Consider the following 223,054-nt stretch of genomic DNA (forward strand, 5'->3'; position numbering starts at 1 on the left):
GGACAACGGCAGCGCCCGCGTGATCTTCACCTTCGACGGCGACTCGGCCGGCCAGAAGGCCGCCCTGCGCGCCTTCGAGGACGACCAGAAGTTCGCCGCCGAGACGTACATCGCCATCGCCCCGGACAACATGGACCCGTGCGACCTGCGGCTCGCCAAGGGCGACGACGCCGTACGCGACCTGGTCGAGCCGCGCACCCCGCTCTTCGAGTTCGCCCTGCGCCAGATCGTCGGCCGGTACGACCTGGAGACCCCGGCGGGCCGCGCGGCCGCGCTCGACGAGGCCGCCGCCGTCGTCGCCAAGATCAAGACCAGCAGCGTGCAGCGCGAGGTGGCCGTCCAGCTCGCCGGACTCGTCGGCATCCTCGACCAGGAGTTCGTCGTCCACCGCGTCGCCCAGCTCGCCCGCTGGGCCCGTGACAAGGGCGGCGACGGCCGGGGCGACGGACGCGGCGGCCGGGGGCCCGGCCCCCAGGACCGGCGCGGCGGCACATCGCACCAGGCCGTCCAGGCCCCCACCGCCCCCTCCGGCCCCGCGCTCAACCTCCGCAGCCCCGCCCACCGCACAGAGCGCGAGCTGCTCAAGCTCGCCCTCCAGAAGCCCGCCCTGGTCTCCCCGGCCTTCGACGCGTACGGCATGGACGAGTTCACCGCCCCGCCCTACGCGGCCGTGCGCCAGTGCATCGAGGAGGCGGGCGGCGCCGAGCGGGGCCTCGGCGACAACCGCGAGTATCTGGTCGCCGTCATGGACGCGGCCCCCAACAACACCGTGCGCAGCCTCGTCACCGAGCTCGCCGTCGAGGTCTTCATCGGCAAGACGATCGACGAGACGTACGCCGGCATGCAGCTCGTCCACGTCCGGCTGCGCGCCGTCGACCGCCGGATCAACGACGTACAGGGCAGCCTCGCCCGCCTCGGCAGCAATGTGGCCCCCGAGGATCTGGCGGCCGCGCAGAACGAGGTCTGGGTCCTCCAGCAGTACGCGCAGTCCCTGCGGGCGAAGGGCGCCGACGCGCTCTGAGCGCCGGGCCCGCACGGGCCGACGGCTCCGGGAGCAGTAACCGGCCGGTGACCGACCGGAATCAAAAAGTCCCCGCACGCCCCTCGTGGCAACCCTGTGCCGTGCCTCACACTGGGGCTGCCAGAGTCATCCGGCAGCGATCACCTGGAGGTCGCCCCCGTGCAGACCCGGACCGTGACTACCACGACCGAGCACATGTCGGCGATTCCCGTGCAGCACCGGGCCGTCCACCACCCGGAGAACCACCCGGAGAACGACCCGGGAGCCGCGGCCGGACCGCCCGCGAGGGCACCCGAGGTGGTCATGAGCGCACCCGAGGCCGTCATGGAGGAAGCGGAGCACGTCCCCGAACCCCGCGAGGCGCGGAGTCGGACCGACAACGGCGGCCCCACCTCCGACCTCTTCCGGCAGTACCTGCGGGAGATCGGCCGCATCCCGCTGCTCAACGCCGCCGACGAGGTCGAGCTGGCCCGCCGGGTCGAGGCCGGGCTCTTCGCCGAGGAGCGCCTCGCCAACACCCCGGACCTGGACTCCCGGCTCGCCGTCGACCTGGACCGGCTCGTGGTCATGGGCCGCACCGCCAAACGCCGGCTCATCGAGGCCAACCTCCGCCTGGTCGTCTCCGTCGCCAAGCGGTACGTGGGCCGGGGCCTCACCATGCTCGACCTGGTCCAGGAGGGGAACCTCGGCCTGATCCGGGCGGTGGAGAAGTTCGACTACGCCCGGGGCTACAAGTTCTCCACGTACGCCACCTGGTGGATCCGCCAGGCCATGTCCCGCGCCCTGGCCGACCAGGCCCGCACCATCCGCGTCCCCGTCCACGTCGTGGAGCTGATCAACCGTGTGGTGCGCGTCCAGCGCCGGATGCTCCAGGAGCGGGGGTACGAGCCGACCGCCGAAGAGGTCGCGGGCCAGCTCGACCTGACCCCGGAGCGGGTCACCGAGGTGCTGCGCCTGGCCCAGGAGCCGGTCTCCCTGCACGCCCCCGTGGGCGAGGAGGACGACGTCTCCTTCGGCGACCTCATCGAGGACGGCGACGCCGCCTCACCCGTGGAGTCCGCCGCCTTCCTGCTGCTGCGCGAACACCTGGAAGCGGTGCTCTCCACCCTCGGGGAGCGCGAACGCAAGGTCGTACAGCTGCGGTACGGGCTGGAGGACGGGCGGCCCCGCACCCTGGAGGAGATCGGCCGGATCTTCGGCGTGACGCGCGAACGCATCCGCCAGATCGAGTCCAAGACCCTCAGCAGGCTGCGGGACCACGCCTTCGCCGACCAACTCCGCGGCTACCTCGACTGATCCACCGGACAGGGTCTAGTCCACCTCGGCCAGCGCCTCCGCGAACTGGGCCGCGTACAGCCGGGCATAGGCACCGCCGGACGCCAACAGCTCCTCGTGCGTGCCCTGTTCGACGATGGCCCCGTTCTCCATGACCAGGATGACGTCGGCGTCCCGGATCGTGGAGAGCCGGTGCGCGATCACGAACGACGTACGCCCATGGGCCAGCCGTGCCATCGCCTTCTGGATCAGTACCTCGGTCCGGGTGTCCACCGAGCTCGTCGCCTCGTCCAGGACCAGGATCACCGGGTCGGAGAGGAACGCCCGGGCGATGGTGATCAGTTGCTTCTCGCCCGCGCTGACCCCGGACCCCTCGTCGTCGATCACCGAGTCGTACCCGTCGGGCAGCGTCCGGATGAACCGGTCCGCGTGCGCCGCCCGGGCCGCCTCCTCGATCTCTTCCCGGGTGACCGCGCGCGCAGCGCCGTACGCGATGTTCTCGGCTATGGAACCGCCGAACAGCCAGGTGTCCTGGAGCACCATGCCGATCCGGGACCGCAGATCGTCCCGGCTCATCCGCGCCACATCGACCCCGTCGAGCGCTATCCGCCCGCCGGTCACCTCGTAGAACCGCATCAGCAGATTGACCAGCGTGGTCTTGCCCGCCCCCGTCGGACCGACGATCGCGACCGTCTGCCCCGGCTCCACACTCAGCGACAGATCCTCGATGAGCGGCTTCTCCGGGTCGTAGCGGAAGGACACCTTCTCCAGCGACACCCGGCCCAGCAGCTCCTTCGGACGCTCACCGTCCACCGGGTCCGCGCCCTGCTCCTCAGCGTCCAGCAGCTCGAAGACGCGCTCGGCCGAGGCGATCCCGGACTGCACCAGGTTCGCCATCGAGGCGACCTGCGTCAGCGGCATCGAGAACTGCCGGGAGTACTGGATGAACGCCTGTACGTCACCGATCGACAGGGTGCCAGAAGCGACCCGCAGACCACCGACGACGGCCACCAGCACATAGTTGAGGTTCGAGATGAACATCATCAGCGGCTGCATGATCCCGCTGGCGAACTGTGCCTTGAACCCGGCCTCGTACAGCGCGTCGTTCTGCTCGGCGAAGTCCTTCGCCGACTCCTCCTGCCGCCCGAAGACCTTCACCAGGTTGTGCCCGGTGTACATCTCCTCGATATGGGCGTTGAGCTTCCCCGTCACCCGCCACTGCTGCACGAACTGCGGCTGCGAACGCTTGCCGACCTGCGTCGCCACGACCACCGACAGCGGGATCGTCACCAGCGCCACCAGGGCCAGCAGCGGCGAGATCCAGACCATCATGATCAGTACGCCGACGATGGTCAGCAGCGAGTTGATGAGCTGCCCCATCGTCTGCTGGAGCGTCTGCGAGATGTTGTCGATGTCGTTGGTCGCCCGGCTCAGCACCTCACCGCGCTTGGCCCGGTCGAAGTACGACAGCGGCAGCCGCGACAGCTTCGTCTGGAGGTCCTCCCGCAGCTGGAAGACGATCCGGTTGATCACCCGGATCGACAGCCGCGTGGAGACCAGCATCAGCAGCCCCGCGCCGACATAGATCACCAGCACCGCCAGCAGGACGCTGCCCACCGCGCCGAAGTCGATGCCCTCGCCCGGGGTGAAGTCCACCCCCGAGAGCATGTCGGCCATCGAACCGCTGCCCTCCCGGCGCAGCCCCTCGATCGCCTGCGCCTTGGTGGTGCCCTCCCGCATCTGCCGGCCGACCACCCCCGCGAAGATCAGGTCGGTCGCCTTCCCGAGGATCTTCGGCCCGGCCACCGACAGCGCCACGCTGACGGTCACCGCGCCCAGCATCAGATACAGCGACGCCTTCTCCCGGCCGAACCGCTTCAGCAGCCGCTTGCTGGACCCCTTGAAGTCCATCGACCGCTCGGTGGGCGCGCCCCCGGCCATCATCCGTCCGCCCGGACCGGCCATTACGCGGCCTCCGCTTCCGTCAGCTGGGAGAGCACGATCTCCCGGTACGTTTCATTGCCGTCCATCAGCTCGTGATGGGTACCGCTGCCCACGACCCGCCCCTCGTCCAGCACCAGGATCCGGTCGGCGTCGCGGATGGTGGAGACCCGCTGTGCGACGATCACCACGGTCGCCCCGGCCGTCTCCCGGGCCAGCGCCGCCCGCAGCGCGGCATCGGTCGCGTAGTCCAGCGCCGAGAACGAGTCGTCGAAGAGATAGATCTCCGGCCGCTGCACCAGCGTCCGGGCGATGGCGAGCCGCTGCCGCTGACCGCCCGACACATTGGTGCCGCCCTGCGCGATCGGCGCCTCCAGACCGTGCTCAAGCCCCTCCACGAACCCCTTGGCCTGCGCCACCTCCAGCGCGTGCCACAGCTCCTCGTCGGTGGCGTCCGGATTCCCGTACCGCAGGTTCGTCGCGACCGTCCCCGAGAAGAGGTACGGCTTCTGCGGCACCAGACTCACCGTCTTCGCCAGCAGCACCGGATCCAGCGTCCGCACGTCCTCGCCGTCGACCAGCACCTCGCCGTCCGTCACATCGAACAGCCGGGGTACGAGACCGAGCAGCGTGGACTTCCCGCTCCCCGTCGACCCGATGATCGCGGTGGTCTCCCCGGGCCGCGCCACCAGATCCACGGCCCGCAGCACCGGCTCCTCGGCACCCGGGTACCGGAACTCCGCACCCCGCACCTCCAGATGCCCGTGCCGCCGCAGCTCGGTGACGGGAGAGACGGGCGGCACGACGCTCGACTCGGTACCGAGCACCTCCTCGATGCGCTCGGCGCACACCTCGGCGCGCGGCACCATCATGAACATGAAGGTGGCCATCATCACGGCCATCACGATCTGCATCAGATAGGCGAGGAACGCGGTCAGCGCCCCTATCTGCATCCCCCCGCTGTCGATGCGGTGCGCGCCGAACCACACCACCGCGACGGACGACAGGTTGACCACCGTCATCACGGTCGGGAACATCAGCGCCATCAGCCGCCCCGTCGCCACCGACACATCGGTCAGCTCGGTGTTGGCACCCCGGAACCGCTTCTCCTCGTACCCGTCGCGGACGAACGCCCGGATCACCCGGTTGCCGGTGATCTGCTCGCGCAGCACCCGGTTCACGGTGTCCAGCCGCTCCTGCATCGTCCGGAACAGCGGCCGCATCCTCTTCACGATGAGGCTCACCGAGATGCCGAGCACCGGCACCACCGCCAGCAGCACCGCCGACAGCGGAACGTCCTGCCCGAGCGCCATGATGATGCCGCCGACACACATGATCGGCGCCGAGACCATCAGGGTGAACGCCATCAGCACCAGCATCTGGACCTGCTGGACGTCATTGGTGGTCCGGGTGATCAGCGAGGGCGCCCCGAACCGCCCGAGCTCCCGGGCCGAGAACGACTGCACCCGGTCGAAGACGGCACCCCGCACGTCCCGCCCCAGCGCCGACGCCGTCCGGGCCCCATAGAAGACGGCCCCCACATTGCAGAGCACCTGCAGCACGCTGACAGCGATCATGAGACCGCCGAACTCCAGGATGTAACCGGTATCGCCCGTGATGACACCGTTGTCGATGATGTCCGCGTTCAGGCTGGGCAGATACAGGGTGGCGCAGGTCTGGAGCAGCTGCAGGAAGACCAGCAGCGCGATGGGTTTCTTGTACGGGGCCAGATGGGCCCGCAGGAGTTTTATGAGCACGCGTGTCTCTCGGAGTCGGCGGAGGGCAGAAGCCGACTCAGTTTCGCGTACGCCGTACTCGGAAGGCGAGCAGTTTTTCCCAAACTCAGGTCAAGGCTGGAGCGCGCGTACGTGAGCACGCGCGCCCCACCCACACCCGGCTCACTCCGCCTGCTGGGCCCCGCCGAACGCCCCGGGATGGATCTGATCCCGCGTCGCCCCGTACTGCTGGCGCACCGCCCGCCCGACCGCCAGGTCGTCGCCCGGCTCCATCACCTGGGCGGCAGCGCCCTGCCAGGCCGGGGGAGTACGGGGGTCGAGGGTGCCCTGCGACACCCCGAGCGCCCAGGCCGCCTGCCGGGCAGCGCCGATCGCCGCGTACTGGGCGGGCTGCGGTACGACGACCTGGGTGCCGAACACCGCCGGAGCGAGAGCCTGTACGGCGGGGAGTTCGGCGGCGGCGCCCAGCAGGAACACCCGCCGCACCTCCACACCCCGCCCGCGCAGCACGTCCAGGGCGTCGGCCAGCGAGCACAGCATCCCCTCGAACGAGGCGCGCGCCAGGTGCTCGGGCTTCATCGACTCGCGCCGCAGCCCGCTGAGGGTGCCGGCGGTGTGCGGGAGCTGCGGAGTGCGCTCGCCCTCCAGGTACGGCAGCAGCACCAGCCCGGAGGCGCCGGGCGTGGACTTCAGCGCCAGGGCCGACAACTCCTCCAGCCCGTCCAGGCCGAGCATCTCGGCGGTCCCGCGCAGCGCGCGTACGGCATTGGAGACGTGCACCACCGGCAGGTGCATCCCGGTGGCGTCGGCGAAGGAGGTGATCATCCCGCTCGGATCGGCGAGCGCCTCGTGGTGCACCGCCATCACGGACCCGGAGGCCCCCAGCGACACCACCGCGTCGCCCACCGCGACCCCGAGACCGAAGGCCGCGGCCATGGTCTCGCCGGTCCCGGCGGAGATCAGGAGCCCCTCGGGCGTCATCCCGGCGGAGTCGGCGGGCCCGAGCACCTCGGGCAGCGCGGCGGGGTGCCCGAGCGCGAGCTCCACCAGATCGGGCCGGTAGGCGGCGGACCCGGCCGACCAGTAACCGGTACCCGATGCGGCGCCCCGGTCCGTGGTCCGCCGGGCGGGCCGGCCGAGCAGCTGCCACACGAGCCAGTCGTGCGGCTGTATGACGGCGGCGACCCGCTGCGCGTTCTCCGGCTCGGTCCGCGCCAGCCACCGCAGCTTCGCCACGGGCTGCGCGGCCTGCGGTACGGCCCCGACCGCCTCGGCCCAGGCCTGCCGCCCGCCCAGCGCGTCGACCAGATCGGCCGCGGCCACCTGCGCCCGCCGGTCGTTGCCGAGCAGGGCGGGGCGTACGAGGTTGCCCTGCCGGTCCAGCGGTACGAGCCCGTGCTGCTGGGCGGAGACACCGATGGCCTGCACACCTTCGAGCAGCCCGCCGGAGGCCGCCTCACCGAGGGAGAGCAGCCAGACCTGCGGATCGACCTCGGCGGCTTTGGCCTCGACCGGATGGGCGGCGTACCCCTCCCGGAGCACGGCGCCCGAGTCCGCGTCGCAGACGACGATGTGAGTGAAGGCGGAAGAACTGTCCAGCCCCGCGACTATGCCCATACACAGATTCTGCCGCACCGCGGGACATTCCCGTAACCGCCGCCTCCCGCCGGGCCTCAGGTGTTGGTGGTCCCCCAGTCGTCCTCGGCGCCGCCGTTCTGGCTGCTGCGGTCCCGCAGCGACCGGACGCGCTCGGCGACGGAGGCGGGCACCTTGTCCCCGACCTTGTCGCTGACCGAGTGGTACGCCTTCCCGGCGAAGTCCCGGCCGCTGTGCGCGGCACTCTCGGCGGCGTTGCGCACGGCGGGGTTCTCCGTGAACTGCCGGGCCGACTTCTTCAACTGCTCGTAACGCTCGCGCCCGGCTCGCGTGCCGAGCACGTAACCGAGGGCCACTCCGGCGATGAACGTGAGCCGGTACCGCATGGCTGCCACCCTTCCTACGCTTGGTGCGACGTGTGCAGCCCGCCTACCCGCGAGCACCCGAGATCACCCCGGGCGATACCGATTGGCGGAGCACCCCCCTGCTTGCGCTAATGTATGTGTCGCAGCGAACGCGCGCCGCCCGGCAGCCGCCAGGCAGGTACGATTTCGAAGCAACGCAGCAATCCCCTGTAGCTCAATTGGCAGAGCAGCCGGCTGTTAACCGGCAGGTTACTGGTTCGAGTCCAGTCGGGGGAGCGCGATCCCCTGTAGCTCAATTGGCAGAGCATTCGGCTGTTAACCGGAGGGTTACTGGTTCGAGTCCAGTCGGGGGAGCGGAACGGAAGAGGGCCCTTCGGGGTCCTCTTTCGCGTGCCCGGCCGATGCGGTCGCGGGGTGCCCGAGGGCCCCCGGAGCGACTCTTTCGGGTCTCCTTCAACTCCCCTGCAACCGGGCAGCACGCAGCGCCGTCCTCAAGATCAGGCGAAGTCGACCATCCGAAGCGAGAGATCGTATGACCGGCTATGCTGCGGCAGACGGTGCGCACACTTGTACGCGCCACACCGAAACGGGGCGGTAGCTCAGCCGGTTAGAGCAGCGGACTCATAATCCGTCGGCCGTGGGTTCGAGTCCCACCCGCCCCACCGAGCGTCCCCAGGCAGAATCGTTCTGACCTGGGGATACGCGTTTTTCGGGGGTGTTTCGTGTGTGGCGGAGGTGTGGCGGACGTGGGTCATCGCGCATCCAGGATGGTCTTTGTGCGGCTGTGACCTGGGCTTTTGTAGTCCCGCGCCGGTGGGGGCGTTGAGAATGATCCCACCCGCCCTGTCGTGGGCTGCCCATGCCTTCGTGCGCGAGTGGGTGGCGATGGCGAGTTCCGATCAGATACTGGGCAGCGTCGTCGCCAGCGACTGGAACCAGGCTCCGTGGGAGAACGGTTCGGGCGGGCTCACCTCCATGCCGAGCTCGGCGGCGGCCAAGGCGTAGTCGCCCTCGTCCAGAGGGAGGGCGAGCAGCTCGTGGAGTTCGCCCACGAGGCGTGCGACGAGATAGGGATCGGTGGTGGCGGTGTAGTCGGTGACGGCGGCGTCGTGGTCGGGGAACTCGTCGACGATGTCCTGCGAGAACCAGCCGCCGAACAGTTGCGCGGTCTCGGGGAACCGCATATGCCATTCCCAGTGGGTCTGAGGGGAGGACGGTTTGGGGACGTCGCCTTCTTCGATGCTCTGCCTCAGGTGGTCGGCCAGCACCGTCAGCCAGTCACCGATCTTCGATTCGGGCATGCCGGTGTCCGGGATCGCGTAGAACTCGCCCAGGCCGAGCCGGACGCGGCCCGGCGGGTTGCGGCTGTACTCACGCAGCTGGCGCTCCGCTTCCGCGATGGCCGAGGGGCGGGTGTGCCAGGTGTGGCGGAGATACGCGTCCAGGGCACGGCTGCGCCGCTGCGGGGTGTCGTCGGCGGGCTGCCCCAGGTATGCGCGCATGACCTGGTCCAGCTCGCCGTAGCGGCGGTCGTGTTCGAGGGGCTTCATGGGCATGTGCGTGCGATCCCTAGAGGTAGAACGGGATGGTCGTGTGGACGATGAAGCCGTGCGGGTTCGACGGCTCGCGGCGCAGCACCACGCGTGCCGCGCGGACATCGACGGGCCCGCGTCCGGCCATCAGCTCGGCCTCCAGCTGGACCCGTCCCACGGGTTCCTCCCGGGAGGGCCAGGCGGCCTCGATGGTGAGGCGGGACCGGGTGTTCTGGGCGAGCCAGCGGTGAATGGCCTGCTCGTTTGCGGTCACCACCTGCTGGGTGGCCCACTGGGCGGTCTCCCGGTCGGGGTACGTCGCGGATCTCGTCAGCAATGCTCACCTTCCTCCAAGGCGCCGGGAACGGTTGTTCCTGGTACCTGAGCGTGTTCTCAGTTTGCGTTGAAAGACCAGAAGACCCCGACCTCGTCCGTGCTCACGGCGATCAGTCCGAGATCCATGACGTGGTCGGTGAAGGCGCGGCCGCCGGCAAGTTCTCCGGCGAGGAAGTCCGGCGACGTGGAGGTCCGGGCCAGGTCGGACGACGTACGAAAGTCGGCGTCGGCACCAAAACGGCTGAGTACCGAGCAGGCGTCGGCCATTACATCGTCCCGGTCGGCACGCGTCCGCACGGGGCGCGCTTCGAAGAACCACTCCTGGGTCAGAGAGGCGAGTAGCGCGGCGGCGGCAGAGGCCGTGACAGGATACGTCCACGCGTGCACCTGCTCAGCCGTGAGCGGCAGGAACGGATAGGAAGGACGGATGTTCTCCCGTCCCTTCTTGTCGATCTGCCACTCCAGTGTCTGCAGGCCCCGGGGGTCGGTGACCGAGCGGTCCATGACATCCAGGACATCTCTTCCCCAGTCGTCGTGCCGTCGGGGTCCAGTCCTCGCGAAGGCGTACACGTCGTCCAGAAGCCGCTCCAGAGCGGCGTCCCAGACAGTGTTGTCGATCGGGTTCATTCGGCTTCCGTCGCTCACGGGGCGGGCATGGATGTGTAAACGATGTAGGGCGGATCGAGCCTGGAATCGTACTTCAGGATCGTCTTCACGTTTTTGACGTCGACCGCCTTCGCATCGAGCCCGTGGTCCTTGTACCCGGTCCCGGGAATGGTGTTGCCCGACCCGCCCGGATCAGGAGTGGGCTGCTTGGACACGTACCGGCCACTCACGTCACCGTCCGGGGCCGGGCTCGTGAACGCCTGCGTCTTCCCCTCTGGAGGATTGGTGGCCAGCCACGTGTCGATCTCGGACTGTCTGGCCCGCAGATTGTGTTCCGTCAGCCGCTGCGCGTCGGACATGTCTTTGAAGGACGAAGAGCCGCCGATCATGGGCTTGCGCTGCTCAGGCCAGTTGTTGTTGTCGTCGGCCTGGTCGCGCAATCGTTGGGCGAGCTGCTCGTCGGTCTTGCCGACGTGCTTGTCCAGGGTGTGACCGCCGCCCAGGTACTCGTTGCTCGCCAAGTTGAAGGTGTGATTGCCGCTGGAGCCAGCTTCAGTCCACCGCTGCTCGTGTCTGAACTCCTCCAGGGCCCGGGCCCCGAAGCCATGCGCACGGGCGACGCCGGCCTCGAACTTGGGGGCGCTGCGGTACGCCTCGTCCAGCGGCCCTTTCAGTGCCGTCATCCGGGTGGTCAGGCCGTCCAGGATGCCGGTGTATTTGGCGACGATCCCGTTCAGCTTGCCGGTGTCTAGGTTCAGTACCGTCTTGACATCGAACGACAGGAGCAGGCCGGCGCCGCTGCCGAGGAGAGAAGTGGCTGAGCCGAGCGCGCTCTTCAGATCTTTGGGCTTGGCCAGGTCCTCGATGATGTCCTTGGCGGCTTTCCACATGGCGCGGTCGAGCTCGTCCTTGACGTCGCGGTTCAGGTCGACGGCGGCTTCCGCGTACTCGCGCAGGATGGTGGCGATGTCATCGGCCGTGTCCTTCAGTACGGCCAGGACGGGCTGACTTCCCGTGGGGACGCGAGGTGTTCCGGGACCGGAGTTGGCGGTCTGCGCCCACTGGTAGCCGTGCTGTCGCTGCCCCCAGGCCGTTCCTCCCCACAGGGCGCTGCAGAAGGTCCGCATCGCGGCCTCCCACTCGGCCTGCTGGTGGTTGGTGATGGCCCCGACGGCCTGGGTGAGCTGGTCCGCTCCCAGCGACGCGGTGATGGAGACGTTCATCCAGCTGTGGCAGAGGGAGTTGAGGTAGTGCTGTTCCGGATAGGGGTAGACGTCTGCCACCCTGCCGACCCGGAACACGTTCTTGCACAGCGGATGGAGGAGGTCCCGGACGATTTCGGGGATGCCCTCCATCAGGCCGCGCAGGATGTCGTCGCCGTCGTCGTCGCCCCACTTGATGTCGGGGACGGAGCCGAGGTTCGGGGCTTTGTCGATGACCGCGGGCCGGGGGCGCTGCTCGGCAGTCCTGCCGGGCTTGGGGTGGGCCGCGACGTCGGCCTTCGTGTAGGCGTTGGCCGTCTCGGTGAACCCGACTGCCACACCGCCGACGCTGAGTACGGACCGGCCCCAGACCTCCAGCCAGCGGTCACCGATCTTTTTGTACGCTTGGGCGAACTTCTGGGCCTCGGTGCCTGCGCCTCCTGCATCGGGGTACTTGCCCAGCTCCTCCAGAAGCTTTTTGGCGCCGCGTACCAGAAAGTCCTGTTGCACGGCGACGCGGCCGGAGACCGACCAGAGGTCACTCGGCTTGACGTCGATGGTGCCGTTGCCACCCGGCGGCTGGGCAGGGGCGGAGGGCCCGGCCATCAGGCGCCGCCTCCCCAGCCTTCGAGAACGGACCTGTTGGCCGAGGCGTAGCTGAGGTGCCCCTTGACCACGACCTCGTGGAGCCAGGCTTGGGTGGCCTTGAGGTCATCGGCCGAGCGTCCCCATTTGTCCAGCTCGTCGATGAAGACCTCGCGTGCCTCACCGTCCCAGCTCAGTACGGCATCGGTAGCTCGCTCGTACAGGATGTCCAGCTTCTCGTTCAGGGCGCGGAGGATGACCTCCAGCTCCCCTGAGAGGCGGTGCAGGGTGGCGAAATCGACGGTGATCCGGTCGTCGTCCGGCATGGTGCTGATCCCCCGTGGTTCAGACGTCCAGAATGCTGGGCTCCGATGCAGATACCGGCCCGGGAACCTTGACGGCGCGGTGCCCGGTCAACCACTCGGGTATCCGGTTCGGCATCTGTGTTCTGGGCCTTGCCCGCGGCGCCGTTCGTCCGCGTGTTCTAGGCGTGGGTACTCACTTTAAGCTCCATCCGGAGGGTCGCCTGTATTTCTCGCCAGTGACCGAGGAGGAGGGGGCAACCGCGGCATGTTGACTCAACGGATCCCCGCTCCAGGTTCGGTCGTGCCCGTGGTGTGATCCGGCTGAATGTGATGGCTTCGGGGGCCACCCAAGATCGGCATCGTGGTCGGCCGACGCGAAGCTTGGGAACGGGCGGTCGCAAGTTTTACTGGCGGATGCGATCTGCCGGGCCGGATCGACGGCGGCTCGAGCCGCACGGGAGGGAGGGTTGGGCCGACTCCTCTGCTTGACGGCCGTAGGTTTCCTGCGCGTTCGCACGTCGGTGGACAAGGCGGCCCCCTCGACATGCCATCGCTGACCACACACGAGCTCGGTAAGGTTGGGTATGCGACTGCCGCACAAGCCCGAAGAAGGAGGGTGGCATGGGCGATGAGCCTAAACTCGCTTACACATCCAGTGAGTTGAGCAAGCTGGCGGACGATCTGGATGACATGCAGGAGTACCTTGGCAAGCAGGTCAAACGCATGGACGAGGTCGTCGACAGTATCGAGGTCGGCTGGCGCGGTCCCACAGCCAATACCTACCGAGCTCTCCATCGCGACGCCGCGCTGGATGCCGTTCGCATTCAGCAGACCATGCAACTGCTCGCGCTGGGTGTCCGTCTGAGTGAAGACGGTTTCACGAAGCAAGAGCTTGAGACCCTCGAACAGTTCCGCAGGGTCCAAGTTGACGTTGATATCGAGGCAGAAGCCGACGTCCTTTCCACGCCGGCGGTGCCTCCCAGTCGCCTGAACGATTTCTGAGCTCTCTCAGTGTGGCCGTCGAGCGGGTGAAGTCGTCGGGGTGTTGCAACGCACGACGTTTCTGCGCTGCTGAGAGAGGTGTACGACATCTCGTTCTGCCGACGTAGGAGTCTCATCGGGTTCCTGCCCTACAGCCGCCCTGCCTCACTCCCAGGTGGAGTGGTTCGCCATGCTCTTCGTCGCTCGCGAGGATGGCCGTCGCTGCAAGTTGTCCCATCCGCCGTCTGGTCCAGGCCGTGACCAACGCGCGCTGCCGACATCGGCACGATGCTTCCGCCAACAGTCGACGGCTACAGATCGTCACCACATATGGTGGGCGCTGGCGAGACTGCAGGGCCATGGAAGCCCTCGCTGCTCCAGCGTGATCTGTTGGCCCTCCCAGCCCAACTTCCCTTTACTTCTGCAGGGCAGAAGTGGTGTTGAGCGGAACGAAACTGGTGTGGCGAACGCCTAACCGATCCCCATTCGAGCGGGAGCGAGGGGGATGCAGCCGGATGGAAACGGGTGGCTATGTCATTTCTTCCGGCATCGTCGCAGGTAAGACGCGTCACCTTTATGGGTTCGAGTCCCACCCGCCCCACCGAGCTTCCCCAGGCAGAATCGTTCTGACCTGGGGATAAGCGTTTTCCGGGGGTGTTTTCCGTGCAACGGATGCTGCACGGAGGTGCAGCGAACGTGGCTCTTGGGCCCTCTGGGGGGTACCCGCCCAGCGGTATCGCCAGGGCGGCCCTTGCGAGAGCGGCGGCGGTGCAGAGGGCGAGTGCTACCGCGAGCACACGGAAGGGGCAGGTGCGAGCCGCCGTCGGGGCCTTGCCGGCGTGTGCCGTCGAGGGCGGTGGTGCTGAAGGCCAGGGGGCTCTGAGTGCCAGTGCGTGGGCGGGAATCGTGACGGCGGTGAGCACCGTGTAGGTCATGCGCCATGACAGGAGGTCGGCCGGCGCTGCGGTGAGGGGTGCGACGAGGGTGGAGGTCGGCCCGTCGGCGAGAGGCACGATGGTCAGTGCGCGGACGTGGTCGGGGGCCTGCCAGTGGGTGATGGCGGCGAGCCCCGGCTGTCACCGGCGCGAGGACAGCCAGGCCGTGGCACGGGCAGGCCGGGGACGATTCCGGCGTTGGCGGTCTGGACAGCCGGATGCATGTTGCCGAGGGGCTGTGGCGTCCTGGAGTCGGCAGCGAGGCGCCATGCGCCTTGGCGGTTGCTCGCGATGCGCCAGAGTCTTGGGTGCCTTCCCCGTGCCGGCCGAGGTGACTCGTGGACCGCACACGGACGAGCCGGTCAGTTCTGCGTCGAAGCGCTTCGGGTGCGGCGAAGGACGCGCCTCACCCGAAGCCGACGGCCCCGGCCAGTGTCCGGGGCCGTCTCTGCTGGTTCGGGGCAGTGGTTCGAGCGGGTCTACGTATGTGTCGGGGTCGCTGCGACGGATGCGCCGTGTGCCCCCCTGTCCGAGATGCTTCGCGGGTGGAACGGTCAGAACAGCGGCTCGTACTGGAGGGAGGGGAAGTAGTCCTGCTTGTCGCCGTCACGGTGGATGTCCCACGTGGCGCAGTGGAGGGAGCCGCCGTACTCGAAGACGTTGCGGAACGGGATCGGGAAGACCTCGAAACCGTGCGAGGAGAGAAGGTCCTGGAGGGGCTTCTCCTGCTCCTCGCAGATGACCTTGGTCGGCGAGATGCTCAGCACGTTCATCGAGAGCCACTTCGACGACTGGCAGTACATCGGCATCTCGTCGTTGGTCAGGACGGGCTGGGGCACATCGACCAGTTGCCAGTCGTTGTCGAGGAACATCTTCTCCTCGCCCTCGCGCAGCGGCCGTTCCGGGTTGGTGAGGATCAGGCCGGGGCGCAGCGGTACGAAGGTGCAGTCGATGTGGGACGGGAAGAAGTCCAGCGGGAAGTGCACGGGGTGGACGCGGAAGCCGCGGGGTTCCAGGTGGCGCTTGAGCCAGTGGATGCCGGCCCGGTTGGTGGTCATCGACTCCTGGACCAGGATGTCGCGGCCCAGCCGGCTCATGTCGGCTGCGTCGAAGACCACCTCGTCCTGGTTGATGCAGAACTCGAACGAGTGCATCTTCGCGTGGCGCTTCTCCACCGGCCACTCCCAGAAGTCCTCGCGGTACATGCCGTCCTTCATCGACGGCTTGGGCGCGGTCGTCCATCCCACCCGCGGGTCGGCGTTCCAGTACTCGTAGACCAGCTTGCGGTAGGGCTGGTACTCGAAGTAGCGGGCCCGACGCGACATGGTCGCCTCGATGATCTCGTTGCCCATGGTGATCATCACGTCGCGAGGGCAGACGGCGCAGTACTGGTTCTCGACCTCGAAGTCGGGGGTGGTGACCGGGGCGGAGAAGTCGTGCGTCTCGGGGCGGCGTACGGTCACGCCCTGGGATTCCAGGAGCGAGGCGAGACCGGCGAGTTCCTCGTTGGCCAGATCGATGGCCTCTTTGGACTTCGGGCCCGTCGGGAACGGCTGGTCGGGAGCGTTGCGTATCGCGGGCCGGCTGCCTGGTTCAGCCGGTTCGAAGCAGGCGTTGTCGGCGGAGCCGACCACCATTTCCCGGAGGGTGTCCCACTCGTTCCATGAGTTGACGACGGGGGGGAAGTTGTTCGGCATGTGCAGTCACCTATCTCTGCCGGAGCGTTCGATGAGGGAAACGGGTCAGGCCGCGTCGGTCGCGGCGAGCGAGGCGGGCCGGAGGTCGGTCCAGTTCTCCTCGATGTAGTCGAGGCAGGTCTGCCGGGTGCTGTCCGACACCACCACGTTCCAGCCGGCCGGGACCTCGACGAACGCGGGCCACAGGGAGTGCTGACGCTCGTCGTTGACGAGCACGTGGAAGACGCCGTCTTCGTTGTCGAAGGGGTTTGTCATGGTTTCAGTCTTTCCGTTCTCAGAGTTCGTCCCGGGCTGATTCCGGGCCTCGCGTGGGCCTCAGGTGAGTGCGGTGCCGAGGGCGCGGGCGGTACGGCAGCGGAAGACGCTCTCCACGTCGACGGGCCGTCCCAGCTCCGTCTCGATCCGGCCCGCCAGGCGCAGGGCCGTCAGGGAGTCGCAGCCGAGCTCGAACACGTCTTCGTCCGCGCTGACGAAGTCGCGTCCCAGCACCTCCGCGATCAACTCGCACATCATCTGCTGCCCTGGTTCGGCAGGTGGTGCGGGAGTGTGTTCCAGGAACCGGCCCGTCGGGAGGGCCAGCGCTCCGGGCAGCTCGATCAGCAGTTCCCGTAGACGATCGGCCACCTGCTGCCCGAGTGGTGCGTCGAACAGGTCCGGGCGGTAGCTGATCTCCAGCTCCAGCTGCCGGCCGGGTGCGGCCATCAGCTTGAGCGGATAGTGATAGGCGTCGTGGCCGACGACATCCGTCAGCCGCAAGCCGTTGTCCGGACCGCTCGGCAGGGTCTCGGCGGTCGGGAAGTTCTCGAAGACGACGCAACTGTCGAACAGGGTCCCCAGTCCCACCGTCCGCTGGATGTCGCTCAGCGGGAGGTAGTGGTACTCGAGAAGTTCGGCGTGCTCGCCCTGGAGGCGTTCGAGCAGTTCGGCCACCGGCTCGGACGGGTCGAGACGCACCCGTACCGGCACCGTGTTGATGAACACCCCCACCATCTCCTCGACGCCGGGGAGTTCGGCCACCCTGCCCGAGACCGTGGCCCCGAAGGTGATGTCCAGCTGCCCGGTCCGCCGGTGCAGGCACAGCGCCCAGGCGACCCGGACCAGGGTGTTGAGCGTGACACCGTGACGGCGCGAGATGTCGAGCAGCGCGGAGGTGTCCGCCTCGGAGAGGGCGACGACGATCCGCTCCGGAAGGACGCGTATCCGCGCGGTGTCCGTGCCGGGGCAGGCCAGCGTGGGCTCCTTCAGGCCCGCCAGCGCCTCCAGCCAGGCCGTACGCGCCTTCTCGCGGTCCTGTTCGGCCAGCCACCGCAGATAGTCGGGGTAGTGGCCGGGTGCGGGCAGCCCGCTCGCGGTGCCGTGGTCGTAGAGAGCGAGCAGGTCGCGCAGCAGCAGCGAAGTGGTCCAGCCGTCCACCAGCAGGTGGTGCATGGTCAGGACGATCTGCTGCCTGTCCTCGCCCAGGCCGACCAGGGTGCAGCGCATCAGCGGCGGGTCGGCGGGGTCGAAGCGCTGGTGCCGGTCGGCCGCCAGCACCGCCGCCAGCCTGTCGGCCTGTTCGCGCGGGTCGAGGCCGGCCAGGTCATGGACGTGCCACGGCATGGCCGTCCGCTCCGGGATCACCTGCACCGGCTCCCCGGACCGCTTCTGCAGGAAGGCTGCCCGCAGCATCGGGTGCCGTTCCAGGAGAGCGTCGCAGGCGCCCCGGAACCGCTCGGCGTGGAGCCGGCCCTGCACCTCCAACGAGATCTGCACGTTGTAGACATCGAGGTCCCGGCTGTCGTACCGGGCGTGGAAGAGCAGCCCTTCCTGGAGAGGCGTCATCGGCAGGGCCTCGACGACGGGCAGGCCGATACGGGCGCCGAGACCGGCGAGCTCGGTGTCGTGCCGGTCGAGCGGTTCTCCGCCCAGTGGCCCGCCCTCCCGTGGAAGGGCGGGCGGCATCGTCTGCCGCGGGACGATGGCCTCCGTGCTTGTCCCGTGCTCCACCAGCGCGCGCAGGGCCGCGAACCAGAGCCGGCCCAGCTCGGCGACGTCCTGGTCGGACAGGAGCCGGCGGGCCCACAGCCAGTTGGTGACCAGGCGTGGCCCTTCCGCGCCGTCGCTGACCGCTGCGGTCAGTTCGACGACGTGCGCCATGGGCATACGGGGGTCGGCCCCGAGGGGTAGTACGTCCGACTCGGGGGCCACGCTCCAGTCGGTGGTTCCCGCACCGCCCTGTCTCCCGAGGTAGTTGTACCCGATCTGGGGTGCGGGGCGGGCCGCCAGCTCGGCGGCTGTCTCCTGGTTGAGGTAGCGCAGCAGACCGAAGCCGGTGCCGCGCCGGGGGATGGCTTCGAACTGGGCCGTGACCCGGCGCACTGCCTCGCCGAGGCGGGCTCCGGCCGGATCGTCGTCCGGCGCCCAGTCGGCGATCCTGGCGTCGACGCGTACCGGGTACAGCGTGGTCAGCCAGCCGACGGTGCCGGACAGGTCGACGTCCTCGGACATCTGTTCGCGGCCGTGGCCCTCGACGTCGATCAGTACGGCCGTGCTGTCGCCCTCATCGGGCGAGCGGTCACGACGCCAGGCGGCGACGGCCACCGCGAGAGCGGTGAGCAGTACCTCGTTCGTGTGTGTGCCGAAGACGGCGGGCACGGTCGTGAGCAGGGGGGCGGTCAGATCCGGCGGAAGGGTGAGGGAGAGTTCACCTGCCGTCGCGTAGACGTCGTGCGACGGGGAGAGCTCCACGTCGGCGAGCCTGCCGTCACCCGGCCCCCGTCCTCTGCTGAGAGTCCTCCGCCAGTGGGGCAGTTCGTCCCGCAGAGCGGGTGCTTCCGCTGCGGCGCGGAGCAGCAGGCTCCACTCCCGCATCGAGAACGGCACCGGACCGGTCTCCGGGACGGCACCCGCTGCCAGGTCCTGCCAGATGCCGTACAGGTCGGTCAGCAGGATGTGCCAGGAGACCGCGTCGACGGCCAGGTGGTGGACGGTGACGAGCAACCTGCCCTGGGCACCCGCGCCGGCGTCGAACCAGGTCACCCGCAGCATGGCGCCGGCCCGTGGGGCGAGGGAGTCGGCGTCCTCGCGGGCGCACGCGGCAATCCGCAGACGGACACCTTCCGGCGCGAGACCCACGACATCCACCCGGCGTACCGAATTCCGCGACTTCACCGGGTCCAGCGTCAGCGCCCCGTCCTCCTGGAGACGTGCGCGCAGCGACTGATGCCGCTCGGCGAGAGTCTGTACGGCGGCGGCCAGCAGGTCGGCGTCGAGTGCGGTCGGCACCCGGAGCAGTGTCGACTGGTGGTACGCGTCGGTCGTTCCGCCCTGCTCCCGCAGCCAGAGCATGATCGGCGTTGCGGGGATCACGTCCGCCGGCCACTGCGCCGCCGGGTCGGCCGCGCCCGAGCCGCCGTCCGCGGTGTCCACCGCGCCGGTCGGGCTCACCATGAGAAAGGCGGCGAGAGCGCTCGCGGTGCGGTGGGTGAAGATGTGCTTCGGGGTCAGGTGGAAGCCTGCGGCGCGGGCGCGGACGACGAGTTGGATGGCGGTGATGGAGTCGCCGCCGAGGGCGAAGAAGTCGTCCGCCGCCACGGCGCTGTCCACACCGAGCACCTGGATGAACAGTTCGACGAGAACGGTCTCGACGCTCTCGTCCCGCGCCTGGTCCGCCCGCTGCCGCTGCCCGGACTCGCGCGCCTCGTCCGGGGCCGGCAGCGCGGCCCGGTCCACCTTGCCGTTCGGGCTCATCGGCAGTGCGGGCAGGGTGACGAACGCCGAGGGAACCATGCTCGCGGGCAGCCGCGCCCCGATCCGGTCCGCCAGCGCGGCAAGGTCCGCGGACGGGTCGGCCGCCGGTACGACATAGGCCACCAACCGCTCGTTCCCGTGCCGGTCCTTCCGTACGGCTGCCGCGGCCTGGGCGACGGCCGGATCGGCCGCGACGACGGTCTCCACCTCGCCCAGTTCGATCCGGAAGCCGCGGACCTTGACCTGGTCGTCGGACCGGCCGCGGTAGACCATGGTGCCGTCGGGCCGCCAGCACGCGATGTCACCGGTGCGGTACATCCGGGAACCGGGCGGGCCGAAGGGGTCGGCGACGAAGCGGGATGCGGAGAGCCCGGGCCGGTTGACGTAGCCGCGGGCGAGCACGTCACCGCCGATGTACAGCTCGGCGGGCAGGCCCGCGGGGACGGGACGCAGGAAACCGTCCAGGAGGTAGACACGGGCGTCGGGGACCGGACGGCCGATCGGCACCGCACCCTCCGGCAGCGGATCGCCGGGTTTCAGGCGGTACTCCATGCATCCCACGGTGGCCTCCGTGGGTCCGTACTCGTTCACGACGGTCACGCCCGGGTGGGCCTCACGCCATGGTGCCAGCGCCTCGCCGTTGAGTTGTTCACCGCCCAGGACCAGTTCCCCGGTCGGTGAGTACCAGTCGGACGACGCGGTCAGCACCGGCAGGTGGCTGGGCGTGGCTTTGACGAAGGTGGGCGGCGGGGTGGCGCCGGCCGGGGCGTCGAAGTCCTCCAGGTCGACGATGCGCACCAGACCGCCGGAGGTCAGCGGGCCGAAGATGCCGGTGACGGTGAGGTCGAAGGAGGGCGGTGAGTGCACCAGCGCCTGTCCGGCGAGGCCGGGATATGCGGCGCGGGCGAAGGCGAGGTAGCTGTCGACCGTACGGTGCTCGACGGCGACGCCCTTGGGCCGGCCGGTCGATCCCGAGGTGTAGATGACGTACGCGGCGTCCGCGGGCCGCAGCGGCGCGCCGCGTTCGCCGTCCTCCACGCGGTGCCCGGGCAGAAGTGCCAGCTCCTCCTGGACGGCGGGGTCGGCGAGCGGGACGACCGACGGATGTGTGATGAGCGCCGGGCGGGTGGTGCCGGCGCAGACGACGACGGACGGGGAGGCGTCGTCGAGCATGAACGAGATGCGTTCGGCGGGATAGGAGGGATCGATCGGCAGGTATCCGGCTCCCGCCTTCAGCGTGCCGAGCAGCGCCACGATCAGGTCCGTACCGCGCGGCAGCGCCACGGCGACGAAGTCGCCGGGCTTCACCCCGCGGGCCAGCAGCAGCCGTGCCAGCCGGTTCGCCTCCGCGTCGAGCCGGAGGTAGCTGAGCGACCGCTCCCCGTCCGCCACGGCCGGGGCGTCGGGTGTGGCGTCCACCTGGGCCTCGAACCGCTCGGTGAGTGTCGCCGGTACGCGGGCGGGAACGTGCCCGGACTCCGCTCGCCGGCCTCCCCAGTCGCCGATCACCTGCTCCCGTTCCTCGCGGGTCAGCAGCGGAACGGCGGCGACCGGCGTCGTGGGCTGTTCGGCGAATGTCCTGAGCAGCAACCTCATCCGGGAGCCGATCAGTTCGACACGTTCGGCGTCGAACAGGTCGGTGCGGTAGTTGAGTTCGAGCCGCAGGCTGGGGCCGGGGACGGCGAAGACACTCAGGGGGTAGTGGGTCGATCCGGTGATCTCCTGCTGGCCGGCCGCTTCCTTGTCCCCTTCCAGCAGCGTAACTCGCAGGCCGGCCGGACCGTCCTGTACGGCCTCCCGGTCGAAGGGCGCGTTGCCGAAGCCGGTGGAGGTGTCGAAGAGCGCGCCGAGCCCGGCCAGCCGCTGCACCTCGGCCAGCCCCAGGTGGTGGTGCGGGGCGAGTGCGGCCTGTTCGTTCTGGATCCGGGCGAAGAGGGCGGCCATCGAATCCTCGGGGGCGATCCGTACCCGTACCGGGATCGCGTTCATGAGCAGGCCCACGACCGAGTCGACCCCGGGGAGCTGTGGCGGGCGGCCGTGCACGGTCTGGCCGAAGACCACGTCGTCACGCCCGGTCAGCAGCGAGAGGAGCAGTGACCAGGCACCCTGTACAACGGTGTTGAGCGTGAGGCCGTGCTCCCGGGCGGTCGCGGTCAGCGCCTTGGTCGCATGCTCGGACAGCGTCACGAAGGCCAGCCCGGGCATCGCCTCCGCGAAGGGCGCGCCGGGGGCGACGAGTGTCGGTTCGTCCAGACCGTGCAGAGCGTCGCGCCATGCCTGTTCCGCGGCGGGCCGGTCCTGGCGGGAGAGCCACCTGAGGAAGTCCGAGAAGGAGGTGAGGGGGCCGAGTTCGGCGTCGTCGCCGTCGCTCCGGTAGAACGCCAGCAGGTCCTGGAGGACGAGTGGCAGAGACCACCCGTCCAGCAGAATATGATGGTATGTCATGACGAAGGCGTGGTGGTCGGGTGCCAGCCGGATCAGCGCGAACCGCATCAACGGTGGCGCCCCCATGTCGAAGCGGCGCATCCGCTCGTCCTCGAGGAAGGTCAGCAGCCTCGCCCGCCGTCCGGACTCGGACTCCGCCGACAGATCGAGTTCCGTCCACGGCGTCCCCACGACGCGGCGTACCAACTGCACGGGCTTCCCGTTGGCACGCAGCCGGAAACCGGCCCGCAGGGCGGCATGGCGGCGGAGCGTGGCGGCGCAGGCCGCGCGCAGACGCTCCGCCGAGATCCCCCCGGTCAGTTCGAAGCCGGCCTGGATGTTGTAGACGTCCACCGTCTCGGAGTCGTACAGCGCGTGGAAGAGCATGCCCTCCTGCAGTGGCGTGAGGGGCAGCGCCATCTCGATCGGCGACTCTGTCGCTTCGTTCACTGTGAGGTCTTCCCCGTGAGCGGTCGGTGGTGGCGGTGATAAGGCGGCGGGCGGTGTGCGGAGGACGCCGGCGCGGCCGACAGCGCGATGCTGCCGCACGGTTCGCGTGCGGGGACAGGCAGCCGACCGGCAGCTTCCCCGTCCGGCCCCCGCCCTCAGCGCAGCGTCGTTCCGAGGGCGTCGAGCGCCGCAGGCGCGCCGGTGAAGAGGTAGTCGTGCCCGCCGGGCAGCAGCCGGAGGGAGAACTCGCCCGCCGCGCAGTCCCGCCAGCGCTCCAACTGCGCCCCGCTGATCAGTGGGTCGTCCGCACCGCCGAGGACATGCAGCGGGCAGTCGACCCGCTCCGGCCCGGGGGCCAGGTAGGCCTCTGTGAGGGCGAGGTCGCGGCGGACGGTGCGCAGCGCGTACCGCAAATACGCCGGGTAGCGTGACAATTCTGAAGGAATGCCGCCGAAGCTGTTCAGCCAGGCGAGCAGCCCGGCGTCGTCCCGGTCCGATACACGCCGGCGCACCGGGGTGTGCGGCGACCGTGCCGCGGACACCAGCAGTGCGCGCGGCGGGGTCAGGCCGCGCCGCGCGATCCCGACGGCGATCTCATAGCCGAGCAGCGCGCCGAAACTGTGGCCGAAGATCGCGTACGGCAGGTCGAACTCGTCCGAAATGCCGTCGATCACCGCGTCGGCCAGTTCCTCCATGGTCTCCGGCAGCGGATCCGTGCCGCGTACACCTCGGCCCGGCAGCTCCACCGTCGCGAGCTCCACGCCGGAGGGTGGGGCGAGACGCCACGGGGCGAACGAGGCCGCGCTGCCGCCTGCCTGCGGCAGACAGAACAGCCGCATCCGGGGCCGTGAAGCGCGTACCCGGCCCACGATCCAGGGACAGTCGTCATGGGGAGCCGGTGCGCTTCGCGAGCCGGACGGATTCCCTGAGCGGGTGGGTGGTGCGGCGGCAGTCATGCGCGTCCCGCCCCTTCGGTCGGCCGACGGTCATGCGGGGCAGCAGCCCCTTCCGGGCATCATGGTTCGACGGGTGGCAGCGGGGCCAGGCATGGGACCGGCAACCGGTCTGCCGCCAAGTTGCCCCATGGGTGCCTGGAGAGCTGTTCCGGGGCGCGTCAGACTCCACGAGCGTCAGTCCTGTTCCGTGCCCGAGGGGTGGACCGTAATCCAATGACCACAGTTCCGGACTCGGTGACCGGCTTGGCGGCCGCTCCTGGCGGGTCGGCCGCCACGACCGGCTCGGCCGAATCGACCTTCTTCACACTGGACACCGTCACCGCGGACCTCATGGAGGTCGACGCGATGTTCAAGGCATTCTTGAACTGGGACTACGGCCAACGCGACAGCCGGGTGTGGAACCTCTACGAGAAGAACAAGCTCTCGCAGTGGAACGCCACCACCGACATCGACTGGGACCACGACATCCACTTCGGGTCGGAGATGTCGGAGGAGAGCGGGGGGAGACTCGCGTCCTTCGTCGTCGGCGAGGGAAGTCCCGTGCCCCGCGAACTGCTGACGCAGTTCCGCTGGCAGTACCAGTCGTGGATGTGCAGCCAGTTCCTGCACGGCGAGCAGGGTGCGCTGGTGACCACGGCCCGGCTGGTGGAGACGGTGCCGGACATGGATGCCAAGACCTACGCGGCCTCGCAGGTCGCCGACGAGGCGAGGCATGTCGAGGCGTTCGCCCGCTATGTCGACGAGAAGCTGGGCGATTCCTACCCGATCAATCCCGGGCTCAAGACGTTGCTGCACGATCTGCTGTCGGAATCCCGGTGGGACATCGTCTATCTCGGCATGCAGGTGGTCGTGGAGGGGCTGGCGATCACCGCGCTGCGGCTCGCGAGCAGCGGCTTCGGGGACCCGATCATCCGTCAGATCACCAAGATGGTCGCGAGCGACGAGGCCCGGCACATCGCCTTCGGGGTCACCGCGCTCACCGGCATGTACGGGCAGGTGACCGCCGCCGAACTGCGTGAGCGCGAGGACTTCCTGCTGGAGGCCATACAGCTGATGTCGCGCCGGTTCATGCTGCGCGAGGTCTGGGAGCGGATGGACCTCGACGTGGAGAAGGGGCTGCTGTTCGCCCGGACGAACCCGATGATGGCCACCTACCGGCAGATGCTGTTCCAGCAGGTCATCCATGTCCTGCGGCAGTTGGACATGCTCTCGGACCGGGTCAAGAGCCTGCTGCTGGCGGAGAACCTGGTGCGTCCCGAGATCATGGCGGTGACGCGCTGATTCCGGGCTCCTCCACCGTCGCGCCGGCGCCGATGTCACCTCGGGTGACATCGGCGCCGGCGTTCCCGCTTCCCTCGCCTCTCTCCCGTCCTACTTCTTCGCCGCGCGGAAGCTGTTGACGACGGCGATCAGACTCGCGACCAGGACGATCAGCGCCACTCCGGTGTAGACCTCGGGCGTCGTGTTGTCGGTGACGTCCGCCAGGAAGTCCGGGTTGAAGATCTGCCGCTGCTGGAGGATCCAGGCCAGCGGCAGCACGAACACCGCCTGGGCGATGGCGTGCAGGACGGCCAGCCGGCTGGTCCAGCCGTGCGTGACCACGCGGACCAGAGCGAGCACGACGAGGCCGGCGAGCCCGGTGAGGATCGGCCAGATCCACCCCGACCACAGGTCCGGGTCGAGTACGGCGATCCGCTCCCCGCCGTCGGTCCGGTAGGGCTCGGAGAGCTGCTGCCAGACGGTCAGGCCGAGCAGCAGCGCGTACCAGACCGCCGTCAGGACGGCACCGATGCCGACCTTCTGGGGCTCACGGGTCTCGGGCAGGTCGTCGGGGGTCCAGTCGGTGGTACGGATGAGAGTCCCCTTCCGATGGCCGACGCGCTCGGCGACGGCGAACAGCACGGTGAGTACGGTGACCATCTGGGCGCCGACCGTGAACACCGTCTCGACGCCGGCGCCCACGGCCGCCCCGAGGCCGTTGTCGTCCACGATCTCCAGCAGCACGAACACGGCGGTGAGCGCCGGCAGCACGGTGGTAAGCAGGAAGACCAGCAGCCGGATGTAGGTCGGGTAGAGATCGGGGCCGATCAGGGCGAGCGGCCGGTCGGTGTAGCGCGCGGCGTGCCGGATCGGATCGCCCATCTCGCTCAGCACCTCGCGCTCGACCGTCTCGGGACGGGCCGGGTCGCGTGCTTCGATGGTGTCGGCGATGGTGGTGCGCAGCTCGTCGGCGATGTCGTCGCGCTGATCCGCGGGCAGCCGCCTGACGACCTCGTGCACGTAGCGCTCGGTGAGCGTGTTCGTGCTCATCCATTCTCCTTGGTAAGCCGTGAGATCGAGGCGACGAGGTCCTGCCATTCGCGCACCAGTGAGGTGCGTACCCGGGAGCCCTCGGGACTCACCCGGTAGAACTTCCGTGGCCGGGACTCGTCGGTGTTCCATTCGCTGGTGAGCAGGCCTTGCTTCTCGAGTCGGCGCAGCAAGGGATAGAGGGTGTTGCCGTCGACGGTGACACCCGCGTCGTTGAGTGTCTCCAGCAGTGCGTAGCCGTACTGCGGCTTGCGGAGCAGCGCGAGGCAGGCCAGGACGACCGTGCCGCGCCGCAGCTCCTGGGCCTGGCCAAGAGCGATCTCTTCTGTAGCCATGCACTGCACTGTACTGTGCGGCACACACTATTGTCACGCGTACGGTTCGCCCAGGACCGATCAGTCCGCTGCGACCGGCGCGTCCTCCGCCTCCGCCGCCTCCTCCGCTTCCGCCGTCAGCGGTCGGGTCGTCGCGTCGAACTCGCCCGCGCAGAGCGCCTTCCAGATGACCCTCCGGCGCGGTTTTCCGCTCGACGTGACCGAGACACCGCCACGGGGCAGCTCGACCATGTGGAGCTCCGCGTCGCCGAGCCACTCGGAGAGAACCTCGTGGGCGGCCTCCCGCCAGCCGGGCCGCACGCCGCCGAACACCGCCACGCCGGTCGGTACCCCGTCGCGTACCCCCAGCAGGACGGCGACGCGCCGCTCGGGAATGCCCCGGTGGTGCAGCAGGGCCTCCAGGCTCTCGGCGAAGACCATCTTCCCGTTCACCTTCAGCCCGTCGCCGAGCCGGCCGATCACGAAGAGCTGCCCGTCCCGCAGGAAGCCCGCGTCACCGGTGGCGAGCCCCCCGTCATCGACGCTGGTGCCTGAGGCGGACCCGGTGGTACCGATGTACCCGCTCGCGATCGACACCCCGGTGACGACGATCTCGCCGACCCGTCCGTCCGGCAGTTCCTCACCTTCCTCGGACAGGATCCGCACCGTCCTGCCCTCCAGCGGACGGCCGCAGCCGACCACCGCCGCTCCGGCGAGAGACGCCGCGTCTCCGGCGTCCGGTGCCTGCGCCGACCAGCCCTCGCCGGGGGCCAGACCGGTCACCGCGAGGGTCGCCTCGGCGCTGCCGTACGCGGGGAGCAGCGCGCCGCGGTCGAGACCGTGCGGCCCCAGCAGGGCGTGGAAGTCCTCGAGCACCTGCCGGTCGACCCGCTCCGCGCCGATGATCACGCACCGGACCGAGTCGAAGCGCAGCTCCCGCAGGTCGGCCGGTCTCACCCGGCGAAGGATGTACGCCAGTCCGAAGTTGGGCATGGCCGTCATGACGGCGCCCTGGTCGCTGATGCAGCGCAGATACCGCAGCGGCGAGCGGATGAAGTCGTCCGGCTGCATCATCCAGCCGTCGAAGCCGGTGACGACGACGTTCAGCAGGAAGCCGACGAGACCCATGTCGTGGTGGACCGGCAGCCAGCTGATCGCAGGGTACTGGGGCGCGCAGCCCAGCCACTGCCCCATTCCGGCGAGGTTGGTCCGCAGGGCATCGGCGGAGATCGACACGCCGCGCGAGAAGCCGCTCGACCCGGAGGTGAACTGGATCAGCGCGGTCTCCGGCAGTGGCATCGGCCGCTCCAACGGCGCCACTCCGAACACGAGTTCGTCGAAGGTGACCGGCTCCTCCAGCCCCAGCCCACTCGCGATCTTACGGATCTGCTCCAGCGACTCGTCGTCGCAGATGGTGAACCGGGGCGCGGCTGTCCCGAACAGATGGCTCGCGTGCCTCTCGTACTCGTCGGCGCGCTGGAAGGCGAAGGGCGGAGGGATGGAGCACGGCGTCGCACCGGCCGCCAGCGCTCCGAAGAACCCGGCGACGAAACCCGGGCTGGAGCGCAGCACCAGGGCGACCACGTCGCCCTGCCCGACCCCCTGCGCCCGCAGGGCGGCGGCGGTTCTCAGCACCAGCGCGGCCAGATCACGGTAGGACCAGAAGTCCCATCCGTCGGCGGAATCCGCGTAGTACAGGCCGCGCTCGGTGGACGGCTGGTCCAGCCAATCGAGCAGGCCTCGGTTCCGGTCTCCCAACGTCCCTGTCCTCTCACATGGTTCACGGCACGTCCGGCACACGCGAGGCGTGGCGCCGTGCCCGGCTCGCCGCAGCATCACCCGCGTCCCGTACGAGAACCAGGCAAGCGGCCGGTAACTCGGCCCGGTCCGGGCGGCATTTCGACCAGCGCCGCTGATTGCCGGTTCGGTTGCCTGGTTACCGCACGGGCGGGCGATGCAGCATCGTCGCGAGATCCGGGCCTTCAGGCTCGCGGGGATGCACGAGAGAGCGGTTACGACCCGATGACTTCACGCGCCGAGAACGGTCTGCTGCCGCTGACGGCGGCCCAGCGGGGGGTGTTCTTCGCCCAACGGCTCGACCCCGCCAACCCGGCCTACAACACCATGGTCGCCATGGAGGTACGCGGGCCGCTGGACGGCGGGCTGCTCCAGCGCGCGATCCGCCGGGCCGAGGGGGAGAGCGGAAGCTTCGACGTCGAACTGGTGGAGCGGCCGGACGGTACGTACCAGCGGCCGGTCCCACCCGGCTGTTCGACCTGGCAGGAGTACGACTTCAGCGACGAGCCGGACCCCCTCGCCGCCGCGCGGACGCTGATCGACAGTGACCGCGCGACCCCGCTCGACCTGGAGAAGGACGCGCTGTCGGCGCACATCCTGATACGGGTCGGAGCCGATCACCACGTCTGGTACCAGCGCAGCCACCACATCCTGTCCGACGCCTTCGGGTCGGTGCTGCACTCGCGCCGGATCTCCGCGTGCTACGAGGCGCTGGCCGCCGGGACGGAACCCGACGGTGAACCGCTGGGCCGGCTCCAGGACCTGCTGGCGGACGAGAGCGCCTACCGTGCGTCGGCGGACTACACCGCGGACCGGGCGTACTGGGCCGGCATCTTCACCGACCGGCCCGAGACGGCCGGTCTGGCGCCGGGAGCGCCGACGACCGCGGCGGGCATGGCGATCGCCACGACGACGATGCTTCCACCGGCCGAACTTCGGGCGCTGCACACCGCCGGGCGGGCCGCCCGCACTCCCTGGACGGTGCCGATGCTGGCGGCGGTCGCCGCCTATCTGCACGGGATGACGGGGGCTCAGGACCTGACGATCGGGGTGCCCACCACCGCGCGGCTCGGGGCGAGGTCCCAGAACGTGCCCGGGATGCTGTCGAACACGCTTCCGCTGCGGATCACCGTCGACCCCGCGGCCGACCGCGCCCAGCTGGTGCGGCAGGTCGCCCGGCGTCTGGGGGAACTGCTCACCCATCAGCGCTACCCGTACGACGAACTCCGGCGTGACCTGCGCATGCTCGGCACCAATGAGCAGTTGTTCGGGGTGCTCGTGAACATCATGCCGTCGGGGTCCGAGACCGCGTTCACCGGTCGCGAGGCCGAGGTGATGGCGCTGTCCGGCGGACCCGTCACCGACCTCAACATCACCTGCCACCCCGATCCGGGCGGCCGGGGCATGCGCATCGAGTTCGAGGCCAACCCCGACCGGTACGGCCTCGCCGAACTCCGCACACACCAGCACCGGTTCATGGACTTCCTCTCCCGCTTCCTCGCCAGTCCCGCAGATGTGCCGCTCGCCCGCGTCGATGTCCTGACCGCGGCGGAACGCACGCGGGCACTCGCTGCGGGCAGCCCCCGGCAGGACACGGAGCCCGTCGTCCCGCGTACCTTCCCGCAGCTGTTCGAGGAGCAGGTCAGGCGGACCCCGCACGCCTGCGCCGTGCTCTCCCCGACCGAATCCCTCGACTACGCGGCGCTCAACGTCCGTGCCAACCGTCTGGCAAGGGTGCTGGTCGGGCAAGGTGCCGGCCCCGAGCGGCTGGTGGCGGTCGCCCTCCCGCGCGGCAGTGCCGCCCTGACCGCCACGGTGGCGGTGATGAAGTCGGGCGCGGCGTGTCTCCCGGTCGACCTCGACTACCCGCGGTCCCGGATCACCGCCATGCTCGACGACACCGCACCACTGCTGCTGCTGACGACCCACGTGGCCGACGACGCCACGCTCGCCCCCGAGGTGCCGCGCCTGTACCTGGACGAGGCGGCCGCTCCCGTCGGCTCCCCACCGGCGGGCGGCGACACCGGCGGCCGCGATCTCGACGACCGGGACCGCCTCACGCCCCTGCGACTGACACACCCGGCGTACGTCATCTACACCTCAGGGTCGACCGGCAGGCCCAAGGGCGTCGTCGTCACGCACACCGGCCTCGCCGCGCTGACGCGCCACCAGAGCGACCTGCTGCGCCTGACCCCCCGGACCCGCGTACTCCAGTTCTCCTCGCCCAGCTTCGACGCCTCCGTATGGGAGCTGTGTGCGGCGCTCCTCACCGGCGCCGCCGCGGTGGTCGCGCCGACCGAACGGCTCACGCCCGGGCCACCACTGGCCGAGCTCGTCGGCGAACTCGGCGTCGACTGTCTGCTGCTGGCCCCGTCCACGCTGGCGGCCATGCCGGCCGGGGGGCTTCCGGACGGAATCAACCTGGTCGTCGGCGCCGAGGCGTGCCCGCCGGACCTGGTCGCACGCTGGTCGCCCGGCCGGCACATGGTGAACGCCTACGGCCCCACCGAGTCGACGGTCATCGCGACCCAGACCGGTGCGCTGTCCGGGCGGACCGTCCCGCCCATGGGCCGTGCTGTCCCCGGCACCCGCGTCCGGCTGCTCGACGACGCGCTGCGGCCGGTGCCGCCCGGAGTGGCGGGCGAGGTGTATCTGAGCGGTGACGGGCTCGCCCGCGGCTACCTCGGCCGTCCCGGAACCACCGCGGAACGGTTCGTCGCCGACCCCTTCGGCGTGCCCGGCACCCGGATGTACCGGACGGGAGACGTGGCACGGCGGTCGGAGAGCGGCGAGCTGTCCTACCTGGGCCGTGCCGACAGCCAGGTCAAGGTACGGGGCTTCCGCATCGAACTCGGCGAGGTCGAGAGCGTTCTCGCCGAGGCGCCCGGAGTCGACCGGGCCGTGGCGACCGTCCGCGAGGACCGGCCGGGCCACCGGCACCTGGTGGCCTACGTGACCCCGGCCGTGGAGGGCGCGGCGGACGTGGTCGCGTTGCGTGAGTTCGTGGCGGGGCGGTTGCCGGAGTACATGGTTCCGGCGGTGGTGATGGTGGTGGAGTCGTTCGCTCTGACGCCGAACGGGAAGGTGGACCGGGGGGCGTTGCCGGTGCCTGAGTTCCGGGCGGCGGAGGTGTACCGGGCTCCGGTCACCGAGCGGGAGCTGGTGTTGCACGAGGTGTTCGCGGAGGTGCTGGGGCAGCCGCGTATCGGTGTCGACGACAGCTTCTTCGACCTCGGCGGCGACTCCATCATCGCCGTACGGGTGGCGTCCGGGGCCCATCGGGCCGGACTCGCCATCGCAGTCAAGGACGTCTTCGTCCACAAGACCATCGCCAAGCTCGCCGAGGCGGCCGAGGACGTCGGCGAGCGGGCCGCGACCCCCCGTGCCGGGAGCCTGGTGCGGATCGACGCGGAAGAACTCGACGAGCTCGAAGCCCAGTGGGGGACAGCACTGTGAGACAGACATCCCTGGAAGCGGTCCTGCCGCTCTCGCCGTTGCAGCAGGGCATTCTCTTCCACGCCCTCTACGAGGAGGGACAAGCCGACAGCGGGAACATCGACTTCTACAACGTCCAGACGCCGCTGGAGCTGACCGGGGCACTCGACACCGACCTGCTGCGTGCTTCCTGCGGTGCGCTGGTCGGCCGGCACGCGAGCCTGCGCGCAGGATTCCTGCGCCGTCGCTCAGGCGAGGCCGTCCAGGCCGTCGCGCGGGTGGTCGAGCCGCCGTGGGAGGAGATCGACCTCTCCGGCTTCGGCCAGGAGGAACTGAGGCCACGTCTCTCCCGGCTGCTCACCGAGGAGCGCGCGAGGCGCTTCGACATGGCGAAGCCGCCGCTGCTCCGGTTCACGCTGATACGGCTCGCACCCGACCGGCACATCCTGCTGATCACCAACCACCACATTCTGCTGGACGGCTGGTCGCTGCCCCTGATCCTCGGCGATCTGTTCCGCATCTACGGGGACGGCGGCACGGCGGAGCGGCTGGAGCCGACGGTGCCCTTCCAGGACTATCTCGGCTGGGTCGGCGAGCAGGACAGGGACCAGGCCGAGCGGGCCTGGAAGGGCGTGCTCTCGGGGGTCGACGGCGCCACGCTCGTCGCGGACGGGGCCGGCACCGGCTCCTCGGACCGGGGACAGCGGCGCGTCGTGACGGAGCTGTCCGAGCGGGCCGCGGCGGAACTCACCGCCCTGGCCCGGAGCCGCGAACTCACCATCAACACCCTGGTCCAGGGCGCTTGGGCGCTGTTGCTGACCGAGCTGACCGGACGCCAGGACGTCGTCTACGGGAACACCGTCGCCGGCCGCCCACCGGAGCTCCCCGGCAGCGACCGCATGGTGGGCCTGATGATGAACACCGTGCCCGCCCGGGTACGGATCAACCCGGCAGAGCCGGTGGCGGACCTGCTGGCCCGTATCCAGCACGACCACACGGCCGTGATGGGTCACGAATACCTCGGCCTTGCCGAGATCCACCGCGCCGTAGGCGCCACCGAACTCTTCGACACCACCGTCGCCTTCGAGAACGTTCCCGTGGAACAGGCCGTCCAGGGCGCCTCGGTGCCCGGGCTCGACGTCGGCCTGCTGCGGGACGCCGTCGACGAGGCGTTCGAGGGCACCCACTACCCGCTGAGCCTGGCCGTCCACCCCGGCAGCCGCCTCCGCTTCGAACTCAACTACCGCGAGGACGTCTACAGCGCCGATACCGCGAGCGGCGTACTGCGGCGCCTGACCGGTCTGCTGGAGGACATCGCCGCCCGGCCCGACGAGCAGGCCGGGCGGCTCCCCTCGCGGACGGACGCCGAGCGGCGCGAGATCCTGCGCGAGGCGAGCGGACACGCCGTCGAGCGGCCGGCCGGGACGCTGCCCGGTCTCTTCGAGGCACAGGTCCGCGCGACGCCCGACGCGGTGGCCGTCGCGGACGGCACGACCAGCCTCACCTTCAGTCTGCTCAACGCCGACGCCAACCGCCTGGCCCGGCTGCTCGCAGCCCGTGGCGTGGGACCGGGCGACCTCGTCGGTGTCGCCGTGCCGCGCTCCGCGGACGCCGTGGTGGCGATCCTGGCAGTCCTCAAGTCGGGCGCAGCGTACCTGCCGATCGATGTCGACCACCCCGCGGAGCGCATCGCGGCGATCTGCGCGGAGGCCCGACCGGCCCTCGTCCTGGCTTCCGTCGCCACGGTGGGCGACGTACCCGAATCGGTGCCGGCGCTGCTGCTCGACGAGACCATTCCGCCCGCGGACGGGACGGACCTCGACGACGACGACCGCACCGGTGCGCTGCTGCCCGCCCACCTCGCGTACGTCATCTACACCTCGGGCTCCACGGGGCGCCCCAAGGGTGTGGCCGTGGAACACCGCAACCTGGCCAACATGTTCCACAGCCACCGGGCGAACTTCTTCGAACCCGAGCGGGCGAGGGCGGGCGGCCGGCCGCTGCGTGCCGCGCTCACCAACTCGCTCGGCTTCGACGCCTCCTGGAGCCAGCTCCTGTGGATGGTCGCCGGACACGAGTTGCACATCGTCGGTGACACCGTGCGCAAGGATTCTCTGGCACTCGTCCGCCACGCGGCGGAAGCACGGATCGACGTCGTCGACACCACACCCTCCGTCGCGCGGCAGATGCTCGACGCGGGCATGTTCGAGGCGGCGGGGGAGCGGCACCGCGTGCGAGTCCTCGCGCTCGGCGGCGAGGAGGTGGGCGACGACCTGTGGGCCGAACTCCACGGCGTACCAGGCCTGTCGGTCTACAACCTCTACGGTCCCGCCGAGTGCACGGTCGACGCGATGTTCTGGCACCCCGGCGGCTCACCCGGTGCGGCGGCGGACCCGCCCGCCATCGGTGTCCCCGCCGACAACACCCGGGTCTATCTCCTTGACGCGTTCCTGCGGCCGGTGCCGGCCGGGGTCGTCGGCGAGCTGTACATCGCCGGTGACGGGGTCGCCCGCGGATATCTGGGCCGGCCCGGCCTGTCGGCGGAGCGTTTCGTGGCCGACGTGTTCGGCCCGGCGGGTGCCCGGATGTACCGCACCGGCGACCTGGGGCGCCGCCGGCCCGACGGTGTCGTGGAATACCGCGGCCGGTCCGACTTCCAGGTCAAGGTACGCGGCCACCGCATCGAACTCGGCGAGATCCAGGCCGTTCTGGCCGACCACCCCTCGGTGGGCCAGGCGGTCGCGGCGGTGTCCGCCGACGCCGAGGGCGTACGGCGGATCGTCGGATACGTACGGGCGGCCTCCGGTGAGCGGCCGGACGTGGTCGCGTTGCGTGAGTTCGTGGCGGGGCGGTTGCCGGAGTACATGGTTCCGGCGGTGGTGATGGTGGTGGAGTCGTTCGCTCTGACGCCGAACGGGAAGGTGGACCGGGGGGCGTTGCCGGTGCCTGAGTTCCGGGCGGCGGAGGTGTACCGGGCTCCGGTCACCGAGCGGGAGCTGGTGTTGCACGAGGTGTTCGCGGAGGTGCTGGGGCAGCCGCGTATCGGTGTCGACGACAGCTTCTTCGACCTCGGCGGCGACTCCATCATCTCGATGCAGCTCGCGGCCCGCGCCCACCGCGCCGGACTCGCCGTCACCGTCAGGGACGTCTTCGTCCACAGGACCATCGCCCGGCTCGCCGAGGCGGCCGAGGACATCGAGGAGAAGGCCCCCACGGCGGCGGACAGCTCCGGCACCGGGCCGCTGCTGTCGCTGAACGATGCCGAACTGGCGGAGATCACCGCCGACGGACACGAGCTGACCGACGTACTGCCTCTCACCCCGCTCCAGCAGGGCATGCACTTCCATGCCCTGCTGGCCGCCGACGGCATCGACGTCTACACCGCCCAGGCGCCCGCACGGCTGGAGGGACCACTGACGCCCGCCGTGCTGCGCAAGGCGTTCGACGCGGCTCTCGCCCGCCACACCGCGCTGCGCGTCTCGTTCCGGCTCCTGGCATCGGGCCGTTCCGTCCAGGTGGTGCACGGGGGCCTGCGCGTCCCGTGGCGGGAGATCGACCTCTCCGGTCACGGCCAGGACGAACGCCGCCGGCGACTGGCGGAGCTGGTCGACGAGGACCGCGTCACCCGCTTCGACCTCACCGCTCCTCCGCTGATGCGGGTCACCCTGGTCCGGCTCGGGACCGACGACCACGCCCTGCTGACCACCTACCACCACGCCCTGCTCGACGGATGGTCGCTGCCGCTGTTCTTCCGTGACGTCTTCTCCCTCTACGCCCGCGGCGGAGCCGACACGGGTCGGCCGGTGGCTCAGTTCACCGACTTCCTCGGCTGGCTCACCCACCAGGACGATGAGGGGGCGACGCGGGCCTGGAGCGAGGCCCTGGCCGGTATCGACGAACCGACGCTGGTCGCCCCGGGCGCCGACGCGGCGGCCGCGACCGTGCCCCACCTGGTGACGGAGGTCCTGGACGCGGAGGGGACGGACGCGCTCACCGCCGCGGCGCGCGGCGCGGGCCTGACGCTCAACACGGTCGTCCAAGGAGCCTGGGCGGTGGCACTCGGTCACCAACTGGGGCGGGACGACGTCGTGTTCGGTGCGACGACCGCCGGGCGCCCACCGGAACTGGCCGGCGTCGAGGAGATCGTCGGCCTGTTCATGAACACCGTCGCCGTACGGGTACGGCTGGACCCCGCACGATCGCTCGACCACATCCTGACCGACCTCCAGTCGCACCAGGCCGAGCTGCGCCCGTACCACCATCTCGGGCTCCCCGACGTACAGCGGGCTCTGGGACTGGGGGATCTCTTCGACACCGTCATCGGGTTCGAGAACACCCCCTTCGACGGGGCGGCCATCCAGGAGCAGGTCCCGGGCCTGCGGATCTCCCTCGACGAGGAGCCCGTACCCGGCGCTTCGCACTATCCGCTCAGCCTGGTCGTCATGCCCGACGAGCGTCTCAGCCTCGAACTCAGCTATCGTGCCGACCTGTTCACGGCCGAGGCGGCCGGCGCGCTGCTGGCCCGGGTGCGCAGGGTCCTCGACTGCTTCGTGCACGACCGGACCGTACCTCTGGGCCGGATCGACCTGCTCACGGACCGGGAACGCGGTCAGCTCCTGGCCGCGGCGGAAGGGGCGGCCCACGAGCGGACGGCGACCTTCCCGGAGCTCTTCGAGGAGCAGGTACGGGCCACACCCGACGCCGTCGCGGTGTACGACCACGAGCTGGCCCTCACCTACGGGGACCTCGATGTCCAGGCCAACCGGCTCGCCCGCGCGCTGGTGGACCGGGGTATCGGTCCGGAGCGTGTCGTGGCGATCGCGATGCCGAAGTCGGCACGGTCCGTCCTCGCGGTCCTGGCGGTCCTCAAGGCCGGCGCGGCCTATCTTCCGCTGGACCTCGGCTACCCGCCGGACCGGCTCCGCTACCTGATCGGTGACGCGCGGCCGGATCTCGTCCTCACCACCGGTGAGGGCGCGGCGGTCATGGCCGAGGCCGGTGCGGGGAAGGTGCTGTGCCTGGACGGGTCCGGGCCGGATGCCGAGAACGTCACCGAACTTCTGTACTCGGAAGCGGAGTTGACTGCCGGTCTGTCCGGGGCGACTCTCACCGACGCCGACCGGGTCGCGCCGCTGCGGCCCGCGAACGCCGCCTATCTGATCTACACCTCCGGGTCGACCGGCCGCCCCAAGGGCGTGGTGGTGTCCCACCTCGGGATCGCCGCTCTGATCGCCCAGCAGCGTGACGGGCTCGCGCTCCGTCCGCAGGAGCGGGTGCTGCTGTTCGCCTCGCCGAGCTTCGACGCGTCCGTATGGGAACTGGCCACGGCGCTCCTGACCGGGGCGAGTGCGGTGACCGCGGACCCCGACGAGCTGCTCCCCGGACCGGCCCTGGCGCGGACCGTGGCGCGCCACGGTGTGACCGCGCTCCTGCTGCCGCCGTCCTCGCTCGCCGTACTGCCCGAGGACGCCCTGCCCCACGGGGTCACCCTCGTCGTGGGCGGCGAGGCGTGCCCGCCGGACCTGGTCGCACGCTGGTCGGCCGGGCGCCGCATGGTCAACGCGTACGGTCCCACCGAGGCGACCGTCATGGCGACGATGAGCCGCCCGCTGTCCGGGCGGACCGCTCCGCCGATGGGCGGGCCGGTCGTCGGCGCCCGGGTCCATGTGCTGGACGACTCCCTGCGGCCGACGCCCGTCGGGGTGGCGGGTGAGCTCTACCTGGCGGGCCAAGGCCTCGCCCGCGGCTATCTGCGGCGGTCCGGGCTCACCGCGGAGCGCTTCGTGGCCGACCCGTTCGGCCCGCCGGGCGCGCGGATGTACCGTTCGGGCGACATGGCGCGGCGCACGGCGGACGGGGGCCTGGAGTACCTCGGCCGCGTCGACGAGCAGGTCAAGGTACGGGGCTTCCGTATCGAGCCTGGCGAGATCGAGGCGGTGCTCGCCGCCGACCCCTCGGTGGGGCAGACCGTCGTGGTCGTACGGGAGGACACCCCCGGCTCACCACGCCTGGTTGCGTACGCGGCCCCGGTGGCGGACGGTCCGCTCGACCCGGCTGCGCTCCGTGAACGCGTCGCCGCCGTGCTGCCGGAGCACATGGTGCCCGTGGCCGTCGTCGCCCTCGACCGACTGCCGGTGACGCCGAGCGGCAAGCTCGACCGCGCCGCTCTGCCCGCACCCGACTTCTCCGGAGCCGGCGGCGGCCGGGCACCGCGGACCGAGCGCGAGAAGCTGCTGTGCGCGTTGTTCGAGAAGGCCCTCGGCACGGAGGGCGTCGGCATCGACGACAGCTTCTTCGACCTGGGGGGCGACTCGATCGTCTCCATCAAGCTCGTCACGATGGCCTACGCGGAGGGCCTGGACATCGCCCCGCGCGACGTGTTCGCCCACAAGACCGTGGCGGCGCTCGCCACCGCGGTCAAGGACCTGGTTCCGGCGGCGGACGCCGATGAGGCCGACTCGCAGGAACCGCTGATCACCCTGGACCAGAGCGAACTCGACGAGTTCGCCGAGGACTGGCGGTAGCCGGCCCCTCGCACACGGGGCCGACGCACCACCGCACCGAGCGACATCACCGGACCACGAAAGGCCTGGACCCTGCCAGGCCGGTCCGGTGCGCACCACCACGCGGCCCGGCCACCCGGCGCGGACCGCACAGGACCGAACGACGGACGACCCGAGCGGTCACGACCAGGTGAGGACAACCGACATGACCAGCAGCACCCCGACTGTTGACGTACCTTTCCCGGACGTGGCCGCGGCGGCCATGCCGGGGAAGGACCGCGGCGACACTCCCGCCGAATACCACCTGGACACCACCGAAGTCGCCCAGTTGGAGGAGGCCGCCGCACGGCTCCGTGACGCCCACGGGTCACCCGGCCTGCCGGACTTCTACGACCACGCCCACACGGCCGAGGAGCTTCTCCCCGCCGGTCTGCGCAGATTCCTCCTCTCCTACCGCAGGACCGAGAGGTCCGCCGCATGCCTGGTGCACGGCTTCCCGGTGGACGACGCGCTGATCGGACCCACACCCGACCACTGGCGCCACGCCATCCGCTCCGACGCGGCCCGGTCCCAGGAGCTGTGGCTGGCGATGTGCGGCATGGCGCTGGGCGACCCGTTCGGCTGGGAGACCCTCCAGGAAGGGCGCATCATCCAGAACATCCTGCCGATCCGGGGCGACGAGCTGCGTCAGAGCGGCTACGGCAGCGAGAGCCTGCTGGAGTTCCACACCGAGGACGGCTTCCACCCCAACCGCTGTGACTACCTCCTGCTCTTCGGGCTGCGCAACCCCGACCTGGTGCCGACCATCGTCGCCTCCGTCCGTGACGTCCGGCTGAGCGACCACGACCGCGCGGTACTCGCCGAGGCCCGCTTCCGGATCATGCCGGACACCGAGCACATACGGCAGTTGGAGGCTCTGGACCCCGCACATCCCGCGCTGGAGAAGCTGTACGGGATGATCGACAGCGCCGTTCCGACCGCCGTTCTGTCGGGCGACCGTTTCAATCCCTACCTGCGCATCGACCGGCCGTTCATGGACGTCGCACCGGGGGACACCGAGGCCGAGGGCGCGCTCGACCGGCTGATGGCCGAGCTGCACCGGGTGCAGCGGGACGTCGCTGTGGGCCCCGGCTCGCTGCTCATCGTGGACAACTACCGGGCCGTGCACGGCCGCCGGTCGTTCACGGCCCGGTACGACGGCACCGACCGCTGGCTGAAGAAGCTCACCGTCAGCCGCAACCTGCGCCGCAACTTCAGCGGATACGTACTCGGCAACCACCGCGTCATCGTCTGAGCCGCTCGGGCGGGAGGAGCAGGAGGAGCATCATGCGCACAGTCATCGTGTCCGGCGCGTCCAGCGGTATCGGACTCGCCACCGCCGAGCGGTTCGCCCGCTCGGGCGACCACGTGGTCAATCTCGACATCCAGGCACCCACCGGCGACGCGGCGGACGGCCCTCGCGAGGGGGGAGGTGAGATCCGGACGGTCATGCTCGACATCGCCGACTGGACCGCCGTGGGTGAGGCCGTCGACCGGGTGCACGCCGAGCGCGGCCGCATCGACGTCGTCATCGCCAATGCGGGCATCAGTGTCCGGCACTCCATCCTCGACCTCACCGAGGCGGACGCCCGGCGCACCCTGGATGTCAATCTGATGGGTGTCCTGGCCCTGTGGCGGCACGCCGTTCCGCACATGCTGCGGGAGGGACACGGAGTGCTCCTGGCGACGGCGTCCGTCAACGGGTCGCGCGGCTACCCCCTCTACGCGGACTACAACGCCAGCAAGGCGGGTGTCGCCTCGCTGTGCCAGACCTTCGCCGTGGAGCTGAGCCCGCTGATCAGGACGGCGTGTGTCGCCCCCGGCGCCGTACTGACACCCATGCAGCGCGCCGAGTACACCGACGCGATGCTCGATGAGGTCAACGAACGCATCCCGGCCAGGCGGCACGCCCTGCCCGAGGAGATCGCGGACGTGTTCCACTTCCTGGCCTCGCCGCAGGCATCCTTCATCTCCGGTCAGCAGTTCACCGTGGACGGCGCGGAGACAGCCGGTGCCACCACAGCGTTCTTCCCCGGCCCCACCGAGCCGATGCGCTGACCCGGACGGCGGCGCCCAGCCGCCGTCCGCCCCGCGCCCTTCCGCTGCCGCCCGCCCGTAACCGAGTCCGAGGAAACCGCCCCATGGACACCCGCCCCGCACTCGATCAGGGCCCGCTCGACGCCGTCGATCTGGCCGATCCGCTCCTGCACGCCCACCACGACCTGGGGCCGTTGTGGCGCCGCCTGCGGGACGAGGCGCCGGTGCACTGGCAGCCCGAGAGCGACAGCCGTCCAGGGTTCTGGGTGATCAGTGGTCACGCGGACGTCGTCTCGGTGCTCAGCGACAGCGCGAGCTTCACCTCGGAGCGGGGAAACGTGCTGGACACCCTGCTCGCCGGCGGTGACTCGGCGGCCGGGAGGATGCTGGCCGTCACGGACGGACAGCCGCACAAGGCGCTGCGCAGCGCCCTGCTGAAGCCGTTCTCGCCGCGATCCCTCGACGTGGTGGTCGAGAGCGTGCGGCGGGGTACCCGGCGGCTGGTCGAGGAGGCGGTGGAGCGGGGCGAGGTGGACTTCGCCGCTGACGTGGCCGCGCACATCCCGCTCGCCGCCATCTGCGACCTGCTCGGCGTGCCGCCCACCGACCGGCAGCACATCATCGAACTCACCTCCTCCGCCCTGTCCACCGAGGACGGGCTCCCCAACGAGGAGGCGACCTGGGCGTCGCGCAACGGACTGCTGCTCTACTTCTCGGAGCTTGCCGCCGCCCGGCACGACAAACCGTACGACGATGTTGTCAGCCTGCTGGTGACCAAGGAGATCGACGGGCGGCCCCTCACGCACGAGGAGATCGTCTTCAACTGTTACAGCATCATCATGGGCGGCCACGAGACGACCCGCTTCTCGATGGTCGGCGGGCTCCAGGCGCTGATGGAGCGGCCCGGCCAGTGGCGGGCCCTCAAGTCCGGCGAAGTGACGACGGACTCGGCGGTCGAGGAGGTACTGCGCTGGACGAGCCCTGCCCTGCACAGCGGGCGGACCGCGACCCAGGACCTCTTCCTCGGCGACCAGTTCGTCGAGGAGGGCGACATCGTCACCACCTGGCTGGCCTCCGCCAACCGCGACGGCCGGGTCTTCGCCGAGCCCGACGAGTTCGACCTTGCAAGGACCCCCAACAAGCACCTGTCGTTCGCCTACGGGCCCCACTTCTGCCTCGGTGCGTTCCTGGCCCGTGCCGAGCTGACGGCCCTCCTGGAGAGCCTGTGCGACCTGGTCGCACAGGCTCGTCCGACAGGCCCGCCGACCTACGTGTACTCGAACTTCCTGAGCGGTCTCTCGTCCCAGCCGGTGAGCCTCACCGGAGAGCCGGCAGGGCGTCGAGCACCGCTGACATCGTCTGCCGGGGGTGGGTGCCCGGGAACGAGTGACCGCCGGGCAGCACCCGGGTCCGGTGCTCCGCCGGTGTGTACGCGGCCCACGGTCTGACCTGTGCCACCGGGGCCACCGTGTCGTCCTCGCCGGCCAAGGTGAAGAGCGGGCAGCTCACGGCGACCGGGTGCGGAATGACGTAGCCCTCGGCGAGGGCCAGGTCGCCCCGGACAGCCGTCAGCAGATCGCTCAGAAAGTCGGGGAAGGCCAGGAGTTCGCGCGGCAGCCCGCCGGTACTCAGCAGCCAGGCGATCAGCTCGTCGTCGGAGCCGGCCGAGATCGGCTCACGCATGAGGGGCAGATGCGGCGCGCGGGACGCCGAGGCCAGCAGGGCGCTGGGCGGTCGCAGCCCCGCCCGCTCGATCCGCAGCGCCAGCTCGTACGCCACCACGGCGCCGAAGCTGTGGCCGAACAGGGCGTAGGGCAAAGTCAGTTCGGGCTCAAGGCCGTGGAGAAGGGCCTCGACCAGTGCGTCGAGATCGTCCGGTACGGGCTCGTCGATCCGCGAGCCGCGGCCCGGCAGCTCCACCGGCACCAGCTCCATGTGCTCGGGGACGTAAGGTCGCCAGGCATGGAAGGCACCCGCGCCACTGCCCGCAGGCGGAAGGCATATCAGCCTCAGTCGCGGGTTCCCGACGGTGAACCGGGCGCTGACCCAGTCGACTGCTGGTGTGCTGTCCGTTGTGCTCATGCCGGTCAGCCTCATCGCCGAGCCCGGTTCCGGCAAGGCAGGCGGGCGGCAACTTCGGTGGGACGGCGGGTTCTCGGAGCGCTGGTAACGCCTCGACGGCCGGGCCGGGTCCACCTCCTCCGGCCATGGCGACTGACGAGGCGTCATGATGCCCTGGACGGACAGTCGGTCGGGTTGCCCGACAGGCTCCTAGTTGCCGCGCGCTTGCCGGGCCCGTTGCCTGGGCCCGGTCATCGGCAGGTCCTAGCGTCGACGGCATGACTCACACTCCTGCCGCCATCGGCACCGAGGCCATCGCTCCCGTGGTGATCGGTATGGTCCAGGTGGTCGCGCCTCGCAAGCTGGACCGGATCGATCTCGACCACCGGCTCGTCGGTGACCTCGGCTTCCACTCCTTGGTCCTCGCGGAGCTCGGATACAACCTGGAGGATCTCTTCACCCTCCAGGCGCTGAACCCTGAGGCCGCCATGAAGCTGGAGCGGGTCAGTGACGTGATCGAGCTGGTCAGCGCCGAGGTGGTTGCGGGCCGGGCGGAGCTGCCCGACGCGGAAGCCTTGAGCGGCATGTTCAGCCGCTACGGCGTCGACAGCCCCCTGGTATGAGCGGCCACGCAGGCGAGCGCCCGGCCCACGCGCTGGTCGCCGATCTGGAGCGGACGCTCGGTGACCCGGCCGCCGAGAGCGGCCCCTTCAGCTTTGCCGAGATCGTGGCGCACGAGGAGAACGACAGTCTTCCACCAGGGGCGGTGGAGCTGCTCAGATCGTGGGGCTTCTCCGGTTACCTGGTGCCCGAGGAGTTCGGCGGCCGGCTCCGGAACCTCGAAGACCTCTTCCTGCTCACCCGTACGCTCGCGCGCCGCAATCTGACGCTCGCGGTGATGTTCGGCTCCGCGCTCCTCGGGGTCAACTCGGTCTGGCTGTGGGGGAACGACGAGCAGCGCGCACGGGTCGCGGGTGCCCTCCTGGACGGAGAACTCGCCTGCTTCGCGGTTTCCGAACCCGACCACGGCAGCGATCTCGGCACCAACGAGACCATTGCCGAGCCCGATGGTGACGACTTCCTCCTGACCGGAGAGAAGTGGCCCGTCGGCAATGCGACCCGGGGCCGTTTCGTCACCGTCTATGCGGCGATCGACGGTTCGCGGTCCTCTTTGCTGCTCCTTGACAAGGAGCAGATGGAGAAAGGCAGTTGGACCAACCACCCGTTCGTGAGGACGGTCGGGCTGCGCGGTCACGACCTCAGCGGGATCACCTTCGAACGTACCAGGGTGCCCGCCGGCGCACTCCTCGGGCGTCCCGGTGCCGGACTGGTCGGAATCCTTCAGGTGCTCCAGATCACCCGTACGGCGATCGGAGCACTGTCCATCGGCACCATGGACTCGGTGTTGCGGATCGCTCTGCGTCACGCGCGTGAGCGGGTGCTCTACGGACAGGAGATCTACCAGCTTCCGGTCATCCGGCGGCATCTGGTCCACTCCCATGTGGACCTGCTGATCGCGGAATGCACGGCGCTGCCGGTGGCGCGTTCGCTCTCCATCGTGCCGTCCCGGCTCAGCCTGTGGTCGTCCGTGGTCAAATACCTCGTCCCGACCCTCGGCGAGGAGGTGGTGCAGGAGGCGGCCAGGGTTCTCGGAGCCCGGAGCTATCTGCGGGAAGGCGTGGCCTCCGGCGCGTTCCAGAAGCTCCAGCGCGACCATGCGATAGCGAGCATCTTCGAGGGGACCACGCACGTCAACCTCCACAGCATCGCCGCACAGCTTCCCGCGGTGGCGCGAGTGGCCGACCGTCCCGCCGTCGGCGGGGAAGAGGTGCTGCGGCAGCTCTTCGACTGGTCCGAGGACGCCCCGCAGTGGCATCCGTCGGGCAGGGCGCTGCGGCTGACCAACGCCAGTGAGGACGAGATCACCCGGGGCTGGGGTCCGGCGGCCGCCGAGGCCCGCCGGATCGCGGAACGCGAACTCGCCGGGCCCGAGGGCGCCGCGCTCGTCAAGGTTCTCAGCGAGCTCTCCCGACGCCGGACCGACTTCTACGCGCGGATCGCCGCCGAGGCGCCCGACGCCGCCTCCACGCACGGGCAGGATCAGGCCACCGAGCACAGCGTCCACCACGCGGCTGCCTCCTGCCTCTACACCTGGCTCTACTCCTTCGAGCGGGAGCGCGCGGCGCCGGGCGGCAGCGGATGGCTGGTGCTGGCGCTTCAGCGACTGCTGCGGCGGCTGGACCACACGACCGAGCTGGAGGAGAGCTGCCTGCCGTGGCTGGAGGAGCTGATGCTGTCGAGCCTCGAAGGCCCGCGGCATTTCTCACTCCAGGCCGTCAGGTCAGCTGCCGGGCCGGCGCCGGCATGAGCGGGCCGCCGTCCCCGGCGGCGCGTCAGATGGCCCGGCGCCAGGTGCTGCCCGCGAGTACAGGCCGGTCGCGGGCCTGCTCGGCGGACCGTCCGAGGTCCGTCGAGGCTTCCTCCTGTGTGACCCAGTGGCGCACGAGTGCGTGGACCCCGTATCTGTACTGCTGCCCCCGATTGATCTGGACCAGTGAGACGTCGGCGAGTTCGGCCAGGAGGTGGGCGACGCGTGTGCTTCCGAATCCCCCGCCCGACTGGGCCGGGATCGCGTCCAGGGAGAACGTGCGGGGCAGCGAGGACAGTTCACGGAGCAGCTCGCGATGAGGGGCGGGCAGCAGTTCGTAGCTCCACCGCACGCTGTCCGACAGCGTGCGGTGCCGCGACAGGTCACCGGCGTCGACATGTGCGAGCAGGTGGAAGAGCGTCCCGTCGTGCAGGAGTGTGGTGAGAGGGAGCGATCTGAGTCCTCGCGCGGCCACTTCTATCGCGAGTGGCATGCCGTCGAGGAGCCGGCAGAGCTGCTGCACCAGCGGCAGGCGGTTGCCGAGGTCGAGCGTCGGCAGACTGGCCCGTACCCGGCGCAGGAACAGCTCCACCGCGCTCGGGAGTTCGGTGTCCGAGCCGTCCCGCTGGTCGCACGAAAGCGGCTCGACCTCCCAGGTCTCGGCCGCGCCGACGGCCAGGGCGCGGCGCGAGGTCACGATGATCTGGAGCCCGGGATGCTCGTCGAGGAGCTGCCGCGCGATCCGCGCCGTCTGCTGCGAGACATGCTCGGCGCTGTCCAGTACCAGGAGCCGCCGTCCGAGCCCGGCACCGCCCCGCGCACCGCCTTCGTTGCTGGTCAGGCGGCGCACTACACGCGTCAACTCAGCTGCCGAGGCGGCGGGTTCCAGATGCTGGGGCGGGATGTCGTGCAGTTCGGCGACGGCCACTCCGCCCTGGAACAGCGGGCGCAGCCGGGATGCCGCTGCCAGGGCGATCCGGGTCTTGCCCACGCCGCCGGGTCCGGTGAGAACGATCAGCCGGCTGCGCTGCGCGGCGGACAGGACGTGCCCCAGGTCGGCCTGGCGGCCCACCAACGCGTCGCCCAAGGGCCGGGGGCCCTGCCACGGCGGGAGTGCTGTCTGGTCGGAGTGGAGGTCCGGGGACTGCCCGAGCGCCGGCCTGCGCCCGCTGTCCCAGGGCGCCGGCTCGGAGAACGCGGTGGCGGTGGCGCCGAGTGCGGTGAGCAGCAGGCTGACGGAGGTCCGACGTGGATTGGTGTTGGAGCCGGTTTCCAGATTGCGGATGGTCCGGACACTGACGCCGGAGCGGTCGGAGAGCTCCTCCTGCGTCCAGCCGGACAGTCTGCGTTGATTGACCAGGAAGTCGCGGAGCTGACGAATGTCTGTTCTGTCGAAAGAGTAGTGTTCCTTCAGAATCGGCATGTAAGCCCCCCGTGAATTATTAACAGTGCCAGTCGTGCGCATCCGCGCGATGCGAAAATCCGGTCGCCGCATTCTTTATGAGAGCGGTGGTACCGATAGGCGAGCCGTGGCGTTTGTAGCGCCGTGAGGTTCGCGTGTGCGCTGACGAGCGGCTCAGTGAAACATCTCCTGCAATTACGGAGGACCCTACTCCAAGACCTCATCCGAGTGGGAGATGTGGAGGCGGCAGAAAATTCGGCTGAGCAGCACGGCTCCGATCGCTCCGGCTTTGACCAGCTGTGACTCGCCGGTAAGCGCGCTGCCCACCGGTGTACATGCTGAAATCATCAGCATGTGCCTATTCGTTCCTTGTGGAGCGAGTGCGTGGGGAGGCATGGGTACGGCAAGGACCTGCTTGCCCGTATCGCCTGCGCAGCCCCCGTCGAAGAGGCGGGAAACCGACGTTCAAGGTGTCCAGCACTGATCGGTCGCCTTTCCTGTCTGGGGCGTCGGATCGGACTTCGACGAGTCACCCCTACCCACTGCGGATCCCGGTCACGTCGTCCTGCCGGGCGCCCGGACAGGAAGCGCCGCACTCTCCCGAGGTCGATCGGGGCTCCCGGCCCCGAAGGGGCGTTGGCCAAGTCGACGAACGCTCATGACGGCCTGAAAGTACCGCATCGATGTGCTCTCAGACAGGCGAGATTGGCTTAAAGTAACATTGTCAGATGGTGAAGCTCAGATGTTTCACCGGGTTGGTTGTTTCCGATTGTCCCAATTTTTCCCTGCTTTCGGCGCCAAATCGTCCAGGAGGTCAGGCGATACATAGCTGGCCGAAAGTGCCACTACGGACAGGAGGAGGCCGGAACGTGCCGCCCAGCGGCCGGTGAACCCAGCTGGGCCGGGGGATGAATTGGGTGGTTCAGGCGCCGGGGGAACTGCGAGGAACGTGCCGTCGGGCCGCAGTCGAACGGTGAAGTCCCGAAAGCCGAAACGGGTTCCCGTCCACGGCGAGAACGCCTTGTAGGAAGCCTCTTTGGCGCAGAAGAGCAGACGGTCCAGTGGCAGACCGACGGCCGAGGGAAAGTCCTGCCGGAGCCAGCTCGCTTCGACGTCCGTGACGATCCGCTCCGCCATAAAGCGGGAGAGGGGCTCCCGCGGTTCCGCGTCGATGCCCAGAGCGGCGAAGTCCTTGGTCAGCGCGACAGCGGCCGCGCGATAGTTCCGGCAATGGGTCATGCTCCCCACGACCCCCGCAGGCCAGCCGGGTGCGCCCAGGGGGCCGGGCACCAAGGGTGCCGGGTCCACCCCGAGGGCGGTCAGTGCCGCACGGGCGCACCCGCGCACCGTGGTGAACTCCTTGCGCCGCTCGTCGAGCACCCCTTCCACCACTGCCTGTTCGGTGGCGAAGAGGGGGACGGCGCCGTCCGGGCCGTCGTCGTCGAATGCCTCCCGCGCCCGCACCTCGGTGGGCACCACCTCAGCGATCACGCCTCGCCTCCTCCTGCTGAACAACGGGTTACGTGGGAGTCGCGATTCTTCCGGTAGCGGTGCGCCGGGCCTGCCGCCGGGTGTTCGATCCGGCGGCGGGGCGGGCCGGATCCGCGCCGGGACCATCGATGTGTACGACCGTGGCCCGGTCGATCGAGCGGCAATTCCCGCCCGGTGAGTTGCCGGTGCGCTGCCTGGCCCGGCCCGCTCCCTATCGACCAGCATGCATCGCAGGTCGGCGGCATACGCCCGGACGAGCGTGGAGACAAAGGACAGAGGACGACTAGCCATGGCGCAGGCGCGTCCCGAAGAGACCGGGCCGGCTTCGGTCAGCCCCCCGTCACTGTGGCGGGATCGCGACTACATGTACTGGTGGTCGGGCAACGGCCTGTCGGCGCTGGGCACCAGCGTGTCGACGCTCGCCTTCCCGCTGCTTGTCCTCCACCTGACAGGATCCGCCGCCCAAGCCGGCGTCATCACCGTCCTGCACATGGTCGGCAAGCTGGCTACCCTCGCGGTGGGCGGGGCGCTGGCGGACCGGGTGTCCCGCCGCGCCATCCTGTGTCTCGCACCGCTGGTCCAGGCGGTGTCGATGGGCGTCGTCGCCCTGCTGGTGTACCGGGGCGCCCCCTCGATCACCGCGATCGGCGCGATGGCCCTGGTCAGTGGTCTGGCGGCCGGACTGCGGGTCGCTGTCTCGATGCCGGTCCTCCGCAGGATCGTACCCAAGGAGCAGATAGCGACCGCGACGGCCCAAGGGATGGGGCGCGACATGGTCGCCCAGCTGATCGGCGCTCCGCTCGGTGGCCTGCTCTACGCGATGGGCCGCTGGATCCCGTTCCTCTTCGACGCGGTCTCCTTCCTCTTCGTCACCCTGGGCTCCCTGCTGATCCGCCGGCCCCTCGGCCCGGACCGGCACCCCGGCGACGGGCCCAGGTCCAGCCTGGCCAAGGACGTGGGCGACGGCCTGCGCATGATCAGGCGCAGCGACTACCTGGTGTTCACGCTCATCTGGGGCGCTGTACTCAACGCCGTCGCCGAGGGCTTCATCCTGCTCTTCGTGGTGCTGATACAGCACCGGGGAGGCGGGCCCACGGCGGTCGGTCTCGCCACCTCGCTCGCGGTCACCGGTGGTGTCATCGGAGCGGTCCTCGGCCCTTTGCTGATGGGCAAGCTGGGCGCACGGCGGGTCCTGATCATCTCCGCGTGGGTCTTCATGGCCTCCTTCGCCGTGGTGGTGTCGGTCTCCCAGCCGTGGCAGATCGGCCTGGTGGTGATGGTCGCCATGATCAGCATGGTGCCGATGAACGTCGTGACCGAGTCGTACGAGGTCCGGCTGGTCCCGGACCAGTACCAGGGCAGAGTCGCGGCGACCAGTCGCTTCTTCGTCCAAGGGGTCCAGTGGATCGGCCCGTTGGGAGCGGGCATCCTCGCCGACGCGGCGGGCGTGGAGCGGGCCATCCTGGTGCTGGCCGCCGCCATGGCCCTGCTGGCTATCACCCTGCACGCGGCGCGGCGGTATCTCAGGGCGCTCGACATCCCGCTGGCCGACGTGGAGGAACTGCTCCCGCCGGGCGCCCCGCCCACCGGCGAGCAGAGCGGGCCGGCGACCCCTCCGGAGAGCGACATCCCCACTCCGGCGACCGGGACCAAGACGCTTGGAGAGGCACAGCAGCGATGACGGGCCTCGGCCCGCCGACCGGAACATATGCCCGCCGACCGGAACGTATGAAGGAAATCATGGAAGATCTTGTTCAGCCCATATCGCTGACGGACGCCGCCGAAAGCCTGCGGACGGGTGCTGTCGAGCCGCAGAAGTACGCGGCGAGAACCATCGAGCGCATCGCGGAAGTGGACGGTACCGTCCAGTCCTTCGTGGCGGAGCCCGGCCGGGCGGACCGGTTGGCCCACGCGGCCCAGGAAGCCGGCCGGCGCGGGACAAAGCCGGGAGACCGGCCTCCGCTGTACGGAGTTCCGGTCGGGATCAAGGACATCATCCACGTCGAGGGGCTGCCCACCGGGGCGGGTTCGGCGCTGCCGCCCGAGGCCCTGGCAGGAAGGCAGGCCACGGTCGTGGACCGGCTGCTCAAGGCCGGGGCGGTCATCGCGGGAAAGACGGTGACGGGCGAGTTCGCCGTCACGGCGCCGGGGCCCACCCGTAATCCGCACCGTCTGGAGCACACTCCGGGCGGAACGAGCAGCGGCTCCGCCGCGGCCGTCGCCGCGGGTCTGGTGCCCCTCGCCATCGGTACCCAGACCATCGGGTCGCTCATCCGCCCCGCCGCGTACTGCGGAGTGGTCGGCTTCAAGCCCAGCCACGGACGCATTCCGCTGGACGGTGTCCTCCCCGTAGCCCCGACCTTCGACACCGTCGGCATGATCACCGCTCGGGTCGCCGACGTCGCGCTGGCCGCGAGCTGTCTGTGCGACGACTGGCGGTCCGACCGTGAGGTCCCCGGCCGGCCGGTGCTCGGCATCCCGGAGGGTCCGTACATGAACTTCGCCGAGCCGGAGGCCCGTAGCGCTTTCGACGAGCAGGTGGCCGCGCTGCGCACGGCCGGCTACGACGTGGTGAGCGTCCCCATGTTCGAGAACTTCGAGGAAGAGGTCTTCGACTTCTTCGTGATCAACCTCTACGAGCTGTCCCAGGCGCACGCCGACTGGTTCGCACGCTACGAGGAGCTCTACGACGAGCGCACCGCCGAGGCCATCCGCCAGGGCCAGGGTGCCCAGGCGTCCGACCACGCTGACTCACTGGCGCGACGCGAAGCGTTCCGTGACCGGCTGGCCGCCTCCACGGCCGAGCACGGCGTCGACCTGTGGATCACCCCTGCCGCCACCGGACCGGCTCCGCTCGGCCTGGAGAGCGCCGGAGACTCGGTGATGTCCCTGCCGTGGAGCGGCGTCGGCCTTCCGTGCCTCACCATCCCCACCGCCCGTCCCGCGGGCGCCCTGCCGCTCGGCTTCCAGTGCGTCGGCCGTGCCGGTGAGGACGAGCACCTGCTGCACTGGGCCCTCGACCTCGAAGCAGTACTCACCGCCCGGGGGACCGATACCCGTGAGAGCTGAAGGACGACCAGTGGAGACTTCGGCGGAGATGGGCATCGTCGCGACCGGTACCGCTTTCGGCACTCCACGTGATGTGGCCGGGACCGCGCACGAGTACCTTCCCGATCCCGAGGCTGTCACCAAACTGGGCTACGAGAGCTATCACCGGGTGGCCGACGGGGTGACGGCGGTCGACCTGGCGGCCGAGGCGTCCCGCGTCGCCCTGAAGAACGCCGGCCTCGACATCGCGGACGTGGACCTGATCGTCCTCGGCCACTCCGACATCCCCCAGTACCTGGGATGGGACCCCTCGGCGGCGGTGGCCAGGGCGCTCGACGCCCAGGGCACCCCGACCGTGCTGTTCACCCAGTCCTGCGCCGCCTGGTCGTTGGCCCTCGACCACGCGGCCGGTGCGATGGCGCTCTCGCCCGACACGGGCACCGTACTGGTGGCCATGGTCAACGTGGTCAGCGAGACGCACACCAACCGGATGGACTTCAACGGCACCATCGCCAGTGACGGAGCCGCCGCCGCCGTCCTGCGCCGGGGGCATCCACGCCTCCGTCGGCTCTCCTCCGCCAGCTTCACCAATCCTGAGTTCGCGGATCTGTTCCGTATCGACATCGGTGGTTCCGCCCACCCCGTACCGCCCCCGGGCCGCACCCATCGCGACCTGGACCCGATGATCGCGGTCTACGAACACTTCGGCGCGGACCCCGAGCGCTTCGGGCGGTTCATCGGGGAGGTCGTCGGACGGTTCACCGACGTGGTCGATCAGGCTCTGGCGCGGGCCGGCCGTGACCGGAGCGAACTGACCCGGCTCGTCTACTTCAACGACAGCCAACGGGCGATCCACGGTGCCGCCGACGCGATCGGCATCCACGTCGCCCGCACCAACGCCGAACTCGCCCGCCGACTCGGCCACATGGGCGCTGCCGATCAACTGGTCTCCCTCCACCTGCACGCGGAGGCCGGAGAACTGGCCCCGGGGGACCTCGTCGCCCTCGCGGGTGTCGCCTCCCCCGGCATGCACTGGTTCTGCACGCTCCTCGAGGTGTGAGACCGGAACATCGAGACAAGGCGGTGCTCCCCATGTCACGACCCCAGGATGGGAAACAGAAATGACCACCGAGTCCGGGATCGAGCCGGAGGAACTGATCAGGATCTCCGAGGATCAGATCGCCCGATTCGTCGTCGAGCGCTTTCTCTCCGATGTCGAGTGGACCGAACTCGACGCAGATTACGACCTGTTGGCGACCGGGGTGGTCGACAGCCTCGGGGTGCTGCAGATCGCGAGCTGGCTGGCGAAGCAGCACGGCATCACTCTGGCCGGCCCTGAACTGACGGCCGGGAACTTCCGTTCCGTGCGGACCATCCGGGCGACGGCCGAGCGGGCGGAAGCGGGTGGTGCGGCATGACCCGCTCACTCGTCGCGTCGTTCACGGCTCACGCGGCCGCCCAGCCCGGCGCACCCGCGCTCATCTGGGAGGACCGGCCCGTAAGTTACGGCGATCTGTACGCCATGGCGGCCAGGGCACGCACCCAGGTCGAGGAGGCGGCGCCGGACGCCTACCGTCCCGTCGGTCTGCTGGTACGCAAGTCACCGGAAGCCGTGGCCCTGGTGCTCGGCTGCCTGATGGCCGGCCGCTCCTTCCTCCTGCCCTCGCACGAGCTGCCCGAAGCACCCCTGAAAGCCCTCTTCCAGCAGGCGGGATGCGCGGTGGTGCTCGGCCTCGCCGACGCTCCACCCGTCGACCGGGTGGTGGATCCAGCGGGGGGTCCCAAGGGCTGTGAGGAGTACCCCCCCGCCGCGGCCGTCGGCGACGAAGCCGTGACCTTCATGCTCACCACGTCCGGCTCGACCGGTCTGCCCAAGGTCGTTCCGCTGTCGTCCGGGGCGGTCGGCCGTTTCACCGAGTGGGCGGCCGAGACCTTCGGGATCACGACCGGCGTCGCTGTCCTCAACTACGCGCCGCTCAACTTCGATCTCTGCATGCTGGACGTGTGGACGACGCTTGCGTACGGCGGCACCGTCGTGCTGGTCGACCCGGGCAGGGGTGCCTCGGCCGGCTATCTGCGTGATCTGGTCGCCGATCACGCGGTGTCCGTGGTTCAGGGTGTGCCGATGCTCTTCCAGCTGCTCGCAGAGGCGACAGCGGAAAGCGGTTCTCTCGACACGCCCGACCACGTCATCTTCGCCGGTGACAGCATGCCCGCTCGTGTGCTGGCCGGGGTGTCCACCACCTTCTCCAAAGCACGCTGGTACAACAACTACGGTTGTACCGAGACGAACAACAGCTTCCTCCACGAAGTGGACCAGGATCGGCCCCTCCGTACACCGCTGCCGATCGGCCGGCCGCTGGCAGGTGTGCGCTGGCTGATCATCGGCCAGGACGGCCGGGCGCTGACCGGCCCCGGTCAGGGTGAGCTCTTGGTCAACACCCCCTTCCAGAGCGCGGGATACGTGAACGCGCCCAACGCGAAGACCTTCGCCCCGCACCCGGACGGTGCACCCGGCCTTGTCTACTACCGCACCGGCGACGTGGTCACCCTGCACGAGGACGGCGCCCTGAGCGTGATCGGCCGGACCGACTACCTGGTGAAGGTGCGTGGTTTCCAGGTCAGCACCCAGAGTGTGGAGCAGATCCTCCTGGACCACCCGGCCGTCGCCGAGGCCGCCGTCATCGCCCTCCCCGATCCGGTCGCCGGTCATCGCCTGCATGCCCGCCTTCGGCTGACCGATGCGGGAAGCGTGAACAGCCTTTCGCTGCGCCAGCATTGCTCGGAGCGAACGGTGCGCGCGGCGATCCCCAGCGTGATCGAGATGGTGACGGACCCGCTGCCCAGGACCTCCACCGGCAAAGTCGACCGTAACCGGATCAAGGCCTGCGTTCTCGCAGCCGAGGAGGAGCCTGCCCGGACACCGCGGCCCTGAGGAGCCGCAGTTCGATCGATCATGCGGCCTGGTGGTGGATGCGATGTTCCTCAGTTTCGCGAAGTGCCTGATAGGCGAGCCGAACGCCCCGCGGAGAGCGTCCTCGTGTGCAGTGAGCTGTCGGCTGGAACGCTGGTTACCTCTCACGGCCATGGGCATCATGGGCCTTGCACGCGGGGTGGCCGGTACATCCGGAGCGTGTGACCCTGGGTCGCAACCTCGCCGTACATGCCCACTCGGTGAGTTCGGCCGGAGGAATGCGGCAGGAAGTCTGAATATGTTCGGCACGCTCCTCATCGCCATGCTCCTCCTGGCCATGGCGATCGTGGTTGCCCTGTGTGTAGCGGGAATTCACGCCGTTCTTCTCGGCCGGGTGCCCGGGCGGTGGCTGCGTACCGCGTGCAACGTCCTCGGGCCTGGGGAGCGGGAGCGATACTCCTGGCGCTCGCCTGGCCCTCGGGCTCCCTCTACGCCTGCGTGGTGGGAATCGGCCTGATGGCGATCGGGTACGTACCGGAAGGAAAGAGCTGAGGGGCGCCCGGCGGGATCATGGCCGGACGCCCATCGGTTGGGCCGGGTGGTGGATCAGGCGAAGCTCTTGACCGCTTCGTCCTCGGTGTCGTACACGTCGAAGACCGTGATCAGCTGCGTGATGGCCAGGATGTCGTAGATCTTCGGGGGCAGGTTCACCAGCTTGAGCTTCGCGCCCCGGTTGGTGGCCGTCGTGTAGGCCGAGACGAGCTCGCCGATGCCCGAACTGTCGATCGTGGTGACACCCCCCAGGTCGAGGAGGATCTTCGTCGAGCCGTTGCTGAGCTCGTCCTGCACGGCACTGCGCAGTACTACGTCACCGACTCCGATGGTGATCTTTCCGGTCAGGGTGACGATGCTGACGTCGCCCACGGTGCGGCGGTTTGCCTGAGCCATGAGTGCCTGCCTCCATGTAGTGGTGCTGAAGACCAGGACCACGTCGGTTCCCGGTGGATCGTCGCGGCGTGCGACGGTGTAGCTGTCCGTCAGGTGGTCGATCAGGACGAGGCCGCGGCCGGAGGGGGTCAGGTTGACCTTCACGGTGGGCGGGGGAGGCGTGAAGCCGTCGCCCTCGTCGCCGACCGTGACGCGCACCCGGCCCTCCTGGGTCTCCCAGTCGAGCCGGACGCGTTTGCCGGGGTGCTGCCGGTTGCCGTGGAGGACGGCGTTGGCCGCCGCTTCCCTGACGGCCAGGCAGATCCTGTACCGGTCGTCCTCGCCGAGCCCACAGGTCTCGGCGAGCGTCTCCGCCCAGGCCTCGGCCTCGTCGATGTGCACCACACCGGACGGCAACTGCACTGCGTTCCCACCCATCTGCGCCCTCCGCCCGGTGTTCCCTCGGCAACCTCGGCGAGGCTATGCAGGGACGGGCGACGGCTTCCGGGAGATGGCCGGCCGTTCACACGAATGGGGCAGCGGCTTCAGGACACGGCTCATCTGCGCCCCTCACCTGCGCTGTCGCCCTAGGCCGGCCCCACCGCCGTCAGGCCGTGTAGCCGCCGTCCACCGCCAGCGAGGTCCCGGTGATCCACTGGGCGTCCGGGCCCGCCAGGAAGGCCACAGCCTTCGCGGTGTCGGCGCCGGTGCCCAGAACCTTCGCGGCCGTCCTCAGGCGCTCCTCCTCCGCCTCGTCCGTGCCCTCCGGGTTCATGTCGGTGACCGTGGGGCCGGGGTCCACGACGTTCGCGGTGATCCCCCTGGGTGCCAGGTCGTGGGCCAGGCCCTTGGTGGAGCCGGTCAGCGCCGACTTGCTCATCGCGTAGAGCGTCACGTTCGGCACGGGTACGCGGGTGGCCCGCTCCCGACGCTGATGACGCGTCCGCCGTGTCACATGTGGGGCACGGCTGCCTGGGTGGCGAGGAAGACGGCCCGCACATGGACGGCGAGCGTGCGGTCGATCTCCGCCAGCGTCACGTCCTCGACCGGGCCGTAAGGGAAGATCCCGGCGTTGTTCACCAGGATGTCGAGCCGGCCGAACGCGCCTGCCGCCTCCTCGACGGAGCGCACGACCGCCGCCGGGTCGGCGCTGTCGGCCCGGATGGCCACGCCCTTGCGGCCCAGCGCCTCGGCCGCCGCGACGACCTCCCGGGCCTTGTCGGCCGCGTTGACATAGGTCAGCGCCACATCCGCGCCCTCCTCGGCCAGTCGAAGGGCGATCGCGACGCCTATGCCGCGGCCCCCCGGGTCACCAGCGCCACCCTGCCCGCTGACTGAGGCATGTTGTTCCTTCCGCTGCCACGTTGAGCTATTTTTAGGTTGAACGATCCAGAAATAGTAGACCGGCAGGGACGGGCAGGGGGCAACCCCCTTTCGAGGAGGCGGAGATGGGCGGAAGAGGGCGGCCGCGCGGCTTCGACCGTGACGCGGCGCTGCGGGGTGCGATGGAGACGTTCTGGGAGTACGGGTACGAGGGGGCGAAGCTCACCGATCTGACCGCCGCCATGGGCATCAACTCCGCCAGCATCTACAACGCCTTCGGCTCGAAGGAGGAGTTGTTCCGCGAGGCCGTGGCTCTCTACGGCTCCACCACGGGCTCGGCGACCGCTCGCGCCCTGCGGGAGGAGCCGACCGCCCGGGGTGCCGTCGAGGCCATGCTGCGCGGCAACATCGACACCTTCACCGACCCGGGCACTCCCACCGGCTGCATGATCGTCCTCGCCGCCGCCAACTGCTCCCAGCAGAACCGGGAGGTCGGCGAGTTCCTGGCCGGATGGCGTAGGAGGGCCGTCGCGGAGCTGGAGGCGCGGCTGGAACAGGCTGTTTTGGAAGGTGAGTTGGCCTCCGGGACCGACGTCCGGTCCGTCGCCGCCTTCTACGCGACCGTCCTCCACGGGCTGTCGGTCGAGGCGCGCGACGGCGTGCCCCTGGAGCGCCTCAGCTCCACCGTGGACCACGCCGTCGCCCTGTGGGACTCGCTGGTGGGGCGGGCGGCGACCCAGCAGTCGTGAGCGTCTTCTACGAGACGATCGAGCGGGCGATGCCCAGCTCCACCAGGTCCTGCGGGCGCAGGCGGAGCTGGTCGGCGGTGGCGCCCGTCTCCGCAGGGGGCCGCTTGAGGATCGCCGCCGCGAGCTCGGGCGCGATGACGGAGAAGTAACTGTCTGCCGTCACATGGGTGTTGCCCGGCGCCGCGAGGGCCAGTGCCCCGCCCGAGCCGCCCTCGCCGATGACCAGCGTCGTCACCGGGACCCGGGCCGCGGCGATCGCCGCGAAGGTGTCCGCGATGGCCGCGCCCGCGCCCGTCCGTTCCGCTTCGGCGTCGTTGGCGGCGCCCGGGGTGTCGACCAGGGTGAGGACGGGGACGCCGAGCCGGTCCGCGAGCCGGATCGTGCGGGCCGCTGCCCGGTACCCGGCCGGGCGGGTCGCGGTCCCGCACTGGGCGGCGTACGCCACCGGCTGCCCGTCCGCGCGCAGCCCGAAGCCGCTCAGCAGCCCCGGGTCGCTGCCGCCGCACCTGTCCCCGTGGAGGGGGAGCCGTACGGTGAAGTAGTCGGCCAGGTACGCCTCCGCGCGCGGGCGTTGCGGGGAACGGGCCCGCTCCACCGCCTCCCGGCCGCTCGCAGGCAGCCCGGAAGTGGATGACGGCCGGGCGCGGGGGAGTGGCGCGGCGGACCGGGGTGCCTCGCACGACCCGCCCGCCCCCAGCGCCCGCAGCCACAGGGCCACCGTGGCCGGCAGCTCCGCGCCCGGGACCACCGCGTCGGCCTGGCCCGCCGCGAACTGGCCCTCGGCGCTGTACGCGTACGGGTCCGCGTCCGGCGGCCGCACCCGGGACCCCGCGAATCCGACCTGGGCGCCCGGCAGGGCCAGCACCACATCCGCGCCGGCCCCCACGGTGGCCCAGCCGCCGCCGGTCGTGGGGTCGCGGACCACGGCGATCTGCGCGAGCCCCGCCGTGCGCAGCCGGGCGGAGGCGGCCGCCACCCGCTGGAGCTGGGTGAGGGCGACCATGCCCTCCTGCATCCGGCTGCCGCCGGTGGCGACGAGCGCGACCAGGGGGAGGCGCCGGGAGAGCGCCAGTCCGTACGCGGCTTCCAGTCGGTCGCCCGTCAGCTGCCCCAACGAGCCGCCCAGGAAGCCGAATTCGAAGGAGAGGAGCACGCACTCCCGGTCGCCGACGACCCCGGTCCCGTACACCACGGACTCGTCCTCGCCCGTGCGTTCCGCCGCCCGCTCCCGCGCCGCGTCGTACCCTGCCCAGCCGAGCGGACCGTCCGGCGGCAGGGTGCGCGGCGGCGGGCGGTGCTCGGTGAAGCCCGCGCCGCCCGTGAGCAGCGCGATCGTCTCCCGGGCCGTCATACGAAGGGAGGGCTCAGCGGGCATGGAGCGACCTCTTCATGATCTTGCCCAGGTCGTTGCGGGGCAGCGCGTCCAGATAGTGCACCGTACGCGGGCGTTTGTGCGGGGCCAGCTGGGCCGCCACATGGTCCGCCAACTCTTCGGCAGGGGGTGGAGAGCCGGGGTCGGCGGCGACCACCCACGCCACGACTCGCTCGCCGAGGTCCGGGTCCTCCTCGCCGGTCACGGCCGCCTCCCGGACGCCTGGGTGGGCCAGCAGGATGTTCTCGATCTCGCCCGCGCCGATCTTGTAGCCGCCGCTCTTGATCAGGTCGGTGGCCTTGCGCCCGACGATCGTGATGTACCCGTCCTCGTCCACCGTGCCGACGTCACCCGTACGGAACCAGCCGTCCTCCGTGTGCGCGGCGGCCGTGGCGTCGGGCCGGTTCAGGTACCCCGTGAACAGGTTCGGGCCCCGGACCTGGATCTCGCCGATCGCCTCCGGCCCGGACAGCACCGAGCCGTCCTCCTCCACCAGGCGCAGCTCCACCCCGGCGAGCGGCGGGCCCACCGTGCCCGGGCGCGGTACGCCGTACGCCCGGATCCCCGTGTTCATCAGGGTCTCCGTCATCCCGTACCGCTCGATCACCCGCCGCCCGGTCGCCGCCGCGATGCGTTCGTGGTCGTGCACGGGCAGCGCCGCCGAACCGGAGACCAGCAGCCGCGCCCCCGCCAGCGCCCCGGCCAGGGCGTCCCGCTCCGTGCCGCCCGCCGGGGCGTCCAGCACCTCGGCCAGCCGGTGGTACATCGTCGGTACGCCGAACAGCATCGTGCCCCCGGACGCCAGCTCGCGGGCCACGGCCTCGGGCGAGAACTTCCCCAGGTGGCGCAGGGAGCCGCCGCGGCGCAGCGGGCCGAGGACGCCCAGGATCAGCCCGTGCACATGGAACAGCGGCAGCGCGTGGACCAGGACGTCGTCATCGGTCCACCCCCAGGCGTCCTCCAGCGCGTCCAGGGACGCGGCGACGGCCCGGCGCGGCAGCACGGCCCCCTTGGGCGGGCCGGTGGTGCCGGAGGTGTACACGATCAGGGCGGGGGCCTCGGGGCCGGCCTCGCCCGCTCCGTACTCCTCCGATGCCGCCACTGCTGACGCCGCCAGCGCCCGCGCGTCCACCGTCACCCGCCGCAGCTTCTCCAGCGCCGGCGGCAGCTCGTCGTCCGGGCCCGCCAGTACGGCCGTGGGCTCGCTGTCGGCCAGGATGTGCGCCAACTCGCGTTCGCCGGTACGGGGGTTGAGCGGCACGACCGGCACTCCGGCCCGCAACGCCGCCACCACCGCGATCACCGTTGCGGCCGTCGGGGTGGCCCAGACGGCGACGCGCCCCGCGTCCGCGATCCGGGCGGCGAGCGCGGCGGAGGCCGCGGCCAGTCCGCCGTAGGTCAGGGAGAGGCCGCCTTGGGGCAGGGACAGGTCACCGAAGCGGATGGCCTCCCGGGAGGCTGCCGGGCCGGTGGGGGACTGGAGCGCGGGAAGAAGGAGGGTCACGCCGGGAAGCCTAGGCCGTCCCGGCGCGACCCGCCGGGACCCGGACGGGGATGAGGGCAGCGTCACCACAGGTCGGCTTCCGCGGGGCCGGTTTCCCCGCCGGAGTCGCTGCACGGGGCACTCAACCGCAATTTTGACACGACCTTGACAAATTAATTTTGCGTTGCCAGCATGCAAAAAGCCTGCCTGGTGAGGGAGTTGGAGCGCTCTCCAGGAGAAAAAAGCTGCCTGCCCCCCTGCCCCATGCACCGGTGCAGTCGCTGCACGTCGCAAAGCGCGACAGCGCCTTGCCTGACAGACCCCACGTACCGTCAGGAAGGAACATCCATGTCACCCGCCCCGCGGTGGTCCAGATACGCCACCGCGCTCGCCGCACTGCTGGCCACCGCCCTGGCCGTCCCCACCGTCACCGCCACGGCCGCCGATGCCGATGCCCGCGCCCCACGCGTCGCGGCCGACATCCCCGCCGCCGACTACCAGCAGGTCCAGCTGGCCCTGGGCCCGGCCGAACTGGGCGAGGCCATGTCCCTCGCCGTGCTGCCCGACCGGTCCGTCCTGCACACCGCCCGCGACGGCACACTCCGCCTCACCGACGCGGCCGGGTCCACGAAGACAGCGGGGAAGCTCGACGTCTACACGCACGACGAGGAAGGCCTCCAAGGCGTCGCCGTCGACCCGGACTTCACCGCCAACCGGTACGTCTACCTCTACTACTCACCCGTCCTGAACACCCCGCCCGGCGACGCCCCCACCACCGGCTCCGCCGCCGACTTCGAGCCGTGGAAGGGGCACCTCAACCTCTCCCGCTTCGTGCTGAAGGCCGACGGAACGCTGGACACCGCCAGCGAGAAGGTCGTCCTCGAAGTCGAGAGCGACCGGGGCCAGTGCTGCCACGTCGGCGGTGACATCGACTTCGACGCCGCCGGGAACCTCTACCTGACCACCGGCGACGACACCAACCCGTTCGAGTCGAGCGGCTACGCGCCCATCGACGAACGCACCGACCGCAACCCGCAGTTCGACGCCCAGCGGTCCTCCGGGAACACCGACGACCTGCGCGGCAAGCTGCTGCGGATCAAGCCCACGGCCGACGGCGGCTACACCGTCCCGGCGGGCAACCTCTTCGCTCCCGGCACCGCGGGCACCCGCCCCGAGATCTACGCGATGGGCTTCCGCAACCCCTTCCGGATGTCCGTCGACAAGTCGACCGGAGCCGTCTACATCGGCGACTACGGCCCCGACGCCGGGTCCACCGACCCGAACCGCGGCCCCAGCGGCCAGGTCGAGTTCAACCGCGTCACCCAGCCCGGCAACTTCGGCTGGCCGTACTGCACGGGGACCAACACCGCCTCGGAGACGTACGGCGAGTACACCTTCCCCAGCGGTCCGGCCGGCGGGAAGTACGCCTGCGCCACCGGCCCGGCCAACAACTCCTTCCGCAACACCGGACTCGCCACCCTGCCCCCGGCCCGGCCCGCCTGGATCCGGTACGCCGGTGACGCGGGCTCCCCGCCGGAGTTCGGCGGCGGCTCCGAGTCCCCGATGGCCGGCCCCGTATACAACTTCGACGCCGGTCTCGACTCGGCCGTGAAGTTCCCGGCCTCCCTCGACGGCCGGTTCTTCGCCACCGAGTACGGCCGCAAGTGGATCAAGCCGGTGGAGGTGAAGGCCGACGGATCGCCCGGGGTGATCGACACCTTCCCGTGGACCGGCACCCAGGTGATGGACTCCGCGTTCGGACCCGACGGGGCGCTGTACGTCCTCGACTACGGGACCGGCGCGAGCAACCAGGCGCTCTACCGCATCGAGTACCTCGCCGGCAGCAACCGCTCCCCGGTCGCCAGGGCCGCCGCCGACCGCACCTCCGGGCCCACCCCGCTCGCGGTCACCTTCTCCTCGGCGGGCAGCAACGACCCCGAGGGCGGAAACCTCACCCACGCCTGGGACTTCGGCGACGGAGCCACCTCCACCGACCCGAACCCCAGCCACACCTACACCACGGCCGGGACCTACAACCCGACCCTCACCGTCACCGACCCCGAAGGGCTCACCGGCACCGCGAGCCTGGTCGTGACGGCGGGCAACAGCGCCCCCACGGTCACCCTCGACACCCCGGCCGACGGCACCCTGTTCTACTTCGGCGACTCCGTCCCCTTCACCGTGAGCGTCAGCGACCCCGAGGACGGCACGATCGACTGCTCCAAGGTCAAGGTCACCTACCTCCTCGGCCATGACAGCCACCGCCACCAGATCACCTCGAAGAACGGCTGCTCCGGCACCATCGGCGTCCCCGTCGACGGGGAGCACGACAGCGCCGCCAACATCTACGGGGTCTTCGACGCCGAGTACACCGACGCGGGCGGTCTGACCACCCACAGCGACTCCATCCTCCAGCCCCGCCACCGCCAGGGCGAGCACTTCGCCGCCCAGAACGGCATCGAGGTCGCCCCCCACGGCCCGGCCGAGGGCGGCGCCACGGTCGGCTACACGGACGACGGCGACTGGGTCTCCTTCAAGCCGTACGTGCTGTCCAACGCCACCTCCATCACCGCCCGGGTCGCCTCCGGCGGGGCCGGCGGCACCCTGGAGGTACGGGCGGGCTCCGCGACCGGCACGCTGCTCTCCTCGCTCACCGTCGCCCCGACCGGCGGCTGGGAGAACTTCGTGGACATCACCGCGGACGTGAACAACGCGCCCGCCGGATCCACCGAACTCTTCTTCGTCTTCAAGGGACCGACGGGTCAGGGCAGCCTCTTCGACCTGGACGCCTTCACGTTCAACACACTGGGAGCGGAGGTGAGCAGCCGATGAGGATGTCCCGTGTCCGCCGCCTGGCGTGCGCCGTGGCCCTCGCCCTCGGGGCGGCCTTCCTGAGCCCCGGCATCCAGAGCGCGGCGGCGGTAGCCGACCCGTACCAGGTCCTGGTCTTCTCCAAGACCGCCGGATTCCGTCACGACTCCATTCCGGCGGGCATCACCGCCATCCGACAGCTTGGCGCGTCCAGCGACTTCACCGTCACCGCCACCGAGGACGCGACCGCCTTCACCCCGCAGAACCTTGCCGAGTACGAGGCCGTCGTCTTCCTCTCCACCACCGGCGACGTCCTTGACGACACCCAGCAGAACGCTCTCAAGGGGTACGTCGACGGGGGCGGCGGCTTCGTCGGCGTCCACGCGGCGGCCGACACCGAGTACGACTGGCCGGAGTACGAGGACCTCGTCGGCGCCTGGTTCCAGAGCCACCCGGCGATCCAGGAGGCCCGCCTCACCACCGAGGACCACGTCCACCCGGCGACCGCGCACCTGGACGACACCTGGACGCGGACCGACGAGTGGTACAACTACCGCTCCAACCCACGGCAGGACGTCCACGTCCTGCAGTCCCTGGACGAGTCCAGCTACAGCGGCGGCGAGATGGCGGGCGACCACCCCATCACCTGGTGCCATCCGCAGCAGGACGGGCGCTCCTTCTACACCGGGCTCGGCCACACCATCGAGTCCTTCGCCGACCCGGACTTCCGCCGACTCCTCCTCGGGGGAATCCAGTACGCCGCCGGAGCCGTCGAGGCCGACTGCGGAACCGGCGATACGGGCCCCGGCCCGGACCCGGGCGGCGACAGCGCGGAGGCGGAGGCGTACACCTCCTCCTCCGGCGTCCAGGCCGCCCCGCACGCGGCGGCGAGCGGCGGCGCCACCCTCGGGTACATCGACCACGGCGACTGGGCGGGCTACGCCTCGCTCGACCCCGCCGGGGCCACCGCCTTCACCGCACGGGTCTCCTCGGCCGGTGCGGGCGGCACCATCGAGGTCCGCGCCGGGTCCGCCACCGGCCAACTCCTCGGCTCGGCAGCCGTCGCCCCCACCGGCGGCTGGGACATGTTCACCGAGGTCACCACCACCCTGACGGCCGCCGCACCCGGCGCGGGTCCGCTGTTCCTCCGGTTCACCGGCGGCGCGGGCGCCCTCTTCGACGTCGACCGCTTCACCCTCACGCGCGCCCCGGCCACCGAGGAGGGCGGCTCGTCCAACGTGCACCTCTTCTACTACCCCTGGTACGGCACCCCGGAAGGCCCGGGAGGGAGCTGGCGCCACTGGCAGCAGGGCGGCCACACCCCGCCCGCCTCCATCGGCGCCGACCTGTACCCGAAGCTCGGCCCGTACGACTCCGGGGACATCGCCGGGGCGGTGGACCGGCACATGGAGTGGGTCCAGCGGTCCGGCGCGGGCGTCATCGTCTACAGCTGGTGGGGACAAGGGGGTTACGAGGACTCCCTGGCCGGAGACGTCCTGGACGCCGCCGCCCGCCACGGCATCGAGGTCGCCTGGCACATCGAGCCGTACAACGGCCGCACCGCCGCCTCCGTCGTCGACGACATCGCCTATCTGGAAGGGAAGTTCGGCGACCATCCGGCGTTCTACCGGGACGCGGCACATGGCGACCGCAACGCCTACTACATCTTCGAGAGCCTGAAGATCCAGGACTGGTCGGCCCTGGACGCCGTCAAGGACACCGCCATCGTCCTCGCCCAGACCACCGACACCACCAAGGTCGACCACTTCGGCGGGATCTACACCTACGACGGCATCGCCGGCGCCACCGCCCCCGGCTGGAAGCAGGCGGGCGACTACGCCAGGGCCAACGGCCTGGTCTGGGCCCCCTCGGTCGCCCCCGGCTACATCGACGACCGGGCCGTCCCCGGCAACACCACCCCCACCCTGGGCCGCGCGGACGGCGCCTCCTACGACCTGGAGTGGAACAACGCCCTGGACCCGGCCATCGGCGGTGACCCCACCTGGGTCTCCGTCACCTCGTTCAACGAGTGGCACGAGGGCAGCTCCATCGAACCGGCCTCCTCCAACCCGCCGCCGGGCCACGGCTACGAGACCTTCGAGGGGGCCTACGGCAAGACCGGAGTGGCCGCCGAGACGGCCTACCTGGACCGGACCGCGTACTGGGCGGACCGGTTCGAGCAGCAGCGCAGGTAGAACCTGGGCCCGCATACGAACGGCCGCGTTCCGGCGGGAACGCGGCCGTTCTCATGGATCCTCGTGTCCCGCCCGTCTCACCCGTCGCGCTGGAGCGTCCGCATCCGCGCGTACGCGTACACGCACCCCGCGAGCGCCAGGTCGGACAGGAGCATGAAGCCGATCGCGTACGAGTCCTTGGCGCTGTAGATCGCCCCCATCACCAGCGGCGGTACGAAGCCGCCGAGCCCGCCCATCGCGCCGACGATGCCCGTCACACTGCCCACCTTCGGCTGCGGGGTCACCTGGGAGACCAGGGTGAACACACTGCCGCTCGCCGTGCCCAGCCCGGCCGCCATGGCCAGCAGCGCGATCGTGCCACCCGGGTCCAGCGGCGGCTCGAAGGCCTGGACGACCGCCATCAGGGCCGCCACCAGCAGCGCGCCGGAGGTCACCAGCGCCGGGTGGATCCGGTCCGAGAGCCAGCCGCCGATCGGCCGGAAGACGACGGTGACCAGGGCGAACCCGGCTGCCTTGGTGCCCGCCTCGGTCGGCGACATCTCGTACCAGGTCTTCAGGTACGTCGGCAGATAGACCCCGAACGCCACGATCCCGCCGAAGCCGATCGCGTACAGCGCCGACAGCTCCCAGGTCACCCGCAGCTTCCCGGCCTCGCCCAGCCGGTGCACCAGCGTGTCCGTGGGGACCCTCCGGTCGGGGTGGTCGCTGATCAGGGCGGCGGCCAGCAGCGCGAACACCACGAGGGCCCCCGCGACCACGAGGAACGGCAGGTTGTCGCCCTGCTTCGCGATGCGCGGGGTGAAGTACCCCGACAGTGCCACCCCGCCCATGCCCATCCCGAACACACCCAGCGCGAACCCCCGCTTGGCGGGCGGGAACCACGAGTTGACCAGCGGGACACCGATCGCGAACGTGGTGCCGCCGAGTCCCAGCAGGAAGCCGACCGCGATCATCGCCCCGTACGAGTTCTTCGCCGGGATCAGCAGCAGCACCGGGACCACCGTCAGCGCCGACACCACGGGGAACATCAGCTTCGCACCGTACTTGTCCGTCAGCGCGCCCACCGGGATACGGCCGAGCGACCCGACGAGCACCGGCACGGCCACCAGGAACGACTGCTGGAACGAGCTGAGCCCCAGCCGGTCCTTGTAGTCGCCGGACATCGGCGCGATCAGGTTCCACGCCCAGAAGGTGAGGGCGAAGCCGACCGTCGCCATGACGAGGTTGCGGTACGCGGCGGTGGAGGGTGCGGCGGCCGCCGGGGCGTGGGCGTCCGGAGGCTCGGGGGACTGCTTGACGGCGGTATCCACACGGTAAGTCAAGGGCGCGAGGGAGCGCACGGCCCGCCGGACTGCGCCGACCGGGCGACAGCGGGCTCCCGTCAGCTCCCCTCAGCCAATATCGCCGCAAGCTGGGACAATTGCGGTATGGATCGGCTGGACAGGGAAATCCTCGGCATTCTCCAGGAGGACGCCCGGATCTCGTACCGGGATCTCGGCGTACGCGTGGGGCTCAGCGCCAACGCGGCGGGCGACCGCGTCCGCCGCATGCGCCGGGACGGGGTGATCCGCGGCTTCACCGTCATCGTCGACCCGGCCGCCGACACCCGTTCGGGCCTGGTCGTCTTCATCGATGTGAGCCTGCGGCTCGACACGACGAACGAGGAGTTCGAGCGCTCGGTGCTGATGCTGCCCGGGATCACGGAGGTGGTGCACGTGACGGGCGGCCACGACTATCTGATCCGCGCCACGGCGGCCGACCAGGTGGCGCTGGACACGCTGCTGCGGCGGCTCAAGCGGGAGGCGGGGGTGGCCCACTCCACCACCCGGATCGCGCTACGCGCGGCGCCGAAGCACTGACCGGCGCGCTACGGGAGGCGCCGTAACAGGCACTTCTCGCGAGCCCACCCCGTCAGATCGGCGTCTGCCACGTCACCGCCGTCGACCGGCCGCCCTCCTCGTCCCGCCCGTCGTCCGCCACCACCAGGCGCACCGCGCTCCGCCCGTCCGGCAGCCGGACCGTCGCGTCCACCTCCACCTCGATGGCCGAGACCCCGGGCCTGCGGTGCGCGGCGGCCAGCGCCCCGCGCAGCGCGGCCAGCAGCTCCCGGCCCGCCTCCTCGCCCACCAGCGCGTCCACCGCCCCCGTGAAGTGCACCGACGGCGGGAAGCCGAGCAGCGCCGAGGCGCCCCCGGTCTCCCGCAGCACCCGGCCCCGGAACGTGCTCGGGGCCTCGGCGGGCGGCTGCTGGAGGGCGAAGATCGCGGTGCGGACCTCCTGGATGGTGGAGTCCAGCTCGTCCACGGCCCGGCCGAGCAGCTCGCCCGCCCCCTCCTCCGTACTGTCGCCGCTCTCCTCCGCCGTGGCCCGCCGACGCGTCGACTCCAGCATCATCTCGGTGGCAAAGAGCCGCTGGACCACCAGATCGTGCAGGTCACGGGCGATCCGGTCGCGGTCCTCGTACACCGCGAGCTGCTCCCGGTCCGCCTGCGCGTCCGCCATCACCAGCGCCAGGGCGGCCTGCGAGGCGAACTGGGTCGCGAGCAGCCGGTCGACCGCCGTGTACGGGGGTTCGCCGCGCCGCCGGGGGAGGGCGAGGGTGCCGATGAGCCGGCCGCCGCTCTGCAGCGGCAGCATCATGCTGGGCCCGAACCGGGACCGTACCTCGGTGGTCATCCGGGGGTCGGTGGCGGAGTCGTCGATGAAGACCGGTTCGCCGCCGAGCAGTTGGACCAGGACGGGGGAGCCGGGCGCGATGGTGGTGCCGACGATGCCCGCCGGGTCGTCGAGCGTGGAGGCGGTCACGATCTCCATGCCGCCCGCCTCGGTCGGCTGGAGGATCACCCCGGCCGAGGCGCCGGCGAGCACCCGCGCCCGTTCGGCCACGGTCATCAGGGCGTCGGCCGCGTTGGTGCCGGTGAGCAGGGCCGTGGTGACCGCGGCCGCCCCTTCGATCCACCGCTCGCGCTGCCGGGCGCTCTCGTAGAGCCGGGCGTTGCCGATCGCGATGCCCGCCTGGGCGGCGAGGACCTGCAGCAGGGCCCGGTCGGTCTCGCTGAAGGTACCGGTGCTCTTCTCGGCCAGGCAGAGGTGGCCGAAGAGCTCGGTGTGCACCTGGATCGGGGCGGTGAGCAAGGCCCGCGCGGGCGGTCCGCCCGGCGCCCGGCCACCCTCGGGCGGAAGCCCCGCGCGGCGGTCCGGGAGGAGCCGGCCGACGCGTTGCCGCTCCGCCTCCGTCATCCCGGTGGTGTAGAGCGCCTCGGTCCGGTCCTGGTCGGGCTCCAGCACGCCGAGCGCGCCGTAGCGGGCCCCGGTGAGGGTGGTCGCGGTGTCCACGATCTGCTGCAGGGTGGCCCGGAGCCCGAGGTCGCTGCCGATGCTGAGGACGGCCTCCAGGAGGAGCGGCAGCCGGCCCACGGAGGGCTGCCGCTCGTCCGGGGCGCTCCCGGCGGGCCGGGGCGCACCGGAGTCGTCCACCGGGGCCGCCCCTGCCGAGTCCTGTCCGGGCTGCCCTGCCTGTCCCGCCTGTCCTGTCTGTTCCGGCCGTCCTGCCTGCCCCGGCCGTTCCGGCTGCCCGGTCATCCGCGCCGCCCGGCCCATGCCCGAAGGCACGTCCTAGCCCGCCAGCGGGTTGAGGACCATCGGCTGGATCTTGCCCTCCAGCATCGCGCCCAGGCCGAGCACCGAGCAGACGTCGGGGCGTTCGGCGATGTTCACCGGCATACCGGTCGCGTCACGGAGCATCTGGTCGAGCCCCGGCAGCAGCGCGCTGCCGCCCACCATCATGATCCCGCGGTCCGCGAGGTCGGCCACCAGATCGGGCGGGCACTCGCGCAGCACCTTGCCCACGCCGTCGAGGACGGCGGTGAGCGGGGTGTGGATGGCCTGTCGTACGGCGGCGGTGTCGACCTGCACCGAGCGGGCCAGACCGGTCGCCACGTCGCGGCCGTGGATCTCGGTCAGGGCGGGGCCGGTGAGCTGGAGGCCGTTGCCGTGCAGCGCCAGCTGCAGAGGACGTACGGACTGGCTCGGGAGCATCAGCTCGTGGCGCTGGCGCAGGTACTGGATCACCGCTTCGTCGATGGCGTTGCCGCCGACCGGGATCCGGACGGCCGTCACGATCGAGCCGAGCGAGAGCACGGCGATCTGGGTGGTGGCCGCACCGCACGCCATGATCATGGTGGCGGTCGGCTGCTCCACCGGCAGCCCGCAGCCCGCGGCCGCCGCGATCAGGGTGTCCACCAGCTCGACCCGCCGGGCGCCGAGCCCGACGAGGGTCTCCACCGTGGCGCGCTGGGCCAGCGGATCGGCCTCGTGCGGGATGCAGGCGGCGGCCCGCAGCCGGGGCTTGCGGCGCAGCTGGCGGCGGAGCTTGTCGCCGAGCAGGTGGCGCAGCATCCGCTGGGCCATCTCGATGTCGACGACGGAGCCGCCGGAGACAGGGCGGACGACCCGGATGTATTCGGGGGTGCGGCCGGTCATCTGCTCGGCGAGCACGCCGACCGCGATGAGCGATCCGGTACGGGTGTTGACGGCGGCGACGCTCGGTTCGTCGACGACGAGCCCGAGCCCCTTCACGTACACACGGGTCCTCGCGGCCCCGAGATCGACGGCGACGTGGCAACGCTGCAACTGCTCAAGGCTGACGGTCACGGCAGGTTCTCCCGAGAGCGCGGATGGGGGTACCGGCGGCAGCCGGCCTCTCATCGCATCGTCGCGTTCCCCGCCGGGTCGCGCGCGCTGGGATCCGCCGTAAGAGGGTCGGGAGCTGACGGCCCGCCAGGTTCCCCCTCCGGAGGTCTCACCCCAGCAGGCACCAGGTACCCCCAAGGCCTCACCCCGGCAGCAGCCGCTGGAACAGCCCCCAGGTGAACTCCGCGATGTACGGCTCCCCGCTGTCCGGGTCCGTGAGGGCCAGCGCCCACCGGGTCGGCGCGCTGCCCTCCATCGGCCGTGCCGGGGGAAACGCCCGGGCCACCTCGTCCACGGTGCACGACCAGGGACGCAGCGAGGGTACGGAGGTGAGCGCGGGGCCCGCCGCCCCCGGGGCCCGGACCAGCCACTCGTTCCACACGGCCCCGCCCGGCCCCGCCATCACCTCGAACCGGAGGTCAGGCCAGAGCGGCACCGGCCAGAGCAGCGCCTCGCACTCCAGGTCGCCCACCCGCCGCTTCAGGGTCAGCTCCGGCTCGCCGAGCACCGAGCGGTAGCGCCGCAGCGACCCCCGCCCCCGGGGTGCCCGGACCATGGCCTGCCAGCGCCGGTTGGCCTCCCGCATATCGGCGAGCGAGGCGCTCAGCTCCTGCCGTGCCTCCTCCACCAGATCCGGCTGGTGGTCGGCCATCCGCCGGAGCAGGACGAGCTGGAACTGGAGGGGGCCGAAGGGGGTGGGAGCGGTCATGCCGCCCATCTTCCCGCAGGTCAGGCGTATCGGACCGGCTGTTCGCGGAATCCGTCGTTCCTCACAGGATCCTCACCTGGTCCGCTTCCTCCGTTGAACTGCGCGCGTCTAATCTGCGGGCGCCATGGATTACTGCCACCCGTGCCGACGGCATCTCAACGGAGCTCTGGCCTGCGCCGGGTGCGGAACTCCCGCTGACGCGCTGGGCCCCTACGCCGTGCCCGCGCCGACGCCCGCGGGCCACGCCCCGGACGCCCCGGACGAAGCCGCCGACGCGCCCGCGCCCGTCGCCCGCTCCCGCCGGCGTGCGCGGGGCAGCCACCGCAGACGCGGCCGTACGGCGCTGCTCGCGGTGGGAGGTCTGGTCCTCGCGGCGGGTGCGCTGAGCCTGGCGGAGCTGGCCATGGAGGCGGACCGGCAGGAGGCCGCCGCCGACTTCGTGCAGGAGGCGCCGCACGGCCCCGCCGAGCCCGTACCGGCCTCCGCCTCGGGTGGTGCTCCGCAGGATCCGGGCCCGGTCACCTCCGGCGGGGGCAAGCCCGTGGACCCGTCGGCGTCGGGCAGCGCCCCGGCGGACGGCCCGTCGGAGTCACCCACCCCTGACGCCTCCGCCACGGCCTCGCCCACGGCGTCCCCGGACCCCGTCGAGGCGACCGCCTCACCCGGCTCGACCCCGGACCCCTCCGACAGCCCGCCCGCCGACCCGCCAGGCCCTGGGGAGCCCGAGGAACCGCCGACCGCGCCGGCGCCCCCGCCGCCGGGCGACCCGACCGAGGCCCCGACGCCCACACCGACACCGTCGCCTACCTGCACCCGCTTCCTGTGGTGGTGCACGTAGATCCCTGGGTCAGGCTTCGCCCCCTGGGTCAGGCTTCGCCCAGCATCCGCCGCAGCAGATCCCGCAGTACGGTCCGCTCGGCGTCGGACAGCTCGGCCAGCGGCTCCCGGGCGAAGGTCAGCGACCCCCGCAGCTCCCGGGCCGTCCGCACCCCCGCCTCCGTCGCGGCGGCCAGCTTCACCCGGCGGTCGACCGGATCCGGCCGGCGTTCGACCAGTCCGCGGGTCTCCAGGCGGTCGACGATGCCGGTCACGTTCGACGGCTCGCACTTCAGCTTGACGGCGATCTTCCGCATCGGGGTCGGCTCCAGCGCGAGCAGCCCGAGGACCCGCGCCTGTGCCCCGGTGAGGGAGTGGTCGGCGGCGGCACGGTCGTACTCCTCGTGGTAGCGCGCCACGACGGTGCCGATGAGCTCGACGACCTCAAGGGTCAGGGGGTCTGTGCGAGTGGCCATGGAGACCAGCGTACCGATTTACTTGACAATATGAAATATTCAGGAGCATGGTTGTTTCATGTAATGAAGCTTTCTTAGCAGGGCTTCCCCCCGTAGGACATTGAGGAGACCCCGAGCCCATGTCTGCAGCACTTCCCACGTCCAGCCGCGAATGGCACCTCGTCGCCCGCCCCCACGGCTGGCCCAAGTCCGAGGATTTCGCGCTGCGTGAGGCCGCGGTGGCCGCTCCGGCCGAAGGCCGCATCCTCGTCCGCAACAAGTACTTCTCCGTCGACCCGTACATGCGGGGCCGGATGAACGACGTGAAGTCGTACACCCCGCCCTTCAAGCTGGACCACCCCATGGACGGCGGCGCGGTCGGCGAGGTCATCGCCTCCAACGCCGAGGGCTTCTCCGTCGGCGACCACGTCCTGCACGGCCTCGGCTGGCGCGAGATCGCCGATGTGCCCGCGAAGCACGCGGTGAAGGTCGACGCCGACCTCGCCCCGCTCTCCGCCTATCTCGGCGTGCTCGGCATGACCGGACTCACCGCCTACGCGGGCCTGTTCGACGTCGCCTCCTTCAAGGAGGGCGACGCGGTCTTCGTCTCCGGCGCCGCCGGTGCCGTGGGCAGCCAGGTCGGCCAGCTCGCCAAGCTCAAGGGCGCCTCCCGGGTCATCGGCTCCGCGGGCTCCGACGAGAAGGTCAAGCTCCTCATCGAGGAGTACGGCTTCGACGCCGCCTTCAACTACAAGAACGGGCCGGTCCGCGACCAGCTCAGGGAAGCCGCCCCCGACGGCATCGACGTCTACTTCGACAACGTCGGCGGCGACCACCTCGAAGCCGCGATCGGCGCGCTCAACGTGCACGGCCGCGCCACCATCTGCGGCATGATCGCCCAGTACAACGCCACCGAGCCGACCCCCGGCCCGCGCAACATGGCGCTGATCATCGGCAAGCGGCTGCGGCTGCAGGGCATGCTCGTCGGCGACCACGCCGACCTCCAGCCGAAGTTCGTCGAAGAGGTCGCCGGCTGGCTGGCCTCGGGCGAGCTGAAGTACCGCGAGACCACGGTCGAGGGCATCGAGAACGGCTACGACGCGTTCATCGGTCTCCTGCGCGGTGAGAACACCGGCAAGATGATCGTTTCCCTCGTCTGACCCGGCCCCGGCCGGTCCCGGTCACGCGTTAGGCTCGTCCCCAGGCCGTCGCGATCGTGGGCGCGAGTCGCGGCGCACCAACAGGAGGAATCCTCACATCATGACCATCCAGAAGATCGACGTCGCCTACACCGCTGTCGCCACCGCCGAGAACGGCCGTGACGGCCGCGTCTCCTCGGACGACGGCCAGCTCGACGTGGTCGTCAATCCGCCGAAGGTCCTGGGCGGCAGCGGCGCGGGCACCAACCCGGAGCAGCTCTTCGCGGCGGGCTACAGCGCCTGCTTCCAGGGCGCGCTGGGCGTCGTCGCCCGCCAGGAGAAGGCCGACATCTCCGGCTCCACGGTCACCGCCTCGGTCTCCATCGGCAAGACCGAGGCCGGCGGCTTCGGCCTGGAGGTCGCGATCAGCGCGACCATCCCCAACGTCGACGCCGCCACCGCCCAGTCGCTCATCGAGAAGGCCCACCAGGTCTGTCCGTACTCGAACGCGACCCGCGGCAACATCAAGGTCGAGCTCTCGGTCGCCTGAGGCCGACCGAAGCGTCTTCGCGCGAGGACCGCACCCCGCTCCGGGGTGCGGTCCTCGCCGCCTTCCGCACGCCAGTACGCTGACGCCCATGAACGATCTCGGGGCAGGCTTCGGCTACTTGATGAAGGGGCAACGGTGGGTTGCCCAGCACGGACGATGGTTCGGGTTCGGGCTGCTGCCCGGACTCATCACCCTCGTGGTGTACGCCGGGGCGCTGGTCGGACTCGGTTACGGCGCGGACGACTTCGTCGCCTGGGCCACCCCGTTCGCCGACGACTGGTCCTCGCCGTGGCTCGGCCTGCTGCGCACCACGCTGACCGCGTTCGTCTTCGTCTTCGGTCTGTTCCTCGCGGTCATCACCTTCACCGCCGTCACCCTCCTGGTCGGCCAGCCGTTCTACGAGTCGCTCTCCGAGGAGGTCGAGCGCGGCGAGGGCGGCGAGGTCCACGAGTCCGGACTGCCGCTCTGGCGCGAACTGTGGATCTCCGCCCGGGACTCCGTACGCATCCTGCTGCGCGTCGCCCTCTTCGGAATCGTCCTCTTCGCCTGCGGTTTCATCCCGGTCGTCGGCCAGACCGTCGTGCCCGCGCTCGGCTTCTGCGTCTCCGGCTACTTCCTGACCCAGGAGCTGACCGGCGTGGCCCTCCAGCGCCGGGGCATGGTCCTCAAGGACCGGCTCGCAGTCCTGCGCCGCCGCCGGCTGCTGGTGCTCGGCTTCGGCGTCCCGCTGACCCTGGCGTTCCTGGTCCCGGTCGTCGCGGTGTTCCTGATGCCGGGGGCGGTCGCCGGGGCCACCCTCCTCGCCCGTGACCTGGTGGACGCGGACGAGGACCCCGCCCCCGGCCCCGACGGCGCCGCCACGACCAAGCAGTGGGCCGCATGACCGAGCTGCTGGCGGTCGCCGCCATCACCCTCCTCGCCGTCATCAGCCCGGGCGCCGACTTCGCCATGGTCGTCCGCAACAGCTATCTGTACGGGCGCACCACCGGCGTCCTCGCGGCCGCCGGTGTCGCGGCGGGCGTCCTGGTCCACGTCACGTACACGATGCTCGGCGTCGGGCTGCTCATCGCCTCCTCCACCGCCCTGTTCACCGCGGTGAAACTCGCCGGTGCGGCCTACCTGATCTACATCGGCGTACGCACCTTCCTGGCCCGCGCCGACTTCGACGTAGACCTGAGCGACCGGCCGGGACTCACCCGCTTCGGGGCGCTGCGCAGCGGGTTCCTGACCAACGCGCTCAACCCGAAGACGACCCTGTTCGTCGTCGCGACCTTCACCCAGGTCGTCGGGCCGGAGACCGCTCTGTGGCAGCAGGCGGGTTACGGACTCTTCATGTCGGCGGCGCACCTCGGCTGGTTCGCACTGGTCGCGCTCTTCTTCTCGCACTCCCGGCTGCGCGGCGCGATGCTGCGCCGCCAGAAGGCGCTGAACCGGTCCATCGGCTCGGTCCTGGTCGGCCTCGGCGTCACCCTGGGCCTGGCCCGCTGAGACGAGGGCAGCTCCACGAGGGGGCCTCAAGCTCTACGAGGGGGCCTCGGGCCCTCTCAGCAGCCCCAGGAAGTCGCCGAACGCCCCCGGCATGTCCACCGCCTCCGGGTCCAGCAGCCACTGGTACTGGAGCCCGTCCAACACCGCCACCAGCAGCACCGCCGCCCGTTCCGGGGTCAGCCCGCCCGGCAGCGTGTCGCCGTACTCGGCGCGCAGGGTGGCGGCCATGCCCGCCCGGACCTGGGTGTAGCGCCGGGTGAAGAACTCCCGGGCCGGGTGGTCCTCCGTCACGCTCTCGCCGAGCAGCGCCGAGAAGGTCTGCACGATCACCGGCCGCATCGCGTTGTACTCCACCAGTGAGCCCAGCAGCTCCAGCCGCCAGGCGCCTTCCTCGCTGCCGCCCCCGCCGGTGTCCCACCGGTCCCGGTCCTCCAGCACCGCCACCAGCAGCGCCTCCTTCGTCGGGAAGTAGTGCAGCAGCCCCTGCTGGGTCAGGCCCACCCGCTCGGCCACCGCCCCCAGCGTCGCGCCCCGGTAGCCGCGCTCGGCGATCACTTCGAGGGTGGCCCGCAGGATCTCGGCCCGCCGCTCCTCGCTCCTGGCCCGTGCCATCGCCGGCCCCTTCCCTGCCGCCCTGCCCCACACCGGTCACGCTCACCAGAACCGTACGTCGTCACCGGACCCGCCCCGGTAACATAACGAACAAATAACAAAACCTACCGTGCTACCGGTATGCGCGTCACCATGGAGGCGTCCACCGGACTCGACCAGGAGGTACGGCCGTGGCAGCCGCGTCCAGCACCAGCAACTCCAAGGCCCTCCGCCGGGAGGCCGTCGACACGGCCCTCGCCGCCCTCGGCCTCGACGACAAGACGCGTCTCCTGGCCGGCCAGGACCTGTGGTCGCTGCCCGCGCTGCCCGCCATCGGCCTGCGCTCCCTGGTGATGTCGGACGGCCCGATCGGTGTCCGGGGAGTCCGCTGGACCGCCGCCGACCCCTCGATCGCCCTGCCCTCGCCCACCGCGCTCGCCGCCACCTGGGACCCGGAGCTCGCCCGCCGCGCCGGCCGGCTGCTCGCCCAGGAGGCCCGCCGCAAGGGCGTCCACGTGCTGCTCGCCCCCACGGTCAACCTGCACCGCACCCCGCTCGGCGGCCGCCACTTCGAGGCGTACAGCGAGGACCCGTACCTCACCGGCGAGATCGGCACCGGTTACGTCCGGGGCGTCCAGGACGGCGGGGTCGGCACCACCGTCAAGCACTTCGTCGCCAACGACGCCGAGACCGACCGCTTCACCGTGAACAACACCGTCGCCCCGCGCCCCCTGCGCGAGCTCTACCTGGCCCCCTTCGAGCGGATCGTCAGGAACGCCCACCCCTGGGGCATCATGGCCGCCTACAACCAGGTCAACGGCTCCACGATGACCGAACACCGCTACCTCCAGAACGCCGTCCTGCGCGGCGAATGGGGCTTCGACGGCTTCATCGTCTCCGACTGGCTCGCCGCCCGGACCACGGTCGGCGCCATCACCGGCGGACTCGACGCCGCGATGCCCGGCCCGCGCACGGTCTACGGCGAGGCGCTGGCCGACGCCGTCCGGGCGGGTGAGGTGGACGAGAAGATCGTCGACATCGCCGTACGGAACATCCTGCTGCTCGCCGCCCGCGTCGGCGCCCTGGAGTCGGCCCCGCCCGCAGTGGCCGCCGCCGACCTCCCCGCCACCGTGGACGGCGAGGCGCTGGCCCGCGAAATCGCCCGCCGCTCCTTCGTGCTCGTACGCAACGAGGTACGCGACGGGGCCGACGTCCTCCCGCTCGCCCCCGGCACCTCCGTCGCCCTCTCCGGCGCACTCGCCCGGGACGCCCGGGTCCTCGGCGGCGGCTCGGCCCTGGTCTTCCCCGACCATGTCGTCTCCCCGCTCGACGGACTGACCGCCGCCCTCCCCGAAGGCGCGCTGACGTACGCGGTCGGCGCCGACCCGAGCGACGAACTCGCCATCGCCGAGGCCGGGTTCGACCTCACCGCCGTCTGCCGCGACGCCTCCGGGGCGGTCCTCGCCACCGTCCCGCTGCCCAGCGGCCAGATCCAGTGGATCGGCGCCGACCTGCCCGACGGGGTCACCCACGACACTCTCGACACCGTCGAGATCACCGGCACGTTCACCCCGCGCGCGAGCGGCGAGCACACCTTCGGCACCCGTGGCACCGGTTCCTTCGCCCTCACCGTCGACGACCGCCCCCTCTTCGACGGCACCCAGGACCGCGCCCCCCGGCACCGACCCGCTCGGCGCCTTCTTCAACGAGCCGGTCGAACGCGGCCGCCTCCCGCTCACCGAGGGCGCCCCCGTCCGGGTCTCGCTCAGCCACCGCCCCGGCCCCGGAACCGGCCACCCGCTCAAGGGCGTCGCCTTCTCGCTCGTCCACCTCGCCCCGCTCCGCGACCCGGACGAGCTGATCGCCGAGGCCGCCGAGGCGGCCCGTACGGCGGACACCGCGATCGTCGTCGTCGGCACCACCGAACGCGTCGAGTCCGAGGGCTTCGACCGTACCGACCTGAAGCTCCCCGGCCACCAGGACGCCCTGGTCCACGCGGTCGCCGCCGTCAACCCCCGTACGGTCGTCGTCGTCAACTCCGGCTCCCCGGTGGAGCTTCCCTGGCGGAACGAGGTGGCGGCGGTCCTCCTGTCCTGGTTCCCCGGTCAGGAGGCGGGCCACGCGCTCGCCGACGTGCTGCGCGGGGAGGAAGAGCCGGGCGGCCGCCTCCCCACCACCTGGCCCGTCGCCCTCGCCGACGTCCCGGTCTCCGCCACCACCCCCGCCAACGGCGAACTCCCCTACACCGAGGGCGTCTTCATCGGCTACCGCGCCTGGGAGAAGGCGGGCACCACCCCCGCGTACGCCTTCGGCCACGGCCTCGGCTACACCACCTGGGAGTACGAGAACGTGTCGGCCACCCCCGACGCGGTCACCGTGCGAGTCCGCAACACCGGCTCCCGCCCCGGCAGCGACACCGTCCAGATCTACCTGGCCCCCGCGCCCGCCCCGGACGCCCCCGAGCGCCCGGCCCGCTGGCTCGCCGGCTTCGCCCGGGTCACCGCCGCCCCCGGCGGGAGCGTGGAGGTCACCGTCCCCGTCGAGACGCGCGCCTACCAGGTCTGGGACGAGGAGGCGTACGGCTGGAAGACGGTCCCCGGCACCTACGAGGTCCAGGCGGCCCGCTCCCTGGCAGACGTCCGCGCCACCACCACGGTCGACATCACGGCTTAGAAGCGGACAGGCACCGGCACCGGCCCCGGGGCCTCAGCGCACCGAGGCTTCAGCTCCCGGAGGCCTCAGCGCACCGAGAACGCGTACTCCGTACGGGAGGTGAACTCCTCGCCGGGCCGGAGCACGGTGCTGGGGAACTCCGGCCGGTTCGGGGAGTCCGGGAAGTGCTGGGTCTCCAGCGCGATCCCGGCGCACGGCACGAACGGCCGCCCGTCGAAGTGGTCGGCCGTGTAGAGCTGGAGCCCCGGCTCGGTGGTCCGCACGGTCAGCACCCGCCCGGTGCCGGGGTCGTACAACTCAGCGGCGAAACCGCCCCGGTCCCCGTCCCCGCCCCTGTCCTCGTCCAGCACGAAGTTCTGGTCGTACCCGGCTTCCACCGCCCGCCCCCGCCGGAAGTCGAACCGGGTCCCGGCCACCGGGGCGAGCTCACCGGTCGGCACCGCGTCCGCGTCCACCGGCGTGAAGCGCCCGGCGGCGATCCGCAGCTCCTGCCCCAGCGCGCTCCCGCTCAACGCGCCCGCCAGGTTCCAGTAGAGATGGGAGGTCGGGTTGAGCACGGTCGGGGCGTCGGTCACCGCCCGGTAGTCGATCCGCAGCGCCCCGCCCGGCTCCAGGGTGTACGTCACCGAGAAGTCGAGCCGCCCCGGATAGCCCTCCTCGCCGTCCTCGGCCACCAGGGACATCCGCACCCCGCCCGGGACCGCCCCCGCCTCCCACACCCGCTTGTCGAAGCCCCGCAGCCCGCCGTGCAGATGGACGCGGCCCTCGTTGGGCGTCAGGCGGTGCGTCCGGCCGTCCAGGACGAAGGAGGCGCCCCCGATCCGGTTCGCGTACCGCCCGACCACCGCACCGAAGTAGGGGGCCGGGAACTCCTCGTACCCCGCCACCTCCGGCAGCCCCAGCGCCACGGCTCCGCGCGAACCGTCGCGCCCCGGCACCTCCACGGACTGCACGATCGCGCCGTACGTCAGCACGCGTACGCGGACCCCGTCACGCTCCAGCGTCCACCGGCGGACGGGTGACCCGTCCGCGAGCGCGCCGAAGTCCTCCGCATACGCCGCTGTGCTTGTGCCTGTACCTGTGCCTGCGCCCGTGCTCATGGTGCTGGACCCTACGCGGGCGGCTCGGCCGCAGTGATGTTGCGGTAGGCGATCTCCGCCAGCCGGGCCTGGCCGTCGCGGCTCGGGTGGAACCAGTCCCACTGGCTGAGCTGCGCCCCGGTGAAGCGGAAGCCGAAGACGGCCCCGCCGTCGTACCGGCAGTGCCGGTCCTGAGCGCAGACGTCCCGAAGCACCTCGTTGTACGCCACCACCCGGTCCTGCACCGCGTCCCGCCGCGCCACGGCCGCGGGCCCCAGGTCGTCCGCGTCCGCCAGCATCGACTGGCAGATTCCGAGGTCCCAGATCTTCTTGCCGGTCTCGTTGAGCCGCCCGGTCGACCACAGCCGCTTCAGGTCCGGCACGCTGGACACGTATACCTGCGCCTTGGGCGCCCCGGCCCGCAACTGCCGTATCGACGCCTCGAACGACGCCCGGAAGTCCGCCACGGGCGTCATCAGCCGCACCGAGTCCCGGCACGCGTCGTTCGCGCCCATCATCACCGTGACCAGCTCCGGCCGTTCCTTCGCCGCCAGCGCCATCTGCTCCGGCAGCTGGACCATCCGGGCCCCCGACACCGCGTGGTTCCAGCTGCGGTCCGCCGCCTTCGACGCACCGAGCAGCCGCACGGCGAGACTGCGCACCAGGCTGTCGCTCCCGGTCGCCCAGGACACCTCCGGGCAGTCGGCCAGCACCGAGCAGGCGTCGAAGCCCCGCGTGATGGAGTCCCCGACCGCCGCGACCGACCCCGGATTCGGGTTCCAGCCGGAGGAGACGGGGGCGGAGGGGGACGGCGACACGGAGGGCGAGGAGGCGGCGGGCGCGTTCCGTGACACGCCGTCACCCGAGTCCCCGCTGCTGCATCCGGCCAGCGCGGCCACCCCCACCAAGGAGAGCGCCGCCAGCGCCACTCCGGCGGTACGCATCCGAGGGCGTGTCGCACGCTCCGGCATTCTCAGATCCCCTCCGGTCAACCTCTGGTCTATGCCCCTGGCCATGCCCCCGGCAAGCCCACGATCCCCAGGTCGCAGGCTTGCGCGCCCTGCCGGGTGAAAGCCGGCGAATCAGAGGCACCGGACCGACGGTACGTCACACGGACGGCCCCGGCGCACGGTAGCTTTTCCCCGTCGAACCAGTGGCACCGCGCCCGCCCTCTCCACGGCAGGTGGCTCCGGTACATTACGTCACGTCACACACTGTCCCTTTTCAGGAGATTAACTCCCGATGCTGTTTACTGATGACAACCTCGGGAACCGGCCGAAAAGAGGCGGTACGGGTGCGAGGCCGCTGGGGAAGGCGTACCTCGTCCCACACGGGAGGTTCCGGTGACGACACGTGGAGTCCTGTACGTTCACTCCGCACCGCGCGCGCTGTGCCCACATGTCGAATGGGCAGTGGCGGGCGTCCTCGGTGTGCGGGTCCAGCTGGACTGGATCAGACAGCCGGCCGCGCCCGGCACCTGGCGGTCCGAATTCTCCTGGAAGGGCCGCGCCGGCACCGCCTCGCAGCTCGCCTCCGCCCTGCGCGGCTGGGACCTCCTGCGCTTCGAGGTGACCGCCGAGCCCTGCCCCACCGCCGAGGGTGAGCGCTACAGCTCCACCCCCGGCCTGGGCATCTTCCACGCCGTCACCGGCATGCACGGCGACATCCTGATCCCCGAGGACCGCCTGCGCGCAGCCCTGGCCCGCTCGACGCGCGGCGAGAGCGACCTGGAGGTGGAGATCGCCTCCCTCCTGGGCAAACCGTGGGACGACGAACTGGAGTCCTTCCGCCACGCGGGCGAGGGCGCCCCTGTCCGCTGGCTCCACCAGGTGGTCTGAGCCCCTCCGGCTGCTCCTCACCCAGCGGTGACCGGGAGCGATTCAAGCCCCTCCGGCGATTGAGGAGCGGGGTCCGGGGCGGAGCCCCGAAGAACGATGAAGCCCGCCTCCCGGACCCCGGGAAGCGGGCTTCACACGTACAAGGGGCGGCGTTACACGGACCGGAACGCCAGCACCACGTTGTGCCCACCGAACCCGAACGAGTTGTTGATCGCCGCGATCGGCCCCGCGGGCAGCGCCCGGGGCTCACCCCGCACGATGTCCGCGTCGATCGCCTCGTCGAGGTCGTCGATGTTGATCGTCGGAGGAGCGATCCGGTGGTGCAGCGCGAGCACGGTGGCAACGGTCTCGATACCGCCCGCACCACCCAGCAGGTGCCCCGTCATCGACTTCGTGGCCGAGATCGCGACATGGTCCAGATCGTCCCCCAGAACCTTCCGCAGCGCCTTGATCTCCGCGATGTCACCCTGCGGCGTGGACGTGGCGTGCGCGTTGAGGTGGACCACCTCGGACGGCTTGAGGTCGCTGGAGTCCAGCAGGTTCTGCATCGCGGCGGCGATACCCCGCCCGGTGGGCTCGGGCTGCGCGATGTGGTGGGCGTCGGCCGACAGGCCCTGGCCCAGCACCTCGCAGTAGACCCTGGCGCCCCGCGCGGCGGCGTGCTCGGCGGACTCCAGGACCACGACGCCGGCGCCCTCACCGAGGACGAAGCCGTCACGGGCCGTGTCGTACGGGCGCGAGGCCTTCTCCGGCTCGTCGTTGCTCTTGGACATCGCCATCATGTTGGCGAAGGCCGCGATCGGCAGCGGGTGGATCGCCGCCTCAGTGCCGCCGGCGACGACCACGTCGGCCCGGCCGGTGCGGATCATCTCGACGGCGTACCCGATCGCCTCCGCGCCCGAGGCGCAGGCGGAGACCGGCGTGTGGACACCGGCCTGGGCGTTGACCTCCAGGCCGACGTTGGCCGCCGGGCCGTTGGGCATGAGCATGGGAACGGTGTGCGGGGAGACGCGGCGTACGCCCTTCTCCTTGAGCACGTCGTACTGGTCGAGCAGGGTGGTCACGCCGCCGATGCCGGAGGCGATGACCGAGCCGAGCCGCTCGGGGCGGACGTTCTCGTCCTCACCGGCCTTGGCGGTGAAGCCCGCGTCCGCCCAGGCTTCGCGGGCCGCGATCAGCGCGAACTGCGCCGAGCGGTCCAGCTTGCGGGCGAGCGGGCGGGGCAGTACGTCGCCCGGGTCGACAGCCGCGAGGGCGGCGATCCGGACGGGCAGTTCGGCGAAGCGCTCGCCTTCGAGAGGCTTGACGCCGGAGCGGCCGGCCATCAGACCTTCCCAGGTCGATGCGGAGTCGCCACCCAGCGGAGTGGTTGCGCCGATACCGGTGACGACCACGGTGCGATTGGTCGAGTTCACTGGAAAATCTTCTCCACGTGTAGAGGGTCGTGAATCAGCGGCGCCACCGCCGGGTGGCGACACAGCCGGGCTGGGATCAGCCCTGGTGCTTCAGGATGTAGTCGGCAGCGTCGCCGACCGTCTTGAGGTTCTTGACGTCCTCGTCGGGGATCTTGACGTCGAAGCGCTCCTCGGCGGCGACGACGACCTCGACCATGGACAGCGAGTCGACGTCCAGGTCGTCGGTGAAGGACTTGTCCAGCTGGACGTCCTCGACCGGGATCCCGGCGATCTCGTTGACGATCTCGGCGAGACCGGTGACGATCTCTTCCTGCGTGGCGGCCATCTTGGCGCTCCTTCGGTGGGTTTCTTCAGGGTTCGTGCGTACGGACCAAAAGGTCCGGTGTGCCTAGGGGAGGGTAACGACCGTCGCGGCGTAGACGAGACCCGCCCCGAAGCCGATGACGAGCGCGGTGTCGCCGCTCTTCGCCTGACCGGTCGCCAGGAGCCGCTCCATCGCGAGCGGGATCGAGGCGGCGGACGTGTTGCCGGTGGACTCGATGTCACGGGCGACCGTGACGTGTTCCGGCAGCTTGAGGGTCTTCACCATCGAGTCGATGATCCGCATGTTGGCCTGGTGCGGGATGAAGACGTCCAGGTCCTCCGGGGAGATCCCGGCCGCGTCCAGCGCCTGCTGGGCGACCTTCGCCATCTCGTAGACGGCCCAGCGGAAGACCGCCTGGCCCTCCTGGGTGATGGCCGGGAACTTGATCTCGCCCTTGGAGTCGAGCGGCAGCTTGGAGACGTCGCCGATGTGCAGCTCGTTCCAGGACACCGTCTGCTTGATGGTCTCGGACTTGTCGCCCTCGGAACCCCACACGGTGGGGCCGATGGCCGGCTCCTGGGAGGGGCCGACGACGACCGCGCCCGCGCCGTCACCGAACAGGAAGGCCGTCGCGCGGTCCTCCAGGTCGGTCAGGTCGCTGAGCCGCTCCACGCCGATCACGAGGACGTGCTCCGCCGAACCCTCGACGATCATGCCCTTGGCGAGGGTCAGGCCGTAGCCGAAGCCCGCGCAGCCGGCCGAGATGTCGAAGGCGGCGGGCTTGCCCGCGCCGATCTTGTGGGCGATCTCGGTCGCGACGGCCGGGGTCTGCTTGAAGTGCGAGACGGTCGAGACGATGACCGCGCCGATCTGCTCGGGCGTGATGCCCGCGTCGGCGATGGCCTTGCCGGACGCCTCGATCGACATCATGGCCACGGTCTCCTCGTCGGAGGCCCAGTGGCGGGTGACGATGCCGGAGCGGGAGCGGATCCACTCGTCGGAGGAGTCGATCGTTTCGAGGATCACCTCGTTCGGCACGACACGGGTCGGGCGGTAGCCGCCGACGCCGAGAATCCGTGCGTACGGGGCGCCCTTGCTGGGCTTGATCTTCGACATGCTCTCGGGCTCCTTAGGCGCCTGCGTGCTCTGAGATGAGCGCGCGGGCGGCGTCGAGGTCGTCGGGTGTCTTGAGCGCGAGCGTCTTCACACCGGGCAGCGCCCGCTTGGCGAGCCCGGTGAGCGTGCCGCCGGGGCTCAGCTCGACCAGCGCGGTGACGCCGAGCTCCTGGAAGGTCTCCATGCACAGGTCCCAGCGGACCGGGTTGGCGACCTGGCCGACCAGCCGGGCGATGACCTCGGTGCCGGTGGCGACCGTGTGGCCGTCGGCGTTGGAAACGTAACGCACGGTCGGGTCGGTGACCGTGAGGTCCCCGACAGCCGCGCGCAGCTTCTCCACGGCCGGGGCCATGTGGTGCGTGTGGAACGCGCCGGCCACCTTCAGCGCGACGACCCGGCGTACGCCTTCGGGCTTGTCGGCCTCCAGGGCGGCGATCTGGGCCGCGGTGCCGGCGGCGACGATCTGGCCGCCCCCGTTGACGTTGGCGGGGGTCAGGCCGAGCTTCTCCAGGTGCGGGACCGTCACGGCGGGGTCGCCGCCGAGCAGGGCCGCCATACCGGTCTCGGTGACCGCGGCGGCCTCGGCCATGCCGAGCCCCCGGGTACGGACGAAGCGGAGTGCCGCCTCGTCACCGATGACACCGGCGATCGCGGCGGCGGTGATCTCACCGACGCTGTGACCCGCGACGACGTCGGGGGAGGGCGCGTCCAGGGCCGCGGCCGAGAGCAGGCCCGCGGCGACCAGGAGCGGCTGGGCGACGGCCGTGTCGCGGATCTCGTCCGCGTCGGCCTGCGTGCCGTAGTGGGCAAGGTCGAGCCCGATGGCGTCGGACCAGGCCGCGATGCGGTCGGCGGCACCGGGGAGGTCGAGCCAGGGAGTCAGGAAGCCGGGCGTCTGAGCGCCTTGGCCGGGAGCGACGAGTACGAGCACCCTCACACTCTCTCTTGTGGACGGCTCCGCACGCCCGTGGGGACAGGGACGAAGAACCGTCAGGGGAATTGTTGAAGTCCGACAAAAGTCTAGGACTGAGGATCCGCCGCGGCCAAGCGCCCCAGGATCAGAGCGATCCGCAGGGTGAACGCGGAGCGCACATCGGAGGGTGACCATCCGGTGACGTCGGTCACACGTCGTAGCCGGTAGCGCACGGTGTTGGGGTGGACGAAAAGCATCCGTGCGGCTCCCTCAAGACTGCTCGCCTGTTCGAGATAGACACTCAGCGTTTCCAGAAGCGCCGAACCGGCTTCCTCCAGCGGTCTGTAGATCTCCTCCACCAACTGGTCCCGCGCGGCAGGGTCCCCCGCCATCGCGCGCTCGGGCAGGAGATCGTCCGCCAGTACCGGGCGCGGCGCGTCCTGCCACGCCAGGCACGCCTTCAGCCCGGCCGCCGCGGCCTGCGCGGACCGGGTGGCCGCCAGGAGGTCCGGCACCACGGGCCCGGCGACGACGGGCCCGGCCGCGTACGGCCCGATCAGGCCCTTCGCGACCTGGAGCGGGTTGTCGCTGCCGCCCGCGATCACGACGAGCCGGTTGCCGAGGACCCCGGTGAGGACCTGGAGCTTCGCGTGCCGGGCGGCCCGCCGGATCGCCTCCACGGTCAGCTCGCTGTCCCCGTCGGGCGCGGTGCCGAGGATGACGCAGACGTGCTCGGGCGAGTTCCACCCGAGCGCGGCGGCCCGGGACACGGCCCCCTCGTCGGCCTCCCCGGACAGCACCGCGTTCACGACCAGCGACTCCAGCCGGGCATCCCAGGCGCCCCGGGCCTCGGCGGCCTGGGCGTAGACCTGGGCGGTGGCGAAGGCGATCTCCCGCGCGTAGACGAGCAGCGCCTCCCGCAGCACGGACTCGTCGCCCGGCGCGGCCACCTCCTCGATCGCGGCCTCCATGACCTCGATCGTCGTACGCACCATCTCGACGGTCTGCCGCAGCGTGATCGCTCGTGTCAGCTCGCGCGGGGCGGTGCCGAACACATCGGTCGAGATGGCCTGCGGGGTCTCGGGATGCCGGAACCACTCGGTGAACGCCGCGATACCGGCCTGGGCGACCAGGCCGATCCAGGACCGGTTCTCCGGGGGCATCGCCCGGTACCACGGCAGCGATTCGTCCATGCGGGCAATCGCGTTCGCGGCCAGCCGGCCGGAGGACTGCTCCAGCCGTTTCAGGGTCGCGGCATGCAGGTGGGCGTCGTGGGCGGCGGAATGCTCAGGATCGGGTCGGGGCACGAGGACAAGACTGCCTTATCGGGCCGGTGGATCGGTGGGGTGGGGCAAGGGTCTCGCCTACTGGTCGGTACGGGGGTGTCGGGCCCGGTCGGTACGGGGGCGTCCGGCCCGCCGCGTACGGGACCACGTGGCCGGGTGGCCGCCGCTCCCGGAAGAAGGGGCGACCGAGCTACCGTGGCCAGGTGATTTCCGTACACCGGTCCGAGGACCGCTACCGGGGCGGCGAGCCGGATGCCGGTATCGAGACCAGGCACGCCCTGTCCTTCGGCTCCTTCTACGACCCCGGCAACCTCCGCTTCGGCCCGATCCTGGCCTGCAACGAGGAGCGCCTGGCCCCCGGTGCGGGCTTCGACGAGCACCCGCACAGCCATACGGAGATCGTCACCTGGGTGGTCGAGGGCGAGCTGACCCATCGCGACTCGGCCGGCCACTCCACCGTCGTACGCGCCGGGGACGTCGCCCATCTCAGCGCCGCCGCAGGAGTCCGCCACGTCGAACGCAACGACGGCCCCGACCCGTTGACCTTCCTCCAGATGTGGCTGGCCCCCCTGGAGACGGGCGCCGAACCCTCGTACACGGTCGTCCGCGGCATCGCGGACTCGACCCCGTACGCCTTGCCCGCCGCCGGTGCCATGCTGCACGTCCGCAGGCTCTCGGAGGGCGAGCGCACGGCACTGCCGGACGCGGTGCGCCTGTACGTGCATGTGGTGCGGGGGCGAGTCGGCCTGGGCGGTGGGGAGTTGGGCCCGGGGGACGCGGCCCGGATCACGGGTGCGGAGGACCTGGAAGCGGTCGCGGTGACGGGGGCGGAGTTCGTGGTCTGGGAGATGGCCGGCTGAGAGCAGGGCCCCAGGCTCAGGCGGGCGGCGGGGCCGGGGCAGGATGACCCCCGTGACCGCGATCATTGTCGAGATACACGTACCGCTACGGGTGGCGCCGGACCTGCCGGCCGGCGCCTATCCGTTCCCGTGGATCGACCAGGTGGAGGACTTCCTGGCCGATCTTGAGGACGAGGACGCCGTGGCGGTCTTCGAGGGCGAGGAGGACGGGGACGCCTACGTCTTCCTGGTCACCGGAGCCGCCTGCGAAGAACTCCTGGCGGTGGCTGCCCGCGTGGCCGCGCTGCCCGGGGTTCCGGCGGGAGCGTTCGCGGTCGTCAGCGACGACGAGGCCGAGGAGTTCGGGCGTGGGCGGCGGGTGGCGCTTCCGCTGACCGAGGCGTGAGGGGGAGGAACGATGCAGCGGCCCGCACGGGGGCCCGCGTATCAGGGACCTGCGGAACCGGCGCGGCGCCGTGAGCAAGCCGGGCGGTACGGGGACGGGTTGCTGCCCCGTACCGACACTGCTCGGTGACGGCGGGTCAGCGCAGTCCGTCCACGAACGCCTGCCAGGCGGGGGCGCCGGTCACGGTGCACTCGACGAGTCGCCGCCCGTGGATCCGCTGTAGCTGGACTTACGCCATTCCGTACTCTTCAGGTCAGGGCCGGTCTCCATAACGCTCCTCCATCACGCGGCTGATCCGCGCCACCGATTCCTCGACGGAGAGTGCGGTGGCCTGCAGGCGAGCGTATCGGAGCGAGCCCTCCCTGACCGTGTCGGGGTTGGCCGTCATGTGGCCGGAGATGAGGTCCTCGGTGTAGACGATGTCCGGGTCGTCGTCGAAGCGCATGGTGGTGAACGAGCCAGCCAGGCTCGCGTGTTCACCGGCCTCGAAGGGCAGCACCTGGATCTGCATCCAGCGGTTGGTCGCGGACTGAAACAGCTTGCCGAGTTGGGCTCGCATCACCTCGTGGCCGCCGATCGGGCGGTACAGCACGGCCTCGTCCAGGACCACCCAGCAGAGCGGCGGCTGCTCCCGCTCCAGGATCCGCTGGCGCTGCATCCGGGCGGCCACCAGGCTGTCCAGTTCGTCGGGCATACCGGTGGCCAGAACGGCCCGCGCGTACGCCTCCGTCTGCAGCAGCCCGTAGACCAGCTGCGACTGGTACGTCGCGATGTACGCGGCCTTCGCCTCCATGTCCGCGTACGGACGAAACCAGCTCGGCAGTTGGCTTCGCAGGACCAGCCCCACCAGCCGGGAGAAATGCCCGTCCGTGCTCAGCACCCTGTCCAGGCGCTCGGCGAACTCGCGGGTGGGGATCTTCTTCGTCGTCTCGATCTGGCCGATCAGCTAACCCGAGCAGTAGGGCATGGTGCCCAACTGGCCCTGTTTCAGGCCGTGTGCCTCGCGCAGGCGGCGCAGCTCCGAGCCGAAGTAGTCCAGCGGGGAGGCGAAGGGGTCGAGCGTTTGGATGTTGGCCACAGCGCGGACCTCCGGTGGGCAACGCCTTGCGGCGTTCGGTTCACGGCGTAGCCGAGCGTAGCCAGGTGGTCGCAGGCTGGGAGCATGAATCGTGTATCCATCCCCCGAATTGATCCAGGGGAGCCCGTCTACCGCGCCGACCTCGCCCTGGGGGAGCACTCCGCCCGCCATCTGCGCCGCATCCTGCGGATCTACCTCACCAGCTGGGATCTGCTCGAACTCGCCCCGGCGGCGGAGCTCGCCCTCACCGAGCTGATCTCCAACGTGGTGCGGCACGTGCCAGGGCGCCGCTGCCAGACCTTCATCTTCCGGCTGCCGACCGGGGACGGCGTACGGGTGGAGGTGGCGGACAACAGCACGGCCGTGCCGCTCGCGATCAAGCGCGATGAGCTCGACGACGGCGGGCGGGGGCTGATTCTGGTCAACGCCGTGACCGACGACTGGGGGGTGGTGAAGCGGAGGGACGGCACCGGGAAGACCGTGCGGTTCGAGTGCGTCGACCGGAAGAGGGCGACGGGCGACCGCGCCCGGTTCAGCCCGCGACCTCCGACAGGACCGCGTCCGTGAACGGGGTCCACGCCTCGGCCGCCCACGGCCCGAAGGCCCGGTCGGTCAGTGCCACGCAGGCGACCCCGGCCGCCGGGTCGATCCACAGGAACGTGCCCGACTGGCCGAAGTGGCCGAAGGTCGCGGGGGAGGAAGAGGTGCCCGTCCAGTGCGGGGACTTTGAGTCGCGGATCTCGAAGCCGAGGCCCCAGTCGTTCGGGCTCTGGTGGCCGTAGCCCGGCAGGACGCCCTTGAGGCCCGGGTGCACGACGCTCTGGGCTTCGAGGACCGTACGGGGGTCGAGGAGGCGGGGGGCCTGGACCTCGGCGGCGAAGCGGACCAGGTCGTCCACGGTGGAGACGCCGTCGCGGGCGGGGGAGCCGTCGAGCGAGGTGGAGGCCATGTTCAGCGGCTCCAGGACGGCCTGGCGCAGGTACTCCGCGAACGGGATGCCGGACGCCTTGGCGATGTGGTCGCCCAGCACCTCGAAGCCCGCGTTGGAGTAGAGGCGGCGGTTGCCGGGAGGGGCCGTCACCCGGTGCTCGTCGAAGGCGAGGCCGCTGGTGTGGGCCAGGAGGTGGCGGACCGTGGAGCCCTCGGGCCCGGCCGGTTCGTCCAGCTCGATCGCCCCCTCCTCGTAGGCCACCAGCGCCGCGTAGGCCGCCAGCGGCTTGGTGACCGAGGCGAGGGGGAAACGGTGGGCGGTCGGCCCGTGCGAACCGAGGACGGTGCCGTCCGCCCGTACGACGGCGGCCGCCGCGGTCGGGACGGGCCAGGTGTCGATGATCCGCAAGCTCTCCATGGACCCGAGCCTAGCGTTCGGTCCGGCGGCGGCCGCACCGCGTCCGAAAGGTGATGAAGTCACCAACTCCCGCTTCCCCGGCCGACTACTGTGCGGAATCGTAGCGCTGCGCACCGCAGCCGTCCGAGGAGGTTTCCGTGTCACCTGTGTCATCGCCCTACGGCCCTCAGCACGCTCCCGCCGGCGATGTCGGCGCCGCGCTCATGCTGATCGACTCCCGGCTCCGGAGCATCCACGAGGGCAGTCCCGAGAGCGATGCCGAGCAGCAGGCGATGATGGCGCAGTTCACCGAGTCCCTGGGGCCCGAAGGTGCCGATGGGCTGCTGGACGGCGTGTGTACGTTGATCTACATGTTCATGACGTGGCTGCGGAAGGCCCACGAGGACCACGACAAGGACGTCATCGAGTACGTGGTCCCGACCCTTGTGGCCTCGATGCGCATGATGCCCATGAGCATCCGTCCCGAGGCCGTCCCCACCATGGCGGGCCTCGTCATCGCCGCGGGCACCGGCCTGAGCCCCAGCCTCTGGCGCAAGCAGTACGGCGACTGGACCGAGGCGGAGATGACTCCCCTGGAGGCGACCGCCTTCCTGCTCGCGGAGCACATCAACCGCATCGCCGACGACGCCGACTTCGCCACCCGGGTGATCACCGACGCGCTGTCCCGGGCGGAGGACGAACTCTGACGTTCCCTGGACGTTCCCTGTTTCCGCTGATGCCCTTGATGCCCGCTGGTTCCCTCCTGCTTCGCTTGCTTAGAGTGCACTCCAAGGATTTAGCGTGGAAGGCATGACGGTGATCGACGGAACTTCCCGGAGCATTCCCGCGACCAGCACACAGCCACAGCCGCAGCAGCCCTCCTCAGGGGTGGACGCCTGTACGGCCGCCCCCAAGGCGCACCCCCGGCCCGCGGGCAAGGACAGCTACACGATCAGCGAGGTCGTCGCCTTCACCGGGCTCACCGCGCACACCCTGCGCTGGTACGAACGGATCGGGCTGATGCCCCACGTCGACCGCTCGCACACCGGCCAGCGCCGCTTCTCCAACCGCGACCTGGACTGGCTGGTCTTCGTCGGCAAGCTGCGGCTGACCGGAATGCCCGTCGCCGACATGGTGCGGTACGCGGAGCTGCTGCGCGTGGGCGAGTCGACCTTCGAGGAGCGGCAGGAGCTGCTGGAATCGACCCGTCGCGATGTGATCACGCGGATCGCGGAGCTCCATGACACCCTCGCCGTCCTCGACCACAAGATCGAGTACTACGCGGGCGCCCGCCGGGCGCCGGAAAGGCACAGTGCCTGATGACCGACGACAGGAACAGGATCGCCACCGTCGAGCTGGGCTCCGGTGGACCGCGGATCGGCGTCCAGGGCCTCGGCTGCATGGGCATGAGCGAGTTCTACGGTGACACCGACGAGCTCTCCGCCAGGGACACCCTGGACGCGGCGCTGGAAGCGGGCGTGACCTTCTTCGACACCGCGGACATCTACGGGCGCGGGGCCAACGAGGAGTTCCTCGCGCCCTTCGCCGGAGCCCACCGTGACGAGATCACGCTCGCTACCAAGTTCGCCGTCGAGAGGACGGACGACCCCGAGTACCGGGCGGTGCGCAACGACCCCGCGTACATCCGGACCGCCGTCGAGGCGAGCCTGCGACGGCTGAACACCGACGTCATCGACCTCTACTACATGCACCGCCGCGACCCGGCCGTCCCGCTCGCCGAATCGGTCGGCGCGATGGCGGAGCTGGTGCAGCAGGGCAAGGTCAAGCAGCTCGGCCTGAGCGAGGTGACCGGCCCCGAGCTGCGTGAGGCGCACGCCGTGCACCCGATCGCCGCTCTTCAGTCGGAGTGGTCCCTCTTCAGCCGGGACGTGGAGAAGAGCGCGGTCGGCGCGGCGGCGGAGCTGGGCGTCACGCTCGTGCCGTACTCGCCGCTCGGCCGGGGCTTCCTCACCGGGGCCTTCACCGACGCGGGCAAGGACCTGTCCGAGGGCGACTTCCGCAAGTATCAGCCGCGCTTCACCGGCGACAACGCCCGTACGAACGCGGCCCTGTTGGAGCCGGTCCACAAGATCGCCGCCGCTCGCGGGGTGACGGCCGCGCAGGTCGCGCTCGCCTGGGTGCAGCAGCGGGCGCAGGTGCACGGCCTGACCGTGGTCCCGATCCCCGGCACCCGTAAGCGCAGCCGCCTGCTGGAGAACGTGGCGGCGACCCGGCTGACGCTGACGGCGGAGGAGCTGGACCTGCTGGAGCCGATCGCGGGCCAGGTGGCGGGGGACCGGTACCCGAACATGAGCAGTACGTCGGCGGCGCGGGAGTAGGCGTCACGCTGGGGCCCCTCACGCCAGCCCCAGCGCGAACACCGCGAACCCCGCCGCCAGCAGCCCCGCCAGCGCGCGGCGGGCGTTCGCGGCCCTGGTGCCCGTCTTCCAGGGGGCGTCGAAGCGGCGCGTGTACCGGGCTATCAGCACCAGCAGCCCCGCGAACACCGGCAGCCACACGATCCGGGCCAGCACCCAGCCCACCGTGTCCGGGCCGGTCGTCAGCCCCGCCACCGCCGCCGTACCGCCGTTCAGCAAGGAGGCCGGTACGGCGGCGGCCAGTATCGCGCTCTGGTGCCAGCACAGGATCGTCATCGCCGACAGGTTGACCACCACCACCGGCGCCCACAGCAGCGGCCTGCGCAGCAACCGCCCCAGCCGGTCCCGCAGCAGGATCGCCGCCCCGCTCTGAGCCGCGGCCAGCGCCACCACCAGGAGCGACGGCGGGTGCGAGTTGGTGCGCACCTCGCCGGGCACGCCGACCATCGACGCCGGGTAGTGGAACGCCAGCAGCAGTACGGCGAAGAGGACCCCGCCCCCGACGAGCAGCAGCCGCGCGCCCCGCTTCCCGATCCGTCCCTCGCCCCACGAGACGCCGAGCTGATAGGCGAAGAGCCACCCCGGCAGGATGTTCAGCACGCTCAGCCAGGACGGCATCCCCTCGGCGAAGGGGCCGTACCGCAGGAAGTCCACCACCGCGACCGACCCCAGCAGGGGCAGCGCCGCCCACCCGCCGAGCTTCCGTGCCAGGCGGATGCAGAGCGGGGTGAGCGCGGTGACCACGGTGTACACCCCGACGAACCAGAGCGGCTGGATCACCAGCGTCGACCCCGTACGCAGGGTGTCGCCTGGTACACCGAGCCAGGACAGCGCGGCCAGCAGCACCGCCCATACGGCGGTCACCCCGAGCACCGGCCTGCCGAGCCGGACCATTCGCCCGCGCAGCCAGGCGGCCGTGGTGGAGGGCCGGCGGTGGTAGGAGAGGACGGACGCGTACCCGCCGACCAGAAAGAAGATCCCCAGCATCTGGAGCACCCAGCTGAGCGGGGCGAAGGCCCCGAACGTCGAGAGCGGGCTGGCGTTGTGCAGCCCGTCCGCGTCGAGCCGGAAGCCGCCGAGCATCCAGTGCCCGAGCGGCACGGCGAGCAGCGCCAGTGCCCTCAGGCCGTCGATGGCACGGTCCCGGTGGGCGGGTGTGGCGGCTTCGACACGGGCGGCGAGCCGCTGCGCGCGGGAAACGGTTCGGGTGCGCGCCGGGGTGCCCGTACTGGCCTGGGCGTTCATCGGGCCGCGCCTTCCACGGCGGTGGTGTCTGCGGAGGTGCCCCGGGCGATCGCCGCGAAGGCCCGGAGTGACTCCGTGCCCGGGGCGAAGTAGCCCGCGTGGCCCTGCGCGTCGCCGGCCGGGATGCGGCGGGCGCCGAACGCCGGGTCCGTGGGGTCGGTGCCGTGGCCGAGCCCGGCGAACCGCACGCTCGGAACGTCGTCGATCCAGTCCGTCGGGTCCTTCGCCGCCCACACCGTCGCCCGGGTCCGCAGCCCGTCCACATCGTCCGCCCGCATACCGGGGGAGCCGAGGACCACCAGGTCGGTGGCGGGCAGGCGGTGCGCGGCGAGGCCGCAGACGACGGAGCCGTAGCTGTGGCAGAAGACGGCCGGTTCGGGCAGCCCGTCGGCGGTCAGCCCCTGCGTGAATCGCTCCAGCCGCCCGGCGCCCGCCTCCGCGAGCCGCCCGGTCGCGGCGTCTATGCCGACGCCCACGGGGGTGGTGTACCCGGCCCAGGCGATGACGGCGGTGCCCGGACCGGCCGCCTTGTGCAGGGTCCTGGCCATACCGTGCGGGGCCTCGTGGCCGGCGACCTTCCGGTCGAAGGTCCCGGCGTCGTTGTCGGAGCCGGGGACCACCACCGAGACCCGGCGCGCCGAGCGCAGGTCCCCGAAGACCTCGGCGACCTGGCCGCGTCCGCGCGGGTCGAACGCGAGGATCTGACGGCCGGGCGCGGCGAGCGAGCGGTAGCGGGGGTCATCGGCGGTGGCGAGGGCAAGGGAGTTGGCGCGGTACCGCAGCTCAAGGGGCGCGCCGTCGAGGTTGCCGACGACGGCTGGGTGCCGAACGAGGAGTAGTTGACGCTTCTGCTTGCTCAACTCCGCGAAGAACGCGGCAACTTCGGTGGGCTTCGAGCGCTCCGGGTCGGGCAGTTCCTCGCCCAGCGCCCGGTCCGCCCGCCACGACGTGGTGCCCGGCGGCGGCCCGGTCAGCGCCTGCTGCGCGTCCCCCGAAACCCAGCCCGCGGTGCCCGTCACCACGCTCGTAGCCAGTGCGAACGCGACTACGGTCCTCGCGTATCGGCGCATCGTGCCCTCCCTCTCCGCTGCCGCACCGAGCGGCGCGAGCGAGAGGAAGGTAAGAAGAAGGTGGGTGAGGGGGCGTCACACCGGGGGGCCAACTGCGATGTACTACCGGGGTAGGGGGTGGGCGAAGGGTCAGGCCCCCGCGTCCCCCGGCGTCACCAGCCCCGACTCGTACGCGAAGATCACCGCCTGCGCCCGGTCCCGCAGGTCCAACTTGGCCAGCACCCGGCCGATGTGTGTCTTCACCGTCTGCTCGGCCAGCACCAGCCGCCCCGCGATCTCCTGGTTCGACAGCCCCCGGGCGATCAGCTCCAGCACCTCCGTCTCGCGCGGGGTCAGCCCGTTCAGCCGCAGGGCCTGGCCGCCGCGCGTCGCCCCCGAGGGCCGCTGCGCCGCGAAGTCCGCGATCAGCCGCCGCGTCACGGAGGGCGCCAGCAGCGCGTCGCCCGCCGCCACCACCCGTACCGCCGCGATCAGATCGGCGGGCGGGGCGTCCTTCAGCAGGAACCCGGAGGCCCCGGCGCGGAGCGCCTCGTACACGTAGTCGTCCACGTCGAACGTGGTCAGCATCAGCACCTTCGGCCGGTGCGCCACCCCGATCGGCGGGTTCAACAGCTCGCGGGCGGCGGCCAGTCCGTCCATCTCCGGCATCCGCACGTCCATCAGGACCACATCAGGGTGCTTGTTGCGGCTGACGTCCACGCCCTGCCGGCCGTCCGCCGCCTCGCCGACCACGTCGATGTCGCTCTGCGCGGCCAGCAGCGCCGCGAACCCCGCCCGCACCATGGCCTGGTCGTCGACGATGATCACGCGGATGGTCACAGATCCTCCGGAGGCAGGGGGTCGGCAGGTGCGGCGGACGGCGCGGTGGCAGGCGGCAGCGGCATCCGGGCCGCGACCCGGAACCCGCCGTCGGGCAGCGGGCCGGTGTCCAGCGTGCCGCCGGTCAACCGTACGCGCTCGCGCATCCCGACCAGCCCGTGCCCGGTTCCGCTCGTCTCCAGCGGTGAACCGCGGGTGGCGGCGGGCCCGTTGACGACGAGTACAAGGAGGTGGCCGTTGTCCGGCGCGACGAGGACCCGGGTGCGGGCACCCGGCGCGTGCCGCACCACATTGGCCAAGGCCTCCTGCACGATCCGGTATGCCGACAGGTCCACCGCCGGGGGCACCTCGCTCAGCCGGGAGCCCCGCCCCGGGCTCAGCTCCTTGCTGAGGGCCAGCTCCGCCGGCAGCCCCGCCCGCACGGTCGCCTCCACCAGCTGCTGGAGCCGGTCGAGGCCCGGCTGCGGTGCCCGGTCGCCCTCCGTGCCGTCACTGCGCAGCACCGACAGCAGCCGCCGCATCTCGCCCAGCGACTCCCGTGCGGCCGCCGCGATGGCCGTGAACTCCTCCTCGGCGGCCTTCGGCAGCCCGCTGATCCGGTACGGGGCCGAGTCGGCCTGCACGGTGATCACCGACATGTGGTGGGCGACCACGTCGTGCAGCTCGCGCGCGATCCGGGTCCGCTCCTCCAGCAGCGTGCGCTGGGCCCGCTCGGCCTCGCTGATCGTCTCCTGCTCGGCGAGCCGGCGCTGCGCCACGCCCCGCTCCCGCACCGCCCCGCCGATCACCAGTACGACCGCACCCAGGATGGTCAGCAGCAGGGCGCTGCCACTGCTGCGGTCCGGTGCGATCAGGTGGAGTACGGCTCCGGCGGCGCCGGTCACCGCCCACACGGCGATCACGGTCCGCCGCGTCTCGCGCAGCCCCAGCGCCAGCAGCAGGAAGAGATAGGCGACGATCACCGGCGGGGTCCACGGCCAGACGCCGTCCGGCTCGGCGGGCTGCGCCAGCACCACCAGCGCCCCCAGGATGTCGGCGGGGAAGATGATCCACCACGCCTGGAGGGGGCGGTGGGCCAGCATCAGCAGCGGTGCCGCCTGGGCCACACCGAGCGCCCCCGCCAGCGCGCCGGGCACACCGTAGTCCGTGGTCAGGACGGTGATGGTGACCGGGATGAAGGTCGAGGCAAGGGCGAGGACCACGACGTACGGGAGCAGCCGCTGCCACCGTTTCGGGGCGTGGGCCAGCAACGGCGTGGACGGATGGGACGCGTGGGACAGCCCGTGGGCGAGCTCCCGCAGATTGCGGCGGGCGGCGCTCAGCAGGCCGTCGGCGGGCGGCAGGGGCCCGGCGGGGGAAGTGGACATGACCGGGCCAGCCTAGGCAGTGGGCCGGGGCCCGGGCGTCATACCGGGGACCCGACCGTGTCCGGTCCGCCTCATACCGGGGTACGGGGTGCGCCCGCTCTTCCCACCGGGCCTCACAGCTCCGCGAGCAGCTGGGCCTTCTTCGCGCTGTACTCGTCGTCCGTCACCAGGCCTGCCTGATGGAGTTCGCCGAGGTGATGTATCCGCTCGGCGATGTCCGCGGGGTCGCGCCGCCCGGCGTTCACGAGGACGGGGGCCGGGACGGCCGGCGCGCTCTGGGTCCGGCGTACGGATTCCAGTACGGCGGCGGCGAAGGGCAGCGACTCGTGCACCGGCCCGTAGCCGAGGCCGAAAAGTACCGCCGCCGGATCCTGGTCGGCCGCGACGCGGCTCACGGCGGCCGGGACGCCGTTCACGGTAGTGCCCGCCGCCGGGGAGCCGGTGGCGTCGGGCCCGTGCAGGTCACCGAGGCTGCCGCCGGTCCGGTGGTCCGCCGGGAGGGCCGCGCGGGGCACCAGACGGAGGTAGCCGTCGAGGGCCTCGGGGGAGCGCCACTCGATTCCGGCCAGTTCGCTCACCCGGTACGTCTGGTCACCGGCCTTCCACTTCGCGCTGGAGGCCCCCGTCCAGAACCACCGGAAGGAGACCCGCTCCCCGTCGAAGGCGGCCCGCCCGTCGTACGCCTTGAACTGCATCGGCGCCTCGAGGGCGGTGACCATGAAGCGGTCGGCGGGCTCGTCGGACGCGGGGCCCAGACAGGACCGGAGCTCGTCCGCGTAATACTCCGCGAGCAGCTCCCGCTCCGCCGGAAGCACCAGGCGGTAGGGGTCGCACCCCTCCTTGAGCTGCCCCGCGGCAGCCTCCAGGAGCGGATCGGCACCCGGTCTCGGGACGACACGCAGAACCACCGTGTCCCGCTTGCCCGGGGTCAGCGTCACCGACGACATCGCAGCGTGCGGGATGCGGCGCTCCCGCAGGCTCTGCAGGAGCTTCGGCGTGCGGATACCCCGTTCGAAGCGGATGAGCACGGAGTCGGTGTCGAACTCCCAGGTGGCATGAATTCCGGCCAGCACATCACCCATGTGCCTCATCGTATGCGGCACAGGCTCACACGTCCCCCCTCGGCGTAAGTCGCAATTAATCGGCTTGTCACGCATATCTACGCGCGTCAGCCCTCCCGCTCGGCGGAGATACCGCTGTGGCAGGCGCCATCGGCGGTCGCGCAGCGGACCGATCCGTATGCGCCGACGCCGATCGCGGCGAAGTTGCCGAGGCTCTCGGTGCCGGGTTCGAAGTAGCCGCTGTGCCCGGCGGCCCCGGCCGCCGAGACCAGCCGGGCGCCGAAGGCCGGGTCGACCGGGTCGGCGCCGTGCCCGATACCGCCGAACTCCAGGTGGGGCACATCCCGGATCCAGTCGTCCTGGTCCCGCATCGCCCAGATCCGGGCATCGGTGTCCAGCCGCGCGGCGCTCTCGGCCCGCATGCCGGGGCTTCCGGCGACCGCGATGTCGGCCACCCGGTCGGGGGTGCCGGCGGCGGCCACCCCGCACACCACGGAGCCGTAGCTGTGGCAGAACAGCGAGACGGTCGATGTGCCGGGCAGCGCCCCGACCATCGCGTTCAGCCGCAGCGCACCCTCCGCCGCGAGCCCGCCGAGCGCCGCGTCCATGCCGAGACCGGCCGGGGCGGTGTAGTCGGCCCAGGCGATGACCGCGGTACGGGTGGCGGGTGCGGCCGCGCGCTCCGCCCCGTACAGGGTCTTCGCCATGCCGACAGGCGCGGAGTTGACGCGGCGGTTCCGCTCCAGTGTCAGGAGGCTGGTGTCGACGCCCGGGACGATCACGGAGACCCTGTCGGCCCGGTCGAGGCTGCCGAACACCTCGGCGGCGCGGCCTCTCCCCGACGGGTCGAAGGCCAGGATCTGGCGGTCCTTCGCGAGCATCGACCGGAAGCGGGCCATGCGCTGGGCCGCCTCGCTGCGGCCGTCCGGCGAGAGTGCCTCGTCGTGCGTCCGCCGTTTCTCCACGGACATCGCCTTCTTCAGGGCGAGCCGGTTTGCGTGGTAGCGCAGGGTGACCGGTACGCCGTTCAGATTCCCCACGACCGAGGGGTACTTGTCGGCGAGGGCGACCTGCTGCCCGGAGGTGAGCGTGGCGAAGAAGTGGGCCATCCGATAGGCCGGCGCCCCGGCCTCGGGCAGCGAATGACCCGCTATCCGGTCCCGCGCCCAGGAGGCGAGGGCGAGCTCACGCTCCCCGTCGGCCTGGTGATGCCGTACGGCGGACCAGCCCGTGGTCGCCAGCATCACGAACACGACCGCGACGGCGAGCAGAGCGCGCCATGCGGTCAACGTGGGGGAGGAGTCGAAAGAAGTCACTGCGCCACACCCTAGGAGACGCGCGCGGATGACCGTGATTCAGGTGAGGTACATCACCCGGCTGCGAAGGATTCAACTGAATTTCTTCACACAGGGTCACAGGCCGCCGCTGTCCGCCGCCTGCCGCCAGTCGCCCGCCAGGGCCGGGACGAGCTGGTCCAGATACTCCTCCGTGAGGTCGCGCAGCGCCTCCACGCTCGAATCGCTGCCCCGGCCCCACAGCTGGCCGGTCACCCGCATCACCCCGGAGAACGCGGCGACGGCCACCCGGGGGCGGGGGTCCCGCTCCACGTCGAGCCCTTCGCGTTCCGCGATCAGCCGGGCGATCTGGTTCTCCAGGGCGACCCCGCGCCGCATGTGGGCGGCGAGCAGGGAGGGGGTCGACTCGATCATCTGGTACGTCCGCATATGGAGATCCACCGTGATGACCTCCTCGATCGCCTCGCCGATGCTGCCCCAGGCGCAGAGCACCGCCCGGCGCATGGCCTCGAAGGGGGCCTCGCAGGGCGGGCGGCGGCGCAGCTCCGCGATGAAGCGGGACTCGACCATGTCCTGTACCGCGAACGTGGTGTCCTCCTTGTTCGCGAAGTAGCGGAAGAAGGTGCGCTGGGAGACGTCGACCGCCTCGACGATCTCGTCGACGGTGGTCCGCTCGTACCCCTGGGTCGTGAAGAGTTCGAGGGCGGCGCGCAACAGGGCGTCACGGGTGCGCTGTTTCTTGCGCTCACGCAGTCCGGGCCGGGTGACGGCTCTCTGCCCGTGGGTCACGTACCAGCCTCATTTCTGCTTGTTTGTCCAGGTCAGCTTACCTGTGAGCTACGCGACAGTTACTGACTTGTGAATGCGTTTGTCAACTGTCAGTGGCTGTCACTAGTCTCCCCGTATGACTAGTCAGACCACCGTCGAGAAGGCGCCTCGGGAACCGGAAGACGGCCCCGCACCCGCCGCGGCCAAGGGGCTTCGCGGCCACCCCTGGCTGACCCTGTTCGCCGTCGCCATCGGCGTGATGATGGTCGCGCTCGACGGCACGATCGTCGCCATCGCGAACCCCGCCATCCAGAAGGACCTCGGCGCCTCGCTCGCCGACGTCCAGTGGATCACCAACGGCTATCTGCTCGCCCTCGCCGTCGCCCTGATCACCGCGGGCAAGCTCGGTGACCGCTTCGGCCACCGGCAGACCTTCCTGATCGGCATCGCGGGCTTCGCGGTCTCCTCCGCCGCGATCGGCTTCTCCAAGGAGATCGGCCTGGTCGTCCTCTTCCGGGTCCTCCAGGGACTCTTCGGCGCGCTGCTGATGCCGGCCGCGCTCGGCCTGCTGCGGGCCACCTTCCCCGCCGAGAAGCTGAACATGGCGATCGGCATCTGGGGCATGGTCATCGGCGCGTCCACCGCGGGCGGCCCCATCGTCGGCGGTCTGCTCGTCGAGCACGTCTCCTGGCAGTCGGTGTTCTTCATCAACGTGCCGGTCGGCATCGTCGCGCTCATCTTCGGCCTGGTGATCCTCAAGGACCACCGAGCCGCCAACGCGCCGCGCTCCTTCGACATCCTCGGCATCGTTCTGCTCTCGGGCGCGATGTTCTCCCTCATCTGGGGCATCATCAAGGCCGGTGAGTCCTGGGGCTGGGGCGGCGGCTGGACCTGGTTCTTCCTCGGCCTCGCGATCGCGCTCTTCCTCGCCTTCGGTCTCTGGCAGACACGGGTACGGGAGCCGCTCGTTCCGCTCGCGATGTTCCGCTCCATCCCGTTGACGGCCGGCACCATCCTCATGGTGCTGATGGCGTTCGCCTTCATGGGCGGCCTCTTCTTCGTGACGTTCTTCCTCCAGGGCGTCCACGGTCTGAGCCCGGTCGACAGCGGTCTGCACCTGCTGCCGCTGACGGCCATGATGATCGTCTCCTCGCCGGTCGCCGGTCTGCTGATCACCAAGTTCGGCCCCCGCGTCCCGCTGGTCGGTGGCATGGTCTGCACGGCCACCGCCATGTTCGGCATGACGACGCTCAGCGAGTCCACCGGCACCTTCGCCATGTCCCTCTGGTTCGCCCTGCTCGGCTGCGGGCTCGCCCCGGTCATGGTCGGCGCCACCGAGGTCATCGTCGGCAACGCGCCCCTGGAGCTCTCCGGTGTGGCCGGCGGCCTCCAGCAGGCCGCCATGCAGGTCGGCGGGGCGCTCGGCACCGCCGTCCTCGGCGCGGTCATGTCCTCCAAGGTCAGCTCTGAGTTCGCGGGCAACTGGACGGACGCGGGCCTGCCCGGCACGCCCGATCCGAAGCTGGAGGAGGCAGCCGAGTTCGGCATGGTCCCCGCCGACGCGCTCGCCAAGGCCCCCGGCATGACGCCGGACACCATCGACACCATCGGCGGCGTCATCCACGACACGTTCATGTCCGGCATGGGCCTGGCCTTCACCGTCGCGGGCTGTGTCGCCGTCGTCGCGGCCCTGGTCGCCACCCTCACCAAGCGCGGCGCGAACGCCGAGGCGGGTGCCGGAGTAGGTCACATCTGACACCCCCTCACGAGGGTTGACGTCTCCCCCGCCCGGGGGAAACACGTCAACACAGCGCACGTCACAGCCCCGCCGAACCCTTTCGGCGGGGCTGTCGCCTATCAGGGTGGCGTGGACCGCCCACCTCTTCCCCGGAAGCTGCCGCGCTGGTCAGGGTGGTCAGGACAGCGCAACGCGCCACCATCCGGCGCGGCGCACGACCACGGGGGTTGATCCACCATGCGTACAACCATGCGTACGAACCGTACGACCGCTCTCGCCGCAGGCCTGGCCGTCACCGCACTCACCGCACTGATCCCGCAGGCGTTCGCCCAGGACCGGGCGGCCGCCGCCCCGGAGGCGTCCTCGGACGTCCGGCTCGGCACCTGCGAGGCGGGCCGGCTCTGCCTCTGGAAGAAGCCCGACTTCACGGGCGCCCGGCAGACGTACGAACTCTCCACCGTCGACATCGAGAGCTGCACCCCGCTGCCGAAGGGCGGCGACGCCCAGTCCCTCGCCAACCGCACCGGGCGGCCCGTCACCACCTACCAGTCGGCCGAGTGCGCGGAGACGGGGGAGTTCGAGACGTACCCGGGCGGCGGGACCTGGCTGCCCCGCTCCCCTTACCAGGTACGGGCGTTCAAGATCTGGGAGAACTAGCCGGGGCGTCCTGACACGCCGAAGGGCGGTGACGCACTCGCGCCACCGCCCTTCGGAACCGCTCTGCTTACGCGTCGCCGCCCGCCGCACCCGGATCGGCCGCGGCCACATCCAGGAGGTCGTAACGGTCCAGCGCCGTCTTCAGGGACGACCGGTCGATCTTCCCCTCCTTCGCGAGCTCGGTGAGCACCGCGAGGACGATCGACTGCGCGTCGATGTGGAAGAACCGGCGGGCCGCACCACGGGTGTCGGCGAAGCCGAAGCCGTCCGCACCCAGCGACTGGTACGCACCGGGCACCCAGCGCGCGATCTGGTCCGGCACCGAGCGCATCCAGTCCGAGACCGCCACGAACGGGCCCTCGGCCCCTTCCAGCTTCCGCGTCACGTACGGGACGCGCTGCTCCTCCTCCGGGTGGAGCAGGTTGTACCGCTCCACGTCCACGGCCTCGCGCCGCAGTTCGTTCCAGGAGGTCGCCGACCAGACGTCCGCCTTGACGTTCCACTCCTCGGCGAGGATCCGCTGCGCCTCGACGGCCCACGGGACCGCCACACCGGACGCCAGGATCTGTGCCGGGATCTCGCCCGCCTCGCCCTGCTTGAAGCGGTAGACGCCCTTGAGGATGCCGTCCACGTCGACGTTCTCGGGCTCGGCCGGGTGCTGGATCGGCTCGTTGTAGACGGTGAGGTAGTAGAAGACGTCCTCGTTCGCCTCGCCGTACATCCGGCGCAGCCCGTCCTGCATGATGTGCGCGATCTCGTACCCGAAGGCCGGGTCGTAGGCGACACAGCCCGGGTTGGTCGAGGCGAGCAGCTGCGAGTGGCCGTCCGCGTGCTGGAGGCCCTCACCGGTCAGCGTCGTACGCCCGGCGGTCGCACCCAGCACGAAACCGCGCGCGAGCTGGTCGGCCATCTGCCAGAACTGGTCACCGGTGCGCTGGAACCCGAACATCGAGTAGAAGACGTACACCGGGATCAGCGGCTCGCCGTGCGTCGCGTACGCCGAACCGGCGGCGATCAGCGAGGCCGTACAGCCCGCCTCGGAGATGCCGTCGTGCAGCATCTGACCCGTCGGCGACTCCTTGTACGCGAGCAGCAGGTCGCGGTCGACCGCCTCGTACTGCTGGCCAAGCGGATTGTAGATCTTCGCGCTCGGGAAGAACGCGTCCATTCCGAACGTGCGGTACTCATCGGGCGCGATCAGCACGAACCGCTTGCCGATCTCCTTGTCCCGCATGAGGTCCTTGAGGATGCGGACGAACGCCATGGTGGTGGCGATCGACTGCTGACCCGACCCCTTCTTCGCAGCCGCGTACGTCTTCTCCACGGGCTGCGGCAGGGGCTTCGCACGCACCACCCGGGTAGGCACATAGCCGCCCAGACCGTTGCGGCGGTCGTGCATGTACTGGATCTCCTCCGAGTCGCGGCCCGGGTGGTAGTAGGGCGGGTAGCCCTCGTCCAGCTGCTTGTCGGTGATCGGGATGTGCAGCCGGTCGCGGAACCGCTTGAGGTCCTCGACCGTGAGCTTCTTCATCTGGTGGGTCGCGTTGCGGCCCTCGAAGTTCGGCCCCAGCGTCCAGCCCTTGACCGTCTGCGCGAGGATCACGGTCGGCTGACCCTTGTGCGCCTTGGCCGCCGCGTAGGCCGCGTAGACCTTCTTGTGGTCGTGCCCGCCGCGTCCCAGGTGCAGGATCTGCTGGTCGGTCATGTCCTTGACCATGTCGCGCAGCCGCGGGTCGTCACCGAAGAAGTGCTCGCGGATGTACGAGCCGGTCTCGGTGGCGTACGTCTGGAACTGCCCGTCCGGCGTGGTGTTCAGCTTGTTGACCAGGATGCCCGTGCGGTCCTGCGCCAGCAGCGGGTCCCAGGAACGGTCCCAGACCAGCTTGATGACGTTCCAGCCGGCGCCCCGGAACTGCGACTCCAGCTCCTGGATGATCTTGCCGTTGCCGCGCACAGGCCCGTCGAGGCGCTGCAGGTTGCAGTTGACGACGAAGGTCAGGTTGTCCAGGCCCTCACGCGCGGCGATGGAGAGCTGGCCCAGCGACTCGGGCTCGTCCATCTCGCCGTCGCCCAGGTAGGCCCAGACGTGCGACTTGGAGGTGTCGGCGATCCCGCGCGCCTCCATATAGCGGTTCATCCGCGCCTGGTAGATCGCGCCGAGCGGGCCGAGACCCATCGAGACGGTCGGGAACTCCCAGAAGTCCGGCATCAGCCGCGGGTGCGGGTAGCTGGACAGCCCGTTCGGGGCCTTCGACTTCTCCTGGCGGAACGCGTCGAGCTGCGCCTCGCTCAGCCGGTCGAGCAGGAAGGCGCGGGCGTAGATCCCCGGGGACGCGTGCCCCTGGAAGAAGATCTGGTCGCCGCCGTCGCCCTGGTCCTTGCCGCGGAAGAAGTGGTTGAAGCCCACGTCGTACAGCGAGGCGGAGGAGGCGAAGGTGGCGATGTGGCCGCCGACGCCGATTCCGGGACGCTGCGCCCGGGAGACCATCACGGCCGCGTTCCAGCGGGTCGCGTTGAGGACCTTGCGCTCGATCTCCTCGTCGCCGGGGAAGAACGGCTCGTCCTTCGTGGCGATCGTGTTCACGTAGTCCGTGCTGCGCATCTCCGGCACGGCGACGCGCTTTTCGCGCGCGCGCTCGATGAGCCGGAGCATGAGGTAGCGGGCCCGCTCACGGCCTCGCTCGTCGACGGCGGCGTCGAGGGAGTCGAGCCATTCCTGGGTCTCTTCGGGATCAAAATCCGGGACCTGGCTCGGAAGGCCGCCAATGATGATCGGGTTGCGATCGGATCCGGAAGCCACACTGTTCCTTCGCTGTTCGGTGGTGCTCTGCGGGGTCTGTTACGGGGAACGTACCCCCGGGACAACTGTGTGTGCGCCGTCTCCATCGTGCTACCGCGAGGGCCCGGACGTCATCTCTACCGTGGGGTAACCCCGAGGTTCCGAAATTTCCTCGGCGGGGCACGAGTATGGGCATGACGCGGCGGGGTACGGGCAAACCGCAATCTTACGCCCAAGCCGTCCAAGCGTTCCCAAAGGCTGTTCGACTCCGATTGGCGGAGCGAAACGGCATAAGCTGAGGAAGGACGTAAACGGATGGGGTGACCTTGCGGGAGCCCCGGAGGGACAGGCCCGAGCCCCGGCAGAGACAGGCCGGAGCTTGCGGTGACGTGGCAGGGAACGTCACCGTTTAGGCGGTCTCGGACGCCGGGTACTTGCGCGATTCGCCGGGCCCGTGTGGACTACGGCCTACGCCCCGCGCACGCGCGTGGCTGCAGCATTTTCCGAAGACATGATCAGGAGGCAACCCGTGAGCGCGACCGCGGACCACGCGGAGGAGCGGACCAACCCGGCAGCACGCCTGGGGTTCGAGCCCGGACAAGTGGTCCAGGAGATCGGCTACGACGAAGACGTCGAGCTGGAGCTCCGTGAGGGCATTGAGGCCACTACCGGCCAGGAACTCGTCGACGAGGAGTACGACGACGTCGCTGACGTCGTCCTGCTCTGGTTCCGCGACGAGGACGGCGACCTTACGGACGCGCTGGTGGATGCCATTGGTCTGCTCGAGGACGGCGGTACGGTCTGGCTGATGACGCCGAAGACCGGCCGTGACGGATACGTCGAACCGAGCGACATCAATGAGGCTGCCCAGACGGCCGGTCTCGCCCAGACCAAGAGCATCAGCGCGGGCAAGGACTGGACGGGCAGCCGTCTGGTCACCCCCAAGGGGGCCAAGGCCAAGCGCTGAACCACTCGCTACACCACCCGGGGCCCCCGATGGCGCATCACACGCTGCCGGGGGCCTTCGTACGTGCCCTTCCGGCCGTGCGTAGGGTGGAGTCACCCGGACGGACGGACACGTACGTACGGAACCCGGGAAGCGAGAAGCGGCGAAGGGAAACCTGTTCCATGGCGATCGAGGTCGGCACCGAGGCCCCGGATTTCGAACTCAAGGACAACCACGGCCGAACCGTGCGGCTCGCGGACTTCCGGGGCGAGAAGAACGTGGTGCTGCTCTTCTACCCGTTCGCCTTCACCGGGGTCTGCACGGGTGAGCTGTGCGCGCTCCGCGACGAGCTGCCCCGCTTCGAGAACGCCGACACCCAGCTGCTCGCGGTCTCCAACGACTCCATCCACACCCTGCGCGTCTTCGCCGAGCAGGAGGGCCTCGAATACCCGCTGCTCTCCGACTTCTGGCCGCACGGCGAGACCTCGCGGGCCTACGGCGTCCTCGACGAGGACAAGGGCTGCGCGGTGCGCGGCACCTTCATCGTCGACAAGGCGGGCACCGTCCGCTGGAGCGTCGTCAACGGCCTGCCGGACGCGCGTGACCTGAACGACTACGTGAAGGCGCTGGAAGCGCTCTGAGACGATCTCCTGGCGACGCCCGGCCAAAAGCCTGTTTTGGCCGGGAACCGGTCACTAGGATCCAATCGTTGATCCGATGCCAACGAACGACGGGGACGCTGGTGTCTGCCGGCCCCTGAGAAAACTACTGGAGGACTCGTGGGAGTCAGCCTCAGCAAGGGCGGCAACGTCTCGCTGACCAAGGCCGCGCCCAACCTGACCGCGGTCATCGTCGGTCTGGGCTGGGACGCCCGCACCACCACCGGCGGTGACTTCGACCTCGACGCCAGCGCGCTGCTGGCGAACGCCGAGGGCAAGGTCGCGGCGGACGGCAATTTCGTCTTCTTCAACAACCTGAAGAGCCCCGACGGCTCCGTCGAGCACACCGGTGACAACCTCACCGGTGAGGGCGAGGGCGACGACGAGGTCATCAAGGTGAACCTCGCCGGTGTCCCGGCCGACGTCGACAAGATCGTCTTCCCGGTCTCGATCTACGAGGCCGAGAGCCGCCAGCAGAGCTTCGGCCAGGTCCGCAACGCGTACATCCGCGTGGTCAACCAGGCCGACAACACCGAGCTCGCCCGCTACGACCTGAGCGAGGACGCCTCGACGGAGACCGCGATGGTCTTCGGCGAGCTCTACCGCAACGGTGCCGAGTGGAAGTTCCGTGCCATCGGCCAGGGCTACGCCTCGGGCCTGCGCGGCATCGCGCAGGACTTCGGCGTCAACGTCTGAGGACGTCACTCCTCCGGTCCCCCGCTCCCGGGCGGAGGACCCCGGCACCACCGAGCGCGCAGCGCTCACGTACCACCCCGTCCGGCGCCGCATCCTGTGCGGCGCCGGACGCGCTCAGGGAGGCCTTCGACACCCGATCTCAGGCGTCGAGGAGGCCCGGCAGCGTTTCCACGACTAGGGGAGGACACACATGGGCGTCACGCTCGCCAAGGGAGGCAATGTCTCCCTCTCCAAGGTCGCACCCAACCTCACCCAGGTGCTGGTCGGGCTCGGCTGGGACGCACGCTCCACCACCGGAGCAGATTTCGACCTCGACGCCAGCGCACTGCTGTGCCAGTCGGGCCGGGTGCTCGGTGACGAGTGGTTCGTCTTCTACAACAACCTCACCAGCCCCGACGGCTCCGTCGAGCACACCGGTGACAATCTGACCGGTGAGGGCGACGGCGACGACGAGTCGGTCATCGTCCGGCTCGACCAGGTCCCCGCCCACTGCGACAAGATCGTCTTTCCGGTCTCCATCCATGACGCGGACAACCGGGGCCAGGCGTTCGGGCAGGTCAGCAACGCCTTCATCCGCGTGGTGAACCAGGCCGACGGCCAGGAGCTGGCGCGCTACGACCTCAGCGAGGACGCCTCCACGGAGACCGCGATGATCTTCGGTGAGCTCTACCGCTACCAGGGCGAGTGGAAATTCCGTGCAGTCGGTCAGGGGTACGCGTCGGGCCTGCGGGGCATCGCTCTAGACTTCGGCGTCAACGTTTCGTAACGCCGCGCACGGCGCGGGGGAGCCCCGTACACACCGGGGGAGACCCTTACATAAACACGATGGGGTAGCCAGTGGTTCTGAAAACCTTCGGCTGGTCGTTCGCGGTCACCGCGCTCGGCCTGGTCGCAGCCTTCTTCTACGGGGGGTGGCAGGCCTTCGGCATCGTCGCGATTCTGACGATCCTGGAGATCTCGCTGTCCTTCGACAACGCGGTGATCAACGCCGGAATCCTGAAGAAGATGAATGCCTTCTGGCAGAAAATCTTCCTTACCATCGGCATCCTGATCGCCGTCTTCGGTATGCGGCTGGTCTTCCCCGTCGTGATCGTGGCCGTGAGCGCCCAGCTCGGGCCCATCGAGGCCATCGACCTTTCCTTCAACGACCCCGAGAGGTACAAGGAACTGGTCACGGACGCCCATCCGTCGATCGCCGCCTTCGGTGGCATGTTCCTGTTGATGATCTTCCTCGACTTCATCTTCGAGGACCGTGACATCCAGTGGCTCCGCTGGATCGAGCGCCCGCTCGCCAAGCTCGGCAAGGTCGACATGCTGTCGGTCTGCGTCGCGCTGATCGTGCTGATGATCACCGCCATGACCTTCGCGACCCAGGCCCACCAGCACGGTGGCGGGCACGTGGACAAGGCGTCGACCGTCATGCTCTCGGGTATCGCGGGTCTGATCACCTACCTCGTCGTCGGCGGGCTCTCCGGATTCTTCGAGGGCAAGCTCGAAGAGGAGGAGGAGCGCGAGCACGAGGCCGAGGAAGAGGCCAAGAAGAAGGGCAAGCCCGTCACCGGGGTCGCCCTCGCCGGAAAGGCCGCGTTCTTCCTCTTCCTCTACCTGGAAGTCCTGGACGCCTCCTTCTCCTTCGACGGCGTCATCGGCGCCTTCGCCATCACCAACGAGATCGTGCTGATGGCCCTGGGCCTCGGTATCGGCGCCATGTACGTCCGTTCGCTCACCGTCTACCTGGTCCGCCAGGGCACGCTGGACGACTACGTCTACCTGGAGCACGGCGCCCACTACGCGATCGGCGCGCTCTCCGTCATCCTGCTGGTCACCATCCGGTACGAGATCAACGAGATCATCACCGGCCTGATCGGCGTCGTCCTCATCGGCCTATCCTTCTGGTCCTCGCTCCGCCGCAACAGGGCCATCGCCGCGGCGGGCGGAGGCGACGGGGGCGCCGGAGGAAGCGCGGGTCCCAAGGCCGAAGTCCACTCCGGGGTGTGACCCGGTAGGGATTGAGGAACGCTCTCTGCGGGGCGGCCACACGGCGACGGCTCTCCGGGATCTCCCGGATCCGGCCCGGTTGGCCGCCCCGCAGCGGTGTGCGGGGCCCGCGACAGCAGGCGACAGGCCGACAGGCCGACAGGTGGGGGTTGGGATGGGATTCTTCGACGGCCTGTGGCCGACGCGCGCGGCACAGTTCGACTCGGGCAACGGCACATCGAGCGCCATCGTGCTCTCGAAACGCAATGCCACGGTCTCGCTCAGCAAACAGGGCGCCCTCTCGGGCAACCTCCGCGTCAACCTGTCCTGGCGGATGCGCACCTCTGACATCGAGGGCCGCTCGCGCCAGAGCGGCCGGCTTCGGCGCCCCCTCAAGCTCTTCCAGCCCGAGGTGGTCCAGGCCCACACCCAGGGCGTCGTCAACGTCGACCTGGACCTCGGCTGCATGTACGAGCTGATGGACGGCACCAAGGGGGTCGTACAGCCGCTCGGCAACCTCATCGGCGATCTGAACAGCCCGCCCTACATCCGGCTCAGCGGGGACGACCGCTTCGGCGCCCCCTCCGGGGAGACGGTCTACGTCAACCTCGACCAGCGCGACCAGTTCAAGCGGCTGCTGTTCTTCGTCTACATCTACGACCGGACGCCCGCGTTCGACCGCACGCACGCCAAGATCACGCTCTACCCGGGCAACGGCCCCCGGATCGAGATCGAACTGGACGAGCGCGCGCCGCAGGCCCGTTCCTGCGCGGTGTTCACCGTGGAGAACATCAAGGACGAGCTGATCGTGCGGCGCGAGGTGAAGTTCGTCTACGGATTCCAGTCGGAGCTGGACCGGCTCTACGGCTACGGCATGCAGTGGGGGCGGGGCTACAAGTCACGGACCTGACCGCCCCGTGCCCGTACCGCCGCTCCATGAGCTGAGCCGTACTGCCCCTGGGCCGGTCTCAGGACCGGCCTCAGGACCGGATGAACTGCGGACCTTGCGGAGGCAGGACGAAATGCGGGTCGGGTGCGTGGGCGGCGGCCGCCGCCGGCTGCGGATAGCCGTACGCGGGCGGCGCACCGGCCCCCTGCGGGTAGCCGTACGCCGGCTGGGAGCTCGCGGCGGGCTGCGGCGCGGGCACCGGGGGCACGGCGGGGGGTGCGACGGGCGGCGGATAGCCGTAGGCGGGCTGCGGGTGCAGCACCGTGGCCTGGGAGTCGGGCCCCGGCGCGGAAGCCGCGTGCGTGGGGGCCACGGGCTCGGCGGCGGCCTGCGTGAGGGCGGCAGGTGCCTGACCGGCCGCGGCCGGCCCCTCCGGCCCGCCCCCGGTCTCCGAATCGTCGACCGAGATCCCGAAGGCGGTGGCCAGCCCGATCAGCCCGGTCGGATAGCCCTGGCCGACCGCCCGGAACTTCCACCCCTCACCGCGCCGGTAGAGCTCCCCGCAGATGATCGCGGTCTCCTCCCCGGTCTCCGGCCGCACATCGAAGACCGCCAGCGGCTCCCCGTCGGCGAGCGCGGCATCGAAGAGAAGTATCCGCAGGTCCGGGACCTGCTGGAAGGCGTCGCCGTCGGACGAGGCGGCGATGACCACCTGGTCCACCGACGCGTCGAGCGCGCCGAGATCCGCCTCGATCGTGTCCGTGAGCCCCTCGGCGACGCTGCGCTTCGGCAGTCGCCGGACCAGCCCGGAGGGGTGGCGAGGCTGGTTGTAGAAGACGAAGTCCTCGTCCGACCGCACACGGCCCAGGGCGCCGAGCAGCAGGGCGGAGGCGTCCACATCGGGAACATCCGTCCCAGGGGTCCAGCGCAGCACGGCCCGTACGGCCACGGCGTCGACCGGGACGTTCGAGCCCTTCAGCATCGTGTGCGTCATGGGCGTCATCCTGCCTGCCGGCAGCACGTGCGGACAACGCGGGGGGCGGCAAAGACCTGCCCTGTTCCCCTGCTGCCGGGCCGGAGAGGGGGAAGAAGGAGGACCGAACGGTACCGCGAGGAGAGACCGGGTGAAGGGTGGGTAACCGGAAATTCATGTACATGGGGAACTGTTGACATGCGTCCGTACGTACTATTACCGGCCATACGTTGTCCGGCCGGTCAGGCAGTTCGGGGGAAACTCATGCGTCACTTCGGGTATATATCGCCCGCTGCCCGAGAGGGCCTGTTCTTCCGGGAGCCGTGCGAGTTCAGCGCGTCCTCGCCCGCGAGCCTGCTCTCCGTCGCCCTGGGCGCCACGCTCTACTCCCCGGCCACCCGCCCCACACTGGCCGACGATGTGCTGAAGCAGGCCGGGCGCGGCGTCGTCTCCATGGTGCTGTGCCTGGAGGACTCGATCGACGACGCCGAGGTGGTCGACGCCGAGGCCAACCTGGTCAGGCAGTTCGCGGAGCTCGCGGAACGGAACGCGGCGGGAGCCGAGCTGCCGCTGCTCTTCGTCCGGGTGCGCGAACCGGGCCAGATCACCGACCTGGTGAACCGGCTGGGTACCTCCGTCCGGACATTGTCCGGTTTTGTACTTCCCAAATTCACCGAAGAGCGTGGAGCCCTCTTCCTGGAGGCCCTGGCGGAAGCCGAGGCCTCCTGCGGACAGCGGCTCTTCGCCATGCCCGTCCTGGAATCGCCCGAGCTGCTCCACCTGGAGACACGCGGCGAAGTCCTCCAGGGAATCGCGCGCTCCGTCGACAAGTACCGGGACCGGGTCCTCGCCCTGCGGCTCGGCGTCACCGACTTCTGCTCGGCCTACGGACTGCGCCGCGCGCCCGACATGACGGCGTACGACGTCCAGATCGTCGGCTCCGTCATCGCCGACGTGGTCAACGTGCTGGGCCGGGCCGACGGCACCGGCTTCACGATCACCGGCCCGGTCTGGGAGTACTTCCGCCGCCAGGAGCGCATGTTCAAGCCCCAGCTGCGCCGCAGCCCCTTCCTGGAGGGCAGCGCCGAGGAGCTGCGTACAGCACTGATCGAGCACGACCTGGACGGCCTGCTGCGGGAGATCGAGCTGGACCGGGCCAACGGCCTGCTCGGCAAGACCTGCATCCACCCGTCGCACGTGGCACCCGTCCACGCACTGTCCGTGGTCAGCCACGAGGAGTTCACCGACGCGCAGGACATCCTGCGGCCCGAACGCGAGGGCGGCGGGGTGCTGCGCTCGGCGTATACGAACAAGATGAACGAAGTGAAGCCCCACCGGGCCTGGGCCGAGCGCACGCTCCGGCGGGCCGAGGTCTTCGGTGTGGCGAGTGAGGACGTCGGCTTCGTGGATCTGCTGGCCGCCGGCCTGACGAAGTGAGCGCGCGTCGATGAGCGGGCGAAGTGAGCGCGTATCGATGAGCGAGCGCGCGAGGAGAGAAGGGGCCGTGGACGTGGTGTGGTCGGGCGACTGGGTGGCCGAGCGGCTGGGAGTGGCCCTGGAGGGCGACGGGGAGCTCCCGGAGCTGCTGGGCCTGGCCCTGCGGCGTAACCCCAAGCGGGCCCACCTGCTCGTCTCCAACGTGCTGGGCAAGCATGTGCCCCAGCACCCGTCCGTCGTGTACGGGGCGGGGTACGAGCTGGGCGAGCGCGTACGGGCGCTCCTCGGCGAGGACCGGACCCGCCGCGCGGTCGTCCTCGGCTACGCGGAGACGGCCACCGGCCTCGGCCACGCCGTCACGGACGGCCTGCGCGACGCCCCGTACCTCCACTCCACCCGGCGGCCCGTCGCGGGGGTCGCGCAGGCGGGCGGCTTCGAGGAGGCCCACTCGCACGCCACCTCGCACCTGCTGCTGCCGGAGGATCCCGAGCTGCTGGCGGGAGGCGCCGAGGCCTCCGTGCTGGTGCTGGTCGACGACGAGTTCTCCACCGGCAACACCGTGCTCAACACCATCCGCGCGCTGCACGAGTCGCACCCGCGCGAGCGGTACGTCATCGTCGCGCTGGTCGACATGCGCTCGGCGGGGGACCGAGACCGGCTGACCGCCTTCGCCGCCGAGATCGGCGCCCGCGTCGACCTGGTGACCCGCTCCTCGGGCACGGTCACGCTCCCCGAAGGCGTACTGGAACGGGGCCAGGCCCTGGTCGCGGCCCAGGAGGCGGAGCAGGCGGCACCGGCCGGGGAGCCCATCGAGCGTGCTGCCCCCGTCACCCGGGTCGGCCTGGGCTGGCCCGAAGGCGTCCCCGACGGCGGCCGGCACGGCTTCACCCCGGCTCACCGGGCGGCGCTCGAAGCGGCGCTCCCGGGCATGGCGGAGCGGATCGCCGCCGCGCTGGGCGACGACACCCGCCACGACCCCGGCAGCGGCCCCCGCCGCGTGCTCGTACTCGGCTTCGAGGAGCTGATGTACGCGCCGCTGCGCCTGGGCACCGCCCTGGAAGCCGCGCTGGGGGCGGATACCGAGGTCCGCTACTCCACCACCACCCGCTCGCCCGTCCTCGCCGTCGACGACCCCGGCTACGCGATACGCACCCGCCTCGTCTTCCCGGCCCACGACGACCCGGCGGACGGCCCCGGCGACCGGTACGCGTACAACGTGGCGGGAGCGGGCTTCGACGCGGTGGTCGCCGTCGTCGACTCCACCGCCGACACCCCCGAACTGCACGCCCCCGACGGCCTGCTGGCCCGCCTGGCGGCCCACACCGGCCAGGTCCTCCTCGCGGTCGTCCCCTCGTACACCCCTCACCACAAGCTGGAGCCCGCCGTGCTGCCCGAGCCCCTCCGAGGCCCCGACTTCTCCAGTTACGCGCCCGAGGACGTCGGCTGGCTGCTCCAGGACCTCTCGGACACCGAGCTGGAAGCGCCCACCGAGGAGCGCGAGGAGGCGATCCAGAGCGGCGGCGCGCACTACGCCGAGTCGCTCCCCGTCGAGTACCAGCCGAGCGCCGAGTACCAGGCCCTCTTCACGGCCGCCCTGGGCGCCTCCGCCGCGCGCATCGCCCGTGCGGTGGGCACCGTCACCGAGACGGTCCTCGCCGAACGCGGCCCGCGCCCGGTGCTCGTCTCGCTCGCCCGCGCCGGGACGCCCGTCGGGGTCCTGATGCGCCACTGGGCCCGGCACCGGCACGGCCTGGACCTGCCGCACTACGCCATCTCCATCGTCCGGGGCCGGGGCATCGACGCCACCGCCCTGCGCTGGCTCGCCGCCCACCACGACCCGGCCGACGTGGTGTTCGTCGACGGCTGGACGGGGAAGGGCGCGATCACCCGCGAACTGGCGGCGGCGGTGGCGGAGTTCGAGGCGTCGGGCGGGCCCGCCGGCTTCGACCCGGAGATCGCGGTGCTCGCCGACCCGGGCGGCTGCGTCCGCACGTACGGCACCCGCGAGGACTTCCTCATCCCATCGGCCTGCCTCAACTCGACGGTCTCCGGCCTCATTTCCCGTACGGTGCTCCGCGCCGACCTGGTCGGCCCCGACGACTTCCACGGCGCGAAATTCTACCGTGAGCTGGCGGAGTCCGACGTCTCCGGCGACTTCCTGACCGCGGTGACCGCGCGCTTCGACGAGGTGGCGGGCCAGGTCGACGCCGAGACCAAGGAACTGCTCGCCGCCGACCGGGCCCCGACCTGGGAGGGCTGGGCGGCCGTCGAGCGGATCAGCGAGGAGTACGGCATCCACGACGTCAACCTGGTCAAGCCGGGCGTCGGCGAGACCACCCGGGTCCTGCTGCGCCGGGTCCCCTGGAAGATCCTCGCGAAGCGCGGCGCGGGCGCGGACCTCCAGCACATCCGGCTGCTGGCCGGACAGCGCGGCGTACCGGTCGAGGAGGTCGACGACCTCCCGTACAGCTGTGTCGGTCTGATCCACCCCCGGTTCACCCGGGGCGCGACGGGCGCGGACGGCAAGGCGGTGCAGGGCGCATGACTACTGTGAACGGCTCCGCCACGTTGGTGGCGAGCGACCTCGACCGCACCCTCATCTACTCGGCGGCCGCGCTCGACCTGTCGATGCCGGACGCGGAGGCGCCCCGGCTCCTCTGCGTCGAGGTGTACGGCCACAAGCCCCTCTCGTACATGACGGAGACGGCGGCCGCCCTTCTCACCGACGTGGCCGGCTCCACGGTCTTCGTGCCCACCACCACCCGGACCCGCGAGCAGTACCATCGCATCCACCTCCCCGGCCCCGCCTCCCGGTACGCGATCTGCGCCAACGGCGGGCACATCCTGGTCGACGGGGTCTCCGACCGTGACTGGCAGGCCCAGGTGGAGGCCCGCATCGCGGACGAGTGCGCCCCCCTCACCGAGATCCGCGCCCATCTCGCCACCACCGCCGACCCGGCCTGGCTCCTCAAGGAACGGGTGGCCGAGAACCTCTTCGCGTACCTGGTCGTCGAGCGCTCGCTGCTGCCCGAGGAGTGGGTGAAGGAGCTCGCGGTGTGGGCGCAGGAGCGGGGGTGGACGGTCTCCCTCCAGGGCCGCAAGATCTACGCGGTCCCCGTGCCGCTCACCAAGAGCGCCGCCATGAACGAGGTCGCCCGCCGCTCCGGCGCCACCCGCACCCTCGCCGCCGGGGACTCCCTCCTCGACGCGGACCTGCTGCTCGCCGCCGACCTCGGCTGGCGCCCCGGCCACGGCGAACTTGCCGAGAACGACTGGCGCGCCCCGCACGTCGTGGCGCTGGAGGAGCGGGGCGGAGCGGCGGGGGAGGAGATCCTGCGCCGGTTCCTGGCGGCTTCCGCTGCGTGAGGGCGCGGGTTGGGGAAGGCTGGGGGCATGACCAAGGGCAACGAGACCACGATCACGGACGAGCTGTACGCGTACACGCTGGCCCACAACCCGCCGCTGGACCCGGTCCAGCGGGAGCTGGTGGAGACCACGTACGCCCGCTTCCCCGACCACGCGGGCATGCAGTCGGCCGAGGAGCAGGCCCCGCTGCTCGCCTTCCTCGTCCGGCTGGTGGGTGCCCGGCACGTGGTGGAGGTCGGCACGTTCACCGGGTTCAGCGCCCTGGCGATGGCCCGGGCACTGCCCGCCGACGGCACGCTGATCGCCTGCGACATCTCGGAGGAGTGGACGGCGTACGGCCGTGAGGCCTGGGAGAAGGCGGGCGTCGCGGACCGGATCGACCTGCGCATCGCCCCGGCCCTGGACACCCTGCGCGCGATGCCCGCCGAGCCGCACATCGACTTCGCCTACCTGGACGCGGACAAGGGCGGCTACATCGCGTACTGGGAGGAGCTGGTGCCCCGGATGCGGCAGGGCGGTGTCATTGCCGTGGACAACGTGCTCTTCCACGGCGGTGTCACGGACCCGGCGGCGACCGGGCCCGCGGCAGCGATCAAGGAGTTCAACGAGCATGTGAGCGCCGACACCCGGATGGACAGCGTGCTGCTGACGGTCTCGGACGGCCTGACGCTCTCCCGCAAGCGGTAGCGCGCCAGGGCCACCGGGTCCGGCCGGCTACGCGGGTGGGGTCAGCCGCAGCAACCGCCGCCGCAGCAACCTCCGCCCCCGCCGCCGCCCCCGGACGGTGCGGGCGCTGACGCGGCGGCGCCGCCCACGGCCACCGCGGAGAGCAGCTTCACGGTGTCGTCGTGGCCCGCGGGGCAGGAGGCCGGGTCCGAGGACTGGGCCATGGGACGGCTGAGTTCGAACGTGTCGCCGCAGGTGCGGCAGCGGAATTCATAGCGAGGCATGGCCTCAGGCTAGAGCCATCGGGGTCCCACGGCTACGGGCTCCCGGGACGGCGAGGGCTCAGGCGCCGCCGCCGCGCTCCTCGCGGATGTCGGAGACGACCCGGGCGGCGGTCTGCCGCACGGCCTCGGTCTCGGTCAGGAAGTGCCAGTAGTCGGGGTGACGGCCCTCCAGACCGGCGATGGCCCGGTCCAGCCGGGTCACGGAGTCGTCCAGCGGCCGGGCGTGCCGGGGATCGGGCGTGTGCCGGCCGGCCATGGCGAGGCGCTGCGCGTCCCGTACGGCGAACCGGGTCCGCTCGATCTCCTGCTGCGGGTCCTTCGCCACGGCGTCCAGCCGCTGCAGCCGGTCCCCGGCGGCGGAGACCGCCTCGTCCGTCGCGTTGAGCAGGGCACGGACAGTGGACAGCCGGGACGTGGCATCCGCCCAGCGCTGCTCGTCCCGGGCCTTCGCCGCCTCCGCGAGCTTCTCCTCGGCCTGGCGCACGTTGACGGCGGCCTGCTCCGGCACCTGCTGGAGGTCCTGCCAGCAGGCGGCCGAGAAACGCCGCCGCAGCTCGCTGAGGACCGGCTCCACCGAGCCCGCCCGCGTCGTCAGGGCCTGGGCGCGGGTCCGCAGCGACACCAGACGCCGGTCGATCTCGGCGGCCCGATCCGGCAGCCGCTCCGCCTCGGCCCGCAGGGCCTCCGCATCGCGCAGGACCACATCGGCCCGCTGAAGCGTCTCGGCGACCCCGTGCTTTCCGGCGCCCTGGTTCAGCTTGGTCAGCTCCGGGGCGAGGGCGGCGAGCCGGGCGGCGAGCTCATCGGCGCGCAGCCCCGCCGCCCGTACCGCGTCGAGCGCGTTGCTCGCTCCGAGCAGCGCCTGCCGGGCCCGCTCCACGGCGGGGGCGAGCCGTGCGAGCTGGGTCTCCGCACTGCCCAGCAGCGCCCCGAGCCCCTGCCCGAACCGGTCCAGCTCGCCCTTGACCCGTACGAGATCGTCCTTGGCCCGGGTCAGCTCGGTGCGGGCGCTGGAGGCCACGGAGGGCTCCAGATCGTCCCGGTCCAGGTCGTGGGCGTCGACGGCGGTGATGTAGGCGTGGCTGACGTCGTCGATCCGCCGCCCCAGCGCGGCGAAGTCCTCCGCCGCCTTGCGGCCCCGGGAGGAGTTGTCCACGGCGTTGATCGTCTCGATGGAGATCTTGAGATCACGCTGGGCGGTGTCCAGCTCGTAGAAGGCCTCGGCGGCCGCGTCCCTGGCCGCCTGGGCCTCGGCACGCTGGCTCTCCCCACGCCCGCCGAACCACCGCCGCGTACCGCCCCCGGCGAAGGCGGCGGGCAGAGCGGCGACGAGAAGGGGCACGGGCAGCAGCGCGAGGGCCAGAACATCCCGGAGCCCCTGGCCTGCCGGGCCCGCCTGCCTTCCGGGCGCTCGCCGCTCGCGGCTCCCGCCCCGGGCACCGGAAACGCTCCCGACGGCGGAACTCCCACCCGCTCCTGCCTCTGGCCGCGTGTGTGTCGCCGTCACATCCCTCTCCCGTGCTGTTCCGCCCCTGCCGGTACATTCTCCCACCAGGTAAGGACGAACACACGGGTCGGTTAGTTCGCGGTTCGAACCTTCACTTCCCCGTTGTCGCTGTGAGCCTTCACCACATGGGCGCTGCTGTCGCTGCGCGGCACCCCGATGCGCACCTCGCCGTTGTCGGCGCTCGCGTTCACGGCGTACTTCTGTCCGCCCTTCGGCAGATCGATGACGATGCTCCCGTTGTCGCTCACCGTGTCCACCAGATCGGGCACGCCGCTGAACCCCAGCCGGATCTCCCCGTTGTCCGCGCGGGCGAGCACGGACTTGGTGCCTATCCGCTCGGCGACGACCGACCCGTTGTCGCTCTTGAGGTCGAGCGGCCCGCCGGAATCCCGTACGACGATGTCGCCGTTGTCGGCGGAGAGCCGCAGCGGGGTGTCGAACCCGACCGCGGTGACCTCGCCGTTGTCCGCGTCGGCCACCACGGTCACCCCGCGGGGCACCTTCACCTCGTGGCGCGCCCCACAGTTGTTGATCATGGCGTCGCACTTCACCCGGAGCGTCAGGGTGTCGTTCTTCATCGTCCAGACAGGATCGGGCCCGCTGCCCAGCACGACCCACCCGTCGACCTGCCGCTCCACCTCGACCTCCTCCACATCGGCCGGCACGAGGGTCACGGTCGAGTCCTCGGCGTCGATGGTGAGCGTCTTCCCCTCCAACACGAAGGTCTTGCGCTCCACGGGCGCGTCCTCGACGTCGGCGCCCCCGCACCCGGTGAGAGCCAGCGCGAGCAGCGCGGCCCCGCCCCCTCCGGCGAATACGCGTCCGGGGACCGCGCTGCGCTTGCGGGTCGGTGCGCTGGTAACGATGTCCACGGTGATCGGTCCCCCAGGAAGTACAGCCGGACGGTGCCACCGGTCGTCGCTGCCGGTGTACTGCAAACCGTATGTACCGAGGCCCCTGTGGGGGCATCCGGACGGCTACCGTCTCGGGGGTGGGGTTATCCCCCCCCACCCACCCACCCGCGCCCAGCCCCCGCAGCTCGGGCCTCGTATCGGTTTAGGAGCCGGGGGCCCGGTCCATGTACGCTGTTGCCTCATCCACGGGTGCGTAGCTCAGGGGTAGAGCGCTGCTCTTACAAAGCAGATGTCGGCGGTTCGAAACCGTCCGCGCCCACCAAGGGTAAGTAGCAGGTGAGAGCCTGTTTTTGACCCCCCAACCATGATCGGTTGGGGGGTCTTCTCGTGGCCAAAATCCACTAAGAGTCCACTTCCCCCAGTGATCTTGCAGAAATCGTCACCCGTTCGAGGGATGGACTCCGTGCCCCCGGCACGTAGAGTGCAGAACACGGACGGGGCAGGCGTGTCTCCCCCACATGCGCCTGACACGCGCCGTCCGGAAATCTGTGGTGACTGGGCGGGGAGGCCCGGCCCACAGGAGCGAGGCCCCCGCCGTGAGAATCGGCGGGGGCCTTCTGCTGTCCAACGTAGACCGCCCCGCACCTGGATGGGTGCGGGGCGGGGCGTCTTGACCGAGTCATGACGCCATACGGCGCAATCTGGTGGACACGCGAACACCAGCTGGCCGCATCGTGGCCACACCGGACCGGGTGTGGCTGCCTAGGATTCCGCGCTCACGGCGCAGAGGGAAGTGTGGGTTTCGTCCTACATACTTTCGATCTTGATCAAACCACGGTGGTGGAGTGCCACGCTCCGTACCGCCGCCCGACTGGGTCATCGCCCGCCGCCGCGCCATCGGGGACCGCATCCGCGCCGCCCGCCGGACCGCCGGACTGACGCAGCAGCACGTAGCCGAGAGCATCGGCATGGACCGGGCGAACTACGTGAACATCGAGCAGGGCCACATCGCGCCGCTCATCGACTCGCTCATCCGCATCGCCGACGCCATCGACGTCCCGCTGTCCGAGCTCGTCGAGTAGGCCCCGGCCGCACAAAACCGGGGCCCACCACGTCACACCGGCGGCGTGCCCGGAGGAGACGGCGTCGGCGGCGGATGAGGCAGCGCCGGCCCCGGACTCGGAGGAGTCTGCGGCGACCCGCTCCCATGCCGGCCCGCCTCGATCCGGCGGACCGTCAGCCCGTAGATGCCGAGCGGCGGGAACAGGTCGACGCGACGCGGGTAGCCGCCGCCCGCGCACGGGCGGCACAGCAGGTCCGTGCCTGTGTCCGTGGCGCGCACGCCCTGCACCGGGTTCACCCAGCAGGCCTCACAGGTGATAACTGCGGTCGGCGACATGGTGGCGGTCATCGGCGCCGCCCGAGGGATGTTGGCGGGCGGGCTGTGGTGGTACGCATGGTGGAGCCTCCGTCCGGTGGATGGGGTGATGACCCGGCCCGGCCGCTGTCCTGCCAGGGGTGAGCGGCCGGGCAGGGAGCTCAGGTATGGCAGGTGCAAGCGCAGCGCAGGCGCTCGACGACGGCGGTGCCCACGGTGATGTCCTGGTTGCCAGCGCACATCCGGTGGGCCTCCGGCCAGTCGGCGGCAACGCGACACTCCGGCGACCGGTACCCCGCCCCCGGCCGAGCGGCAGGCCGGGTGTCCATGAGCGTCACCGGGCGGCGCGATCAGCGCACGCGGCTGCGTCCGCACACTCGCGGGGGAACCAGCTGTACGCGGCACCGTCGGGCGGGGAGACGCGCTGCTCGCCCAGGTCGGTGCCCAGGTCGACGCCCAGGCGCTCCCGGCACCAGACACAGCACCAACCTCGCTGCTGCCGCTCGGACATCTCGCGGACCGGAGGTAACTGGCGTACAGCCACGGTCGCTCCCTGGTCGTCGGGGGTAGTCCTCAGACCGTAGGGAGCGATGTTTCTCGGATGCCGCCGTGTTTCTCGCTGTTTCTCCGGAGGACTCCGCCGTTGCTCCGAGTTTCTCAGAAGCCGATCGTGGTCCGCGCGCGGGCGATGACGCCATGAGCGGCCCGCCCCGTCACCGCACCCTCGGCCAAGCCGTCCCAGACCTTCGCGTACAAGGCGATGTCGTCGGCCGAGTCGAGCCACATCTCCGTGTGCCAGGTCTCCGCGATGACGAGCCGGTCATCGTGGATCCAGAAGTCGTCACCGATGCCGATCCGTACGTCGGCGGTGAGGGGGATGACGCCCAGTTCCACCGTGCTCAGCCCGTTCACGGACATCAGCCGGTCCAGCTGGTCGGCGAGAACAGCGCGCGAGCAGATCCGCGCGTGCAGAGCCGCCTCCGCGACGAGCACCCGATACCGGCGGCCGACCCGGTACAGCCCCTCCTGCCGGCGCATCCGAGAGACGACTGCCGCCTCGATGTCGCGGGTCACGCCGTGCAGTTCGGCGTACCGGGAGAGGACGCTGCGCGCGTACTCGGGGGTCTGGAAGACGCCGGGGATGACGGCTGCGCTGAATCCGCGGAACACGCTGGTCCTCTCGTGCTGGGCTCCGAGCGCGTCCTGTACGGCGCGGTGCCCGCCCGCGAGCTGGCGGCGCCAGGACCGGTACGTCGACTCCAGCCCAGCGAGGCGGCCGTGCAGCTCCGGCGCGCACTCCGGCTGCCCGGCCGCAGCCGCCCATGCTTCCAGGTCCGCTGTGCTCGCGGTCTGCTTGCCGTTCTCCAGCTTCGAGACCTTTGACGGGGCCCACCCGCAGCGAGCGGCGAAGTCGCGGACAGTCAGCCCGGCCTCGGTGCGCAGCTCACGGAGCCGCGCACCAAGGAGGACCCGGGCTCGCTGAAAATCGGTGCTCACATGGGGGACGGTACCCGGCCGATGAAGTCCTCGTACCTGACCGCGTAATGCCATGCCGCGTCGCGGACCTGGCACGCCCGAAGAACCTGCTCCGGGTCAGTCGTCAGCTCCATGCGTCGGTCCGCATCATCCCAGTTGAAGCGGGCCAGGACCCGGGAGTCGAACAGCCAGAAGTCACCTTCGTCCGAGAGGCTGAGGGCGGCGGCCGCCGACCGGTGCAGGTAGCGGATGTCCTCCCCGGCCGCCAGGTTGGCGGGTGTCGTGGCCAGCAGGTACCGCTGGTTGTCCGTCGGAGGCTCATCGACCAGGCGAACGCGCTCGATACGCCGCCCGTCCGCCGTCTGCGCGCGGGCGTTGGTGAACCAGGGGCCACCGTCGTCGAGAGGCGGCATGGCGCCTTGGAGGAACTGCTGGTACTCCTCCGTCCCTTGGTCGGCGGCGTACTCCCGTTGGGTCTCCAGCCGCCACGCGGTGTGCTCGAATCCGTCCCGGAAGAAGTCGAGTATCCGGGTGGCGGGTACGACGTCCGGCAACGTCACTCCTTGGGGGCGAAGTTCACGAGGAGCGCGCGGTCGACGACGACCAGCGACTCGCCCTTCAGCGGGTTGGCCATCTGCGCGAGGACCTCGGGGTCGGTGACGGTGTACCCCTGGACGAGGATCTCGCCCGAGTCGACGTCCTCGTACAAGGTCGGGCACTCGCCGGTCTTCGAGTTGGTGCCGAGCATTCGCAGTGTGCGGGCCATGTGCATCCCCTCCCGATCGTGGGCCCGGCCGGGTAGCCGGGATGTGACCGACCGTAGCCCGACGATCAAGAAACACGCCACCGTCCAGGCGCACATCAGGGTCTCGATCGTGGGGCCGTACGATTCCGGCCGTGGCTGACATTGACATTCCCGAGTTCCTGATCGAGCTGGAGCGCGCGGCCTGGGCCGAGCAACAGGCTGGCGCACTGACCGTGCCGACCGCTGCCGCCGTACAGCAAGCCATCACCGAGCACGCGACCGCTACCCCCGGGCTCTCCCGGTACAAGGTCGAGAGCGCGGTGAAGAAGCTGGTCCGCCACCCGGCCTCCGGCGCCTGACCTTGGACGCACGAAACCGCCCCCGCCGCCGGCCGAAGCCGGGGCGGGGGCGTTTCATCGGGCATCGCGGGCAGCGACCAGCTCGGGGCACATCGGGACGAGCGGCATACCAGCGGCGGTCAGACGGGCGTCCTGCTGACTGATGTGGTCGAGCGCCAGGCCGAGCAGCCGGTCCGTACGATCCGCTCGGGTCCGCGCCTCCGCCTCCGCATCCTCCAGCGTTCTGATGCGGGCGTGCATGGACACCATCTGGTCCTGGAACCATCTGTACATCTCTGGGCTGACAGTCCACGTGCCCTCGGGCTGCGCGGGCGCCGGGGGCATGCCCTCGGCCGGGATCTCCTGGACCGTCGTGCGGGTCCGCCCGAGCCATGTCCCCCAGACCGTGCCCAGCGTGGTGATCAGCACGGCCAAGAGGCCCAGCCAGCTACTCGGCTCCATGTCTCACCACCCTCGGAACGATCAGGCGGGGTCGGGTCAGGTAGGCGACGATCGCGATGAGCACGGCGTGCGTCCCCCAGGGCATCACCGCCCCCCACGCGGTGCCGGACGCGCCGGACGCGCCGGACGCGCCACCGAGCGCGTACGCCAGCGACCAGAGCAGCGGCGGGGCCATGCTCGCCGCGACACCGGGCAGATCCCGCCCAGGGCGGGCCACCGCGTAGACGGCCGCGATCACGCCACAGCCGATCCAGCCCCAGCCCCAGACCGGCATCGGCGCCCAGCCGAGCAGCACGCTGATGCCCCGCACTGTGCCGTACCGGGGTTGCACGGTCAGGCTCGCCCCGTAGGTGATCCAGGCGAGGCCGGTGGTGAGGAGGGTGAGGCCGCGCCAGTCCAGCCGCGCCCAGCACCAGGCCAGCGCGGCGCGCATCAAGCGTCCGTACGCGGGGTGTGCGGTGCCGCCCACCCGGCGACCGCCGCCGCGGCGGCCGGCACCAGGGCGAGCACGAACGGTTCCAGCGCGTCCGGCATCGAGCCGATGAGCGACGGGTCGTCCGTCACCGCGCCGAGGACCGCCAGGCCCGCCAGGCTGGTCAGGTAGGCGAAGGCGGAGCTGGCCTTGACCTTCTTCTCGATCGGGTCCGTGGAACGTGCCATGTTGATCAGTCCTTCTGCCAGTTCGAGCCCCGGAACGTCTCCGGGACAAGGGGCTTTGCCCGGGCGGTGAGCCACTCGGCGATCACGGCCCAGGCATTTGGTTCCTGCATGCGGTGGGTGAGCGACGGGTCGACGATCAGGTCTACGGACACGAGGGCTCCTCAGACGTTGGGGACCTTGAGCCGGTCCCAGCTGGATTTGCCGGGGATGCCGTCCGCGTCGGTGCCCGTGTAGCCGAGCTTCCGCTGCCAGGCGGCGTACGAGTTGCGGTCCGCCGTGGACCAGGCCGGGCCGGGGCCGACGTTGTATCGGCCACAGCCCTCGGCGACGAGGCGCTTGCCCATCGCCGTGACAACCGGGCTGCTGCGGCCCATCGCGAAGAAGGACGACCCGGGGAACGGCTCGAACCTCGGCTTCGGCGTCGGTGTCGGCTTTACGGCCGGGGGCTTGGCGGGCGGCTTCGGGTTCTCGGGCTTCTCGGGCTCGGCGGGCCCGTCCGGTGCACCCTCCAACCGTGCCCCGATCCTGGTGCGCATCGAGTTCATGGTGAAGCCGCGCGGATCGACCTTGCCCGGCTGCCACTCCAGGTGGCCGATCACCGATCGCGGACCCCAGTCGTGCGCCCGGCAGACGGCCGCGGCAGCCCGCTCGATCGCCAGCAGCTGCTCGGCCGGCCACGGGTCCTTGCCGTCGCCCAGGTTCACGGCCTCGAAACCGTAGAAATAGCGGTTGCCGTCGGTGTTCGCCTCGTTGTCCGACGGCAGGGGGGTCTCCATCACGACAGCGTTCAGGACGTTGTCGTCGCCCAGGCCCGCGTGGTTGGCCCGCCCGTTGGCGACGAGGTGGACGGTGCCGGCCTTGTCGATGACCCCGTGGCAGAGCGGGCCGGGGAGGGCGGAGTGGCCGTTGTAGCAGAGCTCCACCGAGGACGCGGTCCCAGCGCTCACCGTGTGATGGATCATGACGCCGTGAGTCGGACCCCAGGGCCCCTTGTGATTGCGGTTGTTCGTACGCCAGCTCCGGTGCTCGACGACATGAAGACCTTCGTCGCGGAGGACCTTGAGCAGCCGGTCGGCGGACAGCGGCGTCGACATCAGCCGCTCCCCTCGTCGGCCCGGACGATCGCGGCCAGGAGGACCGCGCAGTCCTTCGCCTCTCGGAGCTTCCGCAGAGCAGCGCTCAGCTCCGGGTCGTCAGGGAGCCGGTCGAGCAAGTTCTCCGCGAGGTCGTGGAACGGCTTGCTCACCTCCTGGAGGTCGGCGGGCAGGTGGTCGTAGGCGAAGCCGCGGACCGCTTGGGCGGTGCTCGGGTGACGGCCGGTGGTGTCCATGGGTGCCTCCAGGGCATGACGAAAGCCCCGGCCGAATCGGCACGGGGCTCGGCGGGTGAGCAGCGGGATCAGGTGGGCATGCGGGCGGTCCAGTGGACCGGCTGATTGACCCAGGTGTCCGCGCCCTCGGCTGTGTCGGTCAGCAGGATGAACAGGGAGAAGCCGGTCGTGGTGACGTTGATCGGCCGGGCCTCGAAGCGGCCGGTGACGCCTGCGCCGGATGCGATCTCGCAGTTCATGATCGGAGCGACGGGAAAAGCCTCCGGAAAGGAGACTGCCTGGGTGAAGCTCGTCTGGCTCGTGAAGCTGATCAGTACCTGACCGGCCTGGTAGTCCTTCGCGTTGAGCCGACTGTCCGTCACGCGCATGCCTGGTTGCCAGAGCGTCGCGGGAACGGCCACGGGTACCTCCTACAGGGCGACGATGGTGGGCTGGGCCAAGCGCAGGTCGCTGGCCGCCAGGTGCGGTTTGGAGACGCCGTTGACGGCTCGGGTCACCGTGAACGTCTGCGGTGAGCTGGCACCACTGATCGCCGTGACGGTGACGACCTCGCCGCCGAGCTGGACGTCGAAGGGGAACTCAGAAGGGAATGCCGCGCTCGTGATCCAGGGGCGCCCAGCCGTCACCGCGACAGTTAGCGTCGTCGAGGAAGCCGTCGCGTCGGCAGCCAGCTCCGAGCCGCTCGTATCGACGCGCCCCCGCACGGTGTCACCCACGACGCCGACCCGGTAGGGACTGGCCGGAGTGCAGACCAGGGTGACGGTCCAGGCGCGAGGGCGGGGCTCGTGCTGGATCTGCATCACGTGCAGATCTGTCGTCGACTCCCCAACCCACAGCGGCAGACTCGTCAGCCGGACAAGATCACCGATCCGGAGCTGGAGTACAGCCGAGATCAGCTCGGGGTGCTTGTGAAGATTGATCTTGATGCTCGGGTACCGGGCCTCATCCACGGTGCCCAGGTGGGCGAGCCACGAAGCCATCGGTTGCGCCTGCGAGTCGTCCGCGAGGTTCAGCTCGACGGACTCGTCGTAGATGCCCACGCCGCCCTGCTCCGATGGCAGGACCGAGAGCGGACCGGTCTCGACGACCGCCCGCCCGGACCCGCCGCCCCGCCGACTGGCCGTGACGTCGTTGCGGAGAGCTTGGTCGTCCTCGACCGGCTCCAACGACGGCGCGATCGACCCGTACGGAAGGGTCAGCGTCGGGGACTGGTTGTAGAGCGAGGTCCGCGTTCGGTAGACCAGGCCCAGAGCGCCCGGCATTTCCATCAGGATCCCGCTGTCGGCCGCCGCGCACTCGTGCAGCAGCTCCACGAGGGTCTGCGGACGCTGCGGACCCATCAGGGCAGTGTCCGCCGCGTCGCCCAGGACGGAGAGCTGGACGCCCTCCTCGGCCGCGATCCGTAGCGCGCGGGCACCCGCAGACTCACGGTTGTACCCGTGGTCGGCGAAGTCCATCACGCCCACGCCCGTACGGGAGAAGACTGTGATGTGCCCGATCGCTGTGCCCTCCAAGGTGGAGGTGTACAGCCCGCTCAGGCTCCGCAGCGGACCCACCGTGCCCGTGTAACTACCAGACCACAGCTCGCCGGCCCCGCCGATCGGGATCAGCAGGAAAGCCAGCCGGACCAACGTGCCGTCCTGGCTGACGCTGAGCCTCAACCTGTTCCACTGGCCAGCCACCGACCCCGAGCCACCCGGTACCAGAATGGACGTGGACTCCCCGTCCGCGCTGACGCCGAGCACCTGGATGGCGCCCGACGGGCCGATGCTCAGGCGCAGACGGGGCCATGAGGACAGGCCCGTCGTCAGCTCCATGATGGGCATCAGGAGCGTGGGCTCCGTGGCCCGGAAGTAGACGAACTCCAACTGCCAGGATGTGCTGGCGGGGTACGCGGGCACCGACGCCTTGAGCGTGGCCCCCGACGTGATTGTGGGTAGCGCGGCGGAGCCCGGGAGAGTGTCGGCGGAGGCCCAGTCCAGGCCGGGACCGGTGAGCGGGAGGCAACCGGGGACAGGGCTGTACGCCTGGGTGGCTGTGTCTCCTTCCTCCATCGGCCAGTACGCCACCGGGGCGCCAGTAGGGATGCGGCGCCGTAGCGTTGAGCTGAGCGCCTTCCGGCCCTGTTCCATCCTTCGGAGGATCCCAGCGCCCTCAATGGGAACCCACGCATCCTCGCCGGACGGGGCCCACCGCGACGGCAAGGACGCCACCTCCCCCATGAAGATCGGCACTCGGGTGCTGATCTCCGCATCACCTTCCAGCGTCCACACGCGGCCCGTGGTGTCCGTGTGCGATGTCGCGCCCGCAGTTGCCGTCGTCCAGTCGACCTTCGCAGCCACGGTCCCGTCGATGCCGGACCTGACCTCCGCGGCATGCACCCGGTCCGGCATCCCGGTCCAAGAACCGCCTGGTTGGTCCCCAATCCCGAGCGGAGCCGACGATGCGAAGGTCGAGGTGGTGCCAACCTGGACGGTCGGGGTGCCGAGCTGAGTCCAGGGGCCGGCGAGCGTAGGCGCCTTATACCAGGTGAAAGTCCGCCCGCTGGCTCCGTTGTTCACGTCCATGGTGATCCGTACGGCTGCGCGCTCACCGGGAAGCAGGTCCGGCGGCGGGGAGACGACCCCAAGCGTGGTGCTGCCATCGGTGCTCCATGTGAGCTGGAGTCGCCCGGTCCCGCCCTGCATGATCAGAACCCAACTACGGGTGGGGGCTAGCCCCCACCGCCCGATGAGCTCGACTGCCTTGGCCGGAGCCCAGGTTTCGGGTGTCAGCTCGATACGGATGTCGAGGTCTGTGGTGCCGCTGGGAATGCCGGAGTTGGAGGCGCTAGCCCGCGTGCCAGGGGCGCCGTTGAGTGAGAGGTGCGCCTGACCTCCGGACACACCAACCCTCGCCGGTGTCGTCCTGCCGAGCTGCCCGTAGTACGGGCTCATCGCGTTTCGCCGCGAGTAGCGGCCGTCCTTGTTGTTGAGGGTGAGCGACAGGGTCGAAGGGTCCACCCCCGTGCCCTGTGCGCTCATCCCCGCGACGGTTCGGATCGGATCTCGGGTGTACCCGTGGCCGGTCACGTTCACCCAGGACCCGTTGATCCGGAGCTCCGCACGCAGGCCCAGCGGATCCTCAGGGAAGGCCATCACTTCCTCCTTCCGCCAAGAGCGAGCTGGACATCGCCACCGGTCTTGGCCTGGATCGAGGATCGGAGCTCCTCGACGAGCCAATCGGCCCGGCGCCCACCGTCGGAGCGGATCTCGATGACCACCGTGGCCCCGCCCAGCGCTGCGGTCCCACTGCCCCCGCCGCCGTATGCGCCTGCGCCCGGGGGTGTCAGCACGGCGTTCGGGTCGACGAGGCCGGCCATGCTGCGGTCGACCAGGCCGCGGTCGCCATCGATGCCTGCCGCCAGACCCTGCGGGATGAAGCGCCCGATGAGCGCCATCACCCGCGACGGGCTCTTGATGCCGAGCGCCTTCCTGATCGCCTTCTGCATGCCCTTGGCGATCGTGAGCATCTGGCGCTCGATGTTCTTCTGCTCGCTCTGGAGCCCCTTGACGAGGCCCTGGGCCGCGCGGATGCCGCTGCCGTACAGGGCATCACCCGCAGTCGCCCCAGCAGCTCCAGCGGCCTTGACCAACTGGGCCTGAGCCGCGTTGACCTGGTTGACCTGTGCCTTCGACGCCCCGGCCAGAGCGGCGGCCGCCGAAGCGCCCTGCTCGACGCCCGCGCTCGCGATCTGGGCAATCAGGTCACTGCGCAGCCCCTTCTTGCGGAGCGCGGCGAGGGCAGCGGCGAAGTTCTGCGCCTGGGTGACCCGGGCACCGAGGGTCTGGATGATCTGGTCGGCGCTGGTCGGCCCGTCGTCCGCCGTGATGTTCCCGGCGTCGAGGATCCCCTTTCGCACATCGGCGGAGAGGGCGTCACGCGCCTTGATCTGGTCGGCCAGCTTCTTCTGCGCGGTCTTCAGCCGCGCCGCGACCACCAGCTCGCGGTTGGCCAGCTTCACCAGCTTCTTGCTGCCGGAGCTGATCTTCCCGAGCGCCTTCGACCGGGCCTTCCCCGGGCGGAGGCTGTCCGTGACGATGTCCGCGAGCTTCGCGGCCGCCGCCCGTACCTGCTTCGCGGACCCAGTGAGCCCGTCGACCAGACCGCGGGCGATCCAACGCCCCTGTGCCTTCGTCACCTTCGACGGACTGGCAATCCCCAAGGCCTTCGCGATCGGCCCCGGGATGACGTTGCGGGCCCAACCCATGATCTGAGACTTGATCCAGCCGCCCATCGACTGGATGCCGCTCCACAGGCCCTGGACTACGTTGCGGCCCTTCTCCAGCAGCAACGAACCGAGGCTGCCGATGCTGGAGTTGATGCGCCCCGGGAGGCCTGCCACCCAGGAGAGGAGCTGGCCGCCCTTGGTGACGACACCGGTCTTGATGGCGTCCCAGTGCCGCAGGAAGATCCCGACGAGCGACCACTTGACGAAGAAGGCCACGATGGCGCCACCGACGGACTTGATCTTGTTCCAGATCCAACCCCACGCCTGGGTCGTCCACTTGACGATCTTGTCCCAGTTCTTCCAGATCAGGATGCCGAGCCCGACGATCGCGGCGATCACCCAGCCCACCGGGCCCATCGCGATGAACCACGCCGCCGCCATCCGCGCGCCCTGAAGCAGCGACTGCACGCCCATCAGCAACCAGGCCCCGACTACGCGCGCCCCCGCGAGCACGTGCCGCGCCGCCGACGCCGTGGCACCGGCCCCGGCCATCACCCACCCGGCGACGACCAGAGCAGCCGACGCCAGAGAGCGCATGCCCATGAGGAGCCACGCCCCCACCACACGACCAGCGGCGAGGACCTGCGTACCAGCCGACCGCAGCGCAGCCAGGCCGGTCATCACCCACCCAGCCACCACCCCGGCCGCGGACATCAGTGCGCGGCCACGCATCAGAACCCAGGCGGCCGCGGTCCGGGTGGCAGCGAGCACATGGGCTCCAGCCGACCGCAGCGCCGCCATCTGAACCATCACCCACGCTGCGACGGCGCGAGTGGCGGCAACGGTGGCGGAGATCCCCATCAAGATCAGGGCCGGAACGAGGACTCCAGCCACCACGCTAGCGACGACTCGCAGCGTTCCGGAATTGCGCTGCGCCCACTGGCCGAACTTCGCCAGCGCCGGAATTACCTTGGTGCCGATAACCATCACGAGCCCTTGGGTAAGGCTTCGCTTGAATGCTTCGACACGCACACCGGCGGATTTCTGGATGGAGTCTCCAGCCTTGTCGACCGCGCCGGAGAACGTGCCGAATTTTGCGGCGGCTTTCGACGGGTCCATGGTGTCGAATGCGCCGCCGAGGTCCTCGAATTTGGTACCGAAGAGCCCGATGGCGACGGTGTTCTTCTTGACCGGGTCGTCGAGCCCACGAATCTTGTCGAAGATCGTGTCCATCGCCTTGGTGGCCTCGGGGCCACCACCGGCGAGAGTCTTGATCATCGTGTCGGCGTCGAGCCCGAGCGCCTTGTACGCTTCGGCGGCACCCTTGCTGCCGTCGATCGAAAGGAGCGAGAATTCCTTGACTGCGTCAGCCGCAACATCAGTGTCGCGTGCGCCCCCGGCAAGAGCCTGAGAGACCAAGCCCATTGCCATAGGGCCATCAATTCCGACCTTACGGAACTGAGTTGAATACTCGTCGAATGTGTCGAGGAGGTCCTCTGACGCATTCAGGCCCTTCTGCTGGGCCTTGACGAGGATGTCCATCGCCTCTCCGGCGTCCCTCGCCATACCGGTTTTGACCATCTTCCCGACGGTCGTGGAGACGTGGGCGACCTCCTCGCCGAGGATCCGCCCGGTGGTCGCGATGCGGATGCCGAGCGCGTCGAGCTGCTTCTCGGTCGCGCCGGTCGGGATCAGCCCGTTCTGGCTGATCGCGGCCATGGTGTCGGCCGCGGTCTGGAAGTCCTCAACCATCGCGCTGGCGAACAACCTGCCAGCCGCTTTGCCGTACTTCTGGGCGACGGCCGGAGCTCCGCCGATCCGCCCCTCCAGCGTCCCCAGGATCTGGGACTGCTCCAGGTAGTCGGTGAGCCCGACCATGAGCGCTGCACCCGCCGCAACACCCGCGCCAGCCGCGATGGTCTGGAGCCGGGTGAGGCCCCCTTCGGCAGCCTGGACGGCATCGTCGGCGCCGTCGCGGGCGCCGTCGGCCAGGGCGTCGCCGAGAGCGTCACCGGCGGCGTCCCCGGATCGGCGGGCGGCCGCGACGAACCGTCCGCGTGCGTCCCGGATCGAGCCGTCGGCGGCGCGGGTGAAGCCGTCGCCGAGGGCCTGGCCCGCCTGCTGCCCGGCCTGCTCGGCGTCGTCGGCCATCCGCTGCCCGGAAGCGTTGAGCTCGCCCTCCGCCCGTCGGAGGGCAGGGCGCACCTCTCCGTCGTCGAGCCGGATGAAGCCGACCAGCTCGCCGACGGTCAACGCCACGGTGCGCCCCCTTAGGTGCTGCGCTCAGGAGGCGCGAAGTGCCGGTTGATCCGGGTCTCCGCAGAGAGGAGCCCGTAGATGCGCGCCTTGAGCCAGCGCCAGGTGCGCGCCTGCATGAGGCCGGGGGTGTCGAGGTCGATCCCGTACGTCTGCTGGAAGTCGGCCTCGATCAGGGCCCATTGCTCTAGCAGGCCCGCCCAGGTCAGCTCTGGTCCGCCGCCTTTTTGGGCTTTCTGGGCCGGGACGCCGCCTTCGTACCACTCGTAGAGGCCGGTTTCCGGGTCGTAGTCGCCGCACCCTTTGCCGAGGAGCCGCGCGCGACCGACTTCCGCCGTGCCGCGCGATTCGGTTTTCCCGGCTGGGCCCCGGTCGACCAGTACTGGGCGGCGGTCTCACGGTCCACGGTGATCCACATCATCACGGTGATCGCGACGTGCTTGAAGCGGCTCCAGCGCAGGTCCTTCAGGAGGACGTCGTACTGGTCGCCGAGGCACATCTTGTAGAGGTCCAGCTCCTCCTGGTCGTCGAGGGCCGGGGAGTCGACCGGGGCCCCGCCCGCGACCATCCGGGCGGCCAGGGTCGTGATCTTCTCGATCTTGACGCCGTCCTCGGCTGCCGGGTCCTCGATCCGGTAGACCCGCTCGACCCCGTCCTTGCCCGTGACCGGGAGCTCCAGGACGTCGTCGAGGAAGGCGTCGAGCGCCTCGAAGTCGCCGGCCATCAGGCGACCGGGTTCGTGATCGTGGTGATCTTGCCGTCGCCGGTGATGGTGATCTCCACCTGGCCGAGCGCGGTGTGCTCGCCGCCGGACTCCTCCCACTTCACGATGCCGGTCCCCTCGTATGCCTCGGGGTAGCCCTCGCGGTCGAACCAGCGCGAGTGGACCTTTGAGCCGGAGCCCCACTCGAAGGCGGCCACCCTGAGCTTCTCGTGGGTCGGGTGGTATGTCTTGACCTGGTCGTTGACCTTCCGGTTCAGGGTGCAGGTCAGCTCCCAGGACTGCGCGGTCTTGGTGTTTCCGTTCCACCCCTCCGACTCGTAGTCCGAGGAGTCCTCGATGTTGGGGTCGGGGAACGGTGGCTTGAAGTCGGTGACGCCCATGACCGTCTGCCAGTCCGGCGCCTCGGTGGTGCCCATGTTGAGCTGCCAGCGCCACCGGCGGGCGAGGGCGGTCTCCGGGGTGGGTGTCGACATGCGCGATCTCCTAGTCGTTCAGGAAGGGGCCCGGCCGGGTGGTCCGGAAGTAGAAGTTGCTGGTCAGCTCGTGCCGACCGTGGGTGTCCTGGCCCATGAGTCCGGCGGACTCGCGCCAGGACAGGGCCACGTAGACGTCGCGGAGCCTGTAGCTGCGCCGCTCGTGCAGGAGGCGGAAGGCGGCGTCGGCGAGGCCCCAGACCTCGCGGAGGTCGGGGCCGGCGCGGTACCGGATCTGCACCGCTGTGATCGCATCCGTGGTGTCCGTGTCCTCGACCGGGTACGGCGTGAGGACGTACACCCGGGCGGGCTCCTCAGGCATGACGCCCAGGACGATCGGGGTCTCACCCGAGCCGATCAGGCCGTCGGGCCGGTAGACCCCAAGGCCCTCGGCGGCCATCAGCTCGGCCAGGCCCTCGACCAGGTCGACGGTGTACGTCATCGCAGCGCCCGCCGGAGCTCGGCCGCGACGATCGCGGCCACCTGCTGCCGGGCCTGGTTAAGCGGCTGCTCGACGTACTTCGCCTGCCTGCCAGGCGCGTGCTGGAAGTCCAACTCCTCATGCTGCCTGACCGCGTACGGGGTGTCGTAGCTAACGGCGGAGGTCAGCGTCGCCTCGTCGACCGACGCAGTCCCGGACCGGGACAGGGCAGCCTCGTCGAGCGCCACGACGGCCTGCGTCTCGCCGAGGACGTACTCCGCAGCAAGGAACGCGCCACGGGCGGCGGCGGGCCGAAGCGCGCGCACCACCTGGTCGTCGTTGAAGCGGAGTCTGTAGCGCGCGGGCATGCGGCCCCCTATTCGAGCTGGATTTCCACGTGGTCGGGGGCTCCGAGGCCGCCGCTGTCCCGGGGCGCGTCCTGGATGACCCGGGTCTGGCGTCCGCCCGGGAGTGTGACCCGGGACAGCGGCGGGGCCGTCGTGCCCGGCGAGGCGTACGCGGTCGACGAGGAGACGACGACGTCGCCCTGCGGCGTCCGTACGTTGCGCGTCTTCTGGTCCAGGAGGCACCGCACCTCGACCGGCGACCCGTACAGCGGGCCCGTGCTGGAGCGGCCGGCGTACGGCTCGACGGTGATCCGGTGCCGCAGGAAGCGGCGCGGGATGGCCATCAGCAGCTCGCCAGGGCCGTGAAGCGGATGTGCTGCGAGGGGATGAGCTGGAGCGCCCGGAGGAGCTTGGGCGCGTAGTACGACGGGCCGGACCGGTTCGAGCCTGCGCCGAACTGGAGGTTCACGCTGCCGATTTGGGCACCCTGGAGGGGCCCAGAGATGTCGGTCTCCTCGCCGACCTCGCCCCAGAACTCGATCTGCGCACAGACCGCGTCGCGGAATCCGGCGGCGACCAGGGGGTGGGTTGGCATCCCGTCGTCGTCCACGTCGTAGATCGCGGTGAGCAGGAAGTCACTGTCGAGCAGCTGCGAGGCCCGCTCCAGCAGCCGCTGGGCGCCCAACGGCGGGGCCGCGTCGAGGGCGTTCGCGAGGTCGGTCGTCGTGGCGTACAACCGGCCGTCCCCGCGCGCACCCGGGGCCGGGGCGACAGACACGAGCTCGTGCTCAACACCCGCCCCAGTGCCGGTGACCGCCCACGACAGACGCCACACCCCAGCCGCCGTGTAGACCACCGGAGCCGTCCACGCCGCGCCGTCATCCACAGGAGTGACCACAGGTGTGGACAACTGCCCGTCCGGCGCGGCCACGACCAGCGTGACCGATGTCGTCTCGTCGTGCGGCTCGACTCCGAGCCGGGCTGTGACCAGGTCTCCCACGTCGGGCATCGTCAGCCTCCTGTCGTGCTGCTGGCGTTGAGCACCGGCCCGGAGGTCGACGCCGTGAGGTGCGGGCCGGTGACGCTCGACGTGAGGTCATCAGCGGGCCGCTGCTGGGACGGTGAGATGTCCAGTGCACGGAGCGTGCATCGTGCGGGTCCCACTGCGCGGATCTGCCATGGCTGCCGGGTCGGGAGCCCGCCGTCGACCGCGCGAGCGGCACCGAGCGGTACCCGCATCCCGATCCGCAGCGGGTGGCCGTGCTCCGTGCACCCAGCCGCGCCGAGCCGGACCGTACGGCGGACGCTCACCGGCCGCGCCGCATCCGCAGCCTGGCCTGCCGCGAGTACCACGCGCGACCTGGTGGTCATCGGTACCGTGCGGGTGCCCTCGGCCGCAGCACCGAGCCGCAGGCTCTTCGTGGCCCGCACCGACAGGGCCGACGATGTCGAGCTGGCGCAGGGCAGCGGGTGGGCCTTCGCGCCCTCCACCGGGCGCGCGCCCTCGACCGAAGCCGCTGCCCCGAGAGGCGCGGCACCAGCAGGAGCGGCTAGACGACCCCAGTCGCGCTCGCGGGCCACACCAAGCCGAACAGTCCGCGCCGTGCTGATCCCCGCGGCTGCCGTTGTCTCTCCCGCCCGGCCGAGCGCCAGCACCCGAACCGGGGTCACCGGCAAGGCCGCCGTCGCCGCCACGGCTGGCCCCAACTGTGCGGCCCGGGAGGGAAGAAGAGGATGGGCGGTATCGGAGGCGGCGGCGGCGCCGACGCTCTGTACCTTCGCGGCGATGAGCGCCAGGGCGACGTCGCCGGACCCGGCCCGGCCGACCGGTACGGCGCCGGCAGCACGAAGCTGCCCGGCCCCCTCTGCCGAAACTGCAGGCCCGAGATGGGCCCGTCTCGCCGACGAGATCACACCGGCCGCCGCCAGCGAGACCGCAGAGTCCAACGCCGCGGCCTTCGTCGGTCGGACCGTCCGCGCGGCGCCTACGTCGTGCGCGACCGCGAGCTGTACAGCCCGCGCGGTGCTGGCCGCCTGGCCGCCGGACAGCTCCTGCGCCGCGCCCAGCAGGGCCACGGAGCGGGCAAATGCCGGGTGTCCGGTCTCGGCTGCACGGGCCGCGCCGAGCGGTACGGTGCGCACCGCCGTCACTGGCCGCGCCTGCTCGCCCGCGCCCGCGCTACCAATGTTTCGGGTGCGTCTGACGCCGAGCGGCCAGGCCCTGTCCACCACGTGAGGAGCGCCCACCACAGCACTCCGGCTCACTGACAGGGCCCTGGCCGCCGACGTCTCCATCGCCGCACCCACAGGGATGGTCTTTGGGAACAAGTTGAAGGAGTCGTACTCGGCGAAGTCCGCCGTGCCGCTGTCGCGGTGGGCGATCAGCTGCACGCCTAGCGCATGGGTGGTCACCCACCCGGGCGCGGTAGCAGTCCGCCGCACCGTCCAGGTCACGCCGGTCGGCGACGTCTCCCACATCAGCTGGCCGGCCGCCGCGCGGATCCGCACCCAGGCGTGCGCCACGGGGTCGTACGGGATCGTCGCGTAGCCCGCGTCCGAGTACCCGGCTCGCACGGCCATCGCGAGGACGCCGGTCGCGGCGTTCACCTCGATGACCGCGTCGGTGCCGCCCGTGCTCGTCGTGATCAGGACCTGCGACCACGCCTCTGTCGCGGCGCCGCCCGCAGCCGCCGGGTAGAGGCGGCACCCGAAGTGCGACCCGGCCAGGGTGTAGGCGCGGGCCGAGGCGTAGGCGGCGTACCCGGTGGTGCACGGCACCCGCGCGCGGCCACCGGTCTCGCTGATCGAGCCGTACGAGCGGGGCCACCGGACGGCGGTGTCCACGGTGTTGTCGTTGAAGTTGTCCTGGAGCGTCCCGACGAGGGGCATGAACCGGACGACCGGTGCGGCCGCCGAGACTTCGACCGCCGCACCGAGAGTCAGGGTGGCCATGACGCCCCCTCTCCACTACGCGTTCTGCGCGACCGCCAGGCCCGCCGCGTTGATCTGCGCGGTGATGTCCGTACTGTCCGGAGTCACCGCGAAGTCGTGCAGCGTCAGCGGAATGAGGTCCGCGTCCGTGCCGGTCGTGGTGTCCGGGTCGTAGCAGATGAGGAGCTTCCCGGTGGCGTTGCCGGCCGCCGCCGTCCACGTGATGTCAGCGGCGTCGACGCTCGCGGTATTCGTCGTGTCGTTGACCGCCACGACGACGCTCGTAAGCGTCTTCCTGCCCATCGTCACCTGCTCGTTGGAGGCTCCGGCGAGCAGCGCGGACAGGGTGTCGTAGTCCTGGAGAGCATCGTCCGACTCCAGGCCGGCCGCCTCCAGGACAACCGCGATCAGCGCGTCATTCGTCAAGGGCAGCCCCGCGTAGTGCAGGAACTTGCCCTTCGCGATGTTGGTGACGAGGTCAGCCATGGGTCAGCCTCCTCACGCGCTCGCGCCGATGATGTGGATGTCGTAGGTGACCGCGCTGCCAGCCGCCGAGTTGGCGATCTTCAGCAGGTCGCCCGTGGACGCGGTGACCGCGTACCCGGTGGCGTCGGCCACCCCAGTCCCGACGGCCACGAACCCGCCCGGGCGGACGGTCAGCGTGTGCGTCGCACCGAGCAGCGTGGCCCAGGGATTGGAACTGGCCGCCCCGATGACCACGTTGTTCGTGTTCCCGGCCGCCGCCGCGATCACCAGGCCCTTGATCCGGGCGAAGGTGATCGTCGCGCCGAACGCGTCGACCAACGCGCCCGCCAGGTCGAGGTCCTCGGTCGCCGACGCGGCCAGAGTGCGCCGGTCGGAGAACACGCGGTCCGCCTGGCCCGCCCCCGTGCCGCTCGCCAGGGACATGGACCGGGAGAGCGCCTGGGGTGCCCGACTGGTCCCGAGGTCGATGGCAGTGACTTGCTCGGCGAACGCCGACACGGCCAGCATGGTTCCGGACATCGGCATCAGCTATCGCCTCCGTACCGGGCCGCGAGCTCGTCGCGGGTGAGGCCGTCGATCTCGGCCTCCTCGTTGGAGTCCTTGGCGCGCGTGCGGGCGTACGCCTGCCAGTCCGCCTTGGAGCCGGACTTGGCCGGCTGGCGGGGCTCGTCCACCGGGGCCTTGCTGACGGGGGTCAGCTCGACCGGCGGAGTGTCCTGCGTCGGCACCTCGTCAGGAGCCGGGGGCGTCGTCTCGACGAGAACCTGCCCGGGTCCCTGCTCGGCCCGCGGGCCGGCCAAGGAGGGGCGGGACAGAATGCCGTCGTCGACCACGGGCGGGTTGGGCTCGTCGTCTCCGAGCCGGGTCCAGTTGTCCAGCGCGTCGAGCCGGGCGGAGCGGCCGTCGAGCTCGACCCGGTCGCCGGTGCGCTTGTTGAAGTAGGTCGTCATGCTGCCGGTACCGCCGTCCGCAGATCGACCTGGACCAGGGTCTCGGTCGGGGAGCCGGCGGGGGTGCCGAGGACGACGGACAGGTTGTCGCCAGCCGCGCAGGTGGCGTTCTGGACGGTGGTGCTGCCCGCCCAGGCGTCGGTCGTGGTGGCCATCGGCGACGCGAGTACGTCCGACGAGCCCTTCTTGACCTGGACGGTGCCGGACGATCCGCCGGTCCGGTAGGCGCGGACGGCGATGATCGCCGCTCCGGCCGGGACCTTGCACAGCTGGTACGTACCGGCCGCCGAGGAGGCGACCCGGAGCTCCTTGCTGTAGGTGCGGGCCGTCGAGGTGTCGACCTCGCCCGCACGACCGTCCACGGTGTGGACCTTGTAGCCCATGTGGAATCCCTTCCTGGGAATGCGAAAGGGCCCGCCGCGGCGGGCCCTGCTGGGTCGGGTGGCGCGTGGTGCGCCGCAGGTCAGGCGGCGTCGGCACCCTTGATGAGCACGGCGCGGTTGGCGTCCAGGGTCTTGATGCCGTACAGGGTGTCGATGCTGACGACGTCCTGCTTCTTGTCCTGGTCGTAGCCGTAGATCACGCGCAGGGCGAAGCCCTTGTAGTTCATGATCGCGGCGTTCTGGGCGCCCTTCGGGAGCTCCAGCGGGCGGAAGGCGAGGGCGAACGCGGTCCGGTGGAAGGCGAGGTTGACCTCGGTGGTCGGCTCGCCGGAGGCCGGGGATTCTGCGGGCTGGCCGACGTTCTGCGTCATGTACGGGTCGAAGCCGGAGACCCGGCCACCCATGGAAGCCTCAAGCAGGCCTTCCGTCGACCCGCGCTTGTCCGCCTGCCGCCATGTCTTCTCCGCGGTCCAGCGTGCCTGCGTGGTCGGGCCAACGACGACGCTGCGCTGGGACAGCGGCACGTTCTTGCGGCTCAGGACCGCTCCGGCCTGGACCAGGACGCGGGAGTCGCTGTACGGGTAGAGGCCGCCGGGGTAGTTGTAGTCCTCGCCTGCAACGTTCTCGGCGACGCCGCCGACCTCCTGGACGATGTCGTTGCGCAGGAGGAGCAGGTCGTTGTCGATCTTCTGGGAGATCGCCTCCATGGCCGGGGTGAGGAGCTGCTCGTCGAAGTCCTCGATCTTCAGCGTCATGTCCTCGGACGTGACGGCGAAGGAGACGTCGGCGAAGTGGTTCAGCGTCATGTTGACGCTGGTCTCCGTCGCCTCCTGGACGATGATGCCCTGCGCCCGGTTGTACTCGTGGGCCTCGAAGACGGCGGGCTTCCGGATGGTGATCGCGTCGCCCTGTTTGCGCGCGAACTCCGCCTCGTAGTCCCTGTGGATGAGGCTCGCCATGACGGTGGTCTCGTACAGGTTGGCGAGGGCCTGGCGCGCGATGACCTGCGCGGTCAGGAACGTGTTGGCCATGGGGTGTGTCCTTCCTTAGCCGGTACGGCGCGCGCGGCGCGCCTTCCGGATCTCGTCGATATCGGTGGGGTCGGAGCCGTCGCCGTCCCCGGTGCCGCCGTTGAAGTCGCCGGCGGAGCGGTCCGGCGCCTTGCTGCCGGTCTTGAGCTTGGGGTTGTCCTCGACGGCCTTCTTGATGGCCGCACTCACGGCCTTGCTGAACCCGTCGTCGGCCGGATCGAGGCCCTTGATCGAGTTGAGGAACGCCCGGGAGTCGGTGAGCGCGTCGGGGTCGGCCCCGTACTTGCCCGCGCCCCGGTACACCGCGAGCTCGACCGCGGTCTCGCGGTGGGCTGCCGTGGCCTGCTCGATCTTGGCCGTCAGGGCGGCCGGGTCCGGCGGGGCCGCGTCCTTGTCGTCGTCCTTGATCAGGCCGAGCGCCTTGCCGAGCTCCTGCACGATCTCCGTGCGGGCCTCGTCGGCGGCAGCCTTCTTCGCCGTCGTGCGGGCCTTCGCCGACTCGCCGTTGGCTGCCTTCAGCTCCTTCTGGAGCCGCGCGATCGTCGCCTCGGGGGCTTCGTCGCCCCCCGCCGGCTTCTTCGCGGGTGCCTTCGGCTTCGGCTTTTCGCCCTTCGCCGCGTCATCGTCCTGGCCGTCGTCGTCACCGGTCCCGCCGGTGTCTTCGTCGTCCTGGCCTTCCGCGTCGTCACCCCCTTCGCCGGTGTCGTCGTTGCTGGATCCGGAGTCGTCTCCGTCCCCGCCGTCGGCGTAGAGGACCTGACCGAAAGGGCCGACGGGATACGGGTGTGACCACCCGGGCCGGTGACGGGCAAGGGTTCGCTGCTGCATCGTGCACTCCTGGCGCGCGTAGGGGTGGGCCCCGCGCCCGGCGGGGCTGTACTGCGATCCAGCCCGCACCCGGCGGGCGGAAATCTGAAGGGCTGTGACCTGGGGTAAAAGGGAGCAGGGGGAACAACTCGCCTGATAGGGCTTACGGTTCGCTCATGACTGAGAACCAGAGCGAGCCGCAGCTCGCAGACCAGGCCCGTACCGCACTGCTCGAAGCCATTGCGAAGGCTGCACAGGCAGGCCGTGGTGAGAACGCTCGTAATCTCGCTGAGGCATACGCGCTGATCAACCCGCAGGCGCCTACCGACGTGAAGCCCGTTCCTTCCCCGACTCGCGAAGCCCTGGGCGGACGCCGGTAATCACCGTGCGGTCGTGAGCTGCTCGCGTCGGCTCTTGCGCGGCAGGCCCGTTTCGTCTACCAGGTCCCGGATTCGGGCCTGGTAGGCGCGGACCTTCGCGCGCGCGGCCGTGGCCTTCTGCTCGTCCATCGCGCCCGCAGCCTCGCGCTTCCAGCGGCGGATCTGCCGCTCGTAGTAGCGCTGCCGTTGCGTGTCCTGGTACGTCCCGCGCGACTCGGGCTTCGGCCGGTGCTTCGTGAGCCCCGGCAGGTAGGCGCGCACGTCGTGCCGGCAGTTCGGATGGAACAGTCCGGCCGCCCGCGCCTCCGAGAGCGACCCGGCGACCGGCACGGTCACCATTCGGCCGTCCTCCGTCGCGTGCTCCAGCTCGACGTCGCGCTCACCCGGGGCATCGTCGCGGGCGAGGATCTTCCCCTCCCAGCGGCGGCACAGCGGGCACTCCTCGGGGGCCTCCGAGATCATCACCAGCTCGACTTCGGCCGCACCGAGGCGGTCGGTGTGCGCGTCGACCGCAGCCCGGCCGACGACACTGCGGGTGGCCATCTCGACGTACGACCTCATGTCCCACGAGCGGCCGGCCCGGTCGATGAACCCGGTGACGCCGCGCGCGGTGAAGCGGTCGAGGGCGGTCTGCGCGGTCTGGCGGCGGGTCTGCGCGCCGAGCAGCGGAGCCGATGAGGCGTGGGCGACGACCTCGCGGTAGACGTCCATGGTCTGCCGCAGGATCCGCAGGTGCACCGGCCCGGTGTCGGCGATGAGCGCGTTGGCCAGCCGGTCGACCGCAGCAGCAGCCGGTACCGCCGAAGCGGCGGCCGCGGCCTGGCCGACGGCGAGCGCCCCGAGCTCAGCCACCGCCGCCTGCTGCCCCCGCTCGTACGCCTCCGCCACTGCCTGCTGGATCGCCCCGGACGCGTCGAGCTGAAGCGCGTCGATGACGGCCTGGATCGCCGCCTGGAGGTCGCCGAGGGATCGGGCCTTGAGCTCTAGCCACAGGGGCGACTCGATGTCGGCGGCCAGGGCGTCCCGGATGCGCTCGATGATCGTGCCTTGCGCCGCCTCGTACAGGTCGGCGATCGCCGCGGCCAGGTCCTCGGCAAGCGCAGGGGACACGGGCATCGCAGCCTCCTACGGCAGGGCGCCGGACTGCATCGGGTCCGGTACGGCCATGCCGGACTCATCGTGGATGCGCTGCACCTCGGCGGACACCATCGGCTCATCCCATTCCGGGTGAGTCATCCGAACCAGGGTCTCCGTGCTCGCTGCGTTCGCCCGGCGGAGCATTTCCGCCGTGGTGGCGAGGGCGAGCGGGTCCTCCTGGACGCCGTCCTGGAACTCGATGTTCGGCCTCTGCGGCTCGCCCTTGGTTCCGAACACGTACTGGTCGACGGCGAGAAGGGCGTGCACCGCGTTGGCGAGCCCGGGGCGGACTCGGAGGATCTTCTTGCCCCGGGTCGTCATGGACCGGCGCTCTTTCGAGACGACCTCGGTGGCCGTCAAGGCGACGTCCGCGCCGATCCCGAAGGTCTGGGCGCTGTAGCCGCAGGACCGGAGGATCTGGTTGATCAGGTCCTCCGAGGTGTCTCGGTGCTCCTGCACGCGGATCGCGAACTGGCTGACCGTGAGGGCCATGCCGTCGCCGCGGGCGAGCGCGTTGACACCGGCGAACGCCTCCTGATCCGGGTTCCAGCTCGCTCCCCGACCGGGCCCGTTGGACTGGAGGTAGGAGTCCGGGACCACGAGGCGGCCCTTGCCGATGCGGATGTCCCGCATCCAGCTGGCGTACGTCTCGTCGAGCTGGTCCATGAGCGACTCGACGCCGTCGAGGTCGGAGCGGCCGAAGTCGCGGAGGTACCCGTCCTTCCGCCACCGGCGTGATGCCTGGTTCGGGATGTACGAGACGTCGAGGCCCTTGAAGCCGGTCTCGATGATCCCATCCGCGTTCACAGAGGTCGCGAAGCCGCGGGTCGCGTCGCTTTCCTCCAGCGGCACCGGGTGGCCGAGCTTGCCGCTCGTGCCCTGATACAGGCCGTGCTGGATACCCTCCGGCTCGTGGCGCTCCAGGTGACGCCAGACCTGCCCGTCTTGCTCCCGTACGACTTTCCAGAAGGTGACCGCAGCGAGGCGACCCCACCGGAATTCCGGTACGGCGCTGTCGGCGTGCACGGCGTCGAGCCAGGCCTGATCTGCCAGCTTCTTGTCGTAGACCGGGCGGAGGTAGATACCGCCGAGAGCGGCCTTGACCTCGGCCGCTGTCTGAAGGGTGGCGAGCATCCCGTCATCGGTCAGCGCGTCCAGGCGCTTCTGCGTCTTCTCGCTCTCGACCGTGAACTGCGGAGGCTCGGAGAAGAGGAGGTCGGCGCTGCCGGCGCAGATGTCGCCCGCGATCGGTACGTGGATCTTCGTGCGCCGCTCGCCTTGAGCGGTGGGAGTTCCCCACCACCAGCGGGCGATCCGGCCGATGGCGCCGTTGGCGTACTGAAGGCGCTTCGGGTCTGGTGATCCAGCCCCGGAGCCGCCCCCGTAGAGAGACTCCAGGCGGTCCGGGTCGCCTGCCCACCAGGTGTCCCACGTGTTCATGGACGCAAGCGCGGGCGCCAGCTTCGGCGGAGGCCAGGGGACGTTATCCGTCGGCAGCGGCATCGTCGACTCCTTCGTCCGGACTGGGGTTTTCGACCTCGTCGGCAGCCGCACGGAGCAGCTGGGCGAGCTCGGGGCGTCCGTACTTGAGAGTCCCTTCGCCGGCGAGGTCCACGGTGAAGTCGCCGAGGCGGATCTCGGGGGTGCTGCCCACACGCAGGAACACGGGCAGTGTCAGGGACGCAGTCACGCGGCCACCTCCAGGCGGGTCGGGATGTACGGGCGCCACAGGGCCTCGGTCGTACGGACGCCGTACCTGAGCGCGTCGCAGCTGTGGTCGTTCTCCTTGATCGGCTTGTCCTCGCCCGCCTCGGCGGCGGTGTCGTCCCACGAGTAGCCCGGGAGCTCCTCGATGAGGCCGGTCGCGGACTCGTGGATCAGGAGGTCGCCGGTGCCGAAGAGGGAGCTGATGGTGCGGATGCCGTCGAGGACGGCGTTGTCGGCGTGTGTCACGCCCGCCACGCCGTCGCGGTGCAGCTGCTCGATGAACGAGCTCGCGGAGGGGTCGACGACCGTCCACTCCGGTGTGACCCCGACGGCCGTTGAGTGAGGGTGGGCCACCTTCGCGAGCCACGTCCTGCGGGCCCGCGAGTACTCAGCGTCGGTCATCTGCCGGCGCTGGAGACGGGAGTCGTGCCGGTACTCGCCGACCACGTACAGCCGCCGGTCCGTGCCGAGGCCGACGAGGACGTCCGCGAAGGGGTTCACGGTGCCGTAGTCGATGCCGTCCGCGATCCACCGGTCGATCCTCGGGAGCTCCGAGACCACGTGCCGGGTGGGGTCGAACATCTCGTAGACCGCGCCCTCGGACTGCACCCACGCCCCGAGGATGAACCGCCGGTACCAGAGCCCGACGTACTCCTTCTTCAGTGAGGCGACGTAGTCCGCATCGAGCGATGGGTTGTCGTCGAGGTTGAAGTGCCAGGCCCGCAGGTTCAGTTCGCCCGCGCGGTCGAGGTACTCCTTCTTCAGCCAGTGCCCGGGGTTGTCCGGGTTGGTGGTGCCCATCAGCTTGGCGCCCTTGACGGACAGTCGGCCGAGGAGCTGGCGGAAGAAGTCCTTCGGGAGGAGCGACACCTCGTCGCAGTAGACGAGGCTGACGGTTGCCCCTCGGATCTTGGCCTCGGAGCGGCGGTCGTTCGCGCCGATCAGGTGCACGGTGCGGCCGAGGATGACCGCGGTTTTGGCGCCCGGGGTCCAGACGATCAGCTTCGACAGCTCACCGAACAGGCCGGGGTCGACGAGCGGCTCCATGATGTTGCGGCCGATGGTGTCGAGCGTCCGCCCGGTGATCAGGATGAGGCCAGCGCGCGGGGCTGCGGCGACCGCAGCGAGCAGTGCGATCAGGCTCGCGATGGTCTTTCCGGAGCGGATCGCCCCGTGCCAGATGTTGATACGCGCCGTGCACTCGACGATCGATGCGATCTGCTTCCGGGACAGGGGAAGGTCGACGTTCCGGAGCATCACGCCCCCTCGTCGGCCTCCTGGTCCTGCTGCTGGGCCTGGTAGACCGCCGTCAGTCCGGACATCAGCTGTGTGATGAGGGCCAGGCCCTCTTCGACGCCGGACTCGTCCTTCGGGGGCACGAGCTTCAGGGAGCGGTCCAGCGCAGTGGCCACCGTGCCCATGAGGGCCCGCTTGTCGGCGGGCGTCGGCTCCGGTGCGAGGTGAGTGTCGAAGTCGTGTTCCTTGCCGCCCCAGTCCCAGTACACGAGCGGCTGGTTGATCTTCGCGGCTTCGCGCTCGGCGATGTCCTGGAGCTTGACGGCGAAGGCGGCGCGGCGGTCGGCCAGGTCCGCTTGGCGTACTTCGGTGGCGGCGGCGACCTGTCCGGCGCGGGCGGCGAAGCTGATACCGAGCTCACCCGCGATCTCGCTGATCGTCCGGCCGGAGCGCTTGAGCTGCTTGGCGATGGCGTTGCGGCCGAGCCCGTCGGCGTGCAGCTGGCGGACAGTCTCACGTTCCTGGTCGGTGACCGGATTGGCCTTTGCCATGGCCACCCCCGGACGCGCGGAGGCCCGGCCGCGCACGGGCGCAGCCGGGCCAGTCTGGGACGGCTACTTGGCCTTCGCGACCAGGTCTCCGAGAGCCTTCGCCAGCTCGGCCCGCCGCTCCTCCGACGTGAGGTCCTGGTCGCGTGCACCCCAGGCCAGAGCGAACCGGTCGACCTGCCGCCAGTCCTGCTGCTTCCCCAGCCGCTTCACCCAGTGCGCGGCGACCTTCGGCGTCTCGAACTCGTAGATGGAGACCGTGTCAGTGGTGATGAGCTGCGTGCAGTCGTTCGCGTGCGGCTCCTCACCTGCGGCTTTCTGGGAGCAGCCCGTCGTGTTGTCGTGCGGGTCACCAAGGGTCTTGACCCCGACGGCGTCGGCGAGGCCGGCCGCCGCGGACTTCGCGGTGAGGCCAGCAGGTTGGCTGCTGCTCGGCGCGGAGGGCTTCGACTCCGGGACCGGCTGGTCCTGCGGGTTGCAGGCGACGAGGGCGAGAAGGAGAGCGGCGCCGGTGACGGCGGCCGCGGTGGTGCGGGTGCGCATGGTCCCCCCAGGACAGGTGCGATGAGGGGCCCAGCATGGCGGACCCGTGGCCACCGTGTGGAGGAAACGCGAAGGCCCGCACAGTGGCGGGCCCTTATGTCCGGGCACGCCGGACTTGGGGTCATCATGCGTCATTGATTACCGATGCGCAAGAGCGGTCGACTTGCGTTGGGCGAAGCGTCGTCCGTACTGAAACGGCGCCGAAGGACACTAGCTGAATGGGGCGGGGCCTGACCCTTACGCCTGGTCAGGGCCGCGGTTACGCAATCGTCTTGGAGAATTACAACGGTCCCGCACCTGCACCGTAGACTGACGACCGCTAACTACTTCTCCGGAACTCGGCGCCCACGGCGCAGAGTTCCAAGACTCCGACCTGCGAGGGTCGGTTGCGGACCGGGACGAATCCCGGCAAGGAGAAGATGGGAGGCCTGGGTGAGTTCCGACCTGGAGAAGCCCCGCAAGCGATGGACCGGTGCCGAGAGGGCGCAGGTCGCGTTGGGCGCGGCGGCGCTTCTGGTGGCGATCATCGCCCTCGTGGTGCAGTTCGTCCAGTAACTCTGGACGTCCACGGACGAGAACGGTCGGGACCGGCACGCTGAACATGCAGCGAGCCCGGTCTTCTGGAAATCGACCGGGCTCGTGACTGCGATGGAGGGGCCCGGCTCTGGCAGGAGCTGGGCTCTTCCGTTTTGTGGTGGTGAGAATATGTCACCCCCAACCGGCAACGAGACTACTCGAAGCACCGCCATACCGCGAAACGTATTGCTGTGCAACTCATGTCGGGTTGTTCCATGCGTGAGGCGTGGCCGTTCGGAAGCCAGTCGCCGAGAGCAGGGGATGGTCAGCTTCGCCGGTAGACCTGCCGTCCCGCGAGGGCGGCGGTTGCGGTCGCCCCGCCAGCGGGCCGTCGAGATCGTCGGGGGGCCGACCGCCACCCTGTCGACGCGCATAGTGGCAGCGTGGCGGTAGCTCGACAAACACAAGCTGATGGCCGAGCCGCCGCAGTAGTCTGCCGCGCATGAGTTCCATTGATTGGGGCGACGCCCCGACCTGGATAGCCGCGATCTTCGCGGGCGGCGCCGCCCTGTTTGCCGGTCTGACCATCAGGAGTCAGCGCCAGCAGATCGCGGAACAGAGGGAGTTCATTGCCGAGCAGTCAAGGAATCTGCGGCTGGAGCGGGAGGCTCTGGAAGCCGGGCATCAAGAACGCCGACGTGCCCAGGCCGATCTGGTCGACGTCAGAAGATCCCCCCAAGGTATGGGCCTGGTCCTGAACGAGAGCGGCGCTCCCATCAAGCTCGTAAGCCTCCGAGCGGGGGATGCACAAGCAGTCAACGCTGGCGTCCATATGAGGGGAAACTGGCAGATGCCGGACGGGGATCGGACCAGCCTCCCCTTGGCCCTGATCGGGGCTGGTCGGGGAGCCACCTTTGGTTTCGGTGATATCTGGCGAGAGATCGCTCAGAACCGGGAGACGTTGGTCGCGACATTCACTGACGCGGACGGCATTCGGTGGCAGATGGACGAGCACGGCCTGCTTGTTGAGCTGGTTGACGAGGAGTAGAGCATGGCGGCGCCCCCGCCGGATGGGGTCGGCGGGGGCGTCTGGCCGGTAGCGAACCGGCGGTACGGAGGGCCGGTGTCAGGCGTAGGCGGACAGGTCCTGGGCCATGTCGAGGTCGATGTCACCAGCGTCCAGGGCCGTCTGCAGAAGCGGGCTGATGGTCTGGGCGGGCGGGCGGTGCGCGCCGGTCACGGGCAGCGTGCTGGCCTCGGATTGGCCGGCCAGAACGAGGCGTGCCGCGCGGACGATGGAGTCGGGGTCGGGTACGGGGCCGGTGGCGAGATCCTGGACGTACTGCAGGAGTGCTCCGTCTGTGCCCGGGCCCCACTCCCAGCCGCGGAGCTGGTTCCACTTGAGGAGCGCGCCGTGGGTCCAGCCGGCCGTCTCGGCGCGGTCGGTGTCCAGGGCGATGACGATCTCCATGAGCATGACCTCGCCGTCGTCCTCGGCGTAATCGGTCCACGAGTCGGCGGCGTCCAGGAGGCCTTCGGCGTTGAGTGTGGCCATGACGGCGTTGGCGTAGGGGTCGTGGGGCAGGGGTCGCGTCGGCATGTGGTCATCGTCCCGTCTGCTGGGGGCTGTTGCGGGTGGATCCGCTCTTCTCGGTGGCGCGGGCGGCCTGCGAGGCCTCGTGGCGTCTCTTCAGTTCGCGATGCTCATCGTCTTGGGCTCCAGGCCGGCGCTCGTCGTCTTGGGCGGTGTCATGATCGTGGTCCTGTCTCGTCAGTGGGATAGGGCCCGGGGCGGCCGATGTCTTGGCGGATGGCGGCCGACCCGGGGACTTATGGCCGGGCTGTCCGGCTCCCCTCACCGCCCGTACGACGTCGGGCGGATCGGGCAGCCGTCAGCGCGACGAGGAGGTACCGCTCTGCTTCGGCAGCGCGCCGTCAAGCGCGGCAGCAGCAGCCGCCGCGATCTCCGCCGAGCTGAGAACCGACTTCGGCGCCTGCCCCGCCGCTGGAGATTTCGGCGCTTCCGCACGGGCCGCCTCGGCGACCTGGGTGTACATCAGCAGCGCAAGGCCCAAGTGCGAGGCGAGAAGCAGCCAGCCGAGGTTGGTCAACGGGTGCTCCAGGTACTCATTCCAGAAGCCCAGGGTCTGATCGATGGGCAGGTGCGGGACCACCTTGTCGCGGACGAGGTGATCGAACCCGACTGTCCACAACCCGCAGCCCCAGAACAGAGTCAAGAGCACGAGGCGTACGGCCCTGACGTTGAAGGTCGACCAGGCGATGAGGAACGCGAGCACGGGAGCCCGAAGAAGAACCTCGACCGCAGTCCTACCGCCCGATGCGCGCCCAGCTGCTTTCGCGGCGGCGAGAGGGCCGTACACGTTGTGAGCGTGCTGATCGATCTTGTTCATCGGCGGGTCATCGCTCACGCGCGCCGCTGCCGTCGCCTTCGGGGGAAGGCACAGATCGGCGAGGTTCCGGTGGTAGTACGGAGCGTTGAAGATGCGATGCCCAGCCCGGTGGTGGGCGGCGATCTGCTTCTCCTCCTCCACCGAGAGACGGTCGACAGGAGGCTTGGCGATCGGGGTGATGCGAGGCGTGAGGCCTTGGAGCGCGAGAGCGTGAATCCACACACGCATCGCAGGGTTGGTGGGTGAGGCGAGGTGGCCGGCCAGTCGGTCGGCGGCCGTCTTTGTCGTCTTGCCGACGTAGCGGATCCGGTCGTCGCGGGGGTCGGTGAGGGTGTAGATGATGCCGGTCTGCACGGGTCCTTCTCGGGTAGGCGTCCGGTAGGTGACTGGTATTTGCGCAGGTCAGGCGGCGGTAGAGCGCGTAGGTAGCGGCTCTTGGGCCGGGCCGGGGGATGCCTCCTGGGTGGGCCTGGGCGGGAGGTCCTCGTGGTGGATGCCGGGGCGGTTGCGCCCGCCCACCTTCAGCTGCTGCCGGACGGGGATGTGCCAGCGCTCCAGTGTGGCCCGGAAGTTGGGCAGATCGAGACCGGTGAAGAGGCCGTGCGCCTGGGCGTGGGAGAGCAGTTCGGAGAGGTGGATTCCGTTGCGCTGGGCGATCTGCTGGTGGATCCATTCGAGGGTGGCGTCGTACACCTCTTCCGGCGTCGACCCGGGGGGCTGCTCGGGCTCCTCGGAAGGCTCTTCTGGGGCGGGTTCGGAGGCATCACGGGGAGCGGCGCGGATGGCCGTCCAGCACCACGCGGGGACCAGCGCCCAGAGCAGCGCGGGGGCGGCGCGGATGATGCGCCACAGGACGTACGCCCCGGCGGCGACGATCAGGGTGCGGGCGATGCAGCCGAGGATGGCGGCCAGGCCGGAGAGGTCGTCGCGGCGGCCGGCCCGGATCCACGCTGCGGTACGGGTGCCGATCCGGGTGATCAGGGCGTGGCTGCCGGTGGTGAGGCGCTGCGCGGTCGTGGTGCGGGCGGCCCAGATGACCGCGGCCCGCTTCATGCCGCGCCCTTGTTGCCCAGCGACGCGCCCCACGCGCCGACCATGTTCGCGGTCTCCGGCAGCCATCCGAGCTGGGAGGCGACGCCGGGCAGGAAGCCGAGGACGGAGCCGGTGACGACGCCCCCGATGATGCGCCGCCGGTCCTTCTTGTCGGACACCTTGAAGACGAGGGCGACGATGAAGAAGACGAGGGCGACGACGATGCCGCCAGCAGGTTCAAGGGCACCCATGCGGCGTGAGGTCAGGGCTGCGGCTCCGGTGCCGACGAGGCTGCCGACGGCGGTGTCGCCGCCCTTGGACAGAAGGCCGGCGATTCCGGCAGCGCCCCAGCCGAGCGCCCCGCCCGCGCAGACGGTGGCAAGGGAGCCGAGGAGCCATCCGGAGCCGTACGGGAGGAGGGCCTTGGGGTCGCGGCCGCCCTTCCACCAAGGCCTGAAATTGGCCCACATGATGGCGAGGGCGGCGGCGACTCCGGCGAGGCTGAGGCCGGTAGCGGCGTTCATCGGGTGACTCCAGTGAGCAGGGTGACGAGGTCGAAGAGGTTGATGGCGCTGATCAGGCCGATCACGGTCACGACCCCGGCCCAGATGCGCAGCAGGGTCCCGCCGTGGCGGACGATCCGGAGGGCAACCCAGGCGAGCGCGAGGCCCGCGAGGGCGTAGCCGAACGGTGCGCCCCACTCGGTGCGGGCGAGGTAGACGGTGGCCGCCCAGGTCGACGCGGCCGAGTGCCCGGTGAAGGGCATCGGGAGCACGGCGGCCAGGAGCGCGGCGATCAGCTGCCAGGGCCGGCCGAGCGTCCGTACCCACGCCCAGAGGCGCTCCCACCGGGTGGGCTCGATGGGCTCGTAGTAGGGGACTGGCTGGAGGGTGACGTGCACGTGATGGTGGTGGACCTGCTCGGGCGGCGGGGCCGGGGCCGGTACCGCGACGGCGGGCGGGGCGGGCGGAGGCGGGGGCGGCGGTGCAGCCGCAGCCGGGGCCGGGGCGCGCCACGGGGGTACGGCGCCGGGCGGCGGAGACCCAGCGGGCAGCGGCGCTCCCCCGGGGATGATCATGCTCGGGATGATCGGCTTGCGGGCGGTCACTGCTTGCCTCCGAGGGCGTCGCGGATGAGCTGAGCGCGGGTCTGGCCGATGCCGTACTGCTTCTTCAGGGCCTTGACGCCGGGTACCTGGGACCCGTGGTCCGCGCGGACCCGGGCGATGAGCGGGTCGGGGTCGGGGATGTTCAGATCCCCCTCGGGTACCTCTTCGTCTTGGTCGGGTGCCTCCTCGCCGGGTACCTCGGGTACGGGTACCTCGTCGGGCGCGGGTGCCCCGGTCTCTGCGGGTACCCCGGGTACCTCGGGGTCGGGTACCGCAATGTGCTCGGGCTCGGCCTGCTCGTCCGGATCGGGGATGCGAACGTCGATGCGCGGGGCGCGGGCCTCGGCGGCGAAGGCTGGTACCCGGTGACGTACCTCGGCGTGTACCTCCGGTGCCGACACGAGGTCGAGTAGCAGGTCAGGGGCGGGTACCTGCTGGGGTACCTCGGCCGCGGCCTCCAGCGCCGGAGGTGCAACAGCGTCGGCGAACAGCTGCCGCCGGACCGGACGCAGCGCCATGAGAACCTGCGTCTCCGAGACGGGTACCCCGTACTCCGTGCACATGGCGGCCAGCGCCGATGGTGCCGCCTCCGGGTGCGCGGAATGCACCTGCCGCACCACGTCAAACGGGTCCATCGCGCGGAGCTGCGCTCCGGTGACACCGAGTGGGGTACGCGGGTACGGGTCTCCGGGTACGGGGGTACTCGCCCACGGTGAGGCCAGGGGTACGGTCGCGAGCTGGCCGGAGGTACGGCGCGCGGCGAGCTGCTGGAGAAGGCGGTGGCGCTGTTGTCCGTCGGTGCCGGCCCCGGAGCGGGCGACGGCGGCGGCCAGGCGACGTCGCCGGTACCCGGACACCCAGCCGTTGGGGCGGAGCTCCAGGACGGCGGCAAGGTGGACGGCGCGTGCGGTGGCCCGGTCGCGAGTGATCTGCTCTGCGGTACGGTCCCGGGCGGCGAGGCCGAGCCGGGACAGCAGCCGCTCGCGGAGCTCCCTGCCGATGATCGCGGGCAGCCCGGTGGACAGCGCCTCGGGGCGGGCGACGCGGATCTCCAGGCCCATGGCGAGGTGCCAGAGCAGACCGGCGAGGACCGGGCCGATGACAGCGCGGACGGTGCCGCCGACGAACCCGGACGTGGCGTAGCAGGGGATGATCTGGACGCCGGTAATGACCCAGACGAGGACGCCGGGGACACCCGCCGAACCGGCAGTCGCCTCCGTGGCGGTGGCGGCCTTGTTGGCGCGGGCCATGACGGCGCAGGCGAGGAGCGCGAGCTCCCCAGCCCCGAACATCAGGGCACGCTCGGTGCTGTCGACCATGCCGAGGCGCTCCCCGGCGAACCGCCAGCTCGTGTCCCCGCTGTAGGCGGTGCAGACGAGGGCGCCGGCCCCGGCGACGAGGAAGGGCAGCGGCGGCCAGGTCCAGGAGCGGACGGTGCGGATGGTGCCCCACAGTGCGGCGCCGAGGATGGCGAGGGCGGCCGCGGTGGTTCCGGCGGTCGGCCAGGGGTGGTCGACCGCCCAGGTGGTGAGCGGGTGGGTGAGCACGTGCTCCTCCGGGAGCGTGGGGCGGCCGGGTGGTGGTGCGCGCCCGGCCGGGGTGATCAGGCGGAAGCGGCTGCGTTGCCGTCGATGCGCGCGTAGATGAGCGCGGCGCGCGCCTGGCCCTCGCGCGGGTGGGCGGCGGTGTACGCCTCGGCCGCTTCGCGCTGGAGGTCGGCGACACGCTCGGCCCGGGTGGGGCGGTTGGCACGGGCGCGGAGGAGGAGCGCGTACTCGCCGCGGGTGATGACCCGGTCGTCAGAGCGCGGCATCTGCCGAAGCAGTGCCTGCTCGACGGCGCGCGCCATCTCGGTGCCGGGGCCGTGCTCGTGGGCGGCGTAGTCCCGGGCGTAGGCGAACCGGTTGAGCTCGCCCATCGTGGCGTGGGGCCAGTTGTCGGTGAGCCGGTCGGCGATGCGCGCGAGGAGCGGGCGGATGTCGCCGGCCTCCTCGATGGCGAGGGTCTGGCGGAGGGCTTCGTCGGGCTGGGTGAGCTGGGTAGGGTCGGGCACGGTCATACCTCCTGATGAAGCAGGCGGGATGGCTGGCCCCGGGCGGAGGTTCGCAGCTCTGCCCGGGGCCGTTGTGTTGGCGAGTACGACCGTACTGACTTCCTTGCCATATGGCAATGAGGTCGTGGAGGATGGTGCCCTGTGGCCGTGGATGAAGGAGGGCCCGAGATGCTGAGTTTCCGGGAGCTGGCCCGGCGGCTGGTGGCTGATGGGGTGGTGGAGAAGATCACCCATCAGCGGATTTCGCAGCTGGCCAAGGCGGACGAGGGGTTCCCGCCGGTGGTGCAGATCGGGCGGTCGAGTGCGGTGGATTACCGGGCGGCGCGGCCGTATTTCGCGGGTCGGAAGTCGAGGCAGGGGCAGCGGACCGATCTGGCGGGGCGTGCTGAGGGTGAGCAGGCCCCCCCTCGGCCGTAGACTCGAACACATGAACGAACAGGAGGTTCCGCGCCTAGACCTGCTCCGCTTCCTGGAGCGCGTCCAGGAGCGGGACCTCGCCCGCACCCGGGACTGGATCACGGCCGAAGAGCAGCGCCTCGCGGAACTCGCCGCCCGCCGGCCCCCGCCACCGCCCCCGGACTGGGTACTGGAGACCGGCATCGGTGCCGGGCGGCGGGCGGTCGCCGTGCATCAGGGGTTCTGCCGACCCCAGGGTGCCCGGGTCCGCGCAATCCCAGCCGACGAAGCCCGGCGCCTCATCGCCGGAGATACCGGACTCGCCTGCCAGTTCTGCCGACCAGACACAGAGCTCGGGCTGCTATGACGGAACGGCTCTCAGCTCAGCCCGCCTGCAGCTGCGCACCTGCCCACGCGAGAAACTCACCCTGTGTGCGGGTTACCCCGTCCTTCGCTTCCTGCAATTCCTCCATTGAGTTCGACGGCGTTATCGCAGGCGTGGCCAACTCGGTAGCGATAGCCGTCGATACCTCCGCCAGAGTGAGGCCTGCTTCGCCGAGAGCGAAGGCTGTCTCGCTGGCTTGGCCCTCGGCTAGAAGCATCGTGCGGTGGAGGGAGCTCTGCAAGGCTCTGGCCTGAACGGCTATGTCTTGAAGTACGGGCACGGCTTGCTGCCGCTCTGCTTCCGAGAATCCGTGTGAGCGAACAGACTCGGCGGTGGCGATGGCATCTCGACACGACCTCACAATGCGGTCGATTGCGACCATAAGCCCTTCGTATGCCTGTTGTTGGTGGTTGCGAAGCCACAGCTGATGAGCATTGGTTCCCTGCAGTTTGGCCTGCTTGATCAGGCCTGAACTGGTGGCGAATGCGGCAAGGGCTGCTCCGCCCGCGCCCGCTGCTCCCGCGATCACTGCTGCAAGTCCTGCGTCCATGACGTGAGTTTGCAGCAACCTCGGGGTCTTGCGGCAGGAACGGGAGGTTCCGTTTGGTCATCGAGCTGTGCCGGGCCACCCATGGCGGTACGGTCCGCCCCATGAACTGGGGATACGCGCGGTCATGGGCCGCATCACTGGGCTGGGGAGATTGGCCTGCCTGGCTGGCTTGCTTGTTCGCCTTGATCGCGTTGTGGATCAGCATCAGGGCGCAGAGGGACGGGCGCCGTTCCGCGAACGCTTCCGAGACGTCGGCGACTGCGGCACAGGAGTCGGTCGAGGAGGCGCGGCTCTCCCGCATCGCATCGGAGCGATCGGCAACCGTGGCCGAGGAGACACTTGCCGACCAGCGGCGGGAAGCAGCCGGGCGTCGTGCGGCCGAGGAGGAAGCCAACAGGCCTCGGCCCCGCTTCCAGATTGAGAAGATTGGGAGGTATCAATACCAGTTGCGCAACGTAGGTACGGGGCCTGCGACAGGTATTACCGTCACCCCTCGAACCGCGCCTTACCGAATGGACGCCATAGACAATGTGGCGTTGATGGATGGTGAGGCCTTTCCGTTCACCATGATGTCAGCTGACGGGCTTCCAGTTCCCCGCACGCTGTATGCCGTTTGGGACGGCCAAGTCCAGGAAGTTGCCTTGACCGTCCTCGGATGAGTTGTCAGCCCATCGGCTGACTCCAGGCACGTCCGCAGCTGGCGCAACGTACGACCGGCGCGGCTCCGGCTCCGCCGTGCATGTCGAGCGGGCCGGCGCACGACGGGCAGGCTGCGGCGAGGCGTACGCGGCCGTCGCCGACGTCGAGGGCCCCCTCAACGAGGTCGGCGGATGTACGGGCGACGACGTCGATGCGGTGTTGCTCGACGTCGGTGAGCGGCCGCCACGGGCCCCGTACGCCTTGGGTGCGGGCGAGGAGCCAGAGGGCGGCGAGCGGTGCGGTGCGCTGGGCGCCGGTGTACCGCCACCGGCGCGGGTTCTTCGACTCTCGGAGGGCCAGCTGGTTGCGGCGGAGGTCGTCCGCCTCGGCCGTACGGCGGGCGCGCGGGTCGTCCGGCCACGAACGGCGCGGCGGGGCTGGGGTGATCGGGGCGTGCTGGATGGCGGCTGCGGTCTGGTCGGCGAGCTCCAGGAGGCCGGCCTCGACGGTGACCATGGTGTCAAGGACGTCGAGGCGCAACGGGGCGGCGGTCCACCCGGGCTGCTCCGGGGAGCGTTCGAGGGCGCGGAGGGCTTCGGCCCGCCAGGTGGCGGCTTCGGCCTGCTCCTCGTCCTGGTCGCGGTGGCTGATGGTGCTGATGCCCATGGTGGGGGGCCAGGTGGTGCCGCGGGTGGTGAGGTGTTCGCGGAGGTCGCGCCAGTGGTGGGCGATGGTGAAGAGGTTGCGCTCGGTGGTGGCGATGGTGGTGGTGGTCATCGGGCGCTCCGGGGTGCGGTGGGGCTATCGTGATGATCACCTGGGGGCGCATCCGGTCTTGGCGGACGGTGGATGCGCCCCTGCTGCATGCTCAGCGTCGGCGGGGCGGGCCGTACGGGGACTGCCACGCTGGGCGGTCCCGATGGCGGGCCTTGCCGGTCTCGTCGACCAGGCCCGTGCTCTGGACGGCGCGCGAGGCCTGGTCGATTCTCCGGATCAGTTCGGCCATGACGGTGGTCGCAGTTCGGAGGGCGGTCTGCCAGGTGATGACCGGCATGGGGTCGGGCTCGGCCTGGTGGAGTTCGACGGAGCTCACGCCTTCGACCGGCACCCACTCGCCGTCGACCTCGATTTCCATGCGGCTCATGTCGGCTCCTCCGTGAAGATCATGTGGTCGCCTTCGACGCAGTGCGAGGAGACGCACTCCCCGACGTGCATGGCGTCGAGCGCCGCGTTGACCGCACGCCAGATGTGGGCGTTCCTGATGGGCACAGGCTCGACGGGCAGGGTTCGGATGTAGGCGTACACGGCGTCGTAGGCGGGCTGACGACGGCGGACTAGGTCGCGGAGGGCGGACTCGGATTCGTCCAGGCCGGGTGAGCCCTTGACCTGCTGCTCTTCGTCGAGGTGGGCGACACCGTCCGGTGCGGGCCGGAAGTTGTCCACCCGTTCGGCGATGGCCGCAGTCTTCCGGCGTTCGGTGTCGAGGTGCTCGGCGGCTTCGGCGATGACCAGCACGGTCAGGCTGATGCTGATGGCCTGGGTGACCATGCCGGTGATGCTGAGCGTGAAGATGACGGCGATCAGGAGGCCGGCGGCGATGGCGAGCAGGTAGACGCGGAGACGGGCGTTGATCACGACGTCGCCTCCACGGAGCCGAGGGCGGGCGCTTCGTAGTTGCCGTCGGGCCAGGTCGTGGAGAGCAGGCCGATCACTTGCTGGGGGTTCACGCCCGCGCAGCCGGAGGCGACGACGTACGCGCGCATCTGGTGGACGGTGCGCTTGATCGCGGCCTCGGCCTGGTCGGCGCGGGCGCGCTGCTCATCGGCGTCGCACGGCTCCATCACCGTGCCGGTGCACTGCGCAACGGTCTCGTCGATCAGGGTGACCACGTAGTCGGCGGCGAAGTCGTTGCCCTTGGCGCGGGTCATGCCGTATCGGAGGAGGTGCAGCGCCCGGCGCAGGCCGTCGCGCTCCTTCTCGGCTTCGTCGGCGCGGCTGCGCACGTCGGCGACGTCCTCGACGACGCCGCGGATCGGCCCCATGCCCTTGCGGCCGGTAGCGGCCTCGTACATCTCGGCGATGGTCTTGCACGAGGCGAGATGGTCGGCCTTGTACCGCTCGGCGTCATGCCCGGCCTCGCCGGTGGCGCGGCGGAGCAGCTCTTCGAGCATCGTGCCTGAGCCGGGGAGAGCGGCGTACAGGATGGTGTTGCGGAGCATCTCGGTCGGGAACTCGGCCTCGCAGGTTGGGCCACAGTGCTCGTGGTCACCGGCCTCGTGGGCGCGCTCGGTCTCCTCTCGGTCCGCGCGCTGTTCCTCGGTCTCCGGCTCGTTCTCGGTCACGGCGGAGAACACCCGGCGCCGACGGGCGAGGTACTCCTTGAACTGGGTGACGGCGGCCTGGTCGCCGGGGCTGAGTACGGTCCGCGGGTCGGTTCCGCAGCGGCCGGTGTGCTGCGCCGCCCCCGTCAGAACGTTGTAGACCTCCGCCGGGTCGACCGCGACCTGATCGAGGCGCGCCGCCAGGTAAGAGCGCACGCGCTCCAGGGCGGCCCGGTCAACGCCGGTCATGGCCTGCTCTGGATCGGCACCAAGGAGCCGCCGGGCCACCGTCGCGGCGACCGCGGCAATCGTGCGCGGGTCGTCGACCACGGTGCTCGGGCCCTCGGTGGTGCACTGCTCCCACACTGCGGAGGCGGTGGCCTCCATCAGCGGGTCGCTATCGGTCCAGACGGCGGGGGTCTTGGGCTGGTCGGTCATGGGTTCCTCGAAGGTGAGTTGGTGGGAGCCCGCGGTCGCGGTGCTGCCGTGGAATTTCTTTGCGCAGGTGGGGCCGATACCGGCCGCCCTCGACTCGGGGTCGAGGAGCGGCCGGTTGCACACCCCGCAGGTGTCGGTCACAGGGCGAGCGACCCCGTCCAGGTGGCGAGTTCCTCGGCTGTCTCGGCGCTCGCGCGGACCAGGTCGTCGCGGTCGCGGAGCAGGTCCTGGATGGCGGCCCAGCAGGCGATCGGGTCGGAGGTCGGTCCGAGGCTGCGGATCTCGGAGAGTCGCTCGGGGGTCAGGTCAGCCATCGGTGTCGGCCTTGACGGTGGCCGTGTGCACTTCATCGACGGTGGTGGCGAGGGGGGTCTCGTGGCCGTGGACCAGATGCCAGAGGCCGGCTTCGGGGTCCCATTCGATGCGTTCGTTGCCGAGCAGGCTTCTGATGCGCCCGTCGGGCTCGATGTGGAATGGGATCTCTGCGTCGATGAGGGAGTTGAGTCCGTCGAGCGCGCGCTGCCAGGGGCCCTCTTCAGGGAGGCCGAGGGCGCGGCGGGCGGCTGCGGACTGGCTGCTGGTGGCGGTGAGCAGCTGCTCGGCGAGGAGCCGGGCTTCGCGCTGGGCGCGGTGGGCTTCGGTGCGCCACCGGACCACGTTGCTCAGGGCTCGGTCGAGGCGGCGCTTCAGGTCCGCGTACCGGCGGCGGCCGAGCGGGGCTGGCCCGCGGTCTTCTGTCCACCACCGCATGAGTTCGAGGGCCTGGGCGTGGTCCTCGGGGGTGATGGCCTGGAGGAAGGTGTCGGCGAGGCGCTCGCGGAAGGTGTCGCCCATGCCGGAGCCCCAGAGGGTCCAGTCGATGAGGGACCAGAGCTCGTCGGGGTGCTCGATGGTGCGCGGCTCGGTGGCCGTCTGCTCGGAGGCGAAGGCGGCCCGGATGCTGGCGAGGTGGGCTTCGACTTCGTCGCGGAGGTCGCGGTGTGCGTCAGCAGCCAGTTCCTCGTTGCTGCGGAGTCTGCGGATGGTGGCGAGGTGGGCATCGATCTCGTCGGCGAGGTTCTGCTCAGCGCGGCGGGTGGTGGTGAGTCCGAACACGGTGGGTGCTCCTGGCGGTGTGCCGGGGGCGGGCTCCCGTGTGGTGCCCCAAGTCCGGTCGTACGGGTGGGTCAGCGGCGGATGCCGAGGAATCTGTCGAGCGCGTTGCGCAGGCGTCTCGGGAGGCCGAGGTACAGGCGGACGATCAGCGGGTCGTCCATCAGCGGGTGCGGGCGATGCTGTCGAGGTACTGGGCCATGACGAGGTTGTGGCGGGCGTCGGCGATGGCGTTGTGGTTGCCGCCGTACTGCTTCGGGAGGTCGTCCGGGGTGAGGCCGAGGCGCTTGGCCTCGGTGACCAGGTCGTCGGTCTGCATGGGGATGCCGTGCGGCAGGTTGGACATCGGCCCCCAGAGTTGGGCCATGGCGACGTGGTCGTAGGCGGAGTAGTACGCCCAGAGCTGCGGGTCCGGGGTCTCCAGGATGAACCGTTCGACCATGCGGGCGATCTGGGCGCGGGGGTGGACGTCGGGGTCGGTGACGTCGATGCGGTCCGTACCGCGCGTGCCCCGGGGGTTCTTCAGGATCGGGAGGCTGGGCCAGACGTTGGCCATGAGCCAGCCGTGCCGGCGGACGGCACCCTGGTCGAACTGGGAGGAGACGGCGTAGAGCTCGCGGCCGTCCTCAGCGACCATGCCGATGCTGATCAGGTCGATGGTCCGACCGTCGTCGAGGAACTCGGTGTCGTAGTAGATGCGCATCAGTTCTGCTCCTGGGTGATCTTCGGTACGGGCAGCTGGTCGAGGGCGTCGCCGATGTCGTCGGCGATCTGGCGCCAGCGGGCGGCGAGCCCGGGTGCGGTGGTGTCGCGGGCCTGGGCGGCGACGACGAGGGCCTCGACGATCTCGGAGGCCTCGGCCGGCCCGCCGGGGAGGCGGAGGACGGCGGCCATCAGTCGTCGTCGCAGGGGCCGTGCCCGTGGCTCCCGCCGGTGGAGCCGGTCGAGTACCGCGGGGCCTTCGGCTTCGACGGCTTGGACTTCGAGCCGCTGCTCCTGGAGCCGGAGCTCCGGCCGCCGCTGCTCCCGCCGGACGGACGCTCGGGGGCGACCTGCGCGATGGGCGCCGGGTGAGTGCCGGCCGCGCTGTCGCAGTCGTCGTCCGGGGTGCACCCGGTGAGGAGCGCGGCGGCCAGGGCGGCAACGGCGATGGTGGGGATGATGCGCTTCATGGTGGTGGTCTCCGGCTAGAAGGGGGGCTCGTCGCTGTGGCCGCGGGCGTTGTCGATGGCCCAGGGGTCGTCGGCGGGCGGCTGGGTCGGGCGGGACTGCTGGGGTCGGCCCTGGGAGGCCCCTCCGCGCGGCTGGCTGGCTCCCTGCCCGCCGTTCTGGGCGGGGGCGGCCTTGGTGACCTTGGCGGTCGCGTACGCCAGCGTCGGGCCGATGCTGCGGATCATCAGCGCCGGACGCTCGTGCTTGACCCCGTCCTTCTCCCAGCGCTCCGTCCGCAGCTCACCCGAGACCATGACCTCCATGCCCTTGGCCAGGGACTCGGCGATGTTCTCGGCGTGCTGCTCCCAGGCCGAGCCCCGGACGAAGAAGGTGTCCCCGTCCTCCCACTGTTGGGTCTGCTGGTTCAGCCGGCGGGAGTTGAAAGCGAGCCGCACGTCCGCGACGGCCTTCCCGGAGGGGGTGAAGCGGAGCTCGGGATCGTCGACCAGGCGGGCGACGCCGGCCAGGGTGGGCAGTGCCATGTGATCTTCCTGTTCTCCCTGCGCGCGAACCGGATCGGAACCGGTTCGCGCGGTGGGTACTTAGCGCTTTGTGATCTTGAGGTTGGGGAGGTTGGTCCAGGTGCCGGTGATGAGGCCGGTGGTGATCGCGACGAGGGCCACGAAGGCGACGGTGATCACTGGGTGGGGTTGGGGAGGAGCTTGCGGAGCTCGTCACACGCGTCGCCTCGGCCGGGATCGCACTCGTAGTCCTGGGGCAGCGATTCGATCTCTTCGATGGCTTTGGTGAGGATTGCGGTGCGGATCGCGGCGGCGGCCGGGTCTGTGCGGCAGCTCGGGCAGTTGTCGCCGGTCTCGTCGCTCTGCCAGCCCAGCTTGGTCCGGACGTGGTTGCGGATGACCTCCAGGCGCTCGGCCTTGGTCATGGTGTCGGTGACGATGAAGTCGCCGCGGAACTCGGTGCCGCAGGTGTCACAGAAGATGCCGAGGCCGCAGGGGTACTTCTGACCGGTGGGGGTGTCGTCCTCAGCGCCGAGTCCTTCCTTGGCCATGCGGTCGAGGTGGTCGGCTGCCCAGCGGATGCCTGCTCCCCGTTCGGTGTTGGGGTGGGCTACGGCTCGCAGGGTGGTGATGGTGTCGGCGATGGCCTGGGTGCGGATCTCGGCGTGCTGCTGCGCCTTGGCCTTGCGGATGGCGGCTTCGAGCGGGGCGATGGCAGCGCGGGCGGCCTGGTCGTCATCCTCGTCGGGGCGGGGCGCGCACTCCCCGTCGTGGCCGATGCGACGGGAGCAGACGAAGCCCGTCTCGGTGGTGACGTCGATGCTCGCGCCGCAGGAGCGGTATTCGGCGGAGCGAAGGCTGAGACCGTCGACGAAGGCGCGACGGGTGGCCTGCTCGGCGGCGAGGCCAGCGGACTGGGCGATCCCCGCGAGGACCTTCGGCAGCTCGGTCACGGGCACGTGCGCCGACTGCGGCTCGTCACTGCCTTCAATCGTGATCGACACGGTGCCGGTCGTGCCACCGGTGTTGAGGTCCGGCAGGAGACGGGCGGACAGGCAGTACTGGTCCTCGTCGACGTACCGGAACGGGACGGGCTGATCGGGCGGCTGCGGGGTGGTCTGGTCGGTCATCGGTTCTTCTTCCGTCGGTGGTCGGCGAGTCGTACGACGCCGATGGGGAGGGCGGTCTGTTCCTGGCGGGTGGGGCAGGTGGCGATGTGGGGGAGGTGGAGGCGTTCCCAGCCGGTCAGGGGGAGTTCGGCGGTGGGGCGGCGGGACCGGAGAGTGCCGTTGCCGTCGCGCCAGACGGCGGCGTTGCCGGTTGGGTCTGGGTCGGGATCGACGGCGAGGCGGCGGCCGGCTTCGGTACGGGTCCAGCGGATCGGCTGGTGGCAGTCGGGGCACTGTGGGGCCATGGCGGGGTCCTGTGGGTGGCGGTGTGGTTGGTGTCGGCCTCGGTGATGCGCTCGGGGTGGGGCATGGACAGGGCGGTGCGGAGGCTGGGGGGCAGGGACATGCACGGGCTGTCGGGGGCGGCGGCGCAGACGGGGCAGGTGGTGGTGTGGATGACCCAGGTGATGCGGCGGGCGTCGTGGGTGCCTCGGCGTTGCTCGCGGCCGGTGGCGGGGTTGGTGCAGAGCTGGCCCTGCGGGGCCGAGCACCAGGAGCAGCGGACGGCCATCTGCGGGAAGCGGGCGGTGCGCATCAGGGGGTCCTCCGGGCGAGGAGGGTGGGGCCGACTCCGACCCAGCGGGGCGTGCCGGGGCGGGGAGTCTGGCCGGTGTGCTCGGCGGCATAGGCGATGGCGCGGAGCAGGGTGTTGCGGCGGTCGTCGGGGCAGCGGATGTCGGCCTGTACGTCGGCGAGGATCGGGCGCAGTGGGTGTGCCTGGATCTCGATGCGGCCGCGGGTGCTGGTCTGGGCGTGCTCGCTGATGATGTGGAGCCAGTCGGCGGAGTCGAGGGGGGTGGCGACGGCGAGGAGGTCGATGCGGTCGCCGAGTTCGTGCCCTCCTGCGGTCCAGGCGTAGCGGATGTTCACGCCGCCGTCGGGGCGGTGGAAGTTGATCCAGAGCCAGGTCTCGGGCGGGTGGCCGGCGGCGATGCTCTGGGCGAGGGCGTTGAGGAGGGGTGCGCTGTCGGTGTTGGGCGTCAGCGTGAGGGGTTCGGTGGCGGTGAGGCTCATGAGGTGGGTTCCTCCTGGGTGGTCTCGGGTGCCGGGGGGACGGTGCGGTCGTCGGCGGCGAGGGCGGCGGTTGCGGCGCGGATGCGGTCCTCGGCGACGCGGTCCTGGGCGGGGTCGGTCGGGGGGAGGCCGGCGGCGCGGCGCTTCGCGTCGTCGAGGCGGGCGGGGTGGGGGTCTTTCATGCGGCGGCCGCGGACGGTGCAGCTGGTCCCGGGGAGGGCCTGGCAGATGCGGCAGCTGATGGCGCGGGGGTTGACGACGCCTTCGCGGGCGGTGGGGAGGGCTTGGCCGACGGCGGCGCGGGCGGCGGCGACGCGGTTGGTGTACGGGCCGGGTGCGCCGGGCGGGAGGGCGAGGCGGTCGGCGGTGCCGAGGGCGGCGGCGGGGGTGCGGGCCGGGAGGAGGCCGTCGGCGGCGGCGGTGATGAGGGCGCGGCGGGAGGCGGCGGACTGGGCTCCGGTCTCCAGCGGGTTGCCGTCGTAGACGACGTGCGCCAGCTCGATGCGCTCGGCCCGTCGGGCCTTGATCTCCGTGACGATCTCGGCTGGGGCGACGAAGGCCTGGCGGGCGGCGACAGTGATGACTGCGGCGCGGGCGTCGTCCACGGTGTACGGGGCGAGGATGTCGCCCCAGACGTCGGGGGTGTGCTCGTTGAAGCGCTGCTGGGGGCAGACGCTGGCGACGTACTTCGCGACGAGGATGGCTTCCTCGGGTGTCACTGATCCTCCTGGGGCTGGCGGGCCTGGGCGCGGGCGAGGGCGCGGTCGAAGAGGTCCATGCCGGTGTCGGGGTCGTAGCCGTGTTGGCCGCTGGGCTGGCGGGGGGCGGCCGTACGGGGGGCGTTCATGACCTGGTTCACGACGGACGGCAGCGTGCTGGGGTCAAGGCCCTTGGACATCCAGTGGGCGATGCCGCGTCGGATGTCGTCGGGGTCGATGCGGTCCTCTTCGAGGAGCACACGGATGGTTTTGGAGACCCGGCCGATGACGGAGCCGGGCGGGCGCTTCGGTGCGCGCTCCAGCCACTCGCCGACGATCATCTGGGTGGTGACTGGCTTGGGCTGCTCGGCGGCAGCTTCCTCGAGGACCTCGGCGTCGACGATGTCGTCTTGCGCGGCTTGTGCGTCAGCTGAGTCGGACGGTTCGCCGAACGAGAGAGGTCTTGTAGAGAGAGGAGAGAGAGTAGGCGTCCGGGATTCCCTGACACTGACGTCCGGGATTTCCTGACACTGAGACTCGTCAGTGTCCGCAGAATCCGGACACTGGGATTTCGGCTCAGTGTCCGCAGAATCCGGATGCTGAGAGTCGTCAGTGTCCGGGATTTCCGGACCCTGAGCGTCAGTGTCCGGGTTCTCCGGACCCTGGGAGTCCTCGTCAGCGTCAGGGGAATCCGGACGCTGACCGTCGTCCTCAGCGTCCGGGATCTGCGGACGCTGGAGCGGCAGGATCATGTACTTCGCCGTGCCGTTCTTCTGGCCGGCGGAGACCCGCGTGAGGCAGTCCTTCGCGATCAGGGCCTTGATCAGGGCGTAGATCTGGGCGCGGGAGACCTGTGCGCGGCGGAGGATCTTCTCCGACTCGACGCTGGACCAGGTGATGCGGGTCGAGTCCCGGGCGTCGTCGGCCAGCACTGCGAGGGCGAGCTTCTCGCGGTGTGTCAGCGTCGTCGGCGCGTAGTCCAGCACCTCGACGTACAGGCGGCCGCCCACAGGGCTCCTTCGGGATGGTGCGGGGTGCGGCCGGGGGTGACCCGGCCGCACCATGAGCGGTGGATCAGCGGTGTGCGGGTGCGCCGTTCAGCACGGCCATCGGGACGTCGGAATCGATGAGCGTCCGGATGTCGGCGAAGGCTGCGGCGAGGACATCGCCGGGGCGCTCGATCTTGAAGCCGAGGCGCAGCTCGCCCTTCGCCTTGTCCAGGCGGTACTTGAAGCGGGCGATCACCTTGTAGGGCTCGGTGCCCTCGAAAGGCCGCAGGGCCAGGGTCAGCGTCGCCGGGATGGTGATGTCGCCCTTGTGGCCGGCCTTCCCGGTCTGCTCCTCGACGTACGAGAACTTCCGGGCACCGGAGTCGAGCCGCTGGGACGACTGGAACTCGGCGGAGGTGGTCACCTCGAAGGACTCGGCGAGCTCCAGCATCGTGGCGGCCGTCGGCTCGACCAGGTCAACGAGGTTGTCCTCGATGAACTCGGCGAACTGGCCCTGCGGGACCAGTTGGCCGTCCATGGAGGTCCAGGCCCGCCAGGCGGACGTCTCGCGAAGGTGGAGCTCGACGCGGTGACCGCCCCAGCGGGCGTCCTCGCCGGTGTGGGCGTCGAGGACCGCGGTGATGGTGCGGCGCTCGACGTCCGCGTACACCTCGGAGTGGTCGTCGCCGTGCTTGTCGAAGTAGGCGAGGAAGCTGTCGACGTCGCGGACCAACGTGGTGCCGGACTTCCGCGCCGGGACGCCGGTGTGCTCGGGGCCGGTGAGGTCGACCTTCTGGACGCCGCCGCCCGGGGTGACGAGGGTGTAGAAGTTCCCGGGTTCGAGCTGGTGGGGCTGGGCGGCGCGCATGGCGACGTCGATCACGGCCTGGGTGCCGTTGAGGTCGGACGGCATGGTGTTGTCGTAGCGGTTCAGCGTCACTTGGCGCTCCTGAGCTGGGTGGGGGCGGGGGTGGGCTCGACCTCGCGGAGGCCGGTGATGACGGGCTGGCGGGGGTCGGTGCGGGAGAGGTTGCCGGTGTCGTCGACGAAGAAGATGCTCTTCGGGCGCTCGGTGTGCGGGACCTTCGAGGTGACGGTGTCCGTGACAGTGACGGTCCGGCCGTCGGTGCCCGCGATCGGCTTGACGTCGATCTTCAGCGCGATGGCACCGGCCTTTCCGGTCTCGCGGACGGCCTCGATGAGCTCGTGCAGGCGGGTGGACAGCTCGTCGTGCAGCTGGCCGCCGGACTGGTCCTGGAGGAACGCCGCGAACGGGCGGACGACCTGCTCGGTGTCCTCGGCGGTGGGCTCGGTGGTGCTCATGACTTCCTTTCGTGCACTGCTCGTTGTGCTGCTCGGTAGGTGTGGGCGGGAGCCCGGCGCTTGCCGGAGGCGACCGCCCGGTGGTCGACGAGCGCGGACGCGCTCTGGGGTGAGGGGGTGGTCCAGGCGCCCGCCGGCCAACCGGGGCCGGGCGGCGGTTCCGGCCGCCCCCGGAGTGCTGACGGGGTGTGGGAGGGACACCGGAGGCCAGGCAGGTAACGGCGGACCGCGTCGAGCGCACGGCAGTACCGGCGCTCAGGGCCGATCCAGTGCGTGCACTCGGGCGGGGTCGTCACCGCGTGCTGTCCTTCCGTGGTTGGGGGTGGTGGCCGGGTGCGCGGACGGAGCGGGAGGTCGCGTCCGCGCACCCGGAGTCAGGTGGCGCGGCCCTTCTGTCGCTTGCCGCGTTCGACGAGATAGGCCCGGTCCAGGCCGGTGAGCCCGCCCCGGACGCCGAACCGGTAGTCCCGGCCGGTCCCGTCCTCCTCGATCAGCGCGGTGGAGAGGCACTCGACGCGGACGGCGCACCGGGCGCACACCTTCTGCGCGCGCTTCGTGGCTGCCTTCGCCGCCAGGCCCTTCTCCCGGTCGCGGAACCACTCCTCGGTGTCCGCGCCCCTGCAGGCCCGCCGGATGTCGGTGGTCATCGGGTGCCGTCCTCTCCGGCGTGGGTGGGGGCGTCGGGCCAGATCGCCCAGCAGTCGATGAGCTCGGCGGACGGGCCGCCGGGCTCGGTCTCGATGTCCGCGGTGGCGATGGCGGTACGGAGGCGGTCGAGGCCGGCGGCGAAGTCGTCCTCGTCGGCGATGCGGAGCAGGACGCCCGCGCCCGCGATTGCGGCGGCCCAGGCGGTGACGAGGCCGATGACGACCCACTCGACGATGCTCATGCGCTCACCGCCGTGATGGTGTCGACCCAAGCGAGGGCCTCGGCGTCGAGCTGCTGGCGGGCCCGGGTGACGGCGACGTACGCAAGCCGGCCCTCCTCACGCGGGAGGAGGACGTGCCCGGTGGTCGGGTCCGGCTTTGGGGCCCGGAAGTCCGAGTGGATCCGGACGGCGGGCCACTCGCGGCCCTTGGCCTTGTGCGCGGTGGAGACGACGAGCTCCGCGCGGTTCTCGGAGACCAGGGCGTCGGCGGCCGCGAGGATCGGCCCGGTGCCGTGCTCGTTGATCAGCTTCACGAGCACCTTGAGCGAGCCGTCCTCCTCCTCGGCGTACTCGCACACCGCGTCCCAGGACGGGAAGCCCATGAGCTCGGGGTGGTCGGTGACGCCGCCGGACTGGAGCGCTTCGGCGGCCCAGGCGAGGGCCTTGATGTCCCCGCCTCCGCCGACGAGCGCGACCTGCCGCCCGGCAGCCAGGCCCTCCATCACGATGCCCATCGCGCCGGAGTTGCTGCGGCAGAGGATCGCGTCCGGGGTGCTGACGGGGCCGACGGTGGAGTCGGCCTGGTCGTAGCCGGTGAGGCGGAGGGGGGCGTCGATGACGCGGAGCCACCTGTTCGCCTCGGCGGCGATGGCCGGGCCGAACCGGAAGGACTGGCTGAGCGTCAGCTCGGGTGCGCCGAGCTCGCGGACAAAGCGGGCCAAGGCGTCGTTCGCGCCGCGCCAGCTGTAGATCTGCTGGGCGGAGTCGCCGACCGCGATCCGCTGGGCATGGTCCTGGTCCAGGAGGACGGCGGACAGGACGTCGTTGGTGTCCTGCGCCTCATCGAGGAGCACCACGTCCGTCTGGAGCTTCGGGCCGCTGAGCGCCCACATCTTCAGGTAGTGGTCGTGGCTGAGCTTCAGCCCGCCGGTCTCGTCGGTGAGGTCGGCCCACGCGGCGAGGGCCACGGGGAGTACCAGGGCGAGGAGTTCGGTGCGGGGCTGCTCGGTGAGGAGGCCGTCGTACTGCGGGACGTGCCACTTCCGGATCTCGGGGTCGGCGCTGTGGCACCAGCGGGTGATCGTGTCGAGGGCCGCCCGCATGATGATCTTGCCGGTCATCGGCTTCCGAGGGCCGATGTCCGTCGGGATGGACGGGGTCGCGCCTACGATGCCGAGGATTTCCTTCACACCGAGGGCCTGAGCGGCCTGGTGCGCGGTCTGGCGAGGGCCGAAGAGCCGCTCGTTGTACCGGGGGTCGTAGGCCAGGCCGTGGCCGGTCTTGCACAGCACGGTCGACGGGAAGCTCCGCGACGCCTCGGCTGCGATGGCCTTGTTGTACGCGACGTAGACCATCCGTCGGCGCGGGTCGCTCCGGGCGATCATCTTGAGCGTCGAGCTCTTCCCGCATCCGGCGCCGGCCTGGAGTACGAGGTCGATGCCGTCGCCGTAGGTGTCGATGGCGTCGGTCTGCTCGGGGGTGGGGTCCACCACTGGGTGTCCTCCTCTCTGGGGTGGTGCGGGCCCGGCCGGGAGTCGGCGGCCGGGCCCGCGGTCAGTGGTGGTTCAGGCGTGGGCGGGCTGCTTGGCGAACTCGTCTTCGAGGCCCTGGACCATGGCGGTGAACTCATCGACGGGGTTGTCGAAGTCGCCGTACGCGGTGAGGGTGTCGAGGAGGGTCGCGGCCTCGTCGAAGGTCAGCTCGTTGGCGGTGGCGACTTGGCGGCCGATGATGAGGCCGGTGGCGCGGAGCCGTTCCTCGCGCTGGTCCTTCGCGCCGAGGCCGACCTTGGCGAAGCAGGCGTGCATCATCCGCATCTGCGGAGCCGACACCGGCGAGGAGCCGAAGGCAGCGGGCTGCCGGTCCGGGCCGGTTGCTCCCTCGGCGGCGACCGCGTCGGAGATGGAGTGCGGCGTGGGCCCGGCCGGAGCCTGAGTGGTGGGCTGCGCACGAAGCGCCGTCCCGTACTCGGCGATCAGCGCGCCGATCGTCGTGGGCTCACCGGTCTTCGGGTGCAGCTGCCCCGTGTCCAGCAGCCCACGGTTCTTCGCCCGAGCGTGCAGAGCCAGAGCACCCTCGTAGGTCAGCTCGGCGTCCGTCAGGTCGGTCATCAGGACCTCGATCGGGTCCACGCCCTGGCCGAGCTGCTCAAGGATGATGTCCGCCAGGTCTTCGCCCGGGTGGTGGATCGTCAGGCCCTCCAGCGGCTCGTACCGGGTCTTCGTGACGCTGCCGGTGCCTTCGACCATGTCGAGGATCAGCCCGAGCTCGTACTCGGCACCTTCACGCTGGACTGCCTTGACGCCGACCTTGGTGACCTTCTTGCCCTCGATCACGTAGTCGCCCTTGGTGCGCATGGTGGCGATGACGTGGCCCGGGTAGTTCAGGAGGGCGTCGAGCATGTCCTGCTCGATCGGGTTGCCCTCACGCCAGCCGCCGAAGGACCCACCCGCTCCGGGCTTCCGGCCGGCCTCCTCCACGATGGTGAGGAGGCCTCCCCGGCCGTTCCAGAAGTGGGACCAGCTGTCGACGATCAGCACGCCGATGTTGGCGGCGCGGGCGGCGGCGATGGCCTCGATCAGGTGTCGGGGGTCGTGGGTGTCCATCGGCATGTGGCCGAACTCGTGGCCACCGAGCTCGGGCTTTCCGGGGACGGGGGCGTAGGTGAGGGCGGAGCCGCGCTCGGTGTCGATGACGCCGATGGAGCCGCCCTTGGCGAGGCCCTCGGCGATACGGAGGGCGGATTTTGTCTTGCCGGAACCGGCCGGGCCCTGGAGGCCGATGCGGGCCTTGGCGGCTTCTCGGGTGGCGGGAGTGAAGGAGAAGTTCACGTGTTGCTCCGGTGGTCGCGCTGCTGAGGGGTGGTGGTGAGGCGGCCGGTGGTGGTGGCGGTGATGACCCAGTCGGCGGCGTCGCGGACCGCGCCGAACCGGGCGGTCTTCCGGCGCTTGATCGCGTTGGAGTCGGTCGGCATCTGGCGGTACGTCTCGGTGGCGCGGGCGAGAAGGCCGGCGGACAGCTCCGCCCCCGTCTCCGCCCGCAGCTGGCCGAGGACGTTCGCGGCCTCGGTGGCGGACATGCCGCCCCGGACGAGGCCCTGGTAGGCCCGCGAGTAGGCGCTCATCGGCGCTCACCCGGCTTGACGCCCGCGATCTCGTACCAGGCAGCGAACTCGCCGCCGCCCATGCCTGGCTCGGAACCGTCGACGGCGGCCTGCATGGCGGTCGCGGCGGTGAGAGCGAGGGTGGCGTGCACCTGTGCCTCGGCGGCAAGCGCGGCCCCGGTGACCGGGTCAGCGCCGTCGCCGTAGGTGAAGTGGTGCGCCCTGTCCGCCAGGCGCTCGGCCTCGCGGTAGTGCTCGGGCCCGGTCATCGGCCCCCCTCCATCTGCTGGGCGAGGAGGAAGTACCGGCCGTCGTCGGGGCCGTGGACCGTGAGGAGGTCGCGGGCGGCAAGCTCGTGCAGGTCGCCCCGGGCGTTGTGGCGGCGGCCGCGCTTCGGGTAGCCGAGCTCGGCGTACACCTGCTCCGCGCGCCCGGTCTTCCACCGAGTGCCGGGGTCGTCCTGGATGTGGGCGAGCAGCTGCTGAGCCCGGTAGCTGAGGGCCGGAGCTCCCCAGGTCCCGGCGTCGATGCGGGCGACGATCTCGGCGCGCTCGTCGGCGGAGTCCGCGCACTGCACGCACAGCCAGCCGTCACCGCGCCGGACCCAGCCGCGCTCCTCGGCCTTCGAGGACCACTCGCCGAAGGAGCACCGGTCTGCGGAGCACTGGAGGAAGTCGCCTAGCAGGGCCTTCCTGGAGGCCAGCCAGCCCGCGGCGGGGCCCTCAGCTTCGGCCGTGTCGAGTTCGAGTTGAGCCTCCAGGAGGCCCACCGACATGGGCAGACCCTCTTGCCGCATGACCTCGATCGCCTTCCGGTAGCCAGCTTCGTGCCCGGCTTCGGCGTCCAACAGGCGCCGTAGCACCGGCGCGATCCGCTCGCCCATGTAGGACGAGAGGTTCATGCAGTACAGGTCCTCCCACTTCGGGTGTTCGTGCTCCCGACAGTCCCGAACTGCCTTCGCGAAGGTCAGAAGGAGGTCGTCGGTCGCGGGCTCCACGTCGCCGATCAACGCATCGAGCGCCTCGCGGCCCAGGGGCTTCTGCTCCGTCATCCGCGCTCGCCGCCCTGCGCGGCCGCAACCGGCTCACGGACGGGGAGGATCGGGCCGAGCAGGTCGACCACGGCGGCCAGGCTGCACCGCTCGGGCCGGCCGTCCGTCGACAGGAGCGGCATGCCCTCCGCCGAGTAGTCGCCGTGGAAGAACCAGGTGTCGCCGGTGATGTCCTTGTGCCCGACGGCCAGGTCGTAGATGAGTCCTGCGTGCCGGTACGGGCGGCGGGCCTTGGCCTGGGCGGCGAGCTGCACCTCCGGCAGGTCGTACGCCAGCACGGTCACCGGCACGTCGCCGATCGTCGTGCGGCCGCAGACCACGTAGTCGAGGCCGGTGAGCTGGTGCTCGACGATGCCGAGCGTGGCCATCCACCCGGCCCACCGGGACAGCTCGGTGATCTGGAGGGTGATGACGACGGTGTCGCGGTCAGCCCGGACACCGACGAAGTCCGGCTCTGCGGCGTACGTGGAGCGGACGACGTCGACCAGCTGCACGGCGCGCTCGCACGCCGCGTCCCAGTCCGACGCCTGCTGCTCCAACTCCGTCAGCTCCGGCGGAGCGGGCTGGGTGGCCGGTGCGACCGGGGCCCATCCCTGCGGGGTCCGGCGGAGCACCGTCCCGAAGGTGCGCTCGGGGTCGACCAGGAGGCCGGCCCCGTCGAGGGCGTGACCGATGGTGCTCGCGACGTCGCCGTCACAGGCGAGGAGCTCGCGGACCATCGTGATCGCGGCGGGGAGGTTCTTGTTCATGCCGCCACCGCCAGACGGCGGCGCATCGTGGCCATGCCGCGGTGCGTGAGCTGCTTGATGCTGCCCTCGCTCCGGCGCATCGCCGTGGCGGTCTCGGTGAGCGACAGCTCCCGGAGGTACCGGAGCTGGATCGCGCCGTACTGCTCGTGGGTGAGCTTCAGGAGCACGGCGTGCACGGTGTCGGCGGCCTCGAAGGCGGCCAGCTTGCGCAGCCCCATGTCCTCGGCGCTGTCGACCACCGCGTCGGTGTCTAGCGCGTCCCCGACGACGACCTCCAGCCTGGTGAGGGACGACCGGAAGTGGTCGGCGACCAGGTTGCGGGCGATGGTGACGAGCCAGGCGCCGAAGTCGCGGCCCTGCCAGCTGAACGTGCTGATACGGCTCAGCGCGCGGAGGAACGTCTCGCTCGTGAGGTCTTCGGCGAGATGCACGTCACGGACGCGGCCGCGGATGTACCGGGACACTTCCGGGGCGTGGACGTTGTACAGGGTGGCGAATGCCTCCCGGTCGCCTGCTCGGGCGCGGACGAGGAGCTCCGGCTCCCGTCCCGCTCCTGGCGGGGTGATCTTGGGGCTAGCCTGTGGTTTCACGGCCTGCCTCCCTCTCTCGGTGAGGTTGGGTCTGGGGTCGTCCGGTACTTGGCGGTGCGGGCGACCCCGCGGTGTGACAGATGGCAGTGCGCCAACTCGGCAGGTCAATTGCGGTGAATCACCTGTTCGTGGCGACGAGTTCGGAGTCCGATCCCTGCGTCGCCATCCACGCCCGTACCTCGTCGATGTCGAACCGGCGCTGGCGGCCGGCGAACGGGGCGACGGGCATCCCGGCCTTGATCCACTGGAGGATCTGCCAGTCGGAGACGCCGTAGTACGTCTCCATCTCGCGCATGGTCAGGAGGGGCACGAGTCCGGCCGGGAGGTCAGTGAGTCGCTCACTCTTCGTCGGCATCGGAGCTTGACCTTTCTACTGTCGCGGTCGAATGTGTTGGCGTGCGGCTGAACAGTGCGTGCATGCGGTCGTCGAGTGCCTCGGTGATGAGCCATGCCGTGCGGAGCTCGGTGCGCTCCCGGGCGGTGGTTCCGCGCCCGGTAAGTCGAGCGATGGTGGCCGGGCTGACGCCGCGCCCCTCCGGGTCGACCTGCTTGGTCTTCTCGGAGAGTTGGTCGAGGGTGAGCTGCTGCCGCTTCAGTGCGTCGCGGAGTGGCTGCCCTTCGCCGTTGCGGAGCACCTTCGGCATGGGCACCTCGGCTTGTTGTTGCGTGTGAGCTCCTCGTTCTGAGGCGCTGTGACAGTTCTACAGTCGCTGTCGTAGTCGTGTCAACGAGAACTGCCGAGAACCTCCGAGAGCTTTCCGGTGGTGGCGATCTTCGAACGCGCGTTCTATGGTGGCGTCATATGCCAGTGCGTCGGGGCGTGACGGGGAGGTCACGCGCCGTACGAGAACGCCCCACGCTTCTACTTTTACTTGCGAAAAGTAGAAGGCTGAGGGCACCCTTAGCCCGTGGCCACAGAGGATACGACCCCCACCGAAGACCTTGCCCAGCTGCTCGCGCGCCTGAAGGACGAGTACGGCGTGAACGACAGCCAGATCGCGGGAGCCATCGGCGCGTCCGTATCAACGGTCAACACCTGGGTCCACCGCAAACGGCAGCCCCGCCCGGAGGCGCTGCGCGCCCTCGCCGCGGCCTACCCCAAGTTCACCGAAGACCAGATCTTCGCCGCCGCCGGCCGCAAGACCCCCGGTCCACTCAGCCCGGCCGCAGAAGAGCGCCTCCTCGAACTCTTCCGCGGGCTGACCGCTGAGCAGCAGGCCGACAAAGAGGTAGAGCTCCGCGCGCTGAACGAACGCAACCGTTCCGCCCTGTCGTGAGTCTCCGTTAAATGGAGTCCGTCACTCCCTGCTTATGACGGGTCGTCATCTCCTGTAACAGTGGTCGCATTCTCAACCACTCAGGGGTACGGTCGTGCTCACGGCCGTTGCCCTCCCCCTTCGGCCGCAGGTTCCCATCCCGCCTGCGTACACGGGGGTCAGCATGTGCATGCGCGTCCGCTTCGCGTCGATCGGTACGGCTCCGCCGTTCGACGCCACCACCCAGACCATCGCCCTGCCGCCCGGCCTCGACCGCGAACACACGGTCACCGCCGCACGGGCGATTCTTATCGAACTCGCCGTGCCACAGCCCCTGTTCGGTGCACGCTGCTTCTGTGGGGAGCCGCTCGACCTGGCCCCTCGCATTCCACAGCAGAGGACAGGAGAGCAGGCGGTGACCCATGGCGCGTAAGCCGATCAACAACCCACGCCAGATCAGATCCAAGAACTGCGGATGCACGCTGTGCATGGAGGAGTACCCGCCAGCCAAGCACGGCGAGCGCAAGGCCCGGCGCGACTGCATCGGCAGCTGGCAGGCCCGCTACCGCGACCCCACCGGGAAGCAGACAGCGCGGAACTTCAAGAAGAAAACCGGCGACGACGGAGCCGACGCCTTCCTCGACAAGATCCGCACCGCAGTCCGAGACCGCACCTACCGTGATCCAAAGCGCGGCAAGATCACCCTCGCCGAATGGTGGGTGGAGTGGTGGGAAGTCCAGGAGAAGAAGGGGCGCATCACCACCCGGAACCGGAAGCAAGGGGTGTGGAAGAACCACATCGCCAAGAAGTGGGGCGGGTACAGGCTCATCGACCTGGAGTACATGGAACTTCAGCGGTGGCTCAGCAAGGACGTGAAGGGGCACGAGAGCCAGAAGCGGTGCAAGGAGCTGCTGACCGCGCTGCTTGACGCCGCAATCAAGGACGGCGAGCGGATCTCCATCAACCCAGCGCTGCACCTGGAGATCACCACCCCCCGGGTGGAAAAGCACCCCGACGACCTGAAGCCGCCGACCGAGGCGCAGTACGCACTCATCCACGCCGCGCTTCCCGCGTACTACCAGGTGATCCTCCGGGACTTCGCCCACGAGACCGGCATGCGGCCGGGGGAGTATGCCGGTCTCCGGCTTCACTGCGTGGACGAGGAGGAGATGCTCGTCCACATCAAGGAGATCCTTGTCCTCGACAAAGGCAAGCTTCGGCGCCAGGCGGCGCCGAAGACAAAGGCCGGGTTCCGTACAGTGCCCCTCACCCCAACGGCCTTCGGGGCGATCCAGTTCATGAAGGAGAAGTGGAAGCCGCACGCGACCCGCTCGCGGATCGGAGACGGGTCCGACCTCGCGGTGGCCGAGCTGGTATTCCGCGGGCCCCGTGGGCAGGCGCTGAACGCCAACAACATGTCGAAGCGGCCTTGGCGAAAGGCCATCACGCAGGCCGGGGTCGCGCGCGAGGTCGTCAACCCGGAGACGGGGCACGTTGAGTGGTGGCCGCGGATCTACGAGTACCGGCACCGGGTGACGTCGGTGCTACACCACGCGGGCATCTCCGAGAAGGACGCCCAGTCAGTGCTCGGCCAGGAGCGCGGTGGCCGGGTGACGTGGGTCTACACGCACGAGAGCGAGGGCGCGCGCGAGAACGTGCGGGCGGCGCTCACCGGTCGTAGTGGACTTCGGGTCGTGCCGGAGCAGGAGTCGGCGTGAGTCCACGAAGAGTCCACAAACCCCCCTCGGGAGTTCTCGGAAGGTCTCGGGAATTCCGTGATTCGGAGGGGTGGAATGCCTTCCGGTACTCTCGGAAGCTCTCGGAACTTCTCGGCGGTTTCACGCCTATTCGACGGATGCTCTTACAAAGCAGATGTCGGCGGTTCGAAACCGTCCGCGCCCACCGGTCAGAACGCCCCCGCAGCGAGCCGCTGCGGGGGCGTTGACCGTTGACGACCACCTGCGGCGAGTGCTCCGACGCGAGGTCATCGGGACTCTGTCGGCCTTCGTTGCCGACAGCGGGCAGCCGTGTCGTGTCCGGTCTGCCGACATCAGCACATGAAGCCAACTCGGCTCACGATTTAGCCTGTTCAGCATCATGGATACGAGGTGCGGCCCACCTATGGGGTGTGCCGCACGAGCTGGAAGGGATGGCGAGCGACCTGGACGGCACAGCCCACGCAGGCTCCTCCTCCGCGCACCAGGGGGTTGCGGGTGCAGACCGCTCCAACCCTCGTGCGGCCCTGTTGATGTCGTTGGTCCTCGGGCTGCTCCTGGGCGCGCTGTCGGCGTTGGTGATGTTTCCGGCTGCGCAGCACCTGCGCTCCCTCCAGGACGGTGAGCGGGCACAGGCGACGCGGTACGCGAGCGGCGCGTGCATGGCGGGCCAGTGCGAGGTCGAGTTCGAGGCCGGTGGGCGGACCGTGGTGGCGGATCTGCCGGTGGGCAGCGGGGCGGCAGGAGCTCTGTCGGCGCCCGCATGACCGTCCGGTACCAGGCGGACGACCCCAAGATCGTCGCCCGCGAAGCGGATGTCGGGGGCGGCGGGGCAGTCGTGCTGGCGGTGCTGTCGGACGGGATCTCCCTGCTCTTCCTGCTGGTCTCGGCCGTGGCGGCGGTCTTCGTGGTGCGGCAGTGGCTCGCGGCCCCGAGGCCGGGCCGCACTCCGCAGGACGGGCAGCGGCACGACGGGGACGAGGCCGAGCCGCTCGGCACCTGACACGGGGTGCCGATCCCCTGTTCCCTGGCCGCTGTGGTCAACAAAGCGGCGGGTGAGGCGCACACTGGCGGTATGCCCCTACCCAGAACGCATCACTGCTCGGCCTGTTCGGACGGCTCCGCGACCGGCGACGTCCTTCACGAGGACCTCGTGGTCGGGGCGCCGCTGTCCATGGAGGAACTGACCGACGCGCAGCGTCTCGACCGGTTCGCGCTCAAATACGCGCACGACGGTTGCCAGGTCAGAGAGGTCCGGCAGGTCCCGCACGACACCTTGAGCGGCTACGCCTGGTCCGTCCGCTTCAGCGAGGGTTCGTAGCGCATCCACGGGTGGAATGGGGGCTCCCGGCCCCGCGTTGTGCAGTGAGTGACCGATGACATCCGTGGTGACCCGTACGTTCCGCACGAGCGCGAAGCGGTACGGAGGCGGCTCGTGGCGGAACACGCCGACACGAGCGAGCGGATGGCGGCCTTGAGCCGTGACTTCGACGCCATCGTCGAGGCGAACGCCCTGGTGGCCGTCGACGACGAGCACGACCCCGAGGGGGCGAGCACTGCCTTCGAGCGGGCACATGTCGCCGCCCTCCTGGCCCAGGCACGGGAGCACCTGGCCGAGCTCGACCTGGCCGTGGAGCGGCTGGAGGCCGGCGACTACGGGCGCTGCGAGGAGTGTGGCGAGTCCATTCCGGCGGCCCGGCTGGAAGTGCGTCCGGCGGCTACCACCTGCGTCGGCTGTGCCGGCGGGAGCGCGGAGCGTCGGCGTTGAGTGTGCGGGTCGGACCGATGATGAGCGTGCGGGTCGGACCGGTGTTGAGTGTGTCGGGCGGGCCCGTGTCCAGCGTGCCGGCGTCCTGCGGGCGCAGTCGGGCGGGAACGGCGAACGGGGAGAGGCACAGCCGATGGGGCAGACCCTTGCGGAGATCTTGGACGGGGCCGCGTACGGCCGGTTCCCGGCGGCCGACGGAAGTACCACCGTGGTGGCCGCGCCGAGCGGGCGGGACAGCGGGGTGATCGCCTTCACCGCGCACTCGGTGGTGTTCACCGACGAGGACCCCGCGTGGGTCCACGCCACCCTGGACTCCCTGGAGTGCGACGCGCTGGCCGCCACGATGCACCCGCGCTTCCTGCACGCGTTCCTGGAGCGGACCGGCCGGACCACCGACACGATCGACCTCCTCACTGTCGCGCCCGCTCTGCCCGGCGATCCTCCGCCGGAGCTGCGGGAGATCACCGACCCCGTCCACCCCCGCGTGGTGAGCGCGCGCCGACGCCGTGACGGGGTGCGTGTGTGGGCCGTCGACGGTGGGGTGCTGGTCCTCGGACGGGGTGTGGCGGGCCGCTGGGAAGTGGCCGTCGAGCTGGACGAGGACGCCCGGCACCGGGGTCTCGGGCGGGCCCTGGCCACCGCCGCCCGCCATCTGGTGCCCGACGGCGAACCCCTCTGGTCGCAGCAGGCCGCGGGCAACGCGCGCAGCATCAGGGCGTTCCAGGCCGCCGGGTTCCGGCCGGTGGGCTCGGAGGCGTTGCTGCTCGGCCGGTAGGGGGGAGTGCGCTGTGCGCCTCCGCCTACCGACCGGGGGCGTTGACATGGCTCCCGCCGCCCGGGGGCCCCGGATCCCGGCCGGCCTTCTCCCGGGATGCGCTCCGCGATCCCCCAAGGCACCGTGGAGACATGGCCGCACATCCGCCTGTGATCGTCTATCCGCCCTCCGCGACCGGAGGGCGGCGGGTCACCGTGCACGGGCAGATCGTGGGGCTGGCGCACGGGCGGGGCGAAGTGGCCGCGTTGTTGCGGGCCGCCGGGTTCGCGCCTGGGCCGGACGAGGTCGTCGAGCTGGACCGGCCGGGGCTGATCGAATGGCGCGGCGGCGACCTCGACACCTGGGCGTGAGCACGTGATGCGCCCGAAGCGTCCGGTCGTGAGCCTGTGCAAGCGCCCGAAGCGCCCGAAGCGTCCGGTCGTGAGCCTGTGAACCGCCCGAAGCGTCGCCGTACGGCATCGGAAGAGGTCTCCATCGAGCCGCCGCCCGGCTAGTACACCGCCTGGGGGCGAGCCGCCCGATGCCGCGCAGCGCGTGCTGATCCTCGACTGGGTCGTCAGCCGGCGGATCGCGAGCGGGTGGCGGGTGGAGTCGCGGTCCGGGAGCCAGGCGGTGCTGGTGCGCGGGCAGCCCGTGAACCATGTCCTGCACGCCATCCTCACCGTCTTCTCCTGCCTGCTCCGGGGGATCGTGTGGGCGGGCTTGGCGCTGGTCAACCGGGTCGAGCGGGTGGCCCTCACCGTGGACGCCCAGGGGCACATCGTCTCCGTCAGCGCTCCGTGAGCCGTCACCCGAACGGGTGCGTCCAGGTGGCTGGCCGGGGCGGCCGCGAGGAACGTCGAAGCTGATCTGCACGCACCATCAGCGCAGGTCAGGACAGCAGGCGCCCGCGCCTGTACCGGCCAAGGAGTCCCCATGTCCCAGCCCACCGCACCGACGCCCGGCACCTCCCGCCCCGCCGCATCCTCCTCCGGCAACGACTCCGGCAGCGCCTGGGCCGGCGGCGGAACGCTGTTCGCCGGTTTCCTGCTCCTCGTCGACGGTGTCCTCGGAGTGATCAAGGGCGTCGCCGGGATCGCCACCAACGACGTGTACGCGGCGGTCAACGACTACGTCTTCAAGTTCAACGTCACCACGTGGGGCTGGATCCACCTCATCCTCGGCGTGGTCCTGATCTTCGTCGGCTGGGGCATCCTCAAGGGCGCGACCTGGGCCCGGGCCGTGGGCATCGCCCTCGTCTCCCTGAACCTCATCGCCAACTTCATGTGGCTCCCGTACACGCCGATCTGGGCCGTCGTCACCATCGCCATCGACGTCTTCATCATCTGGGCCCTGTGCACCGACCACTCCAAGCGGGCGTTCTGACGTGGCAGAAAGCAACGACGCGGACCGCGTGGAGCTTGCGGACCTCGTGGACCTCGCCGCCGAGGCGTACATCTACGGATACCCCCTGGTCTACGACCTCTCCATGGTGGGGACCTCGCTCCATGACGGGTTCGGGGCGCTGGCGGCCGCCCCGTTCAACCGGTTCGCCCACTCCGAGCACCTCGCCGACCACCGGACGGAGTTCGTCTCCGTCAACAACGACACCGTCTACTCGATCGCGCAGCTCGATCTGTCCGGCGGGCCGCTGCGTCTCCACGTCCCCGACACCGGCGGCGCGTACTACGTGCTCCAGTTCGTCGACGCCTGGACGAACAACTTCGCGTACGTCGGCCGGCGCGCCACCGGCACCGGCGAGGGTGAGTGGCTGATCGTGCCGCCCGGCTGGTCCGGCAGCGTCCCCGACGGCGTACGCGGCGTGATCGACGCACCCACCGCCGTGGTCACCGTCGCAGGGCGCAACGCCTGCGACGGCCCCGGCGACCTGCCGCGCGTCCGGGCGCTCCAGGAGCAGCTCACCCTCACCCCGCTCGACGGCCGGCCCCACCGCACCGGGCTGCCCATGCCCGAGCCCGGCGTACCGGAGGAGCTGTGCTTCTTCGAGGAGCTGCGGGTGTGGATGGCCGACTTCCCGCCGTCCCCGGCCGATCAGGCCTACCAGGACCGCTTTCAGCCGCTGGGGCTGCTGGAGGAGGGGCCCTCGCCGTACGCCGCCGCGGACCAGGCTCTCGTCGGGGCGCTGACGAAGGGGCTGGAACGGGGGCGGGCCCGGGTCGAGGGGGTCAGCCGCGCCGGGACGGGCGGGGGCGCGAGGCCGGGGAGCTGGAACACGAACCCGCACCTCTTCGACTACAACCTGGACCACTTCGGCGTGGGCACGATCGACTCGCCGGAGTGGCGGATAGCCGACCGGGAGGCCTCCTACCTGGCCCGGGCCGTGGCTGCCCGCGTCGGGCTGTGGGGGAACCACGGCTACGAGGCGGTGTACGCCCAGACCTTCCAGGACAGCGAGGGCCGGCAGCTGAACGGGGCGCACTCCTACGTGCTGCGCTTCCCGGAGCCGCCGCCCGTCGAGTCGTTCTGGTCGGTGACCATGTACAACACGCCGGACTACTACCTCGTCGACAACCCGGCCGGCCGGTACTCGATCGGGGACCGTACGCCAGGCCTCGTCCACGCGGACGACGGCTCACTCACCCTGTACCTCTCCCGGGAACGGCCCGCCGACCCCGCGCGGGCGGCGAACTGGCTTCCCGCGCCCGCCGGGGACTTCCGGCCCCTGCTGCGGCTCTACACACCGGGGGCCGCCGTTCTCGACGGGAGTTACGAGATCCCCGCCGTCGAGCGGGACGGGGATTGAGCGCCGGTCGCGTGGGCGGGATGCGCGTGGGCGGGACGAGTGAACGTACCGTGGGCCGGTGCCGGGCAGTTGTCAGTGGTGCGGTCCACACTGGAGTCATGTGCCGCAGCATCAAGACCCTTCGACCGCCCGCCCTCCCCGAAGAGGCCACCGAGGAGGACATGCGGGCCGCAGCCCTTCAGTACGTGCGCAAGGTGTCCGGCTTCCGTGCGCCCGCCGTGCACAACCGGGAGGTGTTCGACCGTGCCGTCGAGGAGATCACCGCAGCCACGATGACGCTCCTGGACGGCCTGGAGATACGGGGCTCCGGCGCCCGGAGCACCGTCGAGGGCTGAATCCGCAGCTGGGGGACGCTCAGGGGGAGACCGGAGCCGGTGAGGTGGCCGGGGCGGGACCGCCCGCCTGGCCGGGCAGGGTGCCGGGGACGAGGCCCTGGACTGCCTGGACGGCGGTGGCCCCGGCGGATACGGCTGCCGCCGGTCCGGAGGAGTCCTGGTGCGCCTCCGCCGTCCCGGCCCGGGCTGCGGCCGGGCGCTTCACGACGAACGCGGCCAGCGCGCCCGCCACGAACAGGGCGAGCACCGAGACGGCCGTCCCGAACCAGGTCGAACCGAGCCACCGGCCGCCGAAGTAGCCGAGCCCCACGCTGTAGCCCGCCCAGGCCAGGCCCGCCAGGGCCGACCACGGCAGGAAGTCCCGCACCCTGCGGTGGGCGGCGCCCGCTCCGAGGGAGACCACCGAGCGGCCGGCGGGCGCGAACCGGGCGATGACGACGAGCGCCCCGCCGCCCCGGCTCAGCGCCGCGCCGAGACGTTCCTGCGCCTTGGTGAGGCGGCGTGAGCGCGCGATCGCCCGGTCCAGCCGGTCGCCCCCGCGCCAGGCGAGGCGGTACGCGACGAGGTCACCGAGCACCGAGGCGGTGGCCGCGCAGAGGATGAGCACGACGAGCGAGGGCACCTCACCGGTCGCGTCCCCCGAACCGTTGACGCCGGTCGAGCCCGCGGCGGCCGCGGTGGCGGCGGTGATCACGAGAACCCCGCTGGGCAGCAGAGGGAGAAAGACGTCCAGGAGCACCGAAGCGGCGACCACCACGTAGATCCATGGGCTGCTGGTCAGTGCGCCCAGACTCTCAAGCACCCGTCTACTCCCCGTTCGTGTCAACGCCGCGACGTCGCAGGGGAGCGGCATGGGCGGCATGTTCAGCTGTACAGCGTACGCGTGAGAGCTCCGCGCAGATCGCTCAGGGGCGGGTGATGTTGTGCGGGTCACGTACACCTCGTGGGCGGTACGCGCGTTAGGGAGGCGAAGGCGACCGGCACGAGCGAGGAGCAGCAGCACATGACGGCACAGGTGGATGGGTCAGCAGCAGGGGCTGTAGGGGCCGCAGGGGCGGAGTCGGGGCGGACGTCACGGGTGCCGGGGACGGTACGGAGGCGGGCGCTGGTCGGCGCGGTGGCCCTGGTGATGCTCGCCGGCGGTGTCTCCATCGCCCATGGCGCGGCGGACGGCACGGACGGGGCGCCCGCTCCGGACGCCGGAGGGCACGCGGCCCACAGCGCAGGGAAGGCCGGCGGGAGCGGGGAGACGAGCGGGACCGGGAAGGCGAGCGGCGACGGCAAGGCGGGCGGGGCGGGGGCGGCGAACGGTTCAGGGAAGGCCAGTGGGGCCGGGGAGGCCGGGCTGGTCGGTGGTGCCTCGCGGAGCGGCGGGTTCTGGATGCGGGCCGACGGGGTCTTCTCCCCGCCCGGCTCCTTCGTCCCGTCCGACGCCCTCACGTACGACACCGGCCTGGTGCCGGCCGCCGCGCGGATCGAGGTCACGCAGTACGCCGACCGGTCCGCCACCCGTGTCGGCACCCGGCTGCGCGGCCTCGTCCCGAACCGTGCGTACGGGATGCACGTGCACACCTCGCCCTGTGGAGCCGACCCCGTGTCGGCGGGGCCGCACTACCAGCACCGCACCTCGGCCACCGCGGACCCGGTCAACGAGGTGTGGCTGGACTTCCGCACCGACGGGAACGGGGGCGGCGAGGCGGAGGCCCGGCACGACTGGGGGTTCAGGGAGGGCGGCGCCCGGTCGGTGATCGTTCACGACGCGCAGGGCGGCGCGGGGAAGCGGGTGGCCTGCTTCACGGTGCCGTTCGCGCCCTAGGCGCCCGGCCCGCGACCCGGAGGAACGGCCCGTGCCCTGGGTGCTCGGCCCGTGCCCCGGGGCGCTCGCCCCGCACCCTGGGCGTGAGGACGGGAGTACGGCGGTGCCCCGCCCGACGCGACAGTCGCGTCGGGCGGGGCACCGTACCGTCCGGGGCCCGGCCACCGGGTCGGCGCCGGTGGGGGTGTGCCGGGTTCCCGGAGTACCGGGGCGTCAGACCGAGACGGGCGTGGCCGGCTCGCGCCGGGGCTCCTCGGCGGCGACCCGCGTGGTGCGCGCCCCGAAGAACCGGTCCAGGGCCACGGCGCCCGGGCCGGTGAAGACCAGCAGCAGGAACGCCCAGCAGAAGAGGGCCGAGGCCTCGCCGCCGTTGCCCACCGGCATGAGCGCCTCGGGCTGGTGGACCTTGAAGTACGCGTAGGCCATCGAGCCGGAGGCGAGGAAGGCGGCGACCCGGGTGCCGAGGCCGAGGGCGACCAGGGTGCCGCAGACCAGCTGGATCAGGGCGGCGTACCAGCCCGGCCAGGCTCCGGCCTCCGCCTCGCGGCCGCCGAACAGGCCGAAGAGGGTGGAGGCGCCGTGGATGGCGAAGATCAGGCCGATGATGAAGCGGAAGAGGCCGAGCGCATAGGGCTGGGCCCCGTTCAGGCGGATGAGCATGGGGGGTGGGCTCCTTCGGTCTGGGTGGGGACGTGAACCGACTGAGCGCCTCAGGTTAGGGAAACCTCACTAGTACTTGCAAGTTCAACATTCTGTCGGGTGGCTGAAAATCGACTACGGCTCCTTGGTGAGTGAACGCTCAAGAACGCTCACCAGCTGGTTGCCTCCAGCGACGGACTTGGCCTGGACCAATGTCAGCACAGAGTTCCGGCCACGCAGGGTCAGCGTCATGATCTGGTTGCCGAACCAGGGGCCGCCCGCCCTGCTCCAGGTGACCGGCGAGGGCTCCGTACGGCCGTGGCGGGTCAGCAGCCGACCGATACGCCGGCCGACCCGGCTCCAGCCGAACCGGAACCCCAGCCGGATCGACCGGGGGACCGAGTTGTGCACGGGCGAGCACGTCAGCTGGAGGACGTGGGCGTCCGGAGCGCCGCCGGGGGTGGCGGCGGGCCAGTGCGGCTCGGCGATGTAGGCGTGGTGCACGTCCCCGGACAGCACACATACCGTCGCCGGGGCGTCCGGCCCGCTCCCCGCCCGGCGGAGCAGCTCCGTGAAACGGCCGAAGGAATCGGGGAACGCGGCCCAGTGCTCCAGGTCGGCCGCCCGGCGCAGCTTCTCCCCGAAACGCGCCCAGCGCCCGCCGCGGGCGCCCGCGCACAGGGCCGCGTTCCAGGTCTCGGCGTCGTGGACGAGCGGGGGCAGCAGCCACGGCAGCGAACTGCCGATCAGGAGGTGGTCGTACGCGGCGGGGTTCTCCAGCACCCTCTCCCGCAGCCAGCGGGCCTCGTCGTCGTCCAGCATCGCCCGCCGCTCCTCGTCCAGGACGCGGGCCGCCCGGGTGTCCACCATCAGCAATTGCACTCGGCCGAAAATGCGCTGGTAGCTCCAGCGGGTCCGGGCGGGATCCGCATCGGTCTCGGCGGCGAAGCGGCGCAGCGCCTCGGTGCCGTCGGGGGAGGCCGTGACGGTGGCGTACAGGGGATCGGCCGCCAGTTCGGCGGGGGAGAGGTTGCCCAGGTGCTGGTAGACCCAGTACGACATCAGCCCGCTGACGATCCGCTCGTGCCACCAGGGTGTGGCGCGGATCTCCTCCTGCCAGGCGGCGCTGGTGTTCCAGTCGTCGATCACGTCATGATCGTCGAAGATCATGCAGCTCGGCACGGTGGAGAGCAGCCAGCGCACCTCGGGGTCGCGCCACGATTCGTCGTACAGGCAGGTGTACTCCTCGAAGTCCGCCACCTCCGCGCCCGGCGGCTCGCGCAGATCGCGCCGGGCCGCCAGCCGACGCCGCGTCGCCTCCGACGTCTCGTCCGCGTAGACCTGGTCGCCGAGCAGGAGGAGTACGTCGGGGCGTTCGGCGGCCGGGTCGGCGGCGAGGCGGGCGGCCAGGGTCACCAGGGCGTCCGGGCCCACGGGGTCGTGCCCGCCGCCGGGGGACGCGGCCCAGCGGCACGAGCCGAACGAGATCCTGACGCCGGGCCCGTCCGTCGCGGCCGCCGCCCCGTCCGCCCCCGCCACCGGGGGTGTGGTGATGGTGCTCGGAGGAAGGCGGGTGTCCTCGGGCGGCCAGACGCGCCGGTCCTCGATCAGCACCTCGTACGCCGTGGTGGTGCCGGGCGTCAGCCCCTCCACGACCACCAGCGCGTAGTGATGCCCGGCCACCGCGAAGGTCGGTGAGGCGCCCGAGGCGCCGTCCGTGCACCGGACCTCCACGGTGCACGGACGGCTCGCCTCGACCCAGACGGTCGCGGTGGACCCGCTCTCCCAGTCCACGTACCGCAGCAGTGGTCCCAGACGCAGCCCGGCCATGTGTTGCCTCCTCGCGTCAGACGTCGCGGATGAGGCTCCGTAACGTACATAACGAAGGGGGAGGGTGCACAGGTTCCGGCGGTCAGCAGCCGCTCAGCGCCGACTGCAGTGCGCTCTTCTCGGCCGCGTCCACGCTCAGGTTGTACTGGTGCTTCACGTGCACCCACGCGCGGACATAGGTGCACGTGTACGCCGTGCGCGGCGGCATCCACTTGGCCGGGTCCTTGTCGCCCTTGGCCTGGTTGACGTTGTCGGTGACCGCGATGAGCTGGGGGCGGGTCAGGTCGTTGGCGAAGGACTGCCGTTGGGCGTTGGTCCAGCTGCTGGCACCGGAGCGCCAGGCCTCGGCGAGCGGGACCATGTGGTCGATGTCGACATCGGACGCGGCGCTCCAGGTGGCGCCGTCGTACTGCGAGTACCAGCTGCCGCTGACGGCGGCGCAGGAGGCGTCCTGCTGGACGTTCGTACCGTCGCGCTTGAGGACCACTTCACGGGTGTTGCAGGCACCCGACTGGGTGATCCAGTGCGGGAACTTGTCGCGGCTGTACCCGCTGGACGAGCCCTCGGCGCCGACGGTGAGCTGGCCGAGGTAGGTGCGTGCGGTCGCCGCGCTGACCGGGGTGGGGAGGGCGGCCTGCGCGGTCGGGGCGGTCAGCAGTACGGAGGTGGCGGCGAGGGCGGCGGATGCAGCGACGACGGCTGAGCGACGCGCGTAGACACCGAACATGCGAACTCCCTTGAGGTGGGGGGTGCGTGGGCGGGCGGCATGTGGAGCCCGGCCAGCGTGGCGGTGCCAGGTTTCTTGGGGATGGGCACCAGGTAACAGCGTGACGACATGTGCACGTCACATCAAGGGGTGTGACGGGTGCGGGGGAGTGAATCAACCGCCGGGCGGGCGGCGGGAGTCGAAGGGCGCGCGGAAGGGATGCGGCGCCGTCGGTGTCCGGAGACGGTGCCGGCCGGTCCTATCGTTGCCGCGTGCTGCTTCCCGTCTCACCGGCCCTCGGGGCCGTCCTCGCCGTCCTGCTGGCCTTCGCGGCCGCCGTCGCCGCGCGCGCCGGGCTCGGCCGCTCGCGCGAGATCCTGGTGGCCGGGGTGCGGGCCGCGGTCCAACTCGCCGTGGTATCCCTGCTGATCGGCTGGGTGGCCCGGTATCTGGCCCCGCTGCTCGGCTTCGTGGCGCTGATGTTCGCCGTGGCGGCCTGGACGGCGGGGCGGCGCATCACCCGCAACAGCACCTGGTGGTGGGCGGCCGTGCCGATCGCGGCCGGGGCGCTCCCGGTGGTCGGGCTGCTGCTGGTCACCGGGCTCGTGCCGGTCCGGGGCCTGGCGCTCATCCCGGTGGCGGGCATCCTCATCGGAGGGGCGCTCACCGCGACCGTCCTGGGCGGGCGGCGGGCCCTGGACGAACTCACCACCCGTTACGGGGAGGTGGAGGCGGGAATGGCCCTCGGGATGCTCGACCGGGACGCCCGGCTGGAGATCGTACGGCCCGCCGCGTCGGACGCGCTGCTGCCGGGGCTCGACCAGACCAGGACGGTGGGGCTCGTCACGCTGCCGGGGGCGTTCGTGGGCATGCTGCTGGGCGGCGCCTCACCGGTGGAGGCGGGCGCCGTGCAGCTCTTCGTCCTGGTGGCGTTGATGGCGGTGCAGGTGGTGGCCGTCGCGACCGTTTTGGGACTGGTCGCGCGGGGGCGGCTGCACCGGGAGTGACCCTGCCCGGGGGTGGGGCGGGCCAGGGCGGGGTGTGTCGGGGGTTTCAGGCCGCGCTGATGTGCAGGCGGATCGTGCCGTCCTCGGCCGACTCCACCCGGATCTGCGTCAGGTCCTCGACATGGGCGTCCGGCGACAGGGCCGCGGCGCGCGGGCCGACGCCCACCACCCGCATCCCGGCCGCCCGGCCCGCCGCGATGCCCGCCTCGGAGTCCTCGAACACGATGCAGTCCGCCGGTCCGAAGCCCAGCTCCGCCGCACCCTTGAGGAAGCCCTCCGGGTCCGGCTTGCTGGCGCCGACCTGCTCGGCGGTGACGCGGACGGCGGGCATCGGCAGCGCGGCCGCCGTCATCCGGGCCGTCGCCAGAGCACTGTCGGCCGAGGTCACCAGAGCGTGCGGGAGGTCGGCGATCGCGGCCATGAACGCGGGAGCGCCGCCGACCGGCACCACGCCGTCGACATCGGCGGTCTCCTCGGCGAGCATCACGCGGTTGTCCGCGTAGTTCTCCTCGACCGGGCGGTCCGGAAGCAGGACGGCCATCGTGGCGTACCCCTGGCGTCCGTGGACCACCTTGAGTGCGGCCTCGGGGTCCAGTCCGTGCTTGAGGGCCCACCGGCGCCAGCAGCGCTCGACTACCGCGTCGGAGTTCACGAGGGTGCCGTCCATGTCCAGCAGGAGGGCACGTGCGGTGAGGACGGTGGCCGACATCGGCTTGCTCCAGAGCGCGGGGGATGGTGGTGCGGTACAGAGCGGCGCCCGCCCGCCGGTCAGGGAGTGCGGGCGGGAGCCACTTTGTTCCACGAAGATACAAAAACCTGGGCCGGAAAGCCAATCCCGCAGGTCCGCCCCTGCCCGGGGTCCCTGTGCGGCCGGTCAGTCGCGCCCCTGCCCGGTCGTCTCCGCCTCCAGCGCGCGCCGGGTGTTCGGTCCGTACGCGCCGACCGGGTCACCCTGGATCGCCTTGTACGACTGGTAGATCCGCACGGCGTTCTCCACCCGGTCGTTGAAGTTCCCGTCCGCATCGCCGTGGTAGAGCCACACCTCCTGGAGCCGGTTCTGCAACACGACCACCTGCGGACCCTGGTCGCCGCGCCGCAGCGAGGAAGGGGCCAGCTCCGCGGGCGGGCCGTCGGACGGCGGGGCCGGGCTCCCGCTCGGCGGTGCGGACGTGGTGCCGGGGGCCGGTGCCGCCGGGGCGGAGGCGGTCGGGCTCGGGGTGGCGCTCTGCGAGGGCGAGGCGGAGGCGGACGGCGAGGCGGATGCCGACGGGGTGGGCGAGGCCGACCTCGTACGGGACGGAGCGGCCGAGGGGGAGGGGGGCGGCGCGACGGAGGCCGCCGACCCTTCCTCGACGTCCGGGACGCTCGTGGTCGCCTCCGGCAGCGCCTCGTCCTGGCTCCCGTCCCGGTCGAAGAGCCCTCCGGCGAAGGCCGCCGTGCCGACCACCGCGGCCACCGCCGCCCCCACGGCCAGGACCGCGAAGGGGCGCCTGCGGCGCGGCTGCACGGGGTCGGGGGCGCCGGGGGCCGTCCCGAAGGCCGGCCCCGCGCCGAAGCCGGGGCCCGCGCCCATCGCGGCGGTGCGCCGCCTGCTCTCGTCGGCCGCCGGGTACGCGCTCGCGCCCAGGGCCGCGCCCGAGCCGGTACCCGTACCCATGCTCGTACGGGAATCCGTGCCCGGTCCCGGGCCGCCGCCGACCAGGTGCAGCGGCATGGTGGTGGCCGCGTCACCCGAAGCGTCCTGCACCGGCCCACCGGAGCCCGCCGCACCAGACCCAGCCCCACCGGACCCCGCCGCGCCAGAAGCACCGCCGCCCTCAGGCGCCGCACCGTCCCCCAGCGTCACGTACGGCCTGATCCGCAGCGGGTCGAAGTCCTCCGCCGCGGCCATCTCCGCCGACCGGGCCGCCCGCAGCTCATCCCCCATGAGCCGGGTCGCGCCCGTATCCGTACCGCACCGGCAGGGCACCCGGTGCTCCGTGCCGGGCTCGCCTGCCGTCCGTCTACCGCACTCCGGGCATGCGTGTCCGGTCATCGTGGGTCCCCTCCCCTTGAACTGCCTGCGATTATGCAGCCCGCTCCGGCGAAGCCCAACGCCCCATCGGCGCCCGGCAGGCCATCAAACAGCGCTCGGCAGGCCATAAGGGGGCAGAACGTCCAGGATGGGGGTGTAGTGGATCAGCGGATCGAGGAGATGCCCATGGCCCAGCAGCTGAGCCCGCAGCCCATGGCCCCCGGCGAAGGGCAGTCCCACCGGACCGTCCTGGTGGCGATCGGCGCGCTGCTCCTCGGCATGCTGCTCGCGGCACTCGATCAGACCATCGTCTCCACGGCGCTGCCGACGATCGTCAGCGAGCTCGGCGGCCTGGACCACCTCTCGTGGGTGGTCACCGCCTACCTGCTGGCGGCGACGGCGGCGACACCGCTCTGGGGAAAGCTCGGCGACCAGTACGGCCGCAAGAAGCTGTTCCAGGCCGCGATCATCATCTTCCTGATCGGCTCGGCCCTCTGCGGGGTCGCCCAGAACATGCCCCAGCTCATCGGCTTCCGTGCCGTCCAGGGGCTCGGCGGCGGCGGGCTCATGGTGCTCTCGATGGCGATCGTCGGCGACATCGTCACACCGCGCGAACGCGGCAAGTACCAGGGCCTGTTCGGTGCCGTCTTCGGAGTGACGAGCGTCCTCGGACCGCTCCTCGGCGGATTCTTCACCGAACAGCTCAGCTGGCGCTGGGTGTTCTACATCAACCTGCCGATCGGCGTCGTCGCGCTGCTCGTCATCGCGGCCGTGCTGCACATCCCGGTCCACCGCGAGAAGCACACCATCGACTACCTCGGCACCTTCCTCATCGCCTCCGTCGCCACCTGTCTGATCCTCGTCGCCTCGCTCGGCGGCACGACCTGGGACTGGGGATCGGTGCAGATCATCGCGCTCGCGGTGCTCGCCGTCGTCCTGCTGATCGCGTTCGTCGCAGTCGAGCGGCGGGCGGTGGAACCGGTGCTGCCGCTGAAACTCTTCCGGGTCAGGACCTTCAGCCTCGTCGCCGTGATCAGCTTCATCGTCGGCTTCGCGATGTTCGGCGCGATGACCTACCTCCCCACCTTCCTCCAGGTGGTCCACGACATCACGCCGACCATGTCCGGTGTTCACATGCTCCCGATGGTCATCGGCATGCTGCTCACCTCGACCGGCTCCGGCCAGATCGTCAGCCGCACCGGCCGCTGGAAGGTCTTCCCCCTCGCGGGCACCGCACTCACCGCCGCCGGCCTCCTGCTCCTCCACCGGCTGGACGAGTCCAGCTCGACCTGGCAGATGAGCGCGTCCTTCTTCGTCTTCGGCGCCGGGCTCGGCCTCGTCATGCAGGTCCTCGTCCTCGTCGTGCAGAACGCGGTCTCCTACCAGGACCTGGGCGTCGCCACCTCCGGCGCGACGTTCTTCCGCTCCATCGGCGCCTCCTTCGGCGTGGCCATCTTCGGCACCGTCTTCACCAACCGGCTCACCGGCCAGCTCGACAGCGCGCTCGCGGGCCGGTCCCTGCCGCCGGGCGTCGACGCCGACCGGCTGGCGGCCGACCCCCGGTCCATCCAGATGCTCCCCGCCGACCTGCGTCCCTCGATCCTCAGCGCGTACTCCACCTCCATCACGGACGTGTTCCTGTACGCGGCCCCCGTCGTCCTCGTCGCCTTCGTACTGGCCTGGTTCCTCAGGGAGGACAAGCTCCGGGGCTCGGTCACCGCCCCCGACACCAGCCAGACGCTCGCCTCCAACCCGGTGGAGCGCTCCTCGTACGACGAGTGCGCCCGCGCCCTGTCGGTGCTCGCCACCCGGGAGGGGCGCCGGGAGATCTACGAGAAGATCACCGCGCGCGCCGGGTACGACCTGCTGCCCGCGGCCAGCTGGCTGCTGCTGCGGATCAGGCGGCACGGCACCGTCGAGCCCGCCCGGCTCGCCGAGGTCACCCCCGTATCGCTGCGGGTGATCACCGACGCGGCCCGGCAGGTGGAAGGGCGTGGACTGGCCCGCCGCGAGGGGCTCCAGATGATCCTGACCGATGCGGGGGCCGAAGCCGTCGTGAAGCTCTCCCAGGCCCGGGAGGACTCCCTCGCGGAACTGCTGGGCGACTGGTGGGGGCCCGAGCGCCCCACCGACCTGGTCAAGCTCGTCGCCGAGCTGACCGCCGAGGTCAGCGGTTCGAGCAAGGAGCGCCCGCACGCGCCGGCTCCGCCCCGCGACCACGCGGCGGACCGTCACCACGACATCGACCACCCGGACCGTGGCCGCCCGGACCACACGGCCTGACGGGAATACACGGCACTACACGGCCTGGCGGGACCGGCTGGTCTGACGTGACCACAGGGCCTGACCACACACGGCCTGACCACACACGGCCTGACGGAGCCCCCGCGCCGGGGAGCCCCGGGAGCCCCTCACAGCTCCTTCGCGAACCAGACCTCCGCGTACGGGTTGCGCCGGTGGAAGGCCGGCACCTCCCCGTAGCCGTGCTTCGCGTACAGCCCACGCGCCTCGACCAGGTCGTTGCGGGTGTCCAGCCGGAGCAGCCGCACCCCGAGCGCCCGCGCCTCCTCCTCGATCGCGGCCAGCAGCAACCCGCCCCCGCCCGTCCCCCGGAACTCCGGCCGTACGTACACCCGCGTCAGCTCCGCCGTACCCGGCACGGTCTCCTCCGTCAGCACCAGCCCGGCACAGCTCGCGGCCCTGCCCTCGTGGCGGCCGACGACGAACTGGCCGGTCGGCGGCAGCAGCAGGCCGGCACCGTCGTCGGCGAGGCCCTCGGCCAGCTCCGCGGCGGTGGCGGGCCGCTGCCAGTAGCGGCTCGCGACCTCGTCGTAGTAGTCGCGACGCAGAGCCGTGGCGTCGGGGGAGTCGAATCGTTCGTGGGTCACGGTCCAGTTCACGTGGGGCATTCTTGCTCCTTCACGGCCGAAGGACGACGTGATTTATGTGCAGGGGGCACCAGTGAACGGACCGACCACCGAAGCCGATTCCCACGCCGACACCGGCTCCGCCGCGCGGGCCCGGGCCGTCCAGCACCTCGCCGACCGGTGGATACGGGACGCCCTGGCGACCGGGAAGCCGGCGGAGGGCGGCAGCTTCGTCTGCTCGCCCGCCGGGCTGTGGCTGGCGCTCGCCGCCGTGGCCGCCGGGGCGCGCGGCGGGACCGCCCGGGAGCTGCGGGCGCTGCTCGGTACGGCGGACCGGGAGGCGGCGTCCGTCGTGACGGCGGCGGCCCGTGAGCTGGCGCTGACCGGGGCGCTGGGGGTGGCGACCCGGGTGTGGAGCCGGGTGCCGGTGACCGACGCGTACCGCGAGTCCCTGCCGGACGTCCGCTTCGACGCGATGGACCCGGCGGCGGCCGACGCCTGGGTACGGGAGGCCACCGGCGGGCTGATCGGGCGGCTGCCCCTGGAGATCACCGACGGGACCCTGCTCGCCCTGGTCAACGTCCTGGCGCTGAAGGCCCGCTGGGAGAAGCCGTTCGATGCCTGGCGGACCCGGGACCTCCCGTTCACCGACGAGTCCGGGGCGACCCGCCCGGTGCCGACCATGGCCAAGGACGTGCCCCTCGCCGATGTCCGGGTCGTGGACGGCACGTACGTCGTCGAACTGCGCTGCACCGGAGGGCCGGGCGGTACCGGAGGGCCGGGCGGCGGCGGGGCCCGGGTCAGGTTCGTCCTGGGGGAGCCGGGCGCGGGCGCCGGCCGGGTGCTGCCCGCCGGGTGGGCGGACCGGGCGGCGGGTGCCCCGCCGGCGGCGGACCGGGTGACCATCGCGCTGCCGCGCCTCACCCTGCGTACGCGCGTGGCCGTCACCGGGCAGCTGCCCGCGCTCGGGATCCGGCTGGCCACCTCCGACGCGGCGGACTTCTCCGGCCTCTCGCCCGAGCCGCTCGCCATCTCCGACGTGGTCCAGGAGGCCGTGCTGAAGGTCGCCGAGGAGGGGGTGGAGGCCGCGGCCGTGACGGTGGTCGCCATGCGGGCAGGGAGCGCGGCCCCGCCGCCGCAGAGGCTCCTGCACCTCGCCTTCGACCGCCCGTTCGGCGTCGTCGTGCTGCCCGCCCACAGCGATGTCCCGCTGTTCGCGGCCTGGCAGGCGGACACCCCGGCCGACCCGGCCTGAAGCCTCCCTGCGGCCGCCGCAACCACCCGATCGTCCTTCCGGGCAAGCACCGGGCAAGCACCGGCCGAGCACCCGCCCGGTATCGGCCCGGCACCGGGCAAACATTCTTCCGGACAAAAGCGTGATGACAGTCAGGCAAAGAGGGGGTTGATTGTGTCTACCTCGTAGGGCAATGCGAGGCTTCATCCGGCACTGCCCCGAGTCGAAGGGGCGGGGCATGGATCGGTGGGAGGGTCGGCGCAGCGTGACAAATGCGGATCACAGTGTGCGCGGTGACGCGGTGGCGGACGCGGAGACGAGGACCGGGCTGACCCGGGCCCTGCTCTGGCTGGTCGTGGCCGTGCTGGCGGTACGGCAGATGGCGGTGGTGCTGCGGCAGCCGCCCGGTGAACGGCTCACCGATCTGGAGACCTGGATCGGGGAGAACGGCGTCCTGCACGTGACGGGCTCGCTGTACGACAGCGGCCGGTTCACCGGGACGCCCTTCGCCGGTCTGGTGCTGAAGCCCCTGACCGCTTCGGCCGAGGCCTCCCTCGGTATCGCGTGGACCTTCGGGTCCCTGCTCCTGGTGGCCGCCCTCGGCGTCGTCGTCGCGCGCGCCCTGCCCGCGCCGGTCGGCCGGCGTACGGCGCTGCTCGCGGTGCCCGTCGCCATCACGCTGCTCATGCTGTCGCTGCCGGTCCGCAACACCCTCCACCTCGGCCAGACCAGCATCCTGCCGGTCCTGCTGGTGCTGCTGGCCTGCTTCGTCGTCCGGGAACACCGGTTGCAGGGCGTCCTCGTCGGCCTCGCGGCCGCCCTGCAGCCGACGCTCCTGCTCTTCGCGGCGCTGCTCTTGCTGACCGGGAAGCGGCGGGCCTCGGTGACCGCCGGTGCTGCCTTCGCCGTCTGCACGGCCGCCGCCTGGGCCGCGGTGCCGAAGGACTCATGGACGTACTGGGTGCACCATGTCGCGGGCGCCGGGCTCGGTGAGCGGCCGGACAGCCTGGCCAACCAGTCCCTCCACGGCGCCCTGCTCCGGCTCGGCTTCGAGGGGCCCGCGGAGATCGCCCTGTTCCTCGTCCTCGCCGCCGCGGTCACCGTCATCGGCGTGCGCCGCGCGGTCCGCTACGCCCAGGACGGGCAGCTGCTCCTCGCGGTGGCCGTGACCGGCTGCGTCGTCGTGGCCGTCTCGCCGACCGCCTGGCAGCACCAGCTGCTGTGGGTGCTCCTGGCCGTCGTCGGCAAGGTCGGCAAACGCGCCTCCGACCGGCTGGTCTGGCCCGCCGTCGTGGTGCTCGTCATCACGCTCCCCGCCAAGATGCTGCTCCCGAACGTCGGCCTGGTCATCCCCGTACGGGACAACGTGCTGCTCCTCGCGGCGCTCGGCGCGGCCTGCTTCGCCCCGTTCCTGCTGCGCACCTCGCCGTACTGGCAGCGGCCGATCCCCACCGACCACGCGAGACCGGTCGCCGCCCGCTTCGGACGCGTGCCGCTGATGCCGTTCTGGCGCCGGGTGCTCCACCGCCCCAACCTGCTGCTGGAACTCCTGCTCATCCGGGTCGTCTACTCCGCGTACGCACAGGTCCGCCTCGCCGCCACCGCGGGCCGCCCGCTCGCCGAGGAGCACGGCCGGCAGATCCACGCCATCGAGCAGTGGCTGCACATCGACATCGAGCTCTGGGTCAACCACACGGTCGTGCAGATCACCTGGCTGCGGGAGTTCTTCGACTACTACTACTCGACCTTCCACTTCATCGTCCCGCTGACGATCCTCGGTGTGCTCTACGCGCGCAGCCCCGCCGACTACCGCTGGGCCCGCACCTCCATCGGCTTCGCCACCCTGCTGGCGCTCGTCGGGTTCTGGCTCTACCCGCTGGCCCCGCCCCGCCTCATGCCGGGCCTCGGCTTCATCGACACCGTCCACGGGGTGCAGGACTTCGCGAAGCCCGACTACGGCACGCTGACCACCGTCACCAACCAGTACGCGGCGATGCCGTCGCTGCACTTCGGCTGGTCGCTGTGGTGCGGGGTGGTGATCGTGATGCTCGCCCCGAGGATGTGGATGAAGGCGCTCGGCCTGCTCCACCCGCTCTTCACGATCGCGGCGATCGTGGCGACCGCCAACCACTGGGTGCTGGACGCGGTGGGCGGTGCGCTGGTCGTCTCGCTGGGCTTCGGGCTGACGTATCTGCTGTCCGGACCGCGGAAGCTGGTGACGGAGGAGAAGCAGCCGGCGGAACCCGGGCGGCCGGAGCCAGGAGCCACCCGGGCGGCCCGGCGTCAGGAGTCCGAGGACGCACTCACCTGAAGCCGGCCCGGCGTCAGGAGTCCGGGGACGCACTCACCTGAAGCTGCTTGATGCCGTTCAGCCAGGCCGAGCGCAGCCGCCGGGGGGCCTCCAGCAGCCGCAGATCGGGCAGCACATCGGCGATGGCGTTGAAGATCAGGTCGATCTCCATCACGGCCAGCGACTTGCCGAGGCAGAAGTGCGGCCCGCCGCCCCCGAAGCCGAGGTGCGGGTTGGGGTCGCGGGTGATGTCGAAGGCTTCCGGGGCGTCGAAGACCTCGGGGTCGTTGTTGGCCGAGGAGTAGAACAGCCCGACGCGCTCGCCCTTCCTGATCCGCTGACCGCCCAGCTCCAGATCCTGGGTGGCGGTCCGCTGGAAGGCGACGACCGGTGTCGCCCAGCGCACGATCTCCTCGGCCGTGGTCTTCGGGCGCTCCCGCTTGTAGAGCTCCCACTGCTCGGGGTGGGTGAGGAAGGCGTGCATGCCGTGGCTGATCGCGTTCCGGGTGGTCTCGTTGCCGGCCACCGCGAGCAGGATGACGAAGAACCCGAACTCGTCGGAGGACAGGTTCCCTTCACCCTCCGCCGCGACCAACTGGCTCACGATGTCCTGGGCCGGGCACTCCTTGCGGGCCGCCGCCAGGTTCATCGAGTACGCCACGATCTCCATGGCCGCCTCGGCTCCGACCTCCTCGGTGATCGCGTACTCGGGATCGTCGTACGCGGCCATCTTGTTGGACCAGTCGAAGATCTTCGAGCGGTCCTCCTGCGGTACGCCGATGAGTTCGGCGATCGCCTGGAGCGGCAGCTCCACCGCGATGTTGTTGACGAAGTCGAAGGAGCCGTCGGCACCGGCCGAGGCGTGGGCGGTCTCCACGATGGAGCGGGCCCGCGCCCGCAGGGTCTGCTCCAGCGAGCGCACCGCGCGCGGGGTGAAGCCGCGCTGGACGATCTGGCGGACCCGGGTGTGTTCCGGCGGGTCCATGTTGAGCATGATGAGTTTCTGGACCTCGATCTGGTCGCGGCTGATCGTCTCGTTGAAGCGGATCACCGCGGTGTTGGTGTTCGAGGAGAACAACTCGGGATGCGTGGAAACGTACTTGACGTCCGCGTGACGGGTGACGGCCCAGTACCCCTCGTCGCCGAAGCCGGAGATGTTGGTGGGCTGGGTGCACCACCAGACCGGTGCGGTCTGCCGCATCAGGGCGAACTCCGGGTGCGGTACCCGGGCTTGCAGGAGGTCGGGGTCGGTGAAGTCGAACCCGTCGGGCAGATGGGGGCAGCGCATGGGCACCTCTCCACTCCGGATCTGGCGGCGAACCGTCCGACAGCCGCCTTTGCCTGGCGTTCCTGACGCTCCATCAGAATCTGCCCGCAAGGTAGTAACGAGTTCTACAAGTCGCAAGGGCCCTGGCCGGATCTGTTCCCCGCGGCCGTCGCGCGCAGTCGGCCGCCCTGATGCGGGGGCGCGCGCAAGGGGTGTACGCGGTCCGTGCACGCCCCTTGCGCAGCCGGTCCCGCGTCACGAGACTGCTTGCAGAACTAGAACGCGTACTAGTTCCTTCCGTGGGCGCCGGGACGCCCCCAGCGGAAGCGCGAGGAGAGGACGAGCTCATGGCCGCGGAACCCGTCATCGTCGAAGCCGTACGCACCCCGATCGGCAAGCGTGGAGGCGCGCTCGCCAATCTGCACCCCGCCTACCTGCTGGGCGAGACCTACCGTGAACTCCTCGGCCGCACCGGCATCCAGGCCGACTGCGTCGAACAGATCGTCGGCGGCACCGTCACCCACGCCGGGGAGCAGTCCATGAACCCGGCCCGCAACGCCTGGCTGGCCGTGGGCCTGCCGTACGAGACCGCCGCCACGACGGTGGACTGTCAGTGCGGCTCCTCGCAGCAGGCCTCGCACATGGTCGCCAACATGATCGCCGCCGGAGTCATCGACGTGGGCATCAGCTGCGGCGTCGAGGCGATGTCGCGGGTACCGCTGGGCAGCGGCTCCAAACACGGACCGGGGAAGCCCTGGCCCGACGAGTGGAACGTCGACCTGCCCAACCAGTTCGAGGCCGCCGAGCGCATCGCCCGCAAACGCGGCCTGACCCGGGAGAAGGTCGACGCACTCGGCCTGCTCTCGCAGCGGCGGGCCGCCGAGGCATGGGCAGAGGAGCGGTTCAAGCGCGAGACGTACGCCGTCCAGGTCCCCACCACCGAGGAGGAGCAGTCGGCGGGCGAGGGCATGTGGCGGCTCGTCGACCGGGACGAAGGGCTCCGGGACACCTCGATGGAGGCGCTCGCCGGGCTGAAGGCGGTCATGCCGAGCGCGATCCACACCGCCGGCAACTCCTCGCAGATATCCGACGGCGCCTGCGCCCTCATGTGGGCCTCGAAGCGGATGGCCCGCGCCCTGAAGCTCAAGCCCCGGGCCCGGATCGTGGCCCAGGCCCTGGTCGGCTCCGACCCGCACTTCCACCTGGACGGCCCGATCGACGCCACCCGGGCGGTGCTCGGGAAGGCGGGCATGTCGCTGAAGGACATCGACCTCGTCGAGATCAACGAGGCGTTCGCCTCGGTGGTGCTCAGCTGGTCCCAGGAGTTCGAGGCCGACCTCGACGGCCTGGATAAGGTCAACGTCAACGGCGGCGCGATCGCGCTGGGCCACCCGGTCGGTGCGACGGGCGCGCGCCTGATCACCACCGCCCTGCACGAACTGGAACGCCGCGACAAGGAGTTCGCGCTCATCACGATGTGCGCGGGCGGGGCGCTGGCCACGGGGACGATCATCCAGCGGCTGTAGGACTTACCTGGCCCTTCAGGAGCCCAGGGGGCCGTTCACCCCTAGGCCGTGTATCGGAAGTGAATCCGGCCTTGGGGCACATCGGTAGAACCGTTGGCACCGAGATTGATCATGGGGTCTGACTGCCGATCGCCGTGTTCGGGTGCGGCTGGACCTGGTGGCGTTCGCGGAGGTTGATCTCAGTTCCGGCGTGGGCCCGGTAGAGACTGCCAGCCCTCAGGCGCAGCAGCGCTGCCTCAAGGTTGCGCGCCGCGCCGTTCGCATTGAGGTCGTTGGGGCTGTCTGGGAGGACCCCGAACAGGTAGCGGCCGACTCCTTGGTCATGGGTGCGCCCTGCCACCTGCACGAACGATTGGTGGGGCGGTCGGCTTACTGGCGGGCCATGTGCATGCGCATCTCGCTCTCGGCGTCGACGATGAGGTCGCCGGACAGGTCGACGGTGACGCTGTGGAGGGTGCCGGTGAAGCGGAACGGTGACTGGTAGTCGGGGGTGATGGCCGAGCCGGGGTTGGTGCCGCAGGCCATGCCGCCCGGGTTGAAGGCGATCGGGGTGGTCACCGGCATGTCGCTCTGCCCGACGAGGCGGCCGTCGACGTACAGCTTGGCCCGGCCGGGTGCGCCCTTGCCCTGAGCCATGTCCGGCGCGCCCGTGGGCTCGAACTCGAAACGCAGTGCGTGCCGGCCCTCGGGCACGCTCTCGCTGGAGATCACGTGGTGCAGGGCCCGCTGGACGTAGTTGTGGGCGTAGTGCAGGTGGCCGTCCTTGACGTAGAGGGACCAGCCGCCGGCGTTGGTGCCCTGGCAGAGCAGGACGCCCTGCGCGCCGCCGGGCGGGATCTCGACGTCGGCGGTGACGCTGTGCGGGCGGTTGAGGACCCGGGGCGCGACCGCGGCGGGCACGGCCTGGGTACCGGAACGGAAGGTGTAGCTGGTGCGGTTCTCGGTGATCTGCGGGCGCTCGGTCATGATGCGCTGCAGGACGCTGCCGTCGATGGGCATCACGTTGTACTTGCCCGCCTCGACGTACCACAGCGCGATCATTTCGATGAGTTTGCTGCGGTGCTCCTGGGCGAGGTTTTTGGTTTCGGCGATGTCCTCGTCGACGTGGTAGAGCTCCCAGTGGTGGGCGTCGAGGTCGTCGAGGTCCGCCATCGTGATCGGAGTGCCGAACGGCCGCTCGGACTCCTCGAATGAGGGGCCGGGCCAGGGGCATACCGCCCGCCATCCGTCGTGGTCGATCGCCCGGTGTCCGAGCATCTCGTAGTACTGGGTGCGGTGGCGGCTCGCTGCGCCGGCGTCGTCGAAGGTGTGCGCGAAGCTGACCCCGTGCAGGGGCGACTGGGTGACACCCCGAATGGTCGCGGGCGCCTCGATGCCGAGCACGTCCAGGACGGTGGGGACCATGTCGATGATGTGCGCGAACTGGTCGCGGACCTCACCGCGGGCCCGGATCCCGTCGGGCCAGTGGACGAGGAACGGGTCGCTGACGCCACCGCGGTAGGTCTCGCGCTTCCACCGCCGGAACGGGGTGTTGCCCGCCCACGTCCATCCCCACGGGTAGTGGTTGAACGTATCCGGGCCGCCGATCTCGTCGATCCGCACCAGGCTCTCCTCCAGCGTCTCGGGCGCGTTGTTGAAGAACTGCATCTCGTTGGTGGTGCCGGTCACCCCGCCCTCGGCGCTCGCACCGTTGTCGGAGACCACCATGATCAGCGTGTTGTCGAACTCGCCGGTCTCCTTGAGGAAGTCCATCAGCCGCCCGAGGTGGTGGTCGGTGTGGGACAGGAACCCTGCGTAGACCTCCATCAACCGCGCGGCAAGTCTCCTCGCCTCCGGCGACAACGACTCCCACGCGGGCACGTCCGGATCGCGCGGGGACATCTGCGCGTCTGCAGGCACAACGCCGAGCTCCTGCTGCCGGGCGAAAGTCTGCTCACGGTAGGCGTCCCAACCGTTGTCGAACCGGCCCTCGTAGCGGTCCGCCCACTCCTGCGGCACATGGTGCGGGGCATGCGTCGCACCGGGGCACAAGTTCAGGAAGAACGGCTTGTCCGGGGCGACCTGCTTGGCGTCGGCGATGAACGACATCGCCCGCTCGACCAGGTCCTCCGTCAGGTGGTAGCCCTTCTCCGGCGTAGCCGGCGGCTCGACCTGGTGGTTGTCGTGCACCAGGTCCGGATACCACTGGCTAGTGTCGCCGCCCAGGAACCCGTAGAACCGCTCGAAGCCCCGCCCCAGCGGCCACCGGTCGTACGGGCCCGCCGCCGACTCCTGCTCCGAGGGCATCAGGTGCCACTTGCCGACCATGTATGTGTTGTAGCCGCGCTGCAGCAGCATCTCCGACAGGAACCCGTTCTCGAACGGGATCTGCCCGTCGTAGCCCGGGTAGCCGGTGGCCAGCTCCGTGATCGCCGCCATGCCGTTGGCGTGGTGGTTGCGGCCGGTGATGATGCAGGAGCGCGATGGCGAGCACAGCGCCGTGGTGTGCATGTTGTTGTAGAGAAGCCCACCCGCGGCCAGCATGTCCAGATTCGGCGTCTCGATCGGACTGCCGTAGCAGCCCAACTGCCCGAAACCGGTGTCGTCGAACACGATGAACAGCACGTTCGGCGCACCCGCCACCGCCCGCACCGGCTGCGGCCACGCCGGACTCGACTCATCGGTCGTCCGACCGATAACCCCCGGAAACCGTTGCCCCGGCCGGTACTCACTCCACGACGACTGCGCCACCGGTTCTCCATCCCACCGACCGGCGAAGGAGCCGGTGATGCTTGTGCGGCCTTCCACGACCCTAGGGCCCTGCCACCGACGCGGAATTCGAATCGGACTGCCGGCGACCGGACTTCTCCACGCTAGGCCGCCACCATCACCCCCGCCATCGGAGTGCGCCGTTTGGTCCTTCTCTGGACGCTGTAGAGCTTGGGCGGCCCTCCGGCGTCACCCATGAGGTGGTGTCCCGACTGGCAGGAGCACAACATCGTGCGCGAGGACGACTTCGTCTGCGTCCTCTGCGGCAGCGATCTGCCTGCGGTGTGGAACGTGGATCCCACCGCGCCAGGGCCGAGGGTCACAGCCACTCGGTGATGGCAGCGACGAGGACGGTCGCCTCGTAGCGGACAGCGAGCTTGTCATAGCGCGTGGCGACTGCACGCTGTCTCTTGAGGCGGTTGATTCCGCACTCGACCGCGTGACGCTCGCGGTAATCGACCGCGTCGAAACGTGGCGGCCGACCACCGAGGGAGCCGATTCTTTGTCGGTTGCGCGCCTGGTCGGCCTTGTCCGGGATGGTGCAGCGGATTCCCCGGCGGCGCAGGTAGGCGCGGTTCTTGCGGGAGGCGTACGCCTTGTCAGCCCGCACCCGGTTGGGGCGGACGCGTGGCCGGCCCGGCCCGATGCGGGGCACGCGGACCTTTGCCAGCACGGGTTCGAACTGCGGCGAGTCCCCGCGCTGCCCGGCCGTAACCACGATCGACATGGGCTTTTGGCCCTGCTCAACTGCCAGGTGCAGCTTGGTGGTGAACCCGCCGCGCGACCGTCCCAGCCCATGGTCACGGGGCTCGTCAAAGACGCCGCCCGGTGGTTCCTTCTGCAGGTCGCCCTGTTTGCGAGCCCCGGCTGCATGCTGATGGGCGCGGCATACGGTGGAGTCGACACTCAGGTCCCACACGATTTCCCCCTTCGCGTCAGCCAGGGACTGGAGCCAGGTGAGGATCCGCTGCCAGGTGCCGTTCCGCTGCCATCGGCGGAACAGGTCGTAGATCCGGCCCCACGGCCCGTACTCGACGGGCACGTCCCGCCACGGAACACCGGTCCGGACCCGGAACCGTATGCCGTCGATCAACTGCCGCCGAGGCGAGACGGGCGGCCGCCCCGCCTTCGTCCCCTTCGGCAACAACGGCTCCAACACCACCCACTGCTCTCCGTGAGATCTCCCCGACCCATGAACCGTGATCATTCATCGTTCGAGATCCACCTTCGATACACGGCCTAGGGCCTGTCGGGCTCCCCGAACCCCACCCGCGCGTCGAACGCCGCCCGCCGGGTCGCCCGGCGCAGCGCCTTCAGCAGGGTCGGCCCGACCGTGAGCGTCAGCACGACGGTGAGCACCGCCCGCCCCAGGTCCCAGCCCAGCGAGGTCGCCGCGCAGTAGGCGAGGAAGCGCACCAGGTTCTCTTGGAGCGGGTCGCCCGCGACGAACGAGATGCCCGAGCCCAGACCGGGGACGATCGTCCAGCCGTACAGATTCATGATCGTGCCGTACGCGAACGCTGCCACGGACCCGTAGACCGCGAGCATCGCCAGCTCCGCCCGGCCGCGCAGCCGGTCCGCGCCCGGCAGCAGCCCCGCGCCCATCGTGAACCAGCCCATCGACAGCATCTGGAACGGCATCCACGGCCCCACCCCGCCCGTGAGCAGGGCGGACGCGAACATCGTCACCGAGCCGAGCACGAAGCCGAAGCCGGGGCCCAGCACCCGCCCGCTCAGCACCATCAGGAAGAACATCGGCTCCAGGCCCGCCGTGCCCGCCCCCAGCGGACGCAGCGCCGCCCCGACCGCCGCCAGCACACCGAGCATCGCGACGGCCTTGGCATCCATGCCGGACTCCGAGATCGTCGCCACCACCACCGCGACCAGCAGCGGCAGCAGCGCCGCGAACAGCCACGGCGCGTCCTGCGCGTGCGCGAGACCCGACCCGGCACCGGCGAGCAGCGGCCACCCGAAGGCGACCACCCCGACGGCGCTGACCAGCACCAGCGCGGCCACCGACTTCGGCCCGAGCCGCACGGGCCGGGGGGCCCGGTTCCGTACCCCCTCCGTCGTCATACTCACGCGCCCGCCTCCAGCGCGCCGCGCACCTGGGAGACGGTCAGCCACTCCTGCGGGGCCAGGATCTTCGCCGTCTGCGGGGCGAAGGCGGGGGAGGAGACCACCACCCGCCCGGTCGGGCCGTCCGCGACGACCTCCCCGTCGGCGAGGATCACCACCCGGTGGGCCAGCTCCGCCGCCAGCTCCACATCGTGCGTCGCCAGGACGATCGCATGGCCCTCGGCCGCCAGCGACCGCAGTACGCCGACGAGCCGCCCCTTCGCCGCGTAGTCCAGGCCCCGGGTCGGCTCGTCCAGCAGCAACAGCGGCGGGCGGGCCGTCAGGACCAGGGCGAGGGCGAGGGCGAGCCGCTGGCCCTCGGAGAGGTCGCGGGGGTGCGTGGCGTCCGCGACGCCCGGGAGCAGTTCGGAGACCAGCGCCCGGCAGGTGCCCTCCGCCGCGCCCGCGTCCCGGTCGGCGGCCGCGCACTCGGCGGCCACCGTGTCCGCGTACAGCAGATCGCGCGGCTCCTGCGGGACCAGGCCGACCCGGCGGATCATGGTGCGCGGATCGGTACGGGCCGGGGCCAGGCCGCCGACGCGTACGGTGCCTGAGGTGGGCTCGACCATGCCGACCAGGGCGCCGAGCAGCGTGGACTTGCCGGCCCCGTTGCGGCCCATCAGGGCCACCGTCTCGCCCGGGGCCACGGTGAGCGTGACCCGCCGAAGCGCCTCGATCCGGCCGCGCCGCACGCTCAGCCACTCGACCCGGGTGACGGGGTCGGCGGCGGGGGCCGCTTCGGCAGATCCCTTACGTCCCAGCAGCCGGGCGATCCGGCCCGGGCGGGGGCCGGGGGATACGGGCGGGGGCGCGACGGACGGGTTCACGTTCACGGGGGGCCCCGGCGGCGCGGCGGACACGTCCACGGAGGGCTCCGGCGGCGCGACGGACACATTCGCGGCCGGCCCCGGCGGCGCGGGCGGTTCGGCCGACGCCAGCCGGGCCCGCAGCTCGCCCGCCCCGCGCCGGGCATCGCGCACCGACAGCGGCAACGGGTCCCAGCCCGCCAGCAGCCCCAGCTCCGCGACCGGCGGCCGCACCGGCGAGATCGCCATGATGTCGGCGGGCGGCCCGATCACGGGGGTGGCGCCCGGCGCGGGCAGCAGGACGACCTGGTCCGCGTACTGCACCACCCGCTCCAGCCGGTGCTCGGCCATCAGCACGGTCGTCCCCAGGTCGTGGACCAGCCGTTGCAGGACCGCCAGAACCTCCTCGGCCGCTGCCGGGTCCAGGGCGGACGTCGGCTCGTCGAGCACCAGGACCTTGGGGTGCGGGGTCAGCACCGAACCGATCGCCACCCGCTGCTGCTGGCCGCCCGACAGGGTCGCGATCGGCCGGTCCCGCAGCTCGGCCAGGCCCAGCAGATCGAGCGTCTCCTCCACCCGGCGGCGCATGACGTCCGGCGCCAGGCCCAACGACTCCATGCCGTAAGCGAGTTCGTCCTCGACCGTGTCCGTGACGAAGTGGGCCAACGGGTCCTGCCCCACCGTGCCGACCAGGTCGGCCAGTTCACGCGGCTTGTGGGTGCGGGTGTCGCGCCCGCCCACCGTGACCCGGCCGCTCAGCACGCCGCCCGTGAAGTGCGGGACCAGCCCCGAGACCGTACCGAGCAACGTCGACTTACCGACCCCCGACGGGCCGACGAGCAGCACCAACTCCCCTTCCGGGACCGCGAGATCGACGCCGGACAAGGTGGGCCGGTCCGTCCCGTCGTACCGCACGGAGACCTGCTCGAACCTGATCACGCCTGCTCCTCGATGCGACGGTCGTGTTCTTCGAAGCCCCGCGCCGACGGGGGTAGGGGGGCGACCAGCGCGGGCAGCAGCCCGATCAGCACGGCCGCCGCCGGCCAGAGCGGCAGCACCGGCGCGGTCAGCGGTACGACCCCGGGGTGCAGCGCCTCCGGATCGACCGAGCCCGCCCAGATCATCGCGGCCGCCACCACCGCACCCGACCCCGCCACCAGCCAGGCCCGTACGCCCCACCGGTCCGGGCGGTAGCGGGTGCGCACCGAACGGCGGCCGCCCAGCCGCAGCCCCGCCATCGCCGCGACGAGCCCCGCCAGCAGAACGGGCAGCCCGTACACGGCCCCCTGCGCGGCCAGCAGCCCGTACGTGCCGGCGCACACCCCGAGCAGCCCGCCCAGGGTGAGGACGTTGGTGGTGTGCCGGACGGCGGGCGGGACCTGGGCGGTACGCCCGTACCCCCGCGCGTCCATCGACGCGGCCACCGCCACCGACCGCTCCAACGCCCCCTCCAGCACCGGCAGTCCGATCTGCGCGACGGCCTTCACCCCACCGGTCGGCCGCCCCCGCAGCCGCCGCGCGGTGCGCAGCCGGACCACATCGGCGACCATGTTCGGGGCGAACGTCATGGCGACGACGACGGCGACCCCGACTTCGTACAGCGCACCGGGCAGGGACTTCAGCAGCCGGGCCGGGTTGGCGAGCGAGTTCGCCGCGCCGACGCAGATCAGCAGCGCGGCCAGCTTCATCCCGTCGTAGAGGGAGAAGACCAGCTGCTCGGCCGTGACCCGGCCGCCGATCCGCACCCCCTGCGCCCAGTCGGGCAGCGGCACTTCGGGGAGCGTCAGCACGGTGTGCGAGCCCGGGATCTGCGAGCCGAGGAAGACGGAGAAGAGCAGGCGAAGCGCCACCACGAAGAGCCCGAGCTTGATGAACGCCCCGTACGAGCGGGCCCACGGCGCGTCCGTGCGCCGGGCCGCCACCACATACCCCGCCACCCCGACCAGCAGGCCGAGCAGCAGCGGGTTGGTCGTCCGGGAGGCGGCGGTGGCCAGCCCCAGCGCCCACAGCCACCACGCCCCGGCGGGCAGCGCGTTGGAGCGCCCCGCCTCGGGCGCGTGCAGGGCACGCCGGAGCAGCCGGGCCGCCCCCGGGGAGCGCGTCATCGGCGCCGGCGGGCCTGGAACACGGCGGCTACGCCCAGCAGCAGGACGGCCCCGATGCCGACGAGGAGACCGGCGGAGGGGCCACCGCCGCTGCCGCCATCCCCGTCATCCACGCCATCCGCTGCCGGTGCCGAGGAGGCGGCGGGCGCGGAGGGCTTCCCGCTGCCGTCCTTCTTGCTGCCGTCGCCCGACACCTGCTCGCCGCAGCCCGACCTCGGATAGCCCGAGATCGCGCAGATCATCGCGCTGCTGTCGTACCGCAGCGGCTTCGCCACCGAGGCGAGCGCCTCCGCGCTGCTGGCGTCCGGCGCGACCTGGGCGCAGGCGGTGCGCAGTGCGGGCGGCTCCTCCCCGTCCGGGGCGTCCGCCGCCGTACCGGGGTCGATCACCAGGGCGACCCGCTTCGAACCGTCCTTCGCCGGGGTGTCCGCGCAGACCGCCCCGAAGTCGGGGGCGCGGCGCGGCTGGTCGGCGTCGGCGGAGTCCTCGCTGACGGAGAACCGGAAGCCCTGGACCGTACCGTCGTCGGGGCGCAGCAGGGAGGGACCCTGGGTGGCGTACGCCCACGTCTTGCCGTTGCCCTCCCAGAAGGACCAGTAGCGGTACCCGGCGGCCTCGGCACCGCCCGCCCCGAGCAGGACCGCCGAGGCGGCGAGCAGGGTGGTGAGGAGAGCGGCGACCGGAGCCCGGAGCCCTGCTCCGGACGGTGTGCGCCGCTCACCGGCGCACCCGGCACGATCCGTCACGGCTGCTGCTTCTTCCGGCGCATGGAGAGCAGGAAGCCGATGCCCGCGCCGAAGAGCAGACCGATGCCGACCAGCCACCACAGGCCGAGCCCGCCGTCGTCGCTCTCGGTGCCGCTGGAGGGCTGCGGACCGCTCGGCGTCGGCGAGGGGAGCGCGGTCGCGGCGGGGGAGGGGCCGGTCGCGTTGAGCTGCTTGACCAGGTCGGTCCCGCCGAAGTTGCGGGCGTCGGCGCCGGTGGCGTGCGCGGCGAAGATCAGCTGCGCGGAGGCGGCGGGCCCGCCCTGCTTCGCCCAGGTCCCGGCGTTCTTCTCCAGCCACTTCACCGAGGCGGCGGCCTTGTCCTTGTGCCCGGAAGCGGCGAGGGAGACGACCGCGTCCGCCGTGTTGCCGAAGTCGGGCTGCGGCTCGGCGTCCTCGGCACCCGGCATCGGGGGCTGCTCCAGGTAGGGGGAGGCGGCCAGGGTCGCGGCGAGGTAGTGGGCGCCGTTCTGCGCGCTCTGCTCGGCGGTGAGGTCGTCGCCCTTGCTGCAGACGGGGTCCTTCACCGCGTTGGCGTCCCCGACGGCCATGCCCTTGCCCAGCAGCCCGAGCACGGCGGCGGCCGACGCGTCGTTGTTGGCGACGAGCTCGCCCTTCTTGCCGGGCTGGTAGGCGAAGGCGCCGCCGTCCTCCTTGCCGCACGGGATGGCCAGGGCCTGGAGCGCGGTGTAGGGGGTCTTGCCGTCGGCGGTGGTCACCTCGCCGATCGGGACGCTCGTACGGGCGAGGGCGCCGATCACGACGGCGGTGGAGTTGGCGTCGCTGGGGCTGCCCGGGTTGTACCCCCAGCCGCCGTCCTCGTTCTGGACGGACTTCAGCCAGTCGGCCCCGTTGTCGGCGGCGTCACGGTGCTGGTTCACCTCGACGAGCGCCTGCACGGCGGCGGCCGTGGCGTTGGTGTCCATCACGGTCGACGCGTCGCACGGCTTCGCGGGGTCCCGGTAGGAGGTGAACGCGCCGCTGTCGCACTGCTGCCCCACCAGCCAGTCCACCGCCTGCGTCGACGGCGTGACGTACTCGATCTTCTGGGCGAGGAAGGCCAGCGACTGCCGCCACACCCCGTCGTACGTGGGGTCCGTGGTGCCGTAGAGCCCCGGCGGCAGCTCGGCCGACGGGGAGGGGCTCGGTGCGGCGACCGCGACGGATGCGGCCGCGAAGGGTGCGGCCGCGCCCAGAAGAACGGCGGTGGTCGCGAGCGCGGCTGCGCTGCGGCGTACGGTCATGGCGGGCTGTGCCTCTCCTGCGGGGGCCGGCTCTCCCGGACGCACGAGGGCACCGGGCTCCGGCCCCGTATACCTCGACGGTGCCGGCCACCGGGGTCCCGGTGGCCCTGGGGCCCGTGGTCACACTGCCCCCACGGCCCCTCGCCGCTCACGCTCCGCGGACAGGGCGTTCCGGCTGCCGTCGGGCGGACGGTTCACGGCTGGGGCCGGCGCCGGATTCGCACCGGCTTCCCCCTGTACGGGCATGATGACGACCTGCCCACTCTACCGGGCTGTAGCGTCCCTCCCCGGGGCGGCGGACCGCCAGCGTCGTGGCTGCGTGCCGTACGTGACTGCGTGCCGTAGGGGACGAGGCGGCTCACACCGAGATGTACGTGACCGGGTCGCTGCCGGCCACCGCCTCCGCGCGCCCGAGCTTCACCAGTCGGCGCAGATGGGACTCGGCCTCCGAGACGGCGATGGACCGCGAACCGTGCGGGATCTGCTCCCAGGGACGGTTCCACTGCATCCGCTCGGCCAGCTGCCACGGGGTCAGCGGCGTGGCGAGCAGGGCGAGCAGCCCGGTCAGCCGCTCCTCGTGGTGGTCCAGCAGCTCCTGCACGCGCCCGCCCGCATCGGTGAACGCGTGCTGGTGGGCGGGGAGCACCTCGGCCACCCCGAGCCGCCCGATCCGCTCCAGCGAGGCGAGGTAGTCCCCGAGCGGATCGGTGACCGTGGTGTCGTCGGGGTCCTCGTACAGCCCGATGTGCGGGCTGATCCCGGGCAGCAGGTGGTCCCCGGAGAAGAGCCGCCCGTGCCCCGGCAGGTTCGCCGGATGCCGCTCCTCCAGATGGAGGCAGACATGGCCCGGGGTGTGGCCGGGGGTCCAGACGGCGCGCAGCCGCCGCCCGGCGAGGTCGAGCAGCTCGCCGGGCACGATCTCGCGGTCCGGCAGGGCGGCGCGCAGCCCGGGCAGGGTCCGCAGCCGGCCGCGGCTGCGGGCGGTGAGCAGGGGGGCGAGGTGGTCGTCGGGGGCGCCGACGGCGGCGAGCTTCCGGGCGAGGTAGCCGAGCCAGGTACCGGGCTCGGCCTCCCGCGTGCGCCGGACGATCGCGGTGTCCGCCTCGTGCATCGCGATCCAGGCCCCGGAGGCCTCGCGGACCTGGCCGGAGAGCCCGTGGTGGTCGGGGTGGTGGTGGGTGATCACGACGCCTTGGACGTCGGTGACGGAGGTGCCGAGCGCGGTGAGCCCGGCCGTCAGGGCGTCCCACGATGCCGGGTCGTCCCACCCCGTATCGATGAGGACGGGCCCCCGGTCGGTGTCGACGAGGTGGACCAGGGTGTGGCCGAGCGGGTTGTCCGGGATGGGGACCTTGATGCTGTGGACGCCCCCGCCGTGGTCGGTCACCTGCGTCACCTGCGTCATGGGCTTCCCATCTCTGCTCGGCGGCGTGCGCTGATCCCACTGTAACGAGAACTTGTTCCAGTGGTAGCCCGGGTCTACCACTTTCTCGCTTCGTGGGTACGGTCCGCACCGTGGACTCCTGGAACAGGAACTGGTATCAGTTCTGACGAGCAGTCAGGTACGTAACGTGTGCGGTTTCGCGGGAGGCAACAGCCATGACGGAACTTACGGAGCTTGTGGAACACGGAAAGCTGTTCATCGGCGGGGAGTTCACAGACCCGCTGGGCACCGACGTCATCGAGGTGATCTCCCCGCACACCGAACAGGTCATCGGCCGCGTGCCGCACGCCTCCGAGGCCGACGTGGACCGGGCTGTCGCAGCGGCCCGCCGCGCCTTCGACGAGGGCCCCTGGCCCCGGATGACGCTGGTCGAGCGGATCGCGGTGATCACCCGGATCAAGGACGCCTTCGCCGTACGGTACGAGGAGTTCGCGCGCCTGATCAGCGCCCAGAACGGCACCCCGTACAGCGCGAGCGTGATGGTGCAGGCGCTCGCCGCGATGATGGTCTGGGACTCGGCGATCACGGTGGCGCGCACGTTCCCGTACGAGGAGCGGCGCGACGGAGTCCTCGGCCCCCTCCTGGTCCGCCGTGAACCGGTCGGAGTGGTGGCGGCGGTCGTCCCGTGGAACGTCCCCCAGTTCACGGCCGCAGCGAAACTGGCCCCAGCGCTGCTGGCAGGCTGCACGGCAGTCCTGAAGGTCTCCCCGGAAACCCCTCTGGACGCCTACCTCTTGGCGGAGATCGTGGCGGAGGCGGGCCTGCCGCCCGGCGTCCTCTCCATCCTCCCGGCCGACCGCGAGGTCAGCGAGTACCTGGTGGCGCACCGGGACATCGACAAGGTCTCCTTCACGGGCTCGGTCGCGGCGGGCCGCCGCGTGATGGAGGTCGCCTCCCGCAACCTCACCCGCGTCACCCTCGAACTGGGCGGCAAGTCGGCGGCGGTGATCCTGCCGGACGCGGACCTGGAGGCGGCGGTCGCGGGCATCGTCCCCTTCGCCTGGATGATCAACGGTCAGGCGTGCGTGGCCCAGACGCGCATCCTGGCCCCACGCTCCCGCTACGACGAGATAGCCGAAGCGTTCGCCGCAGCGGCCGGAGCCCTCCGCGTGGGTGACCCCCTGGACCCGACCACCGAACTGGGCCCATTGGTGGCCCGACGCCAACAGCAACGCTCCCTGGACTACATCAGGTTGGGTCAGGAGGAAGGCGCCAAGATCCTCACCGGCGGCAACCGCCCGTCCTCCCAGGAGCGAGGCTGGTACGTCGAGCCGACCCTCTTCGGCTCGGTCGACAACTCCATGCGCATCGCCCGCGAGGAGATCTTCGGCCCGGTGATCTGCCTGATCCCGTACGGCGACGAGGACGAGGCCGTACGCATCGCCGACGACTCCCCGTACGGCCTCAGCGGCAGCGTCTGGACGGCGGACACCGAACGCGGCATCGACATCGCCCGCCGCGTCCGCACCGGCACGTACAGCGTCAACACCTTCAGCCTCGACATGCTCGGCCCGTTCGGCGGCTACAAGAACTCGGGCCTGGGCCGCGAGTTCGGCCCCGAGGGCTACGGCGAGTTCTTCGAGCACAAGATGATCCACCTCCCCGCCGGCTACCAGGAGGCATGATGGGCGACCGCTGGCACGTGGAGGTCGACCGCTCCGTCTGCATCGGCTCCGGCATGTGCGTGAACCACGCCCCGGACGCCTTCCACCTGGACACCGCCCGCCAGTCCCACCCGCGGGAGGAGGACCGCGACGCGGGGGAACAGGTCCTTGCGGCGGCGGAGGGATGCCCGGTGGAGGCGATCACGCTGACGCTGGTGGGGTCGGGGGAGGTGGTGTTTCCGCCGGAGGAGTGACGGTTGAGGAGCTGGGCGCGGCACAGCGACCGGGGCCGCGGGCCCTGTCGGCGGCAGCGGCCCCGCCGTCATACATGACAGACGCAGTATCAGAAGCATTCGCCCACGAGGCAGTCGTAGTGTTCGGCGTCCGCCTCGGTCAGGACGTCGCGTCGTAGTTCACGGAGTGGCGCGGGGTCCTCGGCTTCCACCAGGCCGGACGCGGTGAGTTCACCGATGACAGGAGTGCCACCACCACCCGGACCTCTCGCCGGTCGAATGAATGACACCAATCGAATATCCTTTCCGCTGCCTCTTCACTTGCCTCCCGGGAAAGTGATGTCCTTCAGCAGGGTGATGATCTCCTTCAGTTCGAACGCCAACTCCGGAGGCGCACGCCGCACATGCGATCTTCTTGTCAGTAGCGCGATCGATTGTCCGGCTATCACCGGTGAAGCGCTCGACGCCTGGCCTCTGGCCGGAGGCTCTGCGATGCGGTGATGAGAATTTTCGTGGCTTCTCCGAGAGAAATCATTCCCGTTCACGCAACATCCGTGCGATATCGATATCACGTTGAAGCGCGCTCAGCCGAGGTGGATTTCTCGTGTCGTCCGACACCACTGCGTGCAAGCGATCGCCGACCTGCGGAGGGGCCACATCGTTGGATCGCCAGGACGGATGTTTGACCTGGTCGATGAAGCCCGTGATGCCGTCAGCGCAAACTTGACACCCGACCGACGCGACAGCGGTGATCGCTACATCGACTTCTTGTTCATTTTTCCAAGCCATTACGGACCTCCAAAGATCCCCTTTCGGTTGGTTCGTTGAATCTTTCTAGTTTTTCCACTGGGATCGCAAACTCCAGTCTTACGGCACCATTTTGGGGATGTTTCTGTCGTGAACCTTTACACGTTCAGCAAATTCCGAGAGGGATGATTGAAAGATGTCATACCTCGTGGTCAGCCGGGCCGGTGTGCCGGTGGTGCCTGTGCCTGGGCCTCTGCCTGTTGCCGCCTCCGTGCCGTCCACCGTCCGGCGGTCCGGGCGGGCTTCGTTGCGGGGGCAGGTGCGCGTCCCCGCCCGTTTCGATGATCCGCAACCCAGGATCGACGCCGCCTTCGGAGTGGCGTGATGCGCCTTCTGCTCGATAACACGCACGGGGTGCGGGCCGGGCGGCCGCCCGCCGTACGGGGCTCAGCCCCGTCCCGCCCCCGGTTCCGCCGTCAGGTCGATCAGGCGGCAGACCGTCTCGATGTCGATCTTGACCTGGGCGATCGACGCCCGGCCCGACAGCCATGTGATCAGCGCCGAGTGCCAGGTGTGCTCGATGACCCGGACCGCCGAGAGCTGCTCCGGGGTCGGGTGCTCCAGGCCCATCGCGTCCAGGATGATCGCCGTCGTGAGGCGGGACACCGTGTCCACCTCCGGGCTCACGCTGCGGTCCGCGAAGGTGAGGGCGCGGACCATGGCGTCCGCGAGGTGCGGTTCGCGCTGGAGGGCGCGGAAGGCGCGCATCAGGGTCTCGGCGACCCGCTGGGCCGCGTCGTCCCCGGCCGGCGGGCGTTTGCGGAGCGTGGAGTGCATGTGCTGGAGCTGGTCCTGCATGGTGGCGACCAGCAGGTGGATCTTGGAGGGGAAGTAGCGGTAGAGCGTGCCGAGCGCGACCCCGGCCGCCTCGGCCACCTCGCGCATCTGCACCGCCTCGAAACCGCCCCGGCTCGCGAGCTGCGCGCTGGCGTGCAGGATGCGGCGGCGACGGGCCTCCTGCCGCTCGGTCAGCGGAGGCGCTGCCGGTCTGGCGTCCGCGGTCATGCTGTCCCCATCCGCGATCCGTACGTGGTCATGCTGTCCCCGTTCACGATCCGTGATCCGCGATCCGTGATGCGTCTCCATGCGTTCCGCACCCGGGCGGACGAAGCGCATGCGTCCGGGCGCGCACAGCATGCCAGGGCGTCCGTCGTGGCGCGAATCACCTGATCCGGACCTCACGCCGACGCTACCTGCCGGTAGATTCGATGCACGTCGAACGATCAAGTCTGAAACTTGTTCTAGATTAGCGCTACCGGTTACGCTCCGGCGAACACGCAGTCAGAAGGGGGCCGAGTGTGACCGCTGAGGCCATTGAAACGGGCCCCCGCACGGGCGACAGCAGCTTCTCCGCCGGGGCCGGCAACCGGCCGCTGCGCATCGCGCTCCTCACGTACAAGGGCAACCCGTTCTGCGGCGGGCAGGGTGTGTACGTCCGCCACCTCGGGCGCGAGCTCGTGCGGCTGGGTCACAGCGTCGAGGTCATCGGCGCGCAGCCCTACCCCGTGCTCGACGAGGGCGTCCCGCTCACCGAGCTGCCCAGCCTGGACCTGTACCGGCAGCCCGACCCCTTCCGCACCCCGAAGCGCGGCGAGTTCCGGGACTGGGTCGACCTCGCCGAGGTCGCCACCATGTGGACCGGCGGCTTCCCCGAGCCCCTCACCTTCAGCCTCCGCGCCCGCCGCCATCTCCTGGCCCGGCGCGGCGAGTTCGACGTCGTCCACGACAACCAGACCCTCGGTTACGGGCTCCTCGGCGACCTCGGGGCCCCGCTCGTGACGACGATCCACCACCCCATCACCGTGGACCGCAGGCTCGACCTGGAGGCCGCCACCAGCCGCCGCCGGCGCGCCTCCGTACGCCGCTGGTACGCCTTCACCCGGATGCAGAAGCGGGTCGCCCGCAAGCTGCCCGCCGTCCTCACCGTCTCCGGCTCCTCCCGCGACGAGATCGTCGAGGACCTCGGCGTACGCCCGGACCGGATCAGCGTCGTCCACATCGGTGCCGACACCGACCTGTGGTCGCCCGACCCCTCCGTCGCCGAGGTGCCGGGCCGCATCGTCACCACCTCCAGCGCCGACGTCCCGCTCAAGGGCCTCGTCCACCTCGTCGACGCGCTCGCCAAGCTCCGTACGGAGAACCCCGCCGCCCACCTCGTCGTCGTCGGCAAGCGCGCCGAGGACGGGCCGGTCGCCCGGGCCATAGAGCGGCACGGGCTCACCGACGCCGTCGAGTTCGTCAAGGGCATCAGCGACGCCGAGCTGGTCGACCTCGTGCGCAGCGCCCAGGTCGCCTGTGTGCCGTCGCTGTACGAGGGGTTCTCGCTGCCCGCCGCCGAGGCCATGGCCACCGGCACGCCCCTGGTCGCCACCACCGGCGGCGCGATCCCCGAGGTCTCCGGCCGCGACGGGGAGACCTGCCTCGCCGTGGCCCCCGGTGACCCGGACGCGCTGGCCGGGGCGCTGGCCCGGCTGCTGGCCGACCCGGAGCTGCGCGCCCGCCTCGGCGCGGCGGGCCGGGAGCGGGTGCTGGCCAACTTCACCTGGGCCAGCGCGGCCGCCGGAACGGCCGAGCTGTACCGTCAGGCGATCGCCGCCCGCGGAGCCCGCAGGTGAGTGCGCCGTACCCGCAGGTGACCGCGTTCTACCCACAGGTGACGGCGATCCCGTTCACCGGCACCCGTAACCCGCTTTTCTGAACCCGTACCTCCGACCTCGAAGGCAGGCCCTCGTGCTGACCGTCGACTTCACCCGCTTCCCGCTCGCCGCCGGCGACCGAGTGCTCGACCTGGGCTGCGGTGCCGGCCGGCATGCCTTCGAGTGTTACCGGCGCGGTGCGCAGGTCGTCGCCCTCGACCAGAACGGCGAGGAGATCCGCGAGGTCGCCAAGTGGTTCGCCGCGATGAAGGAGGCCGGGGAGGCCCCCGAGGGCGCCACCGCCACCGCGATGGAGGGCGACGCCCTCAACCTGCCCTTCCCCGACGACTCCTTCGACGTCGTGATCATCTCCGAGGTCATGGAGCACATCCCGGACGACAAGGGCGTCCTCGCCGAGATGGTCCGGGTCCTCAGGCCGGGCGGCCGGATCGCCATCACCGTCCCGCGCTACGGCCCCGAGAAGATCTGCTGGACCCTCTCCGACGCCTACCACGAGGTCGAGGGCGGCCACATCCGCATCTACAAGGCCGACCAGCTCCTCGCCCGCATCCGCGAGGCCGGACTCAAGCCGTACGGCACCCACCACGCCCACGCCCTGCACTCGCCGTACTGGTGGCTGAAGTGCGCCTTCGGCGTCGACAACGATCGTGCGCTGCCGGTGCGGGCGTACCACAAGCTGCTCGTCTGGGACATCATGAAGAAGCCGCTCGCCACCCGGGTCGCCGAGCAGCTGCTCAACCCGGTCGTCGGCAAGAGCTTCGTCGCGTACGCCACCAAGCCGCATCTTCCGAAGGCCGAGGCGTGAGCACTCCCGAACAGACCGAGCACCTTGTCCTTCCCGGGGTCCTGACCGCCGCCGAGGCCGCCGAGACGGTCGCCGCGCTCGCCGCCGTACAGTGCGAGGACGGGGCGCTGCCCTGGTTCCGGGGCCACCACCTCGACCCGTGGGACCACACCGAGGCCGCGATGGCGCTGGACGCGGCCGGCGAGCACGAGGCGGCGGAGCGCGCCTACGAGTGGCTGGCCCGCCACCAGAACCCGGACGGCTCCTGGTACGCCGCCTACCACGACGGCGACCCGCAGCAGCCCACCGACCGCAGCCGTGAGACCAACTTCTGCGCGTACGTGGCCGTCGGTGTCTGGCACCACTACCTCGCCACCGGCGACGACGCGTTCGTCGACCGGATGTGGCCCACGGTCTTCGCCGCGATCGAGTTCGTGCTCCGACTCCAGCAGCCCGGCGGGCAGATCGGGTGGAAGCGGGAGGCCGACGGCACGCCGGTGAACGACGCGCTGCTGACCGGTTCGTCCTCCGTGCACCAGGCGTTGCGCTGCGCGCTCGCCATCGCGGAGCGGCGCGAAGAGCCGCAGCCCGACTGGGAGTTGGCGACCGGGGCGCTGGCCCACGCGATCCGCAACCACCCCGAGCGCTTCCTCGACAAGAACCGCTACTCGATGGACTGGTACTACCCGGTCCTCGGCGGCGCCGTCACCGGGGCCGAGGCCACCGCCCGCATCCAGGAGGGCTGGGACCGCTTCGTCGTTCCCGGTCTCGGGGTGCGCTGCGTGCTGCCCAACCCCTGGGTCACCGGCGGCGAGAGCTGCGAACTCGCCCTCGCCCTCTGGGTGACGGGGGAGTCGGACCGGGCCCTGGAGATCCTCCAGTCCGTCCAGCACCTGCGCGCCGAGGGCGGGCTGTACTGGACGGGGTACGTCTTCGAGGGCAACAAGGCCTTCTGGCCCGAGGAGCTCACCACCTGGACGGCGGGCTCCCTGCTGCTGGCGGTGGCCGCACTCGGGGGGGACGAGGCGACCACCGCGGTCTTCTCCGGGGAGCGGCTGCCGGTCGGGCTGGAACCGGACTGCTGCCGCTGAGCGTTCAGGTGCGGACCGGACCCGCTGGCGCGGGGCCGGTCCGCGACCGTCAGCGGCGGATCCGGCCCGCCACCGCGTGTCCGATGAACAGGTAGACCACGGCCGCGAGACCGTAACCGGCCACGACCCGCGCCCATGCCGCGTCGAATGTGAACAGGTCGTAGGACCAGCCGGCCAGCCAGGTCGCGGCGTCGTGCACCCACTGCACGAAGTCGTTGCCCCGGTTGGCATCCAGCAGGTACATCAGGATCCAGAGAATGATGATGAAGGCCAGGATGTCGGCCACCACGGCGATGATCCTCGCCGCTGAACTGCTGCCTGAACGGGTTCTGGGAGACATGGGATCCTGGTTACCGCTTTACCCAGAGTGAAACCCGAATGGCGGTACCGGGTGGCGCACTCTGCGGGGCCGGGCGAGTCTGACCGGGAGTGCCGAGGTCCGTCACTCCCCGTGACGCGCCCTGCCGGGAGGCCGCCGTGACCCGTTCCGTACCGCTCCGCCGGCTGCTGGTGGCGCTCCTGCTGTCCTGCACCTTGCTGGTCTCCGCCACCGCCTGCGGCGACTCCGGCGACTCGGGCAGTGCGACCGGTACCGGGGCCAGTACCTCCGCGTCCGCCTCCGTGGCCAGCCCGTCCGCCTCCACCGAGAAGCAGCGGCTCGCCAAGACCCGCTTCGTGGCCAACGCCGGGCTCGCGGCCGGGGCGACGTATCAGTGGATCGTGAAGCCGTACCGCGCCGGCACCTTCAAGAAGGGGGCCGAGGGGCGCACCTTCGCCCTCGTGAAGGCGGGGCTCGCGGGCGGGTTCGCGTACAACCGGCTCAAGGCGGCCACGGAGAACGCCAAGGGCGACCCGCTGCTCTCCAAGGCAGTCGCCCCGCTCACGGCCGGGATCGAGTCCCTCAAGGGGATGGCCACCAAGCTCCGCAACGGTCAGGCGGGCGAGGGGGACATCGGCGCGTTCGAGAGCGTCATCGACAGCATCAAGAGCGCCGGGAAGGGCGCGGGCGCCGAGGTGCAGGACAAGGTTCCCTCCACCTCGCAGCTGACCGGATAGGGCCGCCCGGCAGCTCTCCAACGCGCGGCGGGATATTGATGTGATCAAGTTCCGTGGCGCGGCTAGGGTCCCCGGCATGACCCTTCTTTCTTACGACCGTTACTGCGACGAGATCCTGGCCCAGACCGACGCCCTGCGCGCGACGATCGAGGGCGCGGATCTCACCGCGACCGTCCCCTCCTGCCCCGACTGGAACCTGCGGCAGCTCGCCGTGCACGTCGGCGGCGCCCACCGCTGGGTCGGGGAGATCGTCCGCGGCCGGGCCACCGAGGACGTGCCCGAGGAGAAGGTGCCGGGGTTCGAGGGGCCCGTGAGCGACGACCCGGCCGCCCTGGACGCCTGGCTCGCCGAGGGGGCGGCCGCCACCGTCGAGGCGCTGCGGGAGGCGGGGCCGGACGCCGAGGTGTGGACCTGGGCGTGGGAGCGGCGTACCACCTTCTGGGCGCGGCGCATGGCGCACGAGACGGTGGTGCACCGGGCGGACGCGGCGCTCGCCGCGCAGGTCCCGTACACGGTCGACCCCGAGGTGGCCGCCGACACCATCGACGAATGGCTGCGGATCGTCTCCTTCGCCCAGGAGGGCGGCGACCCGGAGGCGGACGAACTGCGCGGCGGCGGGCGCTCGTTGCACCTGCACGCCACCGACGTACCCGGTGCGGAGTGGCTGATCGAGTTCGGCGAGGACCGCTTCACCTGGCGGCACGCGCACGAGAAGGCGACGGTCGCGCTGCGCGGCCCGCTCACCGACCTGATGCTCGTCTTCAACCGCCGCCTGGAGCCGGGCAGTGAGCGGGTCGAGGTGCTCGGCGACGCGGAACTGCTGGACTTCTGGCTGGACCGGTCGTCGTTCGGCTGAGCGGCGGGCGGCCGCTCAGTTGTTGAGCTCCGCCAGGACCCGCAGCGTGTGCGGGTCCGGGGCGGTGACCAGCAGGTCGGTCACCGGGCCCTTGCGCCACTCCGCCAGCTTCTCCGCGATCCGGGCGCGCGGGCCGATGAGGGAGATCTCGTCGGCGAACACGTCCGGCACCGCGTGCACCGCCTCCTCCTTGCGGCCCTGGAGGAACAGCTCCTGGATCCGCCGGGCCTCCTCCTCGAACCCCATCCGCGCCATCAGATCCGCGTGGAAGTTGCGGGCCGCGTGCCCCATCCCGCCGATGTAGAAGCCGAGCATCGCCTTCACCGGCAGCAGCCCCTCCGCCACGTCGTCGCAGACGTGTGCGCGGGCCATCGGCGCGACCATGAAGCCCTCGCGGAGTCCGGCGAGCGAGGCCTCGTACACGTCCGTGCGCCGTGGCGACCAGTACAGCGGCAGCCAGCCGTCCGCGATCTCCACCGTCTGCGCGATGTTCTTCGGGCCCTCCGCGCCCAGCAGGACGGGGAGCGAGGCCCGCAGCGGGTGCGTGATCGGCTTCAGCGGCTTGCCGAGGCCGGTGGCGTCCGGCCCGGTGTACGGGTGGGAGTGGAAACGGCCCGCCACCTCGACCGGAGCCTGCCGGGCCAGCACCTGGCGGATCACCTCGACGTATTCGCGGGTCGCCGTGAGGGGGCTCTTCGGGAACGGGCGGCCGTACCACCCCTCCACCACCTGCGGCCCGGACAGGCCGAGGCCGAGCAGCAGCCGGCCGCCCGAGAGGTGGTCCAGGGTCAGCGCGTGCATGGCCGTCGCGGTCGGCGTACGGGCCGCCATCTGCGCGATGCCGGTGCCCAGCCGGATCCGGGAGGTGTGGGCGGCGATCCAGGTCAGCGGGGTGAAGGCGTCCGAGCCCCATGCCTCCGCCGTCCACACCGAGTCGTAGCCGAGCCGCTCCGCCTCCTGGGTGAGGGCGAGGTGGCCGGGGTCCGGGCCGCGGCCCCAGTATCCGAGTGCGAGTCCGAGCCGCATTCCGTTGCCTCCGGCCGTGGGTGACGATCCGTCAGGTGATGGCGGTGCGGGACGGACTGTACGACAACGGCCCCCCGCCCGGAAGGGCGAGGGGCCGCGGTGCGGCGGTTGCGGATCAGCCGCGCTGGATGCCCGTGGTGTCCTGGAGCACACCGCGACGGCCGTCCTGGGTCTGGGCGATGAGGCCCTGACCGCGCTGCTCGACCGCGAGGTACCAGGTGCCCGGCGCCAGCTCGGCGATCGGGTTCGGCGCGCCGTCCTCGCCGTACAGCGGACGGGCCACCGGCACGGCGAACCAGAACGGGGTGAAGTCGCCCGCCGGAGCCGCGCCGCCCTGCGGGGCGGCCTGCTGGGCCTGGGCGGCCTGCGCCTGCGCGGGGTCGCCCTGACCGGGCTGGCCCGGCTGGCCACCGGTCTGCGCGCCGGGGTAGCCGTACCCCTGGCTCGGCTGGGCGCCGTAGGGCTGCTGCTGGGCGCCCGGGTAGCCGTAGCCCTGGCCGGGCTGGCCAGCGTACGGCGGCTGCACGGCCTGCGGCGGCTTCGGAGCGCCGGTCAGCGGGGCCTTGAGCGCGGGGACCAGCGGGCCGGCGACCGTACCCGCGGCGAGCACGATGGCCGCCAGCAGGCCGAGGATCAGGCCGGCACCGGCGTCACCGGCGTCGATGGTCGTCCAGAAGGCGGTCCACAGCGCGAAGACGGTGAACGCGGCCCCGAACTGGCCGAGGTCGAGCCCCACGACCTTGCGGGGCGCCAGCCGGCCGACGATCACCAGCGCCGCACCGATGATGCCGGCGAGGAAGACGCTCATCAGGAGCCCGAGCGAGTCCCAGGCGTTCGGGCTGCTGAAACGGGAGCAGTCCACGCCGGAGGGGCAGTCGTAGCCGGAGAGGTCGAGGAAAGAGGCGATGAACAGCACGACCGCTGCTCCGATCACCACGCCGTCGCCTCGAGTGAGGGAGCGGATATTCACGTGAAGGTCCTTAGTCGGTCGTCTCGTCGGGGCGGTCGTCGCTGCCGCCTGTGCGGCGGGTACGGCACGAAGCTCGGGGGTGGCTCCCCATCGTACGGATGAATCTATCGTCTGCCCGGTCGGGTCGCCCCCGTGCCCGGTTCTTGGACCGTTATCCCCCCAATATCCCCGCAGACCCGCCCCTTCGGGCGGGCAGGCCCTGTCCCTTCGGACGGGCAGCAGCCTCGCCCCTTCAGGTGGGCGGGCCCTATCCCTTCAGGTGGTCGGCGATGCCGTCCGCCATCCCCTGAGCCGCCTTCTGCCGCCAACTCGCGCTGGTGAGCAGGGCCGCGTCCTTCGGGTCACGCATATTGCCGCATTCCACGAAGACTTTGGGCACAGTTGACAGATTCAGTCCGCCGAGGTCATTACGGGTGTCCAGTCCGGTACCGCCACCGATGTAGTTGGAGGGGGCGCTTCCGGTCGTGCGGACGAAGTGCCCGGCGATCCGGGCCCCGAGATCGGCCGAACTCTTCACGATCTTCGAGGTGTCCGCCCCGCCGCCCTTCACCGCCGCGGGCAGGATCACATGGAAGCCCCGGTTGCCCACCGTCGATCCGTCCGCGTGCACCGAGACCACCGCGTCGGCCTTCGCCTCGTTGCCGATCCGGGCCCGCTCGTCGATGCAGGGCCCGAACGGCCGGTCCTCGTCGTGCGTCAGCAGGACCCGCGCCCCCTGTGCCCGCAGCAACTCCCGCAGCCGGTGCGACACATCGAGGGTGAACCGGGCCTCCGGGTAACCGGCGTCCGTCGACGTACCGGTCGTGTCGCACTCCTTGCGCCCGGTGCCGATGTCGACCTTCTCGTTGATCTCCTTCGTGTGCTCGCGGTTACGGGGGTTGTGGCCCGGGTCGATCACCACGGTCCGGCCGGTCAGCGGGCCCTGGGGCAGCGGCTCGGTGGGGGAGGGGGATGCGGTGGGCGTCGCGGAGGAGGAGCCGCCCGCGCCGGGCCGGGGCGAGGCGGCGCCCGTCCCGTCCGCCGGGTCCGGGGAGCCGCCGCACCCGGCGACGGTCGTCAGGCAGAGCGCGGCCAGCGCGGCGGCCAGGAGAAGGGGCCGGGCGCGGCGGGTGGGGGGAACGCTGTCGTCGTACGGCACGCGGCGATGCTATCCGCACGGGCAGGAGGGCAGCGGAACCTCAGATGCCCGGGCCCGTGCGCCGCAGCACGCGCAGCGAGTCCGTCACGGACACCTCGGTGAACGCCCCCGAGGCCAGCGCCCGCCGGTACACCCGGTACGGGGCCTGCCCGCCGTCGGCCGGGTCGGGGAACACGTCGTGGATCACCAGGAGCCCGCCCTCGGCCACATGCGGGGCCCAGCCCTCGTAGTCGCCGTTCGCGTGCTCGTCGGTGTGCCCGCCGTCGATGAAGACCAGGCCGAGCGGCCCGGCCCAGACGGCGGCGACCTGCGGGGAGCGGCCGACGAGCGCCACCACGTGCTCCTCCAGACCGGCCCGGTGCAGGGTGCGGCGGAACGTCGGCAGGGTGTCCATCAGCCCGACCTCGGGGTCCACCACGCTCGGGTCGTGGTACTCCCAGCCCGGCTGCTGCTCCTCGCTGCCCCGGTGGTGGTCCACGGTCAGGGCCCCCACCCCGGCCGCCCGGGCCGCGTCGGCCAGCAGGATCGTGGAGCGCCCGCAGTACGTGCCCACCTCCAGCAGGGGCAGCCCCAGCGCCCCGGCACCGGTGGCGGCCGCGTAGAGGGCGAGCCCCTCGTGGACCGGCATGAAGCCCTTGGCGGCCTCGAACGCGGCGAGCACTTCCGGGGAGGGAGCGGCGGCGGTCACGGGGTTCCTCCAGGTGGGGCGGGTCTGCACAGGGCATACGGCAGCGGGTCTGCCTACGACGGCGCTCCATCGTGCCGTACGTTCCGGCCCGTGCTCCCGGCGGGGGCCGCCCCCACCGGGGTGACGGCCGGAGCGGGCCCGGTGTCCGCGCTGCTCGCCAGGAGCACCGGGTGCGCGGAGGGCCGCTGCGAGGGCAGGAACGCCGCCAGCACCAGGCCGATCAGCACCGCGCCCGTGGCGATCAGGAACGAGATCCGGAACCCCTCCATGGACGGCACCTGCACCGAGCCCATCGTCACGGAGGTGTTGGCCAGCACCATGCCGATGACGGCGCTCGACACCGACGTACCGATGGAGCGCATGAGGGTGTTGAGGCCGTTGGCCGCGCCGGTCTCCGACGGGTCGACGGCACCGATGATCAGGGCGGGCAGCGAGGAGTAGGCGAGGCCGATCCCGGCGCCGAGGACGACCGCGATCAGCACGGTCTGCCAGGGGGCGCTGAGCAGCCCGAGCCCGGCCCCGTAACCGATCGCGATGATCACCATGCCGAGCATCAGCGTGGTCCTGGGGCCCCGGCGGGCCGAGATCCGGGCGTAGAGCGGGGCGACGAACATCATCGTCACGCCCAGCGGGGCCACGCAGAGCCCGGCGACCACCATCGACTGCCCGAGGCCGTAACCGGTGGACGTGGGCAGCTGGAGCAGTTGCGGCAGGACCAGGGAGACCGCGTAGAAGGCCACCCCGACCATGATCGAGGCCAGGTTGGTGAGCAGCACCTCGCGGCGGGCGGTAGTGCGCAGATCGACCAGGGGCGCCGGGGTGCGCAGTTCGAACAGGCCCCACAGCACCAGGACGGAGACGGACGCGGCGAGCAGTCCGAGGGTGGGGGCCGAGGACCAGCCCCAGTCGCCGCCCTTGGTGACCGGCAGGAGAAGGAGGACCAGGCCGAGCGAGAGCCCGAAGGCGCCGATGAAGTCGAAGGTGCCGGGGGCGCGCAGCGGCGGCTCGGGGACCAGCGCGTACGTGAGCGCCATCGCGAGCAGGCCGAGGCCGGCCGAGCCGAGGAAGAGCGCGTGCCAGTCGGCGTGCTGGGCGACCAGTGCGGCGGCGGGCAGGGCGAGGCCGCCGCCCACCCCGATCGAGGAGCTCATCAGTGCCATCGCCGAGCCGAGCTTCTCGCGCGGCAGCTCGTCACGCATGATGCCGATGCCCAGCGGGATGGCGCCCATGGCGAAGCCCTGCAGCGCGCGGCCGGTGATCATCACGACCAGGTCGTCGGTGGACGCGCAGATCAGCGAGCCGGCCACCATGACGGCGAGCGAGGCGAGCAGCATCCTGCGCTTGCCGTAGAGGTCACCGAGCCGGCCCATGATAGGGGTCGAGACGGCACCCGCCAGCAGGGTCGCGGTCATGACCCAGGTGGCGTTGGCCGGGTCGGTGCTCAGCAGGACCGGCAGGTCCTTGATGACGGGGACGAGCAGGGTCTGCATGACCGCGACGGTGATCCCCGCGAAGGCGAGGACGGGCACGATGGGGCCGGAGCGTTCTTTCGGCGGCTCGGGGAGTTCCCCTGCGTGCCGTATCTGTTTCGTCCGTCGCATACG

Annotated in this window: 219 protein-coding genes, 4 tRNA genes and 6 pseudogenes (1 of these 229 cut by a window edge); 84 read left to right on the forward strand and 145 right to left on the reverse strand. The window is 70.8% G+C overall.

Annotated elements, in window-relative coordinates; translation table 11 throughout:
* On the forward strand, positions 1 to 1,021 hold the 3' portion of the coding sequence (dnaG, locus tag ACK8N7_RS25770) for a DNA primase (protein WP_500444246.1). 911 nt of this gene lie to the left of the window's left edge; 1,021 of the gene's 1,932 nt are visible here — the last part of the coding sequence; its start codon lies beyond the left edge, outside the window; it ends in the stop codon at positions 1,019 to 1,021.
* Between the two features lie 159 nt (positions 1,022 to 1,180).
* Positions 1,181 to 2,317: an RNA polymerase sigma factor gene (locus ACK8N7_RS25775; protein ID WP_403208327.1), complete on the forward strand. Its 1,137-nt coding sequence runs from the start codon at positions 1,181 to 1,183 to the stop codon at positions 2,315 to 2,317.
* A gap of 15 nt (positions 2,318 to 2,332) precedes the next feature.
* On the opposite strand, the gene ACK8N7_RS25780 is transcribed toward ACK8N7_RS25775, so the two are convergent.
* The 4 genes from ACK8N7_RS25780 to ACK8N7_RS25795 form a co-directional block, all read right to left on the reverse strand.
* Complete coding sequence (locus ACK8N7_RS25780; protein WP_403208329.1) at positions 2,333 to 4,261, reverse strand: ABC transporter ATP-binding protein; 1,929 nt, start codon at positions 4,259 to 4,261, stop codon at positions 2,333 to 2,335.
* On the reverse strand, positions 4,261 to 5,994 hold the full coding sequence (locus ACK8N7_RS25785; RefSeq protein WP_403208331.1) for an ABC transporter ATP-binding protein: 1,734 nt from the start codon (positions 5,992 to 5,994) through the stop codon (positions 4,261 to 4,263). Before ACK8N7_RS25785 ends, ACK8N7_RS25780 begins: the two co-directional genes overlap by 1 nt.
* Positions 5,995 to 6,135: 141 nt before the next feature.
* A complete protein-coding gene (locus ACK8N7_RS25790) occupies positions 6,136 to 7,590 on the reverse strand; it encodes an FGGY family carbohydrate kinase (protein WP_403208334.1) in 1,455 nt (484 codons plus the stop codon).
* A gap of 56 nt (positions 7,591 to 7,646) precedes the next feature.
* The gene (locus ACK8N7_RS25795; RefSeq protein WP_015608334.1) at positions 7,647 to 7,955 is read right to left on the reverse strand and encodes a secreted protein; all 309 of its coding nucleotides are present in this window, start codon (positions 7,953 to 7,955) and stop codon (positions 7,647 to 7,649) included.
* A 182-nt stretch (positions 7,956 to 8,137) separates the two neighbouring features.
* On the opposite strand from ACK8N7_RS25795, the gene ACK8N7_RS25800 reads away from it, so the two are divergent.
* The 3 genes from ACK8N7_RS25800 to ACK8N7_RS25810 all read left to right on the forward strand — a co-directional run bounded on the left by ACK8N7_RS25800 (position 8,138) and on the right by ACK8N7_RS25810 (position 8,596).
* Positions 8,138 to 8,210: transfer RNA gene (locus tag ACK8N7_RS25800), tRNA-Asn, on the forward strand.
* 5 nt (positions 8,211 to 8,215) lie between these two features.
* Positions 8,216 to 8,288, forward strand: a tRNA-Asn gene (locus tag ACK8N7_RS25805).
* Between the two features lie 234 nt (positions 8,289 to 8,522).
* A tRNA-Ile gene (locus ACK8N7_RS25810) sits at positions 8,523 to 8,596 on the forward strand.
* Between the two features lie 237 nt (positions 8,597 to 8,833).
* Here the strand turns inward: ACK8N7_RS25810 and ACK8N7_RS25815 are convergent.
* The 5 genes from ACK8N7_RS25815 to ACK8N7_RS25835 all read right to left on the reverse strand — a co-directional run bounded on the left by ACK8N7_RS25815 (position 8,834) and on the right by ACK8N7_RS25835 (position 12,521).
* Positions 8,834 to 9,490, reverse strand: coding sequence for a contact-dependent growth inhibition system immunity protein (locus ACK8N7_RS25815; RefSeq protein ID WP_500444247.1), 657 nt, complete (start codon positions 9,488 to 9,490; stop codon positions 8,834 to 8,836).
* Positions 9,491 to 9,503: 13 nt separating this feature from the next.
* Positions 9,504 to 9,803, reverse strand: a complete 300-nt coding sequence (locus ACK8N7_RS25820; RefSeq protein WP_403208338.1) for an RNase A-like domain-containing protein — start codon at positions 9,801 to 9,803, stop codon at positions 9,504 to 9,506.
* A 56-nt stretch (positions 9,804 to 9,859) separates the two neighbouring features.
* Positions 9,860 to 10,306, reverse strand: a complete 447-nt coding sequence (locus tag ACK8N7_RS25825) for a hypothetical protein (RefSeq protein ID WP_500444248.1) — start codon at positions 10,304 to 10,306, stop codon at positions 9,860 to 9,862.
* A 137-nt stretch (positions 10,307 to 10,443) separates the two neighbouring features.
* Entirely contained in the window at positions 10,444 to 12,216 is a 1,773-nt protein-coding gene (locus tag ACK8N7_RS25830) for an RNase A-like domain-containing protein (protein ID WP_500444249.1), read from the reverse strand.
* Entirely contained in the window at positions 12,216 to 12,521 is a 306-nt protein-coding gene (locus ACK8N7_RS25835) for a WXG100 family type VII secretion target (RefSeq protein ID WP_403208342.1), read from the reverse strand. Before ACK8N7_RS25835 ends, ACK8N7_RS25830 begins: the two co-directional genes overlap by 1 nt.
* A 600-nt stretch (positions 12,522 to 13,121) precedes the next feature.
* On the opposite strand from ACK8N7_RS25835, the gene ACK8N7_RS25840 reads away from it, so the two are divergent.
* Positions 13,122 to 13,502: a WXG100 family type VII secretion target gene (locus tag ACK8N7_RS25840; RefSeq protein WP_403208344.1), complete on the forward strand. Its 381-nt coding sequence runs from the start codon at positions 13,122 to 13,124 to the stop codon at positions 13,500 to 13,502.
* A 1,468-nt stretch (positions 13,503 to 14,970) separates the two neighbouring features.
* On the opposite strand, the gene ACK8N7_RS25845 is transcribed toward ACK8N7_RS25840, so the two are convergent.
* From ACK8N7_RS25845 to ACK8N7_RS25860, 4 genes are all read right to left on the reverse strand, one after another.
* Positions 14,971 to 16,113 carry a glycine amidinotransferase gene (locus tag ACK8N7_RS25845; RefSeq protein WP_500444250.1) on the reverse strand — a complete coding sequence of 381 codons (1,143 nt, stop codon included), beginning with the start codon at positions 16,111 to 16,113 and terminating at the stop codon, positions 14,971 to 14,973.
* A gap of 45 nt (positions 16,114 to 16,158) precedes the next feature.
* Positions 16,159 to 16,368: an MbtH family protein gene (locus ACK8N7_RS25850; RefSeq protein ID WP_326706015.1), complete on the reverse strand. Its 210-nt coding sequence runs from the start codon at positions 16,366 to 16,368 to the stop codon at positions 16,159 to 16,161.
* A gap of 60 nt (positions 16,369 to 16,428) precedes the next feature.
* On the reverse strand, positions 16,429 to 22,716 hold the full coding sequence (locus tag ACK8N7_RS25855; RefSeq protein WP_500444251.1) for an amino acid adenylation domain-containing protein: 6,288 nt from the start codon (positions 22,714 to 22,716) through the stop codon (positions 16,429 to 16,431).
* 155 nt (positions 22,717 to 22,871) lie between these two features.
* Complete coding sequence (locus tag ACK8N7_RS25860) at positions 22,872 to 23,555, reverse strand: thioesterase II family protein (RefSeq protein WP_381013827.1); 684 nt, start codon at positions 23,553 to 23,555, stop codon at positions 22,872 to 22,874.
* 330 nt (positions 23,556 to 23,885) lie between these two features.
* On the opposite strand from ACK8N7_RS25860, the gene ACK8N7_RS25865 reads away from it, so the two are divergent.
* Positions 23,886 to 24,953, forward strand: a complete 1,068-nt coding sequence (locus ACK8N7_RS25865) for a diiron oxygenase (protein WP_403208351.1) — start codon at positions 23,886 to 23,888, stop codon at positions 24,951 to 24,953.
* A gap of 90 nt (positions 24,954 to 25,043) precedes the next feature.
* On the opposite strand, the gene ACK8N7_RS25870 is transcribed toward ACK8N7_RS25865, so the two are convergent.
* From ACK8N7_RS25870 to ACK8N7_RS25880, 3 genes are read right to left on the reverse strand one after another with little or no spacing between them, the layout of a single operon-like run.
* A complete protein-coding gene (locus ACK8N7_RS25870) occupies positions 25,044 to 25,982 on the reverse strand; it encodes an HAAS signaling domain-containing protein (protein ID WP_403208353.1) in 939 nt (312 codons plus the stop codon).
* Positions 25,979 to 26,317 carry a PadR family transcriptional regulator gene (locus ACK8N7_RS25875; protein ID WP_018961692.1) on the reverse strand — a complete coding sequence of 113 codons (339 nt, stop codon included), beginning with the start codon at positions 26,315 to 26,317 and terminating at the stop codon, positions 25,979 to 25,981. Before ACK8N7_RS25875 ends, ACK8N7_RS25870 begins: the two co-directional genes overlap by 4 nt.
* Before the next feature lie 60 nt (positions 26,318 to 26,377).
* Positions 26,378 to 28,054, reverse strand: coding sequence for an AMP-binding protein (locus ACK8N7_RS25880; protein WP_403208355.1), 1,677 nt, complete (start codon positions 28,052 to 28,054; stop codon positions 26,378 to 26,380).
* Positions 28,055 to 28,318: 264 nt separating this feature from the next.
* Here ACK8N7_RS25880 and ACK8N7_RS25885 point away from each other — a divergent pair, with 264 nt between their 5' ends.
* The 5 genes from ACK8N7_RS25885 (at position 28,319) to ACK8N7_RS25905 (ending at position 41,555) form a co-directional block, all read left to right on the forward strand.
* Positions 28,319 to 31,549, forward strand: coding sequence for an amino acid adenylation domain-containing protein (locus tag ACK8N7_RS25885; protein ID WP_500444252.1), 3,231 nt, complete (start codon positions 28,319 to 28,321; stop codon positions 31,547 to 31,549).
* Positions 31,546 to 38,052, forward strand: coding sequence for a non-ribosomal peptide synthetase (locus tag ACK8N7_RS25890; protein WP_403208359.1), 6,507 nt, complete (start codon positions 31,546 to 31,548; stop codon positions 38,050 to 38,052). Before ACK8N7_RS25885 ends, ACK8N7_RS25890 begins: the two co-directional genes overlap by 4 nt.
* 184 nt (positions 38,053 to 38,236) lie before the next feature.
* The gene (gene gntD, locus ACK8N7_RS25895) at positions 38,237 to 39,325 is read left to right on the forward strand and encodes a guanitoxin biosynthesis L-enduracididine beta-hydroxylase GntD (RefSeq protein WP_500444253.1); all 1,089 of its coding nucleotides are present in this window, start codon (positions 38,237 to 38,239) and stop codon (positions 39,323 to 39,325) included.
* A gap of 32 nt (positions 39,326 to 39,357) precedes the next feature.
* On the forward strand, positions 39,358 to 40,128 hold the full coding sequence (locus tag ACK8N7_RS25900) for an SDR family NAD(P)-dependent oxidoreductase (RefSeq protein ID WP_403208363.1): 771 nt from the start codon (positions 39,358 to 39,360) through the stop codon (positions 40,126 to 40,128).
* Between the two features lie 83 nt (positions 40,129 to 40,211).
* On the forward strand, positions 40,212 to 41,555 hold the full coding sequence (locus ACK8N7_RS25905) for a cytochrome P450 (RefSeq protein ID WP_403208365.1): 1,344 nt from the start codon (positions 40,212 to 40,214) through the stop codon (positions 41,553 to 41,555).
* Here the strand turns inward: ACK8N7_RS25905 and ACK8N7_RS25910 are convergent.
* Positions 41,515 to 42,336 (reverse strand): annotated as a pseudogene (locus ACK8N7_RS25910) (thioesterase II family protein); the annotation flags it as partial. The gene ACK8N7_RS25905 and the pseudogene ACK8N7_RS25910 overlap by 41 nt on opposite strands.
* A 110-nt stretch (positions 42,337 to 42,446) precedes the next feature.
* Here ACK8N7_RS25910 and ACK8N7_RS25915 point away from each other — a divergent pair.
* A complete protein-coding gene (locus ACK8N7_RS25915) occupies positions 42,447 to 42,791 on the forward strand; it encodes an acyl carrier protein (RefSeq protein WP_403208367.1) in 345 nt (114 codons plus the stop codon).
* Positions 42,788 to 44,536 (forward strand): acyl-CoA dehydrogenase family protein, encoded by a 1,749-nt coding sequence (locus ACK8N7_RS25920; protein WP_500444254.1) that lies wholly within the window; start codon positions 42,788 to 42,790, stop codon positions 44,534 to 44,536. Before ACK8N7_RS25915 ends, ACK8N7_RS25920 begins: the two co-directional genes overlap by 4 nt.
* Positions 44,537 to 44,561: 25 nt before the next feature.
* Here the strand turns inward: ACK8N7_RS25920 and ACK8N7_RS25925 are convergent, their stop codons facing one another.
* Both ACK8N7_RS25925 and ACK8N7_RS25930 read right to left on the reverse strand, forming a co-directional pair.
* On the reverse strand, positions 44,562 to 45,959 hold the full coding sequence (locus ACK8N7_RS25925; protein WP_403208371.1) for a helix-turn-helix domain-containing protein: 1,398 nt from the start codon (positions 45,957 to 45,959) through the stop codon (positions 44,562 to 44,564).
* Between the two features lie 726 nt (positions 45,960 to 46,685).
* The gene (locus ACK8N7_RS25930; RefSeq protein ID WP_500444255.1) at positions 46,686 to 47,429 is read right to left on the reverse strand and encodes a 4'-phosphopantetheinyl transferase family protein; all 744 of its coding nucleotides are present in this window, start codon (positions 47,427 to 47,429) and stop codon (positions 46,686 to 46,688) included.
* Positions 47,430 to 47,718: 289 nt separating this feature from the next.
* Here ACK8N7_RS25930 and ACK8N7_RS25935 point away from each other — a divergent pair, with 289 nt between their 5' ends.
* From ACK8N7_RS25935 to ACK8N7_RS25955, 5 genes are all read left to right on the forward strand, one after another.
* Positions 47,719 to 49,110, forward strand: coding sequence for an MFS transporter (locus ACK8N7_RS25935; protein WP_500444256.1), 1,392 nt, complete (start codon positions 47,719 to 47,721; stop codon positions 49,108 to 49,110).
* A 59-nt stretch (positions 49,111 to 49,169) separates the two neighbouring features.
* On the forward strand, positions 49,170 to 50,498 hold the full coding sequence (locus ACK8N7_RS25940; RefSeq protein WP_500444257.1) for an amidase: 1,329 nt from the start codon (positions 49,170 to 49,172) through the stop codon (positions 50,496 to 50,498).
* Between the two features lie 10 nt (positions 50,499 to 50,508).
* Complete coding sequence (locus ACK8N7_RS25945; RefSeq protein WP_403208379.1) at positions 50,509 to 51,537, forward strand: 3-oxoacyl-ACP synthase III family protein; 1,029 nt, start codon at positions 50,509 to 50,511, stop codon at positions 51,535 to 51,537.
* A gap of 61 nt (positions 51,538 to 51,598) precedes the next feature.
* Entirely contained in the window at positions 51,599 to 51,895 is a 297-nt protein-coding gene (locus tag ACK8N7_RS25950) for an acyl carrier protein (protein WP_403208381.1), read from the forward strand.
* A complete protein-coding gene (locus tag ACK8N7_RS25955) occupies positions 51,892 to 53,412 on the forward strand; it encodes an AMP-binding protein (RefSeq protein WP_500444258.1) in 1,521 nt (506 codons plus the stop codon). Before ACK8N7_RS25950 ends, ACK8N7_RS25955 begins: the two co-directional genes overlap by 4 nt.
* A 585-nt stretch (positions 53,413 to 53,997) precedes the next feature.
* Here ACK8N7_RS25955 and ACK8N7_RS25960 read toward each other — a convergent pair.
* Both ACK8N7_RS25960 and ACK8N7_RS25965 read right to left on the reverse strand, forming a co-directional pair.
* The gene (locus ACK8N7_RS25960) at positions 53,998 to 54,756 is read right to left on the reverse strand and encodes an anti-sigma factor antagonist (protein ID WP_403208387.1); all 759 of its coding nucleotides are present in this window, start codon (positions 54,754 to 54,756) and stop codon (positions 53,998 to 54,000) included.
* Positions 54,757 to 54,925: 169 nt separating this feature from the next.
* A pseudogene (locus ACK8N7_RS25965) lies at positions 54,926 to 55,661 on the reverse strand (SDR family NAD(P)-dependent oxidoreductase).
* A gap of 105 nt (positions 55,662 to 55,766) precedes the next feature.
* Here ACK8N7_RS25965 and ACK8N7_RS25970 point away from each other — a divergent pair.
* Complete coding sequence (locus ACK8N7_RS25970; RefSeq protein ID WP_500444259.1) at positions 55,767 to 56,390, forward strand: TetR/AcrR family transcriptional regulator; 624 nt, start codon at positions 55,767 to 55,769, stop codon at positions 56,388 to 56,390.
* 7 nt (positions 56,391 to 56,397) lie between these two features.
* Here the strand turns inward: ACK8N7_RS25970 and ACK8N7_RS25975 are convergent, their stop codons facing one another.
* Both ACK8N7_RS25975 and ACK8N7_RS25980 read right to left on the reverse strand, forming a co-directional pair.
* Entirely contained in the window at positions 56,398 to 57,765 is a 1,368-nt protein-coding gene (locus ACK8N7_RS25975; protein ID WP_403208391.1) for a carboxyl transferase domain-containing protein, read from the reverse strand.
* Positions 57,755 to 59,266, reverse strand: coding sequence for an acyl-CoA synthetase (locus tag ACK8N7_RS25980; RefSeq protein WP_500444260.1), 1,512 nt, complete (start codon positions 59,264 to 59,266; stop codon positions 57,755 to 57,757). The genes ACK8N7_RS25975 and ACK8N7_RS25980 overlap by 11 nt, the downstream gene beginning before the upstream one ends.
* A 327-nt stretch (positions 59,267 to 59,593) precedes the next feature.
* Here ACK8N7_RS25980 and ACK8N7_RS25985 point away from each other — a divergent pair, with 327 nt between their 5' ends.
* Together ACK8N7_RS25985 and ACK8N7_RS25990 are read left to right on the forward strand one after the other, a co-directional pair.
* Positions 59,594 to 62,077, forward strand: a complete 2,484-nt coding sequence (locus ACK8N7_RS25985; protein WP_500444261.1) for a PQQ-dependent sugar dehydrogenase — start codon at positions 59,594 to 59,596, stop codon at positions 62,075 to 62,077.
* Positions 62,074 to 64,251 carry a glycoside hydrolase family 99 protein gene (locus tag ACK8N7_RS25990; RefSeq protein ID WP_500444262.1) on the forward strand — a complete coding sequence of 726 codons (2,178 nt, stop codon included), beginning with the start codon at positions 62,074 to 62,076 and terminating at the stop codon, positions 64,249 to 64,251. Before ACK8N7_RS25985 ends, ACK8N7_RS25990 begins: the two co-directional genes overlap by 4 nt.
* 77 nt (positions 64,252 to 64,328) lie before the next feature.
* Here ACK8N7_RS25990 and ACK8N7_RS25995 read toward each other — a convergent pair whose 3' ends face one another.
* Positions 64,329 to 65,561: a nitrate/nitrite transporter gene (locus tag ACK8N7_RS25995; protein ID WP_500444263.1), complete on the reverse strand. Its 1,233-nt coding sequence runs from the start codon at positions 65,559 to 65,561 to the stop codon at positions 64,329 to 64,331.
* 117 nt (positions 65,562 to 65,678) lie between these two features.
* On the opposite strand from ACK8N7_RS25995, the gene ACK8N7_RS26000 reads away from it, so the two are divergent.
* The gene (locus ACK8N7_RS26000; protein WP_403208400.1) at positions 65,679 to 66,110 is read left to right on the forward strand and encodes an Lrp/AsnC family transcriptional regulator; all 432 of its coding nucleotides are present in this window, start codon (positions 65,679 to 65,681) and stop codon (positions 66,108 to 66,110) included.
* A gap of 52 nt (positions 66,111 to 66,162) precedes the next feature.
* Here ACK8N7_RS26000 and ACK8N7_RS26005 read toward each other — a convergent pair whose 3' ends face one another.
* The 3 genes from ACK8N7_RS26005 to ACK8N7_RS26015 all read right to left on the reverse strand — a co-directional run bounded on the left by ACK8N7_RS26005 (position 66,163) and on the right by ACK8N7_RS26015 (position 69,652).
* Positions 66,163 to 67,728, reverse strand: coding sequence for a GAF domain-containing sensor histidine kinase (locus ACK8N7_RS26005; RefSeq protein ID WP_500444264.1), 1,566 nt, complete (start codon positions 67,726 to 67,728; stop codon positions 66,163 to 66,165).
* Positions 67,729 to 67,866: 138 nt separating this feature from the next.
* Positions 67,867 to 68,904, reverse strand: coding sequence for a rod shape-determining protein (locus ACK8N7_RS26010; RefSeq protein ID WP_015608316.1), 1,038 nt, complete (start codon positions 68,902 to 68,904; stop codon positions 67,867 to 67,869).
* Between the two features lie 181 nt (positions 68,905 to 69,085).
* Entirely contained in the window at positions 69,086 to 69,652 is a 567-nt protein-coding gene (locus ACK8N7_RS26015) for a hypothetical protein (protein ID WP_403208404.1), read from the reverse strand.
* Positions 69,653 to 69,776: 124 nt separating this feature from the next.
* Here ACK8N7_RS26015 and ACK8N7_RS26020 point away from each other — a divergent pair, with 124 nt between their 5' ends.
* Positions 69,777 to 70,490, forward strand: a complete 714-nt coding sequence (locus tag ACK8N7_RS26020; RefSeq protein WP_500444265.1) for an SCO2400 family protein — start codon at positions 69,777 to 69,779, stop codon at positions 70,488 to 70,490.
* 28 nt (positions 70,491 to 70,518) lie between these two features.
* Here ACK8N7_RS26020 and ACK8N7_RS26025 read toward each other — a convergent pair whose 3' ends face one another.
* A complete protein-coding gene (locus ACK8N7_RS26025; protein ID WP_403208408.1) occupies positions 70,519 to 70,944 on the reverse strand; it encodes a MarR family winged helix-turn-helix transcriptional regulator in 426 nt (141 codons plus the stop codon).
* A gap of 119 nt (positions 70,945 to 71,063) precedes the next feature.
* On the opposite strand from ACK8N7_RS26025, the gene ACK8N7_RS26030 reads away from it, so the two are divergent.
* From ACK8N7_RS26030 to ACK8N7_RS26045, 4 genes are all read left to right on the forward strand, one after another.
* Positions 71,064 to 72,083, forward strand: coding sequence for an NADP-dependent oxidoreductase (locus ACK8N7_RS26030; RefSeq protein ID WP_403208410.1), 1,020 nt, complete (start codon positions 71,064 to 71,066; stop codon positions 72,081 to 72,083).
* Positions 72,084 to 72,183: 100 nt separating this feature from the next.
* A complete protein-coding gene (locus ACK8N7_RS26035) occupies positions 72,184 to 72,612 on the forward strand; it encodes an organic hydroperoxide resistance protein (RefSeq protein WP_359523304.1) in 429 nt (142 codons plus the stop codon).
* Between the two features lie 88 nt (positions 72,613 to 72,700).
* A complete protein-coding gene (locus ACK8N7_RS26040) occupies positions 72,701 to 73,495 on the forward strand; it encodes an EI24 domain-containing protein (protein WP_500444266.1) in 795 nt (264 codons plus the stop codon).
* The gene (locus ACK8N7_RS26045) at positions 73,492 to 74,100 is read left to right on the forward strand and encodes a LysE family translocator (protein WP_403208416.1); all 609 of its coding nucleotides are present in this window, start codon (positions 73,492 to 73,494) and stop codon (positions 74,098 to 74,100) included. The genes ACK8N7_RS26040 and ACK8N7_RS26045 overlap by 4 nt, the downstream gene beginning before the upstream one ends.
* Before the next feature lie 33 nt (positions 74,101 to 74,133).
* Here the strand turns inward: ACK8N7_RS26045 and ACK8N7_RS26050 are convergent, their stop codons facing one another.
* Positions 74,134 to 74,712 (reverse strand): TetR/AcrR family transcriptional regulator, encoded by a 579-nt coding sequence (locus tag ACK8N7_RS26050; protein ID WP_500444267.1) that lies wholly within the window; start codon positions 74,710 to 74,712, stop codon positions 74,134 to 74,136.
* 170 nt (positions 74,713 to 74,882) lie between these two features.
* On the opposite strand from ACK8N7_RS26050, the pseudogene ACK8N7_RS26055 reads away from it, so the two are divergent.
* Positions 74,883 to 77,364, forward strand: a pseudogene (locus ACK8N7_RS26055) (glycoside hydrolase family 3 protein).
* A 65-nt stretch (positions 77,365 to 77,429) separates the two neighbouring features.
* Here ACK8N7_RS26055 and ACK8N7_RS26060 read toward each other — a convergent pair.
* Positions 77,430 to 78,464 carry an aldose epimerase family protein gene (locus ACK8N7_RS26060; protein WP_500444268.1) on the reverse strand — a complete coding sequence of 345 codons (1,035 nt, stop codon included), beginning with the start codon at positions 78,462 to 78,464 and terminating at the stop codon, positions 77,430 to 77,432.
* Positions 78,465 to 78,475: 11 nt separating this feature from the next.
* A complete protein-coding gene (locus tag ACK8N7_RS26065) occupies positions 78,476 to 79,387 on the reverse strand; it encodes an SGNH/GDSL hydrolase family protein (protein WP_403208424.1) in 912 nt (303 codons plus the stop codon).
* A 399-nt stretch (positions 79,388 to 79,786) separates the two neighbouring features.
* Between ACK8N7_RS26065 and ACK8N7_RS26070 the strand changes: the two genes are divergently transcribed.
* Positions 79,787 to 80,281 (forward strand): DUF3145 domain-containing protein, encoded by a 495-nt coding sequence (locus ACK8N7_RS26070; protein ID WP_015608304.1) that lies wholly within the window; start codon positions 79,787 to 79,789, stop codon positions 80,279 to 80,281.
* A gap of 152 nt (positions 80,282 to 80,433) precedes the next feature.
* Here the strand turns inward: ACK8N7_RS26070 and fabF are convergent, their stop codons facing one another.
* From fabF to ACK8N7_RS26095, 5 genes are all read right to left on the reverse strand, one after another.
* Positions 80,434 to 81,696 carry a beta-ketoacyl-ACP synthase II gene (fabF, locus tag ACK8N7_RS26075; RefSeq protein ID WP_403208426.1) on the reverse strand — a complete coding sequence of 421 codons (1,263 nt, stop codon included), beginning with the start codon at positions 81,694 to 81,696 and terminating at the stop codon, positions 80,434 to 80,436.
* Positions 81,697 to 81,772: 76 nt separating this feature from the next.
* On the reverse strand, positions 81,773 to 82,021 hold the full coding sequence (locus tag ACK8N7_RS26080) for an acyl carrier protein (RefSeq protein WP_014045780.1): 249 nt from the start codon (positions 82,019 to 82,021) through the stop codon (positions 81,773 to 81,775).
* 63 nt (positions 82,022 to 82,084) lie between these two features.
* Positions 82,085 to 83,116, reverse strand: coding sequence for a ketoacyl-ACP synthase III (locus tag ACK8N7_RS26085; protein WP_015608302.1), 1,032 nt, complete (start codon positions 83,114 to 83,116; stop codon positions 82,085 to 82,087).
* Positions 83,117 to 83,129: 13 nt separating this feature from the next.
* Positions 83,130 to 84,047 (reverse strand): ACP S-malonyltransferase, encoded by a 918-nt coding sequence (locus tag ACK8N7_RS26090; RefSeq protein ID WP_031122333.1) that lies wholly within the window; start codon positions 84,045 to 84,047, stop codon positions 83,130 to 83,132.
* 89 nt (positions 84,048 to 84,136) lie between these two features.
* Positions 84,137 to 85,336: a PucR family transcriptional regulator gene (locus ACK8N7_RS26095; RefSeq protein ID WP_015608300.1), complete on the reverse strand. Its 1,200-nt coding sequence runs from the start codon at positions 85,334 to 85,336 to the stop codon at positions 84,137 to 84,139.
* A gap of 182 nt (positions 85,337 to 85,518) precedes the next feature.
* Between ACK8N7_RS26095 and ACK8N7_RS26100 the strand changes: the two genes are divergently transcribed.
* Both ACK8N7_RS26100 and ACK8N7_RS26105 read left to right on the forward strand, forming a co-directional pair.
* Entirely contained in the window at positions 85,519 to 86,175 is a 657-nt protein-coding gene (locus ACK8N7_RS26100) for a pirin family protein (protein ID WP_500444269.1), read from the forward strand.
* A gap of 52 nt (positions 86,176 to 86,227) precedes the next feature.
* Positions 86,228 to 86,560, forward strand: a complete 333-nt coding sequence (locus ACK8N7_RS26105) for a hypothetical protein (RefSeq protein ID WP_500444270.1) — start codon at positions 86,228 to 86,230, stop codon at positions 86,558 to 86,560.
* Between the two features lie 253 nt (positions 86,561 to 86,813).
* On the opposite strand, the pseudogene ACK8N7_RS26110 reads toward ACK8N7_RS26105, so the two are convergent.
* Positions 86,814 to 87,638: pseudogene (locus ACK8N7_RS26110) on the reverse strand (helix-turn-helix domain-containing protein).
* A gap of 84 nt (positions 87,639 to 87,722) precedes the next feature.
* Here ACK8N7_RS26110 and ACK8N7_RS26115 point away from each other — a divergent pair.
* Entirely contained in the window at positions 87,723 to 88,205 is a 483-nt protein-coding gene (locus ACK8N7_RS26115) for an ATP-binding protein (protein WP_500444271.1), read from the forward strand.
* Here the strand turns inward: ACK8N7_RS26115 and ACK8N7_RS26120 are convergent.
* Positions 88,171 to 88,986 (reverse strand): serine hydrolase domain-containing protein, encoded by an 816-nt coding sequence (locus tag ACK8N7_RS26120; RefSeq protein WP_403208435.1) that lies wholly within the window; start codon positions 88,984 to 88,986, stop codon positions 88,171 to 88,173. The two genes, ACK8N7_RS26115 and ACK8N7_RS26120, sit on opposite strands and share 35 nt — an antisense overlap.
* A 146-nt stretch (positions 88,987 to 89,132) precedes the next feature.
* Between ACK8N7_RS26120 and ACK8N7_RS26125 the strand changes: the two genes are divergently transcribed.
* The 3 genes from ACK8N7_RS26125 (at position 89,133) to ACK8N7_RS26135 (ending at position 91,304) form a co-directional block, all read left to right on the forward strand.
* Positions 89,133 to 89,672 (forward strand): hypothetical protein, encoded by a 540-nt coding sequence (locus tag ACK8N7_RS26125; RefSeq protein WP_403209075.1) that lies wholly within the window; start codon positions 89,133 to 89,135, stop codon positions 89,670 to 89,672.
* 103 nt (positions 89,673 to 89,775) lie between these two features.
* Positions 89,776 to 90,285, forward strand: coding sequence for a MerR family transcriptional regulator (locus ACK8N7_RS26130; protein ID WP_403208437.1), 510 nt, complete (start codon positions 89,776 to 89,778; stop codon positions 90,283 to 90,285).
* Positions 90,285 to 91,304: an aldo/keto reductase gene (locus ACK8N7_RS26135; RefSeq protein ID WP_500444272.1), complete on the forward strand. Its 1,020-nt coding sequence runs from the start codon at positions 90,285 to 90,287 to the stop codon at positions 91,302 to 91,304. The genes ACK8N7_RS26130 and ACK8N7_RS26135 overlap by 1 nt, the downstream gene beginning before the upstream one ends.
* 18 nt (positions 91,305 to 91,322) lie before the next feature.
* Here ACK8N7_RS26135 and ACK8N7_RS26140 read toward each other — a convergent pair whose 3' ends face one another.
* The 7 genes from ACK8N7_RS26140 to ACK8N7_RS26170 all read right to left on the reverse strand — a co-directional run bounded on the left by ACK8N7_RS26140 (position 91,323) and on the right by ACK8N7_RS26170 (position 98,989).
* A complete protein-coding gene (locus tag ACK8N7_RS26140) occupies positions 91,323 to 92,588 on the reverse strand; it encodes an acyltransferase family protein (RefSeq protein WP_403208441.1) in 1,266 nt (421 codons plus the stop codon).
* Positions 92,585 to 93,658, reverse strand: coding sequence for an alpha/beta hydrolase (locus ACK8N7_RS26145; protein ID WP_403208443.1), 1,074 nt, complete (start codon positions 93,656 to 93,658; stop codon positions 92,585 to 92,587). The genes ACK8N7_RS26140 and ACK8N7_RS26145 overlap by 4 nt, the downstream gene beginning before the upstream one ends.
* A 129-nt stretch (positions 93,659 to 93,787) precedes the next feature.
* The gene (locus tag ACK8N7_RS26150; RefSeq protein ID WP_500444273.1) at positions 93,788 to 94,477 is read right to left on the reverse strand and encodes a response regulator; all 690 of its coding nucleotides are present in this window, start codon (positions 94,475 to 94,477) and stop codon (positions 93,788 to 93,790) included.
* Positions 94,474 to 95,844 (reverse strand): sensor histidine kinase, encoded by a 1,371-nt coding sequence (locus ACK8N7_RS26155; protein WP_403208447.1) that lies wholly within the window; start codon positions 95,842 to 95,844, stop codon positions 94,474 to 94,476. The genes ACK8N7_RS26150 and ACK8N7_RS26155 overlap by 4 nt, the downstream gene beginning before the upstream one ends.
* A gap of 113 nt (positions 95,845 to 95,957) precedes the next feature.
* Positions 95,958 to 96,926: a DUF4429 domain-containing protein gene (locus ACK8N7_RS26160; protein ID WP_500444274.1), complete on the reverse strand. Its 969-nt coding sequence runs from the start codon at positions 96,924 to 96,926 to the stop codon at positions 95,958 to 95,960.
* Positions 96,927 to 97,012: 86 nt separating this feature from the next.
* The gene (locus ACK8N7_RS26165) at positions 97,013 to 98,221 is read right to left on the reverse strand and encodes an alpha/beta hydrolase (protein WP_500444275.1); all 1,209 of its coding nucleotides are present in this window, start codon (positions 98,219 to 98,221) and stop codon (positions 97,013 to 97,015) included.
* Between the two features lie 96 nt (positions 98,222 to 98,317).
* Positions 98,318 to 98,989, reverse strand: a complete 672-nt coding sequence (locus ACK8N7_RS26170) for a TetR family transcriptional regulator (protein WP_015608286.1) — start codon at positions 98,987 to 98,989, stop codon at positions 98,318 to 98,320.
* Positions 98,990 to 99,104: 115 nt separating this feature from the next.
* On the opposite strand from ACK8N7_RS26170, the gene ACK8N7_RS26175 reads away from it, so the two are divergent.
* Both ACK8N7_RS26175 and ACK8N7_RS26180 read left to right on the forward strand, forming a co-directional pair.
* Positions 99,105 to 100,724 carry an MFS transporter gene (locus tag ACK8N7_RS26175; RefSeq protein ID WP_403208453.1) on the forward strand — a complete coding sequence of 540 codons (1,620 nt, stop codon included), beginning with the start codon at positions 99,105 to 99,107 and terminating at the stop codon, positions 100,722 to 100,724.
* A gap of 231 nt (positions 100,725 to 100,955) precedes the next feature.
* On the forward strand, positions 100,956 to 101,363 hold the full coding sequence (locus tag ACK8N7_RS26180; RefSeq protein ID WP_500444276.1) for a peptidase inhibitor family I36 protein: 408 nt from the start codon (positions 100,956 to 100,958) through the stop codon (positions 101,361 to 101,363).
* Between the two features lie 67 nt (positions 101,364 to 101,430).
* On the opposite strand, the gene aceE is transcribed toward ACK8N7_RS26180, so the two are convergent.
* Entirely contained in the window at positions 101,431 to 104,163 is a 2,733-nt protein-coding gene (gene aceE, locus ACK8N7_RS26185; RefSeq protein WP_450385469.1) for a pyruvate dehydrogenase (acetyl-transferring), homodimeric type, read from the reverse strand.
* 508 nt (positions 104,164 to 104,671) lie between these two features.
* On the opposite strand from aceE, the gene ACK8N7_RS26190 reads away from it, so the two are divergent.
* The 6 genes from ACK8N7_RS26190 (at position 104,672) to ACK8N7_RS26215 (ending at position 109,330) form a co-directional block, all read left to right on the forward strand.
* Entirely contained in the window at positions 104,672 to 105,109 is a 438-nt protein-coding gene (locus ACK8N7_RS26190) for a DUF3052 domain-containing protein (RefSeq protein WP_031122320.1), read from the forward strand.
* A 161-nt stretch (positions 105,110 to 105,270) separates the two neighbouring features.
* A complete protein-coding gene (locus tag ACK8N7_RS26195) occupies positions 105,271 to 105,729 on the forward strand; it encodes a peroxiredoxin (protein WP_403208459.1) in 459 nt (152 codons plus the stop codon).
* Positions 105,730 to 105,867: 138 nt separating this feature from the next.
* Positions 105,868 to 106,443, forward strand: a complete 576-nt coding sequence (locus tag ACK8N7_RS26200) for a TerD family protein (protein ID WP_003969402.1) — start codon at positions 105,868 to 105,870, stop codon at positions 106,441 to 106,443.
* A 190-nt stretch (positions 106,444 to 106,633) separates the two neighbouring features.
* Positions 106,634 to 107,209 (forward strand): TerD family protein, encoded by a 576-nt coding sequence (locus ACK8N7_RS26205; protein WP_015608280.1) that lies wholly within the window; start codon positions 106,634 to 106,636, stop codon positions 107,207 to 107,209.
* Between the two features lie 71 nt (positions 107,210 to 107,280).
* Entirely contained in the window at positions 107,281 to 108,441 is a 1,161-nt protein-coding gene (locus ACK8N7_RS26210; RefSeq protein ID WP_031122318.1) for a DUF475 domain-containing protein, read from the forward strand.
* Between the two features lie 154 nt (positions 108,442 to 108,595).
* A complete protein-coding gene (locus ACK8N7_RS26215; protein ID WP_403208461.1) occupies positions 108,596 to 109,330 on the forward strand; it encodes a TerD family protein in 735 nt (244 codons plus the stop codon).
* A gap of 70 nt (positions 109,331 to 109,400) precedes the next feature.
* Here ACK8N7_RS26215 and ACK8N7_RS26220 read toward each other — a convergent pair whose 3' ends face one another.
* Positions 109,401 to 110,312, reverse strand: coding sequence for a TerD family protein (locus tag ACK8N7_RS26220; protein WP_500444277.1), 912 nt, complete (start codon positions 110,310 to 110,312; stop codon positions 109,401 to 109,403).
* A 234-nt stretch (positions 110,313 to 110,546) separates the two neighbouring features.
* On the opposite strand from ACK8N7_RS26220, the gene ACK8N7_RS26225 reads away from it, so the two are divergent.
* The 4 genes from ACK8N7_RS26225 to ACK8N7_RS26240 are packed head-to-tail and all read left to right on the forward strand — an operon-like array spanning position 110,547 to position 115,772.
* The gene (locus ACK8N7_RS26225; RefSeq protein ID WP_403208465.1) at positions 110,547 to 111,719 is read left to right on the forward strand and encodes an HpcH/HpaI aldolase/citrate lyase family protein; all 1,173 of its coding nucleotides are present in this window, start codon (positions 110,547 to 110,549) and stop codon (positions 111,717 to 111,719) included.
* Between the two features lie 37 nt (positions 111,720 to 111,756).
* A complete protein-coding gene (locus tag ACK8N7_RS26230) occupies positions 111,757 to 114,264 on the forward strand; it encodes a phosphoribosyltransferase (protein WP_500444278.1) in 2,508 nt (835 codons plus the stop codon).
* Positions 114,261 to 115,085, forward strand: coding sequence for an HAD family hydrolase (locus ACK8N7_RS26235; RefSeq protein WP_500444279.1), 825 nt, complete (start codon positions 114,261 to 114,263; stop codon positions 115,083 to 115,085). Before ACK8N7_RS26230 ends, ACK8N7_RS26235 begins: the two co-directional genes overlap by 4 nt.
* A 27-nt stretch (positions 115,086 to 115,112) precedes the next feature.
* Positions 115,113 to 115,772, forward strand: a complete 660-nt coding sequence (locus ACK8N7_RS26240; protein WP_500444280.1) for an O-methyltransferase — start codon at positions 115,113 to 115,115, stop codon at positions 115,770 to 115,772.
* A gap of 41 nt (positions 115,773 to 115,813) precedes the next feature.
* Here the strand turns inward: ACK8N7_RS26240 and ACK8N7_RS26245 are convergent, their stop codons facing one another.
* The 3 genes from ACK8N7_RS26245 to ACK8N7_RS26255 form a co-directional block, all read right to left on the reverse strand.
* A complete protein-coding gene (locus ACK8N7_RS26245; RefSeq protein WP_026241426.1) occupies positions 115,814 to 116,035 on the reverse strand; it encodes an FmdB family zinc ribbon protein in 222 nt (73 codons plus the stop codon).
* Positions 116,036 to 116,093: 58 nt separating this feature from the next.
* Positions 116,094 to 117,542, reverse strand: coding sequence for a hypothetical protein (locus ACK8N7_RS26250; protein WP_500444281.1), 1,449 nt, complete (start codon positions 117,540 to 117,542; stop codon positions 116,094 to 116,096).
* Positions 117,543 to 117,613: 71 nt separating this feature from the next.
* Entirely contained in the window at positions 117,614 to 118,414 is an 801-nt protein-coding gene (locus ACK8N7_RS26255) for a DUF4097 family beta strand repeat-containing protein (RefSeq protein WP_500444282.1), read from the reverse strand.
* 229 nt (positions 118,415 to 118,643) lie between these two features.
* On the opposite strand from ACK8N7_RS26255, the gene ACK8N7_RS26260 reads away from it, so the two are divergent.
* Positions 118,644 to 118,718 (forward strand) — tRNA-Val (locus ACK8N7_RS26260).
* A 523-nt stretch (positions 118,719 to 119,241) separates the two neighbouring features.
* Entirely contained in the window at positions 119,242 to 119,478 is a 237-nt protein-coding gene (locus tag ACK8N7_RS26265) for a helix-turn-helix domain-containing protein (RefSeq protein ID WP_500444283.1), read from the forward strand.
* A gap of 32 nt (positions 119,479 to 119,510) precedes the next feature.
* On the opposite strand, the gene ACK8N7_RS26270 is transcribed toward ACK8N7_RS26265, so the two are convergent.
* From ACK8N7_RS26270 to ACK8N7_RS26290, 5 genes are all read right to left on the reverse strand, one after another.
* Complete coding sequence (locus ACK8N7_RS26270; RefSeq protein WP_500444284.1) at positions 119,511 to 119,807, reverse strand: hypothetical protein; 297 nt, start codon at positions 119,805 to 119,807, stop codon at positions 119,511 to 119,513.
* 301 nt (positions 119,808 to 120,108) lie between these two features.
* Positions 120,109 to 120,318: a hypothetical protein gene (locus ACK8N7_RS26275; protein WP_500444285.1), complete on the reverse strand. Its 210-nt coding sequence runs from the start codon at positions 120,316 to 120,318 to the stop codon at positions 120,109 to 120,111.
* Between the two features lie 113 nt (positions 120,319 to 120,431).
* Positions 120,432 to 121,271 carry a helix-turn-helix domain-containing protein gene (locus ACK8N7_RS26280; protein ID WP_500444286.1) on the reverse strand — a complete coding sequence of 280 codons (840 nt, stop codon included), beginning with the start codon at positions 121,269 to 121,271 and terminating at the stop codon, positions 120,432 to 120,434.
* Positions 121,268 to 121,804 (reverse strand): DUF6879 family protein, encoded by a 537-nt coding sequence (locus ACK8N7_RS26285; protein WP_500444287.1) that lies wholly within the window; start codon positions 121,802 to 121,804, stop codon positions 121,268 to 121,270. Before ACK8N7_RS26285 ends, ACK8N7_RS26280 begins: the two co-directional genes overlap by 4 nt.
* 2 nt (positions 121,805 to 121,806) lie before the next feature.
* On the reverse strand, positions 121,807 to 122,016 hold the full coding sequence (locus ACK8N7_RS26290; RefSeq protein ID WP_500444288.1) for a hypothetical protein: 210 nt from the start codon (positions 122,014 to 122,016) through the stop codon (positions 121,807 to 121,809).
* 131 nt (positions 122,017 to 122,147) lie between these two features.
* On the opposite strand from ACK8N7_RS26290, the gene ACK8N7_RS26295 reads away from it, so the two are divergent.
* Positions 122,148 to 122,354, forward strand: a complete 207-nt coding sequence (locus ACK8N7_RS26295) for a hypothetical protein (RefSeq protein WP_500444289.1) — start codon at positions 122,148 to 122,150, stop codon at positions 122,352 to 122,354.
* Between the two features lie 54 nt (positions 122,355 to 122,408).
* Here ACK8N7_RS26295 and ACK8N7_RS26300 read toward each other — a convergent pair whose 3' ends face one another.
* The 22 genes from ACK8N7_RS26300 to ACK8N7_RS26405 form a co-directional block, all read right to left on the reverse strand.
* Positions 122,409 to 122,795 (reverse strand): hypothetical protein, encoded by a 387-nt coding sequence (locus ACK8N7_RS26300; protein ID WP_500444290.1) that lies wholly within the window; start codon positions 122,793 to 122,795, stop codon positions 122,409 to 122,411.
* On the reverse strand, positions 122,782 to 123,228 hold the full coding sequence (locus ACK8N7_RS26305) for a hypothetical protein (RefSeq protein WP_500444291.1): 447 nt from the start codon (positions 123,226 to 123,228) through the stop codon (positions 122,782 to 122,784). The genes ACK8N7_RS26300 and ACK8N7_RS26305 overlap by 14 nt, the downstream gene beginning before the upstream one ends.
* Entirely contained in the window at positions 123,228 to 123,455 is a 228-nt protein-coding gene (locus ACK8N7_RS26310) for a holin (RefSeq protein WP_500444292.1), read from the reverse strand. Before ACK8N7_RS26310 ends, ACK8N7_RS26305 begins: the two co-directional genes overlap by 1 nt.
* 5 nt (positions 123,456 to 123,460) lie before the next feature.
* The gene (locus ACK8N7_RS26315) at positions 123,461 to 123,607 is read right to left on the reverse strand and encodes a hypothetical protein (RefSeq protein ID WP_500444293.1); all 147 of its coding nucleotides are present in this window, start codon (positions 123,605 to 123,607) and stop codon (positions 123,461 to 123,463) included.
* 9 nt (positions 123,608 to 123,616) lie between these two features.
* On the reverse strand, positions 123,617 to 124,549 hold the full coding sequence (locus ACK8N7_RS26320) for a peptidoglycan-binding protein (RefSeq protein WP_500444294.1): 933 nt from the start codon (positions 124,547 to 124,549) through the stop codon (positions 123,617 to 123,619).
* On the reverse strand, positions 124,549 to 124,785 hold the full coding sequence (locus tag ACK8N7_RS26325) for a hypothetical protein (protein WP_500444295.1): 237 nt from the start codon (positions 124,783 to 124,785) through the stop codon (positions 124,549 to 124,551). Before ACK8N7_RS26325 ends, ACK8N7_RS26320 begins: the two co-directional genes overlap by 1 nt.
* A gap of 68 nt (positions 124,786 to 124,853) precedes the next feature.
* Positions 124,854 to 125,186, reverse strand: a complete 333-nt coding sequence (locus ACK8N7_RS26330) for a hypothetical protein (RefSeq protein ID WP_500444296.1) — start codon at positions 125,184 to 125,186, stop codon at positions 124,854 to 124,856.
* Positions 125,187 to 125,195: 9 nt separating this feature from the next.
* Positions 125,196 to 127,922 carry a hypothetical protein gene (locus ACK8N7_RS26335; RefSeq protein WP_500444297.1) on the reverse strand — a complete coding sequence of 909 codons (2,727 nt, stop codon included), beginning with the start codon at positions 127,920 to 127,922 and terminating at the stop codon, positions 125,196 to 125,198.
* Positions 127,922 to 131,254 carry a phage tail tape measure protein gene (locus tag ACK8N7_RS26340; RefSeq protein WP_500444298.1) on the reverse strand — a complete coding sequence of 1,111 codons (3,333 nt, stop codon included), beginning with the start codon at positions 131,252 to 131,254 and terminating at the stop codon, positions 127,922 to 127,924. The genes ACK8N7_RS26335 and ACK8N7_RS26340 overlap by 1 nt, the downstream gene beginning before the upstream one ends.
* Before the next feature lie 202 nt (positions 131,255 to 131,456).
* Complete coding sequence (locus ACK8N7_RS26345) at positions 131,457 to 131,975, reverse strand: DUF7426 family protein (RefSeq protein ID WP_500444299.1); 519 nt, start codon at positions 131,973 to 131,975, stop codon at positions 131,457 to 131,459.
* The gene (locus ACK8N7_RS26350; protein WP_500444300.1) at positions 131,975 to 132,448 is read right to left on the reverse strand and encodes a phage tail tube protein; all 474 of its coding nucleotides are present in this window, start codon (positions 132,446 to 132,448) and stop codon (positions 131,975 to 131,977) included. The genes ACK8N7_RS26345 and ACK8N7_RS26350 overlap by 1 nt, the downstream gene beginning before the upstream one ends.
* A 10-nt stretch (positions 132,449 to 132,458) precedes the next feature.
* Complete coding sequence (locus tag ACK8N7_RS26355; protein WP_500444301.1) at positions 132,459 to 132,890, reverse strand: minor capsid protein; 432 nt, start codon at positions 132,888 to 132,890, stop codon at positions 132,459 to 132,461.
* Positions 132,887 to 133,237, reverse strand: coding sequence for a hypothetical protein (locus ACK8N7_RS26360; protein WP_500444302.1), 351 nt, complete (start codon positions 133,235 to 133,237; stop codon positions 132,887 to 132,889). Before ACK8N7_RS26360 ends, ACK8N7_RS26355 begins: the two co-directional genes overlap by 4 nt.
* Before the next feature lie 8 nt (positions 133,238 to 133,245).
* Positions 133,246 to 133,560 carry a hypothetical protein gene (locus ACK8N7_RS26365; RefSeq protein WP_500444303.1) on the reverse strand — a complete coding sequence of 105 codons (315 nt, stop codon included), beginning with the start codon at positions 133,558 to 133,560 and terminating at the stop codon, positions 133,246 to 133,248.
* Positions 133,560 to 134,225, reverse strand: coding sequence for a hypothetical protein (locus ACK8N7_RS26370; protein WP_500444304.1), 666 nt, complete (start codon positions 134,223 to 134,225; stop codon positions 133,560 to 133,562). The genes ACK8N7_RS26365 and ACK8N7_RS26370 overlap by 1 nt, the downstream gene beginning before the upstream one ends.
* Positions 134,226 to 134,227: 2 nt before the next feature.
* Positions 134,228 to 136,168, reverse strand: coding sequence for a hypothetical protein (locus ACK8N7_RS26375; protein WP_500444305.1), 1,941 nt, complete (start codon positions 136,166 to 136,168; stop codon positions 134,228 to 134,230).
* 15 nt (positions 136,169 to 136,183) lie between these two features.
* The gene (locus ACK8N7_RS26380; protein WP_500444306.1) at positions 136,184 to 136,633 is read right to left on the reverse strand and encodes a hypothetical protein; all 450 of its coding nucleotides are present in this window, start codon (positions 136,631 to 136,633) and stop codon (positions 136,184 to 136,186) included.
* Positions 136,634 to 136,645: 12 nt separating this feature from the next.
* Positions 136,646 to 137,158 (reverse strand): hypothetical protein, encoded by a 513-nt coding sequence (locus ACK8N7_RS26385; RefSeq protein WP_500444307.1) that lies wholly within the window; start codon positions 137,156 to 137,158, stop codon positions 136,646 to 136,648.
* Positions 137,158 to 137,583, reverse strand: a complete 426-nt coding sequence (locus ACK8N7_RS26390; RefSeq protein ID WP_500444308.1) for a hypothetical protein — start codon at positions 137,581 to 137,583, stop codon at positions 137,158 to 137,160. Before ACK8N7_RS26390 ends, ACK8N7_RS26385 begins: the two co-directional genes overlap by 1 nt.
* Positions 137,580 to 137,966 (reverse strand): hypothetical protein, encoded by a 387-nt coding sequence (locus ACK8N7_RS26395; protein WP_164364502.1) that lies wholly within the window; start codon positions 137,964 to 137,966, stop codon positions 137,580 to 137,582. Before ACK8N7_RS26395 ends, ACK8N7_RS26390 begins: the two co-directional genes overlap by 4 nt.
* A gap of 80 nt (positions 137,967 to 138,046) precedes the next feature.
* Positions 138,047 to 138,997: a P22 phage major capsid protein family protein gene (locus ACK8N7_RS26400; protein WP_500444309.1), complete on the reverse strand. Its 951-nt coding sequence runs from the start codon at positions 138,995 to 138,997 to the stop codon at positions 138,047 to 138,049.
* Between the two features lie 15 nt (positions 138,998 to 139,012).
* Positions 139,013 to 139,825 carry a hypothetical protein gene (locus tag ACK8N7_RS26405; RefSeq protein WP_500444310.1) on the reverse strand — a complete coding sequence of 271 codons (813 nt, stop codon included), beginning with the start codon at positions 139,823 to 139,825 and terminating at the stop codon, positions 139,013 to 139,015.
* A gap of 155 nt (positions 139,826 to 139,980) precedes the next feature.
* On the opposite strand from ACK8N7_RS26405, the gene ACK8N7_RS26410 reads away from it, so the two are divergent.
* Positions 139,981 to 140,184, forward strand: a complete 204-nt coding sequence (locus ACK8N7_RS26410) for a hypothetical protein (RefSeq protein WP_500444311.1) — start codon at positions 139,981 to 139,983, stop codon at positions 140,182 to 140,184.
* Here the strand turns inward: ACK8N7_RS26410 and ACK8N7_RS26415 are convergent, their stop codons facing one another.
* The 6 genes from ACK8N7_RS26415 to ACK8N7_RS26440 all read right to left on the reverse strand — a co-directional run bounded on the left by ACK8N7_RS26415 (position 140,185) and on the right by ACK8N7_RS26440 (position 145,355).
* A complete protein-coding gene (locus tag ACK8N7_RS26415) occupies positions 140,185 to 141,300 on the reverse strand; it encodes a phage minor capsid protein (protein ID WP_500444312.1) in 1,116 nt (371 codons plus the stop codon).
* Positions 141,301 to 141,309: 9 nt separating this feature from the next.
* Complete coding sequence (locus ACK8N7_RS26420) at positions 141,310 to 142,761, reverse strand: phage portal protein (protein WP_500444313.1); 1,452 nt, start codon at positions 142,759 to 142,761, stop codon at positions 141,310 to 141,312.
* A gap of 43 nt (positions 142,762 to 142,804) precedes the next feature.
* Positions 142,805 to 143,011 carry a hypothetical protein gene (locus tag ACK8N7_RS26425; RefSeq protein ID WP_500444314.1) on the reverse strand — a complete coding sequence of 69 codons (207 nt, stop codon included), beginning with the start codon at positions 143,009 to 143,011 and terminating at the stop codon, positions 142,805 to 142,807.
* Complete coding sequence (locus tag ACK8N7_RS26430; protein WP_500444315.1) at positions 143,008 to 144,285, reverse strand: PBSX family phage terminase large subunit; 1,278 nt, start codon at positions 144,283 to 144,285, stop codon at positions 143,008 to 143,010. Before ACK8N7_RS26430 ends, ACK8N7_RS26425 begins: the two co-directional genes overlap by 4 nt.
* On the reverse strand, positions 144,285 to 144,815 hold the full coding sequence (locus ACK8N7_RS26435; RefSeq protein WP_500444316.1) for a helix-turn-helix domain-containing protein: 531 nt from the start codon (positions 144,813 to 144,815) through the stop codon (positions 144,285 to 144,287). The genes ACK8N7_RS26430 and ACK8N7_RS26435 overlap by 1 nt, the downstream gene beginning before the upstream one ends.
* Positions 144,816 to 144,878: 63 nt before the next feature.
* Positions 144,879 to 145,355 carry a hypothetical protein gene (locus ACK8N7_RS26440; protein WP_500444317.1) on the reverse strand — a complete coding sequence of 159 codons (477 nt, stop codon included), beginning with the start codon at positions 145,353 to 145,355 and terminating at the stop codon, positions 144,879 to 144,881.
* 432 nt (positions 145,356 to 145,787) lie between these two features.
* On the opposite strand from ACK8N7_RS26440, the gene ACK8N7_RS26445 reads away from it, so the two are divergent.
* Positions 145,788 to 145,910: a hypothetical protein gene (locus tag ACK8N7_RS26445; RefSeq protein WP_500444318.1), complete on the forward strand. Its 123-nt coding sequence runs from the start codon at positions 145,788 to 145,790 to the stop codon at positions 145,908 to 145,910.
* Positions 145,911 to 146,373: 463 nt separating this feature from the next.
* A complete protein-coding gene (locus tag ACK8N7_RS26450) occupies positions 146,374 to 146,919 on the forward strand; it encodes a hypothetical protein (RefSeq protein WP_500444319.1) in 546 nt (181 codons plus the stop codon).
* Between the two features lie 78 nt (positions 146,920 to 146,997).
* On the opposite strand, the gene ACK8N7_RS26455 is transcribed toward ACK8N7_RS26450, so the two are convergent.
* The 7 genes from ACK8N7_RS26455 to ACK8N7_RS26485 form a co-directional block, all read right to left on the reverse strand.
* Positions 146,998 to 147,471 carry a hypothetical protein gene (locus tag ACK8N7_RS26455; protein WP_500444320.1) on the reverse strand — a complete coding sequence of 158 codons (474 nt, stop codon included), beginning with the start codon at positions 147,469 to 147,471 and terminating at the stop codon, positions 146,998 to 147,000.
* A gap of 292 nt (positions 147,472 to 147,763) precedes the next feature.
* Entirely contained in the window at positions 147,764 to 148,636 is an 873-nt protein-coding gene (locus tag ACK8N7_RS26460) for a GIY-YIG nuclease family protein (protein ID WP_500444321.1), read from the reverse strand.
* Positions 148,637 to 148,684: 48 nt separating this feature from the next.
* The gene (locus tag ACK8N7_RS26465) at positions 148,685 to 149,335 is read right to left on the reverse strand and encodes a hypothetical protein (RefSeq protein WP_500444322.1); all 651 of its coding nucleotides are present in this window, start codon (positions 149,333 to 149,335) and stop codon (positions 148,685 to 148,687) included.
* Positions 149,332 to 149,838 carry a hypothetical protein gene (locus ACK8N7_RS26470; RefSeq protein WP_500444323.1) on the reverse strand — a complete coding sequence of 169 codons (507 nt, stop codon included), beginning with the start codon at positions 149,836 to 149,838 and terminating at the stop codon, positions 149,332 to 149,334. Before ACK8N7_RS26470 ends, ACK8N7_RS26465 begins: the two co-directional genes overlap by 4 nt.
* Positions 149,835 to 150,422 (reverse strand): hypothetical protein, encoded by a 588-nt coding sequence (locus ACK8N7_RS26475; RefSeq protein WP_500444324.1) that lies wholly within the window; start codon positions 150,420 to 150,422, stop codon positions 149,835 to 149,837. Before ACK8N7_RS26475 ends, ACK8N7_RS26470 begins: the two co-directional genes overlap by 4 nt.
* Positions 150,419 to 151,969, reverse strand: a complete 1,551-nt coding sequence (locus ACK8N7_RS26480) for a hypothetical protein (RefSeq protein ID WP_500444325.1) — start codon at positions 151,967 to 151,969, stop codon at positions 150,419 to 150,421. Before ACK8N7_RS26480 ends, ACK8N7_RS26475 begins: the two co-directional genes overlap by 4 nt.
* 56 nt (positions 151,970 to 152,025) lie before the next feature.
* Positions 152,026 to 152,475: a hypothetical protein gene (locus ACK8N7_RS26485; protein ID WP_500444326.1), complete on the reverse strand. Its 450-nt coding sequence runs from the start codon at positions 152,473 to 152,475 to the stop codon at positions 152,026 to 152,028.
* A 168-nt stretch (positions 152,476 to 152,643) separates the two neighbouring features.
* Here ACK8N7_RS26485 and ACK8N7_RS26490 point away from each other — a divergent pair, with 168 nt between their 5' ends.
* The gene (locus ACK8N7_RS26490; protein WP_500444327.1) at positions 152,644 to 152,892 is read left to right on the forward strand and encodes a hypothetical protein; all 249 of its coding nucleotides are present in this window, start codon (positions 152,644 to 152,646) and stop codon (positions 152,890 to 152,892) included.
* A gap of 10 nt (positions 152,893 to 152,902) precedes the next feature.
* Complete coding sequence (locus ACK8N7_RS26495) at positions 152,903 to 153,238, forward strand: DUF6233 domain-containing protein (RefSeq protein WP_500444328.1); 336 nt, start codon at positions 152,903 to 152,905, stop codon at positions 153,236 to 153,238.
* 16 nt (positions 153,239 to 153,254) lie between these two features.
* Here ACK8N7_RS26495 and ACK8N7_RS26500 read toward each other — a convergent pair whose 3' ends face one another.
* Positions 153,255 to 153,806 (reverse strand): hypothetical protein, encoded by a 552-nt coding sequence (locus ACK8N7_RS26500; RefSeq protein WP_500444329.1) that lies wholly within the window; start codon positions 153,804 to 153,806, stop codon positions 153,255 to 153,257.
* Between the two features lie 101 nt (positions 153,807 to 153,907).
* Here ACK8N7_RS26500 and ACK8N7_RS26505 point away from each other — a divergent pair, with 101 nt between their 5' ends.
* Positions 153,908 to 154,465: a hypothetical protein gene (locus tag ACK8N7_RS26505; RefSeq protein WP_500444330.1), complete on the forward strand. Its 558-nt coding sequence runs from the start codon at positions 153,908 to 153,910 to the stop codon at positions 154,463 to 154,465.
* A 4-nt stretch (positions 154,466 to 154,469) separates the two neighbouring features.
* Here ACK8N7_RS26505 and ACK8N7_RS26510 read toward each other — a convergent pair whose 3' ends face one another.
* From ACK8N7_RS26510 to ACK8N7_RS26650, 29 genes and pseudogenes are all read right to left on the reverse strand, one after another.
* Positions 154,470 to 155,222 carry a hypothetical protein gene (locus ACK8N7_RS26510; protein WP_500444331.1) on the reverse strand — a complete coding sequence of 251 codons (753 nt, stop codon included), beginning with the start codon at positions 155,220 to 155,222 and terminating at the stop codon, positions 154,470 to 154,472.
* 91 nt (positions 155,223 to 155,313) lie between these two features.
* A complete protein-coding gene (locus ACK8N7_RS26515; protein WP_500444332.1) occupies positions 155,314 to 155,589 on the reverse strand; it encodes a hypothetical protein in 276 nt (91 codons plus the stop codon).
* The gene (locus ACK8N7_RS26520) at positions 155,586 to 156,080 is read right to left on the reverse strand and encodes a hypothetical protein (RefSeq protein WP_500444333.1); all 495 of its coding nucleotides are present in this window, start codon (positions 156,078 to 156,080) and stop codon (positions 155,586 to 155,588) included. The genes ACK8N7_RS26515 and ACK8N7_RS26520 overlap by 4 nt, the downstream gene beginning before the upstream one ends.
* Entirely contained in the window at positions 156,077 to 157,345 is a 1,269-nt protein-coding gene (locus ACK8N7_RS26525; protein WP_500444334.1) for a DUF6011 domain-containing protein, read from the reverse strand. The genes ACK8N7_RS26520 and ACK8N7_RS26525 overlap by 4 nt, the downstream gene beginning before the upstream one ends.
* A complete protein-coding gene (locus tag ACK8N7_RS26530; RefSeq protein ID WP_500444335.1) occupies positions 157,342 to 157,518 on the reverse strand; it encodes a hypothetical protein in 177 nt (58 codons plus the stop codon). The genes ACK8N7_RS26525 and ACK8N7_RS26530 overlap by 4 nt, the downstream gene beginning before the upstream one ends.
* Positions 157,511 to 158,299 carry a hypothetical protein gene (locus ACK8N7_RS26535; protein WP_500444336.1) on the reverse strand — a complete coding sequence of 263 codons (789 nt, stop codon included), beginning with the start codon at positions 158,297 to 158,299 and terminating at the stop codon, positions 157,511 to 157,513. Before ACK8N7_RS26535 ends, ACK8N7_RS26530 begins: the two co-directional genes overlap by 8 nt.
* A gap of 160 nt (positions 158,300 to 158,459) precedes the next feature.
* Positions 158,460 to 158,999, reverse strand: a complete 540-nt coding sequence (locus tag ACK8N7_RS26540; RefSeq protein ID WP_500444337.1) for a 3'-5' exoribonuclease domain-containing protein — start codon at positions 158,997 to 158,999, stop codon at positions 158,460 to 158,462.
* Positions 158,999 to 159,190, reverse strand: coding sequence for a hypothetical protein (locus tag ACK8N7_RS26545; RefSeq protein ID WP_500444338.1), 192 nt, complete (start codon positions 159,188 to 159,190; stop codon positions 158,999 to 159,001). Before ACK8N7_RS26545 ends, ACK8N7_RS26540 begins: the two co-directional genes overlap by 1 nt.
* On the reverse strand, positions 159,190 to 159,468 hold the full coding sequence (locus ACK8N7_RS26550; RefSeq protein WP_500444339.1) for a hypothetical protein: 279 nt from the start codon (positions 159,466 to 159,468) through the stop codon (positions 159,190 to 159,192). Before ACK8N7_RS26550 ends, ACK8N7_RS26545 begins: the two co-directional genes overlap by 1 nt.
* 15 nt (positions 159,469 to 159,483) lie before the next feature.
* Positions 159,484 to 159,990: a single-stranded DNA-binding protein gene (gene ssb, locus ACK8N7_RS26555; RefSeq protein WP_500444340.1), complete on the reverse strand. Its 507-nt coding sequence runs from the start codon at positions 159,988 to 159,990 to the stop codon at positions 159,484 to 159,486.
* A gap of 155 nt (positions 159,991 to 160,145) precedes the next feature.
* Entirely contained in the window at positions 160,146 to 161,099 is a 954-nt protein-coding gene (locus ACK8N7_RS26560) for a hypothetical protein (protein ID WP_500444341.1), read from the reverse strand.
* Positions 161,096 to 161,383, reverse strand: coding sequence for a hypothetical protein (locus ACK8N7_RS26565; RefSeq protein WP_388128520.1), 288 nt, complete (start codon positions 161,381 to 161,383; stop codon positions 161,096 to 161,098). Before ACK8N7_RS26565 ends, ACK8N7_RS26560 begins: the two co-directional genes overlap by 4 nt.
* Before the next feature lie 20 nt (positions 161,384 to 161,403).
* Positions 161,404 to 161,673 (reverse strand): annotated as a pseudogene (locus ACK8N7_RS26570) (zinc finger domain-containing protein); the annotation flags it as partial.
* Positions 161,673 to 162,152, reverse strand: coding sequence for a hypothetical protein (locus tag ACK8N7_RS26575; protein WP_500444342.1), 480 nt, complete (start codon positions 162,150 to 162,152; stop codon positions 161,673 to 161,675). The pseudogene ACK8N7_RS26570 and the gene ACK8N7_RS26575, both read right to left, overlap by 1 nt.
* Positions 162,149 to 162,871, reverse strand: a complete 723-nt coding sequence (locus ACK8N7_RS26580) for a zinc finger domain-containing protein (protein ID WP_500444343.1) — start codon at positions 162,869 to 162,871, stop codon at positions 162,149 to 162,151. Before ACK8N7_RS26580 ends, ACK8N7_RS26575 begins: the two co-directional genes overlap by 4 nt.
* Complete coding sequence (locus tag ACK8N7_RS26585; protein ID WP_500444344.1) at positions 162,868 to 163,860, reverse strand: hypothetical protein; 993 nt, start codon at positions 163,858 to 163,860, stop codon at positions 162,868 to 162,870. Before ACK8N7_RS26585 ends, ACK8N7_RS26580 begins: the two co-directional genes overlap by 4 nt.
* Positions 163,861 to 163,924: 64 nt before the next feature.
* Positions 163,925 to 164,779, reverse strand: a complete 855-nt coding sequence (locus ACK8N7_RS26590) for a DUF2303 family protein (protein ID WP_500444345.1) — start codon at positions 164,777 to 164,779, stop codon at positions 163,925 to 163,927.
* Complete coding sequence (locus ACK8N7_RS26595; protein WP_500444346.1) at positions 164,776 to 165,162, reverse strand: YfdP family phage-associated protein; 387 nt, start codon at positions 165,160 to 165,162, stop codon at positions 164,776 to 164,778. Before ACK8N7_RS26595 ends, ACK8N7_RS26590 begins: the two co-directional genes overlap by 4 nt.
* A 374-nt stretch (positions 165,163 to 165,536) precedes the next feature.
* Positions 165,537 to 165,809, reverse strand: coding sequence for a WhiB family transcriptional regulator (locus ACK8N7_RS26600; protein WP_500444347.1), 273 nt, complete (start codon positions 165,807 to 165,809; stop codon positions 165,537 to 165,539).
* Positions 165,806 to 166,051: a hypothetical protein gene (locus ACK8N7_RS26605; protein WP_500444348.1), complete on the reverse strand. Its 246-nt coding sequence runs from the start codon at positions 166,049 to 166,051 to the stop codon at positions 165,806 to 165,808. Before ACK8N7_RS26605 ends, ACK8N7_RS26600 begins: the two co-directional genes overlap by 4 nt.
* Positions 166,048 to 167,523, reverse strand: a complete 1,476-nt coding sequence (locus tag ACK8N7_RS26610) for a UvrD-helicase domain-containing protein (RefSeq protein WP_500444349.1) — start codon at positions 167,521 to 167,523, stop codon at positions 166,048 to 166,050. The genes ACK8N7_RS26605 and ACK8N7_RS26610 overlap by 4 nt, the downstream gene beginning before the upstream one ends.
* Positions 167,524 to 167,595: 72 nt before the next feature.
* Positions 167,596 to 168,861: an AAA family ATPase gene (locus ACK8N7_RS26615; protein ID WP_500444350.1), complete on the reverse strand. Its 1,266-nt coding sequence runs from the start codon at positions 168,859 to 168,861 to the stop codon at positions 167,596 to 167,598.
* Positions 168,858 to 169,154, reverse strand: coding sequence for a hypothetical protein (locus ACK8N7_RS26620; protein ID WP_500444351.1), 297 nt, complete (start codon positions 169,152 to 169,154; stop codon positions 168,858 to 168,860). Before ACK8N7_RS26620 ends, ACK8N7_RS26615 begins: the two co-directional genes overlap by 4 nt.
* Positions 169,151 to 169,402 carry a hypothetical protein gene (locus ACK8N7_RS26625; RefSeq protein ID WP_500444352.1) on the reverse strand — a complete coding sequence of 84 codons (252 nt, stop codon included), beginning with the start codon at positions 169,400 to 169,402 and terminating at the stop codon, positions 169,151 to 169,153. The genes ACK8N7_RS26620 and ACK8N7_RS26625 overlap by 4 nt, the downstream gene beginning before the upstream one ends.
* Positions 169,399 to 170,184: a hypothetical protein gene (locus ACK8N7_RS26630; protein WP_500444353.1), complete on the reverse strand. Its 786-nt coding sequence runs from the start codon at positions 170,182 to 170,184 to the stop codon at positions 169,399 to 169,401. Before ACK8N7_RS26630 ends, ACK8N7_RS26625 begins: the two co-directional genes overlap by 4 nt.
* Positions 170,181 to 170,933, reverse strand: coding sequence for a BN159_2729 family protein (locus ACK8N7_RS26635; RefSeq protein ID WP_500444354.1), 753 nt, complete (start codon positions 170,931 to 170,933; stop codon positions 170,181 to 170,183). The genes ACK8N7_RS26630 and ACK8N7_RS26635 overlap by 4 nt, the downstream gene beginning before the upstream one ends.
* On the reverse strand, positions 170,930 to 171,523 hold the full coding sequence (locus tag ACK8N7_RS26640; RefSeq protein ID WP_500444355.1) for a sigma-70 family RNA polymerase sigma factor: 594 nt from the start codon (positions 171,521 to 171,523) through the stop codon (positions 170,930 to 170,932). Before ACK8N7_RS26640 ends, ACK8N7_RS26635 begins: the two co-directional genes overlap by 4 nt.
* Positions 171,524 to 171,641: 118 nt before the next feature.
* The gene (locus ACK8N7_RS26645; RefSeq protein ID WP_500444356.1) at positions 171,642 to 171,878 is read right to left on the reverse strand and encodes a helix-turn-helix transcriptional regulator; all 237 of its coding nucleotides are present in this window, start codon (positions 171,876 to 171,878) and stop codon (positions 171,642 to 171,644) included.
* Positions 171,862 to 172,167 (reverse strand): XRE family transcriptional regulator, encoded by a 306-nt coding sequence (locus tag ACK8N7_RS26650; RefSeq protein ID WP_500444357.1) that lies wholly within the window; start codon positions 172,165 to 172,167, stop codon positions 171,862 to 171,864. The genes ACK8N7_RS26645 and ACK8N7_RS26650 overlap by 17 nt, the downstream gene beginning before the upstream one ends.
* Before the next feature lie 264 nt (positions 172,168 to 172,431).
* Between ACK8N7_RS26650 and ACK8N7_RS26655 the strand changes: the two genes are divergently transcribed.
* The 13 genes from ACK8N7_RS26655 (at position 172,432) to ACK8N7_RS26715 (ending at position 180,115) form a co-directional block, all read left to right on the forward strand.
* The gene (locus tag ACK8N7_RS26655; RefSeq protein ID WP_500444358.1) at positions 172,432 to 172,800 is read left to right on the forward strand and encodes a helix-turn-helix domain-containing protein; all 369 of its coding nucleotides are present in this window, start codon (positions 172,432 to 172,434) and stop codon (positions 172,798 to 172,800) included.
* 169 nt (positions 172,801 to 172,969) lie between these two features.
* Positions 172,970 to 173,212 (forward strand): hypothetical protein, encoded by a 243-nt coding sequence (locus ACK8N7_RS26660; protein ID WP_500444359.1) that lies wholly within the window; start codon positions 172,970 to 172,972, stop codon positions 173,210 to 173,212.
* Entirely contained in the window at positions 173,202 to 174,497 is a 1,296-nt protein-coding gene (locus tag ACK8N7_RS26665; protein WP_500444360.1) for a tyrosine-type recombinase/integrase, read from the forward strand. Before ACK8N7_RS26660 ends, ACK8N7_RS26665 begins: the two co-directional genes overlap by 11 nt.
* 530 nt (positions 174,498 to 175,027) lie before the next feature.
* Positions 175,028 to 175,261: a hypothetical protein gene (locus ACK8N7_RS26670; protein WP_403208477.1), complete on the forward strand. Its 234-nt coding sequence runs from the start codon at positions 175,028 to 175,030 to the stop codon at positions 175,259 to 175,261.
* Positions 175,258 to 175,497: a hypothetical protein gene (locus ACK8N7_RS26675; protein WP_403208479.1), complete on the forward strand. Its 240-nt coding sequence runs from the start codon at positions 175,258 to 175,260 to the stop codon at positions 175,495 to 175,497. The genes ACK8N7_RS26670 and ACK8N7_RS26675 overlap by 4 nt, the downstream gene beginning before the upstream one ends.
* Positions 175,498 to 175,569: 72 nt before the next feature.
* Positions 175,570 to 175,815, forward strand: coding sequence for a hypothetical protein (locus tag ACK8N7_RS26680; RefSeq protein ID WP_043972032.1), 246 nt, complete (start codon positions 175,570 to 175,572; stop codon positions 175,813 to 175,815).
* Between the two features lie 114 nt (positions 175,816 to 175,929).
* Positions 175,930 to 176,262, forward strand: coding sequence for a TraR/DksA family transcriptional regulator (locus tag ACK8N7_RS26685; RefSeq protein WP_403208481.1), 333 nt, complete (start codon positions 175,930 to 175,932; stop codon positions 176,260 to 176,262).
* 133 nt (positions 176,263 to 176,395) lie between these two features.
* A complete protein-coding gene (locus ACK8N7_RS26690; RefSeq protein WP_403208482.1) occupies positions 176,396 to 177,037 on the forward strand; it encodes a GNAT family N-acetyltransferase in 642 nt (213 codons plus the stop codon).
* 131 nt (positions 177,038 to 177,168) lie between these two features.
* Entirely contained in the window at positions 177,169 to 177,387 is a 219-nt protein-coding gene (locus tag ACK8N7_RS26695; protein WP_403208484.1) for a hypothetical protein, read from the forward strand.
* A gap of 184 nt (positions 177,388 to 177,571) precedes the next feature.
* Complete coding sequence (locus ACK8N7_RS26700; RefSeq protein WP_403208486.1) at positions 177,572 to 177,820, forward strand: DUF8108 domain-containing protein; 249 nt, start codon at positions 177,572 to 177,574, stop codon at positions 177,818 to 177,820.
* A gap of 132 nt (positions 177,821 to 177,952) precedes the next feature.
* Entirely contained in the window at positions 177,953 to 178,402 is a 450-nt protein-coding gene (locus tag ACK8N7_RS26705; protein WP_403208488.1) for a DUF7144 family membrane protein, read from the forward strand.
* 1 nt (position 178,403) lies between these two features.
* Positions 178,404 to 179,780, forward strand: coding sequence for a DUF1254 domain-containing protein (locus ACK8N7_RS26710; protein WP_403208490.1), 1,377 nt, complete (start codon positions 178,404 to 178,406; stop codon positions 179,778 to 179,780).
* 98 nt (positions 179,781 to 179,878) lie between these two features.
* A complete protein-coding gene (locus tag ACK8N7_RS26715) occupies positions 179,879 to 180,115 on the forward strand; it encodes a DUF2277 domain-containing protein (protein ID WP_403208492.1) in 237 nt (78 codons plus the stop codon).
* A gap of 19 nt (positions 180,116 to 180,134) precedes the next feature.
* Here ACK8N7_RS26715 and ACK8N7_RS26720 read toward each other — a convergent pair whose 3' ends face one another.
* On the reverse strand, positions 180,135 to 180,917 hold the full coding sequence (locus ACK8N7_RS26720; protein WP_403208494.1) for a DedA family protein: 783 nt from the start codon (positions 180,915 to 180,917) through the stop codon (positions 180,135 to 180,137).
* A gap of 327 nt (positions 180,918 to 181,244) precedes the next feature.
* Between ACK8N7_RS26720 and ACK8N7_RS26725 the strand changes: the two genes are divergently transcribed.
* On the forward strand, positions 181,245 to 181,931 hold the full coding sequence (locus tag ACK8N7_RS26725; RefSeq protein WP_500445850.1) for a superoxide dismutase family protein: 687 nt from the start codon (positions 181,245 to 181,247) through the stop codon (positions 181,929 to 181,931).
* A gap of 213 nt (positions 181,932 to 182,144) precedes the next feature.
* On the opposite strand, the gene ACK8N7_RS26730 is transcribed toward ACK8N7_RS26725, so the two are convergent.
* The 3 genes from ACK8N7_RS26730 to ACK8N7_RS26740 all read right to left on the reverse strand — a co-directional run bounded on the left by ACK8N7_RS26730 (position 182,145) and on the right by ACK8N7_RS26740 (position 185,127).
* Positions 182,145 to 182,591 carry a DoxX family protein gene (locus tag ACK8N7_RS26730; RefSeq protein WP_403208498.1) on the reverse strand — a complete coding sequence of 149 codons (447 nt, stop codon included), beginning with the start codon at positions 182,589 to 182,591 and terminating at the stop codon, positions 182,145 to 182,147.
* Positions 182,592 to 182,705: 114 nt separating this feature from the next.
* The gene (locus ACK8N7_RS26735) at positions 182,706 to 184,400 is read right to left on the reverse strand and encodes an alkaline phosphatase D family protein (protein ID WP_403208500.1); all 1,695 of its coding nucleotides are present in this window, start codon (positions 184,398 to 184,400) and stop codon (positions 182,706 to 182,708) included.
* Positions 184,401 to 184,482: 82 nt separating this feature from the next.
* Positions 184,483 to 185,127 (reverse strand): HNH endonuclease family protein, encoded by a 645-nt coding sequence (locus tag ACK8N7_RS26740; RefSeq protein ID WP_403208502.1) that lies wholly within the window; start codon positions 185,125 to 185,127, stop codon positions 184,483 to 184,485.
* Between the two features lie 251 nt (positions 185,128 to 185,378).
* On the opposite strand from ACK8N7_RS26740, the gene ACK8N7_RS26745 reads away from it, so the two are divergent.
* The gene (locus ACK8N7_RS26745; protein WP_403208504.1) at positions 185,379 to 186,113 is read left to right on the forward strand and encodes an ABC transporter permease; all 735 of its coding nucleotides are present in this window, start codon (positions 185,379 to 185,381) and stop codon (positions 186,111 to 186,113) included.
* Between the two features lie 46 nt (positions 186,114 to 186,159).
* Here the strand turns inward: ACK8N7_RS26745 and ACK8N7_RS26750 are convergent, their stop codons facing one another.
* Both ACK8N7_RS26750 and ACK8N7_RS26755 read right to left on the reverse strand, forming a co-directional pair.
* Positions 186,160 to 186,822, reverse strand: a complete 663-nt coding sequence (locus ACK8N7_RS26750; protein WP_403208506.1) for an HAD-IA family hydrolase — start codon at positions 186,820 to 186,822, stop codon at positions 186,160 to 186,162.
* Between the two features lie 165 nt (positions 186,823 to 186,987).
* On the reverse strand, positions 186,988 to 188,148 hold the full coding sequence (locus ACK8N7_RS26755) for a peptidoglycan-binding domain-containing protein (protein ID WP_500444361.1): 1,161 nt from the start codon (positions 188,146 to 188,148) through the stop codon (positions 186,988 to 186,990).
* Between the two features lie 165 nt (positions 188,149 to 188,313).
* On the opposite strand from ACK8N7_RS26755, the gene ACK8N7_RS26760 reads away from it, so the two are divergent.
* Positions 188,314 to 190,410: an MDR family MFS transporter gene (locus ACK8N7_RS26760; RefSeq protein ID WP_500444362.1), complete on the forward strand. Its 2,097-nt coding sequence runs from the start codon at positions 188,314 to 188,316 to the stop codon at positions 190,408 to 190,410.
* Between the two features lie 128 nt (positions 190,411 to 190,538).
* Here ACK8N7_RS26760 and ACK8N7_RS26765 read toward each other — a convergent pair whose 3' ends face one another.
* The gene (locus tag ACK8N7_RS26765; RefSeq protein ID WP_403208512.1) at positions 190,539 to 191,036 is read right to left on the reverse strand and encodes a GNAT family N-acetyltransferase; all 498 of its coding nucleotides are present in this window, start codon (positions 191,034 to 191,036) and stop codon (positions 190,539 to 190,541) included.
* A gap of 52 nt (positions 191,037 to 191,088) precedes the next feature.
* On the opposite strand from ACK8N7_RS26765, the gene ACK8N7_RS26770 reads away from it, so the two are divergent.
* Both ACK8N7_RS26770 and ACK8N7_RS26775 read left to right on the forward strand, forming a co-directional pair.
* A complete protein-coding gene (locus ACK8N7_RS26770; protein WP_403208514.1) occupies positions 191,089 to 192,249 on the forward strand; it encodes a serpin family protein in 1,161 nt (386 codons plus the stop codon).
* A 217-nt stretch (positions 192,250 to 192,466) separates the two neighbouring features.
* A complete protein-coding gene (locus ACK8N7_RS26775) occupies positions 192,467 to 194,539 on the forward strand; it encodes a bifunctional glycosyltransferase 87/phosphatase PAP2 family protein (RefSeq protein ID WP_500444363.1) in 2,073 nt (690 codons plus the stop codon).
* A gap of 13 nt (positions 194,540 to 194,552) precedes the next feature.
* Here the strand turns inward: ACK8N7_RS26775 and ACK8N7_RS26780 are convergent, their stop codons facing one another.
* Positions 194,553 to 195,806, reverse strand: a complete 1,254-nt coding sequence (locus ACK8N7_RS26780) for a cytochrome P450 (protein WP_500444364.1) — start codon at positions 195,804 to 195,806, stop codon at positions 194,553 to 194,555.
* 326 nt (positions 195,807 to 196,132) lie between these two features.
* Here ACK8N7_RS26780 and ACK8N7_RS26785 point away from each other — a divergent pair, with 326 nt between their 5' ends.
* Positions 196,133 to 197,311 (forward strand): steroid 3-ketoacyl-CoA thiolase, encoded by a 1,179-nt coding sequence (locus ACK8N7_RS26785; protein WP_403208520.1) that lies wholly within the window; start codon positions 196,133 to 196,135, stop codon positions 197,309 to 197,311.
* A 369-nt stretch (positions 197,312 to 197,680) separates the two neighbouring features.
* Here ACK8N7_RS26785 and ACK8N7_RS26790 read toward each other — a convergent pair whose 3' ends face one another.
* Entirely contained in the window at positions 197,681 to 199,915 is a 2,235-nt protein-coding gene (locus ACK8N7_RS26790; RefSeq protein ID WP_403208522.1) for an arylsulfatase, read from the reverse strand.
* Positions 199,916 to 200,211: 296 nt separating this feature from the next.
* Between ACK8N7_RS26790 and ACK8N7_RS26795 the strand changes: the two are divergent.
* A pseudogene (locus ACK8N7_RS26795) lies at positions 200,212 to 200,395 on the forward strand (hypothetical protein); the annotation flags it as partial.
* Here the strand turns inward: ACK8N7_RS26795 and ACK8N7_RS26800 are convergent.
* The 7 genes from ACK8N7_RS26800 to ACK8N7_RS26830 form a co-directional block, all read right to left on the reverse strand.
* A protein-coding gene (locus tag ACK8N7_RS26800; protein ID WP_500444365.1) for an IS5 family transposase occupies positions 200,379 to 201,253 on the reverse strand; the annotation gives its coding sequence in 2 pieces (ribosomal slippage) (positions 200,379 to 201,229 and positions 201,229 to 201,253; 876 coding nt in all). The pseudogene ACK8N7_RS26795 and the gene ACK8N7_RS26800 sit on opposite strands and share 17 nt — an antisense overlap.
* 45 nt (positions 201,254 to 201,298) lie before the next feature.
* The gene (locus ACK8N7_RS26805) at positions 201,299 to 202,135 is read right to left on the reverse strand and encodes an ECF transporter S component (protein WP_403209077.1); all 837 of its coding nucleotides are present in this window, start codon (positions 202,133 to 202,135) and stop codon (positions 201,299 to 201,301) included.
* A 2-nt stretch (positions 202,136 to 202,137) separates the two neighbouring features.
* Positions 202,138 to 203,922 (reverse strand): ABC transporter ATP-binding protein, encoded by a 1,785-nt coding sequence (locus ACK8N7_RS26810; RefSeq protein WP_500444366.1) that lies wholly within the window; start codon positions 203,920 to 203,922, stop codon positions 202,138 to 202,140.
* A complete protein-coding gene (locus ACK8N7_RS26815; RefSeq protein ID WP_403208528.1) occupies positions 203,919 to 205,088 on the reverse strand; it encodes an energy-coupling factor transporter transmembrane component T in 1,170 nt (389 codons plus the stop codon). The genes ACK8N7_RS26810 and ACK8N7_RS26815 overlap by 4 nt, the downstream gene beginning before the upstream one ends.
* Positions 205,085 to 205,834 (reverse strand): SCO2322 family protein, encoded by a 750-nt coding sequence (locus ACK8N7_RS26820; protein ID WP_403208530.1) that lies wholly within the window; start codon positions 205,832 to 205,834, stop codon positions 205,085 to 205,087. The genes ACK8N7_RS26815 and ACK8N7_RS26820 overlap by 4 nt, the downstream gene beginning before the upstream one ends.
* Positions 205,831 to 207,096 carry an SCO2321 family membrane protein gene (locus ACK8N7_RS26825; RefSeq protein WP_500444367.1) on the reverse strand — a complete coding sequence of 422 codons (1,266 nt, stop codon included), beginning with the start codon at positions 207,094 to 207,096 and terminating at the stop codon, positions 205,831 to 205,833. Before ACK8N7_RS26825 ends, ACK8N7_RS26820 begins: the two co-directional genes overlap by 4 nt.
* A 358-nt stretch (positions 207,097 to 207,454) precedes the next feature.
* Entirely contained in the window at positions 207,455 to 208,501 is a 1,047-nt protein-coding gene (locus tag ACK8N7_RS26830) for a Strvi_7410 family MBL fold metallo-hydrolase (RefSeq protein WP_500444368.1), read from the reverse strand.
* Positions 208,502 to 208,695: 194 nt separating this feature from the next.
* Here ACK8N7_RS26830 and ACK8N7_RS26835 point away from each other — a divergent pair, with 194 nt between their 5' ends.
* Positions 208,696 to 210,165, forward strand: a complete 1,470-nt coding sequence (locus tag ACK8N7_RS26835; RefSeq protein WP_403208536.1) for an aldehyde dehydrogenase — start codon at positions 208,696 to 208,698, stop codon at positions 210,163 to 210,165.
* Entirely contained in the window at positions 210,165 to 210,398 is a 234-nt protein-coding gene (locus tag ACK8N7_RS26840) for a ferredoxin (RefSeq protein ID WP_018511746.1), read from the forward strand. Before ACK8N7_RS26835 ends, ACK8N7_RS26840 begins: the two co-directional genes overlap by 1 nt.
* An 89-nt stretch (positions 210,399 to 210,487) precedes the next feature.
* Here ACK8N7_RS26840 and ACK8N7_RS26845 read toward each other — a convergent pair whose 3' ends face one another.
* From ACK8N7_RS26845 to ACK8N7_RS26855, 3 genes are all read right to left on the reverse strand, one after another.
* Positions 210,488 to 210,667: a hypothetical protein gene (locus ACK8N7_RS26845; protein ID WP_500444369.1), complete on the reverse strand. Its 180-nt coding sequence runs from the start codon at positions 210,665 to 210,667 to the stop codon at positions 210,488 to 210,490.
* Between the two features lie 241 nt (positions 210,668 to 210,908).
* On the reverse strand, positions 210,909 to 211,166 hold the full coding sequence (locus tag ACK8N7_RS26850) for a hypothetical protein (protein ID WP_403208542.1): 258 nt from the start codon (positions 211,164 to 211,166) through the stop codon (positions 210,909 to 210,911).
* A 405-nt stretch (positions 211,167 to 211,571) separates the two neighbouring features.
* Positions 211,572 to 212,189, reverse strand: a complete 618-nt coding sequence (locus ACK8N7_RS26855; RefSeq protein ID WP_032753073.1) for a TetR family transcriptional regulator — start codon at positions 212,187 to 212,189, stop codon at positions 211,572 to 211,574.
* A 293-nt stretch (positions 212,190 to 212,482) separates the two neighbouring features.
* Here ACK8N7_RS26855 and ACK8N7_RS26860 point away from each other — a divergent pair, with 293 nt between their 5' ends.
* From ACK8N7_RS26860 to ACK8N7_RS26870, 3 genes are all read left to right on the forward strand, one after another.
* Entirely contained in the window at positions 212,483 to 213,799 is a 1,317-nt protein-coding gene (locus ACK8N7_RS26860; protein ID WP_500444370.1) for a glycosyltransferase family 4 protein, read from the forward strand.
* Between the two features lie 115 nt (positions 213,800 to 213,914).
* The gene (locus ACK8N7_RS26865; protein WP_403208546.1) at positions 213,915 to 214,646 is read left to right on the forward strand and encodes a class I SAM-dependent methyltransferase; all 732 of its coding nucleotides are present in this window, start codon (positions 213,915 to 213,917) and stop codon (positions 214,644 to 214,646) included.
* Positions 214,643 to 215,716, forward strand: coding sequence for a prenyltransferase/squalene oxidase repeat-containing protein (locus ACK8N7_RS26870; RefSeq protein WP_403208548.1), 1,074 nt, complete (start codon positions 214,643 to 214,645; stop codon positions 215,714 to 215,716). The genes ACK8N7_RS26865 and ACK8N7_RS26870 overlap by 4 nt, the downstream gene beginning before the upstream one ends.
* Before the next feature lie 49 nt (positions 215,717 to 215,765).
* Here the strand turns inward: ACK8N7_RS26870 and ACK8N7_RS26875 are convergent, their stop codons facing one another.
* Positions 215,766 to 216,056 carry a hypothetical protein gene (locus ACK8N7_RS26875; protein WP_403208550.1) on the reverse strand — a complete coding sequence of 97 codons (291 nt, stop codon included), beginning with the start codon at positions 216,054 to 216,056 and terminating at the stop codon, positions 215,766 to 215,768.
* A 137-nt stretch (positions 216,057 to 216,193) separates the two neighbouring features.
* On the opposite strand from ACK8N7_RS26875, the gene ACK8N7_RS26880 reads away from it, so the two are divergent.
* Together ACK8N7_RS26880 and ACK8N7_RS26885 are read left to right on the forward strand one after the other, a co-directional pair.
* On the forward strand, positions 216,194 to 216,772 hold the full coding sequence (locus tag ACK8N7_RS26880) for a hypothetical protein (RefSeq protein ID WP_500444371.1): 579 nt from the start codon (positions 216,194 to 216,196) through the stop codon (positions 216,770 to 216,772).
* Between the two features lie 76 nt (positions 216,773 to 216,848).
* Positions 216,849 to 217,628 (forward strand): maleylpyruvate isomerase family mycothiol-dependent enzyme, encoded by a 780-nt coding sequence (locus tag ACK8N7_RS26885; protein ID WP_403208554.1) that lies wholly within the window; start codon positions 216,849 to 216,851, stop codon positions 217,626 to 217,628.
* Positions 217,629 to 217,643: 15 nt separating this feature from the next.
* On the opposite strand, the gene ACK8N7_RS26890 is transcribed toward ACK8N7_RS26885, so the two are convergent.
* From ACK8N7_RS26890 to ACK8N7_RS26910, 5 genes are all read right to left on the reverse strand, one after another.
* Positions 217,644 to 218,654 carry an LLM class F420-dependent oxidoreductase gene (locus tag ACK8N7_RS26890; protein WP_403208556.1) on the reverse strand — a complete coding sequence of 337 codons (1,011 nt, stop codon included), beginning with the start codon at positions 218,652 to 218,654 and terminating at the stop codon, positions 217,644 to 217,646.
* Between the two features lie 115 nt (positions 218,655 to 218,769).
* Positions 218,770 to 219,591 carry a DUF5336 domain-containing protein gene (locus ACK8N7_RS26895; RefSeq protein ID WP_403208558.1) on the reverse strand — a complete coding sequence of 274 codons (822 nt, stop codon included), beginning with the start codon at positions 219,589 to 219,591 and terminating at the stop codon, positions 218,770 to 218,772.
* A 280-nt stretch (positions 219,592 to 219,871) separates the two neighbouring features.
* A complete protein-coding gene (locus tag ACK8N7_RS26900) occupies positions 219,872 to 220,762 on the reverse strand; it encodes an N-acetylmuramoyl-L-alanine amidase (RefSeq protein ID WP_403208561.1) in 891 nt (296 codons plus the stop codon).
* Between the two features lie 40 nt (positions 220,763 to 220,802).
* The gene (locus ACK8N7_RS26905; RefSeq protein WP_403208563.1) at positions 220,803 to 221,450 is read right to left on the reverse strand and encodes a class I SAM-dependent methyltransferase; all 648 of its coding nucleotides are present in this window, start codon (positions 221,448 to 221,450) and stop codon (positions 220,803 to 220,805) included.
* 53 nt (positions 221,451 to 221,503) lie between these two features.
* Positions 221,504 to 223,051 (reverse strand): MFS transporter, encoded by a 1,548-nt coding sequence (locus ACK8N7_RS26910; RefSeq protein WP_403208565.1) that lies wholly within the window; start codon positions 223,049 to 223,051, stop codon positions 221,504 to 221,506.
* Between the last annotated feature and the right edge of the window lie 3 nt (positions 223,052 to 223,054).

The organism is Streptomyces griseobrunneus (genome assembly GCF_046713465.1).
GTDB classification, from domain to species: Bacteria; Actinomycetota; Actinomycetes; order Streptomycetales; family Streptomycetaceae; genus Streptomyces; species Streptomyces microflavus.

Coding starts and splice junctions, on each gene's coding strand:
- ACK8N7_RS25780 (WP_403208329.1), bottom strand. CDS start 4,261: ATGGCCGGTCCGGGCGGACGGATGATGGCCGGGGGCGCGCCCACCGAG.
- ACK8N7_RS25790 (WP_403208334.1), bottom strand. CDS start 7,590: ATGGGCATAGTCGCGGGGCTGGACAGTTCTTCCGCCTTCACTCACATC.
- ACK8N7_RS25795 (WP_015608334.1), bottom strand. CDS start 7,955: ATGCGGTACCGGCTCACGTTCATCGCCGGAGTGGCCCTCGGTTACGTG.
- ACK8N7_RS25815 (WP_500444247.1), bottom strand. CDS start 9,490: ATGCCCATGAAGCCCCTCGAACACGACCGCCGCTACGGCGAGCTGGAC.
- ACK8N7_RS25825 (WP_500444248.1), bottom strand. CDS start 10,306: ATGGACCGCTCGGTCACCGACCCCCGGGGCCTGCAGACACTGGAGTGG.
- ACK8N7_RS25830 (WP_500444249.1), bottom strand. CDS start 12,216: ATGGCCGGGCCCTCCGCCCCTGCCCAGCCGCCGGGTGGCAACGGCACC.
- ACK8N7_RS25835 (WP_403208342.1), bottom strand. CDS start 12,521: ATGCCGGACGACGACCGGATCACCGTCGATTTCGCCACCCTGCACCGC.
- ACK8N7_RS25840 (WP_403208344.1), top strand. CDS start 13,122: ATGGGCGATGAGCCTAAACTCGCTTACACATCCAGTGAGTTGAGCAAG.
- ACK8N7_RS25845 (WP_500444250.1), bottom strand. CDS start 16,113: ATGCCGAACAACTTCCCCCCCGTCGTCAACTCATGGAACGAGTGGGAC.
- ACK8N7_RS25850 (WP_326706015.1), bottom strand. CDS start 16,368: ATGACAAACCCCTTCGACAACGAAGACGGCGTCTTCCACGTGCTCGTC.
- ACK8N7_RS25860 (WP_381013827.1), bottom strand. CDS start 23,555: ATGCGGCTGTTCTGTCTGCCGCAGGCAGGCGGCAGCGCGGCCTCGTTC.
- ACK8N7_RS25865 (WP_403208351.1), top strand. CDS start 23,886: ATGACCACAGTTCCGGACTCGGTGACCGGCTTGGCGGCCGCTCCTGGC.
- ACK8N7_RS25870 (WP_403208353.1), bottom strand. CDS start 25,982: ATGAGCACGAACACGCTCACCGAGCGCTACGTGCACGAGGTCGTCAGG.
- ACK8N7_RS25875 (WP_018961692.1), bottom strand. CDS start 26,317: ATGGCTACAGAAGAGATCGCTCTTGGCCAGGCCCAGGAGCTGCGGCGC.
- ACK8N7_RS25885 (WP_500444252.1), top strand. CDS start 28,319: ATGACTTCACGCGCCGAGAACGGTCTGCTGCCGCTGACGGCGGCCCAG.
- gntD (WP_500444253.1), top strand. CDS start 38,237: ATGACCAGCAGCACCCCGACTGTTGACGTACCTTTCCCGGACGTGGCC.
- ACK8N7_RS25900 (WP_403208363.1), top strand. CDS start 39,358: ATGCGCACAGTCATCGTGTCCGGCGCGTCCAGCGGTATCGGACTCGCC.
- ACK8N7_RS25905 (WP_403208365.1), top strand. CDS start 40,212: ATGGACACCCGCCCCGCACTCGATCAGGGCCCGCTCGACGCCGTCGAT.
- ACK8N7_RS25915 (WP_403208367.1), top strand. CDS start 42,447: ATGACTCACACTCCTGCCGCCATCGGCACCGAGGCCATCGCTCCCGTG.
- ACK8N7_RS25920 (WP_500444254.1), top strand. CDS start 42,788: ATGAGCGGCCACGCAGGCGAGCGCCCGGCCCACGCGCTGGTCGCCGAT.
- ACK8N7_RS25925 (WP_403208371.1), bottom strand. CDS start 45,959: ATGCCGATTCTGAAGGAACACTACTCTTTCGACAGAACAGACATTCGT.
- ACK8N7_RS25935 (WP_500444256.1), top strand. CDS start 47,719: ATGGCGCAGGCGCGTCCCGAAGAGACCGGGCCGGCTTCGGTCAGCCCC.
- ACK8N7_RS25940 (WP_500444257.1), top strand. CDS start 49,170: ATGGAAGATCTTGTTCAGCCCATATCGCTGACGGACGCCGCCGAAAGC.
- ACK8N7_RS25950 (WP_403208381.1), top strand. CDS start 51,599: ATGACCACCGAGTCCGGGATCGAGCCGGAGGAACTGATCAGGATCTCC.
- ACK8N7_RS25955 (WP_500444258.1), top strand. CDS start 51,892: ATGACCCGCTCACTCGTCGCGTCGTTCACGGCTCACGCGGCCGCCCAG.
- ACK8N7_RS25960 (WP_403208387.1), bottom strand. CDS start 54,756: ATGGGTGGGAACGCAGTGCAGTTGCCGTCCGGTGTGGTGCACATCGAC.
- ACK8N7_RS25970 (WP_500444259.1), top strand. CDS start 55,767: ATGGGCGGAAGAGGGCGGCCGCGCGGCTTCGACCGTGACGCGGCGCTG.
- ACK8N7_RS25975 (WP_403208391.1), bottom strand. CDS start 57,765: ATGCCCGCTGAGCCCTCCCTTCGTATGACGGCCCGGGAGACGATCGCG.
- ACK8N7_RS25985 (WP_500444261.1), top strand. CDS start 59,594: ATGTCACCCGCCCCGCGGTGGTCCAGATACGCCACCGCGCTCGCCGCA.
- ACK8N7_RS25990 (WP_500444262.1), top strand. CDS start 62,074: ATGAGGATGTCCCGTGTCCGCCGCCTGGCGTGCGCCGTGGCCCTCGCC.
- ACK8N7_RS26000 (WP_403208400.1), top strand. CDS start 65,679: ATGGATCGGCTGGACAGGGAAATCCTCGGCATTCTCCAGGAGGACGCC.
- ACK8N7_RS26015 (WP_403208404.1), bottom strand. CDS start 69,652: ATGACCGCTCCCACCCCCTTCGGCCCCCTCCAGTTCCAGCTCGTCCTG.
- ACK8N7_RS26020 (WP_500444265.1), top strand. CDS start 69,777: ATGGATTACTGCCACCCGTGCCGACGGCATCTCAACGGAGCTCTGGCC.
- ACK8N7_RS26025 (WP_403208408.1), bottom strand. CDS start 70,944: ATGGCCACTCGCACAGACCCCCTGACCCTTGAGGTCGTCGAGCTCATC.
- ACK8N7_RS26030 (WP_403208410.1), top strand. CDS start 71,064: ATGTCTGCAGCACTTCCCACGTCCAGCCGCGAATGGCACCTCGTCGCC.
- ACK8N7_RS26035 (WP_359523304.1), top strand. CDS start 72,184: ATGACCATCCAGAAGATCGACGTCGCCTACACCGCTGTCGCCACCGCC.
- ACK8N7_RS26040 (WP_500444266.1), top strand. CDS start 72,701: ATGAACGATCTCGGGGCAGGCTTCGGCTACTTGATGAAGGGGCAACGG.
- ACK8N7_RS26045 (WP_403208416.1), top strand. CDS start 73,492: ATGACCGAGCTGCTGGCGGTCGCCGCCATCACCCTCCTCGCCGTCATC.
- ACK8N7_RS26050 (WP_500444267.1), bottom strand. CDS start 74,712: ATGGCACGGGCCAGGAGCGAGGAGCGGCGGGCCGAGATCCTGCGGGCC.
- ACK8N7_RS26060 (WP_500444268.1), bottom strand. CDS start 78,464: ATGAGCACGGGCGCAGGCACAGGTACAGGCACAAGCACAGCGGCGTAT.
- ACK8N7_RS26065 (WP_403208424.1), bottom strand. CDS start 79,387: ATGCGTACCGCCGGAGTGGCGCTGGCGGCGCTCTCCTTGGTGGGGGTG.
- ACK8N7_RS26080 (WP_014045780.1), bottom strand. CDS start 82,021: ATGGCCGCCACGCAGGAAGAGATCGTCACCGGTCTCGCCGAGATCGTC.
- ACK8N7_RS26085 (WP_015608302.1), bottom strand. CDS start 83,116: ATGTCGAAGATCAAGCCCAGCAAGGGCGCCCCGTACGCACGGATTCTC.
- ACK8N7_RS26115 (WP_500444271.1), top strand. CDS start 87,723: ATGAATCGTGTATCCATCCCCCGAATTGATCCAGGGGAGCCCGTCTAC.
- ACK8N7_RS26120 (WP_403208435.1), bottom strand. CDS start 88,986: ATGGAGAGCTTGCGGATCATCGACACCTGGCCCGTCCCGACCGCGGCG.
- ACK8N7_RS26130 (WP_403208437.1), top strand. CDS start 89,776: ATGACGGTGATCGACGGAACTTCCCGGAGCATTCCCGCGACCAGCACA.
- ACK8N7_RS26135 (WP_500444272.1), top strand. CDS start 90,285: ATGACCGACGACAGGAACAGGATCGCCACCGTCGAGCTGGGCTCCGGT.
- ACK8N7_RS26140 (WP_403208441.1), bottom strand. CDS start 92,588: ATGAACGCCCAGGCCAGTACGGGCACCCCGGCGCGCACCCGAACCGTT.
- ACK8N7_RS26145 (WP_403208443.1), bottom strand. CDS start 93,658: ATGCGCCGATACGCGAGGACCGTAGTCGCGTTCGCACTGGCTACGAGC.
- ACK8N7_RS26155 (WP_403208447.1), bottom strand. CDS start 95,844: ATGTCCACTTCCCCCGCCGGGCCCCTGCCGCCCGCCGACGGCCTGCTG.
- ACK8N7_RS26160 (WP_500444274.1), bottom strand. CDS start 96,926: ATGGGTGATGTGCTGGCCGGAATTCATGCCACCTGGGAGTTCGACACC.
- ACK8N7_RS26175 (WP_403208453.1), top strand. CDS start 99,105: ATGACTAGTCAGACCACCGTCGAGAAGGCGCCTCGGGAACCGGAAGAC.
- ACK8N7_RS26180 (WP_500444276.1), top strand. CDS start 100,956: ATGCGTACGAACCGTACGACCGCTCTCGCCGCAGGCCTGGCCGTCACC.
- ACK8N7_RS26195 (WP_403208459.1), top strand. CDS start 105,271: ATGGCGATCGAGGTCGGCACCGAGGCCCCGGATTTCGAACTCAAGGAC.
- ACK8N7_RS26205 (WP_015608280.1), top strand. CDS start 106,634: ATGGGCGTCACGCTCGCCAAGGGAGGCAATGTCTCCCTCTCCAAGGTC.
- ACK8N7_RS26215 (WP_403208461.1), top strand. CDS start 108,596: ATGGGATTCTTCGACGGCCTGTGGCCGACGCGCGCGGCACAGTTCGAC.
- ACK8N7_RS26220 (WP_500444277.1), bottom strand. CDS start 110,312: ATGACGCCCATGACGCACACGATGCTGAAGGGCTCGAACGTCCCGGTC.
- ACK8N7_RS26225 (WP_403208465.1), top strand. CDS start 110,547: ATGCGTCACTTCGGGTATATATCGCCCGCTGCCCGAGAGGGCCTGTTC.
- ACK8N7_RS26230 (WP_500444278.1), top strand. CDS start 111,757: ATGAGCGAGCGCGCGAGGAGAGAAGGGGCCGTGGACGTGGTGTGGTCG.
- ACK8N7_RS26235 (WP_500444279.1), top strand. CDS start 114,261: ATGACTACTGTGAACGGCTCCGCCACGTTGGTGGCGAGCGACCTCGAC.
- ACK8N7_RS26240 (WP_500444280.1), top strand. CDS start 115,113: ATGACCAAGGGCAACGAGACCACGATCACGGACGAGCTGTACGCGTAC.
- ACK8N7_RS26245 (WP_026241426.1), bottom strand. CDS start 116,035: ATGCCTCGCTATGAATTCCGCTGCCGCACCTGCGGCGACACGTTCGAA.
- ACK8N7_RS26270 (WP_500444284.1), bottom strand. CDS start 119,807: ATGACCGCCACCATGTCGCCGACCGCAGTTATCACCTGTGAGGCCTGC.
- ACK8N7_RS26290 (WP_500444288.1), bottom strand. CDS start 122,016: ATGGCCCGCACACTGCGAATGCTCGGCACCAACTCGAAGACCGGCGAG.
- ACK8N7_RS26300 (WP_500444290.1), bottom strand. CDS start 122,795: ATGGAGCCGAGTAGCTGGCTGGGCCTCTTGGCCGTGCTGATCACCACG.
- ACK8N7_RS26305 (WP_500444291.1), bottom strand. CDS start 123,228: ATGCGCGCCGCGCTGGCCTGGTGCTGGGCGCGGCTGGACTGGCGCGGC.
- ACK8N7_RS26310 (WP_500444292.1), bottom strand. CDS start 123,455: ATGGCACGTTCCACGGACCCGATCGAGAAGAAGGTCAAGGCCAGCTCC.
- ACK8N7_RS26320 (WP_500444294.1), bottom strand. CDS start 124,549: ATGTCGACGCCGCTGTCCGCCGACCGGCTGCTCAAGGTCCTCCGCGAC.
- ACK8N7_RS26325 (WP_500444295.1), bottom strand. CDS start 124,785: ATGGACACCACCGGCCGTCACCCGAGCACCGCCCAAGCGGTCCGCGGC.
- ACK8N7_RS26335 (WP_500444297.1), bottom strand. CDS start 127,922: ATGGCCTTCCCTGAGGATCCGCTGGGCCTGCGTGCGGAGCTCCGGATC.
- ACK8N7_RS26345 (WP_500444299.1), bottom strand. CDS start 131,975: ATGGCCGGCGACTTCGAGGCGCTCGACGCCTTCCTCGACGACGTCCTG.
- ACK8N7_RS26350 (WP_500444300.1), bottom strand. CDS start 132,448: ATGTCGACACCCACCCCGGAGACCGCCCTCGCCCGCCGGTGGCGCTGG.
- ACK8N7_RS26355 (WP_500444301.1), bottom strand. CDS start 132,890: ATGACGTACACCGTCGACCTGGTCGAGGGCCTGGCCGAGCTGATGGCC.
- ACK8N7_RS26360 (WP_500444302.1), bottom strand. CDS start 133,237: ATGCCCGCGCGCTACAGACTCCGCTTCAACGACGACCAGGTGGTGCGC.
- ACK8N7_RS26365 (WP_500444303.1), bottom strand. CDS start 133,560: ATGGCCATCCCGCGCCGCTTCCTGCGGCACCGGATCACCGTCGAGCCG.
- ACK8N7_RS26370 (WP_500444304.1), bottom strand. CDS start 134,225: ATGCCCGACGTGGGAGACCTGGTCACAGCCCGGCTCGGAGTCGAGCCG.
- ACK8N7_RS26375 (WP_500444305.1), bottom strand. CDS start 136,168: ATGGCCACCCTGACTCTCGGTGCGGCGGTCGAAGTCTCGGCGGCCGCA.
- ACK8N7_RS26380 (WP_500444306.1), bottom strand. CDS start 136,633: ATGGCTGACCTCGTCACCAACATCGCGAAGGGCAAGTTCCTGCACTAC.
- ACK8N7_RS26385 (WP_500444307.1), bottom strand. CDS start 137,158: ATGCCGATGTCCGGAACCATGCTGGCCGTGTCGGCGTTCGCCGAGCAA.
- ACK8N7_RS26390 (WP_500444308.1), bottom strand. CDS start 137,583: ATGACGACCTACTTCAACAAGCGCACCGGCGACCGGGTCGAGCTCGAC.
- ACK8N7_RS26395 (WP_164364502.1), bottom strand. CDS start 137,966: ATGGGCTACAAGGTCCACACCGTGGACGGTCGTGCGGGCGAGGTCGAC.
- ACK8N7_RS26400 (WP_500444309.1), bottom strand. CDS start 138,997: ATGGCCAACACGTTCCTGACCGCGCAGGTCATCGCGCGCCAGGCCCTC.
- ACK8N7_RS26405 (WP_500444310.1), bottom strand. CDS start 139,825: ATGCAGCAGCGAACCCTTGCCCGTCACCGGCCCGGGTGGTCACACCCG.
- ACK8N7_RS26410 (WP_500444311.1), top strand. CDS start 139,981: ATGACTGAGAACCAGAGCGAGCCGCAGCTCGCAGACCAGGCCCGTACC.
- ACK8N7_RS26415 (WP_500444312.1), bottom strand. CDS start 141,300: ATGCCCGTGTCCCCTGCGCTTGCCGAGGACCTGGCCGCGGCGATCGCC.
- ACK8N7_RS26420 (WP_500444313.1), bottom strand. CDS start 142,761: ATGAACACGTGGGACACCTGGTGGGCAGGCGACCCGGACCGCCTGGAG.
- ACK8N7_RS26430 (WP_500444315.1), bottom strand. CDS start 144,285: ATGCTCCGGAACGTCGACCTTCCCCTGTCCCGGAAGCAGATCGCATCG.
- ACK8N7_RS26435 (WP_500444316.1), bottom strand. CDS start 144,815: ATGGCAAAGGCCAATCCGGTCACCGACCAGGAACGTGAGACTGTCCGC.
- ACK8N7_RS26440 (WP_500444317.1), bottom strand. CDS start 145,355: ATGCGCACCCGCACCACCGCGGCCGCCGTCACCGGCGCCGCTCTCCTT.
- ACK8N7_RS26450 (WP_500444319.1), top strand. CDS start 146,374: ATGAGTTCCATTGATTGGGGCGACGCCCCGACCTGGATAGCCGCGATC.
- ACK8N7_RS26455 (WP_500444320.1), bottom strand. CDS start 147,471: ATGCCGACGCGACCCCTGCCCCACGACCCCTACGCCAACGCCGTCATG.
- ACK8N7_RS26465 (WP_500444322.1), bottom strand. CDS start 149,335: ATGAAGCGGGCCGCGGTCATCTGGGCCGCCCGCACCACGACCGCGCAG.
- ACK8N7_RS26470 (WP_500444323.1), bottom strand. CDS start 149,838: ATGAACGCCGCTACCGGCCTCAGCCTCGCCGGAGTCGCCGCCGCCCTC.
- ACK8N7_RS26490 (WP_500444327.1), top strand. CDS start 152,644: ATGCTGAGTTTCCGGGAGCTGGCCCGGCGGCTGGTGGCTGATGGGGTG.
- ACK8N7_RS26495 (WP_500444328.1), top strand. CDS start 152,903: ATGAACGAACAGGAGGTTCCGCGCCTAGACCTGCTCCGCTTCCTGGAG.
- ACK8N7_RS26500 (WP_500444329.1), bottom strand. CDS start 153,806: ATGGACGCAGGACTTGCAGCAGTGATCGCGGGAGCAGCGGGCGCGGGC.
- ACK8N7_RS26505 (WP_500444330.1), top strand. CDS start 153,908: ATGAACTGGGGATACGCGCGGTCATGGGCCGCATCACTGGGCTGGGGA.
- ACK8N7_RS26510 (WP_500444331.1), bottom strand. CDS start 155,222: ATGACCACCACCACCATCGCCACCACCGAGCGCAACCTCTTCACCATC.
- ACK8N7_RS26515 (WP_500444332.1), bottom strand. CDS start 155,589: ATGAGCCGCATGGAAATCGAGGTCGACGGCGAGTGGGTGCCGGTCGAA.
- ACK8N7_RS26530 (WP_500444335.1), bottom strand. CDS start 157,518: ATGGCTGACCTGACCCCCGAGCGACTCTCCGAGATCCGCAGCCTCGGA.
- ACK8N7_RS26540 (WP_500444337.1), bottom strand. CDS start 158,999: ATGCGCATCTACTACGACACCGAGTTCCTCGACGACGGTCGGACCATC.
- ACK8N7_RS26545 (WP_500444338.1), bottom strand. CDS start 159,190: ATGGCCGCCGTCCTCCGCCTCCCCGGCGGGCCGGCCGAGGCCTCCGAG.
- ACK8N7_RS26550 (WP_500444339.1), bottom strand. CDS start 159,468: ATGAAGCGCATCATCCCCACCATCGCCGTTGCCGCCCTGGCCGCCGCG.
- ssb (WP_500444340.1), bottom strand. CDS start 159,990: ATGGCACTGCCCACCCTGGCCGGCGTCGCCCGCCTGGTCGACGATCCC.
- ACK8N7_RS26560 (WP_500444341.1), bottom strand. CDS start 161,099: ATGACCGACCAGACCACCCCGCAGCCGCCCGATCAGCCCGTCCCGTTC.
- ACK8N7_RS26565 (WP_388128520.1), bottom strand. CDS start 161,383: ATGGCCCCACAGTGCCCCGACTGCCACCAGCCGATCCGCTGGACCCGT.
- ACK8N7_RS26575 (WP_500444342.1), bottom strand. CDS start 162,152: ATGAGCCTCACCGCCACCGAACCCCTCACGCTGACGCCCAACACCGAC.
- ACK8N7_RS26595 (WP_500444346.1), bottom strand. CDS start 165,162: ATGAGCACCACCGAGCCCACCGCCGAGGACACCGAGCAGGTCGTCCGC.
- ACK8N7_RS26600 (WP_500444347.1), bottom strand. CDS start 165,809: ATGACCACCGACATCCGGCGGGCCTGCAGGGGCGCGGACACCGAGGAG.
- ACK8N7_RS26605 (WP_500444348.1), bottom strand. CDS start 166,051: ATGAGCATCGTCGAGTGGGTCGTCATCGGCCTCGTCACCGCCTGGGCC.
- ACK8N7_RS26620 (WP_500444351.1), bottom strand. CDS start 169,154: ATGAGCGCCTACTCGCGGGCCTACCAGGGCCTCGTCCGGGGCGGCATG.
- ACK8N7_RS26625 (WP_500444352.1), bottom strand. CDS start 169,402: ATGACCGGGCCCGAGCACTACCGCGAGGCCGAGCGCCTGGCGGACAGG.
- ACK8N7_RS26630 (WP_500444353.1), bottom strand. CDS start 170,184: ATGACGGAGCAGAAGCCCCTGGGCCGCGAGGCGCTCGATGCGTTGATC.
- ACK8N7_RS26635 (WP_500444354.1), bottom strand. CDS start 170,933: ATGAACAAGAACCTCCCCGCCGCGATCACGATGGTCCGCGAGCTCCTC.
- ACK8N7_RS26645 (WP_500444356.1), bottom strand. CDS start 171,878: ATGCCGACGAAGAGTGAGCGACTCACTGACCTCCCGGCCGGACTCGTG.
- ACK8N7_RS26650 (WP_500444357.1), bottom strand. CDS start 172,167: ATGCCGAAGGTGCTCCGCAACGGCGAAGGGCAGCCACTCCGCGACGCA.
- ACK8N7_RS26660 (WP_500444359.1), top strand. CDS start 172,970: ATGCGCGTCCGCTTCGCGTCGATCGGTACGGCTCCGCCGTTCGACGCC.
- ACK8N7_RS26665 (WP_500444360.1), top strand. CDS start 173,202: ATGGCGCGTAAGCCGATCAACAACCCACGCCAGATCAGATCCAAGAAC.
- ACK8N7_RS26670 (WP_403208477.1), top strand. CDS start 175,028: ATGTCGTTGGTCCTCGGGCTGCTCCTGGGCGCGCTGTCGGCGTTGGTG.
- ACK8N7_RS26675 (WP_403208479.1), top strand. CDS start 175,258: ATGACCGTCCGGTACCAGGCGGACGACCCCAAGATCGTCGCCCGCGAA.
- ACK8N7_RS26680 (WP_043972032.1), top strand. CDS start 175,570: ATGCCCCTACCCAGAACGCATCACTGCTCGGCCTGTTCGGACGGCTCC.
- ACK8N7_RS26690 (WP_403208482.1), top strand. CDS start 176,396: ATGGGGCAGACCCTTGCGGAGATCTTGGACGGGGCCGCGTACGGCCGG.
- ACK8N7_RS26695 (WP_403208484.1), top strand. CDS start 177,169: ATGGCCGCACATCCGCCTGTGATCGTCTATCCGCCCTCCGCGACCGGA.
- ACK8N7_RS26705 (WP_403208488.1), top strand. CDS start 177,953: ATGTCCCAGCCCACCGCACCGACGCCCGGCACCTCCCGCCCCGCCGCA.
- ACK8N7_RS26715 (WP_403208492.1), top strand. CDS start 179,879: ATGTGCCGCAGCATCAAGACCCTTCGACCGCCCGCCCTCCCCGAAGAG.
- ACK8N7_RS26725 (WP_500445850.1), top strand. CDS start 181,245: ATGCTCGCCGGCGGTGTCTCCATCGCCCATGGCGCGGCGGACGGCACG.
- ACK8N7_RS26730 (WP_403208498.1), bottom strand. CDS start 182,591: ATGCTCATCCGCCTGAACGGGGCCCAGCCCTATGCGCTCGGCCTCTTC.
- ACK8N7_RS26735 (WP_403208500.1), bottom strand. CDS start 184,400: ATGGCCGGGCTGCGTCTGGGACCACTGCTGCGGTACGTGGACTGGGAG.
- ACK8N7_RS26740 (WP_403208502.1), bottom strand. CDS start 185,127: ATGTTCGGTGTCTACGCGCGTCGCTCAGCCGTCGTCGCTGCATCCGCC.
- ACK8N7_RS26750 (WP_403208506.1), bottom strand. CDS start 186,822: ATGTCGGCCACCGTCCTCACCGCACGTGCCCTCCTGCTGGACATGGAC.
- ACK8N7_RS26755 (WP_500444361.1), bottom strand. CDS start 188,148: ATGACCGGACACGCATGCCCGGAGTGCGGTAGACGGACGGCAGGCGAG.
- ACK8N7_RS26760 (WP_500444362.1), top strand. CDS start 188,314: ATGGCCCAGCAGCTGAGCCCGCAGCCCATGGCCCCCGGCGAAGGGCAG.
- ACK8N7_RS26765 (WP_403208512.1), bottom strand. CDS start 191,036: ATGCCCCACGTGAACTGGACCGTGACCCACGAACGATTCGACTCCCCC.
- ACK8N7_RS26775 (WP_500444363.1), top strand. CDS start 192,467: ATGGATCGGTGGGAGGGTCGGCGCAGCGTGACAAATGCGGATCACAGT.
- ACK8N7_RS26780 (WP_500444364.1), bottom strand. CDS start 195,806: ATGCGCTGCCCCCATCTGCCCGACGGGTTCGACTTCACCGACCCCGAC.
- ACK8N7_RS26785 (WP_403208520.1), top strand. CDS start 196,133: ATGGCCGCGGAACCCGTCATCGTCGAAGCCGTACGCACCCCGATCGGC.
- ACK8N7_RS26805 (WP_403209077.1), bottom strand. CDS start 202,135: ATGACGACGGAGGGGGTACGGAACCGGGCCCCCCGGCCCGTGCGGCTC.
- ACK8N7_RS26815 (WP_403208528.1), bottom strand. CDS start 205,088: ATGACGCGCTCCCCGGGGGCGGCCCGGCTGCTCCGGCGTGCCCTGCAC.
- ACK8N7_RS26825 (WP_500444367.1), bottom strand. CDS start 207,096: ATGACCGTACGCCGCAGCGCAGCCGCGCTCGCGACCACCGCCGTTCTT.
- ACK8N7_RS26830 (WP_500444368.1), bottom strand. CDS start 208,501: ATGACGCAGGTGACGCAGGTGACCGACCACGGCGGGGGCGTCCACAGC.
- ACK8N7_RS26835 (WP_403208536.1), top strand. CDS start 208,696: ATGACGGAACTTACGGAGCTTGTGGAACACGGAAAGCTGTTCATCGGC.
- ACK8N7_RS26840 (WP_018511746.1), top strand. CDS start 210,165: ATGGGCGACCGCTGGCACGTGGAGGTCGACCGCTCCGTCTGCATCGGC.
- ACK8N7_RS26850 (WP_403208542.1), bottom strand. CDS start 211,166: ATGGCTTGGAAAAATGAACAAGAAGTCGATGTAGCGATCACCGCTGTC.
- ACK8N7_RS26855 (WP_032753073.1), bottom strand. CDS start 212,189: ATGACCGCGGACGCCAGACCGGCAGCGCCTCCGCTGACCGAGCGGCAG.
- ACK8N7_RS26875 (WP_403208550.1), bottom strand. CDS start 216,056: ATGTCTCCCAGAACCCGTTCAGGCAGCAGTTCAGCGGCGAGGATCATC.
- ACK8N7_RS26885 (WP_403208554.1), top strand. CDS start 216,849: ATGACCCTTCTTTCTTACGACCGTTACTGCGACGAGATCCTGGCCCAG.
- ACK8N7_RS26890 (WP_403208556.1), bottom strand. CDS start 218,654: ATGCGGCTCGGACTCGCACTCGGATACTGGGGCCGCGGCCCGGACCCC.
- ACK8N7_RS26910 (WP_403208565.1), bottom strand. CDS start 223,051: ATGCGACGGACGAAACAGATACGGCACGCAGGGGAACTCCCCGAGCCG.